General features: G+C 67.0%; 223 protein-coding genes, 3 tRNA genes, 2 other RNA genes and 1 riboswitch (2 of these 229 cut by a window edge). Of the genes, 136 read left to right on the top strand and 92 right to left on the bottom strand.

What is annotated here, in order from left to right; translation table 11 throughout:
* The 6 genes from narH to AC3WQA_RS04515 form a co-directional block, all read left to right on the top strand.
* Positions 1 to 80 carry the end of a nitrate reductase subunit beta gene (gene narH / locus AC3WQA_RS04540; protein WP_492673898.1) on the top strand. Its footprint begins 1,462 nt before the window's first position, so 80 of the gene's 1,542 nt are visible here — the last part of the coding sequence; its start codon lies off the left edge, out of view; it ends in the stop codon at positions 78 to 80.
* A complete protein-coding gene (gene narJ, locus AC3WQA_RS04535) occupies positions 80 to 700 on the top strand; it encodes a nitrate reductase molybdenum cofactor assembly chaperone (RefSeq protein WP_492673897.1) in 621 nt (206 codons plus the stop codon). The genes narH and narJ overlap by 1 nt, the downstream gene beginning before the upstream one ends.
* A 25-nt stretch (positions 701 to 725) precedes the next feature.
* Positions 726 to 1,433, top strand: a complete 708-nt coding sequence (gene narI / locus AC3WQA_RS04530) for a respiratory nitrate reductase subunit gamma (protein ID WP_492673896.1) — start codon at positions 726 to 728, stop codon at positions 1,431 to 1,433.
* On the top strand, positions 1,430 to 2,146 hold the full coding sequence (locus tag AC3WQA_RS04525) for a peptidylprolyl isomerase (RefSeq protein WP_492673895.1): 717 nt from the start codon (positions 1,430 to 1,432) through the stop codon (positions 2,144 to 2,146). Before narI ends, AC3WQA_RS04525 begins: the two co-directional genes overlap by 4 nt.
* Positions 2,147 to 2,541: 395 nt before the next feature.
* Complete coding sequence (locus tag AC3WQA_RS04520; RefSeq protein ID WP_492673894.1) at positions 2,542 to 2,763, top strand: hypothetical protein; 222 nt, start codon at positions 2,542 to 2,544, stop codon at positions 2,761 to 2,763.
* A 56-nt stretch (positions 2,764 to 2,819) separates the two neighbouring features.
* The gene (locus tag AC3WQA_RS04515) at positions 2,820 to 3,104 is read left to right on the top strand and encodes a hypothetical protein (protein WP_492673893.1); all 285 of its coding nucleotides are present in this window, start codon (positions 2,820 to 2,822) and stop codon (positions 3,102 to 3,104) included.
* Here AC3WQA_RS04515 and AC3WQA_RS04510 read toward each other — a convergent pair.
* A complete protein-coding gene (locus AC3WQA_RS04510; RefSeq protein WP_492673427.1) occupies positions 3,098 to 4,111 on the bottom strand; it encodes an IS30 family transposase in 1,014 nt (337 codons plus the stop codon). The two genes, AC3WQA_RS04515 and AC3WQA_RS04510, sit on opposite strands and share 7 nt — an antisense overlap.
* Positions 4,112 to 4,310: 199 nt before the next feature.
* Between AC3WQA_RS04510 and AC3WQA_RS04505 the strand changes: the two genes are divergently transcribed.
* A complete protein-coding gene (locus AC3WQA_RS04505) occupies positions 4,311 to 4,997 on the top strand; it encodes a hypothetical protein (protein ID WP_492673892.1) in 687 nt (228 codons plus the stop codon).
* A 128-nt stretch (positions 4,998 to 5,125) separates the two neighbouring features.
* Here AC3WQA_RS04505 and AC3WQA_RS04500 read toward each other — a convergent pair whose 3' ends face one another.
* The 4 genes from AC3WQA_RS04500 to AC3WQA_RS04485 all read right to left on the bottom strand — a co-directional run bounded on the left by AC3WQA_RS04500 (position 5,126) and on the right by AC3WQA_RS04485 (position 11,223).
* Positions 5,126 to 6,112: an IS5 family transposase gene (locus tag AC3WQA_RS04500; protein ID WP_492673891.1), complete on the bottom strand. Its 987-nt coding sequence runs from the start codon at positions 6,110 to 6,112 to the stop codon at positions 5,126 to 5,128.
* A gap of 607 nt (positions 6,113 to 6,719) precedes the next feature.
* A complete protein-coding gene (locus AC3WQA_RS04495) occupies positions 6,720 to 7,877 on the bottom strand; it encodes an isovaleryl-CoA dehydrogenase (RefSeq protein WP_492673890.1) in 1,158 nt (385 codons plus the stop codon).
* A 189-nt stretch (positions 7,878 to 8,066) separates the two neighbouring features.
* Positions 8,067 to 10,211, bottom strand: coding sequence for a M13 family metallopeptidase (locus tag AC3WQA_RS04490; protein ID WP_492673889.1), 2,145 nt, complete (start codon positions 10,209 to 10,211; stop codon positions 8,067 to 8,069).
* A 127-nt stretch (positions 10,212 to 10,338) separates the two neighbouring features.
* On the bottom strand, positions 10,339 to 11,223 hold the full coding sequence (locus AC3WQA_RS04485; RefSeq protein ID WP_492673888.1) for a LysR family transcriptional regulator: 885 nt from the start codon (positions 11,221 to 11,223) through the stop codon (positions 10,339 to 10,341).
* A 78-nt stretch (positions 11,224 to 11,301) separates the two neighbouring features.
* Here AC3WQA_RS04485 and AC3WQA_RS04480 point away from each other — a divergent pair, with 78 nt between their 5' ends.
* The 3 genes from AC3WQA_RS04480 to AC3WQA_RS04470 all read left to right on the top strand — a co-directional run bounded on the left by AC3WQA_RS04480 (position 11,302) and on the right by AC3WQA_RS04470 (position 12,988).
* Positions 11,302 to 11,712 carry a CidA/LrgA family protein gene (locus tag AC3WQA_RS04480; protein WP_492673887.1) on the top strand — a complete coding sequence of 137 codons (411 nt, stop codon included), beginning with the start codon at positions 11,302 to 11,304 and terminating at the stop codon, positions 11,710 to 11,712.
* A complete protein-coding gene (locus AC3WQA_RS04475) occupies positions 11,702 to 12,391 on the top strand; it encodes an LrgB family protein (RefSeq protein WP_492673886.1) in 690 nt (229 codons plus the stop codon). The genes AC3WQA_RS04480 and AC3WQA_RS04475 overlap by 11 nt, the downstream gene beginning before the upstream one ends.
* 96 nt (positions 12,392 to 12,487) lie before the next feature.
* Entirely contained in the window at positions 12,488 to 12,988 is a 501-nt protein-coding gene (locus tag AC3WQA_RS04470; protein WP_492673885.1) for an SRPBCC family protein, read from the top strand.
* Positions 12,989 to 12,992: 4 nt separating this feature from the next.
* Here the strand turns inward: AC3WQA_RS04470 and AC3WQA_RS04465 are convergent, their stop codons facing one another.
* The 8 genes from AC3WQA_RS04465 to AC3WQA_RS04430 form a co-directional block, all read right to left on the bottom strand.
* Entirely contained in the window at positions 12,993 to 13,655 is a 663-nt protein-coding gene (locus AC3WQA_RS04465) for a DUF502 domain-containing protein (protein WP_492673884.1), read from the bottom strand.
* 598 nt (positions 13,656 to 14,253) lie between these two features.
* Positions 14,254 to 15,249, bottom strand: coding sequence for an Abi family protein (locus tag AC3WQA_RS04460; RefSeq protein ID WP_492673883.1), 996 nt, complete (start codon positions 15,247 to 15,249; stop codon positions 14,254 to 14,256).
* Between the two features lie 23 nt (positions 15,250 to 15,272).
* Positions 15,273 to 17,777 (bottom strand): DEAD/DEAH box helicase, encoded by a 2,505-nt coding sequence (locus tag AC3WQA_RS04455; protein ID WP_492673882.1) that lies wholly within the window; start codon positions 17,775 to 17,777, stop codon positions 15,273 to 15,275.
* A 1-nt stretch (position 17,778) separates the two neighbouring features.
* Positions 17,779 to 19,443, bottom strand: coding sequence for a site-specific DNA-methyltransferase (locus AC3WQA_RS04450; RefSeq protein ID WP_492676316.1), 1,665 nt, complete (start codon positions 19,441 to 19,443; stop codon positions 17,779 to 17,781).
* A 68-nt stretch (positions 19,444 to 19,511) separates the two neighbouring features.
* Complete coding sequence (locus AC3WQA_RS04445) at positions 19,512 to 19,712, bottom strand: hypothetical protein (RefSeq protein ID WP_492673881.1); 201 nt, start codon at positions 19,710 to 19,712, stop codon at positions 19,512 to 19,514.
* Complete coding sequence (locus AC3WQA_RS04440; protein WP_492673880.1) at positions 19,712 to 20,023, bottom strand: hypothetical protein; 312 nt, start codon at positions 20,021 to 20,023, stop codon at positions 19,712 to 19,714. The genes AC3WQA_RS04445 and AC3WQA_RS04440 overlap by 1 nt, the downstream gene beginning before the upstream one ends.
* 129 nt (positions 20,024 to 20,152) lie before the next feature.
* Positions 20,153 to 20,746 carry a heme-binding beta-barrel domain-containing protein gene (locus AC3WQA_RS04435; RefSeq protein WP_492673879.1) on the bottom strand — a complete coding sequence of 198 codons (594 nt, stop codon included), beginning with the start codon at positions 20,744 to 20,746 and terminating at the stop codon, positions 20,153 to 20,155.
* A gap of 148 nt (positions 20,747 to 20,894) precedes the next feature.
* The gene (locus tag AC3WQA_RS04430; RefSeq protein ID WP_492673878.1) at positions 20,895 to 21,941 is read right to left on the bottom strand and encodes a tellurite resistance/C4-dicarboxylate transporter family protein; all 1,047 of its coding nucleotides are present in this window, start codon (positions 21,939 to 21,941) and stop codon (positions 20,895 to 20,897) included.
* A 100-nt stretch (positions 21,942 to 22,041) separates the two neighbouring features.
* On the opposite strand from AC3WQA_RS04430, the gene AC3WQA_RS04425 reads away from it, so the two are divergent.
* On the top strand, positions 22,042 to 22,563 hold the full coding sequence (locus AC3WQA_RS04425; RefSeq protein ID WP_492673877.1) for an RNA polymerase sigma factor: 522 nt from the start codon (positions 22,042 to 22,044) through the stop codon (positions 22,561 to 22,563).
* A 2-nt stretch (positions 22,564 to 22,565) separates the two neighbouring features.
* Positions 22,566 to 23,234, top strand: a complete 669-nt coding sequence (locus tag AC3WQA_RS04420; protein ID WP_492673876.1) for a hypothetical protein — start codon at positions 22,566 to 22,568, stop codon at positions 23,232 to 23,234.
* Positions 23,235 to 23,340: 106 nt separating this feature from the next.
* Here the strand turns inward: AC3WQA_RS04420 and AC3WQA_RS04415 are convergent, their stop codons facing one another.
* Positions 23,341 to 23,793 carry a DUF4442 domain-containing protein gene (locus AC3WQA_RS04415; protein ID WP_492673875.1) on the bottom strand — a complete coding sequence of 151 codons (453 nt, stop codon included), beginning with the start codon at positions 23,791 to 23,793 and terminating at the stop codon, positions 23,341 to 23,343.
* A gap of 265 nt (positions 23,794 to 24,058) precedes the next feature.
* The gene (gene trxA, locus AC3WQA_RS04410; RefSeq protein ID WP_492673874.1) at positions 24,059 to 24,919 is read right to left on the bottom strand and encodes a thioredoxin; all 861 of its coding nucleotides are present in this window, start codon (positions 24,917 to 24,919) and stop codon (positions 24,059 to 24,061) included.
* 104 nt (positions 24,920 to 25,023) lie between these two features.
* On the opposite strand from trxA, the gene AC3WQA_RS04405 reads away from it, so the two are divergent.
* The 8 genes from AC3WQA_RS04405 to nadD all read left to right on the top strand — a co-directional run bounded on the left by AC3WQA_RS04405 (position 25,024) and on the right by nadD (position 33,607).
* Positions 25,024 to 25,662, top strand: a complete 639-nt coding sequence (locus AC3WQA_RS04405) for a paraquat-inducible protein A (RefSeq protein ID WP_492673873.1) — start codon at positions 25,024 to 25,026, stop codon at positions 25,660 to 25,662.
* Positions 25,659 to 26,312: a paraquat-inducible protein A gene (locus AC3WQA_RS04400; protein WP_492673872.1), complete on the top strand. Its 654-nt coding sequence runs from the start codon at positions 25,659 to 25,661 to the stop codon at positions 26,310 to 26,312. Before AC3WQA_RS04405 ends, AC3WQA_RS04400 begins: the two co-directional genes overlap by 4 nt.
* Entirely contained in the window at positions 26,305 to 27,960 is a 1,656-nt protein-coding gene (locus tag AC3WQA_RS04395) for a PqiB family protein (protein ID WP_492673871.1), read from the top strand. Before AC3WQA_RS04400 ends, AC3WQA_RS04395 begins: the two co-directional genes overlap by 8 nt.
* Positions 27,957 to 28,556, top strand: a complete 600-nt coding sequence (locus AC3WQA_RS04390; RefSeq protein WP_492673870.1) for a PqiC family protein — start codon at positions 27,957 to 27,959, stop codon at positions 28,554 to 28,556. Before AC3WQA_RS04395 ends, AC3WQA_RS04390 begins: the two co-directional genes overlap by 4 nt.
* Before the next feature lie 140 nt (positions 28,557 to 28,696).
* Complete coding sequence (gene leuS, locus AC3WQA_RS04385) at positions 28,697 to 31,321, top strand: leucine--tRNA ligase (RefSeq protein ID WP_492673869.1); 2,625 nt, start codon at positions 28,697 to 28,699, stop codon at positions 31,319 to 31,321.
* A gap of 5 nt (positions 31,322 to 31,326) precedes the next feature.
* The gene (locus tag AC3WQA_RS04380) at positions 31,327 to 31,845 is read left to right on the top strand and encodes an LPS-assembly lipoprotein LptE (protein WP_492673868.1); all 519 of its coding nucleotides are present in this window, start codon (positions 31,327 to 31,329) and stop codon (positions 31,843 to 31,845) included.
* A 1-nt stretch (position 31,846) separates the two neighbouring features.
* Positions 31,847 to 32,863, top strand: coding sequence for a DNA polymerase III subunit delta (gene holA, locus AC3WQA_RS04375; protein ID WP_492673867.1), 1,017 nt, complete (start codon positions 31,847 to 31,849; stop codon positions 32,861 to 32,863).
* Positions 32,864 to 32,974: 111 nt separating this feature from the next.
* Positions 32,975 to 33,607 (top strand): nicotinate-nucleotide adenylyltransferase, encoded by a 633-nt coding sequence (gene nadD, locus AC3WQA_RS04370; protein ID WP_492673866.1) that lies wholly within the window; start codon positions 32,975 to 32,977, stop codon positions 33,605 to 33,607.
* A gap of 126 nt (positions 33,608 to 33,733) precedes the next feature.
* Here nadD and msrB read toward each other — a convergent pair whose 3' ends face one another.
* Together msrB and AC3WQA_RS04360 are read right to left on the bottom strand one after the other, a co-directional pair.
* A complete protein-coding gene (msrB, locus tag AC3WQA_RS04365) occupies positions 33,734 to 34,351 on the bottom strand; it encodes a peptide-methionine (R)-S-oxide reductase MsrB (RefSeq protein ID WP_492673865.1) in 618 nt (205 codons plus the stop codon).
* A gap of 127 nt (positions 34,352 to 34,478) precedes the next feature.
* Positions 34,479 to 36,206 (bottom strand): cytochrome c biogenesis protein DipZ, encoded by a 1,728-nt coding sequence (locus AC3WQA_RS04360; RefSeq protein WP_492673864.1) that lies wholly within the window; start codon positions 36,204 to 36,206, stop codon positions 34,479 to 34,481.
* A gap of 256 nt (positions 36,207 to 36,462) precedes the next feature.
* Between AC3WQA_RS04360 and AC3WQA_RS04355 the strand changes: the two genes are divergently transcribed.
* The 9 genes from AC3WQA_RS04355 (at position 36,463) to AC3WQA_RS04315 (ending at position 42,137) form a co-directional block, all read left to right on the top strand.
* Positions 36,463 to 36,987, top strand: coding sequence for an RNA polymerase sigma factor (locus tag AC3WQA_RS04355; RefSeq protein ID WP_492676315.1), 525 nt, complete (start codon positions 36,463 to 36,465; stop codon positions 36,985 to 36,987).
* A 3-nt stretch (positions 36,988 to 36,990) separates the two neighbouring features.
* Positions 36,991 to 37,644: an NrsF family protein gene (locus tag AC3WQA_RS04350; RefSeq protein ID WP_492673863.1), complete on the top strand. Its 654-nt coding sequence runs from the start codon at positions 36,991 to 36,993 to the stop codon at positions 37,642 to 37,644.
* Between the two features lie 79 nt (positions 37,645 to 37,723).
* Positions 37,724 to 38,056: a pentapeptide MXKDX repeat protein gene (locus AC3WQA_RS04345; RefSeq protein WP_492673862.1), complete on the top strand. Its 333-nt coding sequence runs from the start codon at positions 37,724 to 37,726 to the stop codon at positions 38,054 to 38,056.
* 106 nt (positions 38,057 to 38,162) lie between these two features.
* A complete protein-coding gene (locus AC3WQA_RS04340; RefSeq protein ID WP_492673861.1) occupies positions 38,163 to 39,233 on the top strand; it encodes an NAD(P)H-dependent flavin oxidoreductase in 1,071 nt (356 codons plus the stop codon).
* Positions 39,234 to 39,309: 76 nt separating this feature from the next.
* Positions 39,310 to 39,957 carry an HD domain-containing protein gene (locus tag AC3WQA_RS04335; RefSeq protein WP_492673860.1) on the top strand — a complete coding sequence of 216 codons (648 nt, stop codon included), beginning with the start codon at positions 39,310 to 39,312 and terminating at the stop codon, positions 39,955 to 39,957.
* A gap of 76 nt (positions 39,958 to 40,033) precedes the next feature.
* Positions 40,034 to 40,420, top strand: a complete 387-nt coding sequence (gene rsfS, locus AC3WQA_RS04330) for a ribosome silencing factor (protein WP_492673859.1) — start codon at positions 40,034 to 40,036, stop codon at positions 40,418 to 40,420.
* 202 nt (positions 40,421 to 40,622) lie between these two features.
* On the top strand, positions 40,623 to 41,093 hold the full coding sequence (rlmH, locus tag AC3WQA_RS04325) for a 23S rRNA (pseudouridine(1915)-N(3))-methyltransferase RlmH (protein WP_492673858.1): 471 nt from the start codon (positions 40,623 to 40,625) through the stop codon (positions 41,091 to 41,093).
* A 16-nt stretch (positions 41,094 to 41,109) separates the two neighbouring features.
* The gene (locus tag AC3WQA_RS04320; protein ID WP_492673857.1) at positions 41,110 to 41,553 is read left to right on the top strand and encodes a GNAT family N-acetyltransferase; all 444 of its coding nucleotides are present in this window, start codon (positions 41,110 to 41,112) and stop codon (positions 41,551 to 41,553) included.
* Positions 41,554 to 41,564: 11 nt separating this feature from the next.
* On the top strand, positions 41,565 to 42,137 hold the full coding sequence (locus AC3WQA_RS04315) for a Maf family protein (protein WP_492673856.1): 573 nt from the start codon (positions 41,565 to 41,567) through the stop codon (positions 42,135 to 42,137).
* Here the strand turns inward: AC3WQA_RS04315 and AC3WQA_RS04310 are convergent.
* Both AC3WQA_RS04310 and AC3WQA_RS04305 read right to left on the bottom strand, forming a co-directional pair.
* A complete protein-coding gene (locus AC3WQA_RS04310) occupies positions 42,125 to 42,898 on the bottom strand; it encodes a CPBP family intramembrane glutamic endopeptidase (protein WP_492673855.1) in 774 nt (257 codons plus the stop codon). The two genes, AC3WQA_RS04315 and AC3WQA_RS04310, sit on opposite strands and share 13 nt — an antisense overlap.
* 177 nt (positions 42,899 to 43,075) lie before the next feature.
* Positions 43,076 to 43,471, bottom strand: a complete 396-nt coding sequence (locus tag AC3WQA_RS04305) for an MAPEG family protein (protein ID WP_492673854.1) — start codon at positions 43,469 to 43,471, stop codon at positions 43,076 to 43,078.
* 108 nt (positions 43,472 to 43,579) lie between these two features.
* Here AC3WQA_RS04305 and AC3WQA_RS04300 point away from each other — a divergent pair, with 108 nt between their 5' ends.
* Complete coding sequence (locus tag AC3WQA_RS04300) at positions 43,580 to 44,014, top strand: YkgJ family cysteine cluster protein (RefSeq protein WP_492673853.1); 435 nt, start codon at positions 43,580 to 43,582, stop codon at positions 44,012 to 44,014.
* An 87-nt stretch (positions 44,015 to 44,101) separates the two neighbouring features.
* Here AC3WQA_RS04300 and lpxB read toward each other — a convergent pair whose 3' ends face one another.
* From lpxB to sodB, 12 genes are all read right to left on the bottom strand, one after another.
* Positions 44,102 to 45,328 carry a lipid-A-disaccharide synthase gene (lpxB, locus tag AC3WQA_RS04295; protein WP_492673852.1) on the bottom strand — a complete coding sequence of 409 codons (1,227 nt, stop codon included), beginning with the start codon at positions 45,326 to 45,328 and terminating at the stop codon, positions 44,102 to 44,104.
* A 114-nt stretch (positions 45,329 to 45,442) separates the two neighbouring features.
* Positions 45,443 to 46,216: an acyl-ACP--UDP-N-acetylglucosamine O-acyltransferase gene (gene lpxA, locus AC3WQA_RS04290; protein ID WP_492673851.1), complete on the bottom strand. Its 774-nt coding sequence runs from the start codon at positions 46,214 to 46,216 to the stop codon at positions 45,443 to 45,445.
* Positions 46,213 to 46,686, bottom strand: a complete 474-nt coding sequence (gene fabZ / locus AC3WQA_RS04285; protein ID WP_492673850.1) for a 3-hydroxyacyl-ACP dehydratase FabZ — start codon at positions 46,684 to 46,686, stop codon at positions 46,213 to 46,215. The genes lpxA and fabZ overlap by 4 nt, the downstream gene beginning before the upstream one ends.
* Positions 46,679 to 47,710 carry a UDP-3-O-(3-hydroxymyristoyl)glucosamine N-acyltransferase gene (lpxD, locus tag AC3WQA_RS04280; RefSeq protein WP_492673849.1) on the bottom strand — a complete coding sequence of 344 codons (1,032 nt, stop codon included), beginning with the start codon at positions 47,708 to 47,710 and terminating at the stop codon, positions 46,679 to 46,681. The genes fabZ and lpxD overlap by 8 nt, the downstream gene beginning before the upstream one ends.
* A gap of 105 nt (positions 47,711 to 47,815) precedes the next feature.
* A complete protein-coding gene (gene bamA / locus AC3WQA_RS04275) occupies positions 47,816 to 50,248 on the bottom strand; it encodes an outer membrane protein assembly factor BamA (protein ID WP_492673848.1) in 2,433 nt (810 codons plus the stop codon).
* A 186-nt stretch (positions 50,249 to 50,434) separates the two neighbouring features.
* Entirely contained in the window at positions 50,435 to 51,781 is a 1,347-nt protein-coding gene (gene rseP, locus AC3WQA_RS04270) for an RIP metalloprotease RseP (protein ID WP_492673847.1), read from the bottom strand.
* Between the two features lie 36 nt (positions 51,782 to 51,817).
* A complete protein-coding gene (locus tag AC3WQA_RS04265) occupies positions 51,818 to 52,993 on the bottom strand; it encodes a 1-deoxy-D-xylulose-5-phosphate reductoisomerase (RefSeq protein ID WP_492673846.1) in 1,176 nt (391 codons plus the stop codon).
* A gap of 67 nt (positions 52,994 to 53,060) precedes the next feature.
* A complete protein-coding gene (locus tag AC3WQA_RS04260; RefSeq protein ID WP_492673845.1) occupies positions 53,061 to 53,879 on the bottom strand; it encodes a phosphatidate cytidylyltransferase in 819 nt (272 codons plus the stop codon).
* Positions 53,880 to 53,895: 16 nt separating this feature from the next.
* A complete protein-coding gene (gene uppS / locus AC3WQA_RS04255) occupies positions 53,896 to 54,627 on the bottom strand; it encodes a polyprenyl diphosphate synthase (RefSeq protein WP_492673844.1) in 732 nt (243 codons plus the stop codon).
* 38 nt (positions 54,628 to 54,665) lie between these two features.
* Positions 54,666 to 55,223 carry a ribosome recycling factor gene (gene frr, locus AC3WQA_RS04250; RefSeq protein ID WP_492673843.1) on the bottom strand — a complete coding sequence of 186 codons (558 nt, stop codon included), beginning with the start codon at positions 55,221 to 55,223 and terminating at the stop codon, positions 54,666 to 54,668.
* Between the two features lie 56 nt (positions 55,224 to 55,279).
* Positions 55,280 to 55,999 carry a UMP kinase gene (gene pyrH, locus AC3WQA_RS04245; protein ID WP_492673842.1) on the bottom strand — a complete coding sequence of 240 codons (720 nt, stop codon included), beginning with the start codon at positions 55,997 to 55,999 and terminating at the stop codon, positions 55,280 to 55,282.
* Between the two features lie 103 nt (positions 56,000 to 56,102).
* On the bottom strand, positions 56,103 to 56,681 hold the full coding sequence (gene sodB / locus AC3WQA_RS04240; protein WP_492673841.1) for a superoxide dismutase [Fe]: 579 nt from the start codon (positions 56,679 to 56,681) through the stop codon (positions 56,103 to 56,105).
* A gap of 108 nt (positions 56,682 to 56,789) precedes the next feature.
* Here sodB and grxD point away from each other — a divergent pair, with 108 nt between their 5' ends.
* The 6 genes from grxD to AC3WQA_RS04210 all read left to right on the top strand — a co-directional run bounded on the left by grxD (position 56,790) and on the right by AC3WQA_RS04210 (position 64,209).
* Entirely contained in the window at positions 56,790 to 57,116 is a 327-nt protein-coding gene (gene grxD, locus AC3WQA_RS04235; protein ID WP_492673840.1) for a Grx4 family monothiol glutaredoxin, read from the top strand.
* The gene (locus AC3WQA_RS04230) at positions 57,113 to 57,886 is read left to right on the top strand and encodes an SDR family NAD(P)-dependent oxidoreductase (RefSeq protein ID WP_492673839.1); all 774 of its coding nucleotides are present in this window, start codon (positions 57,113 to 57,115) and stop codon (positions 57,884 to 57,886) included. The genes grxD and AC3WQA_RS04230 overlap by 4 nt, the downstream gene beginning before the upstream one ends.
* 11 nt (positions 57,887 to 57,897) lie before the next feature.
* Positions 57,898 to 58,497: a YhgN family NAAT transporter gene (locus AC3WQA_RS04225; protein WP_492673838.1), complete on the top strand. Its 600-nt coding sequence runs from the start codon at positions 57,898 to 57,900 to the stop codon at positions 58,495 to 58,497.
* 235 nt (positions 58,498 to 58,732) lie between these two features.
* The gene (locus AC3WQA_RS04220; protein WP_492673837.1) at positions 58,733 to 61,996 is read left to right on the top strand and encodes a TonB-dependent receptor; all 3,264 of its coding nucleotides are present in this window, start codon (positions 58,733 to 58,735) and stop codon (positions 61,994 to 61,996) included.
* Between the two features lie 172 nt (positions 61,997 to 62,168).
* Complete coding sequence (ppnN, locus tag AC3WQA_RS04215) at positions 62,169 to 63,569, top strand: nucleotide 5'-monophosphate nucleosidase PpnN (RefSeq protein ID WP_492673836.1); 1,401 nt, start codon at positions 62,169 to 62,171, stop codon at positions 63,567 to 63,569.
* A gap of 79 nt (positions 63,570 to 63,648) precedes the next feature.
* Positions 63,649 to 64,209 (top strand): ECF-type sigma factor, encoded by a 561-nt coding sequence (locus AC3WQA_RS04210; protein ID WP_492673835.1) that lies wholly within the window; start codon positions 63,649 to 63,651, stop codon positions 64,207 to 64,209.
* Between the two features lie 105 nt (positions 64,210 to 64,314).
* On the opposite strand, the gene efpL is transcribed toward AC3WQA_RS04210, so the two are convergent.
* The 5 genes from efpL to AC3WQA_RS04185 form a co-directional block, all read right to left on the bottom strand.
* Entirely contained in the window at positions 64,315 to 64,878 is a 564-nt protein-coding gene (gene efpL / locus AC3WQA_RS04205) for an elongation factor P-like protein EfpL (RefSeq protein ID WP_492673834.1), read from the bottom strand.
* 37 nt (positions 64,879 to 64,915) lie between these two features.
* Positions 64,916 to 65,110, bottom strand: coding sequence for a hypothetical protein (locus AC3WQA_RS04200; protein WP_492676314.1), 195 nt, complete (start codon positions 65,108 to 65,110; stop codon positions 64,916 to 64,918).
* A 95-nt stretch (positions 65,111 to 65,205) separates the two neighbouring features.
* Positions 65,206 to 65,406: a hypothetical protein gene (locus AC3WQA_RS04195; RefSeq protein WP_492673833.1), complete on the bottom strand. Its 201-nt coding sequence runs from the start codon at positions 65,404 to 65,406 to the stop codon at positions 65,206 to 65,208.
* Between the two features lie 14 nt (positions 65,407 to 65,420).
* On the bottom strand, positions 65,421 to 65,903 hold the full coding sequence (locus AC3WQA_RS04190) for a Tse2 family ADP-ribosyltransferase toxin (protein WP_492673832.1): 483 nt from the start codon (positions 65,901 to 65,903) through the stop codon (positions 65,421 to 65,423).
* A gap of 79 nt (positions 65,904 to 65,982) precedes the next feature.
* Positions 65,983 to 66,750 (bottom strand): SDR family NAD(P)-dependent oxidoreductase, encoded by a 768-nt coding sequence (locus AC3WQA_RS04185; RefSeq protein ID WP_492673831.1) that lies wholly within the window; start codon positions 66,748 to 66,750, stop codon positions 65,983 to 65,985.
* A 209-nt stretch (positions 66,751 to 66,959) separates the two neighbouring features.
* On the opposite strand from AC3WQA_RS04185, the gene AC3WQA_RS04180 reads away from it, so the two are divergent.
* A complete protein-coding gene (locus tag AC3WQA_RS04180) occupies positions 66,960 to 67,412 on the top strand; it encodes an RcnB family protein (RefSeq protein ID WP_492673830.1) in 453 nt (150 codons plus the stop codon).
* Positions 67,413 to 67,549: 137 nt separating this feature from the next.
* Here AC3WQA_RS04180 and yiaA read toward each other — a convergent pair whose 3' ends face one another.
* Genes yiaA through AC3WQA_RS04165 form a run of 3 tightly spaced genes read right to left on the bottom strand, consistent with a single transcriptional unit; the run spans position 67,550 to position 69,050 of the window.
* On the bottom strand, positions 67,550 to 67,963 hold the full coding sequence (gene yiaA / locus AC3WQA_RS04175; protein ID WP_492673829.1) for an inner membrane protein YiaA: 414 nt from the start codon (positions 67,961 to 67,963) through the stop codon (positions 67,550 to 67,552).
* Between the two features lie 23 nt (positions 67,964 to 67,986).
* Positions 67,987 to 68,556, bottom strand: a complete 570-nt coding sequence (locus AC3WQA_RS04170; RefSeq protein ID WP_492673828.1) for a GNAT family N-acetyltransferase — start codon at positions 68,554 to 68,556, stop codon at positions 67,987 to 67,989.
* 5 nt (positions 68,557 to 68,561) lie between these two features.
* Complete coding sequence (locus tag AC3WQA_RS04165) at positions 68,562 to 69,050, bottom strand: GNAT family N-acetyltransferase (RefSeq protein ID WP_492673827.1); 489 nt, start codon at positions 69,048 to 69,050, stop codon at positions 68,562 to 68,564.
* Between the two features lie 60 nt (positions 69,051 to 69,110).
* Here AC3WQA_RS04165 and AC3WQA_RS04160 point away from each other — a divergent pair, with 60 nt between their 5' ends.
* Entirely contained in the window at positions 69,111 to 69,746 is a 636-nt protein-coding gene (locus tag AC3WQA_RS04160; RefSeq protein ID WP_492673826.1) for a glutathione S-transferase family protein, read from the top strand.
* Positions 69,743 to 70,210, top strand: a complete 468-nt coding sequence (locus AC3WQA_RS04155; RefSeq protein WP_492673825.1) for an NUDIX hydrolase — start codon at positions 69,743 to 69,745, stop codon at positions 70,208 to 70,210. Before AC3WQA_RS04160 ends, AC3WQA_RS04155 begins: the two co-directional genes overlap by 4 nt.
* Before the next feature lie 108 nt (positions 70,211 to 70,318).
* On the opposite strand, the gene hutI is transcribed toward AC3WQA_RS04155, so the two are convergent.
* Positions 70,319 to 71,530, bottom strand: a complete 1,212-nt coding sequence (gene hutI / locus AC3WQA_RS04150) for an imidazolonepropionase (protein WP_492673824.1) — start codon at positions 71,528 to 71,530, stop codon at positions 70,319 to 70,321.
* A gap of 129 nt (positions 71,531 to 71,659) precedes the next feature.
* On the opposite strand from hutI, the gene hutG reads away from it, so the two are divergent.
* The 3 genes from hutG (at position 71,660) to AC3WQA_RS04135 (ending at position 74,240) form a co-directional block, all read left to right on the top strand.
* Positions 71,660 to 72,598 carry a formimidoylglutamase gene (gene hutG, locus AC3WQA_RS04145; protein ID WP_492673823.1) on the top strand — a complete coding sequence of 313 codons (939 nt, stop codon included), beginning with the start codon at positions 71,660 to 71,662 and terminating at the stop codon, positions 72,596 to 72,598.
* Between the two features lie 112 nt (positions 72,599 to 72,710).
* Entirely contained in the window at positions 72,711 to 72,875 is a 165-nt protein-coding gene (locus AC3WQA_RS04140) for a hypothetical protein (RefSeq protein ID WP_492673822.1), read from the top strand.
* 87 nt (positions 72,876 to 72,962) lie between these two features.
* Positions 72,963 to 74,240, top strand: coding sequence for an MFS transporter (locus AC3WQA_RS04135; RefSeq protein ID WP_492673821.1), 1,278 nt, complete (start codon positions 72,963 to 72,965; stop codon positions 74,238 to 74,240).
* Positions 74,241 to 74,305: 65 nt separating this feature from the next.
* Here AC3WQA_RS04135 and AC3WQA_RS04130 read toward each other — a convergent pair whose 3' ends face one another.
* The 4 genes from AC3WQA_RS04130 to AC3WQA_RS04115 form a co-directional block, all read right to left on the bottom strand.
* Entirely contained in the window at positions 74,306 to 75,568 is a 1,263-nt protein-coding gene (locus AC3WQA_RS04130) for an alkaline phosphatase family protein (RefSeq protein WP_492673820.1), read from the bottom strand.
* A gap of 170 nt (positions 75,569 to 75,738) precedes the next feature.
* Entirely contained in the window at positions 75,739 to 76,263 is a 525-nt protein-coding gene (locus tag AC3WQA_RS04125; protein WP_492673819.1) for a methylated-DNA--[protein]-cysteine S-methyltransferase, read from the bottom strand.
* Positions 76,260 to 77,744 (bottom strand): AlkA N-terminal domain-containing protein, encoded by a 1,485-nt coding sequence (locus AC3WQA_RS04120; RefSeq protein WP_492673818.1) that lies wholly within the window; start codon positions 77,742 to 77,744, stop codon positions 76,260 to 76,262. Before AC3WQA_RS04120 ends, AC3WQA_RS04125 begins: the two co-directional genes overlap by 4 nt.
* Before the next feature lie 68 nt (positions 77,745 to 77,812).
* Complete coding sequence (locus tag AC3WQA_RS04115; RefSeq protein ID WP_492673817.1) at positions 77,813 to 78,367, bottom strand: YaeQ family protein; 555 nt, start codon at positions 78,365 to 78,367, stop codon at positions 77,813 to 77,815.
* Positions 78,368 to 78,440: 73 nt separating this feature from the next.
* Between AC3WQA_RS04115 and AC3WQA_RS04110 the strand changes: the two genes are divergently transcribed.
* A complete protein-coding gene (locus tag AC3WQA_RS04110) occupies positions 78,441 to 79,358 on the top strand; it encodes a pseudouridine synthase (protein WP_492673816.1) in 918 nt (305 codons plus the stop codon).
* Positions 79,359 to 79,627: 269 nt separating this feature from the next.
* On the opposite strand, the gene chrA is transcribed toward AC3WQA_RS04110, so the two are convergent.
* A complete protein-coding gene (gene chrA / locus AC3WQA_RS04105; RefSeq protein ID WP_492673815.1) occupies positions 79,628 to 80,827 on the bottom strand; it encodes a chromate efflux transporter in 1,200 nt (399 codons plus the stop codon).
* Positions 80,824 to 82,314, bottom strand: a complete 1,491-nt coding sequence (locus AC3WQA_RS04100) for a multicopper oxidase family protein (RefSeq protein ID WP_492673814.1) — start codon at positions 82,312 to 82,314, stop codon at positions 80,824 to 80,826. The genes chrA and AC3WQA_RS04100 overlap by 4 nt, the downstream gene beginning before the upstream one ends.
* Positions 82,315 to 82,455: 141 nt before the next feature.
* Here AC3WQA_RS04100 and hutU point away from each other — a divergent pair, with 141 nt between their 5' ends.
* The 4 genes from hutU (at position 82,456) to AC3WQA_RS04080 (ending at position 87,113) form a co-directional block, all read left to right on the top strand.
* Complete coding sequence (gene hutU / locus AC3WQA_RS04095; protein ID WP_492673813.1) at positions 82,456 to 84,126, top strand: urocanate hydratase; 1,671 nt, start codon at positions 82,456 to 82,458, stop codon at positions 84,124 to 84,126.
* Positions 84,127 to 84,160: 34 nt separating this feature from the next.
* The gene (locus tag AC3WQA_RS04090; protein ID WP_492673812.1) at positions 84,161 to 85,444 is read left to right on the top strand and encodes an AAA family ATPase; all 1,284 of its coding nucleotides are present in this window, start codon (positions 84,161 to 84,163) and stop codon (positions 85,442 to 85,444) included.
* A gap of 59 nt (positions 85,445 to 85,503) precedes the next feature.
* Complete coding sequence (locus AC3WQA_RS04085; protein ID WP_492673811.1) at positions 85,504 to 85,872, top strand: hypothetical protein; 369 nt, start codon at positions 85,504 to 85,506, stop codon at positions 85,870 to 85,872.
* A 317-nt stretch (positions 85,873 to 86,189) separates the two neighbouring features.
* Entirely contained in the window at positions 86,190 to 87,113 is a 924-nt protein-coding gene (locus AC3WQA_RS04080; RefSeq protein ID WP_492673810.1) for an alpha/beta hydrolase family protein, read from the top strand.
* Positions 87,114 to 87,220: 107 nt separating this feature from the next.
* Here the strand turns inward: AC3WQA_RS04080 and AC3WQA_RS04075 are convergent, their stop codons facing one another.
* From AC3WQA_RS04075 to AC3WQA_RS04050, 6 genes are all read right to left on the bottom strand, one after another.
* Positions 87,221 to 87,397: a hypothetical protein gene (locus AC3WQA_RS04075; RefSeq protein WP_492673809.1), complete on the bottom strand. Its 177-nt coding sequence runs from the start codon at positions 87,395 to 87,397 to the stop codon at positions 87,221 to 87,223.
* A 168-nt stretch (positions 87,398 to 87,565) separates the two neighbouring features.
* Complete coding sequence (locus AC3WQA_RS04070) at positions 87,566 to 87,805, bottom strand: hypothetical protein (protein ID WP_492673808.1); 240 nt, start codon at positions 87,803 to 87,805, stop codon at positions 87,566 to 87,568.
* Between the two features lie 227 nt (positions 87,806 to 88,032).
* Positions 88,033 to 88,977, bottom strand: a complete 945-nt coding sequence (locus AC3WQA_RS04065; RefSeq protein WP_492676313.1) for a cytochrome-c peroxidase — start codon at positions 88,975 to 88,977, stop codon at positions 88,033 to 88,035.
* A gap of 107 nt (positions 88,978 to 89,084) precedes the next feature.
* On the bottom strand, positions 89,085 to 89,825 hold the full coding sequence (gene istB, locus AC3WQA_RS04060; protein WP_492673247.1) for an IS21-like element helper ATPase IstB: 741 nt from the start codon (positions 89,823 to 89,825) through the stop codon (positions 89,085 to 89,087).
* A 10-nt stretch (positions 89,826 to 89,835) separates the two neighbouring features.
* Positions 89,836 to 91,362: an IS21 family transposase gene (istA, locus tag AC3WQA_RS04055; protein WP_492673248.1), complete on the bottom strand. Its 1,527-nt coding sequence runs from the start codon at positions 91,360 to 91,362 to the stop codon at positions 89,836 to 89,838.
* Between the two features lie 190 nt (positions 91,363 to 91,552).
* Positions 91,553 to 91,870, bottom strand: a complete 318-nt coding sequence (locus AC3WQA_RS04050) for a helix-turn-helix domain-containing protein (protein ID WP_492673249.1) — start codon at positions 91,868 to 91,870, stop codon at positions 91,553 to 91,555.
* Positions 91,871 to 91,908: 38 nt separating this feature from the next.
* On the opposite strand from AC3WQA_RS04050, the gene AC3WQA_RS04045 reads away from it, so the two are divergent.
* The 5 genes from AC3WQA_RS04045 (at position 91,909) to AC3WQA_RS04025 (ending at position 98,175) form a co-directional block, all read left to right on the top strand.
* Entirely contained in the window at positions 91,909 to 92,316 is a 408-nt protein-coding gene (locus tag AC3WQA_RS04045) for a helix-turn-helix domain-containing protein (RefSeq protein WP_492673250.1), read from the top strand.
* A 68-nt stretch (positions 92,317 to 92,384) separates the two neighbouring features.
* Complete coding sequence (locus tag AC3WQA_RS04040) at positions 92,385 to 92,939, top strand: hypothetical protein (RefSeq protein ID WP_492673251.1); 555 nt, start codon at positions 92,385 to 92,387, stop codon at positions 92,937 to 92,939.
* A gap of 177 nt (positions 92,940 to 93,116) precedes the next feature.
* Positions 93,117 to 93,794 (top strand): hypothetical protein, encoded by a 678-nt coding sequence (locus tag AC3WQA_RS04035; protein ID WP_492673252.1) that lies wholly within the window; start codon positions 93,117 to 93,119, stop codon positions 93,792 to 93,794.
* Positions 93,795 to 93,845: 51 nt separating this feature from the next.
* Positions 93,846 to 97,913: an RHS repeat-associated core domain-containing protein gene (locus tag AC3WQA_RS04030; protein WP_492673253.1), complete on the top strand. Its 4,068-nt coding sequence runs from the start codon at positions 93,846 to 93,848 to the stop codon at positions 97,911 to 97,913.
* A gap of 19 nt (positions 97,914 to 97,932) precedes the next feature.
* Complete coding sequence (locus AC3WQA_RS04025) at positions 97,933 to 98,175, top strand: hypothetical protein (RefSeq protein WP_492673254.1); 243 nt, start codon at positions 97,933 to 97,935, stop codon at positions 98,173 to 98,175.
* 610 nt (positions 98,176 to 98,785) lie between these two features.
* Here the strand turns inward: AC3WQA_RS04025 and AC3WQA_RS04020 are convergent.
* The gene (locus AC3WQA_RS04020; protein ID WP_492673807.1) at positions 98,786 to 98,944 is read right to left on the bottom strand and encodes a hypothetical protein; all 159 of its coding nucleotides are present in this window, start codon (positions 98,942 to 98,944) and stop codon (positions 98,786 to 98,788) included.
* Between the two features lie 548 nt (positions 98,945 to 99,492).
* Here AC3WQA_RS04020 and AC3WQA_RS04015 point away from each other — a divergent pair.
* The gene (locus AC3WQA_RS04015; RefSeq protein WP_492673806.1) at positions 99,493 to 100,350 is read left to right on the top strand and encodes a PA4780 family RIO1-like protein kinase; all 858 of its coding nucleotides are present in this window, start codon (positions 99,493 to 99,495) and stop codon (positions 100,348 to 100,350) included.
* Between the two features lie 387 nt (positions 100,351 to 100,737).
* Here the strand turns inward: AC3WQA_RS04015 and AC3WQA_RS04010 are convergent, their stop codons facing one another.
* Both AC3WQA_RS04010 and AC3WQA_RS04005 read right to left on the bottom strand, forming a co-directional pair.
* Positions 100,738 to 102,468, bottom strand: coding sequence for an SH3 domain-containing protein (locus AC3WQA_RS04010; protein ID WP_492673805.1), 1,731 nt, complete (start codon positions 102,466 to 102,468; stop codon positions 100,738 to 100,740).
* 75 nt (positions 102,469 to 102,543) lie between these two features.
* A complete protein-coding gene (locus tag AC3WQA_RS04005) occupies positions 102,544 to 103,251 on the bottom strand; it encodes a hypothetical protein (protein WP_492673804.1) in 708 nt (235 codons plus the stop codon).
* 298 nt (positions 103,252 to 103,549) lie between these two features.
* Here AC3WQA_RS04005 and AC3WQA_RS04000 point away from each other — a divergent pair, with 298 nt between their 5' ends.
* Complete coding sequence (locus AC3WQA_RS04000; RefSeq protein WP_492673803.1) at positions 103,550 to 103,678, top strand: hypothetical protein; 129 nt, start codon at positions 103,550 to 103,552, stop codon at positions 103,676 to 103,678.
* A 17-nt stretch (positions 103,679 to 103,695) separates the two neighbouring features.
* Here AC3WQA_RS04000 and AC3WQA_RS03995 read toward each other — a convergent pair whose 3' ends face one another.
* Positions 103,696 to 104,769, bottom strand: a complete 1,074-nt coding sequence (locus AC3WQA_RS03995) for a hypothetical protein (RefSeq protein ID WP_492673802.1) — start codon at positions 104,767 to 104,769, stop codon at positions 103,696 to 103,698.
* 193 nt (positions 104,770 to 104,962) lie between these two features.
* Here AC3WQA_RS03995 and AC3WQA_RS03990 point away from each other — a divergent pair, with 193 nt between their 5' ends.
* Positions 104,963 to 105,154, top strand: a complete 192-nt coding sequence (locus tag AC3WQA_RS03990; protein WP_492673801.1) for a hypothetical protein — start codon at positions 104,963 to 104,965, stop codon at positions 105,152 to 105,154.
* 17 nt (positions 105,155 to 105,171) lie between these two features.
* Here AC3WQA_RS03990 and AC3WQA_RS03985 read toward each other — a convergent pair whose 3' ends face one another.
* Complete coding sequence (locus AC3WQA_RS03985) at positions 105,172 to 106,245, bottom strand: hypothetical protein (RefSeq protein WP_492673800.1); 1,074 nt, start codon at positions 106,243 to 106,245, stop codon at positions 105,172 to 105,174.
* Between the two features lie 382 nt (positions 106,246 to 106,627).
* Here AC3WQA_RS03985 and AC3WQA_RS03980 point away from each other — a divergent pair, with 382 nt between their 5' ends.
* The 3 genes from AC3WQA_RS03980 to AC3WQA_RS03970 all read left to right on the top strand — a co-directional run bounded on the left by AC3WQA_RS03980 (position 106,628) and on the right by AC3WQA_RS03970 (position 109,324).
* A complete protein-coding gene (locus AC3WQA_RS03980) occupies positions 106,628 to 107,149 on the top strand; it encodes a hypothetical protein (RefSeq protein ID WP_492673799.1) in 522 nt (173 codons plus the stop codon).
* A 143-nt stretch (positions 107,150 to 107,292) separates the two neighbouring features.
* Complete coding sequence (locus AC3WQA_RS03975; protein WP_492673798.1) at positions 107,293 to 107,694, top strand: VOC family protein; 402 nt, start codon at positions 107,293 to 107,295, stop codon at positions 107,692 to 107,694.
* Between the two features lie 307 nt (positions 107,695 to 108,001).
* The gene (locus tag AC3WQA_RS03970; protein ID WP_492673797.1) at positions 108,002 to 109,324 is read left to right on the top strand and encodes an amino acid permease; all 1,323 of its coding nucleotides are present in this window, start codon (positions 108,002 to 108,004) and stop codon (positions 109,322 to 109,324) included.
* Between the two features lie 202 nt (positions 109,325 to 109,526).
* On the opposite strand, the gene AC3WQA_RS03965 is transcribed toward AC3WQA_RS03970, so the two are convergent.
* From AC3WQA_RS03965 to AC3WQA_RS03945, 5 genes are all read right to left on the bottom strand, one after another.
* Positions 109,527 to 110,195 (bottom strand): chlorite dismutase family protein, encoded by a 669-nt coding sequence (locus AC3WQA_RS03965; RefSeq protein WP_492673796.1) that lies wholly within the window; start codon positions 110,193 to 110,195, stop codon positions 109,527 to 109,529.
* Positions 110,196 to 110,214: 19 nt separating this feature from the next.
* Positions 110,215 to 110,709, bottom strand: coding sequence for a DinB family protein (locus AC3WQA_RS03960; protein ID WP_492673795.1), 495 nt, complete (start codon positions 110,707 to 110,709; stop codon positions 110,215 to 110,217).
* Positions 110,699 to 112,153, bottom strand: coding sequence for a protoporphyrinogen oxidase (gene hemY / locus AC3WQA_RS03955; RefSeq protein ID WP_492673794.1), 1,455 nt, complete (start codon positions 112,151 to 112,153; stop codon positions 110,699 to 110,701). The genes AC3WQA_RS03960 and hemY overlap by 11 nt, the downstream gene beginning before the upstream one ends.
* Positions 112,150 to 113,226 (bottom strand): ferrochelatase, encoded by a 1,077-nt coding sequence (gene hemH, locus AC3WQA_RS03950; protein WP_492673793.1) that lies wholly within the window; start codon positions 113,224 to 113,226, stop codon positions 112,150 to 112,152. The genes hemY and hemH overlap by 4 nt, the downstream gene beginning before the upstream one ends.
* A gap of 162 nt (positions 113,227 to 113,388) precedes the next feature.
* Positions 113,389 to 113,700 (bottom strand): hypothetical protein, encoded by a 312-nt coding sequence (locus AC3WQA_RS03945; protein WP_492673792.1) that lies wholly within the window; start codon positions 113,698 to 113,700, stop codon positions 113,389 to 113,391.
* Between the two features lie 240 nt (positions 113,701 to 113,940).
* On the opposite strand from AC3WQA_RS03945, the gene acpP reads away from it, so the two are divergent.
* The 23 genes from acpP (at position 113,941) to nuoN (ending at position 136,601) form a co-directional block, all read left to right on the top strand.
* Positions 113,941 to 114,180: an acyl carrier protein gene (acpP, locus tag AC3WQA_RS03940; protein WP_077483687.1), complete on the top strand. Its 240-nt coding sequence runs from the start codon at positions 113,941 to 113,943 to the stop codon at positions 114,178 to 114,180.
* Between the two features lie 175 nt (positions 114,181 to 114,355).
* The gene (gene fabF, locus AC3WQA_RS03935) at positions 114,356 to 115,594 is read left to right on the top strand and encodes a beta-ketoacyl-ACP synthase II (RefSeq protein ID WP_492673791.1); all 1,239 of its coding nucleotides are present in this window, start codon (positions 114,356 to 114,358) and stop codon (positions 115,592 to 115,594) included.
* Positions 115,591 to 116,940, top strand: a complete 1,350-nt coding sequence (locus AC3WQA_RS03930; protein ID WP_492673790.1) for an aminodeoxychorismate synthase component I — start codon at positions 115,591 to 115,593, stop codon at positions 116,938 to 116,940. Before fabF ends, AC3WQA_RS03930 begins: the two co-directional genes overlap by 4 nt.
* The gene (gene pabC, locus AC3WQA_RS03925; RefSeq protein WP_492673789.1) at positions 116,937 to 117,752 is read left to right on the top strand and encodes an aminodeoxychorismate lyase; all 816 of its coding nucleotides are present in this window, start codon (positions 116,937 to 116,939) and stop codon (positions 117,750 to 117,752) included. Before AC3WQA_RS03930 ends, pabC begins: the two co-directional genes overlap by 4 nt.
* Positions 117,749 to 118,774 carry an endolytic transglycosylase MltG gene (mltG, locus tag AC3WQA_RS03920; RefSeq protein ID WP_492673788.1) on the top strand — a complete coding sequence of 342 codons (1,026 nt, stop codon included), beginning with the start codon at positions 117,749 to 117,751 and terminating at the stop codon, positions 118,772 to 118,774. The genes pabC and mltG overlap by 4 nt, the downstream gene beginning before the upstream one ends.
* Entirely contained in the window at positions 118,767 to 119,402 is a 636-nt protein-coding gene (gene tmk, locus AC3WQA_RS03915) for a dTMP kinase (RefSeq protein ID WP_492673787.1), read from the top strand. Before mltG ends, tmk begins: the two co-directional genes overlap by 8 nt.
* Positions 119,399 to 120,334: a DNA polymerase III subunit delta' gene (holB, locus tag AC3WQA_RS03910; RefSeq protein WP_492673786.1), complete on the top strand. Its 936-nt coding sequence runs from the start codon at positions 119,399 to 119,401 to the stop codon at positions 120,332 to 120,334. The genes tmk and holB overlap by 4 nt, the downstream gene beginning before the upstream one ends.
* A complete protein-coding gene (locus tag AC3WQA_RS03905) occupies positions 120,325 to 121,254 on the top strand; it encodes a PIG-L deacetylase family protein (RefSeq protein ID WP_492673785.1) in 930 nt (309 codons plus the stop codon). The genes holB and AC3WQA_RS03905 overlap by 10 nt, the downstream gene beginning before the upstream one ends.
* A gap of 85 nt (positions 121,255 to 121,339) precedes the next feature.
* Entirely contained in the window at positions 121,340 to 121,693 is a 354-nt protein-coding gene (locus AC3WQA_RS03900; RefSeq protein WP_492673784.1) for a PilZ domain-containing protein, read from the top strand.
* A gap of 278 nt (positions 121,694 to 121,971) precedes the next feature.
* Positions 121,972 to 122,328, top strand: coding sequence for an NADH-quinone oxidoreductase subunit A (locus AC3WQA_RS03895; RefSeq protein ID WP_492673783.1), 357 nt, complete (start codon positions 121,972 to 121,974; stop codon positions 122,326 to 122,328).
* Positions 122,319 to 122,876, top strand: coding sequence for a NuoB/complex I 20 kDa subunit family protein (locus tag AC3WQA_RS03890; protein WP_492673782.1), 558 nt, complete (start codon positions 122,319 to 122,321; stop codon positions 122,874 to 122,876). Before AC3WQA_RS03895 ends, AC3WQA_RS03890 begins: the two co-directional genes overlap by 10 nt.
* A 10-nt stretch (positions 122,877 to 122,886) precedes the next feature.
* Positions 122,887 to 123,618 (top strand): NADH-quinone oxidoreductase subunit C, encoded by a 732-nt coding sequence (locus tag AC3WQA_RS03885; protein WP_492673781.1) that lies wholly within the window; start codon positions 122,887 to 122,889, stop codon positions 123,616 to 123,618.
* Position 123,619: 1 nt separating this feature from the next.
* On the top strand, positions 123,620 to 124,876 hold the full coding sequence (locus tag AC3WQA_RS03880) for an NADH-quinone oxidoreductase subunit D (RefSeq protein ID WP_492673780.1): 1,257 nt from the start codon (positions 123,620 to 123,622) through the stop codon (positions 124,874 to 124,876).
* A 21-nt stretch (positions 124,877 to 124,897) separates the two neighbouring features.
* Positions 124,898 to 125,461, top strand: a complete 564-nt coding sequence (gene nuoE, locus AC3WQA_RS03875; RefSeq protein WP_492673779.1) for an NADH-quinone oxidoreductase subunit NuoE — start codon at positions 124,898 to 124,900, stop codon at positions 125,459 to 125,461.
* Positions 125,461 to 126,771, top strand: coding sequence for an NADH-quinone oxidoreductase subunit NuoF (gene nuoF / locus AC3WQA_RS03870; protein WP_492673778.1), 1,311 nt, complete (start codon positions 125,461 to 125,463; stop codon positions 126,769 to 126,771). The genes nuoE and nuoF overlap by 1 nt, the downstream gene beginning before the upstream one ends.
* The gene (gene nuoG, locus AC3WQA_RS03865) at positions 126,768 to 129,095 is read left to right on the top strand and encodes an NADH-quinone oxidoreductase subunit NuoG (protein ID WP_492673777.1); all 2,328 of its coding nucleotides are present in this window, start codon (positions 126,768 to 126,770) and stop codon (positions 129,093 to 129,095) included. The genes nuoF and nuoG overlap by 4 nt, the downstream gene beginning before the upstream one ends.
* 3 nt (positions 129,096 to 129,098) lie before the next feature.
* A complete protein-coding gene (gene nuoH / locus AC3WQA_RS03860; RefSeq protein ID WP_492673776.1) occupies positions 129,099 to 130,115 on the top strand; it encodes an NADH-quinone oxidoreductase subunit NuoH in 1,017 nt (338 codons plus the stop codon).
* 8 nt (positions 130,116 to 130,123) lie between these two features.
* Positions 130,124 to 130,615 (top strand): NADH-quinone oxidoreductase subunit NuoI, encoded by a 492-nt coding sequence (gene nuoI, locus AC3WQA_RS03855; RefSeq protein WP_492673775.1) that lies wholly within the window; start codon positions 130,124 to 130,126, stop codon positions 130,613 to 130,615.
* Between the two features lie 10 nt (positions 130,616 to 130,625).
* Positions 130,626 to 131,276, top strand: coding sequence for an NADH-quinone oxidoreductase subunit J (locus AC3WQA_RS03850; RefSeq protein ID WP_492673774.1), 651 nt, complete (start codon positions 130,626 to 130,628; stop codon positions 131,274 to 131,276).
* The gene (nuoK, locus tag AC3WQA_RS03845) at positions 131,273 to 131,578 is read left to right on the top strand and encodes an NADH-quinone oxidoreductase subunit NuoK (protein WP_492673773.1); all 306 of its coding nucleotides are present in this window, start codon (positions 131,273 to 131,275) and stop codon (positions 131,576 to 131,578) included. The genes AC3WQA_RS03850 and nuoK overlap by 4 nt, the downstream gene beginning before the upstream one ends.
* Before the next feature lie 4 nt (positions 131,579 to 131,582).
* A complete protein-coding gene (gene nuoL / locus AC3WQA_RS03840) occupies positions 131,583 to 133,622 on the top strand; it encodes an NADH-quinone oxidoreductase subunit L (RefSeq protein WP_492673772.1) in 2,040 nt (679 codons plus the stop codon).
* A gap of 15 nt (positions 133,623 to 133,637) precedes the next feature.
* Positions 133,638 to 135,146, top strand: a complete 1,509-nt coding sequence (locus AC3WQA_RS03835) for an NADH-quinone oxidoreductase subunit M (protein WP_492673771.1) — start codon at positions 133,638 to 133,640, stop codon at positions 135,144 to 135,146.
* Positions 135,147 to 135,158: 12 nt separating this feature from the next.
* Positions 135,159 to 136,601 carry an NADH-quinone oxidoreductase subunit NuoN gene (nuoN, locus tag AC3WQA_RS03830; protein WP_492673770.1) on the top strand — a complete coding sequence of 481 codons (1,443 nt, stop codon included), beginning with the start codon at positions 135,159 to 135,161 and terminating at the stop codon, positions 136,599 to 136,601.
* A gap of 176 nt (positions 136,602 to 136,777) precedes the next feature.
* Here nuoN and AC3WQA_RS03825 read toward each other — a convergent pair.
* Positions 136,778 to 136,852, bottom strand: a tRNA-Val gene (locus tag AC3WQA_RS03825).
* A 97-nt stretch (positions 136,853 to 136,949) separates the two neighbouring features.
* On the opposite strand from AC3WQA_RS03825, the gene AC3WQA_RS03820 reads away from it, so the two are divergent.
* Complete coding sequence (locus tag AC3WQA_RS03820; RefSeq protein ID WP_492673769.1) at positions 136,950 to 137,282, top strand: lipid-A-disaccharide synthase N-terminal domain-containing protein; 333 nt, start codon at positions 136,950 to 136,952, stop codon at positions 137,280 to 137,282.
* Positions 137,283 to 137,377: 95 nt separating this feature from the next.
* Here the strand turns inward: AC3WQA_RS03820 and metH are convergent, their stop codons facing one another.
* The 3 genes from metH to AC3WQA_RS03805 are packed head-to-tail and all read right to left on the bottom strand — an operon-like array spanning position 137,378 to position 142,195.
* Positions 137,378 to 140,179, bottom strand: coding sequence for a methionine synthase (gene metH, locus AC3WQA_RS03815; protein ID WP_492673768.1), 2,802 nt, complete (start codon positions 140,177 to 140,179; stop codon positions 137,378 to 137,380).
* Positions 140,176 to 141,258: a homocysteine S-methyltransferase family protein gene (locus AC3WQA_RS03810; protein ID WP_492673767.1), complete on the bottom strand. Its 1,083-nt coding sequence runs from the start codon at positions 141,256 to 141,258 to the stop codon at positions 140,176 to 140,178. The genes metH and AC3WQA_RS03810 overlap by 4 nt, the downstream gene beginning before the upstream one ends.
* Before the next feature lie 10 nt (positions 141,259 to 141,268).
* Positions 141,269 to 142,195 (bottom strand): ArsR/SmtB family transcription factor, encoded by a 927-nt coding sequence (locus AC3WQA_RS03805; protein ID WP_492673766.1) that lies wholly within the window; start codon positions 142,193 to 142,195, stop codon positions 141,269 to 141,271.
* Between the two features lie 160 nt (positions 142,196 to 142,355).
* Here AC3WQA_RS03805 and AC3WQA_RS03800 point away from each other — a divergent pair, with 160 nt between their 5' ends.
* Positions 142,356 to 143,516, top strand: a complete 1,161-nt coding sequence (locus tag AC3WQA_RS03800) for an acyl-CoA dehydrogenase family protein (RefSeq protein ID WP_492673765.1) — start codon at positions 142,356 to 142,358, stop codon at positions 143,514 to 143,516.
* Between the two features lie 94 nt (positions 143,517 to 143,610).
* Here AC3WQA_RS03800 and AC3WQA_RS03795 read toward each other — a convergent pair whose 3' ends face one another.
* Together AC3WQA_RS03795 and AC3WQA_RS03790 are read right to left on the bottom strand one after the other, a co-directional pair.
* Positions 143,611 to 144,285, bottom strand: coding sequence for a DUF6445 family protein (locus tag AC3WQA_RS03795; protein ID WP_492673764.1), 675 nt, complete (start codon positions 144,283 to 144,285; stop codon positions 143,611 to 143,613).
* Positions 144,286 to 144,289: 4 nt separating this feature from the next.
* Positions 144,290 to 145,099, bottom strand: a complete 810-nt coding sequence (locus tag AC3WQA_RS03790) for an SDR family NAD(P)-dependent oxidoreductase (protein ID WP_492673763.1) — start codon at positions 145,097 to 145,099, stop codon at positions 144,290 to 144,292.
* Between the two features lie 110 nt (positions 145,100 to 145,209).
* On the opposite strand from AC3WQA_RS03790, the gene tpiA reads away from it, so the two are divergent.
* The 12 genes from tpiA (at position 145,210) to AC3WQA_RS03730 (ending at position 153,609) form a co-directional block, all read left to right on the top strand.
* Positions 145,210 to 145,959: a triose-phosphate isomerase gene (gene tpiA, locus AC3WQA_RS03785; protein ID WP_492673762.1), complete on the top strand. Its 750-nt coding sequence runs from the start codon at positions 145,210 to 145,212 to the stop codon at positions 145,957 to 145,959.
* A 22-nt stretch (positions 145,960 to 145,981) separates the two neighbouring features.
* On the top strand, positions 145,982 to 146,407 hold the full coding sequence (gene secG, locus AC3WQA_RS03780; protein WP_492673761.1) for a preprotein translocase subunit SecG: 426 nt from the start codon (positions 145,982 to 145,984) through the stop codon (positions 146,405 to 146,407).
* Between the two features lie 11 nt (positions 146,408 to 146,418).
* Positions 146,419 to 146,503, top strand: a tRNA-Leu gene (locus AC3WQA_RS03775).
* A gap of 182 nt (positions 146,504 to 146,685) precedes the next feature.
* Positions 146,686 to 147,909, top strand: coding sequence for a tyrosine-type recombinase/integrase (locus tag AC3WQA_RS03770; RefSeq protein ID WP_492673760.1), 1,224 nt, complete (start codon positions 146,686 to 146,688; stop codon positions 147,907 to 147,909).
* A 92-nt stretch (positions 147,910 to 148,001) separates the two neighbouring features.
* On the top strand, positions 148,002 to 148,748 hold the full coding sequence (locus AC3WQA_RS03765; RefSeq protein WP_492673759.1) for a hypothetical protein: 747 nt from the start codon (positions 148,002 to 148,004) through the stop codon (positions 148,746 to 148,748).
* 100 nt (positions 148,749 to 148,848) lie between these two features.
* On the top strand, positions 148,849 to 149,076 hold the full coding sequence (locus AC3WQA_RS03760) for a helix-turn-helix transcriptional regulator (protein WP_492673758.1): 228 nt from the start codon (positions 148,849 to 148,851) through the stop codon (positions 149,074 to 149,076).
* Entirely contained in the window at positions 149,073 to 149,213 is a 141-nt protein-coding gene (locus AC3WQA_RS03755) for a hypothetical protein (RefSeq protein ID WP_492673757.1), read from the top strand. The genes AC3WQA_RS03760 and AC3WQA_RS03755 overlap by 4 nt, the downstream gene beginning before the upstream one ends.
* 29 nt (positions 149,214 to 149,242) lie before the next feature.
* On the top strand, positions 149,243 to 149,620 hold the full coding sequence (locus AC3WQA_RS03750) for a CHC2 zinc finger domain-containing protein (protein WP_492673756.1): 378 nt from the start codon (positions 149,243 to 149,245) through the stop codon (positions 149,618 to 149,620).
* Positions 149,617 to 151,692: a YfjI family protein gene (locus tag AC3WQA_RS03745; RefSeq protein ID WP_492673755.1), complete on the top strand. Its 2,076-nt coding sequence runs from the start codon at positions 149,617 to 149,619 to the stop codon at positions 151,690 to 151,692. Before AC3WQA_RS03750 ends, AC3WQA_RS03745 begins: the two co-directional genes overlap by 4 nt.
* Complete coding sequence (locus tag AC3WQA_RS03740; RefSeq protein WP_492673754.1) at positions 151,689 to 152,336, top strand: hypothetical protein; 648 nt, start codon at positions 151,689 to 151,691, stop codon at positions 152,334 to 152,336. The genes AC3WQA_RS03745 and AC3WQA_RS03740 overlap by 4 nt, the downstream gene beginning before the upstream one ends.
* Positions 152,333 to 152,998 carry a hypothetical protein gene (locus tag AC3WQA_RS03735; RefSeq protein WP_492673753.1) on the top strand — a complete coding sequence of 222 codons (666 nt, stop codon included), beginning with the start codon at positions 152,333 to 152,335 and terminating at the stop codon, positions 152,996 to 152,998. The genes AC3WQA_RS03740 and AC3WQA_RS03735 overlap by 4 nt, the downstream gene beginning before the upstream one ends.
* A gap of 326 nt (positions 152,999 to 153,324) precedes the next feature.
* Entirely contained in the window at positions 153,325 to 153,609 is a 285-nt protein-coding gene (locus AC3WQA_RS03730) for an addiction module antidote protein (RefSeq protein WP_492673752.1), read from the top strand.
* 639 nt (positions 153,610 to 154,248) lie between these two features.
* Here the strand turns inward: AC3WQA_RS03730 and ssrA are convergent.
* Positions 154,249 to 154,603: a transfer-messenger RNA gene (gene ssrA / locus AC3WQA_RS03725) on the bottom strand.
* Between the two features lie 374 nt (positions 154,604 to 154,977).
* On the opposite strand from ssrA, the gene hisS reads away from it, so the two are divergent.
* The 3 genes from hisS to AC3WQA_RS03710 all read left to right on the top strand — a co-directional run bounded on the left by hisS (position 154,978) and on the right by AC3WQA_RS03710 (position 158,863).
* Positions 154,978 to 156,441, top strand: coding sequence for a histidine--tRNA ligase (gene hisS, locus AC3WQA_RS03720; protein WP_492673751.1), 1,464 nt, complete (start codon positions 154,978 to 154,980; stop codon positions 156,439 to 156,441).
* A gap of 106 nt (positions 156,442 to 156,547) precedes the next feature.
* On the top strand, positions 156,548 to 158,449 hold the full coding sequence (locus tag AC3WQA_RS03715) for an HAL/PAL/TAL family ammonia-lyase (protein WP_492673750.1): 1,902 nt from the start codon (positions 156,548 to 156,550) through the stop codon (positions 158,447 to 158,449).
* Between the two features lie 15 nt (positions 158,450 to 158,464).
* Positions 158,465 to 158,863: a DUF6165 family protein gene (locus tag AC3WQA_RS03710; protein ID WP_492673749.1), complete on the top strand. Its 399-nt coding sequence runs from the start codon at positions 158,465 to 158,467 to the stop codon at positions 158,861 to 158,863.
* Between the two features lie 81 nt (positions 158,864 to 158,944).
* On the opposite strand, the gene AC3WQA_RS03705 is transcribed toward AC3WQA_RS03710, so the two are convergent.
* Positions 158,945 to 159,991, bottom strand: a complete 1,047-nt coding sequence (locus AC3WQA_RS03705; protein ID WP_492673748.1) for a glycosyltransferase family 9 protein — start codon at positions 159,989 to 159,991, stop codon at positions 158,945 to 158,947.
* Between the two features lie 39 nt (positions 159,992 to 160,030).
* On the opposite strand from AC3WQA_RS03705, the gene AC3WQA_RS03700 reads away from it, so the two are divergent.
* The 8 genes from AC3WQA_RS03700 to AC3WQA_RS03665 all read left to right on the top strand — a co-directional run bounded on the left by AC3WQA_RS03700 (position 160,031) and on the right by AC3WQA_RS03665 (position 165,172).
* Positions 160,031 to 160,756 carry a 3-deoxy-D-manno-octulosonic acid kinase gene (locus AC3WQA_RS03700; protein ID WP_492673747.1) on the top strand — a complete coding sequence of 242 codons (726 nt, stop codon included), beginning with the start codon at positions 160,031 to 160,033 and terminating at the stop codon, positions 160,754 to 160,756.
* Complete coding sequence (locus AC3WQA_RS03695; protein ID WP_492673746.1) at positions 160,753 to 161,514, top strand: MBL fold metallo-hydrolase; 762 nt, start codon at positions 160,753 to 160,755, stop codon at positions 161,512 to 161,514. Before AC3WQA_RS03700 ends, AC3WQA_RS03695 begins: the two co-directional genes overlap by 4 nt.
* A gap of 73 nt (positions 161,515 to 161,587) precedes the next feature.
* Positions 161,588 to 161,680 (top strand) — tRNA-Ser (locus AC3WQA_RS03690).
* 52 nt (positions 161,681 to 161,732) lie between these two features.
* Positions 161,733 to 161,829: signal recognition particle sRNA small type (gene ffs / locus AC3WQA_RS03685), an RNA gene on the top strand.
* A gap of 81 nt (positions 161,830 to 161,910) precedes the next feature.
* On the top strand, positions 161,911 to 163,578 hold the full coding sequence (gene dnaX / locus AC3WQA_RS03680; RefSeq protein WP_492673745.1) for a DNA polymerase III subunit gamma/tau: 1,668 nt from the start codon (positions 161,911 to 161,913) through the stop codon (positions 163,576 to 163,578).
* A 12-nt stretch (positions 163,579 to 163,590) separates the two neighbouring features.
* Positions 163,591 to 163,914: a YbaB/EbfC family nucleoid-associated protein gene (locus AC3WQA_RS03675; protein ID WP_492673744.1), complete on the top strand. Its 324-nt coding sequence runs from the start codon at positions 163,591 to 163,593 to the stop codon at positions 163,912 to 163,914.
* 109 nt (positions 163,915 to 164,023) lie between these two features.
* A complete protein-coding gene (gene recR / locus AC3WQA_RS03670; protein ID WP_492673743.1) occupies positions 164,024 to 164,620 on the top strand; it encodes a recombination mediator RecR in 597 nt (198 codons plus the stop codon).
* Between the two features lie 207 nt (positions 164,621 to 164,827).
* The gene (locus AC3WQA_RS03665) at positions 164,828 to 165,172 is read left to right on the top strand and encodes a histidine triad nucleotide-binding protein (RefSeq protein ID WP_492673742.1); all 345 of its coding nucleotides are present in this window, start codon (positions 164,828 to 164,830) and stop codon (positions 165,170 to 165,172) included.
* 63 nt (positions 165,173 to 165,235) lie between these two features.
* On the opposite strand, the gene AC3WQA_RS03660 is transcribed toward AC3WQA_RS03665, so the two are convergent.
* The 7 genes from AC3WQA_RS03660 to AC3WQA_RS03630 form a co-directional block, all read right to left on the bottom strand.
* Positions 165,236 to 165,823 (bottom strand): Slp family lipoprotein, encoded by a 588-nt coding sequence (locus AC3WQA_RS03660; RefSeq protein ID WP_492673741.1) that lies wholly within the window; start codon positions 165,821 to 165,823, stop codon positions 165,236 to 165,238.
* Between the two features lie 45 nt (positions 165,824 to 165,868).
* Positions 165,869 to 167,824 (bottom strand): transglutaminase TgpA family protein, encoded by a 1,956-nt coding sequence (locus tag AC3WQA_RS03655; protein WP_492673740.1) that lies wholly within the window; start codon positions 167,822 to 167,824, stop codon positions 165,869 to 165,871.
* Positions 167,821 to 168,768 (bottom strand): DUF58 domain-containing protein, encoded by a 948-nt coding sequence (locus AC3WQA_RS03650; RefSeq protein ID WP_492673739.1) that lies wholly within the window; start codon positions 168,766 to 168,768, stop codon positions 167,821 to 167,823. Before AC3WQA_RS03650 ends, AC3WQA_RS03655 begins: the two co-directional genes overlap by 4 nt.
* A complete protein-coding gene (locus tag AC3WQA_RS03645) occupies positions 168,768 to 169,715 on the bottom strand; it encodes an AAA family ATPase (RefSeq protein ID WP_492673738.1) in 948 nt (315 codons plus the stop codon). Before AC3WQA_RS03645 ends, AC3WQA_RS03650 begins: the two co-directional genes overlap by 1 nt.
* Positions 169,715 to 170,896: an RDD family protein gene (locus AC3WQA_RS03640; RefSeq protein ID WP_492673737.1), complete on the bottom strand. Its 1,182-nt coding sequence runs from the start codon at positions 170,894 to 170,896 to the stop codon at positions 169,715 to 169,717. The genes AC3WQA_RS03645 and AC3WQA_RS03640 overlap by 1 nt, the downstream gene beginning before the upstream one ends.
* Before the next feature lie 197 nt (positions 170,897 to 171,093).
* The gene (locus AC3WQA_RS03635; RefSeq protein ID WP_492673736.1) at positions 171,094 to 171,690 is read right to left on the bottom strand and encodes a Maf family protein; all 597 of its coding nucleotides are present in this window, start codon (positions 171,688 to 171,690) and stop codon (positions 171,094 to 171,096) included.
* Entirely contained in the window at positions 171,687 to 172,136 is a 450-nt protein-coding gene (locus tag AC3WQA_RS03630; protein ID WP_492673735.1) for a hypothetical protein, read from the bottom strand. The genes AC3WQA_RS03635 and AC3WQA_RS03630 overlap by 4 nt, the downstream gene beginning before the upstream one ends.
* Before the next feature lie 174 nt (positions 172,137 to 172,310).
* Here AC3WQA_RS03630 and AC3WQA_RS03625 point away from each other — a divergent pair, with 174 nt between their 5' ends.
* The 6 genes from AC3WQA_RS03625 to AC3WQA_RS03600 all read left to right on the top strand — a co-directional run bounded on the left by AC3WQA_RS03625 (position 172,311) and on the right by AC3WQA_RS03600 (position 176,813).
* Positions 172,311 to 172,784, top strand: a complete 474-nt coding sequence (locus AC3WQA_RS03625; protein ID WP_492676312.1) for a YceD family protein — start codon at positions 172,311 to 172,313, stop codon at positions 172,782 to 172,784.
* A 66-nt stretch (positions 172,785 to 172,850) separates the two neighbouring features.
* Complete coding sequence (gene rpmF / locus AC3WQA_RS03620; RefSeq protein WP_492673734.1) at positions 172,851 to 173,045, top strand: 50S ribosomal protein L32; 195 nt, start codon at positions 172,851 to 172,853, stop codon at positions 173,043 to 173,045.
* Positions 173,046 to 173,192: 147 nt separating this feature from the next.
* Positions 173,193 to 174,167: a beta-ketoacyl-ACP synthase III gene (locus AC3WQA_RS03615; protein WP_492673733.1), complete on the top strand. Its 975-nt coding sequence runs from the start codon at positions 173,193 to 173,195 to the stop codon at positions 174,165 to 174,167.
* A 220-nt stretch (positions 174,168 to 174,387) separates the two neighbouring features.
* On the top strand, positions 174,388 to 175,335 hold the full coding sequence (gene fabD / locus AC3WQA_RS03610; protein ID WP_492673732.1) for an ACP S-malonyltransferase: 948 nt from the start codon (positions 174,388 to 174,390) through the stop codon (positions 175,333 to 175,335).
* A 92-nt stretch (positions 175,336 to 175,427) separates the two neighbouring features.
* Entirely contained in the window at positions 175,428 to 176,171 is a 744-nt protein-coding gene (fabG, locus tag AC3WQA_RS03605; protein ID WP_492673731.1) for a 3-oxoacyl-ACP reductase FabG, read from the top strand.
* A gap of 174 nt (positions 176,172 to 176,345) precedes the next feature.
* A complete protein-coding gene (locus AC3WQA_RS03600) occupies positions 176,346 to 176,813 on the top strand; it encodes a carboxymuconolactone decarboxylase family protein (protein WP_492673730.1) in 468 nt (155 codons plus the stop codon).
* Positions 176,814 to 177,037: 224 nt separating this feature from the next.
* Here the strand turns inward: AC3WQA_RS03600 and AC3WQA_RS03595 are convergent, their stop codons facing one another.
* From AC3WQA_RS03595 to AC3WQA_RS03585, 3 genes are all read right to left on the bottom strand, one after another.
* A complete protein-coding gene (locus tag AC3WQA_RS03595; protein ID WP_492673729.1) occupies positions 177,038 to 178,348 on the bottom strand; it encodes a sensor domain-containing diguanylate cyclase in 1,311 nt (436 codons plus the stop codon).
* The gene (locus tag AC3WQA_RS03590) at positions 178,345 to 179,307 is read right to left on the bottom strand and encodes a substrate-binding periplasmic protein (RefSeq protein WP_492673728.1); all 963 of its coding nucleotides are present in this window, start codon (positions 179,305 to 179,307) and stop codon (positions 178,345 to 178,347) included. The genes AC3WQA_RS03595 and AC3WQA_RS03590 overlap by 4 nt, the downstream gene beginning before the upstream one ends.
* A gap of 96 nt (positions 179,308 to 179,403) precedes the next feature.
* Complete coding sequence (locus AC3WQA_RS03585; protein WP_492673727.1) at positions 179,404 to 180,453, bottom strand: NAD(P)-dependent alcohol dehydrogenase; 1,050 nt, start codon at positions 180,451 to 180,453, stop codon at positions 179,404 to 179,406.
* Between the two features lie 133 nt (positions 180,454 to 180,586).
* Here AC3WQA_RS03585 and AC3WQA_RS03580 point away from each other — a divergent pair, with 133 nt between their 5' ends.
* The gene (locus AC3WQA_RS03580) at positions 180,587 to 181,288 is read left to right on the top strand and encodes a glutathione S-transferase N-terminal domain-containing protein (RefSeq protein WP_492673726.1); all 702 of its coding nucleotides are present in this window, start codon (positions 180,587 to 180,589) and stop codon (positions 181,286 to 181,288) included.
* 103 nt (positions 181,289 to 181,391) lie between these two features.
* Positions 181,392 to 182,258 (top strand): class A beta-lactamase, encoded by an 867-nt coding sequence (bla, locus tag AC3WQA_RS03575; RefSeq protein WP_492673725.1) that lies wholly within the window; start codon positions 181,392 to 181,394, stop codon positions 182,256 to 182,258.
* Positions 182,259 to 182,268: 10 nt separating this feature from the next.
* Here bla and AC3WQA_RS03570 read toward each other — a convergent pair whose 3' ends face one another.
* Entirely contained in the window at positions 182,269 to 184,500 is a 2,232-nt protein-coding gene (locus AC3WQA_RS03570) for a penicillin acylase family protein (protein ID WP_492673724.1), read from the bottom strand.
* Between the two features lie 294 nt (positions 184,501 to 184,794).
* Here AC3WQA_RS03570 and AC3WQA_RS03565 point away from each other — a divergent pair, with 294 nt between their 5' ends.
* Both AC3WQA_RS03565 and AC3WQA_RS03560 read left to right on the top strand, forming a co-directional pair.
* Entirely contained in the window at positions 184,795 to 185,571 is a 777-nt protein-coding gene (locus AC3WQA_RS03565) for an iron-containing redox enzyme family protein (RefSeq protein WP_492673723.1), read from the top strand.
* 273 nt (positions 185,572 to 185,844) lie between these two features.
* Positions 185,845 to 188,589 carry a putative bifunctional diguanylate cyclase/phosphodiesterase gene (locus AC3WQA_RS03560; protein ID WP_492673722.1) on the top strand — a complete coding sequence of 915 codons (2,745 nt, stop codon included), beginning with the start codon at positions 185,845 to 185,847 and terminating at the stop codon, positions 188,587 to 188,589.
* A 59-nt stretch (positions 188,590 to 188,648) separates the two neighbouring features.
* Here AC3WQA_RS03560 and AC3WQA_RS03555 read toward each other — a convergent pair whose 3' ends face one another.
* From AC3WQA_RS03555 to AC3WQA_RS03545, 3 genes are all read right to left on the bottom strand, one after another.
* Positions 188,649 to 188,879 (bottom strand): RNA-binding S4 domain-containing protein, encoded by a 231-nt coding sequence (locus tag AC3WQA_RS03555; protein ID WP_492673721.1) that lies wholly within the window; start codon positions 188,877 to 188,879, stop codon positions 188,649 to 188,651.
* Positions 188,876 to 189,310 carry a barstar family protein gene (locus AC3WQA_RS03550; protein WP_492673720.1) on the bottom strand — a complete coding sequence of 145 codons (435 nt, stop codon included), beginning with the start codon at positions 189,308 to 189,310 and terminating at the stop codon, positions 188,876 to 188,878. The genes AC3WQA_RS03555 and AC3WQA_RS03550 overlap by 4 nt, the downstream gene beginning before the upstream one ends.
* 246 nt (positions 189,311 to 189,556) lie before the next feature.
* Positions 189,557 to 190,339 carry a phosphatase PAP2 family protein gene (locus AC3WQA_RS03545; protein WP_492673719.1) on the bottom strand — a complete coding sequence of 261 codons (783 nt, stop codon included), beginning with the start codon at positions 190,337 to 190,339 and terminating at the stop codon, positions 189,557 to 189,559.
* Positions 190,340 to 190,463: 124 nt separating this feature from the next.
* On the opposite strand from AC3WQA_RS03545, the gene AC3WQA_RS03540 reads away from it, so the two are divergent.
* A complete protein-coding gene (locus tag AC3WQA_RS03540; RefSeq protein WP_492673718.1) occupies positions 190,464 to 192,116 on the top strand; it encodes a serine hydrolase in 1,653 nt (550 codons plus the stop codon).
* 60 nt (positions 192,117 to 192,176) lie between these two features.
* On the opposite strand, the gene smpB is transcribed toward AC3WQA_RS03540, so the two are convergent.
* A complete protein-coding gene (gene smpB / locus AC3WQA_RS03535) occupies positions 192,177 to 192,668 on the bottom strand; it encodes an SsrA-binding protein SmpB (protein WP_492673717.1) in 492 nt (163 codons plus the stop codon).
* A 107-nt stretch (positions 192,669 to 192,775) separates the two neighbouring features.
* On the opposite strand from smpB, the gene AC3WQA_RS03530 reads away from it, so the two are divergent.
* Together AC3WQA_RS03530 and AC3WQA_RS03525 are read left to right on the top strand one after the other, a co-directional pair.
* On the top strand, positions 192,776 to 193,204 hold the full coding sequence (locus AC3WQA_RS03530; RefSeq protein ID WP_492673716.1) for a type II toxin-antitoxin system RatA family toxin: 429 nt from the start codon (positions 192,776 to 192,778) through the stop codon (positions 193,202 to 193,204).
* A complete protein-coding gene (locus tag AC3WQA_RS03525; protein ID WP_492673715.1) occupies positions 193,197 to 193,481 on the top strand; it encodes an RnfH family protein in 285 nt (94 codons plus the stop codon). The genes AC3WQA_RS03530 and AC3WQA_RS03525 overlap by 8 nt, the downstream gene beginning before the upstream one ends.
* A gap of 15 nt (positions 193,482 to 193,496) precedes the next feature.
* Here the strand turns inward: AC3WQA_RS03525 and AC3WQA_RS03520 are convergent, their stop codons facing one another.
* On the bottom strand, positions 193,497 to 193,973 hold the full coding sequence (locus tag AC3WQA_RS03520) for an outer membrane protein assembly factor BamE (RefSeq protein WP_492673714.1): 477 nt from the start codon (positions 193,971 to 193,973) through the stop codon (positions 193,497 to 193,499).
* A gap of 79 nt (positions 193,974 to 194,052) precedes the next feature.
* Here AC3WQA_RS03520 and fur point away from each other — a divergent pair, with 79 nt between their 5' ends.
* Entirely contained in the window at positions 194,053 to 194,475 is a 423-nt protein-coding gene (fur, locus tag AC3WQA_RS03515; RefSeq protein ID WP_492673713.1) for a ferric iron uptake transcriptional regulator, read from the top strand.
* Positions 194,476 to 194,845: 370 nt separating this feature from the next.
* Here fur and AC3WQA_RS03510 read toward each other — a convergent pair whose 3' ends face one another.
* Positions 194,846 to 196,516, bottom strand: coding sequence for an MASE1 domain-containing sensor histidine kinase (locus tag AC3WQA_RS03510; RefSeq protein ID WP_492673712.1), 1,671 nt, complete (start codon positions 196,514 to 196,516; stop codon positions 194,846 to 194,848).
* On the opposite strand from AC3WQA_RS03510, the gene AC3WQA_RS03505 reads away from it, so the two are divergent.
* Positions 196,515 to 197,150 carry a response regulator gene (locus AC3WQA_RS03505; protein ID WP_492673711.1) on the top strand — a complete coding sequence of 212 codons (636 nt, stop codon included), beginning with the start codon at positions 196,515 to 196,517 and terminating at the stop codon, positions 197,148 to 197,150. The two genes, AC3WQA_RS03510 and AC3WQA_RS03505, sit on opposite strands and share 2 nt — an antisense overlap.
* Before the next feature lie 10 nt (positions 197,151 to 197,160).
* Here the strand turns inward: AC3WQA_RS03505 and recN are convergent, their stop codons facing one another.
* Positions 197,161 to 198,834 carry a DNA repair protein RecN gene (gene recN / locus AC3WQA_RS03500; RefSeq protein WP_492673710.1) on the bottom strand — a complete coding sequence of 558 codons (1,674 nt, stop codon included), beginning with the start codon at positions 198,832 to 198,834 and terminating at the stop codon, positions 197,161 to 197,163.
* 143 nt (positions 198,835 to 198,977) lie between these two features.
* Here recN and hrcA point away from each other — a divergent pair, with 143 nt between their 5' ends.
* The 7 genes from hrcA to AC3WQA_RS03465 all read left to right on the top strand — a co-directional run bounded on the left by hrcA (position 198,978) and on the right by AC3WQA_RS03465 (position 206,531).
* Entirely contained in the window at positions 198,978 to 200,039 is a 1,062-nt protein-coding gene (hrcA, locus tag AC3WQA_RS03495) for a heat-inducible transcriptional repressor HrcA (protein WP_492673709.1), read from the top strand.
* An 81-nt stretch (positions 200,040 to 200,120) separates the two neighbouring features.
* The gene (gene grpE / locus AC3WQA_RS03490) at positions 200,121 to 200,648 is read left to right on the top strand and encodes a nucleotide exchange factor GrpE (protein ID WP_492673708.1); all 528 of its coding nucleotides are present in this window, start codon (positions 200,121 to 200,123) and stop codon (positions 200,646 to 200,648) included.
* Between the two features lie 83 nt (positions 200,649 to 200,731).
* Positions 200,732 to 202,666, top strand: coding sequence for a molecular chaperone DnaK (dnaK, locus tag AC3WQA_RS03485; protein WP_492676311.1), 1,935 nt, complete (start codon positions 200,732 to 200,734; stop codon positions 202,664 to 202,666).
* Between the two features lie 65 nt (positions 202,667 to 202,731).
* Positions 202,732 to 203,310: a TMEM175 family protein gene (locus AC3WQA_RS03480; protein ID WP_492673707.1), complete on the top strand. Its 579-nt coding sequence runs from the start codon at positions 202,732 to 202,734 to the stop codon at positions 203,308 to 203,310.
* Positions 203,307 to 204,431, top strand: a complete 1,125-nt coding sequence (dnaJ, locus tag AC3WQA_RS03475) for a molecular chaperone DnaJ (RefSeq protein ID WP_492673706.1) — start codon at positions 203,307 to 203,309, stop codon at positions 204,429 to 204,431. The genes AC3WQA_RS03480 and dnaJ overlap by 4 nt, the downstream gene beginning before the upstream one ends.
* Positions 204,432 to 204,474: 43 nt before the next feature.
* A complete protein-coding gene (gene dapB, locus AC3WQA_RS03470; RefSeq protein ID WP_492673705.1) occupies positions 204,475 to 205,278 on the top strand; it encodes a 4-hydroxy-tetrahydrodipicolinate reductase in 804 nt (267 codons plus the stop codon).
* Positions 205,279 to 205,318: 40 nt separating this feature from the next.
* Positions 205,319 to 205,427: riboswitch (yybP-ykoY riboswitch) on the top strand.
* Between the two features lie 102 nt (positions 205,428 to 205,529).
* Positions 205,530 to 206,531: a sodium:calcium antiporter gene (locus tag AC3WQA_RS03465; RefSeq protein WP_492673704.1), complete on the top strand. Its 1,002-nt coding sequence runs from the start codon at positions 205,530 to 205,532 to the stop codon at positions 206,529 to 206,531.
* A 160-nt stretch (positions 206,532 to 206,691) separates the two neighbouring features.
* On the opposite strand, the gene AC3WQA_RS03460 is transcribed toward AC3WQA_RS03465, so the two are convergent.
* Both AC3WQA_RS03460 and AC3WQA_RS03455 read right to left on the bottom strand, forming a co-directional pair.
* Positions 206,692 to 207,471 carry a hypothetical protein gene (locus tag AC3WQA_RS03460; protein ID WP_492673703.1) on the bottom strand — a complete coding sequence of 260 codons (780 nt, stop codon included), beginning with the start codon at positions 207,469 to 207,471 and terminating at the stop codon, positions 206,692 to 206,694.
* 202 nt (positions 207,472 to 207,673) lie between these two features.
* Positions 207,674 to 208,369: a 2OG-Fe(II) oxygenase gene (locus AC3WQA_RS03455; protein ID WP_492673702.1), complete on the bottom strand. Its 696-nt coding sequence runs from the start codon at positions 208,367 to 208,369 to the stop codon at positions 207,674 to 207,676.
* Positions 208,370 to 208,583: 214 nt separating this feature from the next.
* Here AC3WQA_RS03455 and carA point away from each other — a divergent pair, with 214 nt between their 5' ends.
* Genes carA through greA form a run of 3 tightly spaced genes read left to right on the top strand, consistent with a single transcriptional unit; the run spans position 208,584 to position 213,416 of the window.
* Entirely contained in the window at positions 208,584 to 209,711 is a 1,128-nt protein-coding gene (carA, locus tag AC3WQA_RS03450; protein WP_492673701.1) for a glutamine-hydrolyzing carbamoyl-phosphate synthase small subunit, read from the top strand.
* 1 nt (position 209,712) lies between these two features.
* Positions 209,713 to 212,940 carry a carbamoyl-phosphate synthase large subunit gene (gene carB / locus AC3WQA_RS03445; protein ID WP_492673700.1) on the top strand — a complete coding sequence of 1,076 codons (3,228 nt, stop codon included), beginning with the start codon at positions 209,713 to 209,715 and terminating at the stop codon, positions 212,938 to 212,940.
* The gene (gene greA / locus AC3WQA_RS03440) at positions 212,937 to 213,416 is read left to right on the top strand and encodes a transcription elongation factor GreA (protein ID WP_492673699.1); all 480 of its coding nucleotides are present in this window, start codon (positions 212,937 to 212,939) and stop codon (positions 213,414 to 213,416) included. The genes carB and greA overlap by 4 nt, the downstream gene beginning before the upstream one ends.
* Before the next feature lie 127 nt (positions 213,417 to 213,543).
* Here greA and ykgO read toward each other — a convergent pair whose 3' ends face one another.
* Positions 213,544 to 213,669: a type B 50S ribosomal protein L36 gene (gene ykgO, locus AC3WQA_RS03435; protein ID WP_492673698.1), complete on the bottom strand. Its 126-nt coding sequence runs from the start codon at positions 213,667 to 213,669 to the stop codon at positions 213,544 to 213,546.
* A 291-nt stretch (positions 213,670 to 213,960) separates the two neighbouring features.
* Positions 213,961 to 215,979 (bottom strand): oxidoreductase, encoded by a 2,019-nt coding sequence (locus tag AC3WQA_RS03430; protein ID WP_492673697.1) that lies wholly within the window; start codon positions 215,977 to 215,979, stop codon positions 213,961 to 213,963.
* A gap of 172 nt (positions 215,980 to 216,151) precedes the next feature.
* Between AC3WQA_RS03430 and cmk the strand changes: the two genes are divergently transcribed.
* The 5 genes from cmk to lapB all read left to right on the top strand — a co-directional run.
* Positions 216,152 to 216,835, top strand: a complete 684-nt coding sequence (cmk, locus tag AC3WQA_RS03425; RefSeq protein ID WP_492673696.1) for a (d)CMP kinase — start codon at positions 216,152 to 216,154, stop codon at positions 216,833 to 216,835.
* 168 nt (positions 216,836 to 217,003) lie between these two features.
* Entirely contained in the window at positions 217,004 to 218,677 is a 1,674-nt protein-coding gene (rpsA, locus tag AC3WQA_RS03420; RefSeq protein WP_492673695.1) for a 30S ribosomal protein S1, read from the top strand.
* 83 nt (positions 218,678 to 218,760) lie between these two features.
* Positions 218,761 to 219,063, top strand: coding sequence for an integration host factor subunit beta (locus tag AC3WQA_RS03415; RefSeq protein WP_492673694.1), 303 nt, complete (start codon positions 218,761 to 218,763; stop codon positions 219,061 to 219,063).
* Between the two features lie 173 nt (positions 219,064 to 219,236).
* Entirely contained in the window at positions 219,237 to 219,494 is a 258-nt protein-coding gene (locus tag AC3WQA_RS03410; protein ID WP_492673693.1) for a lipopolysaccharide assembly protein LapA domain-containing protein, read from the top strand.
* Positions 219,491 to 220,061: the beginning of a lipopolysaccharide assembly protein LapB gene (gene lapB / locus AC3WQA_RS03405; protein ID WP_492673692.1), read on the top strand. It continues 602 nt past the right edge of the window; 571 of the gene's 1,173 nt are visible here — the first part of the coding sequence; the start codon lies at positions 219,491 to 219,493; the stop codon falls past the right edge of the window. Before AC3WQA_RS03410 ends, lapB begins: the two co-directional genes overlap by 4 nt.

Genomic DNA, 220,061 nt, shown 5'->3' with positions numbered 1-220,061 from the left:
ACGCCAAGGCCGGCCTGTTCGGCGGCAAGATGGGCCGGCGCAAGGTCATTCCCATCCGCATGATCGACGGCGACAACTGATGGCTACCGAACACTCCCTCACCCTGCGCGCGCTGGCGGCCCTGCTTGCCTACCCCGACGAGGAGCAGCGCGCGGCGCTGCCCGAGATCGGCGCCGCCCTGCAACACGCCAGGGGCGTGGACGGCGAACGCCGCGCGCAGCTCCTGGCCCTGGTCGATGAACTGGGGCAGGGCGAGTTGCTCGACGTCGAAGCACGCTACGTGGAGCTGTTCGACCGCGGTCGAACCACCTCGCTCAACCTGTTCGAGCACGTGCACGGCGACGGCCGCGAACGCGGCTCGGCGATGCTGGAGCTGCGCGAGCGCTACGCCAAGGTCGGCCTGGAACAGAGCAACCACGAGCTGCCCGATCACCTGCCGGTGCTGCTGGAATACCTGAGCTGCTGCGAGCCCGCCGAAACGCCGGCGCTGCTCGGCGAGTGCGCCCTGGTGCTGCGCAAGCTGGGCAATGCGCTGGCCAAGCGCGGCAGCCGCTACGCCGCCGTGCCCGCCGCCTTGCTCGACCTGGCCGGCGAGGAAGGCCTGGATCCACTCGCCCCGGTGCCGCCGCCCGAAGACCTGGACAAGAGCTGGGAAGAACGCCCGGCCTTCGAAGCCCCCACCGCCACCGCACCCCGATGACCGCCCCCGTGCCGGAGTACCTGCCATGACGCTTACACCCGCCTGGAACCAGTTCCTGTTCGGCATCTACCCCTATATCTGCCTTGCGGTGCTGCTGTTGGGCAGCCTGGTGCGCTACGACCGCGAGCCGTACTCGTGGAAGAGCGACTCCTCGCAGGTGCTGCGTGCCAAGAGCCTGCGCTGGGGGTCCAACCTGTTCCACTACGGCATCCTGGTGGTGGTGCTGGGCCACTTCGCCGGCTTCCTCACCCCGGGCTGGGCCATCGACTGGCTGCTCGACCCGGCCCAGCACGAACTGCTTGCCATGGCCGCCGGCGGCCCGGCCGGCGTGGTCGCCATCATCGGCCTCAGCCTGCTGATCCGTCGCCGGCTGGGCGACGCGCGCGTGCGCCGCAACAGCCGCAAATGGGACATCACCATCGTCGTCATGCTGTGGTTCCAGCTGCTGCTGGGCATTTCCACCGTGCCGATCTCGGCGCAGCACATGGATGGCGTGATGTTCCAGCAGCTCAGCCACTACGTGCAGAGCATCGTCTACTTCCAGGGCGGCAGCGCGGCCCTGCTGCAAGGCGTGCCGTGGGTGTACCAGCTGCACATCCTGCTGGGCTTCACCATCTTCCTGGTGTCGCCCTTCACCCGCATGGTGCACATCTGGAGTGGTGTGGGCAGCCTCGCCTACCTGTTCCGGCCCTACCAGCTGGTGCGCTCGCGCAAGCGCGAGGTGCATTCGTGAGCGTGCAAGTCAACGGCGTGGCGGTGGATACCGCCGACTGGCCCAGCGATGAGCTGGCCGCGGTGCACGAGCTGCTGCGCCAGCGGGCGCAGGCGCTGGATCTGCTGGCCGAGGACGCCGATGGCGACGCCATGCAGGCGGCCATCGAGCAACTGCTGGCGCGCGAGGTCAGCGTGCCCGAGCCCACGCCCGAGGAATGCCGCCGCTACTACGACGCCCATCCGGAGCGCTACCGCAGCGGCGAGCTGGTGCACGCGCGGCACATCCTGTTCCAGGTCACCCCGGCTACGCCAGTGCCGACGATACGCGCGGTGGCCGAGGCCATGCTGAAGGAATTGCGCGCGCAGCCGGAGCTGTTCGAGGCGCGCGCCCGCGACAAATCCAACTGCCCCTCCGGCGCGCAGGGCGGCCAACTGGGCCAGCTCGCGCGCGGCGCCACCGTGCCCGAGTTCGACAAGGCGCTGTTCGAAGGCGTCGACCTGGGCGTGCTGCCGCGCCTGGTGAACACCCGCTACGGCTTCCACATCGTGGCGGTGGATCAGCGCATTCCCGGCGAGCAACTGCCCTTCGAGGCGGTCGCCGAGCGCGTGGCGCGCGAGCTGCGCAACGCCGCCGAGCAGCAGGCGCTGGGCCAGTACGTACGCGTGCTCGCCGGCCAGTCCGAGCTGGCCGGCGTGGAGCTGGATGCGGTCGGCTCGCCGCTGGTGCAGTAGGCCGGCCCGCCTTCACCATAGCGGGCTCGATGGGTGCCGGTATCAATACCCACGCGGTACTGCGTGGGCGTTGCTGCGCTGGACAATGCCTGCATCACGCCCGCCGACGTGGACTGGCTGAGCCTCGCCCAAGGCGTCGCCACAGCGTCCCCCCGTCAGCTGTTACACCCCTGTTTTCGCCCGCGTAACCCATTACGCCCTCGCTTGCGGAGAGTTGCACGGCAAGCGTGAGTCGCACCGCCGACCGCCGACCGCCGACCGCCGACCGCCGATAGGGCGCAGGAGACTGTTTGGTTTGTACGTAGGAAGTTTGCTTGACGCCACGTCCGCCACGGCGCCACCATCCGGTGCAACACCCCGGATGCGGGGGCTAAATCTAGTTAGGCGCCACAAACATGCTGCACGTGATCTGGGATTGGACGAAGTTTAGCTTTTGGCTCGGACTGATCTGCCTCGCAGCAGGTCTTGTCGTTGTGCTGCCGCTAATGCTTTCCAAGCGCCTTCGAGGGCGCTTCTTCCGTTCCAAGTTCGATCTCGAGACGATTGGCGCCATTGCTCTGCTCGTCATGCTTCTCGCCATAGGCCTTTACAATAACTTTGGCGCGCATGGCGTCTAACATCTTGTTCAAGGCGGACGGATTCGCCGCCGTTTAACTCCAGCGTTATGTCTCTTATGACCTTTATCGCACACCTACAAGCAAAGCTCACATCGCTTGGGATCACCAGCACTCTTGACGGTGAGAAAATTACGATCGAAAGACCGGGGCTGCGCACACTAACGATTAAGAGTGATGCGGACTTGGATGCCGCCTTTGCCTCTTACAAAAAGGCCAAGAGCATTAGCTTCGACTTGGAGCCACGCGAGCTTATTCATAACAATTCGTTTGAAGTCCTTGTAACACGCCTCTCTCCATTAATGTCAGGCGGTTTCAAGGTCCACGTGCAACATGATCAATGAATTGTTCCGGCGCTTGCTTCGGCGAGCCTCAGGTGGTCGTTGTAGACCTCCAGCGGGGTACGGAATTGATGACGCTTTCGCGGTCGGGTGTTGAGGCTGAGGGCGATCTGGTTGAGCTCGTCCTGGCTGTAGACCGACAGGTCGGTGCCCTTGGGCAGGTACTGTCGAAGCAGGCCATTGGTGTTCTCGTTGCTGCCGCGCTGCCAGGGGCTGTGCGGGTCGGCGAAGTACACCTGCACGCCGGTACGCAAGGTCAGGGCGTCGTGGTAGCTCATCTCCTTACCCTGGTCGTATGTCAGCGTCTTGCGCAAGGCTTCAGGGATGCTCTTCAGCGCCTTGCCAAAACTCTCCAGTACGTCGGCTGCGCTGGCGCTGCTCATCTTGGCCAGCACCACGAAGCCGCTGGTGCGTTCGACCAGTGTCCCCACGGACGAACGGTTGCCGGCGCCCTTGATCAGGTCGCCCTCCCAGTGTCCGGGAATCAAGCGATCCGCCACTTCCGGTGGACGTACGTGGATGCTCTGCATGTTCGGTATCTGGCCGCGTCGATCCATCCCGCGCGTGCGTGGCTTGCGCGTGCTGCGGCCTTGGCGCAGGCAGTCGATCAACTCCTTGCGCAGTTCGCCGCGCGGCACCAGGTACACCGCGGTGTAGATCGTTTCGTGAGACACCCGATAGCTCGCCGCGTCAGGAAAGGCCCTCGCCAGTATCCCGGCGATCTGCTCCGGCGACCAGCGTGCCCGCAACAGCGCCTGCACGGTTTCCCACAGCGCAGGGTCGTCCAGTTTTCGCGTCACGCGCGGTTTGCTCCGGCATTCCCGACTACGCTGATGCGCCGCCTGCGCCTTGTAGTTCGCCGGGTCGACACGTGCCCGGCGGCGCTCGCGACTGATCGTGCTCGTCGCACGTCCCAGCGAGCGGCCAATGGCACGCAGGCTGTCACCCGCCTCCAAGCGGCGCTGAATCTCCACTCGCTCTTCCAGGGTCAGTTCGTTGTACGTTCTCATCGCAACAGCCTATGTCAGAATCGGCAAGGTGTTGCACGTGGAGTTTGAGACGGCCTCATTTCAAAATGAGCAACACGTACTTTCAGACAGTCGCGGGAACACTGTTAAAGTCGGATCTTGTTCATCAGCGTTCTCGCTAGCGTTTCTTGATTCAGTTGAATACGCGAAGTATTTCGACGCTAGAACAAGGAAACGCATCATGGAATCAACTCTGGCGACACGTAGGCCAGATTCGATTCTGTGGGCTCCAATCACAGCCACCTACACCCACAAAGGCCGCAAGACCCCGCCTCAATTTAGAGAGATGGCACTTCATGCCATCCGCAGTAGTCTCTTCAAAATTGCAGCTGAACAGCACGATTGTTACGCCGTCTGGAAACCCAGGAACCGACGAGTTAAGTCAATCCACGGCGATGCATCGAATGGTGACAATGTCATTCCACGCGCGCGTTATGAAGAGGACGTAGTCAGCTTTTATAAGGTAGCTAAGGCTTCGCCATTTTCAAGCCAAAGTTTTCTTGCCTATTACCATGTACTCGAGTTCTTCTTCCTCAAAGTAGCGGAGACAAAGCTGCATCACCGTCTTTCTTCTATCTTGAATTCCCCAACTCTTAGAACGGATAGGAACTCACTAGATAAGGTCATCTCTCTTGTTCGCGGCCAAGACTCGAGGAACGATGAAACCGAGATGCTCCGTAGCGTTTTGGATACGTACGTTCAAGAGCAGGATTTGGTCGATTTCATCAATGAAATTGAGACTAAAATCGGGGAAAAGATCTACTCTAAAAGGCGTCGCGTGTTCGGTGAAGAAATCCAGATCAGTCCGATCAAAGATCACGCTCTCGCCAACTCAGCTAAGGATCGTCTGATTAACCACTGTCAGTGACGACGCCGGATTTTTCGTGGCGCGCGCAGCGTGGCGATGGTCGAGTGCACGCCCCTGCGCCGGTTCGCATGTGGTTTTTCACTCGCGGCTGCCTCCCTTGGCCGCTGTGGTGCGCTCTCCGGGCGCACCTACCCCACGGAAGCCAGCAGATGCTTGCGTGCCATCCACAGGTTGCCCAGCGCGAGCAGCGTCTTGACCTGGGCGGTGTTCTTGACCAGGCCCTTGTAGCGCACCTTCACATAGCCGAACTGGCGCTTGATGACCCGGAACGGGTGTTCCACCGCGGCACGGATCGAGGCCTTCGCGTGTTCCAGCTGCTCGGTAATTTCGCGCAGCTTGGTATCGTCGATGGCCTTCACCACGCTGCGCTTGGCCGCGATCCAGAACGTGCGCCCGCGCTTCACAGCCCGCTTCTCGGCGCCGGTGTAGCCCGCATCGCCGAACACATGCCGCTCCTTGCCGTGCAGCAGGTTCGGCACCTCGGTCACGTCAGCCACGTTCGCCGCCGTTCCCTTTACCGTGTGCACCAGGCCGCTTTCAGCATCGACGCCGATGTGCGCCTTCATGCCGAAGAACCACTGATTGCCCTTCTTGGTTTGGTGCATCTCCGGGTCGCGCGCCTTGACCTTGTTCTTCGTCGATGGCGCGGCCGCGATGATCGTGGCGTCCACGATCGTGCCTTGCGACAGCTTGAAGCCATGCCGTTTCAGGTGCTTGCCCACGGTCGCAAACAGTTGGTCGGCCAGCCCGTGCCGCTCCAACAGGTGGCGGAACTTGCACACCGTCGTCTCGTCCGGCGCCGATTCGCGGCCCAGGTCAATGCCCACAAACCGGCGCATCGCCGCCGAGTCGTACAGCGCCTCCTCCACCGCCGGGTCGGACAGCGCGTACCACTGCTGCAGAAAGTGGATGCGCAACATTCTTTCCAGGCCCACGCTCGGGCGGCCACCGCCGTCGGCACGCGGCTTGGGGTAGAACGGCTCGATCACCGCGCACAGCTCGGTCCACGGCACCACCTTGTCCATCTCGGCCAGGAACACGTCGCGGCGAGTCGTCTTGCGGTGGGCTTCGAAACCCGCATCGGACTGCGTGGCCAAGGTCAGCTGCTGAGGCATCGGTTACGCTCGGTGGGTGGCGGCTTCACTTCGACAGCGGGGCAAAATCGGAGTTTCCCTAAGACGCTCAAACACATTCGCAATGCAATTGTTCACTCAAGCGACCGTTATAAGCGAGAAGACTGCCATATCCCATTGTCTGACACCGAGGATCTGATTGCTGAATTCATTCCGCTAGTACGCTTCTTCGCGGAAAGAGTCATCTATGGATCCGCAACTTAAGTCAGGGATATAACAATTCCGTAGGAGACTTCCCCGTCAACCCGTGCGTATGAAGCTTTTGCCCTGGGCTTTCGGGCCGCTGCCAGTGATGGGATTTCGGATGCGACGTGAAACGTGCTGCGGCCAGTGCATGACGGCGGACAACGTGTGTCAGGCGGCATTTCCGTAGACGGTCTTGTTGCACCGGTGGGGCTGGTGCAGACCAGGGTATAAACCGCGCCCGGAGACCTCATTCATTCAGCGGTGTCGTCGGCGTACCGGCGCCGATGCCTTTGCCCGGCGCCGTCGGGTCACGCCTTGCCGTGGAACAGCTCGCGGCCGATCGGCAGGCGGCGGAATACGGCGTGGTGTGCCGGCGCCGATGCCTTTGCTCAGCGCCGTCGGGTCATGCCTTGCCGTGGAACAGCTCGCGGCCGATCAGCATGCGACGGATCTCGTTGGTGCCGGCGCCGATCTCGTAGAGCTTGGCGTCGCGCAGCAGGCGGCCGGCTGGGAACTCGTTGATGTAGCCGTTGCCGCCCAGCGACTGGATCGCCTCCAGCGCCACCTTCACCGCGTTGACCGAGGCGTTGAGCAGGCAGGCGGCCGGGTCGATGCGCGACTTCACCCCGCTGTCGAATTGCTGCGCGACCATGTAGGCGAAGCCGCGCGAAGACTGCAGCGCGGTGTACATGTCGGCCACCTTGGCCTGCATGATCTCGAAGGTGCCGATCGGTGCGTTGAACTGCTTGCGCTCGCGCACGTAGGGCAGGGTGAGGTCCATCGCCGCCTGCATCAGGCCGATCGGGCCGCCGGACAGCACCAGGCGCTCGGTGTCCAGGCCGCTCATCAGCACGCGCACGCCTTCGTTCACTTCGCCCACGATGTTTTCGGCGGGGATTTCGCAGTTCTCGAACACCAGCTCGCAGGTGTTGGAGCCGCGCATGCCGAGCTTGTCCAGCTTCTGCGCGGTGGTGAAGCCCGGCATGCCCTTCTCGACGATGAAGGCGGTCATGCAGCGGCTGCCGGCGGCGCGCGGCGCGGTGCGCATGTAGACCAGCAGCACGTCGGCGTCGGGGCCGTTGGTGATCCACATCTTGGTGCCGTTGGCAACCCACACACCGCCCTTCAGCTCGGCCTTGCAGCTCATCGAGCCGACCACGTCGGAGCCGGCGCCGGGCTCGCTCATCGCCAGCGCGCCCACGGACTCGCCCGTGCACAGTTTGGGGATGTACTTGCGCCGCTGCGCCTCGTTGCCGTTGTGGAAGATGTTGTTGACGCACAGGTTGGAGTGCGCGCCGTAGGACAGGCCCACCGAGCCGGAGGCGCGCGAGATTTCCTCCATCGCCACCATGTGCGCGAGGAAGCCCATGCCGGTGCCGCCGTATTCGGCGGGGATGGTCATGCCGAGCAGGCCCAGCTCGCCGAACTTGCGCCACAGGTCGGCCGGGAACAGGTTGTCGTGGTCGATCTGGGTGGCGCGCGGCGCGATCTCCTTCTCGGCAAAGGCATGCACGGTGTCGCGCAGCAGGTCGATGTCTTCGCCAAGCGGGAAGGGACGCATCACGGGCTCCTGGTCGTGGGGATTCAGCCGTCGAATGGTAACGCAGCCGGCGGGAGCGGCCCTGACGCGACGCACCAGCGCCGGCGCGAACCTGCTGCTGCACGGCGTGGGCACAAAAAAACGCCGCGCTTGTGCGCGGCGTCGAGAAGACCTTGGGCTGCGACGGATGCCGCCGCAGCCCGTGGGGAATTACCAGATCTTCACCTGCTTGTCGCCCGAACGCACCATCGCGTCGCCCGGCTTGCACTGGAAGGCGGCGGCGAAGGTGCCCATGTCCGACGGCGCGGCACCGGCGCGGATTGCCGCCGGCGAGTGCGGGTCGGTGTTGAGGGACAACGCGGCCTGCTTCTCGCGGACGCTGCCGCGCCACACGCGTGCCCAGTTGAGGAAGAAACGCTGATCCTGGGTGTAGCCGTCGATCTTCTGGTCGGCTTCGGCGGGGGTCTTCTTCAGCGCGTCCTGCAGCGCGTCGTAGGCGATGTTGAGGCCGCCCAGGTCGGCGATGTTCTCGCCCAGGGTCAGCTTGCCGTTGACGTGCAGCTTGGGCTGATCCTTCAGCGGGGTGTAGCCGTCGAACTGCTCGACCAGCAGCTTGGTGCGCGCGTTGAACTGCTTCTTGTCCTGCGGCGTCCACCAGTCGGCGCGGTTGCCCTTGCCGTCGAACTGGCTGCCCTGGTCGTCGAAGCCATGGCTGGCCTCGTGGCCGATCACCGCGCCGATGCCGCCGTAGTTGATGGCGTCATCGCCGTTGGCGTAGAAGAACGGCGCCTGCAGGATCGCAGCCGGGAAGTTGATGGTGTTGGTGGACGGGTCGTAGTAGGCGTTGACCGTCTGCGGGGTCATGCCCCACTCGTTGCGGTCGGTGGGCTTGCCGATCTTGCCGAGGTCGTAGTGGTAGTTGTACTTGGCGGCGGCTTCGAGGTTGGCGAACCACTGGCCCTGCTGGATATCCAGGCCACTCCAGTCGCGCCACTCGTTCTTGTCCGGGTAGCCGATCTTGGGCAGGAAGTCACCCCACTTCTCCAGCGCCTTCTGCTTGGTGGTGTCGCTCATCCAGTCCAGGTGCTCGATGCGGTTCTTCAGCGCGTCGCGCACGTTGGTGACCAGTTCCTCGGCGCGCTGCTTGGACTCGGGCGGGAAATACTTGGCCACGTACAGCTCGCCCAGGCCCATGCCCATGGCTTCGTTCACCGCGCCGGTGACGCGCTTCCACAGCGGGCGCTGCTCGGGCTGGCCGCGCAGGGTCTTGCCGTAGAAGTCGAACTGGTTGTCCTGGAAGGCGGTGCTCAGCGCGGGGGAGGCGCTGTTGACGAGGTGGAAGCGCAGGTAGGCCTGCCACTGCGCCACCGGTGCGCTGGCGAGCAGCTTGTCGAACTCGGCGATGAACTTGGGCTGGGAGAGCGAGAAGCCCGCGCCCACGTCCACGCCCTGCGCCTTGAAGAAGTTTTCCCAGCTGAAGTGCGGGCTCACCTTGTCGGCTGCCTTGACGCTGACGAAGTGGTACTGGTTGTCGAGGTTGCGCATTTCGGTGGGTGCCAGCGAGGCCTTGGCCAGCGAAGTCTCGAATGCCATCACCTGGTCGGCCTGCTGCTTGGCGTCGGCCTCGGACGTGCCGGCCAGCTGCAGCGTCTTGGCGATGTAGGCCACGTACTTGGCGCGCAGATCCTTGTACTGCGGATCGAGGTAGTAGTCCTTGGTGGGCAGGCCCAGGCCGCTCTCGAACACGTAGCCGATCTGCTTGCTGGCGTCCTTGAAGTCGGCACCGGAGCCGAAGGCGAACACGTAGCCGTCGCCGTCGTTGAAGCTGGCGTCGAGGAAGGCGGGAATATCGGCGTTGGTCTTGATGGCGTCGATCTTGGCCAGCTTGGGCTTGATCGGGTCGAAGCCGGCCTTGTCGATGGTGGCCTGGTCCATGCCGGCGGCATACAGCCAGCCGATCTTCTGTTCGGTCGAGCCGGCCTTGGCGCTGGCGGCGCCCTTGGCGGCGGCCTCCAGGATCTGGTGCTGCTCGTCCAGGCTCTTCTCGGCGAGCTGGTCGAAGGCGCCCCAGCGGGAGCGGTCGGACGGAATCGGGTTGGCGGCCACCCACTTGGCGTTGACGAAGCTGTTGAAGTCGGTGCAGGCCTCGTTGCTCGGGCCCAGCTCGCCGATGTCGAACACGCTCTTGGGCGCGGCGGTCGCGGCGGTCGCCGCGGTGCTGGCCGGGGCGGCGACGGTGGCGGGCTTGGCGGGGGCGGCGGCCGGCGCGGCGGCTTGTTCCTGCTTGCCGCAGCCGGTCAGGGCCAGCGCCACGGCGGCGGTCAGCGCCAGGGGCTTCAGATACTGCTTGGTCATGGGTTCCCTCTCTCTCGGTGGGTGCGAATGGCGCCGTGGCGGCGTTGCTGTGTTTGGCCGGCAGGCGGAGTCGCCCTGGCCGACCTTGACCGGCCAAGCTAGGTCAATCGCCGTGGCCGGCCCAGTGTCAAAGGTCAGGGGTGGCGCTGGCAACCAAGGCCAGCCAGGCCTTGGCCGCGGGCGACAACTGGGCGCCCGCGCGCCAGGCCAGCACCATGCGCCAGCGCAACTCGCGGCTGGCCAGCGGCACCGTCGCCACGCCGCGCAGCGCGCGGGTCGCCACCGCCAGTCGCGGCAACAGGGCGATGCCGCCGCCGGCGGCCACCAGGGCCAGGATGAAATCCACCTGCGAGCTGCGCACCGTCTCGCGCGGCACGATGCCGTGGCGGTCGCAGGCGGCCTCGATCAGCCGGTTCAGCGCAAAGCCTTCCTCGAACAGGATCAGCGGTGTTTCGGCCAGCCAGTCGAAGCGGAAGCGCTTGGCCTGCGCGTGCGGGTGTGCCTGCGGCAGCAGCGCCAGCATGGGTTCATCGCGTACCGTCTGCCAGGCCAGCCCGTTGCCGGCGGGCAGCAGGGTGGCGGCGATGTCCAGCTCGCCATCCAGCACGGCCTGCTCCAGCCGGCGGCTGCCGTGCTCCATCAGGCGGATGTCGATGTCGGGGTGCTGCTGGCGGAAGTGTGCCAGCAGCGGCGCGAACAGCACGCTGGAGCCCATTGGCGGCAGGCCCAGGCGCAGCTCGCCGCGGCGCAGGCCACGCAGCGCGTCCAGTTCGGCGTGCAGGCGCGCGGTGGCGGCGAGGATGGACTGCGCATGGCGGTGCACCAGCTCGCCGGCGGCGGTCAGCCGCACGCCGCGGCGGCCGCGTTCGAGCAGGCGCGTGCCGCACTCGTTCTCCAACTGGGCGATGGCCTTGCTCAGGGTGGGCTGGCTGGCGTGCGCCTGTGCGCTGGCGCGGGCGAAGCCGCCGGCGCGCACCACTTCGGCCAGGTAACGCAGGGCGCGGTGATCCATAAGTATTCCAAATATGAATGTGTAGCATGGAAACAATTCATTTCCATCATACGGCGAGGCGGCCTAGGCTGCCTTCCCATGAAGCCGCTGCACGCCCGTTTCCGTCTGTTCTCGATGCGCCATCCGCGCCTGGCGCAGTGGCTGCAGGTGCTGGCGCTGTGCGCGTTCTGCTTTGCCTGCGATGCGCTGGCGCGCCGCTTCCGGCTGCCGCTGCCCGGCAGCGTGCTGGCGCTGGGGCTGCTGCTCCTGTTGCTGGCCACCGGCGTGCTGCCGCTGGCCAGCCTGCGCCGTGGCGCCGACTGGCTGCTGGCCGAGATGCTGCTGTTCTTCATCCCGGCGGTGATGGCGGTGTCGCAGCACATGGCGCTGCTGCGCAGCGAGGGCGTGCGCATCGTGGCGGTGATCCTGCTGGGCACCGTGCTGGTGATGGTCGCCACGGCCTTGCTGGTGGATCTGGTGTGGCGCTGGAGCCGCTGGCATGCGCGCTGAACTCGTCTCGCTGGCGTGGCTGGCGGCCACGCTGGGCGGTTATCGCCTGCTGAAACCGCTGTACCGGCGCCGACCGCGCTGGTGGACCTCGCCGCTGCTCACCGTGCCGCTGCTGCTGATCGCGCTGGGGCTGGCCTTCGGCATGAACTACGCGGCCTACATCCGCGACACGCATTGGCTGCTGGCGATGCTGGGGCCGGCCACGGCGGCGTTCGCGCTGCCGATCTGGCGCTACCGCGCGCTGATCCGCCAGCACTGGCCGGCGCTCGCGGCCGGCGTCATCGGCGGCAGTGTGGTGGCGATGTCCAGCGCCTGGGGCCTGGCCACCCTGTTCGGGCTGGACGGCACGGTGCGGCTCAGCATGGTGCCGCGTTCAATCACCACGCCGCTGGCGATGCTGGTGTCGGCCGACATCGGCGGCGTGCCCGAGCTCACCGCGTTGTTCGTCGTCATCACCGGTGTCGCCGGCATCGCGCTGGGCGAGCTGCTGCTGCGCTTCCTGCCGCTGCGCTCGGCGCTGGCGTGCGGCGCGCTGTTCGGCATGGGCGCGCACGGCGCCGGCACCGCCAAGGCCTGGGAGGTGGGCGCCACCGAGGGCACGGTGGCCAGCCTGGCGATGGTGATGTCCGGCCTCGTCAACGTGCTGGCGGCGCCCGGCGTGGCCTGGTTGCTGCGCTGATCCGGCGCGGGAAACGCCATGCGGCCTGACGCATGTCAGTGGCGGTTGTGTGCGGCTGGCTAGACTCGCCGTATCACCATTCAGCGAGGGGATGTCATGCACGAGGACACGCCGGCCGTTGGCCGCATCGAACGCCTGCGCGAGGGCTTCCGCGGCCATCTCGCGCGCGAGCTCGCGCATCCGCCGGCGGCGGTCTGGGCGATGCTCACCGCGTCGGACAAGCTGCCGCAATGGCTGGCCAGCGGCAGCATCGAAGCGCGCGTGGGCGGGGCCGTGCGCATCGACTTCGCCGACAGCGGCACGGTGATCGACAGCCGGCTGAGCGCCTGCGCGGACGGCCGCCTGCTGGAGTATTCCTGGAGCCACGGCAACGAGCCCTTGCGCCCGCTGCGTTGGGAACTCGCCGCCACCGCGCAGGGCACGCACCTGGCGCTCACCGTGGACACGCCGCCCGGCGAAGACGCCGCCAAGGCCTGTGCCGGTTTCGAAGGCCACCTGGAGATGCTCGCCGCGGCGCTCGAAGGCGTGCCGATCAAGTTCCCGTTCGACCTGTACCAGGCCGCTCGCGCGGCCTACCGCCGGCAGCTGGAAGCCTGATCGGCTACAGCGCGTCGTCCGACAGACGCGGCGACGCCGGCAGGCTGCCCGGCGCCATGGCACCACCGGAGATGATGAAGGCCATGGCCTGATCCATCGTCCAGTCGGTGGGCGTGAGCTCGTCCATCGGCAACAGTTCGAGGTAGCCGCCGGTGGGGTTGGGCGTGGTGGGGATGTAGACCGCCGCCATCTCGCGGCCGGTGCCTTCCTCGAGCAGGGTACGGGTGACGAAACCGACCGTCTTCATGCCGCGGCGCGGGAATTCCACCAGCACCACGCGCTGCGTGCCGCCCGGCTTGTTCTGCAGCACCGACATCAGCTTTTTGGTGCCGCCGTAGATGGTGTGCACCACGGGGATGCGCTGCAGCAGGCCGTCGAAGGCATCCAGCACGCGCTGGCCGATCACCCGGTTCGCCAGCCAGCCCAGCACATACAGCGCGACCAGGGTCACCAGCAGGGCGAACACGAACACCAGGCCGCGCTGGTTGAGCGCATCGGCGGTATGCGGCGCAAGCAGGGCCAGCAACTCCACCATCGCCGACACCAGCGGCGCGCCGATGCCGGCCAGCAGGCCGAGCACGAACTTGAATACCAGGATGGTCACCCACAGCGGCAGAAAGGTCAGCAGGCCGGTGATGAGGTAGCGTTTGAGGCGCAGTGGGGGCATGGCGTGTCCGTGGATGTCAAAGCGCGGCCATTGTAGGGCGTGGACTGCCGTGTGGCTGTGGTGAAAAAGCCACATTCAGCCAGTGGCGGCGCCATGGCCTCGTCGGGCTCATGCCTCGACCTGATTAGCAATGAAGCTCAGCCGTCGACACCTCGCCGTTCGCCCTGAGCGTAGGCCCGCAGGGCCGAAGTCGAAGGGTGGCCGCGTGCGTGCGCTTCGACTTCGCTTGCTGTCGCAAGCTACGCTCAGCGCGAACGGTTTTTCAGCTGAGCCTTGTCGCTAATCAGGTACCTCGAAGCGTTGCGGACGTTCGGAGATCGGGGTATCGCCATCTTCCCCGAAGGGCATGGTGTTCGACGCTGCGCCGGTACGGGTTGCCGGTGCCGTCGTGCCGTGTTTCGCCGTGACAACGGTCATGACCAGGGTCAGCAGGGTTCCCTGCCTGCACCGTTTGATCCGCGTTGAGCGGGTGCGGTATTCCGTGCAGCGAATTGACGATGGTGTCGAACTTGGCTTAGGCTGCGCCTAACACGGCCCCTCTCGACGATGCTGCGCAAGCGGCAAAGTTGCTGAGGGGTTTTTCATGCCTGCGTGTCGGCTATGGCCAGCGGGCCTGCCAGTCGGCCGGGACGCCCATGTTGTCCAGGCCCAGTCCGAGCGGCGCCAGATCGGGAAATGCCAGCAGGTGATCGCGCAGGCGCGACGGCCAGCTTGAGCGCGGGCAGACGTGGCCGAGCAAATGGCGACTCATGCAGAGCAGCAGGAAGCAGCGCGAACGCATCTGCGCATTCGCTGCGAACGGCGCCAGCCAGGGCAGTTCCTCCACGGCGGGCAGGCGGGGCTGGTCCACGATGTTGCGATTCCACAGCCGGCCGTGGTGGGCGCAAACATTGCGCAGGTAATTCAGGCTGCGCAGCCAGGTGGCGAAGATGCGCCCGTTGGCGATGCCGTAGCGGCGGGATATTTCATCCTGTTCAATTTCACGCATGCCGCCGTAGAGCGTGGAGAGGGTGCCGAAATCCCAGGTTTCGCAGGCGACCCAGATGGCCAGCGGCACGCCGTACCGTGCCTTGTTGTGGCGCACGAACTCCTCGCGCGAACGGTTGATCAGCTGTGCATGGCACCCCAGCCAGGCGTGTTGCCGGCTGAGGCCGGTATTCGGGTCGAGCGCGGTGCTGAAGCTTGCGTGGAACAGTTCGGGCCGGAGGTAGGCGAAGGCGTCCAGCCGGCCGAGTGTGTGGGAAATATCCACGCGCAGAGCAATTTCCAGACGCTCCAGCGCGTCCATGGCCAGCATGCGCAGCCGCTTGTCGAAGATGTACAGGTCGATGGCGCGCTGGAAACTGGTGCCGGGCTTGAAGGTGTCCAGCGCCAGCGTTTCGACCTTGAGCCGCTGTGGCCGCCTGCCGGCCTCGTCCAGCACGATGGCCGCACCACTGCGTTCGCGGAAGGCGAACCAGTAGCCGCTGAGCCGGTAGTAGCCGATGCGGTGCAGGTAGTCCGCCGCCAGTTCGCGGTCGTCGATGCGCATGCCGCGCGCTTCGAGTTGCGCGAGTTGGTCGAAGTAGCTCTTCCATGGCTTGGGGTAGCTCATACATGCATCCTCGCGAAAAGCACCTACACCCAGCGCAACCGCTCCACCGCGAAGGCGCCGTCCTTGTCCAGCCTGTTGCCCAGCTTGCGCAGGTGGTTGAAGGTGTCCTGCCCGCGTTCGCGGCCCACCATGAACACCGGGCCGTAGTCGGCGTGGCGGGCGGTGGCCTTGTCCACTTCCTCAAGCTTGCCCCACAAGTGGTTGCCCTTGACCTCCACGAGCGCGATGCCGCCCGGCGTCTCGCGCTCATGCAGGCTCACCACGAAGTCGGGGTAGAAGCCGGTGCCGTCGTCCCAGCGGTACAGGCCCAGCGCCTCGGCCTTGCGCGCGTCGGACGGGTTGCGGTGCCACCAGCGCACCAGAGGGCTTTCGTCCAGCAGGTCGGCGATGGCCTGCTCGTCCTCGTTCAAGTCGGTGGGCAGCACGCCGTACAGCGCGCGGCGGGCGGCGGGCAGGCGCGTGTCGCTGTGTAGCTCGGCGGGCAGGGGCGTGTCCACGTCCACGATCTGGTCGTGGCGCAGGCGCTTGTAGGCGGTGGCCAGCAGGTGCGGGTGACGCACCAGCACCAGGTCGAGCTGCTGCATCAGCGCCTCTTCGTCGTCTGGCACTTCAGCGCCGGTGCGCTCGATGGCCTGGCGGAAACGCTCCAGCAGGCGCAGCTGCAGCTCGCGGTCGTTGGATTCCTGCAGGCGCAGGCGGATCTGCTCGGCGCGCTCAGCCACCGCCTCGGGTGCCAACTCGGCGAAGATGTCCTGGCCGTCCTCGCCCACATGCTGGCCGCCGAACAGATCCTGCTCCTCGCGGCTCACGCGGGCGCGGGTGCGCGTGCGGCTGTTCAGCACCTCGCCGCTGAAATCCACGAAATCCGCCAGCCGCGCCTCGAAGTCGGTGGGTGCGGGCGGCAGGCGCTCGCTGCGCAGCAGGGCGGGCGCGTCCGTGCGGCGCGGGTAGCGGTGCATGCTCGGCTGACTGAGCGCGAACAGCGCGGGGCTGGAAACGCGCAACGCGGCGGAAGTCGGCGTGGCCGCGTCGGCGTGGCCGCCGGCCAGTTGCAGTAGGTTTTGCGCGGCGGGCGTCCACAGCGCGCGCTCGGTGCCGGCCAGCTCGCCGCTGCCGTCGTCGGGCGCGGGTGTGGCCGTGCCCACGGTCTGCGCGCCCTGCGACGTCACCAACAGGGCCAGCGGCTCGCCGCTGCGTGCCACTTGCACGGCTTGCTGGTCGCCGATCACGGTGATGACGGTTTGCGTGCCCAGCTCCGGCGCGCGTGTGGTCAGCGCGTTGATCTCGGCGCCGGCATCGAGCAGACCCTCCTGCGACTGCGCGTTGGCGAGAAACACGTAGCCCAGGTTCAGTGCCTCGGGCAGGTCGTCGCGCGCCTGCAGCAGCGCGTGGCGGCGCACGATGCGGCCGATCACCTGCACGCCGAAACCTTTGTCGCGCGCGCCGCGCAGCGCCGCCAGGGTGAACGCGCGTGGTGCGTCGAAGCCCAGCGCCACCGCCATCTTGAAGATCAGCACCTCCACCGTGGGGTCGTTGGCCAGCGCGAGCAGGTCGGGGTCGGGCTCGGCGGCGGTGTGCACGCGCACCGCGCTGTCGGCGAAGCCCAGCGTGTCCACCAGATGGCGGCGCGCGGCCTCCTGCGCCTTGGCGCCGTCGGGCACCTGCACCAGCATCAGCGGCGTCAGCGCCACGCCGGCTTGCTGCAACTCGCTTTGGATATGTCGGTGCATGGCCGCGCATTCGCGCAGCGCCAGATGCTCGAAATCCACCAGTTGCGCGGTGTCGCCGTCCTTGGCCAGAAAGCGCACCGTGCGCACGCCGCGCTTGAGCAGGCCGGCTTCCACCGCGTCGAAGCGGCTCACCGAGGCCCAGTCGGCCGGCGTGCCCACGCGGTAGCCGGTGTCGTGCTCGAAGGTCTGCGCGTCGGCGTCGCGCGGGGTGGCGGTCATCATCAGCGTGTAGTCGGGCTTCAGCACCTCGGCGAAGAACGCGCGCGCCTGCGCCGCCTTGTGGAAACCGTGGTGCGCCTCGTCCACCACGCAGCCGATGCGCAGGCCGTCCATGCGCGCCTGGTCGATCAAGGCATCCAGCGACTGGCCGTCGTCGCCCTTGCTGCGCGCGCGACGGCTGTCCGCGTTGCGCGCGGCCACCGTGCCCCAGGTGGTGACGAACACGCCGCCGCGATCCACTGCGCCCAGCCGGCGGTCGCTGTCCAGATCCAGCAGGCGCAGCGCAGGCGCATGCGCGGCCAGCACCGCGCGCGACTGCGCCACCAGCCCGGCGAAGGGCGCGAACCAGAACCACAGCACGCGCTCGTCGCGTGAGAGGCGTTGCAGCGCCTCCACCGCGATCACGGTCTTGCCTGCGCCGGTGGGCGCCTGCAGCACCAGCGCGCCGTCGCGCTGGCGCGCCGCGTCGCGGGTGGCTTCGTCCATCTGGCGCAGGCCGTCGTACAGCGCCCGCACATTGGCGAAGCGGGCCACGATGCCGGCGCACACTTCTTCCTGAAATTTTTTGAGGTTCAGCATGTCAGCGTCCAAAGCGTGCGCGCAGGGATTGCGGGATGGCGTGCAGATCGGCCACCTCGGCCAGCTCGTGCAGGCGCTCGGGCGACCAGCAGTAGACCGTGGGGTGTGGATTTATTGAAGAGTGCGGCGATGGATCGCCGCTTTTTGACGTTTGCGCGCAGGGATGCGCGCACGAGTACACCTGCAGCCACTCGCGCAGTTGCGCCACATGCGTCTCGCGGAAATCGGCGAGATAAGCCAGCGCGCCGTCGGCGGCGAAGCCGCCGCCCGGCCACGGGATCAGCGGGCGACGATGCAGCAGCAATAGCGCGTGCCACACCTCGGCATGTTCGATCTTCAGCGCCAGCCGGTGCGGCGGGATGCGCCGCGCGCGCAGGTAGGCGAAGCCGCCGCCCAGGCCGTCGACGGATTCGCCCTTGGCGTTGACGTAGCCGCCCAGCACGCGGCGCACGCGCTCGGCGCAGACGTCGCGGCAGAGGTTCTTCTCCGGCTCCTCGGCGGTGGCCTCGGTGCTGGAAACGAGGATAAAGCGGCGCTCGCCGCCGTCTTCGGCATTGAGTTTGGCGACGGCATGGGCGGTGGTGCCGGAGCCGGCGAAGAAGTCGAGGACGGTGTCGTCCGGCTTGAGCGCGATCTGCAACACGCGTTCGATCAGGCGCACCGGCTTGGGCGTGTCGAACGCGGTCTGGGTGCCGAAGATCGACTGGATTTCCTTGCGAGCTTCGTCGGTATGGCCGACTTCTTCGTGGGGCCACCAAGTCCAGGGGACGAGCCCGGCAGATTCGGAGAGGAACATTTTGCGGCGCGGCACGCCATTGCCATCGGCGCCAAACCAAAGTCGATTGTCGGCAATCTCTGCATTGAGCGTCGTCTCAACGACTTTCCAGCAGTTGCCATCCGGTGGCGAGTGGCGATTGCCGTTTGGGCTGACAATCTCGTACATCTGATTGGGCCTGAAGCCTTGGGCCAACAGTGAAACGGATTGCCAGGAACCACGCGGATCGTTGTCGGGGTTTTTAAACAGCTTTCGCTGCTTGTCTTCCAGCGGAAGCGTGTTCCGTGTTTCCTTGAACAAGGACGGATCGCGAGCGTAGACCAGCAGGTATTCGTGCGCGTCGCCTATGGCTTCCCGGTTCTCGCGCGAATAACGCTTCTGCCAGATGCACGTGGCGACGTGGCCGCCATCCCCAAACACCTCATCCATCAACATCCCCAGCCGGAACAGCTCGTTGTCGTCGATGGAGACGAAGATCACGCCATCGTCCGCGAGCAGGTCTTTCGCCAGCCGCAGCCGCTTGTACATGAACTCCAGCCACAGCGAGTGGCGGAAGCGGTGGCTCTTGTCCACGAAGCGGTCGTTGTAGACGAAGTCGCGGTTGCCGGTGTTGTAGGGCGGGTCGATGTAGATGCAGCGGATGCGCCCGGCGTGGCTCATGCGCAGCGCGCGCAGCGCGTCGTAGTTGTCGCCCTCGATGATGAGGTTGTGCCAGGGCGCCTCGCCGTGGCTCGCGGCGGCGTCCAGCTCCAGCGCCACGTAGTCCGCGTTCACCGCCGCGTCGGCGTCGATGGCCTCGCGCTCCCACACCAGGCCGAGTTGGCGCTCGGCGTCGCGGCGTTCGAGCAGGCGGATGAGCGCGTCCTTGTCGAGATGCGAGTAGTTGGGCAAAGCCGATTCCTTGAGCGGTTGGGGGCGGCGGCGCGGCAAGGCGCCATCCAGGCGGGGCGGGCGCTGCGTCAGCGCAGCCGCTTGGGCGCGGGTTTGGCGCCGGCGCCGATCAGCAGCATCTCCATCTGCGCTTCCAGGCGGATGACGCGCTCGGTCAGCGATTCGATCCGGGTTTGCTGGGCGGCGAGGGTTTCGGCCTGCTGGGTGATGCGGCCTTCCATCTGGATGATGGTGGTGAGCGCGTTCCAGATCGTCTGTGCGCCGCCCATTACAGTCGCTTCCCGCGGCGAGCGGGCCGGCTGGCTGGCGCGACGGCGGCGGAAAGCTCCATGGCGTCGATGCGCGCATTGCTGGCGGCGATACGCGCGAAGGCCGCGTCCATGACGACCATGGAACGCTGCGCCGAGGCTTGCGCGGCTTCGGCCAGCGCGACGAGGTCGACGTCGGCGGGCATGTATTGGGCGGCGCCGCTGCGCATCAGCTCGGAGACGGTCATTTCCAGCCGCTTGGCCTTGGCGACGATGGCGCGCTTTTCCTGCGGCGTGGCCTGCACCACGATGCGTTCGATGGCGGCGTTCATGCGCGGCTCCCAGCGGTTGGCGGTCATGTCCATGGTATGTACACATGGGGTTGCCCGCAAGCCGGATGGCCGGTGCCTGCAGTGTCCGCCATCGCGCCGGCATGGGCGCGACGGCGGACGTCTGGCGCGTCAGGCGTCCTTGACGCTGTGCGAGATGCGCTTCACGCGGTGCAGGGTGTTCTTGTCGACGTGGTGCATGGACTGGCCGGTGGCGGCGAGCTTGAGCGTGAGCTTGGAAACGTAGCTGAAGCTGCCGTCGTCGTGGAGGGTGAACACGCTCTCGAAGGCGGTGGCGGCGGCGCGCTCCAGCAGGTACTTGTTCTGCACCAGGCCGTAGGAGGGCGAACCGGGGTCGGCCTTGAAGGTGAGCACCTTGCTCTCGGGCGTGGCGTCGCCGCCGGCCAGGATGGCCAGGCCGCGCGGCACCGCGAAGCAGCGCAGCACCTGCCCGGTGGCCTTCTCCCACAGCAGGTAACCCACCTCGTCGTGGAAGGGATCCATGGCCTCCTCGCCGTGGCGCCAGGCGGTCATCTCGTAGTTCAGGCCTTCCAGCGTCTGCTTGCCGTTCTCGACCACCGGGATGGGATGGAAGTGGGCAACCTCGAAATAGCTGGTTTCGGCCGTCTCGTCGTCCTTGTTGTGATAGGAAATGTCGATGCCGGCATTGCCTTCCCACTCGCCGACCAGTGCCGCCAGCGGGCCCAGCTTGCTCATGTTGCGCATGATTTACCCTCCTCGTGGAATGGTGGCCCGCATCCGGAAACGCGGGCGACAGAGCCAATGGATGGCGTGGATGACCGCCATAGATACCGCCTGTGCGCGGCAAGCTGGCGTGAAATCGGTTCGGCGCCGGTGAAGAATTCCCGGGCTCTCAGGCGCGGCGGCGGCTGCGCCGAAGGGTCTTGCGGTACAGCCGGCGCAGGCCGTACAGCGCCACCAGCGCCCAGGCGGCCAGGCTGACGTAGACGCCGATGGCCGGGATGGCGCGCAGGAAGCCCAAGTCGAGCGCGCGCGCCAGCTCCCAGGTGCCCACGGTGTACATGCCGATGGGAAATACGATGTCCCAGTCGTCCGTCTCGTAGCGCAGCGGCACGTGCCGCCACAGGTGGCGCCAGGCTTCCAGGATCACCAGCAGCGGTATCCACCAGCTGGCAGTGGCCCAGAAGAACACGGTGAAACCCTTCACGAAGGGCAGCAGCGCCTGCACGGGACTGGCGGCGGGCGCATGGGTGACGATCAGGCTGCCGGCCAGGGTGGTGATGGCCAGCGCACCCATGTCGATCCAGTACGGCGGGGTGAACTGGCGCGCGCGCAGCGGGAAAAACACCATGCGGTACACCACCAGGGTGATGATGAGCAGGTACAGCGCCGCGCCCAGCATGTACAGCGACAGCGCGACGAAGGTCAGCACACCGTCGTGGCCATCGGCCAGCAGGGTGAGCAGGCCCGACAGCGCCTGCGTGGATACCACCGCCACCAGCCAGCCGCCGTTGATGGAGCGGGTGAAGCCGGGCTTGAAGCGCGCGGTGATGGTGGCGGCGAAGAACAGGTAGGTGAGCGCCAGCCACAGCAGCGCGCCGAACCCGGCCAGGGCCATGGCCAGTGCCGGCAGCGGGCGCACCAGTACGCACTGGCTGCCCAGCAGGCAGGTGGCGGCGGCCAGGGTGAGAAAGCCCGCGCCGCGCGAGGGGTCGGTGAAATCGGCAAGCACTTCGGTGCGGAAACACGCCAGCCGCCACACGCTGAGCGCCAGCAGCCAGGCATAGGCGACGAGGTTGAACGCGAACAGCGCCCGCGCCACGCCCGGCATGCCGTGTTGGCCGGCGTCGATGGAGACGATGCCGGTGGCCATCACCAGCGCGAAGCAGCCCGGCGCCAGGAGACGCACGCGCAGCCGCAGGTTGTCCGCCAGGCTCATGCGGCGATTATGCGCGGCGTGCGCGTCGTCGACGGGTGAGGTGTGACTTTTCCCGCGTCCGCGCGAATCATGCAGGCAACATGGGAAAACGCGGATCGACATGCGACATCGGGCGGAGCAGCAGGCATTCGAGGCGCTGTGGCGCGAGCACCGGGGCATCGCGCTCAAGGTGGCCGGCGTCTACGCGCGCGGCGTGGAGGATCGCCGCGACCTGGTGCAGGAAATCGCCGCGCAGCTGTGGCGCTCGTTTGCCAGCTTCGACGCGCGCAAGGCGAAGTTCGGCACCTGGTTCTATCGCATCGCCTTGAACGTGGCGATCTCGCACCTGCGCCGCAGCGGCGAGGGGCAGGGCCGCGTCGAGCCGCTGGACGAAGACCACCTGGAAACCATCGCCGGCGAACCCGCGGCCGAGCCGGACGAACGCCTCGCCGCGCTGCACGCCTTCATCGGTGGGCTCGATGCGCTCAACCGCGCGCTGATCCTGCTGTACCTGGAGGACAAGAGCTACGCCGAGATCGCCGAGGTGCTCGGCATCAGCGCCAGCAACGTGGCCACCAAGATCAATCGCGTCAAACACACGCTGCGCGGCCAGATGGTCGTCGCGGCCACCACCGGAGCATGACGATGGAACTCGATGAGATGAAGCTGGCGTGGCAGGCCATGGGGCAGCAGTTGGAGCGGCAGAATGTGCTGCAGCTGGAGCAGTTGCGACAGGGGCGCGCCGACCGTCTGCACCGGCACTTGCGACCGCTGGCATGGGGGCAATCGCTGCTCATCGCGCTGGGCGTCGCCCTCATGCTGTGGGGCATCAGCTTCTGGTCGACGCATTTGGACATCTGGCAGGCGGTGGTGTGCGGCGTCTTCATGCAACTGTTCGGCACGCTGGCCTTTGCCTTCCCGATCCGCTTGCTGGTGATGCAGCAGGGCATCGACTACGCCGCGCCGGTGCTGGACATCCAGCGCCGCCTCGCACGGATGCGCGCCTGGCGGGTGAAGGTGGAGGCGCCGGTATTCGCGGTGCTGGGCGGCGTGGTCTGGATACCGGCCTTGTTGATGGAGGCACAGTACGAAGGAGATTCCTTCGGGCTGAATCCGTGGCAGTACATGCGGCCCGGTGCGATGGCATGGCTGCTGTTGAGTGTGGGTGCTGCGGTGGGCCTGGTGTTCCTGGCCCGCTTCGTGGTGCGCCGGCTGGGCCATGGTCGCTGGCTGGAAAACAGCCTGGCGGGCGGCTCCATCGTCAAGGCCGAGACGGCGCTGGCGGAGATGGCGCGTTTCGAGCGGGAGGCTTGAGGCGTAGAGCGCCCCCCTCACCCCAACCCTCTCCCCCAAGCGGAGCTTGGGGGAGAGGGAGACAAGCGGCATGCTCTTCCCGAGTCCCGAGTCCCGAGTCCCGGCCTCACCGTGCCCTGGGCTTCAAGCGCACGTAGATCTGCTTGCGCACGCGGGCAACAACTTCGCCTGCGGCGGTGACGATGTCGGTGTCGAACCAGCGCAGCACTTTCTCGCCGCCGGCGGCGGCCTGGCGCAGTTCATCGAGCGTGGCGTCGTCCATGTGGAAGCTGGCGTAGACGTCCTCGCGGCCGGGCGCCACAAAGTCGATGCTGCCGGCCTTGTCCCACACGTAGTAGTCGGGGCCGAGCCGGTGCATCGCCAGCAGCATCCAGAACGGGTCGACCATGGCGAACAGGTTGCCGCCGAACTGGCTCTTGACGTAGTTGCGGTTCCACGGGCGCAGGCGCAGGGCGACCCTGGCCTGCGCGTAGTCGTCGCTGAGCGCGACGAGGCGGATGCTGTTGACGAGGAACGGCGGCCACAGGTTCATCAGCCGGCGGAAGGTGGAGGCGCGCATGGGCAAGTCGGGAGGTGGGGGTGAGTGGTGCGGCCGTGGGGTGGCGGCGATCGGGTGTTTCGCGCGGAGTTTGAGGCGAAAGGCGCCCCCTCTCCCCAGCCCTCGCCCCCGACGGGGAAGCCGTTGGGAGAGGGGAGATAACAAGCGGCGGGCTCTTCCCGAATCCCGAATGACTCGTCGCATCAGCGACTTGCCCTGCGGGCCATCGGCTGCGCCGATGTTCGCTACGGCATCCTGCCTGCGCAGTCCGAATCCCGAATCCCGCTCAAAACAGCAGCGAGGCCATCTTGCGGCGGTAGCGGCCGACCAGTTCGGCGTCGTCCAGGGTGGCGAAGGCGGCCAGCAGGCGCTTCCTGGCGGCGCCGTCGTTCCAGTCGCGGGCCTTTTCCAGGAGATGCAGGAACTGGTCGAGGCCGGCGGCGGGGTCGTTGCCCAGCAGCAGGCGCACACCGAGCAGGTCGCGGGCTTCCCAGTCCTGCGCGTTGGCCTGCAGGCGCTGTTCCAGGTCGGCCTGCGCGGGCGCGTCCCGCAGCGTGCGCGCCAACTCCAGCTGGTTGCGCAGGCGCACGGCGCGGGCGTCGGTGGCGAGATTGGCGGGCAGGGCGTCGAGTTCGAGGGCGGCCTCGTCGCTGCGGCCGGCTTGCGCCAGCGCCACGGCGAGGTCGAGCTTCAGCTCGGTCTTGTCCGGCTCGGCGGCGATGGCCTGTTGCAGGCGGTTGATGGCGGCTTCGGGTGTTTCGGCGGGCGCCTCGGCGGGTTCCTCCGCGGCTTCCTGCAACTGCACGTGGCGCGACAGGAACTCGCGCAGCTGCGCCAGTGGCAACGCGCCGGAGAAGCCGTCGGCGATCTCGCCGCCCTTCACCAGCACCACGGTGGGCACACTGCGGATGCCGAACATCGCGGCGAGCTGCTGGTTCTTGTCCACGTCCACCTTGCCCAGCCGGAACGCGCCCTTGTAGTCGGCGGCGAGCTGTTCCAGCAGCGGGCCCAGCGTCTTGCACGGGCCGCACCAGGTGGCCCAGAAGTCCACTAGCACGGGCGTGTCCAGCGAGGCGTTGATGACATCGGCCTCGAAGTTCTGTTCGGTGACGTCGAAGACGTGCGTGTCGGCGGTGGTGGCGGTCACGGCGGGTTCCGGGGCGTTGGCGGGATGAAGGCTGCCGAAATGGGTGCGCCGCCCAGCATATCAAGCCCGCGCGGCAGTCGCGCCGGATTTGCGAGAATGGGCGCATGCCAGCCCCGTCATCAGGACTCGCGCAGGACGTCGCCCCGGCGCTCGTGATCTGCGAACACTGCGATACCGTGCATCGCCGCCGCGAGCTGGCGCGCGGCGAGGCGGCGCAGTGCGCACGCTGCGGCGCGCTGCTGGAGCGCCCGCGCGGGCTGGGCATCGATACCTTGCTGGCCCTGGTCGCCACCGCGCTGGTGGTGTTCGTGCAGGCCACCTGGTGGCCCATCGTCACCCTGGGGCTGAATGGCCAGCACGTGGCGGCCACGCTCGCGGACGTGATCCGCATGATGTGGCTGGATCACTCGCAGGTGGTGGCGGTGCTGGCGGCGGCCACGCTGTTCGTGCTGCCGCTGACGAAGATCCTGCTGCTGGGCTGGCTGCTGGTGTTTGCGCGCGATGGACGGCGCGCGCCGGGCTTCCGCGTGCTGATGGTGACGCTGCACCGCATCGGGCCATGGACGATGAGCGAGGTGTTCGTGCTGGGCGCGCTGGTGTCCATCGTCAAGGCGCATCTGTATTTCGAGGTCACCGCCGATCCCGGCATCTGGTTCTATGCGGCGCTGATGCTGCTCATCACCGTGTTCGCCGGCGTCGACCTCACCCACTTGTGGGACGAGACGCGCGAGGCGGCGGCGTGAGCCCGGCAAGCGCGAACCAGCGCTTGCCGCGCGCGCATGAGCTGGGGCTGATCGGCTGCCACGTCTGCGGCCAGGTGTGTCGCGAACTGGCCGTGGACGATGGCGGGGACATGGCCTGCCCGCGCTGCGGCTCGGCGCTGCACCGGCGCAAGCTGGCCAGCTACGCGCGCACCTGGGCGCTGCTGATCGCCGCCTTCTGCATGTACATCCCGGCCAACGTGCTGCCGATCATGCGCACGGCGAGCCTGGGCGACATCGACGACAACACCATCATCAGCGGCGTGGTGGAGCTGTGGGTGAAGGGCTCGCCCGGCCTCGCGGTGGTGGTGTTCACCGCCTCCATCGTGGTGCCAATGCTGAAGTTCTTCGCGCTGGGCACGCTGCTGGTCACGAGCCAGCGCGGCAGCAACTGGGCGCGCAAGCAGCGCGCGCAGCTGTACCGACTGGTGGAGCTGATCGGCTACTGGTCGATGCTGGACGTGTTCGTGGTGGCGCTGCTCACCGCGCTGGTACGCTTCGGCCTGTTCAGCCTGGTGGAGCCGCTGCCGGGCGTGGTGTTTTTCGGCCTGACCGTGGTGCTCACCATGCTGGCCTCGATGTGCTTCGATCCCCGCCTGATCTGGGACGGCAAGGAAGATTCCGATGACTGACGACAAGAGTGCCGCACTGCCCAGCGCGGTGCTGCGGCAACGCCACCGCAGCGTGGCGCTGATCTGGCTGGTGCCCGTGTTCGCCGCGCTGGTGGGCGTGGCGCTGGTGGTGCAGAACTGGCTGCAGGCCGGGCCGCAGGTCACCCTGGCTTTCCAGAGCGCGCAGGGCCTCAGCGCCGGCAAGACCCCGGTGAAATACAAGGACGTGGTGATCGGCAAGGTGGAGAAGATCCGTCTGAGCACCGACCGCAGCCACGTGCTGGTGACGGTGGCGCTGGAGAAGAGTGCCCAGGGTTTTGCCACCGAAGGTACCCGCTACTGGGTGGTGCGCCCGCGCATCGGCCTGGGCGGCATCTCCGGCGTGGACACGCTGCTTTCCGGCGCCTACATCGGCGCGGACACCAGCGACTCCAGCCAGCCGCAGGACGCGTTCACCGGGCTGGAAACCCCGCCCGCGGTCACCCACGGCGAGCCAGGCAAGAGCTACGTGCTGCACGCCGCCGACCTGGGCTCGCTGGACATCGGCTCGCCGGTGTACTTCCACCGCCTGCAGGTGGGGCGCGTGGTGTCCTACAAGCTCGACGACGACGGCAAGGGCGTGACCTTCGCCGTGTTCGTCGATGCGCCCAACGACCGCTACGTGAATGCCAGCACGCGCTTCTGGAACGCCAGCGGCGTGAACGTTTCGCTGGGCGCCAACGGGCTCAAGCTCAACACCCAGTCGCTGGCCACCGTGCTGGCCGGCGGCGTGGCCTTCCAGGATCCGGGCGGCCCGCACGACACCACACCCGTGCCCGACAAGACCGGCTACACCCTGTTCGCCGACGAAACCAGCGCGATGGCGCCGCCGGACGGCGCGCCGCAGTACATCCGCATGCGCTTCAACCAGTCGCTGCGCGGGCTGGCCGTGGGCGCGCCGGTGGAGTTCCTCGGCATGAACTTCGGCAAGGTGGTGTCGATCCGCATGGACTACGACGCCAGCACCGGCCGCTTTCCGGTCGTGGTGGGCGCGGTGGTGTATCCGCAGCGATTGGGCCAGGCCTACGAAAAACTGGCGGCGCAGGCGAAGCAGCACGGCGACGATGCCCACCTCTCGCACATGGTGGGCACGCTCGTCGAGCACGGCCTGCGCGCGCAGGCGCGCACCGGCAACCTGCTCACCGGCCAGCTCTACATCGCGCTGGATTTCGTGCCGCATGCGGCCAAGGTCAGCTTCGACCCGGCCCAGCGCCCGCTGCAGATCCCCACCGCGCCCGGCAGCTTCGACAAGCTGCAGGAGCAGATGGCCGACATCGTGGACAAGCTCGACAAAGTGCCGTTCGACCAGATCGGCAAGCACCTCAACGACACGTTGGCCAGCCTCGACACCACGCTCAAGCAGATGAACGGCAAGACGCTGCCCGCGCTCGACGACACCATGCACGCTGCGCGCAAAACGCTGGGCAGCGCCGATGCCACGCTCTCGCCCGATGCGCCGCTGCAGCAGAACCTCGGCCAGACCCTGCAGGAATTGCAGCGCTCGCTGCGTTCGCTGCGCGTGCTCACCGACGAACTCGGCGTGCATCCGGAATCGCTGCTGCGCGGCCGCCCGGCCGATCCCAAGCCGGCCGGCAAAGCCGCGCCCCAGCCCCACAGGAGTCAGCCATGAATCCCCGGACGCTCGCCTGCGCCGCCGCGCTGGCGCTGGCCGGCTGCGCCTCGGCGCCGCCGCGCTACTACACCCTGGTGGCGCCGCCGCGCGCGGCCGCGCCGACGGCCAGCCCCGCGCCCTATCCCTTCGAACTGTTGCCGGTGACCGTGCCGGCCCAGGTCGACGTGCCGCAGTTGGTGGTGCGCGAAGGCGGGCAGGGCATGCAGCCGCTCAGCGGCCAGCGCTGGATCGCGCCGCTGGGCGATGAAATCCGCGCCGCGCTGGCCGCCGACCTCGGCCGCGCGCTGGGCGTGGCCGATCTCTCCGGCTTGCCCGGCAACGGCCAGCCGCGCTTGCGCATCAAGCTCGACGTACGCCGCTTCGACTCCGTGCCCGGCCAGCAGACGTTGCTCGACGCGGCCTGGAGCCTGCGCCTCATCGGCGGCGCGGGTGGACAGGATGCGCTGACCTGCAGCAGCCGCATCGGCGAGCCGGTCGCGCCCGGCTACGACGCCCTGGTGGCTGGCCATCAGCAGGCGCTGGGCAAACTCGCCGCCGACATTGCCACCACCGCGCGGGCTTACGAGGCCGGCCAGCGGCCCGGGTGTCCTTAGACGGCTGGCGTGGGCGTCGGCAACACCGAATCGCGCGAGTCGGCGGCGTTCCCGCATCCCGTCCCGCATCCCGTTGCTGCTAATCTGACCCGTTCTTCCGGCGCCTCGCCCGCGTCCCTGCATTCCAGCGATCACGAACCATGCAAGACACCCAAAGCAAACCCGAGTCCGACTACCAGCCGCAGGCGGTGGAAGCCGCCGCGCAGGCCTACTGGCGCGACCAGCGCGCCTTCGAGGTGAAGGAAGACCCGTCGCGGCCCAAGTTCTTCTGCCTCTCCATGCTGCCGTACCCGTCCGGCGCGCTGCACATGGGCCACGTGCGCAACTACACCATCGGCGACGTCATCAGCCGCTACCAGCGCATGCAGGGCAAAAACGTGCTGCAGCCGATGGGCTGGGACGCCTTCGGCCTGCCCGCCGAGAACGCCGCGATCAAGCACAAGACTGCGCCGGCCAAGTGGACCTACGCCAACATCGAGCACATGCGCGGCCAGCTGCAGTCGCTGGGTTACGCGATCGACTGGAGCCGCGAGTTCGCCACCTGCCGCCCCGAGTACTACCGCTGGGAACAGCTGATGTTCACCCGGCTGCTGAAGCAGGGCATGGCCTACCGCAAGAACTCGGTGGTGAACTGGGATCCCATCGACCAGACCGTGCTCGCCAACGAGCAGGTGGTCGACGGCCGTGGCTGGCGCTCCGGCGCCGTGGTGGAGAAGCGCGAGATCCCGCAGTGGTTCCTGCGCATCACCGACTATGCACAGGAACTGCTCGACGGCCTGGACACGCTGCCCGGCTGGCCCGACGCGGTGAAGACCATGCAGCGCAACTGGCTGGGCCGCAGCGAGGGCCTGGAGATCCACTTCGCGGTGGAAGGCGAGGCCGCGCCGCTGACCGTGTTCACCACCCGCCCCGACACGCTGATGGGCGTCACCTTCGTCTCCATCGCGGGCGAGCATCCGCTGGCACTCAAGGCCGCGGCGAACCATCCGCAGCTCGCCGCCTTCCTCGACGAGCTCAAGCACGGCGGCGTTTCCGAGGCCGAGCTGGAGACGCAGGAAAAGCGCGGCATGGCCACCGGCCTGTTCGCGATCCATCCCGTCACCGGCGACAAGGTACCGGTGTGGGTCGCCAACTTCGTGCTGATGGGCTACGGCACCGGCGCGGTGATGGCGGTGCCCGGCCACGACGAGCGCGATTTCGAGTTCGCCCACAAGTACGGTCTGCCGATCAAGCAGGTGATCGCCGCCGGCGAGGAGGCCTACGACCCGGCCAAGTGGCAGGAGTGGTACGGCGACAAGACGCGCGCCGACATGCGCGTGATCCACTCCGGCGAGCTGGACGGCAAGAACTACCGCGAGGCCTTCGACCATCTCGCCGCCAGGCTCGAAGCCGACGGCAAGGGCCAGCGCCGCGTGAACTGGCGCCTGCGCGACTGGGGCGTTTCCCGCCAGCGCTACTGGGGCTGCCCGATCCCGGTGATCTATTGCGCCAAGTGCGAGGCGGTGCCGGTGCCGGAAGACCAGCTGCCGGTGGTGCTGCCCGAGGACGTGGCGTTCTCGGGCGTGCAGTCGCCGATCAAGGCCGACCCGGAGTGGCGCAAGACCACCTGCCCGCAGTGCGGCGGCCCGGCCGAGCGCGAAACCGACACCTTCGACACCTTCATGGAGTCGAGCTGGTACTACGCGCGCTACACCAGCCCCGGCGCGCAGGCGCAGATCGACGAGCGCGCGAACTACTGGCTGCCGGTCGATCAGTACATCGGCGGCATCGAACACGCGATCATGCACCTGCTGTACTTCCGCTTCTATCACAAGCTGCTGCGCGACGCCGGCATGGTGCATTCGGACGAGCCGGCGCAGAACCTCTTGTGCCAGGGCATGGTGATCGCCGAGACGTTCTACCGCGAGAACGCCGATGGCTCGAAGGACTGGATCAATCCCGCCGACGTGGAGATCCAGCGCGACGACAAGGCGCGTGTGATCGGTGCGCTGCTCAAGGCCGACGGTCAGCCGGTGCGGATCGGCGGCATCGAGAAGATGTCCAAATCCAAGAACAACGGCGTCGACCCGCAGGCGATGGTGGGCAAGTACGGCGCCGACACCGTGCGCCTGTTCTCCATGTTCGCCGCGCCGCCGGAGCAATCGCTGGAGTGGAACGAGGCGGGTGTGGAAGGTATGGCGCGCTTCCTGCGCCGTTTCTGGCGTGAGGTCACCACGCACGCCGCGCAGCCCGACCACCCGGTGGTGGACGTCGCCGCGCTCGACGCCGGCCAGAAGGCGCTGCGCCGCCAGCTGCATGAAACCATCCAGAAGGTGACGGACGACTTCGGCCGCCGCCACTCCTTCAACACCGCCATCGCCGCGCTGATGGAGCTGCTCAACGCGGTGAACAAGTTCGCCGACATGGGCGAGCAGGGCCGCGCGGTGCGCCACGAGGCGCTGGAAACCATGGTGCTGCTGCTGAACCCGGTGGTGCCGCACGTCGCGCACCACCTGTGGCAGGTGCTGGGCCACGCCGAGGCGGTGCTGGAAGACCAGCCCTGGCCGGCGGTGGACGAGAGCGCGCTGGTGCGCGACTCGCTCACGCTCGCGGTGCAGGTCAACGGCAAGCTGCGCGGTACCATCGAGGTACCCTCCGGCGCCAGCAAGGAAGCCACCGAAGCGCAGGCGCTGGCGCAGCCGCAGGTGGCCGCCTTCCTCGCCAACCTCAGCGTGCGCAAGGTGATCGTGGTGCCCGGCAAGATCGTCAACATCGTCGCAGGATGAATCGCATGAAACGCATGCTCCGCCTCGCGTCCCTGCTTGCTGGCGTGCTCGCGCTCGCCGGCTGTGGCTTCCATTTGCGCAAGAGCGCCGCACTGCCGCCGGCGATGGGGCATGTCCACCTGGCCATGAACAGTGGCGACCTCGAACGCGGGCTGGCCCGTGCGCTGGTCAGCGCCGGCGTCACCGTCGAGGACGCCGCCGGCCCCGGCGTGGCCGAACTGCGCGTGCCGGTGGCCGGCTTCGACACCCAGTCGCTAACCCAGGGCGGCTACGCGCGCATCACCGAGTACGCGGTGCACTACCGCGTGGAGTTCGACGCGGTCGATGCCGATGGCAAGGCCCTGCTGCCGCGCCAGCGCATCGACATGCAGCGCGAATACAGCTACGACGCCACCGACAGCACGGGCAATGGCGCGCAGGTTGCGCAGATCGAGCACAGCCTGGTCGACGACATGGTGCAAGCCATCCTGTTCCGCCTGCAGGCCGCCGGCCATCACGCGCCAGCGGCTGCCGCCACGCACTGACATGCCGCTCTCGCCCGCCCAATGGTCGAAGGCGCTGACCGGTGACCGCCTCGCGTCGGTCTACCTGCTCGCGGGTGAGGAACTGCTGGTGCTGGAGGCCGCCGACGCGCTGCGTGCGCAGGCGAAAAAACTCGGCTACGCCGAGCGCGAGGTGCTCGAAGTCGAGCAGCGCTTCGACTGGGACGACCTCGCCCGCGCCGCCGCCGGCATGTCGCTGTTCGCCACGCGCCGATTGATCGACCTGCGCCTGCCCACCGGCCGCCCCGGCGTGGAAGGCGCCAAGGCCATCAACGAGTTCTGCGCCAACCCGCCGCCCGATGTCACCCTGCTCATCACCGCGATGGAGTGGAGCAGCAAGCACGATGGCGCCTGGAGCAAGAAGCTCGACGCCGCCGGCACCATGGTGGTGTTCAACGCGCCGCGGCCCAACGAATGGGCGGCCTGGATCGGTGCGCGGCTCGCCTCGCGCGGCCTGTCCGCCACACCTGACGCTGCGGCACTGCTGGCCGAGCGCGTGGAAGGCAACCTGCTGGCCGCCGCGCAGGAGGTCGACAAACTCGTGGTGCTGCGCGCCGGCGACAGTCGCCGCATCGACGCCGCAGCGATGGAAAGCCTGGTCGCCGACAGCGCCCGCTACGACGTGTTCAAGCTCACCGACGCCGCACTGGCGGGCGAGGGCGCCCGCGCGCTGCGCATCCTCACCGGCCTGCGCAGCGAGGGCGACGAGCTGATCGCCCTGATGGGCTGGCTGGTGAACCAACTGCAACTCGCGCTGCGCCTCGCCAACGCGCCCGACCTCGCCGCGCAGGCTCGGGCCGAACGCCTGTGGCCCGCGCGCGAGCAGCTGTTCCGCAAGGCACTGCGCCGCGCCCCGCGCGAACACTGGCTGGCCTGCCTCGCCCGCGCTTCGCGCATCGACCGCATCGCCAAGGGGCGCGAAAGCGGCGACGCCTGGCGCGAAGCCGAACGCCTGATCGCCGCCCTCGCCGAGCCGCGCGCCGCGCGGGCATTGGCATGAGCCTCACCCCTCCGCTTCAACTCCCTCTCCCCCCTCGGGAGGAGAGGGTTGGGGTGAGGGGGAGGCTCTCGCTTGGTGGCGTACAAACCGCCACCCACCAAGCCTGATCCCATGCGTCCGCTCGCCCTCTTCGGCGGTACCTTCGACCCCATCCATATCGGCCACCTCACCGTGGCGTGGGAAGCGGCCGAACTGCTAGCCGCCGAAGTGCGCCTGCTGCCGGCGAACGTGCCGCCGCATCGTGCATCGCCCATGGCCACGCCCGCCGAGCGCGTGGCGATGCTGCGCGCCGCACTGGCCGGCCAGTCGCGCCTGACCCTCGATGCGCGCGAGCTGGAACGCAGCGGCCCGTCCTACACCATCGACACCCTGCGCGAGCTGCGCGCGGAACAGGGCGAGCGCCCGCTGGTGCTGCTGCTGGGCGCCGACGCCTTCGCCGGCTTGCCGACGTGGAATCGCTGGCGCGAGCTGTTCGACTTCGCGCATATCGGCGTGCTGAGTCGGCCCGGCGTGGAAGCCGCGCGTTCCGCCGAGCTGGCCGAGGAAGTCGCCGCACGCCGCGTCGACGACGTGGCGGCGCTGCGCACGCAGCCCTGCGGCAAGCTGATCGAACTCGCGGTGACCCCGCTGGAAATCTCCGCCACCCGCATTCGCGAACTGCTCGTTGCAGGACGTGACCCGCGCTATTTGTTGCCGGCGGGGTTGTTCGATGATCCGGTGCTACTGGCGCCTTATCGTCGCTGAAGCGGTTTTGCTGGATTCAAGGCGGTTTCGTCCGCCTGCCGACGCACGAAACTGCTTTGTCGCTGGCGAAAAACGCCCTCTCCCCAACCCCTCTCCCGCAAGCGGGCGAGGGGAGAAGTTTCCCCTTCACCCCGCCCGCGCCACGAACCGCAATGCCACCGAATTCATGCAATAGCGCAGCCCCGTCGGCGGCGGGCCGTCGTTGAACACGTGGCCGAGGTGGCTGTGGCAGCCGGCGCAACTGATCGCGATGCGCTCCATGCCGAACTGCTCGTCGCGGGTTTCGATCACGTTGCGTTTCGCGATGGGGCGCCAGAAGCTGGGCCAGCCGGTGCCGGAGTCGAATTCGGTGGCGGCGTCGTAGAGCGCGGTGGCGCAGGCGATGCAGCGGAACAGGCCAGGGTGCGCAGGGCGCTCGTGCGGGCCGCTGAAGGCATGCTCGGTGCCGTCGCGGCGCATCACGTCGAAGGCGAGTGGGGACAGCCGGGCGCGCCATTGCGCATCGCTGAGCACCAGCCGATGCACCTTGCAGGCGCCGAGATCGCGGCCGTCGTCGGCAAAGCATTCCAGCAGCACGCCGCCGGGCGGGGTATGCACCAGCGCCGGTACGCCACCTTCGACGCCGGCGGCGAGCAGGCGGGGCAGGGCGAAGCTGCCGCCGATCGCGAGCAGGGCGCCGCCGCTCAGTGCGGTGCGCAGGAAACGGCGGCGATCCATCGCGAGGGATTCGTCGATGCGGGACATGGCGGCCTCCGAGTTGCATTCGATGTGTGCGATGGGCTTTCGCAGGAGCGGCCTCGGCCGCGATGCTTTGCCTTGGTCGTTCGATGGAGCGCATCGCGACCGGGGCCGCTCCTACGGGTGCCTCGTCTCAGCCGAAGGTGAACGCATACGCGCGCACGCCGGGATCGTCGAAGGTGATGGTGAACGTGCGTGTGCCGTCGCCATGGGCTTGACGCACCAGTTGATACAGGCGCTGCGCGGTGACGGTGCCGTTGCCTTGCGCGTCGATATCCGTGCCGTGGTCGATGCCGGGGGCGTGGCCATCCAGCGTGACGTGGAAGCGCACTGGTTTGCCGTCCTTGCCCGGCCCCAGCACCAGGTGCAGGTCGCGGCCACGGAAGTGGTAGCTGATGCTGCCGCTGCCGGCATCCAGCGTGGCGTCCATCGCATGCACGTTCCAGCGACCAGCCAGTGACCACTGGTTGGCGGCGAGCTGGGCGGGCGCGCGGTAGTCGAAGGCATCGTCGTGCGCCACGCGGTTGTTGGCGAAGCCTTCGGCGCGCGCATAACCCACGTAGGTTTCCGGCGAGCGCAGCATGCTGTCGGAGGCGGCCGCCTGCGCGCCGGTGGCACCGGGCTGCACGTAGCCGCCGGGCAGGTTCGTCTGGCCGGCTTCGGCGAGCAACTGGCGGATCACGTCTTCGTCCTCGGCATAGCCGCCTTCGCCGAAGCTGTGGTGGCGGATGCGGCCGCGCGCGTCGATGAAGTATTCCGCCGGCCAGTATTCGTTGTTGAAGCCTTGCCAGATCGCGTAGTCGGAATCCAGCGCCACCGGGTAGGTCACGCCGAGGCGCTGCACCGCCGCGGCCACGTTGGAGCGATCTTTTTCGAAGGCGAACTCGGGTGCGTGCACGCCGATGATGACCAGACCGTGATCCTTGTATTTGGCGTTCCACCCTTCGACGTAGGGCAGCGAGCGCAGGCAGTTGATGCAGGAATAGGTCCAGAAATCCACCAGCACCACCTTGCCGCGCAGTTTTTCGCGGGTGAGCGGCGGGCTGTTGAGCCAGCCGGTGGCGCCAGTCAGCGACGGCAGACGGCCTTCCACCGGCAGCGCCTCGCCGGGCGCAGGCGCGGGCGCGGCCATCGCGGCGGGCATCGGACGCACGGCGTCGATCAGCTTCTGCTCGATGCCGTTGCTGCCGGCCAGCGAGACGCGGGTGAGCACACCGGTGTCCACGCCCGAGGCAATCGCGGCCACGCCCATCAGCACCAGCACACCGAGTGCGCGGCGCACCCATTGGCCGGCGCCCAGCGAGCGCTTCATCACGGCGAACACCTTGCCGCCCACCGCCAGCGCCAATCCCAGCGAAGTAGCCGCGCCCAGCGCGTAGGTCAGCAGCAGCAAGGTGGTGGTGACGCTGGCGCCCTTGAGCGCGGCGCCGGTCAAGAGCAGACCCAGGATCGGCCCCGCGCACGGCGCCCACAACAGGCCGGTGGCGATGCCGAGGCCTGCCGCGCCCCAGATCGAGTCGCCGTCACTCTCGGTGCGCCGCGACAGCCGGTTGCCCAGCGCGACGAACGGCCGCGTCAGCCATTCGGCGACGTGGCTGGAGAGCAGGGTGAGGCCGAGCAGGGCCAGCACCACCAGGGCCACGGCGCGGCCATACTGGTTCGCGTGCACTGCCCAGCCGCCGCCCACCGCCGCCAGCGTGGCGACCAGGGCGAAGGTGGCCGCCATGCCGGCCAGCATCGGCAAGCCGCTCTTGAGGAAGGGCCGGTCGGCGCGGGCGAACACGAAGGGCAGCACCGGCAGGATGCAAGGGCTGAGGATGGTGAGCACGCCGCCGAGGTAGGCAAGGATCAGCAGGAGCATGACGGATCGTCCGGTGGGAGGGTGCTGGTGATTCGCCGGCAGGGCGCCGGCGGTTACCTCCACTGCTACGAAGTAACCCGCGCGGCGGATGCAGCGAATCATCGGACAAGACCCCGGCATGGAGCGCATGCCCTTGACCGCTGACGTCGGCGTGGTACTAGATGGCGGCTTCATCCCGCTGCTGGATCGTTGCCGCCCCGTGCCCGTCGAACCCGCCACCGCCAGCGAAGCCGCCGAGCGCCAGCGCGCCGCGTGGATGGCTGCCGCGCAGGCCGGCGACCGCCACGCCTACGAGCGCGTGCTGGCCGATTCGCTGGTGCTGATCCGCGCGGTGGCGCGCCGCCAGGGCGTGGGCACGGACACGCTGGACGACGTGGTGCAGGAAACGCTCATCACCGTGCACCGCGTGCGCCACACCTACGACCCGGCGCGCTCCTACGACGCCTGGCTGGGTGCCATCGCCGCGCGCCGCGCCATCGACGCGCTGCGCAGCCACGGCCGGCGCGGTCGCCGCGAGCTGCATGACGAGTTCGCGCTGGAGCAGCATCCCGATCGCGACGACGCCAGCATGGATGCCGAACGCCGCCAGCAGGCGCATCGCCTGCGCGAGGCCATCGCGCAACTGCCGCCCGGCCAGCGCGAGGCGGTGGAACAGCTCGGCCTGCGCGAGCAGTCGCTGGCCGAGGCGGCCGCGCAGACCGGGCGCAACACCGGCGCCTTGAAAGTGAACCTGCACCGCGCCCTGAAGGCCTTGCGCGGTCGCCTGCACGGAGACGATTGAGCCATGGCCGAGCCGCATTCCAACGACCGCCTGATTGCCGCGCTCAGCGCCGAGCTGGTGCCGGTGCGGCGCCTGCGGCCGCCGTGGCTGCGCACGCTGGGCTGGCTGGCGCTGGTGGCCGCGTTCGCCGTGGGACTGTTCGCGCACTACGGCGACGCGCCGATGCTGCGCCGCTGGGCCGGCGCGCCGGATCTGGGCTGGGCCGCGCTGGGCGCGGTGCTTACCGCGATCGCCGCGGCCTGGGCCGCGTTCACGCTGGCCGTGCCGGGACACCGCCGCGCCTGGGCCTGGCTGCCGCTGCCGCCCGCGCTGCTGTGGATGGGCGCCAGCGGCCTGGGCTGCCTGCGCACCTGGCTGGCGCCGGATACCAGCATTGCCACGCTGCACCAGTCCACCGATTGCCTGGTCTTCATCATCGGCTTCTCGATACCGCTGTCCGCGCTGATGGTGTGGCTGCTGCGTCGCGCCTGCCCGCTGCGCCCGCTGCTCACCGCGATGCTGGTGGGCCTGGCCAGCGCGGCCGCCTCGGCCAGCCTGCTGGAGATCTGCCACGCCTTCGACGCTGCCGCCACCGACCTGCTCACGCATGCGCTGGCGGTAGGCCTCGTGGTGATCGCGAACGCGGCGATGGGTGGGCGGCTGCTGGCGCCGAAGTAACCTTCCGGGCACCGGTGGCGAAGGGCAAGGTGGAGGCGGCGCGACTGCTTCCATCCCTTACCTCACGCAAGGATTTCCCATGAACGCACGCACCCTCGCCGCCCTCGCGCTGTCCGCCGCCGTCGGCGCCTTCGCCTTTGCTCCCATTCACGCGCAGGACGCCGTGCCCGCGTCTTCCAGCACCGCCATGTCGCACGATGCCATGCCGTCCAGGGACGCCATGCACAGTGACGCCATGAAGATGAAACCGGACGCGATGAAGCACGACGCGATGACGTCCAGGACCATGCATCACGACGGCATGATGAAGCAGGACGGCGCGATGAAGATGAAGAAAGACGACGCGATGAAAATGCGGAAGGATGACGCGATGAAGCCAGCTGCCGGTGACGCGATGAGCAGCGGCGGCTGATGCCGCGGCGGCATGGCGGATGCCGGCGCGTCCGCCGTGCCGTGTTTCATCCAGCGTGAACACGGCGGGCCGATAATGGCGCAGTCTCCCGCCACGGACGCCGCGCATGTCCTCCTTCGCACAACGGCTGGGCATCGATGGCCCGCTGATCCAGGCGCCGATGGCTGGCGCCACCACGCCGGAGCTGGTCGCCGCGGTATCGAACGCCGGTGGCCTGGGCTCGCTGGGCGCGGGCTACGCCGAACCGCAGGCCGTACTCGACCAGGCCGCGCGCATTCGCGCGCTCACCGACCGGCCGTTCGCGCTGAACCTGTTCGTGCTGCCCGACGAAATCGTGCCCGACATGGCCGCCGTGGAACGGGCGCGGGCACGGCTCGATGCGTTGATGGAGCGTGAGGGGCTGGCCGTGCGCACCAGCCTGCCGGCGCACTGGGCAGCGCGCTTCTCCGAGCAATTCGCCGCGCTGTGCGAGGCGCGGCCCGCCGTGGCCAGCTTCGCGTTCGGCCTGCTCACGAGCGCGCAGATGCAGGAGCTCAAGCGCCGCGACATCGTGGTGATCGGCACCGCCACCACAGCAGCGGAGGCGCGTGCCTGGGCCGAGCGCGGCGCCGACGCGGTATGCGTGCAGGGTGCCGAGGCAGGCGGGCATCGCGGCGGTTTCCTGCATGCGGGCGAGACGCCGCTGATCGGCCTGTTCGCACTGATCCCGCTGGCGGTGGCGGCCTGCGGCGGCGTGCCGGTGATCGCCGCGGGCGGCATCATGGACGGCGCCGGCATGCTCGCCGTCGAGGTGCTGGGCGCGGCGGCCAGCCAGCTTGGCACGGCCTTCCTCGCCTGCCCGGAATCCTCCGCGGCCGAGGCGTGGAAGCGCGACCTGGCGAACGCGGAGGAGCACCGCGTGGCCACCATCGGCAGCTTCTCCGGCCGCGCCGCGCGCGGCCTGCGCAACCGCTACGTGGAGGCGATGGAAGGCGCGCTGGACGAACTTCCCGCCTACCCCGTGCTCAACGCGCTCACCGCGCCGCTGCGGCGCGCGGCCGCCGCGGCCGGTCGCGCGGATCTTGTTTCCGAGTGGTGCGGCCAGGCGGCGGCGCGGGTGCGTCCGCAGCCTGCCGCCGAGCTGGTGGTACGGCTGATGCACGAATACCGGCTGGCGCGGCGGGCGCTGGCACATTGAACCGGATGCCTGTCGCGAACGACGAGATGTCGCGGCGCGACGGTGCACCCATCCAACGGACGCAAGGGAGGTGGCCATGACCAGGTTGAGCGAACGTTTCACCGGCGCGGTAGATCACGCGCGCATCGCGCACGCCGCACAGACCCGCAAGGGTTCCGATATTCCGTACCTGTACCACCTGCTGGGCGTGGCCAGCCTGGTGCTGGAATACGGCGGCGACGAGGAGCAGGCCATCGCGGCGCTGCTGCACGATACGGTGGAAGACTGCGGTGAGGCCCACGTCGAACTGATCCGCAAGGATTTCGGCGAGCGGGTGCTGGCCATCGTGCTGGGCTGCACCGACGGCAGTGCCGAGGGCAAGGCCGTGCATGTCGATGCCGCGGCGAAGCGACGCGACTGGCTGCTGCGCAAGCAGGGTTATCTCACGCATCTGGCCGATGCGCCCGACGAGGTACTGCTGGTTTCGGGCTGCGACAAGCTGCACAACGCGCGCGCCATCGTGGGCGACCTGGAGAACCCGGCCGTGGGCACCGCGGTGTTCGAGCGCTTCACCGGCCGTCGCGACGGCACCCTGGTGTATTACCGGCTGCTGGCCGACCTGTTCAGCCAGCGTGGCCTGCCGATGGCGGCGGCGCTGGAGGCCGCGGTGGCGCGCATGTACCGGCTGGCCGGCGAGCCGCCGCTGGGCGAACAGGTGCTCGCCGGGCTGACGCAGGCGGCTTGACCTTGGCCCGCGCGACGGGCGTTATACTGCCGCCGCGCCGCCCCGGCGCGTGATCCCGCATCGAGGCTTCCCCATCTTGAGCACTAGCCGCAAGACCAAAACCGATTCCACGGCCGAACTGCGCAAGGCCGTCGTCGCCGCGCTGGACGAGCTGAAGGCCAAGGACGTCCGCGAGATCGACGTGCGCGGCAAAACCTCCATCGCCGACCTGCTGGTGATCGCCTCCGGCACGTCGGCGCGCCACGTCAAATCCATTGCCGACGAAGTGGTGAAGTTCGCCAAGCGGGCGGGCGTGATGCCGCTGGGCGTGGAAGGCGAGCAGGAAGCCGAATGGGTGCTGGTGGACCTGGGCGACGTGATCGTCCACGTGATGCTGCCGCGCATCCGCGAGTTTTACGGCCTGGAGCGCTTGTGGTCGGTGGGCGACCGCGAACAGGACAGCGACGCCGCGAGCGTCGGGTGAGCGCAGGCTGTCCCCCCTCCCCCCGGCGGGGAGAGGGCTGGGGTGAGGGGACACTCTCGCGGGAAGCCGACAACGAAGCGGGGCATCGCTTTGCCGTAGCTCACCGCAAGCCCCGCCCCCTCACCTCAATCCTCTCCCCGGAGGGGAGAGGAGGCAAAGGCGGGCGCTACGCGCCGGCTTTTACTCTTTCCCCACAGCGATGATGCGCACGCGCATCATCGCTGTAGGCGAGCGCATGCCGGCCTGGGTGGCCGAAGGCTTCGCCGAGTACCGCAAACGCCTCTCGCACGAACTGCCGCTGGAACTGGTCGAACTGAAACCCGGCGCGCGCGGCAAGGGCCGCGACGACGCCAAGGCCATCCATGACGAAGGCGAGGCCATCCTCGCCGCGCTGCCGCGCGACACCCACGTGGTCGCGCTGGACGGTCGCGGCAAGACCTGGTCCAGCGAGGAGCTGGCCGAACAGCTGAAAACGTGGCGCATGGCGGGCCGCGACCTGGCCTTCCTGATCGGCGGCCCCGATGGCCATGCGCCCGCGGTGCTGGCGCGCGCCGACCAGCGCTGGTCGCTGGGTTCGCTTACCCTGCCGCACATGCTGGTGCGGCTGGTGCTGGCCGAACAGCTCTACCGCGCCACGACCATCGTGGCGGGGCATCCCTATCATCGCGCTTGAGCGGAAGGTGGCGAACATGCGTATCGACCTGGCCACGTTGCACGACCTCGATGCGCTGGTGCCGCTGTTCGACGGCTACCGCCAGTTCTACGGCAAGCCATCCGATGCAGCGGGTGCGCGCGACTTCCTCACCGCGCGGCTGCGTCTCAACGAATCGATGATCCTGCTGGCGCGCGACGAGCGTGGCGCGGCGCTGGGCTTCACCCAGCTCTATCCACTGTTTTCCTCGGTGCGCATGGTGCGCACCTGGCTGCTCAACGACTTGTTCGTGGCGCCCGCCGCGCGGCGGCAGGGCGCGGCGAAAGCCTTGCTCGAAGCGGCGGCGGTGCATGCCAAGAAGCTGGGCGCGGCCAGCCTGTCGCTCTCCACCGCGCACGACAACCTGCCGGCGCAGGCCTTGTACGAAGCACTGGGCTGGCAGCGCGACATGCAGTTCCGCGAATACAGCCTCACGCTTTGAAGGATCGCCGCATGCTCCATCTCGCCTCGCAATCGCCGCGCCGCCGCGAGCTGTTGACCCAGCTCGGTGTGGCGTTCCGCGTGGTGGACGTGGACGTTCCCGAGCTGCGCGGCGCGCAGGAGTCGCCGCGCGACTACGTGAGCCGCGTCGCCCGCGACAAGGCTCGCGCCGGGCTGGCCGCGCTCGCGGGCGATGCCGGTGCCGTGGTGCTGGGGGCGGACACCGAGGTGGTGCTGGACGACGCGGTGTTCGGCAAGCCGCGTGACGTGCTCGACGCGGCGGCGATGCTGCGCCGGCTTTCTGGCCGTGTGCACGCGGTGATCTCGGCCGTGTGGCTGGTCGATGCGCGGGGCGAGCGCGGCGCCTGCTGCGTGTCGCGGGTGCGCTTCGCCACGCTGGACGAGGCCGCCATCGCGGCCTACGTGGCCACCGGCGAATCCTTCGGCAAGGCTGGCGCGTATGCCATCCAAGGGCGCGGCGCGACCCTGGTCGAACATCTGGAAGGCAGCTACTCGGGCGTGATGGGCCTGCCACTGTTCGAGACGGCGCGCTTGCTGCGCGAGGCGGCGATCTATCCGGTGTGATGCAGCGAGGCGAACATCGCCAGCATCGCCACGAGGTTGTTGCAGCCGTGGGCGATCACCGATGGCCATAGCGAGCGCGAACGCAGGCGCAACCAGGCCAGCACCAGGCCCAGCAACACGAGGTTGGGCACGGCGTACCACAGCCAGCGCAGGTCGGGCAGGTGCACTAGGGCGAACAGCGCGGCGCTCGCCAGCGCGGCCCAGAAAGCGCGCATATGGCGCAACAGCGCCGACAGCAGCACGCCGCGAAACAGCAGTTCCTCCACCAGCGGGCCCATGCTCGCCACCGTGAGCGTGAGCGCGATGCGCAGGCCCAGGCTGGCCTGGCCGCCGAGCTGCTTCACGTCCTGCGGCACGGCGTGGTTCCGGGCCAGCAGGCTGGTGAGCCAGCCGCCGAGATAAGGCATGGCCAAGCCAAGCAGCACGGCCGCCGCGACGTAGCGCGACATGGGCGCGACGAAACCTAGCCCCGGCGGGTGTGCCTGCGACCATGCGCGGGGCCAGCAGGCATGCGTCAGCCACAGCATGATGAGGCCGGCGCCCAGCAGGGTGACGATCACCGTGACGCCGGTGGCGTCGGGCCGCGCCATCAGGGCTGTTACGTCGACGGGGCCGCGCACGAGACGCAGGGCCAGGCCAAGCAGGAGCGCCGCGGCGAAACCCACGACCGCTTGCAGCACGAAATACAGCAGGATCAACCCCAGCGCGGGGCGGACGGCGGGGATTGACGGGTACGACAGGTCATCCGGCCAACGGGGCATGCGCGCGCTCGGGTGGAAAGGGCGGGACACGGCGCCACGCTCTGCCGTGCCAACTTAGCCGCATGGGTCGCCCCGGCGCAATGCGCCATCGGTCAGGGCCAGGAGCGTGGGCGTCGCCGGGCGCCAGGGGGACTGCGCGGCCGCCGCAGCCGCGCGATTTTTTACCGGCTCCCGGTATCAGGCAAGCCAGAATGCGCGGCCCACGCCGAACGCGGCCAGCGCGAGCTGCACCGCCCAGGCCAGCATGCCCAGCGCGAAACCGCCTTCGCGCTTGCTGGCCTCCTTGAGATAGGCCAGCGCGTACCAGACGCGGCCGGCCACCCACACCAGCCCGGCGATGCCGGCCCAGGCGCCGAGGCCATAGTGCGCGGCCAGCCACAGCAGGGGCAGGAACATCACGCTGGCTTCCAGCGTGTTCATCTGCACGCGGAAGGCGCGCTCGAACACCGGATGGCCGCTGGTGGCCGGCGCCTTGATGTCGTACTTGCCGCGTGCCATGCCGACGGCGCTGGCGGTGCCGAACATCAACAGCACGGTGAGCAGGGTGACCAGGGCGGGGAGTTGCTCAAGCATGGCGCGGCTCGCGGTCGGGAAAGCGCCACTGTAGCGGCTACGGGGGCGTTGCGGCAGGCTTTACAATGCGCAGGCCGCGCGCCAGGGGGTGCGCTTTCGCCGGCGTGCATGATCCATCCCTGCCTCACCTGCGGCGCCTGTTGCGCCCATTTCCGCGTCGCCTTCCACTGGTCGGAAACCGATCCCGCGCTGGGCGGCACGGTGCCGGCCGAGCTGACCGAAAGGCTCGATGCGCACCGTGTGGTGATGCGTGGCACGTATGCACCGCCGCTGCGCTGCGTGGCCCTGGTGGGCGAGATCGGCAAGGCTGTGCACTGCGACATTCACCCGGGCAGGCCGTCGGTGTGCCGTGAGGTGGAGCCATCCTGGGAGTCCGGCCAACACAGCCTGCAATGCGACAAGAGCCGCAACGCCCACGGGTTGCCTCCGCTTACGCCGGCCGTGTGGGAGGCCTTCCGTGCGGCGCCGGCAGCCGGGCAGGCGATAACCGATACGGCCGTGCCGGGCTCCGTCGACGCCGTGGATGTTCATGGTGGAACCTGATTGGCGACGCAGCTCCGCTGAAAAACCGTTCGTGCTGGGCGTCGCTTGCGATGGCAGGCACAGTCGAAGCGCCTGCGCTCCTTGGGGTTACCCGATCGACGCGTCGATGGCCTGCGCCGCCGCGTCCGCCGCGCTGCCGGCGAGGTCGGCGCGCAAGGCCTGGTGCAGGTGCTCGAAGGCGGCCACGATGGCACCGCGGCGCGGGCTGTCGTTGAACAGCGCAAGCACGGCGTCGGCGAGCTTCGCGGCGGTGCAGTCCTCCTGCATCAGCTCGGGCACCAGCACGGCGCGCTCGCCCAGACCGCAGGCGCGGGCGAGGATGTTGGGCAGCGCGTAGACGTCGGTCTTGAGCAGGCGCAGCAGCTTGGCGATGCGGTAGCTCAGCGGCGAGACGCGGTAGCCCACCACCATCGGGCGCTTGGCCAGCATGGCCTCCAGCGTGGCGGTGCCGGAGGCCAGCAGCACCACGTCGGCGGCCTGCATGGCCTGGTGGGCCTGGCCGTCGAGCAGCAGGGGCGGCGCCACGTCGATCGGGAAGCGCGCCAGCAGCTGGCGCAGCGGCGCCTGCATGGCGGCGTGGGCGGCGGGCACCACCACGCGCAGGCCGGGGATGGCGCTGGCCACGCGCGCGGCGGCGTCGAGGAAGGGTTCGCCCAGCCGCGCCAGCTCGCTGCCGCGGCTGCCCGGCAACACGGCCAGCACGGGCGCATCCTGCGGCAACTGCAGTGCCGCGCGCGCGGCTTCGCGGTCGGACACCAGGGGAAAACGATCGGCCAGTGGATGGCCGACGAAGCAGGCGTCTACGCCGTGCCTTGCATAGATGGCCGGCTCCATCGGAAACAGGCACAGCACGCGATCCGCCGCGCGGCCAATCTTCTCCACGCGATTCTCGCGCCAGGCCCAGATCGAGGGGCTGACGTAGTGCACGGTACGCAGGCCGGCTTGCTTGAGCTTGCGCTCCACGCCGAGATTGAAGTCCGGCGCGTCGATGCCGATGGTGACGGCGGGCTGTTCGGCGAGCAGGCGCGCCACCAGCGCCTTGCGCAGCCGCAGCAGGCGCGGCAGGTGCGACAACACCTCGGCCAGACCGAACAGCGACAACTCGTGGATGTCGTGCCAGCTCTCGAAACCCAGCGCCTGCATGCGTCGGCCGCCGATGCCGACGAAGCGGGCGGCGGGGTGGCGCGCGCGCAGCGCCTCGATCAGGTCGGCGCCGAGCTGGTCGCCGGATTCCTCGCCGGCGAGGAGGGCGATGAGGGGCTGGGACGCGGGACGCGGAACTCGGGACTCGGGGGGCGCTGGGGCGTGGCTCATGTGCACGAGTGTAATGCCCCGCCAGGGAGCCACGGAGCGCGATGTTTTTCCGAATTCCGGGTCCCGGTTTCTAAAGAGCCAGCGCCGTTACCTATGGCCAGATAAGCGGTGCGCTTATCTGGCGAGCACCCGCTCGCTGCGCTCCAGGAAGGCCAGCATTTCGCGCACGTCGGTGCTGTCCTTGGCCAGCTCGGCGAGCTTCTCGCGGGCTTCGGCCAGCGGCAGGCCTGCCATGTAGAGGGTGCGGTAGGCGCGTTTGATGGCGGCGATGCGCTCGCCGTCGAAGCCGCGGCGTTTCAGGCCTTCGCTGTTGATCCCGCGCGGGCGGCCGGTCTGCTCGTTGGCCATCATCAGGAACGGCGGCACGTCGGCGCCGACCAGGCAGCCCATGGCGATGAAGGCGTGCGCGCCGACCTTGCAGAACTGGTGCACGCCGGCGTAGCCGGAGACGATCACCCAGTCGCCGATCTCCACGTGCCCGGCCAGCGCCGAGTAGTTGGAGAACACGGTGTGGTTGCCGATCTGGCAGTCGTGCGCGACGTGCACGTAGGCCAGCAGCCAGTTGTCGTCGCCGATGCGGGTGCGGCCGCCGCCGTCGCCGGTGCCGCGGTTGATGGTGACGAATTCGCGGATCAGGTTGCGGTCGCCGATCACCAGCTCGGTGCGCTCGCCCTGCCATTTCTTGTCCTGCGGGTCTCCGCCCAACGAGGAGAACTGCGCGATGGTGTTGTCGCGCCCGATGCGGGTGGGCCCTTCGATCACCACGTGCGGACCGACCCGGGTGCCCTCGCCGATCTCCACCTCGGCACCGATCACGCTGTAGGCACCGACGCTGACGTTGGCGCCGAGTTTGGCCGACGGGTCGATCTGCGCGGTGGGGTGGATCATTTGTCGGTCCTCGCCGCGCACATCAGCTCGCAGCTGGCCACTTCCTTGCCGTCCACCAGGGTGCGCGCGGCGAACAGGCCCATGCCGCGCATCACGCGTTTCACCGATACCTCCAGGTGCAGCTGGTCGCCCGGCACCACCGGTGCGGAGAAGCGGGCGTTGTCCACCTTCACCAGGTAGAACAGCGGACTGCCGGCGTCGCCGTGGCTCTTGCGGCTGAGCTGGGTGAGCAGGCCGGCGGCCTGCGCCATCGCCTCGATGATGAGCACGCCCGGCATCACCGGGTGGGCGGGGAAGTGGCCGTTGAAGAACGGCTCGTTGATGGTGACGTTCTTGATCGCCACCACGCGCTGGTCGGGCTCCAGCTCGATCACGCGGTCGACCAGCAGGAAGGGGTAGCGGTGCGGCAGCAGTTGCCGGATTTCCTCCGCGGTCACGGGCAGGGTCACGGTCGCAGCATGGTCACTCATCGTTGTTTTCCTTCTCCAGCGCCGCCAGGCGGCGCGCGAAATCGTCCAGGTGCTTGAAACGGGCGGCGCTCTTGCGCCACGCACGGTTGTCCATCAGCGGCGTGCCGGAGGAATACTCGCCGGCCTCGCGGATCGAATGGGTCACCAGGCTCTTGGCGGTAATGGTAACCCGGTCGGCCACTTCCAGATGGCCGAGCACGCCGGCGTTGCCGCCGATCATGCACCAGCGGCCAATCTTCGCGCTGCCGGCCACGGCGGCGCAGCCGGCCATGGCGGTGTGCGCGCCGATGTGCACGTTGTGGGCGATCTGGATCTGGTTGTCCAGCCGGACGTCCTCTTCCAGCACGGTGTCGTCCAGCGCGCCGCGGTCGATGGTGGTGTTGGCGCCGATCTCGCAATCGTCGCCGATGCGCACGCCGCCGAGCTGGGGGATCTTCACCCAGTGGTCGCGCTCGAAGGCGAGGCCGAAGCCATCCGAGCCGATCACCGCGCCAGGTTGCACCAGCACGCGCTGAGCCAGCGTCACGCGCGCGACCAGGGTGACGCGCGCCACCAGGCGCGACTGTGCACCCACGGTGCAGTCCTCGCCCACGATGCAGTGCGGGCCGAGCACGGCACCGTCCTCGATCACCGCGCCAGCCTCGATCACGCAACACGGGCCGATGCTGGCGCTGGCGCTGACCTGCGCGCTGGCGTGCACCACCGCGCTGGGGTGGATGCCGGCGGCGGCGGCCGGCCGGCGCTCGAACAGGACGGCGATCCTGGCGTAGCTCACATAGGGATCGGCGGCGACGAGGGCATCCACCGGGCAGGCGGCGAGGTTTTCCTCGCGCAGCACCACCACGCCGGCACGGGTAGCGGCCAGTTGCGCGGTGTACTTGCCGTTGGAGAGAAAGCTCAATTCGTCCCCGCCGGCATGCGCCAGCGTGGCGATGCCGTGGATGCGGCGGCTGCCGTCGCCGACGAGGCGCAGGCCGAAGCGTTCGGCCAGTTCGGCTAGGGTGTGGCTGGTTGGCTGGCGCAAGGGCGGCTCCTTGGCGAAGACGTCATTGTATCGGGCGGGTATCTGAACGCGAAAAGCGCGGCGAACCGCGCTTTTCGCTGCTGCTGTGTGATTCCGGTCGAACCTTCAGAAAGTGGAGCCGAAGGTGAACTGGATGCGCTCCTCGTAATGGCCGTCGCCGGTCTGGGTGCGGATCGGCAGCGCGAAATTGATGATCATCGGGCCGATCGGCGCCTGCCAGTGCAGCGACAGGCCGGTGGACGCGCGCAACGTGCTGGCATCGAAGCTGCGCCAGTCCTTGTAGGCGTTGCCGACGTCGACGAACCACGACACGCGCGCGGTATTGACGTCCTTGAGGAACGGCAGCGGCAGGTACAGCTCGGCGGTGCCCAGCATCTTGAGCGCGCCGCCGACGGGCTGGGCGTAGTAGTAGTAGCTGCCGTTGCAGTTGCCGGTGGTGCTGGGCTGGCTCACGCCCGAGCAGATGCGCGGGCCCAGCGTGTTGTCCTGGAAGCCGCGCACGTCGGTCACGCCGCCGGAATAGAAGTTGTTCCAGAACGGGAAATCATTGCGCATGTCGGTGAGGACGTGACCGGAGTCGGCGGCGACGCTGGCTTGCTGCAAGGCGGTCAGGGCGCTGTCGCTGATGCCGTTCTGGCCGTAGGTCTTGCCGTAGCCGACCAGGCCGTTCAAGTACAGCACGAAGCCGTGGCCGATCGGCCAGTAGTGGTTGGCCTGGGCGGTGAGCTTCCAGTACTTCACGGTGGAGCCGGGCAGCGCCACTTCCGAGTTCAGCGACATCATGCCGCCGCGGGTGGGCGCCCAGTAGCCGTTGCGGGTGTCCATGCTCCAGCCCAGCGTGCCGATGGCGGAGTGGACGGTGTAGTGGCCGATTTCGTTCTGGTAGTCGATCAGTTGCTGCGGCGTGTAGCCGGGGATGGAATTGACCTTGTTGCTGGACAGGCCGATGCCGGCGCGCAGGCTCTGGAAGTCGGTGATGGGGAAGCCGAGGTAAGTGGAGAAGGCGCGCTGGCTGGTGGAGTAGTTGGCGAACTGGCTGTTGTCGACGTTGCCGAAATCGGTCTTGGAGTAGGTGGCGTTGTAGCCGATGCCCACGCCATTGTCGGTGAGGTAGGGGTTGTAGTAGTTGAGGCTGTAATTGGTCTGGTAGGTGCTGCGCGAGCCACTGACCGACACGCTGTCGCCGGTGCCGAACAGGTTGCGCTCGGAGACCGAGGCGGACAGGATCAGGCCGGCGTACTGCGAATAGCCGACGCCGAACTGCAGGCTGCCGGCGGACTGTTCCTCGACCTTGATGGTGACGTCGACCTGATCGTCCGTGCCGGGCACCTTCTTCTTGTCGATGTCCACTTTCTTGAAGAAGCCGAGCTGTTGCAGGCGGATCTTGGAGCGGTCCAGCGCGGCCTGCGAATACCAGGAGCCCTCGAACTGGCGCATCTCGCGGCGCAGCACGTTGTCCTCGGTGAGCGTGTTGCCCTGGAAGACCACCCGGCGCACGTACACGCGCTGGCCCGGCTCGATGTAGAGCGTGAGGTCGACGGTGCGCTTGTCCTTGTCGAGCTTGGGATAGGGCGTGACCTTGGCGTAGGCGTAGCCGATGTTGGCCAGCAGCGCCTTGATCGCCTTGGTGCTGTTCTCGATGGCGGCGCGGTTGAACACCTCGCCGGGCTTGACGAACACCAGCTGGCGCAGCGTGGACTCGGGCAGCACCAGGGTGCCGAGCAGCTTCACGTCGGCGATCTTGTAGATCTCGCCTTCCTTGACGTCGGCGGCGATGTACATGGCCTGCTTGTCGGGCGAGATCGTCACCTGGGTGGAGTCGATGCCGAAGTCGGCGTAGCCGCGATCCATGTAATGGGATTGCAGCTTCTCCATGTCGCCCTTCAGCTTTTCCTGCGAGTACTGGTCGTTCTTGGAGTACCAGGACATCCAGTTGGGCGTGCCCAGCTCGAAGTTGTCGCGGATCTGCTTGTCGGTGAAGGCATGGTTGCCGACGATGTTGATTTCCTGGATCTTCGCCACCTGGCCTTCGCGGATCTCGATGTCCAGCGCCACCCGGTTGCGTTCCAGACGCACCACGTGCGGGATCACCGAGACGCTGTACTTGCCGCGGTTGTAATACTGGTGGATCAGTTCCTGTTTGACGTTGTCCAGCGCCAGCGGATCGAAGGTTTCGCCCTCGGCCAGACCGATCGACTTCAGACCCTTCTTGAGGTCGTCGGTCTTGATATCCTTGTTACCGCGAATGGCGAGCTTGGCGATGGAGGGGCGCTCCACCACCTTGACGATCAGGATGTTGCCCTCGCGCGATATCTCCACGTCGCTGAAGAACTTGGTCTGGTACAGCGCGCGGATCGCCCGCGCGGCGGCGGCATCGGTCATGCGGTCGCCGCGACTGACCGGCAGGTAGTTGAATACCGTGCCCTGGGAAATGCGCGAGAGCCCGTCGATGCGGATGTCCGAGATCGTGAACGGATCGAAGGCGAACGCATTGGCGGAGAGGGAGGCAAGCAGGATCAGGGCGGCGATACGCTTCATCGTCGATTCCGGTGGAGGGTGTCGATCAGGCCGCCGGCCCGATCATGGCTCGCGCCGGGGCAGTGCCCCAGCGCGGGAAATGGTCGGCACCCACGAAGGGTGCCGGGTGCAGCATGCCGCCGCGCGGCGGCGCGGACGGCGGAAACGGGTGTGGCGCCGGCGAAACGATGGAACGGTTCATCGGCATCACGACAACAGCAGGCGGTGGAGGTCGTTGTAGAACACCAGGCCCATCAGGCTGAACAAGAGCGCCATGCCGATGTACTGGCCGACCACCATGGCCTGCTCACTGAGCGGGCGGCCCTTGATGAGCTCGATAAGGTAATACAGCAGGTGGCCACCGTCCAAGACGGGAATGGGCAAGAGGTTCAGCACCGCCAGGCTCAGCGACACCGTGGCGAGGAACTGCAGGAACCAGGCCAGGCCCATATGCGCGCTGGCATTGGCCATCTGCGCGATGCCGATCGGGCTGGACAGGTTCTTGATGGAGGCCTCGCCGCCCAGCATCTTGCCGATCATCGCGAAGGTCTGCGTGGTCTGATGCCAGGTGCTGGCCAGCGCCTCGCGCAGGGCGCGCACGGGGCCGTAGCGCAAGGTGGCGGCTTCGACTGGCCGGGCGCCCACGCCGATCACCCAACTCGCGGGCTGACCCTGCAGCGACGCGTGCCTGGCGGTCACCGTCAGCGGCAGCGTCCTGCCGCCACGCTCGACCACGATGGCGAGCCGCGGCGAACGGGCGGCGGCCTGCTGCACCAGCGTGCCGAGCGCCTCGAAATCCGCCACCGGCTGACCGTCGATGCTGAGCACGCGGTCGCCGCCCTGCATGCCGCCCAGCGCGGCGGGCTGACCGTCCAGCACCATGGCCGCCACCGGCGGCGGCGGCGCCAACTGCAGGCCCAGCGTGGTGAGGTATTGCTCGACCGTCTGGCCCGGTGGCAGGCGATCCAGTGGCAGGTGCAATTGGCGCTGCGCCCCGTTGGGGTCGCGCACGCTGAGCGGCAGTGCTTCGCGGCCCAGCAAGGCATTGGCGATGGCGTCCAGCGAGCCGCCCCATGTCGCCACGTCGCGGCCGCCGATGGCGAGGATGCGGTCACCCGGCACGATGCCGGCCACCGCCGCCATGCTCTGCGGCTTGGCGGTGACGATGGGTGCGGCATCGGGCCGGCCCAGCATGAACATCAGCCACAGCGCGACCACGGTGAAGATGAGATTGAAGCCCGGCCCGGCCAGCACGATCGCGATACGCTTCCATACCGGCTGCGCGGTGAATTCCTGATGCTGGAACTGCGGCGGCACCACGCCCTCGCGGGCGTCCAGCATCTTCACGTAGCCGCCCAGCGGGATCATGGCGACCTGGTATTCGCAGCCGTCGCGGCCGAGGCGTTTCCACACCGCCCGGCCGAAGCCCACCGAAAAACGCAACACGCGCACGCCGAGGCGGCGCGCGACCCAGTAGTGGCCGAACTCATGGAAGGTCACCAGCACGCCGAGCGTGACCAGCAACCAGAACACCGAGCCGAAAAAGGGATTCATCAAACGCCGTGCAGGTAAAACATCCGGGACAGAATATCAGCAAGCGCACCGCAACTGGCGGCGGGCCGCCGCGCGGGCCTCGTCGTCGCGGGCAACCAGCGACGCTACATCGACCACGGCTTGCGCCGGCAGTTCCGCCAGTACGGCCTCCACCACCTCGGCGATGGCGAGGAAGGGCAGGGCGCCGGCCAGGAAGGCGGCCACCGCCACCTCGTTGGCGGCGTTGAGGATGGCCGGGGCGTCGCCGCCCGTGCGCAGCGCCTGGTAGGCCAGCGCGAGGCAGCGGAAGGTGTCCAGATCCGGCGCCTCGAACTGCAACGCGCCGCAGGTGAACAGGTCCAGTGGCGGCACGCCGGAGTCCACCCGCTGCGGCCAGGCCAGTGCATGGGCGATGGCGGTGCGCATGTCGGGGTTGCCGAGCTGGGCCAGCACCGAACCGTCCACGTATTCCACCAGCGAGTGCACCAGGCTCTGCGGATGCACGGCGACCTCGATGGCGGCGGCATCCGCACCGAACAGATGGTGCGCCTCGATCACCTCCAGGCCCTTGTTCATCAGGGTGGCCGAGTCCACCGAGATCTTGCGGCCCATCGACCATTTGGGGTGCTTGCAGGCTTCGTCGGGCGTCACGTTGGCCAGCTCGGCGCGCGTGCGGCCACGGAACGGGCCGCCGGAGGCGGTGAGGATCAGTCGGCGCACACCGGCCTTGGCCAACTCCGGCCGACCGCCGGGCAGGCACTGGAAGATCGCGTTGTGCTCCGAATCCACCGGTACCAGCACGCCGCCGCCTTCGCGCAGCGCGGCCAGCAGCAGCGGGCCGGCCATCACGATGGATTCCTTGTTGGCCAGCAGCAGGCGTTTGCCGGCGCGCGCGGCAGCGAGGGTGGAGTCCAGCCCGGCGGCGCCGACGATGGCCGCCACCACGGTGTCGCACAGCGCACCTGACGCGGCGGCGGCCAGCGCAGCGTGACCGCTGGCCACGCCGCAACGCACGCCGGCGGCGGCGAGTCGGCGCGCCAGCTCGCCTTCCAGCGCCGGGTCGGCAATCACTGCCAGCTCGGGGTGGAACCGGGCGCACAGTTCGACCAGCGCGGGCACGTTGCGGTGCGCGCTGAGCACGCTGGCGCGAAAACGATCCGGGTGCCGCGCGATCACGTCCAGCGTGCTGGCGCCGATCGAGCCGGTGGCGCCCAGAACCGCGATGTCGTTCATGGCATTTCGACCTGCCGCACGGCGGCGGCATCAGCAGGGCCGGCCGGCGGTTCCGCGTTCCGCATGCTCATAGCCCCAACACCCACAGGCCCAACGCGAATACCGGCAGCGCCGCGAATACGCTGTCCAGCCGATCCAGCAGGCCGCCGTGGCCGGGGAAAATGTGGCCGGAATCCTTCACCCCGGCGTGGCGCTTCATCAGGCTTTCCAGCAGGTCGCCTTCGATGGAGGCGACCACGGTGGCCAGCGCCAGCATGCCCAGACCGATCAGCTGCGTGCCGCGCACGCCCAGCCACCAGCCGCCGGCCAGGCAGATGGCCGTGCCGGCCACGAGCGCGCCGTAGGCGCCGGCGCGGGTCTTGCCGGGGCTGATCTGCGGCGCCAGCTTGCGCTTGCCGAAGGTTCGGCCCGCGAAGTAGGCGCCGATGTCGGCCGCCCACACGATGAGCAGCGCCAGCAGCGTCCAGAGGTGGCCGTGTGGCTCGCGCCCGTGCAAGGCGACGAGCGCGATCCAGGCGGGGAACGTCACCAGTACGCCCGCCGCCAGCTTGAGCAGGCGGTTTTCCCGTGTCGGCGCGGCGGCAAAGGCGAAATGGCGCAACCACACGAGGGCGAGCAGCCACCAGGCCACGCCGACGACCAGCAGCGCCGGCGTCAGGCGGCTGGCCGGGGCGAACCAGAGCAGCGCGAACAGCGCGGCGCCGAGCGCGAGCACGGCGAGGCGCGCGCCGGCGGCCTGCATGCCGCTCAGGCGCGTCCATTCCTCCAACGCGCCGACGAACACCGCGGCGCAGATGGCCGCGAACCACGGCGTGGGCGGCAGCAAAATGGCGATGATGGCCAGCGGCGCGAGCAGCAAGGCGGTGAGTACGCGCTGTAGCAGCATGCTTGTCCCGTGGTCTTCAGGTGACGGCGAGCTGGTCGCCAGTGCGGCCGTAGCGACGCTCGCGCCGGCCGTAGTCCTCGATGGCCCGGCGCAGGCAGGCCTGGTCGAAGTCCGGCCACAGGGTATCGGTGAAATGCAGTTCGGCATAGGCCGCCTGCCACAGCAGGAAATTGCTGAGCCGGCATTCGCCGCCGGTGCGGATGAAAAGATCCAGCGGCGGCAATCCGGCCAGGCACATCCGGCGATCCAGCATGGCCTCGTCGATGGTGTCGGGGTCGAGTTCGCCGCGTGCGGCGGTGGCGGCCAGTTCGCGGGCGGCGCGGGCGATTTCCCAGCGCCCGCCGTAGTTCACCGCGATGTTGAGCTGAAGTTTGTCATTGCACGCCGTGCGCGTCATCGCCACGTGCATGCGCTCGCGCAGCGGCAGGTCGAAGGCGGCCAGCTCGCCGATGAAGCGCAGGCGCACGCCTTGCGCATGCAGCTCGTCGGTTTCCTTGTCCAGCGCGCGCACGAACAGGCTCATCAGCGCGCCGACTTCATCCTCGGGGCGCTGCCAGTTTTCGCTGGAAAAAGCGAACAGGGTGAGTGCTTCCACGCCTTCGCGCAGGCAGCCCTCCACCACCTCGCGCACGGCCTTGCGGCCGGCGTTGTGGCCGAAGCTGCGTGGACGGTGGCGCGCCTTGGCCCAACGGCCGTTGCCATCCATCACGATGGCGATGTGGCGGGGGATGGCGGGGAGCGTGGTCATGCGGGGTGTTCGGTCGCGCGTTGTCGCGCGGCCACGCATCACATGGCCATCAGCTCGTCTTCCTTGGCCTTCACCACCGCGTCGACGTCCTTCACGAAGCGGTCGGTGAGCTTCTGGATGTCGTCGCCGGCGGCGCGCTCCTCGTCCTCGCTGATCGCCTTGTCCTTGAGCAGGTCTTTCACCTTCTGGATGGCGTCGCGGCGCACGTTGCGGATTGCCACCTTGGCGTTCTCGCCCTCGTGGCCGACGTGCTTGGCCAGCTCGCGGCGGCGTTCCTCGGTGAGCGGCGGCATGTTGAGGCGGATCACCGTGCCGGCGGTGGTCGGCGTGATGCCGATGTCCGAGGCCATGATGGCCTTCTCGACCGGGCCGATCAGGCTTTTGTCGAACGGCGTGATGACGATGGAGCGGGAATCGGCCAGCGCCACCGTGGCCACCTGGTTCAGCGGCATCTCCGAGCCGTAGGCCGGTACCTTGATGCCGTCCACCAGCGCGGTGCTGGCGCGGCCGGTGCGCAGGCGGGTGAGTTCGTGCCTGAGCGCGTCGATGCTCTTGCCCATGCGGGTTTGGGCATCGGTCTTGATGTCTTGGATCATGGAGATGTCCCGGTGAATCTGGTTAGCCGGCGAGTATAGCAGCGTGGTTTGGGCGGTCAGGTGTGCACCAGGGTGCCCACCGCCTCGCCGTGCACGATGCGCATGAGGTTGCCCGGCACGCTCATGTCGTAGATGCGCAGCGGCATGGCGTGGTCGCGGCACAGCGCGATGGCGGCGGTGTCCATCACCTTGAGGTTGCGCTGGATCACCGCATCGTAGGTGAGCTGGTCGTAGCGGGTGGCGTCGGCGTGTTTGGCCGGGTCGGCGGTGTACACGCCGTCCACCTTGGTGGCCTTGAGCAGGAGGTCGGCGCCGATTTCCACCGCGCGCAGGGCGGCGGCCGAGTCGGTGGTGAAGAAGGGATTGCCGGTGCCGGCGGCGAACAGCGCGATGCGGCCCTTCTCGATGTGGCGGATGGCGCGGCGGCGGATGTAATCCTCGGCCACGTCGTGGATCTGGATGGCGCTCATCACGCGGGCGTAGCCGCCGCGTTTCTCGATCGCGTCGGCCATCGCCAGCGCGTTCATCACGGTGGCCAGCATGCCCATGTGGTCGCCGGTGACGCGATCCATGCCCGCGGCCGCCAGCCCTTCGCCGCGGAAGATGTTGCCGCCGCCGATCACCACGCCGATTTCCGTGCCACCCTTGCGCAGTGCGATGATTTCGTCGGCCAGCCGGCCGATCACCTTGGGGTCGATGCCGTAGTCGGCTTCGCCCATCAGCGCCTCGCCGGAGAGCTTGAGCAGGATGCGGCGATAGGTGGGCTGGTCGCTCATGGGATCTCCGGATTGTGTTGACGCAAACCGCCGTATTGTAGCGGTGCGCGCATGAAAAAACGGAGCCGCAGGCGGCTCCGTTTTTTCATGGATACGCGCAGGTTCAGCCGAGGTTCTTCGCCGCGAACTCCCAGTTGACCAGGTTCCAGAACGCCTCCAGGTACTTCGGGCGGGCGTTGCGGTAGTCGATGTAGTAGGCGTGTTCCCACACGTCCACGGTGAGCAGGGGCTTGTCGCTGCCGGTGATCGGGGTGGCCGCGTTGGCGGTGTTGACGATCGCGAGCGCGCCGTCCGGGCGCTGCACCAGCCAGGTCCAGCCCGAACCGAAGTTGCCGGCGGCGGACTTGGCGAACTCCTCCTTGAACTTCTCCACCGAGCCGAACGACTTGGCGATGGCGTCGGCCAGCTTGCCGGTGGGCTCCTTGCCGCCCTTGGGGCTGAGCGAGTTCCAGTAGAAGGTGTGGTTCCAGATCTGCGCGGCGTTGTTGAACATGCCGCCGGAGGACTTGCGCACGATGTCTTCCAGCGAGGCGCTGGCGAACTCGGTGCCCTCGATCAGTTTGTTGAGGTTGGTGACATAGCCCTGGTGGTGCTTGCCGTAGTGGAACTCCAGCGTCTCGGCGGAGATGTGCGGTTCAAGCGCGTTCTTTTCGTAGGGCAGGGGAGGAAGTTCGATCGCCATGAGTGGCTCCTTGACAGTGGCTGGAAGACGTGGGGGCGACGACGTGGGTGGTCGCCGGTCGACTGATACAATACCGATCCGCCCGCATTGTAAAGACGAATCCACGCCATGGACGTAAATGAGCGCATCCAGTCGCTGCTTGCCGCGCATCCCATCGTGCTCTTCATGAAGGGTACGCCCGAGTACCCGATGTGCGGTTTCTCCAGTCGTGCGGCGCAGGCACTCACGCATGCGGGGGCATCGTTCCACCCGGTGAACGTGCTGGCCGACCCGGAACTCCGCGCCGCACTGCCGCACTACGCCAACTGGCCCACCTTCCCGCAGCTGTTCATCCAGGGCGAGCTGATCGGCGGCTGCGACATCGCGGTGGACCTGGATGCGTCGGGCGAGCTGGCGCGCATGGCCGGCGACGTGGCCGGGGCAGCGCAGGCATGAGTCTGCCGACGGCGCGACTTCCCGCGGGCTGGGCTCCCGCGGCCGATACGCTGGCTGGCCGTGTGGTGCTGGTGACCGGTGCCTATGGCGGCCTCGGCGGTGCGGTGGCGCGCGCGGCCTCGCGCGCCGGCGCCACCGTGGTGGTGAGCGGCAAGCGCAAGCGGCAGCTGGAGCAGTTGTACGACGCGATGCTGGCCGAGGGCCTGGCCGAGCCGGTGATTCATCCGCTGGACATGGAGACCGCCACGCCGCGCGACTACGCCGCGCTGGCCGACGGACTGCGCCACGACTTCGGCCGGCTGGACGGCATCGCGCACTGCGCGGCCAGCTTCGCCGGCCTCACGCCATTGGGCATGCACAAGCCAGACGACTGGCTGCGTGCGATGCACGTCAACGTCAATGCGCCGTTCGCGCTGACCCAGGCGTGCCAGCCCCTGCTGCAGGAAGCGCCCGACAGCGCGGTGGTGTTCGTGCTGGACGACCCGCAGCGTCTTTCGCGCGCGCACTGGGGCGCCTACGGCGTCGCCAAGGCGGCGCTGGAGCGGCTCGCGGGTATCCTGCACGAGGAAACCGACGACAGCCCGCTGCGCGTGCATGCGCTGTTGCCCGGGCCGATGCGCACGCGGCTGCGTCGGCAGGCGTATTTCGGCGAAGATACCCTGCAGCATCCGACGCCGGACGCCACCGCCGCGGCGCTGGTCTGGCTGCTGAGCGCGCATGGCCAAGGCGCGCGCGGCCACATGCTCGACCTGCGCGAGGCGACGCCCTGATGGAAACGCAGATGACCACGCTGTCGGCCGGCATCATGCTGTTCCTCATCATGGATCCCTTGGGCAACATCCCGCTGTTCCTCAGCCTGCTCAAGGATGTGCCGCCCAAGCGCCGGCGCCGGGTGATGGTGCGCGAGCTGTTGATCGCGCTGGGCGTGCTGCTGGGTTTCCTGCTGGGCGGGCAGGGGCTGCTCAGCCTGCTGCAGCTCCGGCAGGAATCCATCAGCGTGGCTGGCGGCATCGTGCTGTTCCTGATCGGCATCCGCATGGTGTTTCCACCGGCCGACGGCGGCGGCATCTTCGGCAAATCCTCCGGTGGCGAACCCTTCATCGTGCCGATGGCCATTCCCGGCGTGGCCGGGCCTTCGGCGATGGCGGCGCTGCTCCTGCTCACCAACACCCAGCCCGGCCGCACCGCCGACTGGGCCACTGCGCTGCTGCTGGCCTGGCTGGCCACCTCGCTGATCCTGCTCAGCGCCACCTACCTGTTCCGCTGGCTGGGCGAGAGCGTGCTCACCGCGTTGGAGCGGGTGATGGGCATGCTGCTGATCGCACTGTCCGTGCAGATGTTCCTGGGCGGCGTGGCGGCGTTCCTGCACCTGCAGGTGTAAGCGTCGGCAGTGGGCTGCGGATGCGCATTCGCTCGGGTATGGGCGTGCGCGAAACTGTCATACAATGCAGTTAAACTTCGTTTAACAATGACCTGGCCGGCGATTCGCCCACGTCATGCGTTGTCGGTCAAAAAATCAATAAAGCGTCGGATAATCACATGGTTGCCATGCCGGCTTGCCGGGGCGCCAGGTGCTTCGCCGTCGACATTTTCGTCGCGAACTTGAGGGAAACGCCATGAAGATCCATCTCCGCGCCAGCGCGTTGCCGCTGGCCATAGCCTCGCTGCTTGCCACCACCGTGCCGGCGCTGGCGCAGGACACCTCGTCCTCGATCAGCGGCCGCGTGCTCGATGCGGCAGGTCAGCCGGTGGCCGGTGCCACGGTGCAGATCGTGCACGAGTCCTCGGGCACCACCAAGATCACCACCACCGGCGCCGACGGCCGTTACGCCGCGCAGGGCTTGCGCGTGGGCGGCCCGTTCGACGTCACCGTGTCCAAGGCCGGCATGACGCAGGGCGAACAGGGCAATGTCTACCTGCGCCTGGCGCAGGACACGGCGGTCAACCTCACGATGGGCGCGGCGCAGGCCAAGGAAGTGAAGAACCTCAACGGGGTCACCGTGTCGGCCAATGCACTGATGCAGGTGTTCACGCCGGACAACAAGGGCCTGTCGACCAACGTGTCGCAGCGCCAACTGGAAACCACGCCGCAGGGCAACCGTTCGATCGACGACATCGCGCGCCTCGACCCGCGCATCAATGTGTCCGATCAGGGCGACGGCTCGATCTCGATGGCCGGTTTGCCGAACCGCTACAACGACATCAGTGTGGACGGCATTTCGCAGGGTGACCCGTTTGGCCTGAATGCGAACGGCCTGCCGTACCAGGGCTCGCCGATCTCGGTGGACACCATCGACGAATACAGCATCTCCACCGCCAACTTCGACGTTGCCTCCGACGCGGTGGGCGCCGACATCAACGCGGTGACCAAGTCCGGCACCAACCAGTTCCATGGCTCGGTGTACTACGCGTACCGCAATGCCAACAAGACGGTGGGCGACGCGGGCTGGTTGGGTTCCTCCGATCCTGGTTATGGCTACACCGGCTACAAGCACGACTGGACCGGCGGCTTCACCGTCGGCGGCCCGATCATCAAGGACAAGCTGTTCTTCTTCGTGTCGGCCGAGCAGGAAAAGACCACGGGCATTGGCGCCGACTCGGCCAACGGCCTCGACGCCTCGCTGGGTAACGGCGCTTCCACCGCGAACAAGGTCTCGCCGGGCGACCTGCAGAAGGTGATCGACGACGCCAAGACGCTGGGCCTGAATCCCGGCAGCTTCGGTTCCGGCGGTTCGGAGCTCAACGACAAGCGCTACCTGGCCAAGCTGGACTGGAACATCACCAACAGCCACCGCGCCAGCCTGACCTACCAGCGCACCAAGGAAAGCCAGCCGATCATCCAGGGCAATGCGTCCAACTCGATTGGCCTGAGCAGCTACTGGTACGCCAAGAACAGCCTGACCGAGAACACCGCGCTGCAGCTGTTCGACGACTGGAACGACAGCTTCTCGACCGAGACCAAGCTCAGCTACCAGAAATTCACGCAGAATCGGGCGGGCTTCGCCAAACAGCCGCAGGTGCAGGTCTATCTGGGCAGCAAGGGCACGACCTCGCCGTTCGTGTACCTGGGCGAGGATCAGTACAGTGACCTCAACGCGATCGGCACCAAGAAGTGGTCCTTGTTCCTGGCCGGCACTTATTACGCCGGCGACCACACCATCAAGGGCGGTATCGATTACCAGCGCAACGACATCTACAACCTGTTCGGCCGCACCGAGTTCGGTGCCTACACGTTCTACGGGCTGGGCAATTTCGCCGCGGGCAACTACGACTCCTATACCCTGTACCAGCCGGCGGCGGGCTACACGCTCAACGACGTGGCGGCGAAGTGGGTGTACAGCCAGTACAGCCCGTTCCTGCAGGACACCTGGCAGGTCAACAGCAACCTGTCGCTGACCTACGGCGTGCGCGTCGACATTCCGCACTCCGACCACGCACCGCTTTACAACGCCGCGTTCCAGAAGGCCTTCGGCTATCCGAACAATTCCACGCTCGGCTCCAAGAACCGCGTCGTCGAGCCGCGCCTGGCGTTCAACTACAACTTCGACACCGAGCGCATGCTGCAGCTGCGCGGCGGCGTGGGCCTGTTTCAGACCTTCCCACCCACGGTCTGGATGACCAATCCGTACCAGAACAACGGCCTGACGGTGGCGAGCTACTCGTCGTTCAACTCGACGGCGACGCCGTTCAGTCCGGATCCCAACGGTCAGAACCGGCCGGCGGGCAACGGCAGCGTGAGCGGCGTGGTCGACACCATCGATCCGAACTTCAAGCTGCCGACCGTGTGGAAGACCACGCTGGCGCTGGACAGCGAGTTGCCGTGGTGGGGACTGGTCGGCTCGGTCGAGCTGCAGCACATCCAGGCGCGCGACGGCATCTTCTACCAGGCGTTGAACATCGGTGCACCCACCCACGACGCCAACGGCAACCCGATCCTGTTGCCCGATGGCCGCCTGCAATACTGGAAAACCCCGGGCGAGACGTCGAGCAAGGATGCGAACTACTACCGCAACCTGGCGTTCGACAAGTATTCGACCCTGCTCACCAACACCCACAAGGGCAAGTCGGACAGCCTGACCCTGGCGCTGTCCAAGCCGTTCTCGGAACAGTGGTTCGGCAACCTCAGCTTCACGCTGAGCCACGCCACCGAGGTGAACCCAGGCAACAGCTCGCAGGCATCCTCCGGCTACAAGTACGTGGTGCGCACCAACGCCAACGAGGAAGTGGCCGGCATCGCCGACCGCAACATCCCCAAGGTGGTGAAGGCTTCGCTGACCTGGCAGCACGCGTTCTTCGGCGACTACAAGAGCAGCATCTCGGCGTTCTACAACGGCCATTCCGGCCTGCCGTACAGCTGGATCTTCTCTGGCGACGTCAACGGTGACGGCATCACCTACGAGGACCCGGCCTACATCCCGACCCTCAACGACCCGAAGGTGAGCTACGGCAACGCCAGCCCGCAACTGGTGCAGCAGTTCCAGGACTTCGTCAGCCACGACAGCTACCTGAGCCATCACCGCGGGCAGATTGCGGAGCGCAACGGGGCGCGGCTGCCGTGGGTGAACGAGCTCGACATGAGCTTCCAGCAGGAAATCCCCGGCCTGTTCAAGGGCAACAAGGGCCTCGTCCGCCTCGACGTCTACAACTTCCTGAACCTGCTCAACAACCATTGGGGGCAGACCAACACGCTCCAGTACTTCACCCGCACCCTGGCTGGCTACAAGGGCGTGAACGCGCAGGGGCAGTACATCTACTCCCTGCCGACCGACCAGAACGGCAACTACCAGGCGCAGCAGCTGAGCGTCTACGACGGCGGCAGCAACCCGACCCGCGTCGTGTCGCGCTGGTCGGCCATGTTGACGCTCAAGTACACGTTCTAGCCCGTTTGCCAAAGGCCATGCGCACGGCGCCCGCGAGGGCGCCGTTTTTTGCGCGGAGAGGGGGGCACGGCTGCGCCGGCATGGCTTGACCCCGTGCGGGCAAAGACGGGAAGCTTCCGGACTGCCGCATCCACGCGGGCGTGTGCCTGCGGAACAGTGGCTGGAGACACCGATGACTGATGCTGGTGCCGGCGCTGCCGGATGCAATGCCACCGTGAGCGCGCGCATTTCGCCCGCCGGTGGGCTGGATATCCTCTCCCGTCTCGAAGTGGCGCGCCTGCGCGGCGCCAGCGACTCGGGGCTGCATGGCCTCCTGCGTCGCTGCGCGCTGGCGGTGCTCACCTCGGGCACGGTCAGCGACGACCCGCGCGCGATCCTCGAGCAGTATCCCGATTTCGACATCCAGGTGCTGCAGCAGGATCGCGGCATCAAGATCGAGCTGACCAACGCGCCGGGGCAGGCCTTCGTGGATGGCCAGATCATCCGCGGCATCAACGAGCTGCTGGTGGCGGTGATCCGCGACATCGTCTACGTATCGACCCTGCACGAGCAGGCCGACAGCCGGCTCGACCCCTCCGAGGCGCTGACCCAGGCGGTGTTCGAGATCCTGCGCAATGCGCGCATCCTCACCCCGCACATCGACCCCAACCTGGTGGTGTGCTGGGGCGGTCATTCGATCTCGCGCGAGGAATACGACTACACCAAGGCGGTGGGCTACCAGCTCGGCCTGCGCGGACTGGACATCTGCACCGGCTGCGGCCCAGGGGCGATGAAGGGGCCGATGAAGGGGGCCACCATTGCCCACGCCAAGCAGCGGCGCCGGCGCAACCGCTACATCGGGGTGACCGAGCCCGGCATCATCGCGGCCGAGTCGCCCAACCCCATCGTCAACCACCTGGTCATCATGCCGGACATCGAGAAGCGCCTCGAAGCCTTCGTGCGCATCGGCCACGGCATCATCGTGTTCGCCGGCGGCGTGGGCACGGCGGAGGAGATCCTCTACCTGCTCGGCATCCTGCTGCATCCGGACAATGCCAACCTGCCGTTCCCGCTGGTCCTCACCGGGCCGGCGCAGGCGGCCGACTACTTCGTGCAGATCGACCGCTTCCTGCGCCTGGTGCTGGGCGACGGCGTGGCCGCCCGCTACCAGATCATCGTGGACGATCCGGCGGCGGTCGCCAAGGCCATGGCCAAGGGCATCGACAAGGTGCGCAACAACCGGCTGGACACCAAGGATGCGTTCTTTTTCAACTGGTCGTTGCGCATTCCGCTGGAGTTCCAGACCCCGTTCCGCCCCACCCATGAGGCCATGCGCGGCCTGCAATTGCGCCACGGCCGTCCGTTGCACGAGCTGGCGGCCGACCTGCGCCGCGCGTTCTCCGGCATCGTCGCCGGCAACGTGAAGGAGGAGGGCGTGCAGGCCATCGAGCAGAACGGCCCGTTCGCCATCGACGGTGATCGCGACATCATGCAGGCGCTGGACAAGCTGCTGCAGGCCTTCGTCGCGCAGCAACGCATGAAGTTGCCCGGCGGCACGGCCTATGTGCCGTGCTATCGCGTCATCACGGTTTGACGGTCGCGCCGTCATCGCCGGCGTGTCACGATACGCCGGCGATGGCGGCTACGAAGGCCGCCGGAACGGGAGCGAGGCATTGAACGAACAGGTCGAGGTGACCCGACTGCTGCACAACGCGCAAGCTGGCGATCCGGACGCCTTGAACGAGGCGCTGCGCCAGATGTACAACGCGTTGCACGGCATTGCGCGCGCCCAGCTCGGCAATGAGCAGATGGAGCGCACGCTGAGCGCCACCGCGCTCGTCAACGAGGCCTACCTCAAGGTGTTCGGCGGCTCCCACGCGCCGGACTGGGCCAACCGCCGCCACCTGCTGGGCGTAGCCGCGCGCGCCATGCGCGAGGTGCTGGTGGATGCCGCCCGCCGCCGCAACGCGGCCAAGCGCCCGCGCGAAGCCGACCGCCTGCAGATCACCGAGATCGCCATGGAGCTGGCCGACAGCGTCGACTACGGCGCGCTGGTCGAAAGCCTGGATCTGCTGGCCACGCTGGATCGCCGCCAGGCCGACATCGTGGCGATGCGTTTCTTCATGGGCATGAGCGCGGAGCAGATCGCCACCGCGCTCAACATCTCCCCCAGCACCGTGCAGCGCGAATGGCGCCTGGCGCGCGCCTGGCTGCAGCGGGAACTGGAAGGCTGAGACAGGCGGGAGCTGAGGTGGGGGCGTCCTTGCGGCGCTGCCCGTTCGGCATCCTGCCTCACCCTCGCCTGACGCGCGACAGTCCACTGGACTGTCGCAGGCGCGTCAGGCTCGACCCGCGAATTCGCCGGTGAGGGTGTTCACCCACACCTTCTCGTCGTTGGTGATGTACTCGGGCACCTGGATCTCCACGCCGGTGTTGAGCTTGGCGGGCTTGGTGCGCTTGGTGGCACTGGCGCCCTTGAGTTCCGGCGCGGTGTCCACCACGGTGAGCACCACGCTGGTGGGCACCTGCAGGCCCACCGGGGCGTCGTCGATCAGTTGGACGTAGAAGCCCTCCATGTCCTCGGCGATATAGCCGGCGTTGTCGCCCACCAGCTCGGGGCCAAGCAGGTACTGGGTGTAGTCCTCCGCGTCCATGAACACGAAGGCCTCGCCGTCCTTGTAGGAGAAGTTGGCCGCGCGGCGCACCAGCTCCATCTCGGTGAGGTTGTCGTCGGCGCGCAGGCTGAGGTCGAACTTGCGCCCGCCGGGGATGGAATACAGGGTGAAGCGGAAGGTGACGTTGCCGCCACGCGCGGTGGGCGAGCTGCGCTCGATGTCGCGCACTTGGTACACGGTGCCTTCGTGCTCGACCACGTTGCCTTTCTTGACGTCGGAAGCTTTCATGGGTTGGAAGTCGTTTGGTGGTGTGAAAAAACGTGCATTACCTTGGCGCGATCAGTTCATTGTAGGGCGGCAGATGGGACGCGGAATCACGCGCCACAGCATAGGCCCTCTTGAGCTCGGCGGCGGCTTGGCTGTATGCCATGAGAAGCTCTTGTTCATCGGGCTCCAGGTCACCGATTTCGCCGTCGGCGGCGTCAATGATTCGATGGATTTCGGCATCGATGCCTTGCATTGCCATCATCAGCGTCTGGGGGCCTAATTCAGTCATTTTTATCCCGCGATGTGGGGCGGGGTGGATTCAACTCCGAAGTGCAGCATGCTTGGAAGTTATGGCGCAGGCTTGGTGTCGGGCGTTTCAGCGTCTTTCACCGCCTCGGCAAGGCGCTTGATAAGGTGATCGGCCATGAGTATGTCGTCATACTCGTCGCCCATTTCTTCGTGGATGGAAGTACGAAGATTTTCCCGGTAACGCTTGGTGGCGACGATAAGGTAGGTCAGTTCTTTCGTGGTGAAGGCCAATGATGTCATGGTTTTCTCCGTTGTCATGGACTACCGTAAAACTCATGCCCAAGCGGTTTGAAGCTGATGAGTGCCACCAGCTCCAGGAAGGCGCGTACGGTCATGGTTCTGTCCACGGTTAAGGTACAGTGACCTGGTGGCACACCGTCGTACTTCAAAAGCAGGCCAGTCGGAATTGTCTGGCCATGCTCAATCGTCCACCAGTGGACCTTGACTTGACGGCTCTTGTCGATGGTTTTTCGCAGAGTATCATCGAGCGCCACCATGCCGTCCGGGATCATTTTTTTCAGATACAGAGAGATACCTTGGTCGGGCGCCACCACGAGCTTATTAGCTAGGTCGCCTTCGATTCGACCGGATGGATCATGCAAGTTCAGGTCGATGAATCTGAGGAAATCAACACCAGCTTTTGAGGCAGATCCTTTCCGGAAGATGGCTTTCTCAAGGTCAACATCAATGGCCCACAAGATGGTTCCCGGGACGGGGAAATCGCCTTCCTCTGACATGGTCACTCCTTTGATTCTCGGTTGGCAGAAGATTGGCTGGTGGTTTTCTCGTGGATTGTTCCTGAAGGGAGCGAGGTCGTTACTTCGGCTGTAACCGCACCGCGCCGTCCAGCCGGATCGTCTCGCCGTTGATGTAGCGGTTGGTCAGGATGAAGGCCACGGTGGCGGCGAACTCCTCCGGCTTGCCAAGGCGCGAGGGGAACGGGATCGAGGCGGACAGCGACTGCTGCACGGACTCGGGCATGCCGTCGACCATCGGGGTCCAGAAGATGCCCGGCGCGATGGTCGCCACGCGGATGCCGAAGCGCGACAGTTCGCGCGCCATCGGCAGGGTCATGCCGACCACGCCGCCCTTGGAGGCGGAGTAGGCGGCCTGGCCGATCTGGCCTTCGTAGGCGGCGACCGAGGCGGTATTGACGATCACGCCGCGCTCGCCATCCTCGCCTGCCTCGTTGTTCTGCATCAGCGCTGCGCCGGCCTTGGCCACGTTGAAGCTGCCGACCAGGTTCACCATCACCGTGCCGGAGAACGTGGCCAGCGGCATCGCGCCTTCCTTGCCTAGCACGCGGCCGGCGCCGAGGATGCCGGCGCAGTTCATCACCACGTTCAGGCCGCCCATCGCGTGGTGCGCGGCGGCCACGTTGGTGGCCACGCCGTCCTCGGAGGTGACATCGGTGCGGAAGAAGCGCGCGGCGGCGCCCAGTTCCTTTGCGGCGGCCTGGCCCTTGTCCTCGTTGACGTCGAACAGCGCGACCTTGCCGCCGTGGGCGACGAAGTGCTGCGCCACTGCGTGGCCGAGACCGGAGGCGCCGCCGGTGATGATCGCCTTGACCTGATCGAGCTGCATGGAAGTCTCCGAAACGGATGTCGAAAGTCGGCCATGTTAGCTGAGCGGTGGCGGTTGCTGCAGGCTGAACGTGGGGTCTGCCGGCGCGGCCCGGTTCATGCCGGGTTGTGCCAGCGGGGGCAAGCCTTGTGTCGGATCGCACTTCGGCGCCGGATGATTGCCGGTACGATGCGGGCTGGCCTCATGGCCCATCGAGTGGAGGGGTAGACATGAAAAAGTTGCTTGCGTTGTCTGTCGCGTGTGGCGCGCTGCTGTGGATGGCCAGCGGTTCCGTGCTGGCGCAGGATCAGGGCCATGGCCATGGTCACGGCCATGGCTGGGGGCATGATCGCAACGGACAGGATGACGGCGACCGTGGCCGGCGCGACGATGATGGCGACCGTTACCGCTATGGCGATGGCGACGCTCAAGGCCACGGGCGTGGCCATGCCTACGGTCACTACAAGAATTGGCATGATCGCGGTGAACACGAGGGCTGGTACCAACGTGGCGGCTATTTGCCGGTGGAGTACCGCAGCACCCGTTATGTGGTCTATGACTGGCGCGATGCCCACCTGCGCGAGCCACCGCGGGGTTATCGCTGGGTGCGCAGCGACAACGGCGACTTCCTGCTGGTGGCCATCACCACCGGCGTGATCGTCGACCTGCTGCTCAATCACTGAGCTGGGAGCGTGGGCGGCAGGTTTGCCTCGAACGTTTCTACCGCCCAAGCCCCTGGTGCGAGGGCCTGGCGGCGCGCACGACACCGGTTCGTGCGCGCCTCGGCGGATTCGCGGCTGGGCGCAAAGCCCGCGAAGCCTCAGTCGATACGACCGGCCTCAAGTGCGGCGTTGTCGCGGGTGTTCTTCTGCACGGCGATGGCGGCGAACAGCGCCAGCGCGAAGGACATGGCATAGAAGCCTTTTTCGCTGTTGGCCAGGGTGGCGTTCCACAGGCCGACCACCAGCAGCAGGATCGCCAGCAGCACCGAAAGCCAGCTCAGGCCGTAGTAGATGTTGGTGACGGGAAAGCCATCCAGCCGATCGCGCACGCATTTCTGCAGTGACACGGCGGCGAACAGGCCATACATCATCACGGTGAAGTAATAGCCTTTTTCGTTGAGCTGCATGTTGGCGTTCCACAAGCCAACGAGATAGACGGCGAAGCCGGCGACCAGCGCGGCCCAGGAGGCGGCGACGAAAGCGGCGGAGGGCTTGTTGGCGATGGATGGCATGGGACGCTCCTTGTGGTGTCCAGTCATTTCAACAGGTCACGCAGGGCTTGTGAACCGGCAATGGCCGGGAAGGGCGTCCGCGCTGGTGGTGGTGTGGTTGCCGGCTGCAGCTCCTTCTGCCAAACCCCCACGTCCCACCATTGGCCCAGCTTGTAGCCGCATTGCCGCCACACGCCGGCGGGCGTGAAGCCCATCGCCTCGTGCATCGCCACGCTGGCTGCGCCGGGCAGGGTGATGACGCCCACGGCCTGGGTGATGCCCTGCAGGCGCATCACGTCCAGCAGCACGCCATAGAGCTTGCGCGCGATGCCGCAGCGCTGCGCATCGGGGTGCACGTAGATGGACGTCTCGGCGATCCAGTCGTAGGCGGCGCGTTCGCGGAAGCGGCCGGCATAGGCATAGGCCAGCACGTCGCCGGCGTCCTCCCACACCAGCCACGGGTAGTGCGGCAGGCGGGCAAGGATGCGTTCGCGCATGGCCTCGATGCCGGGCGCGACGTTCTCGAAGGTGGCGACGCCGGCCGTCACATGCGGCGCGTAGATGGCGTAGATGGCTGAGGCGTCTTCGCCGCGGGCGAGGCGGATGGTCGGCATGGGCTTCACAGTTCGCGCAGGAACCAGCGGTCGCAGCCATGGTGGCCGGTGCCGCCCATCGGCGCGCAGATCGGCGCGAAGTCGCTGCGCCGGTACAGCGCCTGCGCGTCGTCCATGCCGGTCAGCGTTTCCAGGTAGCAGCGGCGGAAACCGTGGGCGCGGGCCGCCTCCAGGCAGCGCGCCATCATCGCCGTGCCCGCGCCGACGCCGCGCGCCTGTGGCAGGAAGTACATCTTGCGCAGCTCGCCGACGTCCGGATCGCCACCGGCCAGTGGTGCGATGCCGGCACCGCCGGCCACGACACCGTCCAGTTCGAGCACGAAATAGCTGCAGCGGGGTTGCGCGTAGGCAGCGCTCATCGCCTCCACCTCGGCGTCGTGGATCGCGAAGCCGGGGCCGTCGGCGCCGAATTCCGGCATCACTGCGCGGATGATCGCGGCGATGGCGGCATCGTCGCGCGCTTCGATGGGGCGGATCGAGTAATTGCAGGTCATGGCATGGTGGCGATGAATGGAGTGTAGTGTCTGCGCTTTTTACCACTCGGGAGCCGCTTCATGCTGATCTTCGATGCCATCAGCCCCGCGCCGCGCTGCCTGCGCATGTTCGTGCTGGAAAAGGGGCTGAACCTGCCGTCCGTGGCGGTGGACGTGATGCGCGGCGAGAACCGCGAGGCGGGCTATCTCGCCGTGAACCCGGCCGGGCAGACGCCCGCGCTGCAACTGGACGACGGCAGCACGCTGGCCGAGGCGGTGGCGATTGCCGAATACCTCGAAGAACTGCACCCGGAACCCGCGCTGATCGGCCGCACGCCGGCCGAGCGCGCGCAGACGCGGCAATGGTGGCGGCGGGTGGAGCTGAACGTCACCGAGTTCATCCACAACGCCTTCCACTACGCCGAAGGCCTGCCGCGCTTCACGCCGCGCATCCCGGTGGCGCCGGAGGCCGCCGATGGCCTGAAGCGCATCGCGCAGGATCGCGTCGCCTGGCTGGACCGGATGATGGGTGACGGCCCCTACCTGTGCGGCGAGCGCTTCACGGCGGCGGACATCTGGCTCTACGTGTGGCTGGATTTCGGCGCCGGCGTGAACCAGCCCTTCGACCGCGCGCTGCCGGGGATCGGCCCGTGGTTCGAGCGCGTGGCGGCGCGCCCCAGTGCGGCGGCCAGCCGCCAGCTGCTGGCGGCGGCATGAACGCGGCGGGCCCGCCGGTGCGTTGCCGCATGGTCAGCGTGGTGGTGCTGCGCGGCACCGGCGCGGCCACGCGGATGCTGCTGCTGCGCCGCGCCGGCGCCTATCTGCATGGCGTATGGAGCTACGTCGCCGGGCACGTCGAAGCCGGCGAGAAGGGTTGGCAGGCGGCGCTGCGCGAATTGCACGAGGAAACCGCGCTGGTGCCGCGGGGCTTCTGGGCCACCAGCTTCTGCGAAAGCTTTTATCTCACCGTGGCCGACGCGGTGGAAATCGTGCCGGCCTTCGTGGCGCGCGTGGCGGAGGATGCCGTGCCCGTGCTCAACGATGAGCACTCGGCGCTGCGCTGGGTGACGCTGGAGGAAGCCGCCGAACTGCTGCCCTTCGGCAGCCAGCGCGAGCTCATCGCCTACGTGCGCCGTGAATTCGTGGAGCGCGAGCCCGCACCGTTCCTGCGCATCGAGTGAGGCGGTCGCCCGTCGGGGATCGGCCATCGTTCAAGCGAGGGTGCCGTAACGACCAGTCGGGCTTGGTGAGCCGGGAAAGCGCGGCGCGGCGCGTTCTCTGCGGCCGGCTCAGACGGGCTGGCCGCCGATCCAGGTTTGCCGTGCGAGCGATCCGCCGATCCAGTAGCACAGCTGCGCTGGGTGGCGGGCGTGCCATGCCACCAGGTCGGCGCGTTGGCCTGCGGCGAGCGTACCGCGATCGGTGAGGCCCAGCGCGCGTGCCGCGTTGGCGGTAACGCCGCGCAGCGCTTCCTCCGGCGTCAGGCGGAACAGCGTGCAGGCCATGCCGGCGGCGAGCCGCAGCGAGAGCAGGGGCGAGGTGCCGGGGTTGAGGTCGGTGGCGATGGCGATGGGCACGCCGGCCTCGCGTAGCGCGGCCACCGGCGGGGTGCGGGTTTCGCGCAGCGCGTAGTAGGCGCCGGGGAGCAGGGTGGCCACGGTGCCGGCGCTCGCCATGGCCGCGATGCCGGCCTCGCCAAGATGTTCCAGGTGGTCGGCGGAGAGGCCGTGGAAGCTCGCCACCAGCGCGGCGCCGCCCTGGTCGGAAAGCTGCTCGGCGTGCAGTTTCACCGGCAGGCCGAGTTGTTGCGCGCGCTCGAACAGGCGGCGCGTCTCGGCGGGGGTGAAGGCGATGGTTTCGCAGAAGGCGTCCACCGCGTCGACCAGGCCTTCGGCGGCGAGCGTCGGCAGCATGGTGTCGCAGACCAGGGCCACGTAGTCGTCGCGGCGCTCCTTGTACTCGGGTGGCAGCGCGTGCAGGCCGAGGAAGCTGGTGCGCACGGTGATGCCGAGTTCCTCGCCCAGGCGTCGCGCCACGCGCAGCATGCGACGCTCGGCCTCCAGCTCCAGTCCGTAGCCGGACTTGATCTCGACCGTGGCCACGCCGTCGGCGAGCAGCGCGCAGGCGCGCGGCAGTGCTTGCGCGTAGAGCTCGTCCTCGCTGGCCTCGCGGGTGGCGCGCACGCTGGAGGCGATGCCGCCACCGGCGCGGGCGATGTCTTCGTAGCTGGCGCCGTTCAGACGCAGGTCGAATTCGTGCGCGCGGTCGCCGCCGAATACCAGGTGGGTGTGGCAGTCGATCAGCGCGGGGGTGAGCAGGGCGCCGCCGAGGTTCTCGATGTGCGTGGCACCGGCGTCGTCCGGCAGTTCATGCGTCGGCCCCACCCACGCGATGCGCCCGTCCGCGCAGGCCAGTGCGCCGTCCTCGATCAGGCCGAAGGGCGCGTCGCCCGCGAAGCTGGCGAGCGTGGTGTGGGTGAACAGGCGATCCCAGTGCGGCATGGCCGTAGGCTCCGTGTGCGTAATGGCGGATTATCGCAGAGCCGTCCCGGCGGGCCGCACGCGTACAATGCGCGGCATCTTTTCGCGGAGCCGCAGCATGACCATCTTCCTTGCCGCGCGGGTGTTGCCATGAACGGCTGGAGCGGCCGCGTCGATCTTCCCGAGGATGCGTCCACCCGGCGTTGGCACCAATGGGTGCGCGAGGCCACGCCCGGCGCCGCGCCCGGCGTGGCCCTGCTGGGTTTTGCCTGCGACGAGGGCGTGCGCCGCAACCATGGCCGTGTGGGCGCCGCCGAGGGGCCGGCGGCGCTGCGCCGGATGCTCGCCAACCTGCCCACGCTGGACGACACGCCGCTGTACGACGCAGGGGATGTGGACTGCGCCGACGGCGACCTTGAAGGCGCGCAAACGCGCTATGCCGAGCGGCTGGCCGCGCTGCTCGACGCCGGGCATTTCCCGGTGGGCCTGGGCGGCGGCCACGAGATCGCCTTCGCCACCTATCAGGGGCTGGCGAAGCATCTGGGCAAACGTCGCCCGCGCGTGGCCATCGTCAACATCGACGCGCACTTCGACCTGCGCCGGCAGGAGCAGGGCAGCTCGGGCACGCCCTTCTTGCAGGCCATCGAGCACGCGCAGGTGCTGGGGTTGCCGCTGGAATACCACGTCTACGGCATCAGCCGCGCGGCCAACACGCGCGCGCTGTTCGACACCGCCGACCGGCTGGGCGTGCACTACGTGCTCGACGATGAACTCGGCCCGCTCGAGCTGCCGGCGCAGCTTGCCGAACTGCGGGAACGGCTGGCGAACGTGGACGTGATCTACCAGACCGTCGACATCGACGGCCTGCCGCATGCGATGGCACCGGGCGTCAGCGCGCCCAGCGCGCGCGGCGTGGGCATGGAGGTGGTGGAGCCGCTGCTGGATGCGGTCGCCGCCACCGGCAAGCTGCGCGTGCTCGACGTGGCCGAGCTGTCGCCACCGCTGGATCGCGACCAGGTCACCGCACGCGTCGCGGCGCGGCTGATCCACCGTGTGACGCACGCGGCGATGCGCGCCGCAAACGGCTGATTCGGCGGCGTGCCGGCGGCATGAGGGCCGGCTGAACCGCGGTGGGCGGTCGCGTCATCGCGGCCAGGCCAGGGGCGTTCTTCCGCAGCACATCCCCCGCGAGGAGCGTGCCATGCGTCGTTTCCTGTCCACCTGCCTGATCGCCGCCGCCTTGCTCGGTGGCGCGGCTTCGCTCACCGGCTGCGTGGTGGTGGCGCCGCGTCACGCGCGCGTCTGGGTGCCGGGTTACTGGGCGCCCGCGCATGTCTGGGTCGGCGGTTCCTGGCGTTATCGCTGATCCGCACGGCGCTTGCCGCGCAGCGCGGTTCCGGCTGGCGCGCGCTGCGCGTATGCTTGCGCACCGATGCGCAGCCGTGGGCCGACGATGGACAGCCAGATCGCTTCGACGCCGGCAACGGACGCGGCGCCGCAGCCTTACATCCATCACGGCACGCCGGCGTTTCGCCGCACCAACCTGGCCTTGTTCGCGGCGGGCCTGGCCACCTTCGGCCTGCTGTACTGCGTGCAGCCCCTGATGCCGGAGTTCAGCCGCGACTACGGCGTGTCCGAGGCGGGCGCGGCGCTGTCGCTGTCGCTCACCACCGGTGTGCTGGCTTTCGCCATGCTGTTTGCCGGCGCGCTCTCCGATGCCTGGGGGCGCAAGCGCGTGATGGTGGCCTCCTTGCTCGCATCGGCGCTCCTGGTGCTGGCCAGCGCGGCGATGCCCAGCTGGGGTTCGCTGCTCGTGGTGCGCACGCTGCTGGGGCTCACGCTGAGCGGCTTGCCGGCGGTGGCGATGACGTATCTCGCCGAGGAAATGCACGTCGAATCCATCGGCCTGGGCATGGGGCTGTACATCAGCGGCAGCGCGGTGGGCGGCATGGGCGGACGGCTCATCACCGGCGTGCTGGCGGATTTCTTCGGTTGGCGCGTCGGCGTGGCGGTGGTGGGCGTGGTCGGCTTCGCCTGCGCGCTGGCGTTCTGGCGCGCGCTGCCGGCCTCGCGGCATTTCGTGCGCCAGCCGTTGTCGGGCCGCGCGCTGGCGGCGCGTTTCGGCGGGGTCTTCCATGATCGCGGGCTGCCGTGGCTGTTCGCCGAGGGCTTCCTGCTGCTGGGCGCCTTCGTCACCGTCTACAACTACCTCGGCTATCGCCTGCTGGCGCCGCCGTACAAACTCAGTCAGGCAGTGGTGGGGCTGATCTTCGGCATCTACCTGATCGGCACCTTCAGCTCGGCGTGGATGGGGCACCTGGCCGGCAAGCTGGGCCGCCGCAGGGTGCTGTGGACGGCGTTGGCGCTGATGCTGGCCGGCACGCTGCTGACCCTGGCCACGCCGCTGTGGCTGGTGATGGCGGGCCTGGTGGCGATCACCTTCGGTTTCTTCGGCGGGCATTCCATCGTGAGCAGCTGGGTCGGCCGCCGCGCCGGCGCGGCCAAGGCGCAGGCGGCGTCGCTGTACCTGTTCTGCTACTACATGGGCTCCAGCACGGCGGGCTATTTCGGCGGGTTCTTCTATGCCCGCCACGGCTGGAGCGGCGTGGCGCTGTTCGTGGGGCTGCTGGCGTCGGCGGGGCTCGCGGTCGCGCTGGGCCTGGTGCGGCTCAAGCCGCTGGTGAACGTGGCCACGCCGCCCACGCCAATGAGTCGCGGGGCGATGGGGTGAGCGCCGCGACCCGGCAGGGCGGGCGCCGCGCGAGCCTTGCCCTGCCGTAGCCAAACCGCCAAGGCTTAATCCTGGCGCTTGAGCATGTCTTTCACCGCATTGAAATCGCCATCGTTGGCGGCGGGCGGGATGTCCAGGAGATGGGCCAGCAGCGGATAGACGTCCACGTTGGGGAACTCGGGCACCGTGATGCCGCGCCTGAAAGCCGGGCCGTGGGCGACGAACAGTGCGCGCATGCGCGGGTCGGCGTTGTCGTAGCCGTGTTCGCCATGCAGCGTGTAGGGATGGCTGTGGGCAGGCCTGTCGCTGGTGCCGATGTGCCAGCCCACGTCGGCCAGGCATACCAGCTGGGGTACACGCGGGTTGCTGCCGTAGTGGAAGCGTGCCGGGATGCGCGTCTTGTCCCAGCAGTGCATGTGCGGTTGCGGCGCTTCCAGCGTGCGCTCGACGGCGGCGAAGTCGTGGCCGGGCAGCGGATTGAGCCCGGCCACGATGCCGAGGCTGGCTATGCGCGCCGCGTCCGGCGCAACGAGCTTGTCCAGCAGCACGACGTTGGCCGGCGGCGCGGCGGCCATGCCGTGGTCGGCGAGCACGATCAGGTTGAGCTTGTCGTACAAACCGCGCTGCTGCAGTCCCCGCACCAGGCGCGCCAGCGCCGCGTCGGTGTCGGCGAGGGCCTGATCCACTTCGGGCGAGTCCGGGCCGTGGTCGTGGCCGGCGTGGTCGACGGCGTCGAAATACAGGGTGAGGAAGCGCGGCCGTTCGGCGGCGGGCAGGTCCAGCCAGGACAGCAGCTTGTCCACGCGCTGGTCGGCGCTCATGGTGCCGTCGTAGGGCAGCCAGTAGTCGGGGTGCTTGCCGTGGATGTCGGCCTCGCTGCCGGGCCAGAACATGGTGGCGGTGCGCAGGCCGTGCGCATCGGCGGTTTCCCAGATCGGCGTGGCCTCATCCCACCAGCGGCCGTCGCTCACCGCCGTGCGGTTGCTGAGCGAGAACTTGCCCAGCGCCGGGTCGTAGATGGTGTTGTTGACGATGCCGTGGTGATCCGGATAGCGCCCGGTGACCAGGGTGTAGTGGTTGGGGAAGGTCAGCGAGGGAAAGGCGGGCTGCATCCCGGCGGCATGCACGCCGGTCTTCGCCAGCATCGCGATCGTGGGGGTGAGTCCGCGGTCGAGGTAGTCGGCGCGGAAGGCGTCGATGGAAACCAGCAGCAGCGGTGCGGGCTGGGTGGCGGCCGGCGCGGTCGCCGTGACCGCAACCGGCGGCGTGGCGCAACCGGCGGCACCGGCGAGACATGCGCCCAGCAGCAGGCGGAACAGGGTCTTCATGGTGGGACTCTGACGAATGGCTTTCTGCCCATGATGGCGGAATGCCGGATGGTCCGCACCCTTTCCTTCGATCTGATCGGCGACGTCGCCCCGCTGAAAACCGTTCACGCTGGGCGTAGCTTGCGGTAGCAAGCGCAGTCGAAGCGCCCGCATGCGGCCGTTCTTCGATTTCAGCGCGCTGGCGCATCGAACAGGTCGCTGCGCGGCAGGTGGCCTTCCAGCGCTAGCAGCTTTTGCTTGATCCACAGTCCACCGCTGTAACCGGTGAGGCTGCCGTCGGCGCCGATCACGCGGTGGCAGGGCACGATGATGGGCAGGGGGTTGCGCCCGTTCGCCGCGCCCACCGCGCGCATCGCCTTGGGCTGGCCCAGGCGTCGCGCCAGCTCGCCGTAGCTGGTCGTCGCGCCGAACGGGATGTGCCGCAGCGCCTGCCACACGCTTTGCTGGAACGCCGTGCCCTGCGGGTGCAGTGGCACGGTGAACACCTGCCGCGTGCCGGCGAAGTATTCCGTGAGTTGTTGTCGTGCCGGCGCCAGTCGCGCGGCGTCGCGCTGCCAGGGTTCGTCCGCGTGCGGACGCTGCTCCTGCTCGAAGCAGATTTCGCGCAGGCCGCCTTGCGCGTCGGCCACCAGGGTCAGCGTGCCCAGCGGGCTGGGCAGGGTGTCGTAGTACAGCGTGGGGGTGGGCTGGATCATGGGTGGGCCTTGTTGTTCCGGGTGGAAGCGGCGCGCCACAACTGCATCACCGCGTAAGCGCGCCAGGGGCGCCAGGTTTCGGCCAGTGCGGTGAGCGCCCTGGCGCTCAGGGCGTCGTCGCCGGGCGCGGCGACACGGCGCAGCACCAGGTCGGCGGCGGGGAAGGCATCGGTGTGGCCCAGCGCGCGCATGGCGATGTAATGCGCCGTCCAGTCGCCGATGCCGGGCAGCGCCGTCCAGCGCGCCACGCTGGCATCCAGCGCCCGGCCGCGGTCGAAATCCACGCGGCCGTCCAGCACCGCGCGGGCGATGCCGCGGATCGTTTCGGCGCGGGCGCGCGTCACGCCGACATCGGTGGCATCGGCCTGCGCCAGCGCGGCGGGCGTGGGGAACAGGCGATCCAGTCCCGCTGGCGCTGCCTGCGCCAGCGGCTCGCCCCAGCGCTGCAGCAGGCGTGCGGCCAGCGTACGCGCGGCGGCCACGCTCACCTGCTGGCCCAGCACCGCGCGCACCGCGATCTCGAAACCGTCCCAGCAGCCCGGCAGGCGCAGGCCGGGACGCTGGCGCAGCAGCGGGCGCAGCGTGGCTTCGCCGCGCAGCACGCTGGTGATGGCTTGCGGGTCGGCATCGAGGTCGAACAGGCGCCGCACGCGCGCCACCACGTCCTGCAATTGCGCCGGTTGCGGACAGTGCAGTTCCAGCTTCAGCGCCGGCTCCTGCTCCGGCCACGCGCTCACGCGCAGCCAGCCGGGTGCGTCGGCGGGGCCGAACACGCGGCGGTAATCGTGCATGCCCACGACCTCGATGCCGGGCAGCGCGCGGTCGCGCAGAAAGGCCAGCAGGGCGGCGAAGTCGTACGGCGGGCGGTAGGCCAGCTTGAGCGTCAGCACGTCGCCAGCCGTGGCGCAGGGATGGCGACGCAGCTCGCGCGGCGCGATGCGGTTGGCCTTGGCGAACGCCGCATTGAAACGGCGCAGGCTGCGAAAGCCCGCGGCCAGCGCCACCTCGGTCACCGGCAGCGCGGTTTCAGTGAGCAGTTGCTTGGCGAACAGCAGTCGGCGCGTGGTGTGCACGCTGATCGGCGGCGCGCCCAGCGCGTCGGCGAACAGCCGGCGCAGCTGCCGTGCACCCACACCCACGCGCGCGGCGAGTTGATCCAGCGAACCCTCGTCCAGCGCGCCGGCTTCGATCATCTGCAGCGCGCGTGTCACCACGTGGTCGCCGTGCCGCCACAACGGGTTGCCGGGCGCAAGCTCGGGTCGGCAGCGCAGGCAGGGGCGGAAGCCGGCGGCCTCGGCCGTCGCCGCGTCGGCGTAGTAGCGAACGTTTTCGCGCCTGGCTGGCGGCGCCGGGCACACCGGACGGCAATAGATGCCGGTGCTGCGCACGGCGGTGAAGAACAGACCGTCGAAGCGCGCATCGCGGCTCAGACGGGCCTTTTCGCAGATGCGCGGATCGGGCAGGGCAGGGGCGTCGGACATGCCCGCAGGCTAGCACCGGCAGGCGGCGACGACTCGCCGTTTTCGGACACGGATGCCGCGTGTGGCCCTCAGGCGACGGCGTACTCGCCCATGCGCGCGTCGGGGCGGATCATCAGTGTCTGTTCGCCCGCGATCAGCTGCAGCTCACCATCCTGGATCAGGCATTGCAGGCGCATGGCGCGCTCGCACAGTGCGGCCAGTTGCTGCATGTCGGCGTGGTCGATCACGAGCACGCTGAGCCTGTCGTGGCGCGCGAGCGAGCCGGCGATCTTGTTCCACCACACCTCGGTGGCATGGCCGCCGTAGGCCAGCACGACCACCTGCTGCGACTGGTTGCAGGCCTTGCGCAGGCGCGTTTCGTCGGGCTGGCCCACGTCGATCCACAACTCGATCTCGCCGGTGTACGCCTTGCGCCACAGCGCCGGTTCGTCGGTGTCGCTGAGCCCCTTGCCGAACTCCAGCCGCTCGTCCGCATACAGCGCGAACGCGAGCAGGCGCGCCATCAGTCGCTCCTCGGTTTCCGACGGATGCCGCGCCAGCGTCAGCGCGTGGGTTGCGTAGTAATGCCGATCCATGTCACTGATCGACAGCTCGGCTTTGTGGATCGTGGCGGTGAGTGCCATCGGGGTTCCCGGCGAAATGCAGTCGGCCATTCTACGCGAGCCGCTAACATGCTGGATTTCGGATGGATCACGCATGCCCGCGAACGCCGCCAGCACCGTGCACCTGCCGCCGGGGCCATGGGCCACGGTGCTGGATGCCTTGTGCGCGCAGTTCGCGGCCATCGACCGCGCCACCTGGCTGGACCGCATGGCGCGCGGGCGTGTGCAGGATGGCGATGGCCGGGCGCTGACGCCGACCACGCCGTACCGCGCGGGCCTGTGCGTGCGCTACTGGCGCGAGGTGGCGCACGAGGCGGCGATCCCGTTGGCCGAGGCCATCGTGCATCAGGACGAACACCTGCTGGTGGCCGACAAGCCGCACTTCCTGCCAGTGGTGCCGGCCGGGCGTTTCGTCGAGGAAACCCTGCTGGCACGCCTCGTGCGGCGCACCGGCAACACGGCGCTCGCGCCGCTGCATCGCATCGATCGGCTTACCGCGGGGCTGGTGCTGTTTTCCACCAACCCTGCCAGCCGCGCGGCGTACCAGGCGCTGTTCCGCGAGCGCACCATCGTCAAGCGTTACGAAGCGCTGGCGCCGCCGCTGCCGGAGCTGGCGTTTCCGCTGATCCGGCGTTCGCGCATCGTGGCGGGCGAACCGTTCTTCCGCATGCGCGAAGCCGAGGGATCGGCGAACAGCGAAACACGCATCGAGCTGCTCGCGCGCGGCGACGGCGACTGGCGCTACGCGCTGTATCCGCACACCGGGCGCAAGCACCAGTTGCGCGTGCAGATGGCCGCGCTCGGTGCGCCGATCCGCCACGACCCGCTCTACCCGCAGTTGCAGGCGGCGGCCGCGGACGACTACGCGCGCCCATTGCAACTGCTGGCGCAGATGCTGAGCTTCGACGACCCGCTGCAAGGCGGGCGGCGCCAATTCGAAAGCGCGCGCATGCTGGATCAGCTCGCCGGCGAGCGCGGCGCCTGCCCGAGGCCTACCCCCGACGCCGGCTGACCATGCTCGCCAGCATCCCGTCGCGCCGGATCAGGCCGTGATACAGCGCCGCGGCGTCAGTCGCTGCGACGCCAGCCAGCCGCCGACGTAGCCGAAGGCGAGCGCGCAGCCGGTGACGGCGGCGACGATCACGCCCACGCGCCGACGCGGCGGGCAGGCGGAAGGGTGGAGAGGTGGGGATAGCGCATGGCGGGTTTCGGCCCGGGGAGGGAGTGGACAGCGCCCGTGGATCGGCGCTGCAGCGTCCTTCGCCCCGATCCGGCGCGCGGTTACATGCCGTGCGCGAAAGGAACCTGCGCCAGCGTCGCCGCCACGCACCACGCCACCACCGCCAGCGCGGGCCAGCGCGCGAGCAGCATCAGCACGCCGACGGCGGCAATCAGCACGTCCAGCGGCGCGTGGATCGCGCTCGTCGCCACCGGGTTCACGAACGCGGCGGCCAGCAGGCCCACCACCACCGCGTTCACCCCGGCCAGTGCGCGCGCCGCAGCCGCACGTTGCGCCAGCGCGCGCCAGAACGGCAGCGCACCGGCCACCAGCAGCAGGCCCGGCGCGAAGATCGACAGCACCGCCACCGTGGCGCCCAGCGCACCGCCCATGCTGCCCGGCAGGCGCGCGCCGAGGAACGACGCCAGCGTGAACATCGGCCCCGGCACCGCCTGCGCCGCGCCGTAGCCGGCGAGGAACGTGTTGCTGTCGAGCCAGCCGGGGTCGACCACCGAGGCCTTCAGCAGCGGCAGCACCACGTGGCCGCCGCCGAACACCAGCGCGCCCGCGCGGTAGAACGCGGCCGCCACCCGGCCCAGCGGCGGCAGGCCGGGCAGGAACGCCGCGCCGAGCGCGAGCAGGCACAGCGCGATCAACACGAGGCCGCCGCGCCGTCCCCAGCCCAGCGCAAACATCCCGCCCGTGCGCGCCGACACGCCGCGGCACAGCCACAGCCCCGCCAGCGCGCCGCCGGCCACCACCGCCAGCTGCATCCACGGCGCGCCGCTGGCCAGCACCAGCAGCGCCGCCGCCAGCGCCAGCGCGCGCCGCGTCCAGTCCGGCGCGAGCGTGCGCGCCATGCCCAGCACGCCGTGCAGCACCACCGCGACCGCCACCAGCTTCAGGCCGTGCACCAGCGCGTTGCCCCAATGGCCTTCCAGCGAACGACTCGCCAGCGCGAAGCCGAACAGCAGCAGCGCCGAGGGCAGCGTGAAGCCCACGAACGCGGCCAGCCCGCCCAGCCAGCCCGCGCGCAGCAGGCCGATGGCAAAGCCCAGCTGGCTGCTCGCCGGCCCGGGCAGGAACTGGCACAGCGCCAGCAGCTGGCTGAAGTGTTCCTCGTCCAGCCAGCGCCGCCGCTCGACGAACGCGCGGCGGAAATAGCCCAGGTGCGCCACCGGCCCGCCGAACGAGGTGAGCCCCAGCCACAGGAACGCGGCGGCCACCTCGCCCGCGCGGCCGCGCGTCGTCGCCGTGCTCATGCGCACTCGAACAGGGCCATGAAACCGAAGTCCATGTGCAGCTGCATGTGGCAGTGGAACAGCGACAGGCCCGGCTGGTCGGCGCTGAAGTCCACCTCCATCGTCTGGTAGCCGCCCAGCATCGCTACGTCCTTGCGCACGCCCGCGGTGGGCTGGCCGGCGAGGCTGGCGATCTCGAACGTGTGGCGGTGCAGGTGCATCGGGTGGATGTCGTCGCTCGCGTTGTGCATGCGCAGGCGGTAGCGCCGGCCGTGCGCGAGGCGGAAGCGCGGCGTGCCGGCGTGCATGTCGAACGCCTGCCCGTTGATGGTCCAGCGGTTGAAGCCGCCGTCGGCCGCGTTCTGCTTCGCGAACGTCATCTCGATCGTCTCGTCCGGCGCCGCGGCCGTCGCGCCGGGCCTGGCGAAGCGGCGGTAGTCCCAGCCGAACGGCGGCGGTGCCTCCCAGCGCGGCGCGCCGCGCTGGCCGGCGTACTCCACCACGATGCCCATGCCGCGCGCGCGGTCGTCGTCGGCGAGGTCGCCCAGCACCCACACGCCGGGGCGGCGCATCTCCACCACTGCGCTGATGCGCTCGGCCGTGCCCAGCCACAGCACCGGCACCTCGGCCGGGTGCGGCACCGGGTTGCCGTCCAGCGCCAGCACCTTGAATGTGTGGCCGGGCAGGGCGAGGCTGCGGATCTCGGTGGCGCTGGCGTTGATGATGTGGAACAGCACGCGCTCGCCCGCCTTCACGCGGATCGGCTCGCCGTGGCCCAGCATGCGGCCGTTGATCGCGAACGCCTGGTAGCCCACCTCGTAGCCGTGCCTGTCGCCGCGCGCCAGCGAGGCCTGCATCGCGCGTTCGCCGCGCGCCTTCAGTGCCGGGTCCGCCGCGGCCGGGCGCAGGAAATCCATCGCCATGTCGCCGCCTTGGCTGAAGAACGGGTCGAACTCCTTCAGCGTCAGGAACACCTCGCGGTCGTACGCGCCGGGCTCGCGGCGCGGCTCGATGTACACCGGGCCCACCTGGCCGCTGTACTGCCCGCGGGTGAGGTCGGCGCCCGCGACCACGTGCGTGTGGTAGAAGCGCAGGCCCGCCGGCCCCGGCACGAAGCTCAGCCGGCGCATGCCGTGCGGCGGGATGACTGGTGTGCCTTCCTCCGCCGCGCCGTCCACGTCCATCGGCACGGCTTGCCCGTGCCAGTGCAGCTGCTCGGGCAGGTCGGTGTCGTTGTGCATGTCCACCGTCACGCGCTGCCCTTCGCGCAGGCGCAGCAGCGGGCCGGGCACGCTGCCGTTGTACGCGACGGTGGAGACGATGTGGTCCGGCGCCAGCTCCACCAGGCTGCGCGCGATGCGCAGCGTGTGGTCGGCGCGGCTGCTGAGCGGGAGCGTCGATGCCGAGGCCGATGCTGCGCCCGCCTGCGGCGTGGCCCGCGCGCCGGCGCCGGCGGCCAGCGCGCCCAGCCCGGTGAGCTTGAGAAAGTCGCGTCGATCCAGCGTCATGGGCGATCTTCGGGGACGATGTTCCGCCAAGCTTACGGCGTTGTTCGCCCGCAGGTTTTTCCGCCGCCATGCGGCAGCGCCACTTTCCATGCGGGGGAGCGCTCGCCACAATCGGGTTTTCATTGGTTCCACGAGATCGCCATGAACGCCCCCACCCGCATCGACACCACCCGCACCATCCGCGCGCCGCGCGGCAGCGAGCTTTCCTGCAAGAGCTGGCTCAGCGAGGCGCCGTTCCGCATGCTGCAGAACAACCTCGACCCCGAGGTGGCGGAGAACCCGGCCGAGCTGGTGGTGTACGGCGGCATCGGCCGCGCCGCGCGCAACTGGGAGTGCTTCGACGCGATCTTGAAATCGCTGCGCGAACTGAACGACGACGAGACGCTGTTGGTGCAATCCGGCAAGCCGGTCGGCGTGTTCCGCACGCATGCCGACGCGCCGCGCGTGCTGATCGCGAACTCCAACCTGGTGCCGCACTGGGCGACGTGGGAGCACTTCAACGAGCTCGATAAGAAGGGCTTGATGATGTACGGCCAGATGACGGCCGGCTCGTGGATCTACATCGGCTCGCAGGGCATCGTGCAGGGCACCTACGAAACCTTCGTCGAGATGGGTCGGCAGAGTTACGGTGGTTCGTTGAAAGGCCGCTGGATACTCACTGCGGGCCTGGGCGGCATGGGCGGCGCGCAGCCGCTGGCGGCAACCTTGGCCGGTGCGTGCTCGCTGAACATCGAATGCCAGCAGAAGAGCATCGACTTCCGCCTGAAGACCCGCTACGTCGACGAGCAGGCCACGAACCTCGACGACGCGCTGGCGCGCATCAGGAAGTACACGGAAGCTGGCGAAGCGAAGTCCATCGCGTTGCTCGGCAACGCCGCCGACGTGCTGCCCGAACTCGTGCGCCGCGGCGTCAAGCCCGATGCCGTCACCGACCAGACCAGCGCGCACGATCCGGTCAACGGCTACCTGCCGCAGGGCTGGACGGTCGAGCAGTGGTTCGAGCGCCGCAAGAGCGATCCGGCCGGCACCGCCAAGGCCGCCAAGCAGTCGATGAAGAAGCACGTGGAAGCCATGCTCGCCTTCCACGCGCAAGGCGTCCCCACCTTCGACTACGGCAACAACATCCGCCAGATGGCCAAGGACGAAGGCTGCGACAACGCCTTCGCGTTCCCCGGCTTCGTGCCCGCCTACGTGCGCCCGCTGTTCTGCCGTGGCATCGGCCCGTTCCGCTGGGCCGCGCTCTCCGGCGACCCGGAGGACATCTACAAGACCGACGCCAAGGTCAAGGAACTCATCCCCGACGACAAGCACCTGCACCGCTGGCTCGACATGGCCAGGGAACGCATCAGCTTCCAGGGCCTGCCGGCGCGCATCTGCTGGGTGGGGCTGGGGTTGCGCGACAAGCTGGGCCTCGCGTTCAACGAGATGGTGCGCAACGGCGAGCTGAAGGCGCCGGTGGTGATCGGACGCGATCATCTGGATTCCGGCTCGGTGGCGTCACCGAACCGGGAGACCGAGGCGATGAAGGACGGCTCGGACGCGGTGTCCGACTGGCCGCTGCTCAATGCGATGTTGAACGTGGCCGGGGGCGCGACCTGGGTGTCGCTGCATCATGGCGGCGGGGTGGGGATGGGGTATTCGCAGCACTCGGGGGTGGTGATTGTGTGCGATGGTTCCGAGGAGGCCGACAAGCGGATTGCGCGGGTGTTGTGGAACGATCCGGCGACCGGGGTGATGCGGCATGCGGATGCGGGGTATGAGGTTGCGGTGGAGTGTGCGAAGGAGCAGGGGTTGAAGTTGCCGATGGTGTGATGGCCTACTCATTAATAACCTTAAGGCAGATACAATGGCATTGAAAGAAAAGTCTCTAGTCGTCAAGAATTTCTCGTGTATCGAGAAGGCTAGTTTTCAAATAAACGACTTGACGTTAATCATTGGGCCTCAAGCGAGCGGCAAAAGCGTTCTGTGCAAGTTGTTTTATTTCTTCCATTCAATTCCAGACGAGCTTCCACGATGGGTACAGGATGTGAGTAAAGGAGGGGATCTGAAGGGTAGAATTTTAGAGCGATTCTCTGAGTGGTTCCCGCCGAGCAGCTGGGGAAATCGCCAATTTTCAATTATCTATTCGACTGGGGAATTTTCCCTTTCAATAACTAAATCTCGGAGTCGGGACCCGAAAGCTAAACTGGTCGGATCCAAGAAGTATGAGGAATTATTTAGTAAGTTAGTTAGTACCTATAAGTCTAGCAGGGATAGCAAGGCGGCAAGAGAAAGTGCTGAAGTAGATAGTGGCTGGAGGCTTTACTCCGTACTTGACAAGACGATTGATTCGTTAATGGGCGACGAGAAGCCGCTTGGCCAGCTGTTTATCCCTGCGGGGCGTTCGTTCTTTACCAGTGTTGGAAAGATCGTCGCCGCGTTCGAGGCGGGCGGCATCCTCGATCCGGTGGTTTCACGATTCGGCAGACTGGTCACCCAGTTGCGCGAGCACGCATTTTTTGAAGGCGAGCCAAAAAATAAAAATTTATCCATCATTGAGGACTTGATAGGAGGTCATGTAGTCCGAGAGCGTGGGCGGGAGTTCTTGTCAACTCCTGACGGTAGAAGTATTCCATTCTCGGCACTCTCGTCCGGTCAGCAAGAGCTCCTGCCGTTATTTGATGGGCTTCGCTTCTCTCAGTTTTCGGAACAAAATAACCTTGTTTATGTTGAGGAGCCTGAGGCACATCTATTTCCAAGCGCGCAGACTGACTTGGTCGGGATGTTTGCGCAGCTGATCAATAGTGGCAAAAGAAAGGTTGTATCACGATCGAGAAATAAGAGAATTGCGAATCGTCAAATTGTTTTGACAACTCATAGTCCTTATGTCTTGGCGAAAATAAACAATTTAATCAAGGCGGGAGATCTTGGCACCCGTGCGGTTGGTGAAAAGAGAAAGCTCCTCGAGAATATAGTCGACCCGTCCTGCTGGATTAGTCCAGGGAGCGTTTCCGCGTACAAAATTGTCGATGGTAAGCTTTCCTCCATAATTGATGATTATGGCCTGATAGATGGTGACTATATAGATAGTGTGTCAGCGACTACTGGAATCGAATTTGATTCGTTGATTGACATTGAGGTATCTCTATGAGTTGCAAGGCTCATAGAATGCGGACCTCGGTCTCTAACATAAAGATTGAGGATCATGGGATGTCCGCCGTCTTTGCAAATCAGCGGAGGCAGGTACACTACATTATAAAGGTGGATGGAGGTTTGGTCGCTCAACAGCGCGCGGCTGATTATGTTGTTTCCAAGCCAGGGGTTGGAGATTTGGTGGTGGAGTTGAAGGGGAAAGATGTGGGCGTTGCTTGTAAGCAAATCGAGGCGACGCTGGGCGTAATGAATAAATGTAAGGAGAAACGATCTCCAATTGCTGGGTTAATTGTTTGCACACGAGTGCCGTGCTTTGATACTAAAGTTCAAGGTTTGAAGAACTATTTTGCGAAAAATTACAAGAGCCGCCTTGCGGTATGCTCATCAAAAAATAAGTTCGACTTTGAAAAATTCTTTGGCAGATAAGGTCTGGGTTTCGTCGCCGAAAACGATGTCAGGTTCACTTCTTGACTCTTGGTAAGTAAGGCAAAAACACGGGTCAGACTACACTTTATTTAATTAAAAGGGACGTGGCTAATTAAATTCGGTCAGGTTCACTTATTTGGCTTCTGGAAGTGCACTGGCCCCGTTCTTGGCGCCCGGCGAGTACCGCAGCGGAGCCGGGCTGGCCGAGGCCTCGGGTGCCAGTATCAGCTGCTCCAAACGTGTAGTCTTTCGCCCGAACCGGCAGCCTGACCTCAGATACCGGCGCACTTCCGACTGCCAGCCCGCATGGAGGACGCATGAACAAGCACGCGCGACATGGCCTTCTGGCCGCCGGTTTCCTTCTGAGCCTGACCTGCATCGCCAGTCCGCAGACACGCCCGGCGCCCGTCGCCGGGCACAGCCAACCCACGGCTGAGAACCGCGCGTCGATGGAGACGATGCAGATCCCCAGCCACGGCAAAGGAATGAATGCGCTGGTGTACGTCGCCGCTGGTGTCGGCCCGCACCCCGCCGTGATCCTGCTGCACGGCTTCCCTGGCAACGAGCGCAACCTGGACCTGGCGCAGGACATCCGTCGCGCCGGCTGGGACGTGCTCTATTTCAACTACCGCGGCTCATGGGGTACGCCCGGCGATTTCTCTTTCAGTCACGGCATCGAGGACGTCGCTGCGGCACTGACCTACCTGCGCCAGCCGGCCGTGGCGAAGAAACTGCGACTGGACCCCACGCGCATCGTGCTGATCGGCCACAGCATGGGCGGCTTCATGGCCATCCACGCCGCCGCGGCCGATCCGCGCGTTAGAGCCATTGGCGTGATTTCCGGCGGCGATCTTGGCGGGGAGTACCAGCACCTGCGGCGCGAGAACGCCAGCGCCAACGCGACGGAGAAGATGGCGACCGCCCTAGCCGACGAAGGCATGGCCCCGCTGCACGGCTGCACGCCCGAAGGTCTCGCGCAGCAGGTGGCCGCGCACGCCACCGACTGGGTGTTCACCATGAAGGCGCCGGCACTGAAGGACCGCAACGTGCTGGTGGTCACCTCCGACGACGGCCTGGCCAACTTCAACGACGCTTTCGCCGACGCCCTCCGCAAGGCCGGCGATCGTCATGTGACCACCACGCACCTGGCTACCGATCATGCCTATTCCGACATGCGCACCGAACTGTCGAAGACGGTACTCGCATGGCTGGCTGTAATTAAAGGGGATGTGGCTAATTAAGTTCAAAAACGGGAGACGTGGCTAATTACATCCGGCCGTCGTCTGGCAGGGCCAGTCGCCCGCTTGGCCAAATCAGCCACGCCCCTTTTGTGCTTTTCTGGTGCGGGTTACGGCTTGGGCCGCGGGGTGGTTGCCACGCTGGGTGGCAGGATCGGCAGCGCGATCTTCGGCTGATCGCCGGTCAGAGCCCCGAGGAAAACCTCGATCTTGCCGACCTCCTCGTCGCTCAGCTTCGCGCCGAGCTGGCTGCTGCCCATGATCGCGACGGCCTGGCGAAGATCCAACACTAGAACCGGGTCAGGTTCACTTATCGGAGGGGGAAAGTGAACCTGACCCCGTTCGGTTGAAATTGTCCCTGACACCATTCTTGGGTCAGGCTGGACGTTGAGCGACGGGTCAGAGCACCTGAGCCAAAGGCGACGATGCGAATAGGAGTGTCGCCGGCACCGCTTTCACCCCGAGCAACCCCCGCAGCAGATGCTCGGCAGCTGCGCGATCTGTTCCGACTTCACTGTCCAGCCGGTTCGCTGCAGCACCGTGATCAGGTCGCTCACGGGTACCCACGACGATATGCGCATGATCAGCCCGCTCATGTCGAGATCGACCAGCGCGCTCGAATCGATATCGTACAGGGCGTTCTGGACGACCTCGGGAGCGGGGCTGGCCGTGGTCAGTGCGATCTGAAATTCCATGATTGGCCTCGTTGGACCGGTGGTTTTGCTCTATCGCATGCTCCCCGATCAGCGCGGTTGGGGTCTTGATCCTGGTCAGAGGGAAAGGTGTCCAGAGGGAAAGGTGTCAGAGACAATATCTCTGCAATAAAAGGGGCGTGGCAAATTACATTCGGTCGCCGTCTGGCAGGGCCAGTCGCCTGCCTGGCTAAATCAGCCACGACTCCCTTTCTGCTTTTTGGTACTGGTTACGGCTTGGGCCTCGGGGTGGTGGCCACGCTGGGTGGCAGGATCGGCAGTGCGACCTTCGGCTGATCGCCGGTCAGAGCCCCGAGGAAAACCTCGATCTTGCCGACCTCCTCATCGCTCAGCGTCGCGCCGAGCTGGCTGCTGCCCATGATCGCGACGGCCTGGCGAAGATCCCACACCTTGCCTGTGTGGAAATAGGGTGCGGTCAGCGCGATGTTGCGCAGTGAGGGCACCCGGAACACGTATTCGTCGCTGACCGTCTTGGTCACCGCGAAGCGCCCCTTGTCCCCCGGCGGGAGAATGTCGGCACCAGGCCGCTCGACCACGCCGAACGGGGCGTACATGCCCCCGCCCACGTTGATGCCGTTGTGGCATGCCGCGCAGCCCTTGTTGATGAACAGCGTCAGGCCTTCCTTCTGGCTCGCGTCGAGCGCTTTCTCGTTGCCCTTGAGGTAGCGATCGAACGGCGCGTTCGGCGTGATCAGGGTGGCCTCGAACAAGGCGATGACCTTGCGCACGTTGTCGAACGTGATCGGATCGGGCACGCCTGGATAGGCCTTGGCGAACGCGGCGGCGTAGCCGGGAATCCCCTTGAGCTGTTCGACTGCATGGGCCTCGGTGGTGTCCATCTCGACCGGGTTGACCAGTGGACCGCCGGCCTGCTGTTCAAGGTCCTTGGCACGCCCATCCCAGAATTGGGCGACGTCGAACACCGCGTTGTAGACAGTCGGTGCATTGCGACCACCATGCTGCCAGCGATGACCCAGCGAAGTCTCCTGCAGGTCGACCCCGCCCATGCCGACCATGTGGCATGAATTGCAGCTGATGGCATGGCTTTCGGACAGCCGGGGCTCGAAGTAAAGCATCTTGCCGAGCTCCACCTTCGCCGGGGTCGCCGCATTGCCCGGTGCAAAACGCCAGCCGGTTAACCACCTTTGCCACAGCGATTGACCGCGGCCGGCAACCCAGCTGACCACCGTCGCCTGCGGCGCTATCCAGCTTCGCCAACAGACTATCCACCGCCGGCACCTCGCTGCCCGGCGCAGGCAGTCTACTGACCGCTGCGGTTTTTCACCCGCCGCATGGATTCGCCCTTCAGATCCAGCTTAACGCTGCTGTGGACGAGCCGATCGAGGATCGCGTCGGCCATTGCTGGATCGTTTATGTAGGAGTGCCAATCCTTGACGGGCATTTGACCCAGGATGATGGTGGCGCCGCTGCCCACCCGATCATCCAGCACTTCGAGCAGATCCGAGCGCCCGCGATTCGTCAGCGCGGTCAACCCGAAGTCGTCGAGGATCAGCAGTTGCGCCTTGCTGAGCTGGTTGCGCTGTCGCGCGATGGTTCCGTCCTCGTGCCCGATGGCCATCTCTTCCAGCAGCCGGGCGGTTCGGCGGTACGCAACCGTGAAACCCAAGCGCGCGGCCTGGACGCCGAGGGCGCAGCCGAGCCAAGTCTTGCCAGTGCCGGTGGCGCCGGTGATGAGCACATTCCGGTGTGCGCCGATCCAGAAGCCGGTCAGCAGATCCGCCATCACGGCTTTGTCCAAACCACGCCCCGGCCGATAGTCGATCTCCTCGGGTGCGGCGATGACCTTGAGCTTGGCGTTCTTCAGAAGGCGCTGATAGCGTTGGTTGTCACGTTGCGCTTTTTCGGCCTCGACCAGCATTTGTACGCGCTGCTCGAAAGCCACGCTGGCGAACACGGTATCGCTCATCTGGTGGGCGAACGCCTCGGCCATGCCGGCGAGGTGCAAGTCGCGCAGTTGCTCGATGGTTTGCAGGTGTGACATGAGGTATCCCCTATTCGTAGTCGGTGGCGCCGCGCACGTTCTGGTGCGGTGCGATGGGGTCGTTGGCCGCCGCGTCGTCTTGCAGCGGTGTGTTCTCGATGCCGCGCGACAACATCGAGCGGACGGAGGTGATGGTGATCGCGCGCATGCGCAGGGCCCGCGCGCAGGCTCGGTCGAGCCGTTCCGTGCCGAAGTCTCGGGCCAGCCGTTTGAGCCCGCGGAAGGCCTGCATCGAGGCGGCAGCGGAATGGGCTTGCTGGTGTTGCTGCATGAACTGGTGGACAGACGGCCCGACGGTTTCCGCCCAGGCGACGAGCTCTGCCATCTGCTCTTCACCGTACAGCCGGTGCGCAGGCGGTTGGTGCTCCTTCTTGATGAACACGCCATCGACACCGAACGAACGGCGATGCGTGGCCACCAACTGCCCGCGGTGATACGCCTCGACCGTGGTCGTCGTGACCCGCAGATTGACCTTGCGCGCCACCAGGCTGAAAGGCACTGAGTAGTAGTTGCGCTCCCAGACGACGCAGTAATCCTGCGGAACCGTGACGCCAATCTTCCACTCGGCATACTCGTAGGGCTGCACCGGCAGCGCGCGCATCGCTGGCCGATCCAGCTCCTCGAACAACTCGTTTCGGCTCATGCCGCCACGCGTGCGCATTCCTTTGCTGTTGAGGCGTACCAACAGCTCGTCGATTGCCTGGTTGAGTTCGGGGAGCGAAAAGAACGTGCGGTTCCGCAGCCGCGCAAGGATCCACATCTGGGCCAGGCGAACACCACCTTCGACGGCCGCCTTGTCCCGCGGCTTGCGCGCGCGGGTGGGCATCACCGTCAGGTTGTAGTGGTCGGCAAAGGCCTGGTAGGTGGGGTTGATGTAGTGGCCATCCTTGCGGGAGATGCTGACCACGGCGGACTTGAGGTTATCGGGGACGAGGTAGAGCGGGACGGCACTGAAGAACGCCAACGCGTGCACATGCGCATCGATCCAGTCGGGCAACTGCTGCGTCGCCGTGCAATAGGCAAAGGTCTTGCGGCTGGAGCCCAGGACGCCGACCCACAATTCCGCCGGCGTCTTCACGCCGGTGTCGGGATTTGTGATCGAGGGGCGCTTGCCCGAGTAGTCGACGAAGAGTTCTTCGCCCGGGCGTCGCACCTGGCGCATGACCACGCCGAGCGTGCGCTTGTAGCGGTCGTGGCGTCGCCGGAATTCCCGATCGGACATGGGCTCGGTGTCGAGTGAGGAGGCGTATTCCTCATACAGCAGCGTGATCGTCACCCCGGGGCGGGAAAGCTCCTGATGGACGTGAGACCAGTCCGGTTCCACGAACTTCTTTCGTATCCGCTCACGGCCGTTGTTGAGGCGCGCATCGAGCGCTTCTTCGGAAAGTTCGCTCACACGTTCCCAGGTCAGCCCTTCTTCTCGCAGGCGGTCGCGGTAGCGGCCGGCGGTGTGATGGTGCACATGGCAGATCTGTCCGACCTTGCGGTTGGACAGGTCGGTGATCAGCAATAGCCGGCATAAGCTCTTCAGAACCATGTCAAATTCTCATGCGGAGGGGATCGGGCGAGCGCTGCCGTCCGTCGCGCCGCCGTTCAGGGCGGCGCGGTTGACAGGATCGGCGGGGGCGCATGAGAATGCGTACGTCGGTGGTCACTCGACAATGGCAATCTCAAAGGGCTGGCGTTTGCAGACGCTGGCCCTTTTTGCGCTCGCGGTTCGGGGTGGGTTAACCGATGGCGGTTCCGGGCGAGGCGTTTCCTGTGGGCGAAGGCGGGGCGGCGCGCTGGAGCACCGGGTAGCGATCCGGCCAGAGCTGATCGGGTGTCGTCGAGAGCGTGGTCGCGATCTGTGCCTCTATACGCTGCGAGCGCCGATATCCTTGGCTCACCGAGGTGACAGTCGTCGGCTGCACGCCGAGTTCTCTCGCCACTTGCGCCAATGAACTGCCCGCCTGCCGCAGGCGTGCCTTGATCCGTTCATGGCGTTTCCTTTCGTGGCGCAAGTCGTTACCCTCTACGGCATGTATGAGACTCAATATAGGCATATATGAGTAGCATTGCAACGCCAGAACAAAACGCTGCTATGGGTCAACGACTGGTAGCTGTGCGGGCCAGCACCGGCCTGAGCCAAGGCGCCTTCGCCGATACCCTGGGATTGTCACTGCGTGCGTATGCCAACTACGAGCGCGGCGAACGTGAGATGCCGGTCGCGTTGTTTCGTGCCTTGTACGAGACCTACGGTATCGATCCGGTCTGGCTACTGGCTGGTCCCGGTGAACAGCCGATCAAAGCGGCCACGCGCACGATGGACTTCGCGCTCGTCGATCAGATCATCCGATGCGTTGATACCGAGCTAGCCACATTGAGCAAGAAGCTCAAGCCAGCCATGCGTTTGCGGATACTGAAGGCTGCCTATGCTCTGAGTACCGAGAAGGGGCGTGTGGAGCCGGGACAGGTGAAGGAACTACTCGCCATCGCGGTGCGCCGATGAACGAACGACCCGAGCAAGATGGGCACTCGTACCGTTCCGTCATTCTTTTTCCCAGGAGTAGTTCGTCCATGAAAGAGCACGACATCAAGTGGAACCAATTGAAGTCCGAGTTGGTGGATGCCGTCCGCGAAGGCGCGGCGGATGCGGAGGTGCTCTCGCTGGAGGCTCGTGACCGCTTGGCACAGGAAGAAGAACGGGCCTTCCGTACGCGCTTCCGATGTGATCGGCCTCAACTGGATCGGCAAAACCTGATCCGTCTGAAGCATGAAGCCGACCTCACGGATCGGGAAATACGCCTGCTACTGTTTACACACTCGCTTCGTTTTGGCAGCGAAAGCGTGCACTTTGCGGCATCCCTGCGCGGCTTGGCCTTGTTCGGCCGTATCGTCATGGGCTTCCTGGGATTCGAATTGCTTGAGGCATGGTACCTGGCCTCGCATTCGCCGCTGCCCGTACCGGTTTTGCTGCTTCGTCTCGTCGGCGTCATGGCCATGATGCTGGCGATGGGCTGGGGTGTGCAGCAGATCTACCTTAGGCCGCGACAGATTCAGTGCCGTGTATCTGTGCGGTGCGGCGGGGCTACGGACGAGGGCTTGTGGCGTCGCCTATGGCGTTGCCGATGAGGCACTGAGGTCGATGAGACGATAGCAGGACAGTTCATCTCGGCGCAAGATCTTGCTTGTTGACGTCTATGCGCAGGCGAAGAGATAGTGCGTGTGATCGCCTGCCGCGATGCGGCTCATGGCGACATCATCGAATCAGGGCCTGGGGAGTCGCTGATGTCAGGGAAGACAAGGGGCATGAAATCGTTCCGTAGCCCGGTCAAGACTACAGGTCTTGAGGTTTGTGGACGCCATTGGCGCAAGGTGACCACAGGTCTGGCGCTCACCTTGTTGCTTTTGCTCAACCGCGCTGCACGCGCGGCGGATGGCAAACCTTTGCAGCCCATTTGCAGTGCTGATCGTTGTGGCCTGCTCGTCGACGGCGCTTATCCTCACCTGGTCATTGGCCGGCTCGCGAGCGTGGGCACGCCGGCGGACATGAACCAGGTTTTCCACTGGGCCAAGTCGCACGGCTACTGGAAAAGCCTGCCCGTTTCGATAACACCCTACCTGCACGATGTGCAGATGGTGACGATCAACGTGCCCAAGGGAACAACCAACCAGTCGTTAACGCTCTTCATGCTGCGCACCGAATTCACCGCCGCGCCGTATCACGTGGGCGATCTGGTGCGTTACGCCCCGCACGACGCCGCGCACGACGAAGCCGCCACCGGCAGTGCCGACGACCTCACGCTCTTCCACGATCTGACCGGTTGCGTGGCAGTGCTTTGCCAGAAAGGCGATGGCGCCTGTTTGGCGCGCTACCGGCAAGGTGCGTTTCGTCACACCGACGGCCAGCAGGTCAGCACCACCTCGGGGCGGCCTGTTTCTCCCAGCACACGCATCGATCCGATTTCGCTTCTCCCCCTTCACTGATTCAACGGCGTTGGTTCACCGAACGTCGCTCGCATGGATAGAGAGAACCTTATGAAGACGCTGAGCAAGCTACTTTTAACGATGATCCTGGTCATTACCACGATGCAAGCGTGGGCTGGCGTCACACAGGCCAACGATCCCAATGCCAACGCGCCGTGCGACAGCGCCGACAGCAATAGCTGCGGGTCTGCCCATGGCATGCCGGTGTACTCCTTCAAATCGCTGCTCGCTGGCCTCAACATCCGCGATACACCGATTGGCTACACCCCGCCGCTGGGACCGACGGTGGAGACCACGATTGCCTACAACGAGCGCGAAGCCGACCAGCCGGTAGTGTTCGATACCTTCAGCGTCGGGCAGAAGTGGACGCTCAACTGGATCAGCTGGATCCAGGATGATCCGAGCAACCCAGGCAGTCAGGTGCTGCGCTATGTCTCGGGCGGCGGCGGCTGGCCCTACAGTGGATACAACGCAACCACCGGTGCGTTTTCGCCCGAACCGGACAACGGCGCGGTGTTGGTCATGACCTCCAGCAACCCGGTCAGCTACGAACTGCGCTACGCCGATGGCAGCAAGGACGTCTTCGCCATGCCGGACGGCGCGACTACCTACCCGCGCAAGGTGCTCCTCACCCGGATCGTCGATGCGCAGGGCAATGCCCTCACGCTAAGTTACGACAACCAGCATCGCCTAGTCACAGTGACCGACGCGATCGGCCAGCAGACCACCTTCACCTACGGCAACAGCACCGCGCCCCTGCTCGTCACCGGCATTGCCGATCCGTTCGGTCGCCACGCAACCCTGGCCTACGACAGTCAAGGGCGTCTAGTGTCGATCACCGACGCGATCGGCATGACCTCCACCTTCACCTACGACAGCGCCCTGTTCGTGCAGGCGATGACAACGCCCTACGGCACCACCACCTTCGCACACACCGAAGGCGCCAACGGCAATGCCACGGAGTTGTCGATCCAGGCGACCGATCCCGCCGGGCATACCGAGCGCACCGAATACATGCCCGGTGCGCCCGGTGCACCTTTCAGCGTGTCGCAGGCGCCGAGCGGCATGAATACCTTCAATGCCTACCTCAACTACCGCGACTCGTATTACTGGGACAAGAATGCGTTCGCGGCGGCCTGCACGGTGAGCAATGGCACGACCAGCTGCGACTACAGCAAAGCGCGCATGAAGCACTTCCTGCACGCCTATCCGTGCTGCTACTACACCTCGCGCGTGCTGGAGAACGTCAAGTATCCGCTGGAAGGCATGATCTGGTACGACTATGCCGGCCAGCCGGGGCCGTACTATCCCGGCACGCTGAACCTGCCCAGTGACGTGGGTCGGGTGCTGGATGACGGCAGCAGTCAGGTCACTCACTACACCTACAACGCGTACGGCAAGGTCACGTCCAAGATCGACCCCGATGGCCGCGAAACCACCTATACGTACGCACCCAACGGCGTTGACCAGATCCAGGTGCAGCAGAAGACCGCGAGCGGTTTCGATACGCTGGCGAGCGCCACCTACAACGGCCAGCATCAGCCGCTAACCACGACCGATGCGGCGGGCGGTACCACCACCTACACTTACAACGCCCGCGGCCAACGCACCTCGGCCACCGACCCTCTGGGCAACATGACGCGCTACCAGTACGACAGCAACGGCTACTTGTTGGCCGTCATCGACGCGCTCGGGCATGTGTCGCAGCGGTACACCTACGATGCCGAAGGCCGCGTCGCCACCAGCACTGATGCTGCGGGCTACACGCGCCAGTTCCAGTACGACGCGCTCAATCGCGTAGTATCCGTCAGCTATCCCGACCACACCTCCACCCGGTACACGTGGAACCGCCTAGACCTCGTGGCCGTCACTGACCGCCAGGGCAACACCACCCACTACGGCTACGACGCCGTACGCAACCTCATCGCGGTCACCGACCCGCTGGGCCACGTCACGCAGTGCACCTACTACGCCAACGGCAAGCGCCACACGATGACCGATCCGAACGGGAACGTCACCACGTGGACGCGTGACCTTGAAGGCCGGGTGACCGCCAAGACCTATGCCGATGGCAAGGGCTCGACGTACGCATATGACGGTGTTGGCCGTCTGATTAGCCAGACTGATGCGTTGGGGCAGACCATGGCGTACAGCTATGACCTGGCTGACCTGCTTACTGGAGTGCAGTACCTGCATGCCGTGAACCCCACGGCGGCGGCATCCTACCGCTACGATCCCTACTATTCCCGCCTGACTGGCATGACGGACGGCTTGGGTAACACCGGCTTCAGCTATGTGCCAGCCGGTCAACCTGGCGCCCTCAAACTGGCACAGGAGACGGGGCCGTTCAGTGCGAATGACAGCGCGCAGTATGCCTACGATGCGTTGGGCAGGGTCATTCACCGCACCACGGACGTGACGGTGAGCGATACCTACGATGCGTTGGGTCGGTTGAGCGAAGAAACCAACCCGCTTGGCAACTTCCAATACAGCTACCTCGGCGACACCGACCAGCTGACGTGGCGGGTGCTGATGACGCCCTCCGGCCAGCCCGGCCTTGCGTTGAACATGGAGTACGAGTCCAACCGTGGTGACCGGCAACTGCATCGTCTGATGTACCTGGACGTCAAGGGGCGGCGCCTGGAGGCCTTGCAGGAATATGCTCACAGTCCCGAGCATCTGCTGACAGCCGCCAAACTTGAGTGGCCGCGGCTGCGCGAAGGGAGGGATCACGATGGTGACGGCAATCACGACGATCGGGCCGATACCATTGATGCGGAACAGGCGGTAGCGAACGATTTGCAGCACGACTACGGTCACGATCGCGACGGATGGGGCCATGACGGTCGCGATGACGGGAACAACGAAGATGGTCGTGGTGACAGCGAGCGGTATCGCTACGATGCGGCATACCGACTCACGGATGTGCGCGGTGACGATCGGGATGCCAGCCGCTTCGACTACGACGCGGCCGGCAATCTGCTGAAGGCGGCGGGTGCCTCGTTCTCCCTCACGGCCTCTGCCAACGCGCTGAACCAGCTCAGCACGGTCAACGGCATGTCATGGCAGTACGATGCGGATGGCAATCTGATCAGTGATGGCGTACATCAGTACACATGGGACGCGGCTGGTAGGCTGGTCAGCCAGACCAATACCGCAACCGGTGAAGTCACCCGTTACGGTTACGACGGCTGGGGCCGGCGCTTGATGATCACCCACCAGAACGGCGCTGCCAGCACGCAGGCTCGCTATCTGTGGTGTGGGTCGGCGGTTTGCCAGGTGCGTGATAGCAACGACGTGGTGATGGCGGACTACTTCGACCAGGGTGAAATCCATGGGGTGCAGGCGCTGTACTACGTGCGCGACCAATTAGGCAGTGTGGTTGGTGCGACGGACGCCAACGGCAAAATGCTGGGCACTGCCAAGTACGGTGCGTATGGCGTCACAACACGGGCAAGGGGTATACATCCCGACTACGGGTATGCAGGTATGCTGCATGACCAAGGATCAAGTCTGTTTCTGACGCAGTACCGTGCTTATGATCCAGCCGTAGGCCGCTGGCTCAGTCGCGATCCGATTGGGGAAGAGGGAGGGGAGAACATTTACGCCTACGTAGATGGAGATCCGTTGGGCTCGATCGATCCATTGGGCCTAGCTTCGTCGGGACAGACATGCCAAGCCGCGTGGGCGGCCGCTGGGGCCACATGTGGTGGAGTTCTAGGAGGAGTGCTTGGCGGGGCGGGCGGCGCAGTGGGTGGTGGTGCTGCATGCACGCTGGTTGCGCCTGGTGTAGGTACTGTTGGATGTGGCGTTGCTGGAGGAGAGTCTGGTGGTTCTGCAGGTGCTGCAGGTGGTGCTGTTGCGGGCGGTGCCGTCGGCAATTGGCTTGGCGGAAAAATGTGCAATAAGGCTGATAACTCCTGCCCACCGTGTTCGCCCCAAGTGGGCACGATTGGTTACCGCCTTGATAAAGTTCCCCCAAGCAAACCCCATTACCCTTTCCCGGGTGATCACGTACACCTGTATCGAATGAACCAGAATCCCAATAACTGTCAGTGCTTTTGGTCTGCGATTGGCGTGACAGAGCCGCCGCCGCCACCCGGGGCAGTGCCTCTGTGAGAAAGGGAGGCGGCGCGTAATGAAATATGCAGATGGGAAAGAAGTCAGGCTAGGCGATCATGTGGCATTAGGGGGGGGGCGCGTAGGAGTTGTTGTATGCTCTATCGACACGAATGAGTACACCACGCTCTTTCCACAAGAACAGTGGAGCTATTTGCGTTCCGGTGTGATAGTCAGAATGGCTGGGGCTGGATTAATCCACTACCTTGAGCCAGATGAAGACTTCGAACAATTGCCGGGAAGTTCGGCACCGCGTGAATGACCTGAGTACCGAACAAGGCGCCTCTGGAGGCGCCTTGTTTATTTCATTGGTGTTCGTCCATCACTGGATCCTCTCGCCTCCCAATGAGGGGAGGCGGTGGACTCTATGGCTGCGAGGCGCCACTCAGTGTCGCCACAGTCGAGTTCACCGCCTTCGGCTCTACCAGGGCGGCGGGTGTCGGCTGCGCTACCTGCAGAAGCAGCAATAAGGAGGCGGAGGAAATTAATTTGCAACCGTCACAGACATGCTGGGCCACGTCACGCTGCACGCCTACTACGCCAACGGCAAGCGCCACACGATGACCGATGCGCGCCGTCAACCAGAACCTTGCGGTTAGAAAAAGGGCTGCAGGGAAATATGGGGTAAAACCTCACTGCCAAGCTGGGGCACATGCATCGAACGCCCGCCTCATGCGGGCCTTCGATGCATGACGTTTGGCGGTAGGCAAGACATAGCGGTTCATGGTCGGCCACGTCAGTGACGCGGTCGCGTGTTGAACGACGACAGCAGCAAGATCACGCATTACAGCTACGACGTTCACTGGTCAAAAAGCTGCTGCTGCTGGTCAGTTCACTTGCCTGAAATGGTCAGCCGTGTTGGCAACAGATGGTCAGCTCGATGGCAATACGCAGCCCGGCAACGGCGGCGCGTTGGCGGGTATCGGTTTGAACAGACCCTGGGCCTGCTTCATCAATGCATTTTGCGACCATGCCTGGCCTGTTGCCAGGGAGGCGAGAACCATCAGTGAAACCAGCTTGATCGGCGACATGAGCTGACCCTCCGCAGTAGGGTGTCAAGTGAGATCATCAATGTCTGTGGCGTATCAAGGAGACCATGGAGATACGGGAACGCGGCGCGGAACCGATGGCCTGGATGGATGTCGCCGGGATCGTCGGCTTGCCCGTCGTCCTGGCTCAACCGGAGCCTCCGGCTGTGCCTGTCGATGCCAGATCGCGCTGGCAACACCCGGATGTTCGGGTCATCGGCGCCGACGCTTGTTGACCGAGATCAACAATGGAGATTTCGAAACGAAGGCAGGCGTCCGGCTTGCGACCATCGCTCCGTCCTGTCCGCCACAGCAAAAACGGGGTCAGGTTCACTTATCGGGTGGGGAAGGTGAACCTGACCCCGTTCGGTCGACCCCGTTCGGTCCGCAGCGGTTTGATGGAGCGCGCCGGTTCGTGTGGGGCGCAGCTCCAAGCCGGTTTCTGGCGTGGCCGCGCATATTTGGACGGGCGGCCGCGGGGCACGGCCAGCGGATAACGGCCCGTCAGTCATAATGGCGGGCCATTTTTCCGTCAGCGAGCTTTTCCACGCATGAAATCCCCTGCCAGCCTGCAGGCACTGGTCGACGACGGTGTGATCGATGAAGTCCTGCGTCCGCTGAAAAGCGGCAAGGAGGCGTCGGTCTATGTCGTGCGCACGGGCGACGAAGTGCGTTGCGCGAAGGTCTACAAGGACACGGCCCAGCGTAGCTTCCAGCAGCGCGTGCAGTATCAGGAAGGCCGCAAGGTGCGTGGCAGCCGTCAGGCTCGCGCGATGGGCAAGGCCACCAAGTTCGGGCGCAAGGAGGCCGAGGCGGCCTGGAAAAGCACCGAGGTGGATGCGCTGTATCAACTGGCGGGCGCGGGCGTGCGGGTGCCCCGGCCGTACGGCTACTTTGGCGGCGTGCTGCTGATGGAGCTGGTCACCGATGCCGATGGCTTTTCGGCACCGCGGCTGGGCGAGGTGGAACTGTCGGCACAGACGGCGCGCGATTACCACCGTTTCCTGATGCGCCAGGTCGCGTGCATGTTGTGCGAGGGACTGATCCATGGCGACCTGTCCGAATACAACGTGCTGGTGGCAGCCGATGGCCCGGTCATCATCGACCTGCCCCAGGTGGTCAGCGCCGCCGGCAACAATGCCTCGCGCACCATGCTGCGGCGGGACGTGGGCAACATCACGATCAGCCTGTCGCGCTTCGCGCCGGAGTTGCTCGATACGCACTATGCCGAGGAGATGTGGGCGCTGTTCGAGCAGGGCGAGCTGCGGCCGGACAGCGAACTGAGCGGCCACTTCGAGTTCGACGAGGGCACCGTGGACGTCGACAGCGTGATGCAGTCAATCATCGATGCGCGTGAGGAAGCCCTCATCCGCCAGCAGGGGCGCGAGGCGGCGCAGGCGGAGGGTTGAAGCTGGCGCCGAGCGGTGCGCGATGGCGTCGGTCAGCTCTTGGCGGCCTTCTTGGCGGCCTTTTCGGCTTTCTTTTCCTTGGCCGTCTTCAGGGGTTTCTTTTTGCCGCTCTTTTTCTGGTTCATGCCTTTCATGGGATGCTCCTGTGGGCGGGGATTCGCCGCAGGATCATGGTGACAGCTTTGGGTTGTGCCGGTCTGTTTTCTTCCGGCCGGGGCACCCGGCCCAGCAGGATTGCCTCACGAAAACGGGGTCAGGTTCACTTGTCGGGTGGGGAAAGTGAACCCGACCCCGTTCGGTCGCAAGCCGGAGTCCCAGAAACTTCCGTCACGTGTTCAACGCGGTCTCGATGCCATCCCATCCGGGGCATACGCCGCTCGTGCAGGCTTACGCACAATTCTGCAGCGAGTCCGCGTCAAGTAGTTTCCAGTCTCCTGCGATATTCACGAAATAGTAGCGAGCAACTGTCGTAATTCCATCAGTGTGAGGATCAGGTGTATAGTCGGCGCCCCGTAGCTCGACCACCACGAAGTCCGGCGAGGCGTCGCCTTCCAAGGTAACGGTGTAAACGATGACTTGGTACGGATTGCCCTCCGGCGTGATTTCCATCAGGTTCTTGGGGATGGCCCTGAGCGTATGCACCTTTCTTTGAATTCTCGCTCGCGAAAGATTCAGGGGGTGTGGCGTGCGGAAATAGAGCAGCAAGCCGGCGGTCGGGAGGTTTGTGACAGAATATGGAGAATCAGCCCTTCCCTCGAGATGTGCCCCGATCTTTAAGCTACCGCATTCCTCCGTTGCCTCTGAATCACTGAAATAGTGGTCGCGTTCTTCGAGCCAGGTCTTCTGGGTTCGAATGCGGCCATCATGATAGATGCCTATGTCATATACAGGCTTTACAAGGGAAAGCTTCACATCGCCAACGTCCCAACTTCCATAGATGTAAGGGACGTCGTAATTGGGGGCGACTGCATAAGGCTTGCCTGTCGCTTCTACCTTGTATGGAATTCGGAAAAGCGCGCTCAGCTGCTCCGTTGTATTCAGCATCGCACCGATCTCCGTAGCAGAACGAAATCGGTACGTGCTGATAGCTGGCAAGTAGTGCAGTTTCGGGGAGAGTACATCTGACAGGTCCTGGTACTCATACGGGTCAGGATTCTTTGCGGTTAACGCCTTGGCATCCGGATACGTTGGAGCGTTCGACACGCTTTCCAGCATGCCGTTGCGAGCCGTCGCCTTCATCGCCTCGAATTCAGGTACTGGAAAGCGCACGAAGATCGGGGGTTTGTTGGACTGCTCGTCCGCCCAGGCCTGCAAACGCTCGCCTTCCTTCTTACGGGCGACGGTCGAAAGCATGCGCTGCTCGAGTTCCGAACCGGCTGCCCATAGTCGCGCGTAGCTCGGCTCGATCCAGAATGCGCGCAAGGGCGACGGCTCGATGTGATCTTGGTTTTCGGTCGAGTCGGTTATTTCAACGTCGCGGAGGCTCAGCGGCTTTGTGCCGAGATAGCGGCACACAATAAAACCTTCGTGCGCGCTGCCCCACGTGATGGCACAGTAGCGGCCATTTTCGTTGGCAAGCCGTACCTGTGTATTCGTGATCAGATGGTCGATGACACGGGACTTGTCGTCGGGATCTTCATGAATATTGACATAAGAGCCAACCACCCAGCGACTGTCCTGCACTGCTATCGGGCCGGCCTGCGCAGGCAAGAAACAGCACAGAGTGAAAGCGGCTGCGCCCAGCCAAGCTGGATAGGCGTGATGTTTGGCGTATGTAAAGAAGGTTTTCATGGGATTCTCATCACGGATTCGCTTCACCGCATCGGTGATGCAAGAGTCCGCTCTATGCTGTCGGTAAACAACTGTTTTGCAATACGATTCGCTATGCTGCGAATTTGATGGTCCCACCCAGATTTTGTGCGGAAAATGGTGCCGCAATGGTATGCCATGCGCCAACCCCAATCCACTGATTTCGAAAACGGGGTCAGGCTCACTTATCAGGTAGGGAAAGTTAACCTGACCTCGTTCGGTCTTGCCGGGTATCCAATTGAGCGTGGCGAGCGCGTGGTGTTTGCCGTCGACGTCGACGGTGGCATCGGTCGGCGGAGTGAGCGTCATGCCAGTGGGTACCTACACCAGCTGCCAGTAGATCGCGCTACTGTAACGCTTCATTCCTATCTACACGACTTTTCCCTAACCACCTTCGCCAACGAACATTTCTCCTTTGACTCGTGGCCAAATCGAATACGCCTGGAAAACCAGCGCATCCCCAGCTAGATCGACGATGGCGAGTGGAGCGTCACTATGGCCTAAGTTGACAAGCTTTTCAGGCCAACTAGGCAACGTGCCAACATAAGTGCTTTGACCGCTGGAAAATGAAAACACATAGGTCAATCGATTGCCGTCCTTATCTTTTCCATATGGAATGAATACAAGTGACCGGTTTTGTCCGTCCGTCGCCATGGCGTGGCTAAGACTTGTAGCCGTAATATGCTGTTTGGCCGAAACCTTCTTTGCTGTATTCATATCCCTCTGTAGGGCGGAGCGTTCTTGTGTATTCAAGTTGCGAAGCACCGCGAAGGAAGACGGTTGGACGGAAACCATGTAATAGTTGCCAGACATGGATTTCTCGGCATCTAGGGATATTTCGACCTGCATGGCCGAACTATCTTCCAAAACCTTGGAAGACAGGCAGGAGAAATGCTGGCTATTGATCCATATCTGCTTGCTATGTGTACAAGCTTTGGTGAATGCGTCGCGGGTCGATGGTGTGATCTGGTAAGAGCGGAAGGCTAAGTGCTCGTGATCGTGCACCACATAGAATGTGAGGAAGGCGCCATCGTAATCGGACGATCCGTCCGAGTCGGCGGCATGCAGAAGGCCAGAAGCTGCGACAGTCAAGACTATTGCAAGCGCGCATCGTATGTAATTGAATTTACTACTGAAGCTTATCATTGTAATTTCCTCGTGTCTGTGCCGGCATCTTTAAATGATGCCATTATTGGCTTGATGGCAAGGTCGTCTTTCAGACCTTCGCCAGAAAAACGGGGTCGAAAAACAAAAACGGGGTCGGGTTCACTTATCGGATGGAGCAAGTGAACCTGACCCCGTTCGGTTGGAGCTATCCCAGCACGACGTGGTCAACACGCAGCGCGCCGCGCGGCGCTTTGCCCAGGCTGCCTAGACTGCGATGCATACCATGCAGGCCAAACCCGAATGGGTGGGCGGCAAGCCGGTGGCCACCGCCAGCGTGCTGCCCGTGAGCTTCGGCCTCCACGGGACAGGCAACAGTGATGGCAGCGCATCGGGCGGCGCGGCAGGGCGCTGATCGGAGCCATGGCGGCGCTAAGCCACCCGGCAGGCCACGACCTCGCCACGGTCGCCATCGCCAAGCGACAGTTCGGTCCAGCTTGCCCAGCTGCCCGCACCCGCGCCGCCGGCCAACCAGACGCGGCCGTCGGCAAAGGCCTGCGGCATGTAGGACGCCAGGCCACGGACCACCAGGGGCATCTCGGTGCCGGTGTGGAGATCGATAAGTGAGGGCTTGCCCTTGCGAGGGCCCTTCTTGGTGAACGGCAACAGCAGCAGGTGGCGACCATCGGCGGTGAACAGGCCATGGGCGCTCTCGTCTATCTCGCGGACGACGCGCGGGTTGCTGCCGTCGGCGTCGCACTCGATCACGCTGACATAGCGCATGCCCATCCGGCCGTGGTGCGAGCGGTTGCCCATAGTGAAAAGGCGGAACCGGTCGCCGAGCCAGAGCGCATCCCCCAGCGTGGTGCCCGCGTACTCCGGCACGCCGTTGAATTCCTCCGGGTCGACCCGGTAGCGCACGACGATGGGTTCCCCCGTCGGGGACCGCAGGGTCCAGCGGCCGCGGCCCGCGTCGAGGTCGATTTCCAGCGTCGACAGGTAGCAGACGTAGTCGGGCCACGCATCGGGGTGCCGGAAGATCACGGGTACCCGCCCGTCGCGACCGCGACCGCACCGTTGGGGCAGGTAGCACTTGGCGGCGATAACGCCGTTGGCCAGCGCGAGCGGTTCGATGGCGACTTCGACCGGGTCCGAACCGCCGAGCGGATCGAACATCCACGCCCATCGGTCGGCCACGAGCAGCCCGATGCGGTCACCGAGCTGGAACGAAAGCGGTGCGCCGTAGCTTGCCTGCTTCGTGACCGGATCCTCGCGACAAGCAGTTATCCGCGCGTCGAGTTCAGCGGGGATGGGCAGCGGCCGCAGGCCATGTTCGTCTGCCACGAGCAGCCAGGTCCGCGTGTCGTCTAGCTCGCTGTCGTGCGTGAAAAGGTGCAGGACAGCGGACCCATCGGAGAGCGGGTGAACGCCGCGAAGCGTGGCGTGGTCGTAGCCGAACAGCGTAGCGAGTGGGTGCAGCGGAACGCGAAACTCGGCCTGTGTCATGCGCGGGTGGCTTCCAGGTAAGGAGCGCGTAGCTTGGGGATGAAGCTTCGAACCGGCAAGTGTCGCGTTCTTCCCCAGAAACGGGGGCAGGTTGAGTTGGCCCGGGTTTGACGAGGAAAAACGGGGTCAGGTTCACTTGTCGGATGGAGCAAGTGAACCTGACCCAGTTCGGTTGGAGCTATCCCGGCACGACGTGGTCAACACCCAGCGCGCCGCGCGGCGCTTTGCCCAGGCCGCCCAGGATGCGATGCAGACCATGCAGGTCAAACCCGAATGGGTGGGCGGCAAGCCGGTGGCCGCCGGCGTCGTGCTGCCCGTGAGCTTCGGCCTTCACGGGACAGGCAACAGTGATGGCAGCGCATCGGGCAGCGCGGTAGGGCGCTGATCGGAGCTATGGCGGCCCTAAGCCACCCGGCAAGCCACGACCTCGCCACGGTCGCCATCGCCAAGCGACAGTTCGGTCCAGCTTGCCCAGCTGCCCGCACCCGCGCCGCCGGCCAACCAGGCGCGGCCGTCGGCAAAGGCCTGCGGCATGTAGGACGCCAGGCCACGGACCACCAGGGGCATCTCGGTGCCGGTGTGGAGATCGACCAGCGAGGGCTTGCCCTTGCGAGGGCCCTTCTTGGTGAACGGCAACAGCAGCAGGTGGCGACCATCGGCGGCGAACAGGCCATGGGCGCTCTCGTCTATCTCGCGGACGACGCGCGGGTTGCTGCCGTCGGCGTCGCACTCGATCACGCTGACATAGCGCATGCCCATCCGGCCGTGGTGCGAGCGGTTGCCCATCGTGAAAAGGCGGAACCGGTCGCCGAGCCAGAGCGCATCCCCCAGCGTGGTGCCCGCGTACTCCGGCACGCCGTTGAATTCCTCCGGGTCGACCCGATAGCGCACGACGATGGGCTCCCCCGTCGGGGACCGCAGGGTCCAGCGGCCGCGGCCCGCGTCGAGGTCGATTTCCAGCGTCGACAGGTAGCAGACGTAGTCGGGCCACGCATCGGGGTGCCGGAAGATCACGGGTACCCGCCCGTCGCGACCGCGACCGCACCGTTGGGGCAGGTAGCACTTGGCGGCGATAACGCCGTTGGCCAGCGCGAGTGGTTCGATGGCGACTTCGACCGGGTCCGAACCGCCGAGCGGATCGAACATCCACGCCCAGCGGTCGGCCACGAGCAGCCCAATGCGGTCGCCGAGCTGGAACGAAAGCGGCGCGCCGTAGCTTGCCCGCTCCGTGGCCGGATCCTCGCGACAAGCGGTTATCCGTGCGTCGAGCTCAGCGGGGATGGGCAGCGGCCGCAGGCCGTGTTCGTCTGCCACGAGCAGCCAGGTCCGCCGGTCTTTCAGCTCGCTGTTGCGCGTAGTCAGATGCAGGACAGCAGACCCATCGGACAGCGGGTGAACGCCACGAAGAGCAGCGCGCGCGTGGCCGAACAACGTATCGAGTGGATGCAGCGGAACGCGAAACTCGACCTGTGTCATGCGCGGGGGCTTCCAGATAAGGAGCGCGTAGCTTGGGGATGAAGCTTCGAACCGGCAAGTGTCGCGTTCTTCCCCGGAAACAGGGGCAGGTTGCGCTGGCCCGGATTTGACGAGAGCCCGCAGTCGCGCAAAAAAAAGGAGGCGCCCTGCTGATCGGGCCAGAGGCATGAGGTAAGCCGGGCGATGCATGGCGACGAGTGGGTTCCGGTTTTGCACGAGAACTGCAACCGGGTGGATTACCCCGTGCTCGCCGACCCACGCCTGGTTGAAGTCGATGAGATATCTGCCCAATCGCCTTGTTTCTCGCCCACTGGCATTCCCTGACTGAATCGCACCGCCGGCTGCGCATTACCTCGTAGAGCCATCAACGAGGTGAGGTGCCATGGAAGATCTCTGGGAAGACGACGATGCCCGCGGTGGCGGAACGGACAACTCGCTGAAGATGAACGCCGCGTTCCCCTTCAGCAAGTACCAGCATTATTTCGTCCGGTCGATCGCATTGAGAGGCACGGGCTGGGACGGATCCCATCATCAGGAGCTCATGATCGAGCTTGGCTACACCGTCCCCACGACGCGGGTGAAGCGCGGGTACGTCCAGTGGCGGCCGGTGTTGCTTCGCATCTCGAGAAACAACGGCCAGGACACCTTCCAGCTCGGCGCCTCGGCGAGCAAGTACAACACGCTTGTCGAGCGGCACGTCAGCCGCAACACGATCACCTGCCGGAGGGTACTCCAGGCTTTCGGCGAGGTTCGACGGCTCTACCCAAGCTACGACAAGGGCAACTGCAGACGCTTTGCCCAGGACATATTCGAGGCCCTGGTGCCTGATGTGACCGGCGATTTCCAGAAGGAATCCGGTGGGCGCGGCAGCAACCTGGACGAGCTCAGGGAACTGTTTTTCTGAAGCGAGCCGGGAAGCCGGTCGCTGGAACCGGGACCAGGTTCACCCGTCCATCGAATCGTGCACCGGTCGGACGAACGATGTGCTGCCGGGAAAAGTACACTCGGGCCACGGTTGCCTTCCTCCACCCGCTGCAGGAGATGCTCGTGAGCAGGCAGATCTTCATCAACCTCCCGGTCGCCGACATGGCGCGGTCCACGGCCTTCTTCACCGCGCTTGGCTTCCCGGTCAACCCGACGTTCACCGGCGACGGCGCGACGTGCATCCAGATCAGCGACGCGATCGCCCTCATGCTGGCCACGCATGCGAAGTTCCGCAACTTCACGCCGAAAGAGGTCTGCGACACCAGTAAGGCCGTCGAGGTGCTGTTCTCGCTCAGTTGCGAAAGCCGGGAGGAGGTCGACAGCCTCGTCGCCAGGGCGCTCGCCGCGGGTGGCAGCACCTACGACGAGCCGGAGGATTTCGGCTTCATGTATACCCACAGCTTCGTCGACCCGGATGGCCACGGCTGGGGCGTGCTGCACATGAGCGGGAAACCGGGGCAGTGAGGACAGGCGTGGTCTGGTTCGCTGCTCCCATCGCCGGGAGTAAACCCGACGCTGCGAACTGGCCCTGTTGCGGCTTGAATCCCGCGCAGGGCCAGGTGCATTTGGGTGGCTCGTTGGAGCACGACGGCGGCGGCCCGTCCGCCGCGCGTGCCGATCTTCGCCGCCCACACCGGCATCCACGACATCGATGGCTTGGGCGGACATCGCCGGCATCGCAGGGAACAAGACCATGACCAAACGTGGTTTCGACGTCATCGCCGAACGGGAGCAAGGGCTGCGGCGCGGCCTTTCATCGGCGCAGCTTTCGATGATCGCCATTGGCGGGGCGATTGGCACCGGCCTGTTCCTCGGCAGTGGCTTTGCGATCAGCTTCGCCGGTCCGAGCGTGCTGGTGAGCTATGCGATCGGCGCGCTGATTGCGCTGTTGCTGATGGGCTGCCTGGCGGAGATGACGGTCGCGCATCCCACGACGGGATCGTTCGGTGCGTACGCCGAGTACTACATCGGGCCATGGGTCGGGTTCGTGGTGCGCTACGCGTACTGGTCGTCGATCGTGGTGGCCGTGGGCACGGAAGTGACGGCCATCGCCGTCTACATGAAGTACTGGTTCCCGGGCGTTCCGGGCTGGTACTGGATCCTCGGCTTCTCGGGTGCGCTGCTGGGCGTCAACATCGTCAGCGTGAAGGTGTTCGGCGCTGTCGAGTACGTGTTCTCGATGCTGAAGATCGCGGCGATCGTGGCCTTCATCGTCCTCGGCGCGTGGGTGGTGGCCGGCGCGCCCGCGGGCTCGGGGATCGGGCTGGCCAACTACACCGCGCATGGCGGCTTCTTCCCCAAGGGCGTCTGGGGCATGTGGGTGGCGGTGATCGTGGCGATCTTCAGCTACCTGAGCATCGAGATGATCGCCGTGGCGGCCGGCGAGGCGAGCGAGCCGCGCAAGGCCGTCACGCGCGCCTTCCGCGCCACGCTGGTGCGCCTCGTGCTGTTTTATCTGCTGACGCTGGCGTTGATGCTGGCGATCGTGCCGTGGACGGCTGCGGGGGGGGATCAAAGCCCCTTCGTCAAGGTGATGGTGGCGACGCATATCCCGGGCGCCGCAGGAGTCATCAACGGCGTGATCCTGGTGGCGGCGCTTTCCGCGATGAACAGCCAGCTCTATACCTCGACGCGCATGATGTTCAGCCTTGCGCGGGCAGGCTACGCGCCACGGCGCCTGGGGCGGCTCAGCATGCACGGCGTGCCCGTGGCGGCGCTCCTGCTCTCGGCGCTCGGCATCGCGCTGGCCACGGTGGTGAACCTGCTTTACCCCGACCGCTCTTTCATGCTGATGATGGCGATCTCGATGGTCGCCCCGATGTTCACCTGGTTCATGATCTTCGTCACCCACCTGTTCTTCCGCCGGCGCTATCGCGGCGAGGCCCTCGCCTTCCGCATGTGGGGCTATCCGGCGACCTCGCTGCTGGGCGCGGCGCTGATGCTGGGCGCGCTCCTGACGACCACCTTCACCAGCGCATTCCGGATGACGCTGGTCTGCGGCGTACCGTTCCTCGTAGCGCTCACGCTTGCCTACCGCTTTTGGTTCCGTGGACGCTTCCAGCAGCGGCGCGCCGAGGGCGAGGCGCTTGGATAAGCCGGGTGGGGTGGCCGCTGGCGGAGGGCGGACTTCGACAAACACATCGAAGGCATTCCCTCCTGCCCTGGCGACAAGCGAACCGTGTTCGGTCAGCTGGTCGGCGTCCGCTTCGCTGGAGCCGCCCCGCCGGACAGCGGTGCGGCCGGTTGGCCGCCCACCGGGTGACTCATCTTGTCCCTGACACTTCCTGCCCTGGCCGTCAGGCGTACTGCGCCAGGCCGTCCTCCAGCGCGAAATAGCGTCCCACGATGAAGGGGTGCTCATCCTGCATGTACAGCCTCGACTTGGATTCGCGCAGCTTGCGCACGCAGTCGACCAGCCGGCCCAGGTCGTTCGTCTCGAAGGTCAGCAGCCATTCGTAGTCGCCCAGCCCGAAGCCATACACGCCGTTGGTGAGGATGTCGGGGGTGAACTCGTGCCCGATGTCGCCGTGGTCGCCGATCAGCGCCTTGCGCTCCCACTTCGGCAACAGGTAGTACTCCGGCTTGCGGATGAAGGGGTAGAAGCACAGGTATTCGCGCGGCCGCATGCCGACCGCGAAGGATGTCGGGTGCTCGGAAAACTCGAACGGCTTGGTGATGCCCGTGAACGCGTGGGGCGTGGTGATGTATCGGCCGAGGGACGAGCGCCGGATCTCCAGCTGCAGATCCTGGATGTCGTTGAAGCGATCGGCAAACATCCAGAAGAGGATGTCCGTGTGGGCCTGGAAGCCCTGCACGACGTAGGTGCCGCGCAGGCCGACCCGGCCGGCGTATTTGTCGAAGATGTCGACCACTTCCTGGATGGCCGCGGCCCGGTCGTCCTTGCCCGCTTCCTGCCACTTCGAGGTGAACTTGATCGCCAGCTGCGCGGTGAACTGAGTTTGCATGGTGGTGGTTTTCCGTGATTTAGGCGGTGGCGCCAAGCGATTGCTTGATCGCCGCGATCTGCTTGCCGTGGAGTTCGTCGTGGATCCAGATGGTGTCGAGCAGGTTTTTCAGGCTGATGCGGCCGAACGGCGGGTGCTCCAGCGATCGCTCGGCCAGGACGCGTTCGTGAGTTTCGTTGAATACCGACTGCAGGTCCCTGAAGCGCGACTCTTCCAGCAGGCGAATCAGTTCCGCCGCGGAGAAGCGCCCGCTGGCCGCGTGGTCGTGGTTGCAGCCTTGCTGCAGGCAAGCGGCGAGAAACGACGGGTCCTTTTCCTCGACGCGTTCGCTGCGCGACTGCAGCGCATCGAGGACCAGCGCGGCGGTCGCCCGCTCGCTCGCCTGCAGGTGATGGGCGAGCTGGCCGATGGAAGGACCACCGGCGGGTGGCGTCGCGTTCAATTGGTCTTCCGTCAGGCCGTCGAGGCTGTCCAGCAGCGCTTTGCGGGCCCGGCCAAGGTTTTCAATCAACATGGAGTGCCTCTCGTGATTCCAGCAGGTTTCGTTGTTCCAGGTGGTCGGTCAGGTCGTGTGCGGCCTGTTCGCCCTGTCGAATGCAGTCCGGCAGGCCCACGCCGCCGTAGGAAGCCCCAGCCAGGAACACGCCCGGCAACGCCGCGGCCATGGCCTTGCGGGTTTGCTCCAGACGGTCGAGATGGCCTACCGCGTACTGCGGCATCGCATGCTTCCAGCGGGTCACCTGGCAGAAGGCGGGGGTCTCGCGCAGCGCCGTGATCCGCCGCAGATCGGTCATTACGGCGTCGACGATGGTGGCGTCGGGGGCATCGACCAGCTGCGCGTCGTGGGCGCCGCCGATATAGCAACGCAGCAGCGCCGCCCCGCGAGGGGCCACGTGCGGCCATTTGAGATGCGCCCAGGTGCATGCGGTGATCGCATGGCCCGAGCCGCGCGGCACGACGAAGCCGGTGCCGTCCAGCGACGTCCCCGTGATCCCTTGCGGGAAGGCCATCACCACATTGGCGACGGATGTCGGTGGGGTCGACAGTACCGGCGAAATGGCGTTCCTGGCGGCAGGCAGCAAATCGACTGCGACGGCGTCCGGAACGGCCAGGATGATCGCTTGCGCGTCCAGCGAGCGCCCGTCATCCAGCTCCAGGCGGTAGTGCCCGTCTTGTTTCCGAATGGCTCTTGCCTGGCTACCCTTGAGAATCGCGCACGCGGTCAGCCGCTCTTCGATCCGCATGGTCAGGGCCTGCAGGCCTGTTTTGAGGGTGAGGAATTGCCCACGGCTCTTGCTGGCGGGGAGTGGTTTCGGGTGGCCGTAGATGCTGCCCATTGCGCGGATCAGGCTGCGATGGTGCTTGCTCAACTGATGGATCTGCGGGAACAGGGCCTGCAGGCTGTACTGGTTGACGTCGCCGGCGTAGATCCCCGACAGCAGCGGTTCGATCAGGCGGTCCACGATCTGGTTGCCCAGCCGCTTCCGGAAAAAGTCGCCGGCCGGCTGGTCGCCGTCGATGTCCCGGCCGTGTGCGAACAGGTCCCGGACCACGCGCAGCTTGCCCGCCGGGGAGAGCAGCCGCGAGCCAAGCAGCGGCCACAGCCGGACCGGAATGCCCATCATCGTGCCGGCGGGGATCGGGTACAGGCGATCGCCTCGCGCGATGAAGGCCTGGCCCGTGTGGTTGCGGACCAGGTCGTCTTCCAGGCCGAGATCGCGCACCAGCTGGTAGGCGCACGGCTTGCTCGCCACGAAGGAATCGGGGCCGTGTTCGATCAGGAAGCCGTCGCGGGTGGAGGTGCGGATCTTGCCGCCGAGGCGGGGTTCGGACTCCAGCAGCGCCAGTCGTGGTGCCATGCCCTTGTCGCTCAGCCGGCGCTGCAGCTGGAAGGCGGCGGCGAGCCCGGTCATGCCGCCGCCGACGATGACGGCGTGCAGCGGCTCTGCGCTGCTCATGCGGGCACTCCCATCGCATGCGCCAGCGTGTCCATCGCCGCATCCGCCAGGCCATCAATGAACAATGGGGCGGCGTTCGGCATGGCAGGGCGGATATAGCGCCCTCCCAGCTCGTTCACCACGGCCCGGCATTCGATATCCAGATCGTAGAGCACCTCAAGGTGATCGGCAACGAATCCGGTCGGGCAATAAACAAAGGTGCGATAACCGCCACGGCGATACAGGTCACGGGTCAAATCCCGGATGTCGGGGTCTAGCCAGGCATCCGCGGTTCTGCCAGCGCTCTGCCATGCCGTTACATAATGCCCAAGCCGCGCCGCCTGCGCGATGGACTGTGCGCTTTCTTCCAACTGCATCAGGTAATGCTCACTCACGCCAGGCATGGTTTTCGGCAGACTGTGCGCGGAGAAAACGACGGCCGTCGTGCGGATTTCATCTGCGGGAATAGTGGCGAAAGCCGCGGCGATTTGTCCGGCCCAGTAGCGGACGAATTTTTGCTGCCGGTACCAGCCGGACACGGGCATTATCTCGGGGCCGCCCAGCCGCGCAGCGGCCGCTTGCGCACGCGCAGCGTAGTCCTGCACGCTGGCGTTGCCGCCGTACGGCGCTAGTGCCAGGGCGACGACCTGCGTGATGCCATCCCGGTGCATCGCGGCGACGGCATTCTCGATGAACGGCTCCGCGTGTTTCAGGCCAATGTATGGCTTGAATGACGGCCCGGAGCCGCGGGCGTTCAGGGCTGCCGCCAGCGCGTCTGCCTGCGCCTTCGTGATGCGGGCCAGCGGCGAAATGCCGCCGATGGCCCGATAGCGATCCTTGAGATCCTGCAGCAGTGCGTCGGACGGTTTTTGCCCGTGGCGGATATGGGTATAGAAGGGTTCGATGGCGTCGGGACTGGGCGGCGTACCGTACGCCATGACCAGCAGCCCGATGGTTTGTTGCGGCATGGCGTCGCTTTCCTCGCGGCAGCGTTCCTGCGAACGCATGGGCATGGCGGAAATCCCATGCTTAAGGATTTTTATGGATAAGCCGGATCGCGCGATTGCAGCCATTTCGCGAAAGCCTGGATTCATATTGAATGCGCCTTGGCGCAGACGCACTGACTCAATGGCGCTTTGATACGCCTTATGAACAAGATGGAATGTGATGCGGCCGAATCACGGCGGCATCGTTTTCAGTTTTTCTGAAAACCGCGTCTTTGTACCGTCGGGCCATATGGGCCGCACTGATACAGGTCAATCGTGGAAAAAAGCACCGGCGGCCATGCCTGGCGGCGTGAGGGATTCGGGGCGCGGCGGCTGATGCGCCGGTTGCTGTAGCAGGCCAGCGGCCGGCCGTGGACGGCAGGTGTGTGGGAGGCCATCGAAGCCGGCCCGGGTGGTCTCCGCCGGCGTTGACCGCGCGTGCAGCACGTGCGAGGTGGCGTCGCCGGTGAATGGGATCATCGTGCCGCGTGGGACGCGGCCTCCGAACCAGTCGTGTGGCGCGTCGTCGATCTGCACCAGCGCGCCGAAGCGTGGCCGGCGGCCACGGGCGTTGCGTGGCATCGCTCGGCGACGCCCGCGCGCCAGTTTGAAACGCGGCCCTGTCCATACGCGGGCGCATGACAAAGCGGTCGCGCACGGGCGGGTTTTCGGCGACAATCGCACTTTCGCCCCGGCGCACTTGCCGGGCACGCAGCACCCTGGGCGGGTGACGTGGCGGCCACGCGGCCCAGCCACTACAATCCGCCGACCCTGCCGGCCGCGCGCCGGTGCACAGCATTTTCTCCGTGGAGGTTTGGCAACATGAGCACCATCGAAGAGCGCGTCAAGAAGATCGTCGTCGAGCAATTGGGCGTGAAGGAAGACGAAGTCACCGCAAATGCCTCGTTCGTGGACGATCTGGGCGCCGACTCGCTCGACACCGTCGAGCTGGTGATGGCCCTCGAGGAAGAGTTCGAGACCGAGATCCCGGACGAGGACGCCGAGAAGATCACCACCGTGCAGCAGGCCGTGGACTACATCAAGGCGCACACCAAGGAGTGATCCCTTGGCGCGGGCGCTGCGCGATGGCCTCGCCCGTCGGGCCTTACCGGAAGCTGCGCCGCCATGGCGCAGTTTTCGTTTCTGCCGCGTGCTGCGTTCGAGCCCGTATGGTGGCGCCGACAGGCATCCGTGAATGGCGGGAGGCGTGCGCCCCCGGAACACGAAGGAAAACAGCATGAGCAAGCGACGTGTGGTAGTGACCGGCATGGGCATCATCTCGCCGGTGGGCAACGATCTGGTTTCGGCCTGGGACAAGGTGCTCAAGGGCGTGAGCGGCATCGGCGAAGTCACCCACTTCGATGCCACGAATTACGCCACGCGCATCGCCGGCCAGGTGAAGGATTTCAACCCCACCGACTGGGTGTCGCCCAAAGACGTCAAGAAGATGGATCACTTCATCCAGTACGGCATCGCCGCGGGCACGCAAGCCTTGCGCGATTCCGGGCTGGAGATCACCGAAGCCAACGCGCCGCGCATCGGTGCGGCGGTGGGCGCCGGCATCGGCGGCCTGAACACCATCGAGGACACTTCGATCGAGCTGCACGAGAAAGGCCCGCGCCGCGTGTCGCCGTTCTTTGTGCCCAGCTCGATCATCAACATGGTGTCGGGCTACCTGTCGATCATGTTCGGCCTGAAGGGCCCGAACATCGCCTGCGTCACCGCCTGCGCCACGGCCACCCACAACATCGGCCTGGCCGCACGCATGATCCAGTACGGCGATGCCGACGTGATGGTGGCCGGCGGCGCCGAGTTCGCCACCACCGGCACTGCGATGGCTGGTTTCTGTTCGGCCAAGGCCATGTCCACCCGCAACGACGAACCCGCCCGGGCCAGTCGTCCGTGGGACAAGGATCGCGATGGTTTCGTGCTCGCCGACGGCGCCGGTGTGCTGGTGCTGGAGGAATACGAGCACGCCAGGGCCCGCGGCGCACGCATCTACGCCGAGCTCACCGGCTACGGCATGAGTGGCGACGCCTACCACATCACCGCGCCCAGCGAGGGCGGCGAGGGCGCCGCACGCTGCATGGAAAACGCGCTGCGCGATGCGGCGATGAACCCTGACCAGGTGCAGTACGTCAACGCGCACGGCACCTCCACGCCGCTGGGCGATCTGGGCGAGGTGCTGGCCGCCAAGCGCGTGTTCGGCGACCATGCCTACAAGCTCGCGATGAGCTCCACCAAGTCGATCACTGGCCATCTGCTGGGCGCGGCCGGCGGCGTGGAGGCGATTTTCTCCATCCTCGCGCTGCGCGATCAGGTGTTGCCGCCCACCATCAACCTCGATGCGCCCAGCGAGGGCTGCGATCTCGACTTCGTGCCGCACACCGCGCGCCAGGCCAAGGTGGACGTGGCGATCTCCAACTCCTTCGGCTTCGGCGGCACCAACGGCACGCTGGTCTTCCGCCGCGTGTGACGAGCCCGCTCTGCCGCATCCTGCCCGGCCGGCGCGATCTGCTCGCGCCGGCAGCGGCATTCCCGGCGCGCTATCCGTGCCTGCTTGAGAGTGTGCGGCATGGCACGCCGCAGGCGCGGTTCGACCTGCTGTTCGCCTTTCCGCAAGACCGCCTGACGCTGGGCGCAGATGGCCAGGTGCGCGATGCCTCCGGTGCGCTGCGCGGCACGCGCTTCCTCGATGCACTCGATGCCGCCTGGCAGGCCGAGCGCCTGCCGCGCGAGGATGACGGCCTACCGTTCCATGGCGGCTGGGCCGTGTTCCTCGCCTATGAGCTGGCGGCCGAGGTGGAACCGAAACTGCGCCTGCCCGCCGACGGGGTGCTGCCGGTGGCGCTGGCGCTGCGCTGCCCGGTGGCGGTGATCGTCGACCACGCGCGCGACTGCACCGTGCTGCTGGCCGAGGCGGGGCAGGCGCACCTGCTCGACATGCTGGAGGCCGACCTCGCCGCGCCGCTGCCGTCGTTGCCGCTGCCGCCGCCGCGCCTGCAGGAGGATGCGCCGCAGGCTTTCCTCGATGGTGTGGCGCGCATCCACGAGCACCTGCGCGCGGGCGACATCTTTCAGGCCAACCTGTCGCGCGCCTGGCGTGCGACGTATGCCGAGGCGCCGTCGCCCGCGGCCTTGTACGCGGCGTTGCGCCGCGCCAATCCCGCGCCCTTCGCCGGATTGCTGCAGCAGCCCGACTGGGCCATCGCCAGCTCCTCGCCGGAACGCCTGGTGGAAGTGCGCGATGGCCTCGCGCAGACCCGGCCCATCGCCGGCACGCGCCCGCGCACGGCGGGCGACGACGAGGCGGCGCGCATCCGCGAGCTCACGGCGCATCCCAAGGAGCGCGCCGAGCACGTCATGCTGATCGACCTGGAACGCAACGACCTGGGCCGCGTCTGCGTGCCCGGCACGGTGGAAGTGGACGAGCTGATGGTGGTGGAGAGCTACGCCCACGTGCACCACATCGTCTCCAACGTGCGCGGCCGGTTGCGGCCCGAGGTCACGCCGGGGCAGGCCATTGCCGCGGTGTTCCCCGGCGGCACCATCACCGGTTGCCCCAAGCTGCGCTGCATGGAAATCGTGGCCGCGCTGGAAGCCGCGCCGCGCGGTGCCTACACCGGCGCGCTGGGCTATCTGGATCGCAGTGGCGAGATGGATCTCAACATCCTGATCCGCACGCTCACACTGGCCGGTCGCGAGGCAAGCCTGCGCGCGGGGGCAGGCATCGTCGCCGACTCGGTGGCGGAAAAGGAACTGGACGAAACCCGCGCCAAGGCGCGCGGCCTGCTGCGCGCGCTGGGCGCGGTGGACGCATGATGCTGGTGAACGGCCAGCCGGGTGACCACGTCGCCGCGACGGATCGCGGCCTGCTCTATGGCGACGGCTTGTTCGAGACGATCCGCTTCGAGGGCGCGCGCGCGCCGCTGTGGGCGGGGCACATGCAACGCCTCGCGCTGGGCTGCGCACGCCTGCGCCTGCCCGCGTTCGATGCCGCGCTGCTGTGGCATGAGGCGCAGGCGGTGGTGCGCGACGCGGCGCAGGCGGTGGTGCGCATCACGCTCACGCGTGGCAGCGGCACGCGCGGCTATGCCATGCCGGCGGCGCCGCAGGCTACCCGCATCGTGGCGGCGCATCCCATGCCGGCGCTGGAGGCCGCGTGGTATCGCGACGGCGTGCGCCTGCACTTGTGCGAAACGCGCCTGGCCGAGCAGCCACTGCTGGCCGGCCTCAAGCACCTGAACCGCCTGGAGCAGGTGCTGGCGCGCAGCGAGTGGAACGATGCCGCCATCGCGGAAGGCCTGCTGTGCGACGCGCGGGGGCACGCGATCTCGGCCACCGCCGCCAACCTGTTCGCGGTGGTCGACGGCGTCGTGGTCACGCCACGGCTGGATCGCTGCGGCGTGGCCGGCGTGCTGCGCGCCGAACTGCTGCGGGCCTTCCCGGCCATCGAGCTGCGCGAGCTGCCACTGGCCGCGTGCCTCACGGCCAGCGAACTCTTCCTGAGCTCCAGCGTTTGCGGCATCCTGCCGGTTCAGGCCGTGGCGGATAAGGTGCTCGCTCCCGGCCCGGTGGCCCGCGCGATGCAGGCGCACTGGCGCGGGCTCGGCTTTTCGACGGAGCAGGCATGACGGGCAAGATCCGGCGCAACACGATGCTGGCGGTGCTGCTGGTGCTGATCGGCCTGGTGGTCTGGGGCTGGCTGGGCTTCAGCCGCTTTGCCGCCGCGCCGCTTGCCGTGGGCGCGCCGAACGCAAGCATCGACATCGGCCGCGGCACCAGCTTCAAGGAGATCGTGCGGCAGTTGCGCACGCAGCACCTGAGCGACGCCTCGCCGCTGTACTGGCGGCTGCTCGCCGTGCAGATGCGCGTGGCCGGTCGCCTGCACGCGGGCGAATACGCGCTGCCGCAGGGCATCACGCCGCGCGCGCTGCTGGCCGACATGGCTGCGGGCAAGGTGCGGCAGCGCCAGGTCACCCTGGTCGACGGCTGGACTTTCCGCGAGGTGCTTGCCGCGCTGGACAAGGCCGAGAAGCTCCGGCACGACACCGATGGCCTGGACGACGCCCGGATCATGCAGAAGATCGGCGCGCCCGGCGAGCAGCCCGAAGGCCGCTTCCTGCCCGAAACCTACGCCTACGTGAAGGGCGACAGCGATCTCGACGTGCTGAAACGCGCGCACGCCGCCATGACGAAGACACTGGCCGAACTGTGGCCGGGGCGCGACAAGGATCTGCCGTTGGCCACGCCCTACGACGCGCTGATCCTCGCCTCCATCGTGGAGAAGGAGACCGGCCGCGCCGACGAGCGCGCAAAGATCGCCGGCGTGTTCGTGCGCCGGCTGGAGGATCACATGCTGCTGCAGACCGACCCCAGCGTGATCTACGGCATGGGCGAGCGCTACCAGGGCAAGATCCACAAGGTCGACCTCACCACCGACACGCCGTACAACACCTATACACGCCCCGGCCTGCCACCCACGCCCATCGCCATGCCGGGCCGGGCGGCGATCCTTGCCGCGCTGCACCCGGAGGGCGGCACGGCGTTGTATTTTGTGGCGCGCGGCGACGGCACGCACGTGTTCGCCGACACCCTGGCCGCGCAGAACCGTAACGTGGCCTGCTACCAACTGAAGCGCTGCGACCATGACTGAGCACGGACGATTCATCACGCTGGAAGGCGGCGAAGGCGCTGGCAAGAGCACGTTGCTGGCGGGCCTGCGCGCGCATCTGGAAGGCCGCGGCGTGGCGCTGGTGCAGAGTCGCGAGCCGGGCGGCAGCGCGCTGGGCGAGGCGCTGCGCGACATCGTGCTCGATCCCGTGCAGCGCGGGCTGTGCGCCGAGAGCGAACTGCTGCTGATGTTCGCCGCGCGGGCGCAACTGGTGCGCGAAATCATCGTACCCGCGCTGGCCGCCGGGCGCTGGGTGCTGTGCGACCGCTACGTCGACGCCAGCTACGCCTACCAGGGCGGTGGCCGTGGCCAGCCGATGGAGCGCATCGCCGCACTGGAAGCCTGGGCCTGCGCCGGTCTGCAGCCGGACCTCACCCTGTTGCTGGATCTGCCCGTGGCCACCGGCCGCGCCCGCGCCGAAGGTCGCGGCGCGGCTGATCGCATCGAGGTCGAGGCCGACGGCTTCTTCGAGCGCGTGCGCGCCGTCTACCGTGCGCGCGCCGCCGCCGCGCCGCAACGTTTTCGCGTGATCGACGCCAGCCAGAGCGCCGCTGCCGTGCTGCGCGACGCGGTGGCCTCCACCGCGCCGCTGTTCGGAGCCGATGCATGAACACCATGCCCTGGCATGCCGCCGACTGGGCGCGCCTGCAGGCGCGCCACCAGCGCGGCGCGCTGCCGCACGCACTGCTGCTGTGCGGCCCGGCGGGATTGGGCAAGCGCGCCTTCGCCCGACGTTTCGTGCGCGGCCTGTTGTGCGAGCGTGCGCAGGATGGCGAGGCTTGCGGGCAGTGCCGCAGCTGCCTGCTGCAGGACGCAGGCACGCATCCGGACACGGTCGCGCTCGGCTTCGGCCTGCGCAAGGACGGCACGCCGCGCACCGAGATCGTGGTTGAGCAGATTCGCGAGCTGTCCGCGCGGCTGGCGATGCGCAGCCAGTTCGGCGGCTGGCAGGTGGCGCAGATCGACCCGGCCGATGCGATGAACCCGGCGGCGGCCAACGCCCTGCTCAAGACGCTGGAAGAGCCCGCCGCGCAGACCATGCTGATCCTGCTGGCCGATGCGCCGTGGCGCCTGCCACAGACGATACGCAGCCGTTGCCAGCGTATCGAGTTCGCCCTGCCGCCCAGCGAGCTGGCCCTGGACTGGCTGCAAGGACAGGGCGTGGCCGAGCCGCAGGCCGCCCTGGAGGCGGCGTTGGGCAATCCCGGCCTGGCGCTGGCCTGGGCGCAGCAAGGCGCCCTGGCGCGGCGGGTCGAGGTGCGGCGGGATCTGGCCGCGCTGGCGGCCGGCCGCGGCGAGGTGGCGCAACTGGCCAAGCGCTGGCAGGACGACGAGCCGGCCCAGCGCCTGTGGTTCGCCGCGCAGGCGGCCACCGACGAACGGCGCGCACAGGCCGCACAGGCGGCCTTGCCGTTGTCCAGTGCGCTCGATGGCGAGGCGCTGGCGCACTGGTACGACGCCGCCAACCGCACCCGCGACGCGCTGCGCGGCCCCTTGCGCGCGGATTTGTTGTTGCTGGAACTGTTGGCGCAATGGCGCTGAGCGGGGACGCACCACCAGTTTTCTCCGCGCGGACGCGCCTCCTGGTGGTGGCGCCGCACCCGGATGACGAGACGATCGGCAATGGCATCCTGATCCAGCGCGTGCTGGCCGCCGGTGGCGTGGTGCGCGTGCTGTTGCTCACCGATGGCGACAACAACCCCTGGCCGCAGCGCTGGCTGGAGCGGCGCTGGTTCGTCGGCGCGGATGACCGCGTCCGCTGGGGGCGTCGGCGGCGGGCCGAGCTGAGCGAAGCGCTGCGCCGGCTTGGCCTGCCGGCCACGGCGCTATGGGCGCTGGGCTGGCCGGATGGCGGGATATTCGACCGCCTGTTGCGCGCGCCGGCGGCGGCGCTGGCCGAACTGGTGGCCGTGGTGCGCGATTTCTCGCCGGATGTGGTGGCGCTGCCGGCGCTGACGGATCGCCATCCCGATCACGGCAGCGCGCATGTGTTGCTGCGCCTGGCGCTGGCGCGCTCGGCGATCGAGCCCGCCTTGCTGGCCTATACCATTCATGGCGATGCGGCGGCGGCGCCGGCTGCCGCGTCAGCCTGGCAGACCGCCAAGCAGCAGGCGCTGCTGGCCCATGCCAGCCAGCTGGTGCTGAGCGGCCAGCGCTTTCATCGGCTGGCCGAACGGGTGGAGCGGCACGCGCGCGTAACGGCGGCCCCGGTCGCCGCGCCGCGTCGGTTGCCGTGGCGACCGGCACCGTGGTGGCGACCGTGGCTGCGACTGACGGTCATCGATGCGACGGGGACGGTGCGGCAATGGCGCTGGCGCGACGCGCCGCTGCGCCGGGACGGGCAGGGGGCGTGGTGGCTGGATGATGCGGTGGCGCCGGCCGGCGGCGCCGGCTTCGCACGCGTGTCGCTGGCGCTGCCCTCACCGTGGATTTACGACTGCTGGGGCTGGCGCGCGGTTTGAGACGGCGCGCCCGGCCCGCTTGTGTTTCTGCCATCCACGCTCCTAGCATGAGCCACTCAGTTGCACCGCCGCCAAGGAACCCCGCATGAGCGTCGCCACCGCCCGTCAAGGCATCATCTCGCTCAAGATCAAGGATCCGGCCTCGCTGTACAACGCCTACATGCCGTTCCTGCGCAATGGCGGCCTGTTCGTGGCGACCGCGCAAAACTATGCGCTGGGCGATGAAGTGGTCTTGCTGGTGAGCCTGGCCGGCGAGGCGGATCGCCTCTCGGTGGTGGGCAAGGTGGCCTGGATCAGTCCGGTCGGCGCGCAGGGCAATCGCACGGCCGGTGTCGGCATCCACTTCAACGAGTCGTCGGACGCCGAAGTGGCGCGGCAGCGCATCGAGAGCCTCCTGGCCGGCGTGATGGGTTCCGAGAAACCCACGCAGACGATGTGATCGTGGCTGTCGCGCCCTCGTCGGCGCGGCTGGCTTCGGCGCGACGGTCATCGTGCCGCATCACGTCCGTTGCATGCATGCAAGGCTGTTGTGGCCTTCGCATGCGCTGATACAATGCGGCGGTTCACGACACTGGATCGTGGATGGTTGACTGCTGCTCGCCCTTTCCGGCAAGCAGCTTAGGCCACGAGGTTTGGGCTGGATGGCCCGCCGAATGAATCGCCGGACCGTCCCCACGGTCACTGATGCGCCTCGATGGCGCGGAGGTAGCTAGCATCGTGATTGCCCAATACTGGCCCGTACTCCTGTTCATCGCCGTGGCCGCCGGGCTCGGCATCGTGCTGCTGGTGATCGGCCTGCTGGCCGGCCCGCGCCGGCCCGAGTCGGAGAAGCTCTCGCCCTACGAGTGCGGCTTCGAGGCCTTCGAGGATGCCCGTGCGCGCTTCGACGTGCGCTACTACCTCCTGGCCATCCTGTTCATCATCTTCGATCTGGAAATTGCCTTCCTGTTTCCGTGGGCGGTGGTGTTCAAGCAAATCGGCCTCACGGCCCTGGTTGAAATGGCGCTGTTCCTGCTGCTGCTGGTAGTGGGCTTCGCCTATGTCTGGAAGAAGGGGGCGCTCGAATGGGAGTGATCGATTCCGTCAGCCGGGTGATGCACAACCCGGAGCCCCTGAACCTGGTGGACGACATCCTGCGCCCGGCCGGGGACAACCCCGTCGTGCAGCACGGCTTCGCCACCACCAGCGTCGATGCGCTGATGAACTGGGCACGCACCGGCTCGATGTGGCCGATGACCTTCGGCCTGGCCTGCTGCGCGGTGGAGATGATGCACGCCGGCGCCGCGCGCCTCGATCTCGACCGCTATGGCGTGATCTTCCGCCCCTCGCCGCGGCAGAGCGACGTGATGATCGTGGCCGGCACCCTGGTCAACAAGATGGCGCCGGCACTGCGCAAGGTCTACGACCAGATGCCCGAGCCGAAGTGGGTGATCTCGATGGGCTCCTGCGCCAACGGCGGCGGCTATTACCACTATTCCTACTCGGTGGTGCGCGGCTGTGACCGCATCGTGCCGGTGGACATCTACGTGCCGGGTTGCCCGCCCACGGCCGAAGCCCTGGTGCACGGCATTCTGCAGCTGCAGAAGAAGATCCGCCGCACCATGACCATCGCGCGTGACTGAAGGCGCCCTCATGACCGACACCCCCAAGACCACGCTGGCCGGGCGCCTCGTCGCCCGCTTCGGCGACACGCTGGCCGTCAGCACCGCGCATGGCGAAACCACCGCCGAGCTGGCCGGCGCCGACCTCGTCGCGGTGGCCACCGCGCTGCGCGATGAGCCCGGCTTCCGCTTCGGCGAACTGATCGACGTCTGCGGCATCGACTACCTCGGCTACGGCCAGGTGGAGTGGAACACCGAAGACGTTACCCGCACCGGCTTCTCGCGCGGCGTGGAAGGCGAGGCGCAGGGCCGCTTCGATTGGGCGGGTCGCCCGCGCGGCGAGATGCCGCCGCGCCGCTTCGCTGCGGTGATCCACCTGCTCTCCATCGAACTGAACCAGCGCCTGCGTCTGCGCGTGTTCTGTGCCGACGACGCGCTGCCCGTGGTGCCCTCGGTCACCGGCATCTGGGCCGGCGCCAACTGGTTCGAACGCGAAGCTTTCGATCTCTACGGCATCCTCTTCGAGGGCCATCCCGACCTGCGCCGCATCCTCACCGACTACGGCTTCGTGGGGCATCCGTTCCGCAAGGATTTCCCGCTGATCGGCAACGTGGAAGTGCGTTACGACGCCGAAAAAAAGCGTGTGGTGTACGAACCGGTCACCTCGGTGGTGCCGCGACTCACGGTGCCGCGCGTGATCCGCGACGACGCCGACCTGGAACAGGCCAAGGCCGAGGCCGCCGACGACTGGCGCAGGAACTGACATGGCGCAGGAAATCCGCAACTACACGATGAACTTCGGCCCGCAGCATCCCGCTGCGCACGGCGTGCTGCGCCTGGTGCTGGAGATGGACGGCGAAACCATCGTGCGCGCCGACCCGCACGTGGGCCTGCTCCATCGCGGCACCGAGAAGCTGGCCGAATCCAAGCCGTTCAACCACTCGATCGGCTACATGGATCGGCTGGACTACGTCTCCATGATGTGCAACGAGCACGCCTACGTGCGAGCCATCGAAACCCTGCTGGGCATCGAGGCGCCGGAGCGTGCGCAGTACATCCGCACCATGTTCGACGAGATCACGCGCATCCTGAACCACCTCATGTGGATCGGTTCGAACGCGCTCGATCTCGGCGCCATGGCGGTGTTCCTGTACGCCTTCCGCGAACGCGAAGAGCTGATGGACTGCTACGAGGCGGTCAGCGGCGCGCGCCTGCACGCGGCCTACTACCGCCCCGGCGGCGTCTACCGCGACCTGCCGGCCACGATGCCGCAGTACCGTGAATCGCCGTGGCACAAGGGCAAGGATCTGAAGCGCCTGAACCACTGGCGCGAGGGCTCGCTGCTCGACTTCCTCGATGCCTTCACCGACGACTTCCCGAGCAAGGTGGACGAATACGAGGAACTGCTCACCACCAACCGCATCTGGAAGCAGCGCACCGTGGGCATCGGCGTGGTGTCGCCCGAGCAGGCCCAGCAGTGGGGCATGAGCGGGCCGATGCTGCGCGGCTCGGGCATCGAGTGGGATCTGCGCAAGAAGCAGCCCTACGCGAAGTACGCCGAGGTCGACTTCGACATCCCGGTGGGCGTCAACGGCGACTGCTACGACCGCTACCTGGTGCGCGTCGAGGAAATGCGCCAGTCCAATCGCATCGTCAAGCAGTGCGTGGCCTGGCTGCGCGCCAACGCCGGCCCGGTGATCGTGCAGAACTACAAGGTCGCCCCGCCGCCGCGCGCGCGCATGAAGGAGGGCATGGAAGAGCTCATCCACCACTTCAAGCTGTTCTCCGAAGGCTACGGCGTGCCGGCCGGCGAAACCTATTGCGCGGTGGAAGCACCCAAGGGCGAGTTCGGCTGCTATCTGGTTTCCGACGGCGCCAACAAACCGTTCCGCGTGCACCTGCGCGCACCGGGCTTTGCCCACCTGTCGTCGATCGACACCATCGTCAGCGGCCACATGCTGGCCGACGTGGTGGCCATGATCGGCACCTACGACCTCGTGTTCGGCGAAGTGGATCGCTGAGCCGGCACGACGGAGAAACACATGAAAGCCACCGGTCACTACGAACAAGTCAAGAACGTCGATCCGCTGGTGGTGCTCAGCGAGCACACCCGCGCGCATATCGACCACTGGCTGACCAAGTTCCCGCCCGATCGCAAGCGCTCGGCGACGATCCAGGCGCTGTTCGCCGCGCAGGAGCAGAACCACGGCTACCTCACCGACGAGTTGATCGCCGGAGTGGCCAAGTACCTCGGCCTGCCCGCGATCTGGGCCTACGAAGTGGCCAGCTTCTACTCGATGCTGGAAACCAAGCCGGTGGGCCGCAACAACGTGGCCATCTGCACCAACATCTCGTGCTGGCTGAACGGCGCCGACGAGCTGGTGAAGCACTGCGAAGAGAAGCTCGGCATCAAGCTGGGCGAGTCCACGCCCGATGGCCGCGTCTACCTGAAGAAGGAAGAGGAGTGCATCGCCGCCTGCGTGTACGCGCCGGCGATGACCGTGAACGGCCACTACCACGAACACCTGACCATCGAGAAGCTCGACGAGATCCTCGATGGCCTGAGCATCGACGGCCCCGCCCACGGCGCCGAGGGGAAACACTGATGGCCGTCGGACCCGCCCCCAAGGAACACCAGGTCGTCTACACCACGCTGCATTTCGACACGCCGTGGTCGATGGAAAGCTACGAGAAGGTGGACGGCTACCAGGCGTGGCGCAAGATCCTCGCCGAGAAGCCTGATCCGGCCTCGCTGGTCGAGGAAATCAAGAAATCCAGCCTGCGCGGTCGCGGCGGCGCGGGCTTCCCCACCGGCTTGAAGTGGTCCTTCATGCCCAAGGGCGACATGCAGAAGTACATCCTGTGCAACTCGGACGAATCCGAGCCGGGCACGGCCAAGGACCGCGACATCCTGCGCTACAACCCGCACGCGGTGGTCGAGGGGCTGGCGATCGCCTGCTATTGCACCGGCTCCACGGTGGCCTACAACTACCTGCGCGGCGAATTCCACCACGAGCCCTTCGAGCATTTCGAGGCGGCGCTGAAGGAGGCCTACGCGGCGGGCCTGCTCGGCAAGAACGTGCAGGGCACCGGCATCAACGTGGACATCTACGCCGCGCTCGGCGCCGGCGCCTATATCTGCGGTGAGGAAACCGCGCTGATGGAGTCGCTGGAAGGGAAGAAAGGCTGGCCGCGCTTCAAGCCGCCGTTCCCGGCCAACTTCGGCCTGTACGGCAAACCCACCACGATCAACAACACCGAGACCTACGCCTCGGTGCCGGCGATCCTGCGCCACGGCGCCGACTGGTTCCTCAATCTCGGCAAGCCCAACAACGGTGGCCCCAAGATCTTCTCCGTCTCCGGCCACGTCAACCGCCCGGGCAACTACGAAATCCGCCTCGGCACGCCGTTCGCGGAACTGCTGGAGATGGCTGGCGGCGTGCGCAACGGGCACAAGATCAAGGCGGTGATCCCCGGCGGCTCTTCCATGCCGATCCTGCCGGGTGAGGTGATGATGGGCCTCACCATGGATTACGACGCGATCCAGAAGGCCGGCTCGGGCCTGGGTTCGGGCGCGGTGATCGTGATGGACGAGACCACCTGCATGGTGCGCGCCTGCGAGCGCATCAGCCAGTTCTACCACATGGAATCCTGCGGCCAGTGCACGCCGTGCCGTGAAGGCACCGGCTGGATGCATCGCGTGCTCAGCCGCATCGTGGCGGGCAAGGGCACGGTCGACGACCTGCACCGCCTGAAGGCCGTGGCCGGCCAGATCGAGGGCCACACCATCTGCGCCTTCGGCGAGGCGGCGGCGTGGCCGGTGCAGGGCTTCCTGCGCCAGTTCTGGCACGAATTCGAATACTACGTCGAGCATGGCCACTCCATGGTTGACGACACCTCTGGAGCCGCGGCATGAGTGCGCAGCCGACCCCCAACCCCGCGCCCGTCCTCGTCAACATCGAGGTCGACGGCAAGCCGATCCAGGTGCCCAAGGGCGCCATGATCATCGAGGCCACCGACAAGGCCGGCATTCCGATCCCGCGCTTCTGCTACCACCGCAAGCTGCCGATCGCGGCGAGCTGCCGCCAGTGCCTGGTGGAAGTGGAGATGGGCGGCCGTCCGATGCCCAAGCCGCAGCCGGCCTGTGCCACCCCGGTGGCCGAGGGCATGAAGGTGCTCACGCGTTCGGACAAGGCGCTGCACGCGCAGCGCAACGTGATGGAGTTCCTGCTCATCAACCACCCGATGGACTGCCCGATCTGTGACCAGGGTGGCGAGTGCGAGCTGCAGGACATGGCGCTTGGCTACGGCCGCACCGTCTCGCGCTTCACCGAGCGCAAGCGCACCATCGCCGACGAAAACATCGGGCCGCTGGTGGCCACCGAGATGACGCGCTGCATCCACTGCACGCGTTGCGTGCGTTTCATCAGCGAGATCGCCGGCACCTACGAGTTCGGCAGCATGGACCGTGGCGACCGCCACGTGATCGGCACCTACATCGGCAAGAACGTCGAGAGCGAGCTGTCCGGCAACATCATCGACCTGTGCCCGGTCGGCGCGCTCACCAACAAGCCGTTCCAGTTCAAGGCACGCGCCTGGGAGCTGATGGCGCGCGCCTCCATCGGCTACCACGACGCGCTGGGCTCCAACCTGTGGCTGCACACGCGCCGTGGCGAGGTGCTGCGCACGGTGCCGCGTGACAACGAAGCCATCAACGAGTGCTGGCTGGCCGACCGCGACCGCTACAGTTGCGAGGGCCTGAACGCGGCCGATCGCGTCAAGCAGCCGGAAGTGAAGCGCAACGGCCACTGGCAGGCCACCACTTGGGAAGACGCGCTCGCGGCGGCTGCCGAAGCGCTGAAGAGCGTGCCCGGCAACGAACTGGGCGTGCTGCTGCACGGTGCCACCACCACCGAGGAGGCCGACCTCGCGCTGCGCCTCGCGCGTGGACTGGGCTGCGCCCATGTCGACCACCGCCTGCGCCAGCTGGATTTCGCCGACAACGCCGTGGCCACGCGCTTCGGCACGCCGGTGGAGGCCGTGGCACAGGTGCAGGCCGCGCTGCTGGTCGGTTGCGACCTGCGCCGCGAGATGCCGCTGCTCAACCACCGCCTGCGCCAGGCCACCAAGCGGGGCGCCAAGGTGTATGCGGTCAACCCGGCCGCGTTCGACTTCAACTACGACCTTGCCGGCGCCAGCATCGTGCCGCCGCAGGGCATGGTGGGCGCCATGCTGGCGCTGGCCCGCGCCGCCGTGGCCGAGGGCGCCAGCGCGCCGGCCCAGCTGGCGGACGCGATCAACGCCGCCGCCAGCGAAGCGGGCGACCACGCCGCGCTGGCCGCGCTCAAGGCCGGCCGCGCGGTGGTGATCCTGGGCGAAGCCGCTGCCACCCATCCCGAGGCCTCGTGGCTGCGCGCCCTCGCGCGCTTCGTGGCCGCGGCCAGTGGCGCCGGCTACAACGAGATCCCGGTGGGCGCCAACGCCATCGGCCTGGGCGAGCTGGGGGCGCTGCCCGGCAACGGCGGGCTGGACGCGCAGGCCATGCTGGCGCAGCCGCGCAAGGCCTATGCCCTGTTCGGCGTGGAACCGCCGCACGATTTCGCCGACGGCGCGCTGGCGTTGAAGGCGCTGCGCGGCGCGCAGCAGGTGGTGGCCTTCACCGCGTATGCCAGCGAGGCGCTGCGCGAGGTGGCCAGCGTGATCCTGCCGATCGCGCTGCTGCCGGAAACCGACGGCACCCTGGTCAACGTGGACGGTACGGCGCAGGTCGTGCGCGCTGGCGCCGCGGCGCCGGGCGAAGCCCGCCCGGGCTGGAAGGTGCTGCGCGCGCTGGGCGGCATGATGGGCTTCGCCGGCTTCGAGTTCGATGACCTGGACGGCTTGCGTGCCGGCATCAGCGCGCGTGGCGCGAACGTGCGCGAGGCGCTGGCCGCGCGGGCAGGCGTCGCCGCGCTCACCCGCCTGGCCACCTGGCCGATCTACCGCGTCGATGCCGTGGTGCGCCGCGCCGCCGCGCTGGCCGCGCATCCGCTGAACCGTGCGCCGGCCGCGCGCCTGAATGCCGCCGAGGCCGCACGCCAGGGTCTGGCCGATGCGGGCGCCGTGTGCATCGCCGAGGTCGAGCTGCCGCTGGTGATCGACGCCGCCGTGCCCGATGGCAGCGTGTGGATCGAGGCCGCGCAGGACATCACCGCCACGCTGCCGCCTTACGGCGCGGCCATCACCGTGAGCAAGGCGTAATCCATGGGCGCTCAGATCCTCAACGACCTCGTCTGGCCGATCGTCTACATCCTGTGCATCGTGCTGCCGCTGGTGATCGCGGTGGCCATGTTCGTGTACTGGGAGCGCAAGGTCATCGGCTGGATGCACGTGCGCATGGGGCCGAACAAGGTCGGCCCGTTCGGCCTGCTGCAGGCTTTCGCCGATGTGGTGAAGCTGCTCATCAAGGAAGTGATCCTGCCGGCCAAGGCCAATCGGGTGCTGTACTACCTCGCGCCCATGCTGGCGCTGGTGCCCGCGCTGGCGGCCTGGGCGGTGATCCCGTTCGATGGCAAGCTGGTGCTGTCCAACGCCAACGCCGGCGTGCTGTACCTCCTGGCGATGAGCTCGATGGGCGTGTACGGCATCATCCTCGCCGGCTGGGCCTCCAACTCGCGCTACGCGCTGCTCGGTGCGATGCGCTCGGCGGCGCAGGTGATTTCCTACGAGTTGGCGATGGGCCTGTGCTACGTCTGCGTGCTGGTGCTGGCCGGCTCACTGAATTTCACCGACATCGTCAATGCGCAGGCCGGCGGCAAGGGCATCTTCGACTGGTTCATGTGGCCGCTGCTGCCGATGCTGGTGATCTATTTCGTGTCGGGCGTAGCCGAGACCAACCGCGCGCCGTTCGACATGGCCGAGGGCGAGTCGGAGATCGTGGCCGGCTTCCACGTGGAGTATTCGGGTTCGGCGTTCGCGCTGTTCTTCCTCGCCGAATACGCCAACATGATCCTGATCAGCTTCCTCGCCGCGATCCTGTTCATGGGCGGCTGGCTCAGCCCGTTCCCGGCGAGCTGGGGCATCCTCGGCCACGGCAGCTTCTTCTGGCTGTTCGCCAAGGCCTTCGCCTTCTCCTTCCTGTTCCTGTGGTTCCGCGCCACCTTCCCGCGCTACCGCTACGACCAGATCATGCGGCTGGGCTGGAAGGTGTTCATCCCGATCGCCATCGTCTGGGTGCTGGTGGCCGGCTGCTTGAAGTTCTACGGCATCGCGGGGGCCTGAGAAAACCGATGAAACGTGTAATCAGCTACTTCAAGAGCCTGCTGCTCATCGAGCTGCTGCAGGGCATGGCGCTGACCTGGCGCTACCTGTTCCGGCCCAAGTACACGATGCGCTACCCGATGGAGCACATCCCGAAGTCGAACCGCTTCCGCGGCCTGCACGCGCTGCGCAGCTACGACAACGGCGAGGAGCGCTGCATCGCCTGCAAGCTGTGCGAGGCGGTATGCCCGGCGCTGGCCATCACCATCGATTCCGCCCCGCGCGAGAGCGACGGCCAGCGACGCACCACGCGCTACGACATCGACCTGTTCAAGTGCATCTTCTGCGGCTTCTGCGAGGAAAGCTGCCCGGTCGACTCCATCGTGCTCACCCATGTCCACGAGTACCACTTCGAGCACCACGAGGAGAGCGTGGTGACCAAGCCGCAGCTGCTTGCCATCGGCGACCGTTTCGAGTCGGACATCGCCGCTGCCCGCGAGCAGGACGCGCCGTACCGTTAAGGGCCCACCGATGACTCCCCAATTGTTCCAACTCATCTGTTTCTACGCCTTCGCCGCCGTCACGGTGGGCTCCGCGCTGGCGGTCATCAGCCTGCGCAACACCGTGCATGCGGTGCTGGCGCTGGTGCTGACCTTCTTCAGCACCGCCTGCGTCTGGATGCTGGCCGAGGCGGAGTTCCTCGCCATCGCGCTGATCGTGGTGTACGTCGGCGCGGTGATGGTGCTGTTCCTGTTCGTGGTGATGATGCTCGACATCGACCAGGAAAAACTGCGCGAGGGCTTCGTGAAGTTCCTGCCGGTGGGCCTGGTGGTGGCCGTGCTGATGCTGGTGGAGATGCTGGCGCTGATCGGCGTGCGCGCGATGCACGCGACCACGCTGGGCGTGAACCCGGCCGAGGCCGCCGGGCAGTCCAATACCGCCTGGTTGGGCACCGCGCTGTACACGCGCTACCTGCTGCCGTTCGAGATCGCCGCGCTGATCCTCACCGTGGGCGTGATCGCCGCGGTGGCGCTCACGCTGCGCCAGCGCAGCGGTGCCAAACGCCAGATGGCCAGCGAGCAGGTGGCGGTCGACCCGCGCTCGCGCGTGCGCCTGGTGAAGATGGCCGCCGTACGGCCCGCCGCCGACGGCGACGCCACGATCGAGGAAGCCCAGCCGTGATTACCCTTTCGCATTTCATCGTGCTCGGCGCGATCCTGTTCTGCATTGCCGTCGCCGGCCTGTTCATCAACCGCAAGAACGTGATCGTGCTGCTGATGGCGGTCGAGCTGATGCTGCTCGCGGTGAATATCAATTTCGTGGCGTTCTCCCGCTTCGGCCACGACGTGGCGGGGCAGGTGTTCGTGTTCTTCATCCTCACCGTGGCCGCGGCGGAATCCGCGATCGGCCTGGCGATCCTCGTGCTGCTGTTCCGCAACCGCAGCACGGTCAATGTCGCCGAAATCGACAGCATGAAGGGTTGACCCAATGCCGCTTTCGACCTCCATCCTGCTGACGATCGCGCTGGCGCCGCTGGTGGGCTGCCTGCTTGCCGGTTTCCTCGGCAAGCCCATCGGCCGCGCCGGCGCGCACAGCGCCACCATCCTCGGCCTGGCGATTTCCTGCGCCTTGTCGTTCTACGTGCTCTACCAGCTGGTCTGGGGCGGCGCGCAGAACTACAACCAGAACCTCTACACCTGGTTCCAGGTGGGCCATTTCAACGCCAGCGTCGGCTTCATGGTCGACCGCCTCACCGCGATGATGATGGTGGTGGTGACCTTCGTCTCCTTCCTGGTGCACGTCTACACCATCGGCTACATGGCGGACGACCCGGGCTACCAGCGCTTTTTCAGCTACATCTCGCTGTTCACCTTCTCCATGCTGATGCTGGTGATGGCGAACAACTTCATGCAGTTGTTCTTCGGCTGGGAGGCGGTGGGCCTGGTGTCCTACCTGCTGATCGGTTTCTGGTACAAGCGGCCCACCGCGATCTTCGCCAACCTCAAGGCCTTCCTGGTCAACCGCGTGGGCGACTGGGGCTTCCTGCTCGGCATCGCCGCGGTGCTGTATTTCCTGGGCACGCTGGATTACGCCACCGCCTTCGCCGCCGCGCCCACGCTGGCCGGCAAGACCCTGGCGATCACCCAGAACATCCACTGGGATGCGCCGACGGTCATCTGCATCCTGCTGTTCGTCGGCGCGATGGGCAAGAGCGCGCAGGTGCCGCTGCACGTATGGCTGCCCGATTCGATGGAAGGCCCCACGCCGATCTCCGCGCTGATCCACGCGGCGACCATGGTGACCGCGGGCATCTTCATGGTGGCGCGCATGTCGCCGCTGTTCGAGCTGTCCAGCACCGCGCTCAGTTTCGTCATGGTGATTGGTGCGACAGGAGCCCTGTTCACCGGCCTGATCGGCATCGTGCAGAACGACATCAAGCGCGTGATCGCGTACTCCACGCTGTCGCAGCTGGGCTACATGACGGTGGCGCTGGGCGTGTCGGTGTACGCCGGCGCGGTGTTCCACCTGATGACGCATGCCTTCTTCAAGGCGCTGCTGTTCCTCGGTGCCGGCTCGGTCATCATCGCCATGCACCACGAGCAGGACATGCGCTACATGGGCGGCCTGCGCAAGTACATGCCGATCACCTGGCTCACCATGTGGGCCGGTTCGCTGGCGCTGGTGGCGGTGCCGTTCACCTCGGGCTTCTATTCCAAGGACGCCATCATCGAGGCGGTCGGCGAGTCGCACCGCTGGGGCGCGGGTTATGCCTATGTCTGCGTGATGGCGGGCGCCTTTGTCACCGCGCTGTACACCTTCCGCCAGATGTACCTGACCTTCCACGGCAAGGAGCGCTTCACCGTGGTGGAGCACCATGGTCACCACGGCCATGACGACCATGGCCACCACCAGCCGGGCGAGCTGGCGCACGCGCCGAAGGAGTCGCCGTGGGTGGTGACGCTGCCACTGGTGCTGTTGGCGATACCCTCGCTGCTGGTGGGCTTCTTCACCGTCAAGCCCATGCTGTTCGGTGGCTGGTTCGGTTCGGCCATCCAGGTGAACGAGACGAATGACATCCTGGGCGAGATGGGCAAGACATTCGATGGCCCCGCTGCTATGGCGCTGCATGGCTTCTCGCTGTTCGGGCCGTTCGGCCTGGTGCTGCTGGCCTTTGCCCTCCAGACCTACATCTACCTGTTCAACCCCGCGCTGGCCGGTCGCATCAAGGGTGCGCTCAAGCCGCTGTGGACGGTGCTCGACCGCAAGTTCTGGGTGGACGACATCTACTTCGCGCTGTTCGCCAACGGCGGCGTCAAGCTGGGCCGGCTGTTCTGGCGCGGCAGCGAGGCGGGCGTGATCGACGGCGTGATGGTCAACGGCTCGACCGCGCTGATCCATCGCATTGCCAGCGGCATGCGCCGCCTGCAGAGCGGTTACCTCTATCAGTACGCCTTCGCGATGATCGTCGGCCTGATCCTGCTGCTCGGCGGGTACTGGCTGTTCGGCCCGACGCTGGCCGCGAACTAAGGGAAGCAAGCACTCATGTTCAATCACTTGCTCAGCCTGCTGATCTGGCTGCCCATCGTCGGCGCGGTACCGGTTCTGATGGCCGGCGCCAACCGACCCGACCTGGCGCGCTGGCTCGCGTTGCTCGTCATGGTGCTCACCTTCGTGGCGAGCCTGTTCCTGCTGCCGCACTACGACGCGGGGCAGGGCGGCATGCAACTGGTGGAGAACCACCTGTGGGCGGCTTCGATCAACGTGCATTACGCGCTTGCCGTGGACGGCATCTCGGTGGCGCTGATCCTGCTCACCACCTTCGTCGGCATCCTGGTGGTGGTCGGCGCGTGGGAGGTCATCAAGTCCAACACGCACCAGTACATGGCAGCGATGCTGGCGCTTGAAGGCCTCCTGATCGGCGTGTTCTGCGCCACCGACGCCTTGCTGTTTTACGTGTTCTTCGAGGCCATGCTGATCCCGATGTTCATCCTCATCGGCGTCTGGGGCGGCCCGCGGCGCGTGTATGCGACGCTGAAGTTCTTCATCTACACCTTCCTCGGCTCGATCTTCATGTTGATCGCGCTGTTGTACCTGTACCACAAGGCCGGTACCTTCGATCTGCACACGCTGGCGGCGCTGCCGCTGACCGCGATGGAGCAGACCTGGATCTTCTTCGCCTTCCTGATCGCCTTCGCGATCAAGGTGCCCATGGTGCCGGTGCATACCTGGCTGCCCGATGCGCACGTGGAAGCGCCCACTGGCGGCTCGGTGGTGTTGGCGGCGGTGATGCTGAAGGTTGGCACCTACGGCATGCTGCGCTTCATCCTGCCGATCGTGCCCGATGCTGGCGCGCACTACGTGTGGCTGGTGATTGCCCTCAGCTTGGTCGCCATCGTCTACATCGGCTACGTGGCGCTGGTGCAGGAGGACATGAAGAAGCTGGTGGCGTATTCCTCCATCGCGCACATGGGCTTCGTCACCCTGGGCATCTTCATTGCGTTCCTGCTGGTGCGCGAGATCGGCGATGTCGACACCGCGCGGCTGGGCATGCAGGGCGCCATGGTGCAGATGATTTCGCACGGCTTCGTTTCCGGCGCGATGTTCACCTGCATCGGCGTGATGTACGACCGCCTGCACACCCGCCTCATCAAGGATTACGGCGGCCTCATCAACGTGATGCCGTGGTTCGGCTTCTTCTACGTGCTGTTCGCGATGGCCAACACCGGCCTGCCGGGCACCAGCGGCTTCGTGGGCGAGTTCATGGTGGTGCTGGCCAGCTTCAAGGCCAGCCCGCTGGTGGCCTTCTTCGCCGCCTTCACCCTGGTGATCGGTGCCGGCTACACGCTGTGGCTGGTCAAGCGCGTGCTGTGGGGCGAGATCACCAACCCGCACGTGGCCGAGATGAAGGACATCAACGGTCGCGAAACCTTCGTGCTGGGCGCCTTCGCCGCGCTGGTGCTGGCACTGGGCATCTGGCCGGCGCCGCTGATCCATCTGATGGACAGCTCGGTGACGCAGCTGATGCAGCAGCTCGCCATCCACAAGATTTAAGCAGGATCGAACATGCCAACCTTCAACGACATCCTGGTCTTGCTGCCCGAGTTCTATCTGGTGGCGGCGGCGTGCGTGCTGCTACTCGCCGATGCCTTCATCAAGCCCGAACAGCGCGGCATGCTGCACTGGCTCTCGGTCATCGTGCTGCTGGTGGCCACCTATCTGGTGGTGATGGGCCAGCCCGACTTCACCGTCACCGCCTTCGGCGGCATGTTCATCCGCGACCAGACTTCGGAAGTGGTGAAGGCCTTCGCGTTGATCTGCACCACGCTGGTGTTCATCTTCGCCAAGCCCTACCTCGTCGACCGCAAGCAGTTTGTCGGCGAGTTCTACACGCTGATGATCTTCGCCGTGCTGGGCGTGATGCTGCTGGCCTCGGCCGGCAACTTGGTGATGATCTACCTGGGTCTGGAACTCCTGACCCTGTCGTCCTACGCGCTGGTGGCGCTGAACCGCGACTCGCCGCTGTCGTCCGAGGCCGCGATCAAGTATTTCGTGTTGGGCGCGCTCTCCTCCGGCATGCTGCTGTACGGCATGTCGATGGTCTACGGAGCCACCGGCACGCTGGACTTGGTGCAACTGCACGGCGCCGTTGTGCACAGCGCGATGCCGCACCTGCTGGTGTTCGGGCTGATCTTCATGCTGGTGGGCATCGCCTTCAAGCTGGGCGCGGCGCCGTTCCACATGTGGATTCCCGACGTTTACCAAGGCGCCTCCACCCCAGTCACCACCTTCATCGCCTCGGCCTCCAAACTGGCCGCCTTCGTGATGGCATGGCGTCTGCTCGACACCGGGCTGGCTGATCTGTCGAACTACTGGCAGCCGATGCTGGCGGTGATCGCGGCGCTCTCCATGGTGATCGGCAACTTCGTGGCCATCGTGCAGACCAACCTGAAGCGCATGCTGGCCTACTCGACCATCTCGCACATGGGCTTTCTGTTGATGGGCTTGGTCGAAGCCAACCCGGCGGGCTATGCCAACGCGCTGTTCTACGCGGTGTGCTACGCGCTGATGAGCACGGTGGCCTTCGGCGTGATCTTGGCGTTGGCCCGCAGCGGCTTCGAGTGCGAGGAAATCGCCGACCTCAAGGGCTTGAACCAGCGCTCGCCGTGGTTCGCCGCGCTGATGGCACTGGCGATGTTCTCGCTGGCCGGCGTGCCGCCGCTGTTCGGCTTCTACGCCAAGTACCGCGTGCTGCAATCGGCCATCGACGCCAACTACCTGTGGCTGGCCATCGTCGGCATCGTCTGCGCCATCGTCGGCCTGTACTACTACCTGCACGTGGTCAAGGTGATGTACTTCGACCAGCCGCAGGAGGGTGGCGCCGACCAGAGCGCGCCCGATATGTCGATGCGTGTGGTGCTTTCCATCAACGGCCTTGCCTTGCTCGCGCTGGGCGTGTACTGGGGCCCGCTGCTGGGTTGGTGCCGCCATTCGTTCGGCCTGGGCTGAGCGGGCTCGAACCCCGCAGCCGCCACTCACCATCAAGACGCGCTGGCGTACGGCCGGCTCTCCCGCGAGAGTCCGGTCGCGAGCCAGCGCGTTTCTGCACATGCCTCGCCAGCAGCCTCGGCGCGCGGAGCAACGAAAAAGGCCACCCGTGCGGGTGGCCTTTTCGTCGATTCGATTGGTGGGCGGTACAAGGATCGAACTTGTGACACCTGCCGTGTGAAGGCAGTGCTCTACCGCTGAGCTAACCGCCCGCCGGGAGCGCGAAACTATACGAGGTGTCGTGGGCAAGGTCAACCGTTTTTGCGTGCTCGCGTAGAATGCCGGTTTCCCCGCTCACCGGATCGCGCCATGCCCCATGATTTCGCCCATGCGCTGCAGGCCTTGCAGCAATTCCAGCTGACGCCGTGGAAGGCGGTCGGCTACCTGGGAACGCTGATGTTCACCAGCCGCTGGTTCGTGCAGCTCTACTACACGCGCAAGTACAAGCGGGTGGTGATGCCGCTGGCGTTCTGGTGGCTGTCGGTATTGGGTAGCGCCCTGTTGCTGGCCTATTTCGTGCTGGGCAAGAACGACTCGGTGGGGATCCTTTCCAATTTCTTCCCGGTGTTCGTGTCGGTCTACAACCTCATCGTGCATCTGCGCCATCGCAAGAACGGCATGGCCGACGACGCCACCGCGTGATCGGTTTCATGTAGGGGCGCGCCTTGTGCGCGATGTTCCTCATCACGTGACGGAAAGCATCGCGCACAAGCTGCTCTCCTACAGAGGCGGCGAGGTCAGTCCGGGTCGTAGTCGAGGTTGGCGGCGAGCCAGCGTTCGGCTTCGGTCTGGCTCCAGCCCTTGCGTTTGGCGTAGTCCTGCACCTGTTCCAGGCTCAGCCGGCCGACCACGAAATACTGGCTGCCGGGGTGCGAGAAGTACCAGCCGGAGACGGCGGCCGCCGGGTACATCGAGAAGCCTTCGGTGAGTTCGATGCCGGCGTTGTTGGTGGCGTCCAGCAGTTTGAACAGCGTGGCTTTCTCGGTGTGGTCGGGGCAGGCGGGATAGCCGGGGGCGGGGCGGATGCCCTGGTATTTCTCGGCGATCAGCGCCTCGTTGTCGAGGCTTTCGTCGGGCACGAAACCCCAGAACTCCTTGCGCACGCGCTGGTGCATGCGCTCGGCGAAGGCTTCGGCGAAGCGGTCGGCCAGGGCTTTCAGGATGATCGCGGAGTAGTCGTCGTGCTCGGCGTGGAAGTGCTCCAGATGCGGCTCGATGCCGAGGCCCGCGGTGACGGCGAAGCCGCCGATCCAGTCGGGTTTGCCGAACGCCTTCGGCGCGATGAAATCGGCCAGGCACAGGTTGGGGCGTTCCACCGGCTTGTCGGCCTGCTGGCGCAGGTGGTGCAACATGATTTTCCCCTCTCCCCGTGGGAGAGGGTGCCCCGAAGGGGTGGGAGAGGGTACGGGCGGAGCGAGGTTCCGCGCTTCGGCCGTACCCTCTCCCCCAACCCCTCTCCCGGAGGGAGAGGGGAGCGGTTCCACGACGATCTCCACGTCGTCGCCGACGCTCGCAGCCGGCCAGAAGCCGATTACCGCGCGTGCCTTCAGCCACTTCTCGCCCACGATCTTGTCGAGCATCGCTTGCGCGTCGGCGAACAGTTCGCTGGCCTGCGCGCCGACCACGGGATCGGTGAGGATGGCGGGATAGTGTCCGGCCAGTTCCCAGGCCTGGAAGAACGGCGTCCAGTCGATGATTTCGCGCAGTTCGGCGAGGCTGTAATCGTCGAACACGGTGAGGCCGGGCTGCACCGGCTGCGGCGGATCGTAGCTGGCCCAGTCGCAGCGGAAGCGGTTGCCGCGCGCATGTTCCAGCGTCACCAGTTTCTTGCCGGGGCCGCGGTGCTTGTGGCGCTCGCGCACCTCGGCGTATTCGCTGCGCACCTTGGCCAGGAAGCCGTCCACCAGATCCTTGCTGACCAGCGACTGCGCCACGCCGACCGCGCGCGAGGCGTCCTTCACCCACACGCAGGCGGTTTCGTAGTGCGGCTCGATCTTGATCGCGGTGTGCGCGCGCGAGGTGGTGGCCCCGCCGATCAGGAGCGGGATGTTGAAGTTGCGCCGCTTCATTTCGCGGGCGACGTGGGCCATCTCTTCCAGCGAAGGGGTGATCAGGCCGGAGACGCCGATCATGTCGGCGTGCTCCTCGATCGCGGTGTCGAGGATCTTCTGCGCCGGCACCATCACGCCGAGGTCGACCACTTCGAAGTTGTTGCAGGCGAGCACCACGCCCACGATGTTCTTGCCGATGTCGTGCACATCGCCCTTGACCGTGGCCATCACGATCTTGCCGTTGGACTTGCTGGTGTCGCCGCTGAGCTTTTTCTCTTCCTCCATGAAGGGCAGCAGGTAGGCCACCGCCTTCTTCATCACGCGGGCGGACTTGACCACCTGCGGCAGGAACATCTTGCCGGCGCCGAACAGGTCGCCGACCACGTTCATGCCGTCCATCAGCGGGCCTTCGATCACGTCCAGCGTGCGCGTCACGCCCTGGCGCACTTCCTCGGTGTCCTCCACCACGAACTGGTCGATGCCGTGCACCAACGCGTGCTCCAGCCGCTTGCGCACCGGCAGTTCGCGCCAGGCCAGCGCACTGTCGTTGTCCTGGCCGCGCGCGCCCTTCTTGTGCCTCTCGGCAATTTCCATCAGCCGCTCGGTGGCGTCGGCGCGGCGGTTCAGCACCACGTCTTCCACGCGCTCGCGCAGCTCGGGTTCGAGTTCGTCGTAGATCGCCAGCTGGCCGGCGTTGACGATGCCCATGTCCATGCCGGCGCGGATGGCGTGATACAGGAACACGCTGTGGATCGCCTCGCGCACGGTGTCGTTGCCGCGGAACGAGAACGACACGTTGGAGACGCCGCCGGAGAGATGCGATAGCGGGAAGCGCTTCTTCAGCTCCTTGCACGCCTCGATGAAGTTCACCGCGTTGTCGGCGTGCTCCTCGATGCCGGTGGCGATCGGGAAGATGTTGGAGTCGAAGAAGATGTCCTCGGGCGGGAAGCCCACTTCCTCGGTGAGCAGCCGGTACGAGCGCTCGCAGATTTCCAGGCGGCGCGCCACGCTGTCGGCCTGGCCGTTCTCGTCGAAAGCCATCACCACCGTGGCGGCGCCGTAGCGCAGGATTTTTCGCGCCTGCTCGAGGAACGGACCTTCGCCTTCCTTCAGCGAGATCGAGTTGACCACGCCCTTGCCTTGCAGGCACTTGAGGCCGGCCTCGATCACGCTCCACTTGGAGGAGTCCACCATCACCGGGATCTTGGCGATGTCCGGCTCGGCGGCGATCAGGTTGAGGAACTTCACCATCGCCGCTTCGGCGTCGAGCAGCCCTTCGTCCATGTTCACGTCGAGGATCTGCGCGCCGCTCTCCACCTGCTGGCGGGCCACTTCCACCGCTTCGTCGTAGCGGTCTTCCTTGATCAGCTTCTTGAACTTGGCCGAGCCGGTGACGTTGGTGCGCTCACCGACGTTGACGAACAGCAGGTCGGGGGTGATGACCAGCGGTTCAAGGCCGGACAGGCGAGTGTGGCGCGTCATGCTCATGCGGCCTCCGCCTGGTCGGCTGAAGGCAGTGCACGCGGGGCGATGCCGCGCACTGCCTCGGCGATCGCCTTGATGTGCGCCGGCGTGGTGCCGCAGCAGCCGCCGACCAGGTTGAGCAGGCCGTCGTGGGCGAAGCCTGCGATCACGCCGGCCATGTGTTCGGGCGTCTCGTCGTACTCGCCGAACGCGTTGGGCAGGCCAGCGTTCGGGTGGGTGCTGATACGGCAGTCGGCGATGCCGGCGAGGGTCTGCACGTGCGGGCGCAGGTCGTCGGCGCCCAGGGCGCAGTTGAAGCCCACCGACAAGGGCCGTGCGTGCGCCACCGAGTAGTAGAAGGCTTCGGCGGTCTGGCCCGAGAGCGTGCGGCCGGAGCGGTCGGTAATGGTGCCGGAGATCATGATGGGCAGGCGCGCGCCGCGCTGCTCGAACACGCTGGACAGCGCGAACAGCGCGGCCTTGGCGTTCAAGGTGTCGAAGATGGTTTCCACCATCAGGATGTCGGCGCCGCCGTCGATCAGGCCGTTGGCGGCATCGGTGTAGTTGCCGACCAGCTCGTCGAAGCTCACGTTGCGAAAGCCCGGATCGTTGACGTCGGGGGAGAGCGAGGCGGTGCGGCTGGTCGGGCCGAGCACGCCGATCACGAAGCGCGGTTGGGCCGGGTTCTTCGCGGCGAACGCATCGCAGGCCTCGCGCGCGAGCCGCGCGCCGGCGGCGTTCAATTCGTAGGCGAGGTGTTGCAGGCGGTAGTCGGCCTGGCTGATGTGGGTGGCGTTGAAGGTGTTGGTTTCCACCAGATCCGCACCGGCGGCGAGGTAGGACTCGTGCACGCCGCGGATGATGTCGGGGCGGGTGAGGCTCAAGAGGTCGTTGTCGCCCTTGAGGTCGCAGCCCGGGTGGTCGTGCCCGTGCGCGTGGCCGTCGTGGCCGTGCTCGAAGCGCTGGCCGCGGAAGTCGCTTTCGCCCAGGTGGTGGGCCTGGATCATCGTGCCCATCGCGCCGTCGATGATGAGGATGCGCTCGCCGAGCGCGGCTTCGAGCTGGGCGACACGCGCGGGGTGGAGCCAGGGCAGGGTGTTCATCGATGGGGTCTCACTTCTTCTGCGCGAGCAGGCTGATGACTTCGAAATGTGGCGCCTTGCGCTCGCGGCTCAGGCGATTGCAGCTCACCACGGCGAGCCCGGCGGCATTGGCATGGCCGCGCAATGCCGCTTCGGTGAAGCCGAGATTCTTGTGGTCGAACGGCGCCACTACCGCGCGGTGGTCGTGCTTGCCCAACGTCACCGCCAGCAGGCGACCGCCGGGGCGCAGTACGCGGGCGGCTTCGGCCACTGCCTGCGCCGGGCGTTCGGCATAGGTGAGCGCGTGCAGCATCAACACCAGGTCGAAGCGGCGCTCGCCCAAGTCCAGCGCGTGCATGTCGCCCTGGCGCACCGCGACGTTGGGAAAGGCTTGCAGGCGTTTCGCGGCGGCTTCGGCCACGCGCTCGCTGGAGTCCACGCAGACGATGGAATGCGCGTGCGGCGCCAGCAGCTCGGCGGTGATGCCGTCGCCGGAGGCGATGTCCAGCACGTCGCCGGTGCCCAGGAGTTGCAGCAAGGCGCGCGCCAAGGTTTCCCAGGTGCGGCCCGGTGAATAATGCCGCTCCATGTCGCCGGCCACCGCATCGGCCCAGCCTTCGGCGCGGGCGCGGTTGGCCAGCACGGCGGGCAGCCGGGCGGCATCCTCGCGCAACAGCGCGTCGTCGATGTTCTCGCGCAACGAGGCGATCAACACGTGCTGGCGTTCGTCGCCCTCGTTGTTGGCGCGATAGTAGGCGGAGACGCCGGCCCGGCGGTCGCGCACCAGGCCAGCCTCCTTCAGCTTGGCCAGATGGGTGGACACGCGCGGCTGCGCCAGGTGCAGCACGGCGGCCAGTTCGGCCACGGTGAGTTCCTCGCCTTCCAGCAAGGCCAGCAGGCGCACGCGGGTGGGGTCGGCCAAAAGGCGCAGCACGCCGGAGGCGGTTGCCAAGTCCATTGTTATCCCTTTATCGCGATAAAGCGATGCTTAGTCTGGGCCGGCGCTCGCCGATCGTCAAGACACAGCGCCCGGGTTTGTTGCGGGCGCGCAGCGCCTGCGCGGCGACAGCGTTTAAAATGACCGGCTTGCCGTCCACTTTTCGTTATCGGGGTTCCCCATGGATTTCAGCTTTACCGAAGACCAGTTGGCCATCCAGGCCGTCGCGCGCGACTTTGCCGAAAAGCGCATCAAGCCAGTGGCGGCCGAGCTGGACGAGCGGGGCGAGTTTCCGCTGGAGAACATCCGTGAGATGGGTGGACTGGGTTTGATGGGCATTGAAGTGCCGGTGCAGTACGGCGGCGCCGGCATGGATCCCATCGCCTATACGCTGGCGATGATCGAGATTGCCAGCGCCGATGCCGCCACGGCCACCATCATGTCGGTCAACAATTCGCTGTTCTGCAACGGCATCCTGAAGCACGGCACGGAGGAGCAGAAGCAGAAGTACGTGCGTGCCATCGCCGAAGGGCAGGCCATCGGCGCCTACGCGCTGACCGAGCCGCAATCCGGCTCCGACGCCTCGGCCATGCATACGCGCGCCACGAAGAACGCGAGCGGCGACTGGGTCATCAATGGCAAGAAGAGCTGGATCACCTCGGGCATGGTGGCGCGCTACATCATCCTGTTCGCCATCACCACACCAGGTATCGGCGCCAAGGGCGTGTCGGCCTTCGTCATCGACACGCAGCGCCCGGGCTTCCACGCCGGCAAGAGCGAGCCCAAGCTGGGCATCCGCGCCTCGGCCACCTGCGAGATCGAGTTCACCGACTACGTGTGCCCGAAGGAAAACCTGCTGGGGCCGGAAGGCAAGGGTTTCGCCATGGGCATGAGCCTGCTCGACGCCGGGCGCATCGGCATCGCCTCGCAGGCGGTGGGCATCGCGCGCGCGGCCTACGAGGCCACGCTGGGCTGGGTGCGCGAGCGCAAGGCCTTCGGCCACCCCATCGGCAGCTTCCAGATGACCCAGGCCAAGATCGCCGACATGAAGTGCAAGCTGGACGCGGCCACCCTGCTCACCCTGCGCGCCGCCTGGGCCAAGCACGAGGCCGAGAAGAACAGTGGTCGTTTCGGCACCGAGGCTTCGGTGGCCAAGCTCACCGCCTCGGAAGCGGCCATGTGGATCACCCACCAAGCCGTGCAGATCCATGGCGGCATGGGCTACTCGCGCGAGTTGCCGCTGGAGCGCTACTTCCGCGACGCCAAGATCACCGAGATCTACGAAGGCACCAGCGAAATCCAGCGCATCGTGATCGCGCGCAACGAGACCGGGTTGCGGTAGGCGGGAATCGGGAATCGGGATGTTCTGCTTGTCTCCCTCTCCCCCGGCTTTGCCGGGGGAGAGGGTTGGGGTGAGGGGGGCTTTGCTTCCCGCCTCACGCCATCCAGAAAAATACCGCCGTCATGCGCTTGCTGGCGATGCCGTCCAGCCCCCAGTACGCGCTGGCGCTGTGGATGAGGTTGGCCTTGTACACCAGCAGCCGGTTGCAGCGATGCGCCACGCGCACGTCCTCGGCAAAGGCGTTGGGTTGCACGAAGCGGTTGCCCAGCGCGTCCACCAGGTTGCGGTGCGGCGGCAACACGATGTTGCCGCCCAGTTGGCCATTGGCGAAGCGCTGGCGGAAGAAACTGGTGCCGCAGTGTTCCGGCACGTCCGGGTTGAGATAAAGCACGGCGGCGTAGCGGCACAGGTTCAGTGAATCGGTATGCGGCTTCACCGCGCCTTCCACCGCGCCCACCACCTGCACGCAGTTGTGATTGAGCTTCTGTCCGGCGTCGGTTTCGCCCACCCACAGTTTCTTCGCGCCGATGGCTGCGCGCACCTTGCCCTCGATCAGCGCCAGCTCGTCCTCCGTCAGCGCCGGTATCGCGCGCATGCCCGGCCAGACCTCGCCGGTGGTCGGATAGCCGTATTCCCAGTCGGTCTTGGCCAGACAGCGCTCGCGCACTGCCTCATGCGTGGGCAGCGCATCGTCCAGCACCCAGTAGTCGCGCCCCGGCGTGGGCTTGCGGTAGGGCAGGGGGCGCATCTGGGTGGGCAACAGGCTCATGGCTTCATTCGGCGTTTTGGCGATAGCGGCGAGCTTGCCTTGCCGAAAGACGCAGCGCCAGACGATCGGGCATCAGCTTGAACACGCCCTTGATGAGGCGGTTGACGCGGCCGCTCACATGCACCGCCTCGCCGCGCTCCACCGCGGCGATGCCTTCGGCCACCACCGCCGGCGCCTGCTGCCACAGCGCACCGGGCAACCGGTTCATCAGCGCGCGCGTGCCGGTGACGTCGTGGAATTCCGAGTAGGTGAACCCCGGGCACAGCGCGCACACATGCACGCCGTGGGCGCGGTTCTCCAGCGCCAGGCCTTGCGAGAACTTGATGAGAAAGGCCTTGGCCGGCGCGTACAGCGTATGCCCGGCAGTGCCCGGCACGTGACCGGCCAGCGAGGCCACGTTGACGATGCGGCCGTAGCCGCGCTGGCGCATGCCGGGCAGGAGGCGCCAGGCGAGCTCCAGCGGCGCGTTCACCAGCACCTGCATGAAATCGGCATGAGTGCGCCAGGGATTGGCGTCGAAACGGCCCGGTACGCCATAGCCGGCGTTGTTGATGAGCCAGTCCACCATCAGCCCGCGTTCGGCCAGCGCCGTGCACAGCGCCTGCGGCGCACCCGGGTTGGCCAGGTCGGCCGCCAGCACCGTCATCTGGCCGCCGTGCCGTGCGTGCAGTTCGGTTGCCAGCGCTTCGAGGCGGTCGGTGCGGCGTGCGGTGAGCACCAGGTCATGCCCGCGTGCCGCCAGCGCGTGGGCAAAGGCGGCGCCAATACCGGCGGAGGCGCCGGTGACAAGGCTCAGGGGGCGACTGCGCGACATGGGGTGCTCGCATACGGAAGATGTCGCATCTTGCACATTGCGATGCAGCAATACCAGCCGCCCGGCATTCCGTAAAATCGCGCCTTTGCACGAAACGGACGGAAGCAACCATGCGCAAGAAGCTCGTTGCCGCGAACTGGAAAATGTATGGCAGCCGCGCCATGGCCACCGCCTTGTGCGGCGAGATCGTCGCCGCCGACACCCGCGGCATCGACGTGGTGATCTGCCCGCCGGCCCCGTACCTGGATACCGTGGCGGCAGCCTGCGCCGGCAGCGCCGTCGGCGTGGGCGCGCAGGATCTGAGCGCGCATGAAGCGCCCGGCGCCTATACCGGTGAAGTGGCCGGCGCGATGCTGGCCGACTGCGGCGCGCGCTGGGTGCTGGTGGGCCACTCCGAGCGCCGCCGTTACCACGGCGAAAGCGATGAGCTGGTGGCGCGCAAGTTTCTCGCCGCGCGGGCCAGCGGCCTCGTGCCGGTGCTGTGCCTGGGCGAAACGCTGGCGCAGCGCGAAGCCGGCGAAACCGAAGCGGTGATTGCCAACCAATTGCGTGCGGTGCTTGCGACCGCCGGCATCGCGGCCTTCGAAACGGCCGTGATCGCCTACGAGCCGGTGTGGGCCATCGGCACCGGCCACACCGCCACGCCGGAGCAGGCGCAACAAGTGCACGCCTTCATCCGTAGCCAACTCGAAAAAGAAGATGCTACAATCTCCGGTCTGACCCGGCTGCTTTACGGCGGTAGCGTCAAGGCGGCCAATGCCGCCGAGTTGTTCGCGCAGGCGGACGTGGATGGCGGCTTGATCGGCGGGGCATCGCTGGTGGCAGCCGATTTCCTCGGCATTTGCGCGGCGGCACAATAGTCGATACAGGCCCGATCACGACATGTTTGTCATCTTCAGCGTGTTTTACATTTTGATCGGCGCGGCCATGACCGTGCTGATCCTGCTGCAAAACGGCGAAGGCGCCAGCGCCGGGTCCGGTTTTGGCGGCGGCGCCTCGGCCACGGTGTTCGGCGCGCGTGGCTCGGCCAACTTCCTGACCCGTGCCACCAGTGTGCTCGCCGCCCTGTTCTTCGCGCTGAGCATCGCGATGGGTGTGTACCTGCACCACAACGGCGCGCAGCAGAGCAGCAACGCCGACCTCGGCGTGATGTCCGGCGTAACCACACCGGCCAAGCCGGCGCCGACGGCGGCCGTCCCGGCCAATCCGGAAGTACCCACCGCGCCGGCCGCCGCCAAGCAGAAGGTTCCCGCGGCACCCGCAGCGAGCCAGCAAGGCGAAGTGCCCGCACCACAGCAGCAGCATTAAGCAAGACACCTGCCCAGGTGGCGGAATTGGTAGACGCACTACCTTGAGGTGGTAGCGCCGTAAGGCGTAGGGGTTCGAGTCCCCTCTTGGGCACCATTTGAGCATCACGCAATATCCCGTAACATCACTAAAGCCCTGATTTCAGGGCTTTTTTGTTGCCTTGTGGCCGGAGTGGCGCCCCGTAAGCTCCCCGGCTTACCGTTGAGTTACCGCAATTTTGACGGTAGCTTGGACGGTAACCGGGCGCCCGTCCGGTAACTCGCTGTGAGGTTACCGTCATGCTGACCCCTTCCGCCGTGGCGAACGCCAAGCCGCAAGCCAAGCCGTACAAGCTGGCCGACGAGCGCGGCATGTACCTGCTGGTGAGGCCGGACGGCGCGCGGTGGTGGCGTTTCGACTACCGCCGGCCCGACTCGGGCAAGCGCAACACCCTGAGCCTTGGCACCTATCCGGACGTTTCCCTGCGCAAGGCCCGCGACAAGCGCGACGAGGCCCGCAAGCTGGTGGCTGACGGCACCGACCCCGGCGAGCAACGGCAGGAAGCCAAGGCCGCCAAGATCGAGGCGGCGACCGTGGCAGGGGATACCTTCGAGGCCGTGGCGCGCGAATGGTTGGCACGGCAGGAAGGTGCCGAAGTCACCCTGCGCAAGTCGCAGTGGACGCTGGAAACCTGCCTGTTCGCCGAGATCGGCAGCACTCCATTGACCGCAGTCACCCCCCGCCTGCTGCTGGATGCCCTGCGCAAGGTCGAGGCCACCGGCAAGCTGGAAACCGCCAAGCGCGCACGGATCAAGGCGGGGCAGGTCTTCCGCTGGGCGATCCTTGAAGGCCGCGCCGAGCTAGATCCCACCGCCAGCCTGCGCGGTGCTTTGAAGTCGCCCAAAACCAAACACCACGCCAGCATCACCGACCCTGCACGCATCGGCGAACTGTTGCGCGCCATCGACGGTTTCGCCGGTCAGCCCGTCACGCTCGCCGCGTTGAAGCTGGCGCCGCTGGTATTCGTGCGCCCCGGCGAACTGCGGCAGGCGGAGTGGGCGGAGTTCGATCTTGCCGATGCCATGTGGCGCATCCCTGGCCCGCGCATGAAGATGAAGGCAGCGCACATCGTGCCCTTGTCTGCGCAAGCCGTGGCGATCCTGCGCGAGCTGCAACCACTCACTGGCACCGGGCGCTATGTCTTCCCCGGCCTGCGCAGCGCCAGCCGCCCCATGAGCGAGAACACCGTGAATGCCGCCCTGCGCCGGTTGGGCTATGGCAGCGACGAGATGACCGGTCACGGCTTCCGCAGCATGGCCGCGTCGCGCTTGAACGAAATGGGCTGGAACGCGGACGCCATCGAGCGCCAGCTAGCGCATGCCGAATCGAACAAGGTGCGCGAGGCATACACGCACGCCGCGCAATATCTGGATGAACGCACGCGCATGATGCAGGCGTGGGCCGACTACTTGGACGCCCTGCGCGCCGGCGGCGACGTCGTGCCGTTCCGCCGCAAGGCATAATCGAATCACCACGGCTAGGCCGGCCAGCCGAACGCGGGAAACCTTCACCCGTTGCCGTGGCGTTCCTTTGAAGGCGCGGGAAGGAGCGCGCGATGGCAAGGAAGGTGCAAATAGTTGGAACCGAGCGAGCGTTGAAACATCGTCCGCTTAGTGGCGACGATCTGCTAGACATGTTGTGTGCCGCATCGGAGAGCCGTGCGGCACGCAACGGCTTTACGCAAGCAATGGACATCGTGCACCTTACTTTGCCTAAAGCATTTGCTAAGGATGGCGGCCCGACTATCGATGAGGTGCGCAAGCGCGTTATCGATGAGATCTATGGCCCGCTGCTGGGCGACAACGACTTTTCGGAGTCGGTTCTTAGGGCATGCATTCAGGAGACTTTCAAGCGAGGGCTTTGTGTTGACGTAACGTATGAAGTGGTCGCGTATTGCGTCTTTGCCGTAAGAGCTTATTTCGACGGCGATGAATCGTTGTCGTGGTCATATGCCAGTGATGCCAGCTATTGGGCTGGCGTTGTGATGATGGTGGCGAAGCAACGCGGATTGCCTGCGCCCGCTGTAATCAGAAAGCAACTAGCAGACCTGCGAAGCTCACAAGCGCGTGCTGCGGCACAGGCCAAGCTAGCCAATGACCCGGTTCAGGCCGCTAAGGCCGAAGCGTTCAAGCTGTGGCAGGAACGCCACGCCGGCAAGCATCCGAAGCTAGGCACGAATGAGCAATTCGCCACCGAGTGCATGCGCCGCTGGCCCGTGCTGACAAGCTCCAAAGTGATATGCGGCTGGTGCACCGCATGGACGAAGGAAGCCAAGGCGAAGCAATCCCAGTCTGCTAGCTGACAGGCCATTGTGCTAGCTCAGTGGCAGCGGCAGCGCGTCATACGATGAGCATTCCTGACAAGCCCCGCGACGTCACGCGGGCACTGTCGAGGATGCTGATATGTCATCAAATAACCCGCTTGCCCCGCAACTTGCGGCCAAGATCGAACCCGGCGACCTGCTGACCGAGCAGGAAGCCGCCGCCACCCTGAATTGCGCCATCCGCACCCTGCGGAACTGGCGCGCCCTGCGCAAAGGCCCGCGCTTCCACAAGATCGGCGCCCGTCTGGTGCGTTATCGCCGCGCCGACCTGTTGGCGTTCATCGAGTGCGAAGGGGACGCGGCATGACGCGCCCGTCATTCGCCCGCCTTGCCGATGCGCTGCTGGTGGCGGCGATCCACACCATCGCGTGCGCGCTTGCCGTGCCATTGCTGGCGCTGGATGGCGTGCAGCGCGTGCGCCGCTGGCTGGGGGTGAAGCCATGAACCGGCACCCCGGAAACGAAAAGCCCCGCGTGCGAGGCGGGGCCGGGATCGAGCGCAAGGGTAGTCGGGAATATCTCAACCACGCGGGCGCATTGTACGGCGACAGCCGCGCCAGCGCCTACCTGCCGATGGACTGGCGCCAGCGCCTGCCGAACCCCGCCAGCTACTACGCGCAGCACGTTGCCAAGCTGGGCAGCGCGAACCCGAAGGGCTGGGCGCAGGGGCTGTGCCCCTTCCATGAGGATCATTCCCCGTCCCTGGGCGTCCACGTTGCCGACGGTGGCGCCTACAGGTGCATGGCCTGCGGTGCGAAGGGCCGCGACGTGGTGGCGTTCCACATGGCACGCACCGGCTACGGCTTCAAGGAAGCGGTGCGCGACCTGATCGGCTTGGAGGCGCGCGCATGAACGCGGTCATCCAAGAATCACCGCAACAAGCTGCCCGCCGGCTGGCGCAAGCCGTGGTGCGCGGCGCGTTCACGCCGGAAGGCCTGCACGAATACCAGCACGCGGACGGCACGCCGGCATTCTGGCGCTGGCGCGTGCGCAAGGCCGACGGCAAGAAGGAAATGCGCGCCATGAGCTGGAACGGAACCGCCTACGTGCCGGAAGAACCGAAAGCGCCAGCGGCGGGAAAGCTGCTGTATCGCCTGCCCGAACTGCTGGCCGCCGATCCTGCGCAACCCGTGTGGATCGTCGAGGGCGAGAAAAAGGTGGAAGCGCTGCACAAGCTGGGCATGGCCGCCACCACGTCCGGTAGCTGCACCAGCGCCAGCGGTGCGGACTGGACGCCACTGCAAGGCCGGCATTGCGTGCTGTGGCCCGACCACGACGCACCCGGCGACAAGTACATGCGCGAAGTCGCGGCCAAGCTGCACGCCATCGGCTGCACCGTGGAGCGAATCGACGTTGCCACCCTGAGCCTGCCCGAGAAAGGCGACGTGGTGGACTGGCTGGCGCAGCATCCGAACGCCACGGCGGATGACGTGCTGGCGCTGCCTGCTATCAGGGCGGAACAGGCACCAGCGTCAGCGGCGGAAGCCTGCGCACCCGAACCGCTACGCCGTCCGCTGTCGCCGCCGCAGGAATACCCCATCGACGCCCTGGGCGCGGTGCTGGGCAATGCCGCTAGGCGCATTCACGCGGTTGTACAGGCGCCAGCCGGCCTATGCGGCCAATCGGTACTCGCTGCCGCATCGCTGGCGGTGCAAGCGCATGCGGACGTGAGCTTGTCCGGCAGTGTCGAGCCTTTGAGCTTGTGGCACGTCACCATCGCCGAGAGTGGCGAGCGCAAAAGTGCCGCCGACAAGTGGGCACTCAAGGCACACGACGAACACGAAAAGGCGCGGCTTGCCGAGTGGAGGAACGCGAAGGCCGCGCACGACATCGACGTGTCCGCCTACAACGCCGCCGCGCGCAATGCCGAAAGGGGCAAGGACGTCGCCGTCATCCGCAGCGCACTGGACGCGCTGGGCGCCCCGCCAGAGGCGCCGCTGCTGCCGTACCTGCTGGTGAGCGAGCCGACGATGGAGGGCTTGCACAAGGCGTATCAGGCCGGGCAGCCGAGCATCGGGCTATTCAACGACGATGCGGGCGATTTTCTGGGCGGCCACGCGATGAACAAGGACAACCGCACGAAGTCCGCCGCGAGTTTCTCGAAGCTTTGGGATGCCGGCCGATTCGACCGCGTGCGGGCTGGCGACGGCGCGGGCAAATACTACGGGCGCCGGCTGGCGCTGCACTTGATGGTGCAGCCGATCATCGCGGAAGGCGTGCTAAGCGATGACGTTCTGACCGGGCAAGGCTTCCTTGCGCGCTGCCTGCTGGCGTGGCCGCAGTCTGCCATCGGCACCCGCGAATATCAGGATATCGACCTGTCCCGCGATGCCGACCTGCTGCACTACTGGCAGCGCATGCGCGACCTGCTGGCGGCGGCGCCGATCATGGCGCCGGGCACTCGCAACGAACTGCAACCGCGCGTGCTGGCGCTGGCACCAGACGCTATGGCGCTATGGATCAAGGTCAAGGACGCCATCGAGGCGGCGATGCTGGGTGCGTACGCCGGCATTCATGCCTGGGCGAGCAAGGGCGGTTCGCAGGTGGCGCGGATCGCGGGCGTGTTGACGCTGGTGGACGATCCGACCGCGGGCGTGATCCAGTGCGACGCCATCGAGCGTGCCGCCAAGTTGACCATGTACCACCTAGACGAAGCGGCGCGGATCGTGGGCACTGCCAGCGTGCCGGCGCCGGTACGGCATGCCGAACTGCTGCGCGACTGGTGCAGGGAAACTGGGCGCACCTTCCTGTATTCCAGCGACGCGCTGACCAAAGGCCCGAACGTCATACGCACAAAGGATGCTTTTGAGGCGGCTATGGAACGGTTAGAGGCGGCAGGCTGGGCCGAGTGGATCGAAGGCGGCGCGGTACTGGACGGCAAGCGCCGGGCGAAGGTCTGGCGGATGCGGGAGGGCGAAGCATGAACGTACTGGTCGAATTGCAGAAACGCGCACGCACCGTTGCTAATCCCGCTAATTCCGCTAATCCGGCAAGGTTGAGGCTGGCCGATTCGCAGGATTCGCAGGATTCGCAAGGGGTGAAGGTTGAAACTGCACTTTGCCTCGCACCAGCCGGCGACCCTGCTGTGAGGGTGCTACGCGTCCGCCTGCTGGAACTAGCCGACCACCTGGGCATCGACGGCACCCACGTTCACCGCATCCCTAGTGCCGACCTGACCCTATGGACTGCCATCCCTGACGGCTCGCTGCGCGCGTTCCTGCTGGCGCTGGATGACACCGCCACGCGGCAGGCCGGCAAGGTGCCGGCAGGCGACACGGCAGCGATCCACTGCGCGCGGTGCGGCCCGGTCTACGTTCACCCGAGCATTGCCGCCGTGCTGCCCGTGGTGGACGGCTGGCCGCGTGCGCTGGGCTGCCCGTGGTGCGCGATCCGCAAGGCCGGTGGCTATATACCGCGTCCGCGCGTCACCTGCGAAACCTGCGCCAGCTATCGGCCCGACACGATCAATCCACCGGCAGGCGTGGGCGACTGCGCCAGCGGCCACGGCATGCACTACCCGATGCAGCGGCATGGCTGCGGCGACCACAACCCGAGGGCGACACCATGACCGTCAAGTCAAAGAAGGCCAAACCCGAGCCGCCGAAATCCAACACGTTGAAGGTTCAAAGCGAACCGGGCGAATCACGCGAGGCGATGAATGCGAGGCTGGCCGTTGAACCGTGCATGGCGGCTGCCTGTGTGTCTGCTACCTTCGCGCGAACCTTCGGAGATATCGACCTGGCCGAACTGCACGGCGCCATTTTGGACAAGACGAAGCGCGTCCATGACGGCAACCTGCGCGAGGTGGAATCCACACTCACGGCGCAGGCCGTGGCGTTGAATAGCATCTTCACGGACATGGCGCGCAGGGCGGCGATGAACGCGGGCGAATACTTGGGCGCCGCCGAGACGTACTTGAAGCTGGCGCTACGGGCGCAAAGCCAGTGCCGCGCCACGCTGGAAACGCTGGCGGCGATCAAGAACCCGCCCGTGGTGTTCGCCAAGCAGGCCAACATCGCGCACGGACACCAGCAAGTGAACAACGGCACGCCGGTCGCGCCCGCGCGAGAAACCGAAAAGCCGCAGACCGAACTTTTGGAGCACGATCATGGCGAATGGCTGGACACCCGAGCGGCGAGCGCGGCAGGCCGAAGCAATCCGGCGCTGGCAGCCGTGGAAGCAATCCACCGGCCCACGCACAAAGGCGGGCAAGGCCAGCGCCAGCCGTAACGGATGGAAGGGCTGCACACGCCCGATGCTGCGCCAGCTTGCGAAAGAACTACGCGCGCAGCGGGAATGGCTGGACGAGGTGGAAGGCTGACCAATCGTCCGCGCATCGTGTTTGCGAAACAAACCCCATGGAAGGCGCCCATATCGCGCGCGAGGGCGCTCGGGCATCGGCTCGCGCCTGACTATCCGGACAGCCTGCCGCTATGTATCCTAGTGGATACACTCAACGCATGCCCTATACCGTCATGCAAACCGAGGCATTCGCGACAAGGCATCGCAGCGGCGCGACATACGCCACGCCCAGCAACTGGCGAAGGAGGCATAACATGAACGCAAAACTGCAACCCTTCGACATGGCCGACCTGCTGGAAAGCGAGGCGGCGGTTGCCGAATACCTGTCGCAAGTGCTGGCCGATGGCGATACCGACGAACTGCTGCGCGCACTGGGGCACGTCGCCAAGGCGCGCGGCATCGCCGAGATTGCCGAGGCGTCGGGCTTGGGACGTGAAAGCCTGTACAAGGCGCTGCGCCCCGGCGCGAAGCCACGTTTCGAGACACTGGCGAAGGTCTGCCACGCGGTGGGCGTGAAGCTGGTGGCCGTTCCTGTCTGAAAGCTGCCGGCGCTGAGTGTCGCGTACGGAAAGCGGTAACTTTGACGGTAGATTTAAAGTAGAGGCCTCGCAATCCTTGCCAATGCTGGCTTTTCGATGCCCCTCTTGGCACCATTACATAGTCCGGCAACGCCCAGTACGGGCCAAGAAGACTAGAGAAACCCGCCACTCAGGCGGGTTTTTTTTATTGTCTGATTATCCAATAGTGCCCGGGGCATCCGTTGTAATCCGGTATCTGGTGAGGCGCGGTGGCGTTTGACACCCCTACGATGTTTGCGGATGCCCCCAAGCTCACTGATATCGCCATACGCAAGGTCAGGCCCGTCGACAGGTCACCGCGACTATTCCGATGGAGGTGGCCTGTACCTGAAAGTCTCGCCAGCCAGCGGCAAACTGTGGCGACCCAGGTGCCGTTTCGGTGGCAGCAGTCTCAGGCTTTACTCAGACAGTGCTCGACGCGCTCGCCCAGAACTATTGATGAGCCCCCCCCCCGAAACCCTGCGACCAATGACCCGCGACGTTTCTACTGGAATCCGGATTGCAACGGATGCCCCCGGACAGCATTGGACAAGAAAAAGGCCGGGATCCTTGATTTCTCGTGGATTTCCGGCCTTTATTGGATGCCGTTGGACGGCTTGTTGGTGGAGGTGGCGGGAGTCGAACCCGCGTCCGAAGGCGCTCAATGCCCGGATCTACATGCTTAGCTCACCGTTCGATCTCGTTTCGCGACAAGCACGGTGGACAAAGCGCACCGCGAAACCAGCCTGATTGATTTAGCCTAGAACCGCCAGGCGGCAGCGTTCGGCGATCTCATGATAATGACCCTACACCGACGAGCATGAGCACAAGTGGGTTCGGGGCTTACGCCTTAAGCGGCGAGAGCGTAGTTGTCGTCGTTGGCAACTATGAGTTTGCTGCTGGATTAACGAGGAAAGCTGCCCCCTCGGCATGCACCAAGCCATCTCACTACCCCCGTCGAAGCCAGTACACCCCCGGGGAAACTCGATTGGCTGCGGGAGTATATGGGGACGCCACCATGGGTATCAATGCCGTGCGTGCGATGGCAGCCACGGCTTGGTGCTGGTGAAGAATCCGGACGTCGGCGTGAGGGCGTCGCCGGGCGACGCCTGGTCAGCTGCGCCGCGTGAAAACCAAAGCGCCTGGTGCACCCAATATGCGGGCTGCGGCATTCGCGGCATGGCATCGAACGGGGTTGGCGAGTTGTGGCACGTTGCGCCTGGGGTGACCACCGAACCAGGCGGTTTCCCCGGCTGGCGTGGTTCTGGAGAAGCCTGGCACGGGGGCATCTGCTAACCTTGACGACTGCCGTCGCCATGGCGCGGCGCTCCCCAGTCAGCAGAGGTTTTCATGGCGCTTACCCCGGCCCGCACCATGCCCGGCGTGCTTGAGCTGTTGCCGCTCGACCAGATCGCCTTCCAGCGCATGCTGGATACCATTCGCCGCAACTACGAACGCTTCGGTTTCCTGCCGGTGGAGACGCCGGTGATCGAGTACTCCGACGTGCTGCTCACCAAGAGCGGCGGCGAGACCGAGCGGCAGGTGTATTTCGTGCAGTCCACCGGCGCGCTAGCAAGCGCTGACGATCAAATAGAAAAGCTGATTTCTCTAGCCAGTAATACAAAAACGGAGCCCAAGTCCCCTATTGAGGAACTGGTTCGACGGGCATACCCAACACCCGAGCTGGCGCTGCGCTTCGACCTCACCGTGCCGCTGGCGCGCTACGTGGCCGAGCACGAGCGCGAGCTGGGCTTTCCGTTCCGCCGCTACCAGATGCAGAAGGTGTATCGCGGCGAGCGCGCGCAGCGCGGCCGCTTTCGCGAGTTCTACCAGTGCGACATCGACGTGATCGGCAAGGATGCGCTGTCGATCCGCTACGACGCCGAGCTGCCGGCGGTGATCTACAGCGTGTTCCGCGAGCTGGACATCGGCGCCTTCACCATCCAGCTCAACAACCGCAAGCTGATGCGCGGCTATTTCGAGAGCCTCGGCATCGCCGACGGTGAGCAGCAGATGCTGGTGCTGCGCGAGGTGGACAAGCTGGACAAGCGCGGCGCCGATTACGTGCGCGACACGCTCATCGGTGAGGGCTTCGGGCTGGCGCGCGAAGTGGCCGACAAGATCCTCGCCTTCGTGCAGGTGCGCTCCACGTCGCTGGCCGACGCCTATGCGCAGTTGGACGCGCTGGGCGCGGGCCCGGAGGCGCTGGAGCAGGGCCGCGCCGAGCTGCGCGAGGTGCTGGGCCTGATCCACGCCTTTGGCGTGCCGGAGACGCATTTCGCGCTGAACTTCTCCATCGCGCGCGGGCTCGACTACTACACCGGCACTGTCTACGAGACCACGCTGAACGATCACCCGCAGATCGGCTCGATCTGTTCCGGCGGACGCTACGAGAACCTCGCCAGCCAGTACACCAAGTCGCACCTGCCCGGCGTGGGCATTTCCATCGGCCTCACCCGGCTGTATTGGCAACTGCGCGACGCCGGCCTCATCAACAGCGCGCGCAGCACGGTGGACGTGCTGGTGACCCAGATGGACGAGGCGCAGCTGCCCGCCTATCTGGCCATCGCGGGCGAGCTGCGCGCCGCTGGCATCGCCACCGAGGTGGTGCTGGAAGCGGGCAAGCTGGGCAAGCAGTTCAAGTACGCCGACCGCGCTGGTATCCGCTTCGCCGTGGTGCTGGGTGAGGATGAGCTGGCCAAGGGCACGGTAACGGTGAAGGACCTGACGCGCGGCGACCAGTTCGAGGTGGCGCGCGCCGAACTGGTGAAGACGCTGCGGGTGGAGCTGGAGCAGGCCGCAGCGATGGGTTGATGGATGCGTGTCGCGGCTGAAGTCGCTCCTGCGGCGCGGTGCCTGTGGGAGCGGCTGCAGCCGCGATCGGTTTTGGTGACGTGGCCCATGGCCCGCTGGAGCATTTGTGAGCAAGACCATTTTTCTCGACGGCAGCAACCTGACCCGCGCGCAGCTGGTGGCGGTGGCCCGTGACGGTGCGAACGTGGCGCTGGATGCGAAGCAGCTGCAGCGCGTGCAGCGCGCGGCGGATTTCCTCGCCGACAAGGTCAACTGCGGCGAGCCAACCTATGGCGTCACCACCGGTTTTGGCAGCAATGCCGACAAGCTCCTGGGCGCGCACCGCGTGCGCGACGAGTTGCCGGGCAGCCGCGCGGAGACGCCGGAAGGCACCCTGCTGGAAGAGCTGCAGCACAACCTCATCACCACCCACGCGGTGTGCGTGGGCAAACCCTTCGGCGCCGACGTGGTACGCGCCATGCTGTGCATCCGTATCAACACCTTGATGCGCGGGCACTCCGGTATCCGCGTGCAGACGCTGGAAGCGCTCACCGCGATGCTCAACGCCGGCGTGGTGCCGGTGGTGCCGGAGAAGGGTTCGGTGGGCGCCAGCGGCGATCTCGCGCCGCTCTCGCACCTGGCCATCGTGCTCTTGGGTGGCGGCGAAGCGTTCTATGCCGGCGAGCGCCTGCCGGGCGGCGAGGCGCTCAAGCGCGCTGGCCTCGCGCCGGTGCGACTGTCGTTCAAGGAAGGCCTCGCGCTCAACAATGGCACGGCGCAGATGCTGGCCACCGGTACGCTGGCGCTGCACGATCTCGAACGCCTGCTCGACACCGCCGACCTCGCCGCGGCGATGACACTGGACGCTTTCGCCGGGCGCAGCGGGGCGCTCCGCCCCGAAGTGCACGCCTTGCGCCCGCATCCGGGGCAGGTCGCGGTGGCCGCGCATGTGCGCGAACTGCTGCAAGGCTCGACCCTGGTCGACATTCCCTACCACCTGGTGCCGCGCTTCAAGTCGTGGAGTGCCGAGGCGTGGAGCGAGGCCGACGACCAGGCGCTCAGCTTCGACATTGGCTGGGACTGGGTGCCGGCCAACCAGCGCCACGGCCGTGAGGCCTTCTATGCGCGCTTCCTGCCGTTCAAGGGTGGCAAGAAGCACCAGCCGCAGGACGCCTATTGCCTGCGCTGCATGCCGCAGGTGCACGGCGCGGTGCGCGACGCCTGGGCGCAGGCCTGCCGCGTGTTCGACGTCGAACTCAACGCGGTCACCGACAACCCGCTGATCTTCCCCGATGCGGAGGGCGCGCAGTTCATCGAGGAGCAGGTGATCTCCGCCGGCCACTTCCACGGCATGCCGCTGGCGCTGGCGATGAGCTACGTGAAGGCGGCGCTGCCGGTGTTGGCCTCGATCAGCGAGCGGCGACTCAACAAGCTGGTCGACCCGGCCAACAACGACGGCCTGCCGGCTTTCCTCACTGGCAACGAGGACGGCACCGATTCCGGCTTCATGATCGTGCAGTACACCGCCGCGGCCCTGGTCAACGACCTCGCCACCCGCGCGCACCCGGCCAGTGTCTACTCGGTGCCGACCAGCGCGAACGCCGAGGACCACGTCTCGATGGGCGCCAACGAGGCGCGCCACGTGCTGGAGATGATGGAGGACGTCGGTTACGTCATCGCGCTGGAGCTGTATACCGCCGCGCAGGCGCTGGACTACCGCCAGGAAATGCTCAACGCTGCGCGCCGCCTCGCCCAGCGCGGTGGCTGGCAGGCGCTGGCGGCGAAGGTTGCCAATGCGCCGCGTGAAGGCCAGCCGCACCACGCACAATTCGTGGCCGAGGTGCAGCAGCTGGCCGCGGCGCTGACCGGTGCCGAGGATTTCCACGCCGGCGACGACGTGCGCCGTGCCCACGCAACGCTGCGCCAGCGTATCGGTTTCCTGCACCGCGACCGTGCGCTGGATGGCGACGTGCGCACCATCTGCGAACTGCTGCGCCAGGGCGCCTTCCATCCCGGCCACGTCGCCTGAACTTCGGAGCAAACCATGAGCCTGATCCAGACCCCGGTGTCCTATGGTGAGCTGATCGACAAGATCACCATCCTCGAAATCAAGTCGCGGCAGATTGTCGATGCAGCCAAGCTCGCCAATGTGCGCACCGAGCTCGATCTGCTGAACGCCACCTGGGCCGCACACCCGGCCTCGACGACCGACATCGCCGACGAACGCGCGCGTCTCGCCGCCGTCAACGCGGCGCTGTGGGAAATCGAGGACAAGATACGCCTCAAGGAAAAAGCCCAGGCCTTCGATGCCGAGTTCATCGAGCTGGCGCGTTCGGTGTATTTCCAGAACGACGTGCGCGCGGCGGTGAAGCGCGAGATCAACCTCAAGCTGGGTTCGCAGCTGGTGGAAGAGAAGTCTTACCAGGACTATCGCGCGGTGTGATTCTCACGCGTAGGAACCCGCTGGCGGGCGATGCTTTTGCTCTGATGCATCGAAGCAAAAACATCGCCCGCCAGCGGGCTCCTACGATGGCAGTTGCGTGGCCAGCACCGAGGCCTCGAAGCGCTCGATCACGTCGTCGACGCTGATCAGATCCATTACGCCGGGCTTCTCGATCTTCGTGCCCCAGGCCAGTTCGCTGGCCGGCTTGCCAAGGTATTTGCGCGCTGCCGCGTCGTACTTGTCCACGCACCAGCGGCGGTCGGAATAGGGGCCGGAGCGGTTCGGGTTGCTCGCTGCGTGCAGGCCGAGCACGCGGGTGCCGATCGCGTTGGCCATGTGCATCGGGCCGGAGTCGGGCGTCAGCAGCAGCTGCGCGCGACCGAGCAAGGCCAGCAGCTTCTTCAGCGTGTCCTTGCCGGTGAGGTCGAGCGGCGTGTGTTTGCAGTGGGTGAGCACGGCGTCGGCCGCCACGCGCTCGAACGCGGAAGGGCCGCCGACCAGCGCCACGCGCCAGCCGCGGCCGGCGGCGTGATCCATTACTGCGGCGTAGCGCTCCGGCCGCCAGTTGCGCAGCACGTGGCTGGACGTGGGGCTGACCAGCAGGGTTGGCGTGTCGCCGGGCAACTGGTCGACGGCCCACGCCTGCGCTTCGTCGGGAATCGGGAGATCCCAGCGCACGCGGGTCTGTTTCAGCCCCAGCGGTTCGCAGAAGCTGCCGATGGCATCGAGCACATGTTCGCCGCTACGCGCGGGGATACGCTCGTTGATGACCAGGCCATGCAGATCCTTCGCGCGGGCGTGGTCGTAGCCGATGCGGCGCTCGGCTTTGATGCCCAGGCTCAGCAGGTTCGAACGCAGCGCCACCTGCATCTGCAGCAACGCATCGAAACGCTGCCCGCGCAGTGTCGACCACACGTTGCGCATGCCGGCCAGCCCGGCGGCCTTGTCAAAGGTGACGAAGTCCACGCCGGGCAGGTCACCCACCAGCTTGCGCTCCAGCTTGCCCACGATCCACGTGAGCTTGGCCTGTGGCCAGGCGGCTTGCAGCGTGCGCAGCAGCGGCACCACGTGGGTGACGTCGCCAATGGCCGAGGTGCGCAGCAGGCAGATGGAGCGGGGAGGGGACATGTAGAATCGCCGGAAGTTACAAGAGGCACGCCCGCACCGATGCAAGAGCAACTGCGCGAAGATGCCGATGGCGCGATTCTGTTCGACGCCGAGGCCTCGCCACAAGTCGAGGACGACTGGTTCGTGCCGGAATACTGGCGCGAACGCGGCGCGCTGCGCGTGCAGGCGGGCGGGCGCGGCGGGGTGTCGGTGATCGCCACGCCGGTCGGCGAAGGCGTGCTGCGGCATTATCGTCGCGGCGGCATGGTGGCGAAGCTGATGGGCGATCGCTACTGGTGGCGCGGCGCGGACGCCACACGTTGCTTCGCCGAATTCCGTCTGCTGGCCGAGATCGCGCGGCTGGGCCTGCCGGGGCCGGCGCCGATCGCTGCGCGCTATCGCCGGCACGGTCTGTACTACAGCGCCGACCTCATCACGCGTCGCATCGCCGATGCGTCAACCCTGGCCGAACGCCTGGCTGCCGGCCGGTTCGACGTCGAGCTGGCGCGCGAGGTGGGCGCGCTGGTGGCGCGTTTCCATCGTGCCGGCATCTGGCATGCGGACTTGAACGCGCACAACGTGCTGGTGGCGCCGGGCGCGCTGTACCTGATCGACTTCGATCGCGGTCGCCTGCGCGCGCCAGATCCAGGTTGGCGGCAGGCCAACCTCGCGCGCCTGCATCGCTCGCTGGTCAAACTGGGTGCCGCGGCGCAGGGCGAGGCGGCGTTCCGCACCGGTATCTGGACACCTCTCCTCGACGCCTACGAGGCTACGTTCGGCGCATGAACTGGCATCTGCATTTCCTGGGCACCGGCGCGGCTAGCGCAGCGGGCGAACTGGGCTCCTCGGCGGCGGTGCTCGAACGCGACGGCGTGCCGGTGCTGCTGATCGACTGCGGGGCGGATACGCTGGATCGCTACCTCGCTGCCTACGGTGCACCGCCACCCGCGCTCTACATCACCCACACCCACATGGATCACGTGGCAGGGCTGGAAGGCCTGTTCTTCAAGCTGTGGTTCGATGCGCACCTGCGCGGCACCACGCGCTTGTTCGCGCAGGCTGCGCTGGTTCCCTGGCTGCAGACGCGGGTGGCCGACTACCCCGGCGCACTGGCCGAAGGCGGGGTGAACTTCTGGGAGGCGTTCCGACTGGTGCCGTGCACGCGCGGCTTCTGGCTGGACGGTCAGTGGTTCGACGTGTTCGCCACCCGGCATCACCGGCCCAACACCTCCTTCGGGCTCGCGCTTGCCGGCAGCTTCGTCTACACCGGCGACACCCGGCCTATCCCCGAGGCACTGGCGCTGCACGCCGCACACGGCGAACTGATCGCGCATGACTGCGGCCTGGTCGGCAATCCCTCGCACACCGGCATCGACGACATCGAGCGCGAGTACGATGCCGCGCTGCGCGCCCGGTTTGCGCTCTACCACTACGGCAGCGTCGCCGACGGTGCCGCGCTGGCTGCACGCGGCTGCCGGGTGGCCGTGGCCGGCGAACGGCTCGCGCTGGGCGCGCCATTGCCGCCGTCGGTCAACGCTGGTTGAGCTTGTCAGCCAGCCTTCCCGCCGCTATCCTTCCGCCTCTTCACCCGCTGGAGTTTAGCGGGAGGGAAGGCGCGGAGAGGTGTCCGAGTGGTTGAAGGAGCACGCCTGGAAAGTGTGTATACGGCTTATCCCCGTATCGCGGGTTCGAATCCCGCCCTCTCCGCCAATCAGTCTGAAGTGAGTCACGGCAACAGGTCGTGCAGCGTTCATGGTGGCCCCGTCGGTCCCCCCGCGACGATAGTCCGCAAACTCCGCCAGGTCCGGAAGGAAGCAACGGTAGTGGATGATTCGGGTGCCGGGGTGTGGCTGGCGGGGCTACCGCCATTTCGGGGCGCGCTTTACTGACTTGTCTTCGCCGACTTGGCACAATCAGGCTTTGCCCCCACGTTGGTAGCCATGTCCTATCAAGTTCTCGCCCGCAAATGGCGCCCGCGCAAGTTCGCCGAACTGGTGGGGCAGGAACACGTGGTGCGCGCGCTCACCAATGCGCTCGACACCGGCCGCATGCACCACGCCTACCTGTTCACCGGCACCCGCGGCGTCGGCAAGACCACCATCGCGCGCATCTTCGCCAAGTCGCTGAACTGCGAGCGCGGGCAGTCGGCCGATCCCTGCGGCGAATGCTCGGTGTGCACGGCGGTGGACGAGGGGCGCTTCGTCGACCTGCTGGAGATCGATGCGGCCAGCAACACCGGCGTGGATGACGTGCGCGAGGTGATCGAGAACGCGCAGTACGCGCCGTCGCGCGGCCGCTTCAAGGTGTACCTGGTCGACGAGGTGCACATGCTCTCCAAGAGCGCGTTCAACGCGCTGCTGAAGACGCTGGAGGAACCGCCGCCGCACGTGAAGTTCCTGCTCGCCACCACCGACCCGCAGAAGCTGCCGGTGACGGTGCTGTCGCGCTGCCTGAAGTTCAACCTGAAGCGCCTCTTGCCCGAGCAGATCAGCGGCCAGATGCGCCACATCCTCGGCGCCGAAGGCATCGCCTTTGAGGAGGCCGCCATCGAGGAGCTGGCGCGCGGCGCCGATGGCTCGTTGCGCGACGGCCTGTCGCTGCTCGACCAGGCGATCGCCTACGGCGGTGGCGCGCTCAAGGCCGACGATGTGCGCACCATGCTGGGCAGCGTGGCACGCGGCCAGGTGCTGGGCGTGCTGGGCGCGCTGGCCGACGGCGACGGCACGCGCCTCATTGCCGAGTGCGCGCAGATCGCCTCGTACTCGCCGGATTTCGGCGGCGTGCTGGACGACCTCGCCGGCGTGCTGCATCGCCTGCAGCTGATCCAGCTGATTCCCGGCTACCGGCTGGACGAGGAAGGCGCCGACGGCGAGGCGCTGCACGCGCTGGCCGCGCGCATCGCGCCGGAGGACGTGCAGCTGTACTACCAGATAGCCCTTACCGGTCGCCGCGACCTGGCCTATGCGCCCGACGCGCGCACCGGCTTCGAGATGGCGCTGCTGCGCATGCTGGCGTTCCGGCCCGGCGATGGCGCGGGGCAGCCGGTGGCCGAGCGGCCTGCCACCACGCCGCGACCTGCACCTGCCGCGGCGCCCGTGCGAACGCCGGCCGCCGCGGCGCCGGTTTACCGGGAACCTGCCGCCGCCGCGCCGGCGGCTGGCGTCCGCGATGAGGTGCTGGCCGCGTCGCGCAGCGTGCCGCGCGATGCCCACGGTATGCCGTCCTGGGAAAGCCTGATCGAGCAAGCCGGCTTGCGCGGCCCGTTCGGCGTACTGGCGCAGAACGCCGTGCTGCGCGAGCGCGACGGCAACACCCTGGTGCTGGCGCTGCAGAGTGCGCACATGAGCATGGCGGTGGAGCCGATGGTGAGCCAGATGGAGGAGCGCCTCAGCCAGGCGCTGGGCGAGCGCATCAAGCTGCGCTTTGTCGGCATCGACAAGGGCGCGGCCGGAGCCACGCCGGCCGCGCGCGCGAGCCAGGCGCGCGACGCGGCGCAGAGCGCCGCCGAGCAAGCCATGGCGAATGATGCGTTCGTGCGGACCATGCAACGCGACTTCGGTGCCCGCGTGGTGCCGCAGTCGGTGAAACCCCTGAACAACCCGTCGTAGCGGAGCAGTGTGATGAGAGGCCAGATCGGTCAGTTGATGCAGCAGGCGCAGCGCATGCAGGAAGACATGAAGCGCGCGCAGGACGAGATCGCCAAGCTGGAGGTCACCGGCAGTGCCGGCGGCGGCCTGGTGAGCGTGACCATGAGCGGCGCGCACGAGGTACGCAAGGTGTCGATCGACCGCCAGACCTTCGCCGACGATCCGGAGATGGCCGAGGATCTGGTCGCCGCCGCGATCAACGACGCGGTGAACAAGGTCGCCCAGGCCAGCAAGGACAAGCTCGGCGGCGTCACCGCCGGGATGAACCTGCCGGCCGGCTTCAAGATGCCGTTCTGAGGAATGCGGGTTCGTTGCAGGAGCCCGCTTGCGGGCGATGCTCCTTCTCTGGAGCTCCAAAGCGGGAGCATCGCCCGCGAGCGGGCTCCTACGGTAAATCGAGACAAGCATGAGCGGTTCCCCCCTTCTCGCCGCCCTCATCGACGCGCTGCGCTGTTTGCCCGGCGTGGGTGGCAAGAGCGCGCAGCGCATGGCCTTCCATCTGCTGGAGCGCGACCGCGAGCGTGGGCTGCAGCTGGCCGAGGTGCTGCGCGAGGCCATGCAGCGCATCGGTCGTTGCGGGCGCTGCCGCAACTTCAGCGAGGAGCCCGTGTGTGGCATCTGCGCCAGCACCAGCCGCGAGCGGCAACTGCTGTGCGTGGTGGAATCACCGGTGGATATGGCCGCCATCGAGCAGGCCACCGGCTATCGCGGGCAGTACTTCGTGCTGCATGGCCGGTTGTCGCCACTGGATGGCCTGGGGCCTGATGAACTGGGTTTGCCGCAGCTCACGGCGCGGCTGGGCGAGGGCGAGGTGGAGGAACTCATCGTCGCCACCAATCCCACCGTGGAAGGCGAGGCCACCGCGCATTACCTCGCGCAGCTCGCTCGCGCCGGCGGCATCAAACCCACGCGGCTGGCGCACGGCGTGCCGCTGGGCGGCGAACTGGAATACGTGGATCGCAGCACGCTGGCGCATGCGTTTGGCGGCCGCCAATTGCTTTAGTCTTGCGATCTTCCTTGGTCGCGAAGATCGGGCGGGCGGCCGTCGGTGGCCGCACTTTCGCTGTGGATTTGCGATCATCCGTGATCGCGAGAATCAAATGGGCAGTTGTCCATGACCGCACTTTCGCTCCAGGTTTGCGATCATCCATGATTGCGAAGATCAAACGGGCGGCCGTCCATGGCCGCACTTTCAAATGGGGGCAACACCGTGGTTGATACCATCTTCAGCAAGATCATCCGGCGCGAGATTCCCGCCGACATCGTTTATGAGGACGACGAGGTATTGGGCTTCCGCGACGTCAACCCGCAGGCGCCGGTGCATGTGTTGTTCATCCCCAAGCAGCCCATCGCCACGCTGGACGCGGCGACGGCTGCCGATGCGCTCCTGCTCGGCCGCCTGCAACTGGCGGCCGCCGACTACGCGCGCCGCGAGGGCTTTGCCGCGCAGGGCTATCGCACCGTGATCAACTGCAACGAGGATGGTGGGCAGACCGTGTTCCATCTGCATGTCCATCTCCTGGCCGGGCGCCGGCTGCACTGGCCGCCAGGTTGAAAGCCACCGTGTCTGCCACGAAAAAGCCGGCCGCGAGGGCCGGCTTTTTCGTGGGCCGATGGCTTACGGCTTGGGCGGTGGCGGCGGCGTGGGCTGCCGCACCACGATCACGCGCGGGCCGCCCCAGTACGGGTAAGGGCCGTAGCCCCACGGCCCCCAGGGACCCCAGAACGGGTCGTAGAAGGCCGGCGGGTAAGGTGTGCTCACGTATACCGGGCGCTTGGGCCACAGGTACACCACGTTGGCTTCCACGCGCGGGTAGGGGTAGTCGTAGTCGCCCACCTTTTGCGTCACCGTGCCGTGGATGGTGCCGGTGACGGTCAGCTCGCGGCCGCGGGCGAAGACCTCGGGGTCGTAGAAACCGCTGTGGCAGGCCACGAAGCGACCCTCGTCGCTGCCGGAGCGGCCCTGTTCGGGGCGAGCCTGGCCATCCAGCGGACGGGCGAGGACGAAGAAGCAGGTCTGCTGCGGGCCGGGTTCGGTCTTGATGATCTCGCCGCCCCAGCGCACCTGGGCGCCGCCGGCGCCGCCCTGCTGCGCCGCCGAGGTGGTGAGGTTGGTATAGCTGCCTTGCAGTGGTTGCGGCATGGTTGCGCAGCCGCCCAGGAGGGCGAGGCTCGCGGCTAGCGCGAGGGGGCGATGCAGGGACATGGCGGTTTCTCCATGGGGAACGAGTAGGGGTGCGGCCCGTTGGCCTCATTTGACCACGCGGCCAACTGGAAAATCCCGCACCGCGCGGGTGAAGGCGCGCAGGGATTCAGTTGGCGGTCGGGCATGGGCATAGCGCAGTTCGATCCAGCATTGCAGCAGTTCGGTCAAGGCCGCACGCCGCGCCGGCAGGGCGCGCACCGCGCGTTGCAGATAATCGCGCGGCCCTTCGCCGCGTTGGCGCGCCACGCCAAGCCGTGCCAGTTTGCGCTCCAACCGGCGCAACGCAGTGCGGGCAAGGTCTTCGGGTGGGCGCCCGCGCCACACCCAGCCGAGCCCGGCCAGCATCGCCAGCGCGCAAGCCGCCGCGAGCAGCCACGTCAGCATGGCGGCGTCAGTGTCGCGAATGCCAAAGGGTTGCAGCAGGCCACGCTGACGCAGCGCGTCGAAGCCATTAACGCCGAGGTTCCACCAGCGGTTGACGATGTCCCAGCGGTTGCGCAGCGATTGCAGCCAGCCGTCCTGATACCACGGTAGCTGGCCGGACACGGCGGCGGCCGCGCCTTGGCTGATGCGCTGCGGGCGCACCGCGGCAGTGGGGTCGATGCGTACCCAGCCGCGGCCGGCCAGCCACACCTCGCCCCAGGCGTGCGCGTCGGCGTTGCGCACCAGGAGGTAATGCCCCAGCGCGTTCCAGTAGCCGCCCTGGTAGCCGGTGACCACGCGGGCCGGGATGCCGGCGGCGCGCATCAGCGCGGTGAAGGCCGAGGCGTAGTGTTCGCAAAAGCCTTCGTGCGTGTCGAACAGGAAGTCGTCCATGGCGTCGCGGCCCAGCGGCGCCGGCGCCAGCGTGTAGCGGAAGCCGCCGTCGTGGAACAGGGTGAGCGCGGCCTGCACGATGGCCGCATCGTCGCTGCCGTATTGCCGGCGCCACGCCTGGCCTTGCGCCAGCGTGCGCGGATTGAAGCCGGCGGGCAGTTGCAGCCAGCGGGCGTGATGGCGACCAAGCTGCGGTTCCAGCCGATAGCGGATGGCCGACGTCAGCGTGTAGTCGTACAAGCTGTTGACGGGCTTGTCGGCAAGCAGCACATGGTCGCGGCGCAGGCGGGCGTCGGTGGGCGCGTCCAGCGGTACGTCCAATGCGGGCAGTACGCGTGTGTGGGTGGGTTCGAGGCTGATGTGGTAACGCAGGGTTTGTCCGGCATCCAGGTGCGCCGGTGCCTGGTTCGCCGTGTCGCTGGCCGTCCAACTGCTGCCGTCGTAATGATCCATCACGTAGGCGCGGAAGTAGCGCTGCGCACGTGGTGGTGGCGGGCCGTCGAAGCTCACCCGCATGGCCGGGCTGTCATCGGTCAGGAGCTGGGTGAAGGCGGAGGGCGTCATGCGGTCGGACAGCCCGGTGCGCGCGTCACCACCGCTGGGCGCGCCCCACAGGGGGGAACTCAGGCGCGGCACCAGCACGAAGGCGGCGATGGCCAGCGGCAGCGCCGCGGCAAGCAGGCCGGCGCCGGGCACGAGCTCGCGCCACAGCGGCGCCGGCACGCGCCGACCCGGTTGCAGCGCACGCAGCGCCGCCAACGGCGGCAACAGGCCCAGCGCCACGGCCAGGGTGTTGACCATGCCCTGGTCGAACAGCAGCGCCGCCATCAGGGTGAAGCCGGCAAAGCTCATGCCGGCGCGGGCATCGCGCCGGGTTTCGGTTTCCAGCAGCTTCAGCACCAGGAGCCCCACGGCCAGCGCGGCGCCGGGCGCTTGGCCGAACAGGTTGCCGTACCAGGCTATGGTGGCAAGCAGCAGCAAGGCCAGCAGCGGCAATTTCAGCCAGGGCGGCGTGCGGGCCGGATGCTGGCGACGCCACCACCAACGCAGCATCAGCACCGGCGCCAGTGCTGCCGTGAGCCACCACGGCAGGTGCGGCGCGTGCAGCGCCAGCACCACGCTGGTGGCGAGCGCCGCCAGATCGAAGCTGCGTCGATCCAGCGAAGCGGCGGCGTCATGGCTCATGGCAGCACCGCCAGCGCGCTCATGCAGCGCGCGTAATGCGCCGCGCCGCCGCCCGCCTCGATGTGCTGGTCGGGCAGGTGCAGGCTGTAGTGACGTCCCTGCGCCTCGGCCTCGCCCAGCCAGCGCGCCAGCCGGGCGATGCGTGCCTCGCGATCCAGGTGGCGCAGTTCCTCCCATGCCAACTGCCAGTTGGCGAGGGGTTCGGGGCGGTCGAAATCCTTCACCAGGAGATCGAGGTGGCGGGCGCTGGCCTTCCAGGCGATGTGTCTGGGGGCATCGCCGCGGCGGTAGTCGCGCAGCGCGGCCAGCTCGTCGCCGGTTTGCGGCTGCAGTTGCTCGCTGGCCCCGCCGGGCTGCAGGGGCGGTGGGCCTGATGGCTCGGGGCGTGGCCACACCAGCACGGCTTGCTGCGGGTGGAGCCAGCTCCAGGCGCGGAACAGGCCCAGCGGCCAACTGCTCCACAGCTTGAATCGCGGCAGCGCCAACCAGCCGCGCCGGTAGGTGGGCAGTGACAGGCGGACTTCGGCGTTGCCGTCCACGGCGAAGGCCAGCGCCAGGCCCGCGCCATCCAGGCGCAACGCATCGCGCGCCCGCGTGGCGGCGAAATCCAGCACCAGCTCAAGCGGTTCGCCGGCGGTGGCGTGGCTGGCGCGGATACCACGCAGGGTGAGTCCGTCCAGCGTGCGAAAGGCTACCAGCATGCTCGCCGCGCTGGCCGCGCCAAGCAGGCAGGTGAGCAGCAAGGCGGCGTTGTTGGCGTAGTTCAGCGCGCCCACCATCATCACGAACAGCAGTGCGCCGAAGCCCAGGCCAAAGGCAGTGGGCAGGATGTAGATGCGGCGGCGATCCAGCGTGATCGGCAGGGATTCCGGCGCGCGCAGGCGGGTGAGCGCGGGCAGCCGACGCTCGGCCAGCGCCACCAGGCGGCGCGGGATCGCGCGCATCAGTCCACCGCCACCTCGGCCAGCAACTGGCTCGCCAGTGCCTCGCCGCTGGCGCCGCGCGCCGGCACCAGCCGATGTGCGGCCAAGGGCACGAACAGCGCCTGCAGGTCTTCGGGCAGGAGATAGGTGCGCCCGTGCAGCAGCGCCCAGGCACGCGCCACCATCAACAGCGCCAGCCCTGCGCGTGGCGACAATCCGGTGCGGATGTCGGCATGCCGGCGACTGGCGGTAAGCAGGGCTTGCAGGTAATCGAGCAGGGCCGGGCTGGCCAGCACGGTCTGTGCCTGCGCACGCAGTGCGAGCAGGGCGGCGCCATCCAGCGTGGGCTGCAACTGGCCCAGCAGTTCGCGGCGATCCGCACCGGTGAGCAGGGCGCGTTCGGCGGCGGGGTCGGGGTAGTCCAGCGACAGGCGCAGCATGAAGCGGTCGAGCTGGGAGTCGGGCAGGGGGAAGGTGCCGGCCAGGTCCAGCGGGTTCTGCGTGGCGACCACGAAGAACGGCTGCGGCAGGGCGCGGGTGGTGCCGTCCACGGTGACCTGGCCCTCGGCCATCGCTTCCAGCAGCGCGCTCTGCGTCTTGGGCGTGGCACGGTTGATCTCGTCGGCCAGCAGCAAGCCGCCGAAGATCGGGCCGGGGTGGAAGCGGAACTGTCCCGTTTCGCGCTCGTACACGCTGACGCCCACGATGTCCGAGGGCAGCAGGTCGCTGGTGAATTGCACGCGTTGGAAATCCAGCGCGAAGCTCGCCGCCAGTGCGTGTGCCAGCGTGGTTTTGCCCACGCCGGGCATGTCTTCCAGCAGCAGGTGGCCGCCGGCGATCAGGCAGGCCAGCGCCAGCTTGACCTGGCGCGGCTTGCCCAGCAGCACGCGATTCAACTGGGCTTCGGTGGCGTCCAGGCGCTGGCGCAGCGCGGCGGCGGGGGGCGTGGTGGCTTGTGGTTGATCCATCATTCCTCGATACGGCAGTTCATGGGCAGGTCGCGGTTGGGCAATTCGGCGCGGCAGTGCCAGCTTGGCGCGCTACCGCTGCCGGTGTCCATGGTCAGCCAGAGGCGCTTGCCGTCCAGCGCGCGCTGGCCCGGCACGCGCAGGGTGAGCTCGATCGCGCAGTCACCGCCGTTCTTCATGGCGCCGGTGCGGATCGAACCCAGCACCGTGCTGGCGTAGTCCTCGGGGGCGCGGATGCCGGCCTCGCCGTTGCGCGGGCATTGCCGGTTAGCCTGCCAGGCCCCGGCGATCAGCGGTTCCAGCGGTTGCGCCTGGGCGATGGCCGTCGTGACCTGCGCGCGCGTCAGGTAGCCCTGGTAGGCGGGGATGGCGATGGCGGCGAGGATGGCGATGATCGGCACGATGGCGAACGCGGCCACCAGCAGCAGGATCAGGCAGCCGGAGGTCTGGCGGTTTTGCCGCTGCGGCTGGTCGGTATAGGCCCAGCGATCCACCACCAGGGTGCCGGCCACCATGTCGTGCAGCGCCTGCTTGCGCTCGGTGAAGGCGGCCATCAGGAAGCCGATGTCCATGGTGAGGTGGGAGAGCGCGGCGGCGAACCAGCGGCCGATAGCATGCTTCCAGCTGATGCGGCGTCCATCCAGATCGGTGACCTTGATGCCCAGCGCGCGCTTGCCCAGCGTGGCCTGGTGCACGGAGCTTTCCTGCAGCGAGTAGTACAGCAGCGCCAGGCCGAAGATGAGCGGGTAAATCAGCAGGAACCAGGCGGCGACGGCGGGGTTGGGTTCGTGGCCGTGCCCCAGCACGGACAGGCCGATGGCCATGGCCAGCACGAAAATCAGCACGAAGCTGATCGCGCCAAGCACGAGACCGTCGAGCAGCAGTGCCGCCCAGCGGCGGATGAAGCCGGCGTAGACCACGTCGGTGGGGATCGGCGCCCGCGGTGGCGTGCGAAAGGGCGGCGGTGGAGGCGGCGTTGTCGGGACGGCTGGCGCGGCCGGTGGCGCCAGCTCGGCCATCAGGCTGGCGAGCGGTTGCCACTGCGCCAGGCCGTCGCGCCACACCAGCGTGTCCGGCGGCAGGTGGTCGCGTTCGATCACGCGGAGGAATTCCTCGCGCGACAGCGGCCCCGACTGGCGGCCGTGCTGGTCTCCGTAATACCACTGCGTCTGCGTTTCCATGCAAGCTCTCTTGGAGGATGTCGGGAAAGCGCCTCCCTGCGCTTTTTCAACGCGCCAAGCCCGACGGGCTCGGTTCCGCCGATATGGCCACTGCGGGCTTGGTCGGCGAGCGATCCATCCATGGATCGCGCTGACGGGCTGTGTCTCGACGGCCGGCCAGGTTGAGCTTGCAGAGTAACGGCAGGCGCTGTCGCCGGCTACGGCATGGCGATGCCGGCCTCGCGCAGGAGCCGGGCGAGCGCGATCAGCGGCAGGCCGATCAGGGCGCTGGGGTCGTCGTTCTCGATGCGCTCGAACAGGCTGATGCCCAGGCCTTCGCACTTGAAGCTGCCCGCGCAATCCAGCGGCAGCTCGCGCGCCACGTAGCGTGCGATCTCGGCGGCGCCCAGGGCGCGGAAGTGCACCCGGGTGTGATCCACGTGCAACTGTTCGCGGCCGCTGCGGGTGTCGAGCAGGCACAGGCCGGTGTGGAAGTGCACCACGCGGCCCGCGCTGGCAGCGAGCTGGGCGCAGGCGTGGGCGACGCTGCCGGGCTTGTCGAGGATCGCGCCGTCCAGCACGGCTACCTGGTCGGAGCCGATCACCAGCGCGTTGTCCAGCGGCGCGGCCACGGCGGCGGCCTTGGCGGCGGCCAGTCGCGCGGCACGCGCCGCTGGCGCCTCGCCCGGCAGGGCAGCCTCGTCGGTGCCGGGGGCGCATTGTTCGAAATCGGCCAGCAGTCGGCGCAGCAGCTCGGCGCGGTAGCGCGAGGTGGAGGCCAGTACGATGCGTGGTGGGGTGATGTGGGTCGTCATTCGGCGTCGCGGTGGATGTGGTCGCGCATCGCGCTGTCCAGATCATGCTGGGCGGCGGCGAGCGCCTGCAGCAGCGGTTGCAGGCGCTCGCGGCTGGCGCGCATCGCAGCGGCGGTTTCGTCCAGTTCCCGCTGGCTGGCGCGGGCGGCATGGTCGCGAATCCAGATGCGCTGGCGCAGCAGGGCTTGCAGGCCGGCATCCACCGCGTGCTTCGCGTCGTGCTCGCTGGCGGCGGGGGTGTCGGGGTTGATCGTCATGACCGCGTGCGCCTGGGCCAGCTCGGCCCGGCAGCTCTTGAGATCGGCTTCCAGCCGGTCGGCCAAGTCAAGCAATTGCTGCAGAGCCGCCGCGCGATGGTTCTGCCAGCGCCTGGAGGTCAGCGCCCACAGTGCCGAAACGACGGTCACCACCACCGCCAGCACGCCGAGCATCAGGGAAAGGTTCACGCGAGCGGCTCGCCGGAGGACAGGCGCGCAGTCTGCCGCAAATGCGGCGGATCAGGCAAAATGGCTGGCGTGACGGTGTAAGCGCTTGATCCCATGGTTGACTTGAATGGTCTGGCTGCCTACCATTCACCGATTATGTCCGTGACACTGCCAGAGTCCGTGGACGCATGGCGCATGGTGTCGGCGCGGCGTTCGTTCGAAGGGTCGCTCCCCGTGGCCATGCTCCCGCGCCTGTGCAGTGCACTGGCCGGCAGCGAGGGCATGGTGAGTTACCGGTTGGATTTCGGCCGTGACGCGCTGGGTACGGATTACGTGGAGGTGCATGCGCAGGCGCCGCTGACGTTGCTCTGTCAGCGTACGCTGGAGCCCTTCGCGCTGCCGGTCACGGTGGATAACCGCCTCGGACTGATCCGCAAGGAACGGGACGAGGCAGGCTTGCCCCCGGGTTGCGAGCCGTTGCTGGTGGCCGAGGATGGTCGCCTGGCGCCAGCGGACGTGATCGAGGACGAGCTGCTGCTGGCCTTGCCGCTGGTGCCGATGAATCCGGACAGCCACCTGCCCGATGCGGTCGTTGGCGGCGACGAGGAAGGCGAGGACGCCGCGCCACAGGACAATCCGTTCGCGGTGCTCCGCGAGCTGAAGAAGTAAACCCGGTCGTCGCCGTGTGGCGACGATCTCGTAGAAATCGAACATCTGGTTCAGTTGGAGAAGACCATGGCCGTTGCCAAGAGCCGCCGTACCCCGTCCACCCGCGGCATGCGTCGCGCCCACGACAAGCTGAAGACCGTGCAGCTGTCCACCGACCCGACCAGTGGTGAGGTGCATCTGCGCCACCACGTCACCGCCGACGGTTACTACCGCGGCAAGAAGGTCATCGAAACCAAGGGTGCCGTATCGATCGACGACTGATTGCCTGCGGGGTCGCTGCTTGACCCGCGGGACGCACTACGCAAAACGGCGCGGCAACGCGCCGTTTTGCGTGCACGGTTGCACGAACGCTTGCGCATGTGTCGCGCGCGGCGTTCAATGCACGGTTTAGGTTTGTCGGAAAGCGCCATGGCCTCGATCTACTCCCGCATCCTCGCCACCGGCAGCGCGCTGCCCGAGCGCGTGGTCACGAACGCCGACCTGGAGAAGCTCGTCGACACCAGCGACGAATGGATTCGCACGCGCACCGGCATCCGCCAGCGGCACATCGCCGCCGACGGGCAGACCACCGGCGACCTGGCCTTGCTCGCCGCGCAGCGCGCGCTGGAGGCGGCCGGGGTGAAGGCGTCGGAGCTGGATCTGATCGTGCTGGGCACCACCACGCCCGACATCATCTTCCCGTCCACCGCCTGCCTGGTGCAGGCGCGCCTCGGCGCCAACGGCTGTGCCGCGTTCGACGTCAACGCCGCCTGCTCGGGCTTCATGTACGCGCTGGGCATCGCCGACAAGTTCGTCAAGAGCGGGCAGGCGAAGAAGGCGCTGGTGATCGGTGCCGAAACGCTCACGCGCATGATCGACTGGAACGAACGCGAAACCTGCGTGCTGTTCGGCGACGGCGCCGGCGCCGTGGTGCTGGGTGCCGCCAGCGAGCCGGGCATCCACGCCACCTGCCTGCACGCCGACGGCGGCTACAAGGAGCTGCTGTGGAATCCAGTGGGCGTTTCCAGCGGTTTCACTGACGAGCCCAACCACGGCGTGCGCATCAAGATGGCAGGCCGCGAGGTGTTCAAGGTCGCGGTGAAGACGCTCGACGCGCTGGTCGAGGAGACCCTGCAGGCCGCCGGCATGCATGCGGCCCAGATCGATTGGCTGATCCCGCACCAGGCCAACCTGCGCATTATCGAGGCCACCGCCAAGCGGCTGGAGATGCCGATGGAGCGCGTCATCGTCACCGTCGACCAGCACGCCAACACCTCCTCCGGCTCGGTGCCGCTCGCGCTGGATCACGCCGTGCGCTCGGGCAAGGTGCAGCGTGGACAGAACCTACTGCTGGAAGCCTTCGGCGGCGGTTTTACTTGGGCCTCGGCGCTGCTGCGGTTTTAAAAGCCGGCATTCGGACAGCGCCGCAGGATGCCGGGTCGAACATCGGCGACGCCGATGGCCCGCGGGGCAAGCCGCGGAAGCAACACTCATTCGGGGCACGGGATGTGGAGCCCGGAGTCCGGGATTCGGAAGAGCCGCGCCGCCAGATACTCCTTCTCCCGCGGCTTTGCCGGGAGAGGGTCGGGGTGAGGGGCTTCGTGTTTTGAGCAGGAGACATTGCATGAGCACCACCCATTCCAATCTCGCCTTCGTTTTTCCGGGCCAGGGTTCGCAGTCGGTCGGCATGCTGGCCGAGCTGGCCGCCGCGCATGCGGAAGTGAAGCCGACTTTCGACGAAGCCTCGCAGGGTGCGGGCGTCGACCTGTGGGAGATTTCCCAGCAGGGGCCGGAGGAGCGCCTGAACAGCACCGAGAACACCCAGCCTGCACTGCTCGCGGCCAGCGTGGCGGTGTGGCGTGTGTGGGGCAAGCTCGGCGGCGCACAGCCGGCGCAACTGGCGGGCCACAGCCTGGGCGAATACAGCGCGCTGGTGTGCGCCGGTGCCCTGTCGCTGCATGACGCCGCCGCGCTGGTGGCTGAGCGGGGCCGCCTGATGCAGGCGGCGGTGCCGGCGGGCGTGGGCGCGATGGCGGCCATCCTCGGCGGCGACGACGCGCAGATCGCGCAGGTCTGCGACGAGGTCGCGCAAGGCCAGGTGGTGGCGCCCGCCAATTTCAATTCGCCCGGTCAACTGGTGATCGCCGGCAATGCCGAGGCAGTGGATCGCGCGCTGGCCAGGCTCGCCGAACTGGGCGTCAAGAAGGCCGTCAGGCTGGCCGTGTCGGTGCCCTCGCACTGCATGCTGATGCGCGACGCGGCGGACACGCTGGGTGAGCGCATGGCCACCATCACGTGGCAGGCGCCGTCCATCCCGGTGATCCAGAACGCCGAGGCGAAGCATTACGAGTCGCTGGACGACATCCGCGGTGCGTTGCAGCGCCAGCTCTACCTGCCGGTGCGCTGGACGCAGTGCGTGCAGGCGCTCGCCGCGGGCGGCGCCACGCGCCTTGCCGAATGCGGTCCAGGCAAGGTGCTCACCGGCCTGGCCAAGCGCATCGACAAGGGCATCGAGGGGCGCGTCATCGGCACGCCGACCGAGTTCGACGCCGCGCGCACCGAGTGGTGCTGAGCGGCGACGGCTTTTGATGAAGAGTGCCGCCATGGATGGCTGCCCATTTATTCTTGCGACCACGGACGATCGCGTTGACGAGAGGACGATCCATGAGCAAGCCACTGCAGGGTGAAATCGCGCTGGTCACCGGCGCCTCGCGCGGCATCGGCGCGGCGATCGCGGACGAACTGGCCGCCATGGGCGCCACCGTGATCGGCACGGCGACCAGCGCGGCCGGCGCCACCGCCATCGGCGAGCGGCTGGCCGCGCACGGCGGTCACGGTCGCGTGCTGGACGTGGTCGACACAGCGGCGGTGGAGGCCTTGATCGACGGCATCGCCAAGGAATTCGGCGCGGTGTCGATTCTGGTCAACAACGCCGGCATCACCCGCGACCAGCTCCTGATGCGCATGCCCGAGGCGGATTGGCAGGCCATCCTGGACACCAATCTCTCTTCGGTGTTCCGCACCTCCAAGGCGGTGATGCGCGGCATGATGAAGGCGAAGAAGGGCCGCATCATTTCCATCGCCTCGGTGATCGGCCTGACCGGCAATCCCGGCCAGTCCAACTACGCGGCGGCCAAGGCCGGCATCATCGCCTTCTCCAAGAGCCTTGCGCGCGAGATCGGCTCGCGCAACATCACCGTGAACGTGGTGGCGCCGGGCTTCATCGATACCGACATGACGCGTGCCCTGCCCGAATCGGCAAAGGCCGGCCTGCTCGGCCAGATCGCGCTGGGCCGCCTTGGCGAAGCCAGCGACATCGCCAAGGCGGTGGGCTTCCTCGCCTCGCCGGCGGCGGCCTACATCACCGGCGAAACCCTGCACGTCAACGGCGGCATGTACATGCCGTAGGCGGTTGCGGCCAAGCGGAGGCGCGGGCATGAGCGGCTGGGGCCGGGTTGAGGCGAGGCGTTCGGATGATCCGCATGGCCGGCGGGGCTGGGGACGTGGGCCTGATGCAGGTCATGGGTGGTGGCCGGGGCGGGTGGCGTAGGCTGGGCTTTCCTTCAATCCGAGGTTGGCGCCATGTCCCAGCGTTTTGCTTACCCCAAGGCATCTCCGGATGGTTACAAGGCCATGTTGCAGCTGCAGCAGCATGTCGATGATTGCGGCCTCGAACACGCGCTGCTGGAACTGGTGAAGATGCGCGCCTCGCAGTTGAATGGCTGCGCCTACTGCCTGGACATGCACAGCAAGGATGCGCGCGCTGCCGGCGAGAGCGAGCAGCGTCTGTACCTGCTGAACGCCTGGCGCGAGGCGCCGTTCTACAGCCCGCGCGAGCGTGCCGCGCTGGCGTGGACCGAGGCGCTGACCCTGATCTCGCACGGCGAGGTGTCGGACGCGCTGTACGCCGAGGTGCGCGCGCAGTTTGGCGAGAAGGAGCTGGTGGATCTGTCGCTGGCGGTCATCGCAATCAATGGCTGGAACCGTCTCGCCATCCCGTTCCGTGCCGAGCCCGGCCACTACCAGCCGGGCGATCACGCGAAACGTTGATCGGCGTTCGCCGTCACCCGCCGGCGGGTCATGCGCCGTCTCGGCGGTGCTTCCCCCGGCTGGCGAAAATGGCGCGTCGCCGGCCAAGGGCGTGGATCTCGCCTCAACCGCTCTTCTGCCGGAAGGGGGTGCTTGCCGCCAGACGGCGTCGCCTATCGGGCCATGCGAACGTCACTGCGGGGGCGTCGCCGGATGAGCCTGGCGGCGATAGCGTTCGCGGGCGCTCAGGTTGCGTCGGCGACAACGACGCGGTTGCGGCCGGCGTGCTTGGCACGGTAGAGCGCATGGTCGGCGCGCGCCAGCAGGGCGTCGGCGTCTTCCTGCCGGTTGGCCCGGCTGGCCACACCCATGGAGACGGTCATGCGCAGCGGGGGGCCGCCCGGCAGTGGTACCTGGAGCGCTTCGATGGCCTTGCGCAGGCGCTCCGCGGAGGCCAGCGCGGCGGCGGTGGTGGTGTCGCCGAGCAGCAGGCCGAATTCCTCGCCGCCGAGGCGCCCGACGATATCGGTGACGCGCATTTCCCGCCGACAGACGTCGGCCAGCGCCACCAGCGCCAGGTCGCCGCCGGCATGGCCGTGGTGGTCGTTGATGGATTTGAAGTGGTCGATGTCGAGCATGCAGACACTGGCCGCGGCGTCGTGCATGCGTTGGTCGGCCAGGCGCTGCCGCAGGCGTGCCATGAACTCGCGGCGGTTGTAGAGCCCGGTCAGGCCATCGGTCTGCGCCAGCTGCTGCATTTCCAGGCGTTGCCTGTCCAGCAGCGCCGCCTGCTCTTCCAGTTTGGCCGTGCGCTGGCGCACGAGCTGCTCCAACTGGTCGCGGTACAGCCGCAGTTCCTGCTCCTGCTGGTCGCGCTTGCCGATGTCCTCGCGCAGGCGTTCGCGCAACTGGTTGAAAGACCGCGCCAGCTGCTCGATTTCGTCGGGCACCGGGCGCGCGGGGCGATCCAGCACGAGTGCCGTATCGAGCCGGTCGAGGCCGAGTTCCCCGGCAAAATCCGCCATGCGTTCCAGGTGGCGCGCCACCATGCGCCGGAACAGCCACAGCAGCGCCAAGGCAGCGCAGGCCAGGCCGGCAAAAGTGGTGAGGCCGATGCGGATGAAGGATCGGCGCAACTGCTCGTTGATGTAGCCGCGCCCGATCTCGACGGTCAATTGCCCGAGCAGGTGGCTGCCGTCGTGCTGGTAGACGACGGGGTAGACGCGCGTGATCGCGGGGTTGGCGATGGTGCGGCCGCGTTGCCACCGCTTGCCCTCGCTGGCGAGCTGCACCGAGGCGACGCCGGGGTAATTCATCGCGCCGTCCAGCAGCAGGCCGACCCGCTCGGCGTCCACCGACCACAATCCGGCGGCCAGTCCGGGGACGACGGCCTGGCCGATGTTGTCGAGCTGCAGGCGTGCGTAGGCGCGTTGCTGGAGGGAAAGTATGTGCAATTGCAGGCCGGCCACGACGATCGAGGCCATGGTGCTCATCACCAGGCAAGCCAGCATCAGGCGCGCGCTGACGGATCGCGGCGCGAATCGCGCAGGATTCATGGCGTCGCCGCCGGCTTGAACCACAGGCTGGCGCTGCCGGTCGACGCGTCCCCGGGAAACAGCGGATTGACGAGTTCGATGCGCCGGCGCCGATGCAGGGCGAGGTTTTTTTCCAGCGTGCCGTAGTCGCGCTGGAACAAGGCCTGCATGCTGCCGTCGCGGATCGCATGCCGCAGGCCGCGCGCGATGGCGTCGGCCAGCGCCTGGTTGCGCCGGTTCACGAAGTAGTACAGCGCCGAGGGGTAGTGCAGCAGCAGGTGCTGCTCGATGGCCAGGTGCAGGCTGGCGTGCCTGGCCAGTTCGGGCTCCACCTCGGCGATGGAGCGCGGCACGTAGTCGATGCGCTGCATGGCCAGCATCTTGAACAGCCCGTCATACGTCGAACTGGCCGCCGTCGGCAGGCCGTTGGCCCGCAGGATGGCCAGATCGGGCCAGTCGTGCCCTTGTCCGGCGCGGAAACGCCGGAGATCGCCGATGGAGCGCACCTTGTCCATGCCGGGCTGTTCGTCGGCGCGGATCAGCAGCACGCGCCAGCCGATCAGACCACGGTCAATCGGGATGCGGACGGGCAGCAGGTCGTGCTCGCGCTCGCGCGTGGCGACCGTCCAGACGACGTCGATGTCGCGGCCTTCCGCGAGTTGCCGCAGCGCGCGATCCTGCTGCATCCCGGCTTGGGCCGGCTGGAGCGTGTAGGCCACGCCGCTCCGTTGCAGCGCCAGCTTGAGCAGCGCCAGCGGGTAGTCGGCGCGGCGATCCTGGCCGGACTCCGGGTGCGGATAGACCACGCGCAGCGGCGTATCGGCCCTGGCGCCCGCGGACGCCAGGGCAAGCATGAGCAGCGCGGCGGCGCGGCGCTTCCACCGGGCGGTACCCGGAGAACGCCCGATACGTGTCGATGTCTTGCGGTGGGTGCTCGGGTCGGGGTTGTCCGTGCGTGTACCGGCGACAAGATCGTGCATGCGTGGATCGTGGTGGGGCCTTGGGCAAGACTGCGTGAAGCGGCGTAGACACCAGGTCGCCGCGAACGGCGGCCTGGCCGCGCGATGTCGCCGGGTTTACGCCGTGGCCAGCGTAGCCATGTCGATCACGAAGCGGTATTTCACGTCGCTCTTGAGCATGCGTTCGTAGGCGGTGTTGATGTCTTGCATAGCGATGGTTTCGATGTCGCTGACGATGCCGTGCGTGGCGCAGAAATCCAGCATTTCCTGCGTCTCGCGGATACCGCCGATCAGCGAGCCGGCGAGCTGGCGGCGCTTGAGTATCAGGTTGAACACAGTGGGCGAGGGGTGCGGCGTGGCCGGCGCGCCGACCAGGCACAGCGTGGCGTCGCGCTTGAGCAGGGCGAGGAAGGGATCGAGGTCGTGCGGCGCGGCGACGGTGTTCAGGATGAAGTCGAAGCTGCCGGCGTGCGCGGCCATCTGCGCGGGGTCGGTCGAGATCACCACTGCATCGGCGCCCAGGCGCTTGCCATCGGCCACCTTGCCGGGCGAGGTGGTGAACAGCACCACCTGCGCGCCCATCGCGTGGGCGAGCTTCACGCCCATGTGGCCCAGTCCGCCCAGGCCGACGATGCCGACCTTCTTGCCGGGGCCGGCGCCCCAGTGGCGCAGTGGCGAGTAGGTGGTGATGCCGGCGCACAGCAGCGGCGCCACCGCGGCGAGCTGCTCGGGACGATGCGTCACGCGCAGCACGAAGCCTTCATCCACCACGATGCGCTCGGCGTAGCCGCCCCAGGTATTGGTCTTGCCGCGGCCGTTGTAGGTGCCGGTGAAGCCGTTTTCGCAATACTGCTCCTCGCCACTCTCGCAGGAGGCGCAGTGCCGGCAACTGTCCACCATGCAGCCCACGCCCACGCTGTCGCCCGGCTTGAACGCCGTGACCGCATCGCCCACGGCGCTCACCGTGCCCACGATCTCGTGTCCGGGCACGCTGGGGTAGAGCGTGTTGTGCCATTCGTTGCGCGCGGTATGCAGATCGGAGTGGCAGACGCCGCACCAGCGGATGTCGATTTGCACGTCGTGCGGGCCGGGCGTGCGGCGTTCGATGGCCAGTGGGGCCAGCGGCTGGCTGGCGGCATGGGTGCCATAGGCGTGGACGGTGGGCATGCGGTGGCTCCTTGGGGGATAAGCCTGCCGAGCTTACGCCGGAACCGGCAGGCGCTGCGCATGCCCTCCGTCACCATTGAAGCGCGGGTCTGGCGCCGCCATGTGGAATGCCTCCACTGCGTGAGCCTCTACCGTGACCGATCTCTCCGCCTTCGCCATTACCCGCCGCTGGCCGGCGCAACATCCCGACCGCCTGCAGCTGTATTCGCTGCCCACGCCCAACGGCGTGAAGGTGTCGATCATGCTGGAGGAAACCGGCTTGTCCTACGAGGCGCATCGGGTGGACATCAGTCAGGACGAAAGCCATCTGCCGGAGTTCCTCGCGCTCAATCCCAACGGCAAAATCCCGGCGATCATCGACCCGCACGGCCCCGGCGGCCAGCCGCTGGCCGTGTTCGAGTCGGGCGCGATCCTGCTGTATCTCGCGGAAAAGACCGGCCGGTTCCTGCCGGCCGACCCGGCGCGACGCTGGGAGACGATCCAGTGGCTGTTCTTCCAGATGGCCTCGATCGGCCCGATGTTCGGCCAGGTGGGCTTCTTCCACAAATATGCCGGTCGCGAGTACGAAGACAAGCGCCCGCTGGCGCGTTACGTCAACGAAGCGAAGCGTCTGCTCGGCGTGCTGGATAAGCGCCTCGCCGGGCGCGACTGGATCATGGGTGACGAGTACACGATTGCCGACATCTCGATGCTGGGCTGGGTCAACAACCTGATCGGCTGGTACAACGCGGGTGCGTTGGTGGACTACGCGCGCTTTGCGCACGTCGATGCCTGGCTCAAGCGTGGCCTGGCGCGGCCGGCGGTGCAGCGGGGCTTGCAGATCCCGGCGGCGTGACGGCGACGCCCGCCACGGCTTTGCCATGGGTTTTGCCGCGGCAAGCCCGCCGGCGCTGGCAGCATGGTCGTCCCTCACCATCGCGCCATCGTCGGAGCACCGCATGCACCGCCGCCAATTCCTGAAAACCACGGCGCTTGGCGCCTGCGCGCTGGCGCTACGTCCTGCCTGGGCGCATGGCGACCAGGACGTCGACGCGCGCCTGGCCGCGCTGGAGCGCCGGCATGGCGGGCGTCTCGGCGTGGCCATCCTCGACACCGGCAGCAACCGCCGCCACGGCCATCGCGCGGACGAGCGCTTCCTGATGTGCAGCACGCACAAGCTGCTGACGGTGGGCGCGGTGCTGGCGCGGGTCGATCGTGGCGGGGAGCGGCTGGATCGGCACATCGTGGTCGCGCGCGACGCGGTGCTGGCCTGGGCGCCGGTGACGAGCCAGCACGTGGGTGCGCCGGGCATGAGCGTGGCCGAACTGTGCGCGGCGGCGATCACGGTGAGCGACAACACCGCGGACAACCTGCTGCTGGCCAGCCTCGGTGGGCCGCCCGCCGTCACCGCGTTCGCGCGCACGCTGGGCGATGCACTGACCCGGCTGGATCGCTTTGAACCTGGGCTCAACGTCGGTGCACCGGGTGACCTGCGCGACACCACCACGCCGGATGCGATGCTGGGCGACCTGCATGCGCTGCTGCTCGGCGATACGTTGTCCGCCGCATCGCGCGGCCTGCTGACGACATGGCTGCGCGCCACGGGCACCGGACTCGACCAGTTGCGCGCGAGCGTGCCGGTCGACTGGCGCGCGGGCGACAAGACCGGCAGTGGCTCGCATGGCGAGAACAACGACATCGCGATCTTCTGGCCGCCGCAACACCAGCCGCTGCTGGTGACGGCGTTTTACGTCAACCCGGACGTGGACGGCACGCGGCGCAAGGCAGTGCTGGCCGAGGTGGGGCGGATCGCCGCGTCGGCTTGATCGCTGCGTCTTATGGCGTCACTGGCAGGCCGGGGTGGTACACGCGCTCGGTGTGGCCCTCGAGTTGCTCCGGCCAGAAATACACGGTGCGCAGGTTGCCGCTGGCGTAGCGCTCGGCCTGGTCGGTGAAGTGCTTCGAGCCGGGATGTCCGCTCTGCCCGCCGACGTGGATGGCGCGCGCGCTGACCTTGGGGCCGAATTCCACCACGGCTACGAAGCTGTTGCCGCTGGAGCCGTAATACTTCTTCGTGCCCGGCCAGGTGTGCGCGCCGGACGAGGCCAGCGAGCCCCAGCGTGAGGAGGTGAAGGGGATGGCGAGGCTGGGTTTGGTGTCGTCGAAATGCGGGTGGATCGCATCGTCCAGCCGCTGGTAGCGGTTCACCTCGCCCCACGGTATGCCCCAGTCGCCGAAGTCGCGGGTCAGCGTGTCCACAGCATCCAGCAGCGCATTCAGGCGCATGTCGGGCGTGGCCTTGGTCGCCATGTAGTCGTAGCTGCGGGTGACGTCCTGGTCGGGATCGAGCTCGCTGGCGGCGGCCAGCGGCGTCACCTCATCCCACAGCCGGTCGCCCCAGAACACCGCGAGCGTGGTGGGGATGGAGGCGATGCCCCAGTGGTAATCCCAACTGCGCAGTACGGCGATCGGCGCGGCGAGCTTGGCCTTGCGCGGATCGGTCGCGAGCAGGGCGTCGTAATCTTTCAGCAGAATGGGAATCTGCCGCGCGAAGGCTGGCAGCCAGGAGTCGAACGCGCTGGCGATCAGCTTGGCCTTGCTGAAACCGCTGGCGCCGGTGAGCAGGTGTGTGGCGTGTTTGCCGCGCGGGTTCTCGCCGAAACTGTCCATGTAGCGCGGATAGTTCTCGCGTTTCGGGCTGTCTACGCCGGCGGCGGAGTAGGGCCAGTCGTTGGTGTTCATCGCCCAGCCGGTGGCCGGGTTCACTGCCTGCGGCAGATCCTTCAGCGGCGTGAGGCCTTGCCAGTCGGTGGCCGGATCGCTGCCATCCACCGGCTTGGTGTAGTCGAAACGGTTGTCGCGTTTCGGCACGAACTGCGGCATCAGGAACGCGATCTCGCCCTGGTCGTCGGCGAACAGCGTGTTGTTGGAGGAATTGGCCTGGAGCTCGGCGACCTTCATGTAGCTGGCGTAGTCGTGCGCCTTGGTGCGCAGCCAGCTTTGCTCCAGCGCCGCGATCGGCTTGTCCATCAGCGCCTGCGCGATCCACTTGCCGTGGATGCCCGCCACGATGGGGCCGTGGTGGGTGAAGTACGCGGTGAAGCTGCGCGTCTTCATCGTGCCGTCGGCGCTGCGGTAGCGCACCGCGATCACGCGCGCGGTCACCGGGCGCAGTGCCTTGCCATAGCGATAGAAGACCTTGCACCGGTCATGCACGATGGTTTCAGCGAACTGGTCCACGTTGTTGACGCCGGTGGAGGTGTGCATCCAGCCGATGTGCCGGTTGAAGCCCTGGTAGATGAAGAACTGGCCCCAGGTCACCGCGCCGTAGGCGTCCAGCCCCTGGTCGCTGGACATCTGCAGCTCGCTGCGGAAGTAGAACGAGGTGTGTGGGTTGATGAGCAGCAGCGCGTGGCCGTCGGTGGTGAGCCTGGGCGCGATGGCGATGCCGTTGGAGCCGGTGGGCTCCGCCCAACTGGGCGGGTTTGCCGCTGCGAGTTGCGGGTGCTTGTCGCCGTAGAACGCGGCGAGGTCTCTCAGAGATACGTCTTCGATGTCGCCGCCGATGCTGCCCTCGGTGAAGGACAGCGCCATCCATGGCGCGAAGTGCGTGATGACCTCCGGGTGCACGTCGGGGTGCGCGGCGAGGTATGCGTTGAGGCCGTCGGCCCAGGCATCCATCAACTGCCGCAGCCACGCGGGGCTCTGTGCGTAGAGCTGTTTCAACTGCGCCGGATCGACCCACAATTGCTGGCGCAGATCCTGCCAGACCGCCGACTCGCCGTCGGCCTGCGCGGTCCAGCCCAGCGCGGTGAGGTAGTTGCGCTCCACCCGGTGGAAATCATCCTCGGCCTGCGCGTAGGCCATGCCGAACACGGCGTCCGCATCGGTCTTGCCGTGCACGTGGGCGATCCCGAAATCGTCGCGGGTAATTGTCACCGCCTGCGCCTCGCGCTGCAGGCGCGCGCGGTCGGCGGCCTGCGCCGAAGCGGCGCTGGCGAGGCCCAGGGCGAGCAGGAGCAGCCACGGACGGGCGCGGCATGGGGGAGTCGGCTGGGGGGCGGACATGGCGGTTCCCGATAGTGCGAAGGGTTGCCAAGCCATCTTGCCGGCAGGCGCGCCCATTCGGCAATGGGCGGCATGGCGCGACGGGCGCCGTATTTTCGGTGGCGGGTTGCTATGCTCGATGGCGGCCATGGGACGCCATCGGCAGCGAGTGGGGGCGCCGGAAGTCCGGGCATGGCACACGATGTCGTGGCGTGGTTTGCCGCGGGGTCGCGGGTGGCCGTGGCCCCGGTTTCCCGGCCAACCGCGTGAATAGGCAAGCAACCGGAACATCCTCAATCCTGTCAGGAGAGTTCCATGCATACCCGATTCGAACGCAGTGGCCCCTTGACCGACCTGTCCAGCTATCCGCGTTGGGCGCAGGACATGGTGGTGCAGTGCGAGCCGACCTACCGCCAGGTGCTTGGCCACGAAATCTGGGCGCGGATGACCACGCTCACGCTGGACGAGCCGTCCACCTACAACTTCATGGCTGGCCTGTGGCCCTTCATCGAGCGCTTCCCGGGCTACATGGCGTTGAGCCTCCTGAAGACGCGCTACGGCCGCAGCGAAGGTGACGACATGGCGCGGCGCTGGCTGGTGCGCAACATCCGGGTGGAGCAGAACCATGCCGAATACTGGCTGGAGTGGGCCGAGGGCGCCGGTGTGGCGCGCGGGGATCTGCTGCGTCGGCCGGCGCCGGCCGGCACCGATGGCCTGTATTGCTGGTGCGAGGAAATCTGCACGCAGGGCACGCTGGCGGCGGGCCTGGTGGCCACCAACTACGCCATCGAGGGTGCCACCGGGCAGTGGTCGCGGATGGTGTACGAAAGTGCGGAGTATCACGACAGTTTTCCGCCGGAGAGCCGCGCCGCCAGCCTGCGTTGGCTGAAACTGCACGCCGCCTATGACGATACCCACCCGTGGGAGGCGCTGGAGATCGTCTGCACGCTCCTGGGCGAGGCGCCATCGTCGGCGGAAGTGGCGCATCTGCGCGAATGCATCGAACGCAGCTACCGCTGCATGATCCTCCTGGGCGATCGCTGCATCCGCACCCACCATGGGGCGCTCATGGCGGGTGAGGTGGCGGCCTGATCGACGCGCCGGGCCCGGCCAGGTCGGGCCCGGCGGCACGATGAACCCCGCTTCCGGCAAGAAGACCCGGCTCAAGTTCGACGATGGGGTGCCGATGCTCCGTGGTAGCGGTTAACCACATGAAGGCGCGGGGGTATCCCCAGCAACCTGCGCCAGCGGAGCGAGGCGATGCAAGGTTGGCTAGGACGGTCAAAGGCGCCGCAAGCGCTGGCCGGCCGGGCAGAGTGCCCGACCGGTAGCGAGGCTGTGGCGGGAAATCGGGATGGCGCGCGGTTGCCCAGCGGCCTGCAACAGCCGCTGTGGCGCCGGTTGATGCCGCTGGCCTGGGGGCTGGCGGTCGCCGTTGTGCTGGTGATCGCGCTGGCCTGGGGCGTGCTGCAGGTGCAGATCACCCTGGCCGGCTTCCTCAACAGCGAAAGCGTGTGGTCGAAGGCGCAGAAGCAGGCGGTGATCGACCTCGATGCCTATGCCCAGCGTGGCGATCCGGCCACCCTTGCCGACTACCGCCGCAGCGCGCAGGTGATGGCGGCCGATCGCTGGGCGCGCGAGGCCATCATCGCCGGGCATTACGACGTGGCGCGCGTGCATCAGGTGTTCCTGCAGGGCAACCTGCTGCCGGCGGCCGAGGGCGGCATGACCTTCATGCTGCGCCATTTCGCGGACGTGCCGTACATGGCGCAGGCCATCGATGCGTGGCGCGCCACCGACGCTTCGCTCGACCAGTTGGACGCGGTGGCCGACGAGTTGCAGCGCGGTTACGCCGCCGGGATTCCCGCCGCGGCGGAGATCGCCCGCCAACGCGCGCGTATCGGCGCCATCAATACCTACATCGGCCCACGCAGCAAACATTTTTCGCTGGTGCTGGTGAATGGCGCGATCTGGCTGGGACGGCTCTTGTTCGCGGCCGTGCTGCTGGGCCTCCTGGTAGTGGCCATGCTGTGGGTCAACATGGCACGGCGTGTGCTGGATCGCATCCGTGGCAGCGAAGAGCGTTACCGCCTGCTGTTCGAGAGCGCGGCCGTGGCCATCGTCATGGTGGATGAGGCCAGCGGTTGCGTCATCGACGTCAACCGGCTGGCCGCCGCCTGGATCGGACGCCAACCGGTCGAGCTGAACGGCGTGTGTTTCGAGGCATTGTTCGTGCCTGGCGCAACCCATGCGGTGGGCCATGCGCAACACGCCCTGCTGTATGGCGCCGGCACGCAGCGACCGGTGGAAATGCAGGTGAGCCACACCGTGTGGGGCGAGCGCAGCGTGCGGCAGGTGATCGTGCGCGACATTTCCGAGCGTCTGGCGCTGGAGCGCGAACGGCGAGTGGCGGCCGAAGCGCTGGCCGGCATCGCCGAGGGCGTCATCATCACCGATGCCGAGCGGCGCGTGCTGTCGGTGAACGCGGCGCACGAGGAAATCACCGGCTTCGGCATCGCGGCGGTGAAGGGGCGGCGATTCGACGAGCTGCGCCGGCTGCCCGATGGCACGGCGCTGCCCGAATCGGTGTGGGCCAGCATCGCGGGCGGGCGGCACTGGAGCGGCGAGGTGCTGGGTCAGCGCGCCGACGGCAGTGGCTATCCCGAACACCTCAGCATCAGCGCGATCCGCGACTCGCAGAAGCTGGTGCAACACTACGTGGCGGTGTTCAGCAATATCCATGCGCAGAAGGCGCAGCGGCACCGGCTGGAACACCTGGCCAACCACGACCAGCTGACCGGCCTGCTCAATCGCGCCGAGTTCGAGCGGCGCTGCGAGTCGGCCATCGCCCTGGCGGCGCGCACGCGTGCGGCGATGGCTGTGCTGTTCGTGGATCTGGACGCCTTCAAGATCGTCAACGACAGCTACAGCCATGCGGTGGGCGATCGCTTGCTGCAGAAAGTGGCCGAGCGCATCGAGCGCGAGCTGGGCGAGCACGACGTGGCGGGCCGCATCGGTGGCGACGAGTTCACCGTGCTGATCGACCGCCTCGCGCTGCGCGAGGACGCCGGTGCGATGGCCAAGCGCCTCCTGGCCAGCCTGGCCGAACCCATCCTGGTGGACGATGGCGAGCTGGTACTCAGCGCCAGCATCGGCATCGCGGGTTATCCGCTGGACGGCGCCGACGCCACGACCCTGATCGCCAATGCCGACGCCGCGATGTACGTGGCCAAGAACGCCGAGCGCAACGCGTATCGCTACTACACGCCGGTGATGCAGGCCAACGCGCGCCAGCGCCTGCTGCTGGTGTCCGAGTTGCGCCGTGCGCTGGCCGAGGACGAATTCCGGCTGTGCTATCAGCCCAGCGTCGACATGCGCAGCGGCCGTATCGTGGCGGTGGAGGTGCTGCTGCGCTGGCAGCATCCCGAGCGTGGCGAGCTGCCACCATCGGAGTTCATCCCGGTGGCGGAGAGCCTGGGCCTGATCCGGCGGATCGACGAATGGGTGCTGCAGGCGGCCTGCAAGCAAATCAGCACGTGGGAGCGCGCCGGCATGCCGCCGGTGCGGGTGGCAGTGAACGTCTCTTCGCGCGGCTTCGGTCACCCCGGCTTCGTGGCGCATCTGGAGCGCACGCTGAAGGCGCACGGCGTGCCGCGCGGCCGGATCTCGCTGGAGGCCACCGAGGGCACCATGCTGCGCTTGGGTGACGACACCGAACGCACCATGCGCGACCTGCACGCCCTGGGCGTGGAGGTGGCCATTGATGACTTCGGCACCGGCTATTCCTCGATGGCCTACCTCAAGCTGCCCTCGGTGACCACGCTGAAGATCGATCGCTCCTTCGTCACCGGTCTGCCGCACGGGGCCAACGACGTAGCCATCGTGCAGGCCATCCTGGCGATGGCGCGCAGCCTTGGCCTGCGTACCATCGCCGAGGGCATCGAGCTGGAGGCACAGCACGAGTTCCTGCAACAGGCGGGTTGCGACGAAGGACAGGGTTACCTGTATGCCGCCGGCCTGCCGGTGGCCGCGCTGGAGCGCCTGCTCGATCCGCGTCCGCGCCACGGCCCGCCACAACTCAGCGTGGTGCGTCAGCGCAAGCGGCATTGATGCCGGCGGCCCAGCCCGGCGCGCAAAAGCGCCGGCCTGCGCCAGCAGATCGCGCCGCGTCAGCTGGCGGCGGCGCGCACGTGGATTTCCACGCCATCCAGCCGTACCACCTGGCCCACGCGGATCTTGCAGGTCTTGCGCAATTCGACCTGGCCATCCACCGTCACGGCGCCGCTGGCCACCAGTTGCTTGCCGGCGCCGCCGCTGTCGCATACCCCGGTGAGCTTGAGCAGGTTGTCGAGTTTCACGAAATCGCGGTCGAGTTCGAAAGAGAGCGGCGGTTGGCTCATGCGAGGTCTGGGCTGTGGTTGGGTAGGGCGAGGAAGGCGAAGAACGGACGGTCGGCATCCTGTGCGAAGGTGGCGGCGTCGTCCAGCAGGCCAAGCAGGATATCAAAGGCGCTCTCGGCACCCTGATGCAGGGCACCGGCATGGCCGAATAACCAGACGTGACCCCATGCCGGCAGCCAACCGGGCTCGCGCAGGCGATCGGCCAGTGCATCCCAGCCGTGTCCGTCGCCGGGTGCGAGATCCAGCATCGCGGCAAGCCGGCGCTGCAGCTCGGCCTGGTCGTGGCAGCCGGCCAGATCGCAGCCGCGCACCACCAGCTCCTCGCGTCGCGCGCTGGCACCAAGCCGTTCGAGATCGGTGTCGCCGACGAAGTACACGCCGTTCTGGCTGGGACGGGTGAGGTCGGGATCGAGCGCTTGCGCGTGGCTCATGGCGTCCTCGCGAAACGGCGGGCACGAAAGCCGCCAGCGTCATCCTGCCCGAACGCCGGTGTGGCCGCAGTGACGACGCGCACAGGCGCGGCGGCACTTGCGGGCACCGGCGTCGGACGGCTGCGGCTGTCGTGGCGGCACGGCCATCGCCACCGCTTCCTGGTTGTCGTGCTTGCCCTGGCGCTACCGCAGGACGGTGGGTTCTTGCGAAGTTCGAGATGGCGGCACGGCTTGCCCGGTGGAGCGCTAGCCATGATCCCGCTTGCCCTGCCGCAGGCACTCGGCCAGGGCGATGCCCAGCACCAGCCAGAAGGCGCCGAGTGCGTAGCCGGCCAGCACATCGGAGAGGTAGTGCGCCTGCAGCATCACGCGGCTGAAGCCGACGAAGGTCACCAGGGCGACGGCGGCGGCGACGGTGTCGCGGTGGTGGCGGGGCAGGACGTGGCGCAACAGCAGATAGGCCAGCATGCCGAAGAACGCCATGCTCATCATGGCGTGACCGCTGGGAAAGCTGTAGCCGGTTTCCACCACGAAACCGTGGCCGTCGAACGGGCGGATGCGCCTGACGAGGTGCTTGGCGGCTTCGCCGCACACCACGGTGCCGCCCAGCGCCACGCACCAGGGCACGAACAGGCGCCAGCGGCGTTGCCACGCCAGCAGCAGCGCGACCAATGCACCGGCCAGCGCCAGCAGCAGGGGCTTGCCCAGCCAGGTGAGCACGGCCAGCACCTGCAACAGACTCGGGGGCAGGCTGTCGTGCAGCGTCCGGGTGAGCATGTCGTCGAAGCGCAGCAGCGCAGTCTGAGTCCACACGGCCCACAGCAGCAGCACGAACACGGCGCCCAGCAGCGTCGACAGGGCGAGCGCCGGGCCGGGCCGCAGGGCCAGGTAGTCGTCCTTGCCGGTGGCGGCCAGGCGCCGCCGGCGAGCACGGCGCCAGCCGAAGTCGCCGGCGAGCAGGGCGAGGATCAGCAGGGCGGCCCACAGGACAAGGGCGTGCTGGCCGATCCATCGGGGCAGGGCATCCATGGTGTGGGGTCGCTCGCGTGGCTCGAAACTCCGCAGCTTGCCGCAAGCCGGGCATGACTTCCAGCGCTGGCCCGGAGGGCCGCTTGCGGCGATAGTTGCCGGGTTCACGACCACGGAGCTTGCGATGCCACAGCAACCCCTTTCCTTGCGCGCGGCGGTATGCGCCGCACTGCTCGTCCTGGCCACGGCGACATCCGCGCAGACCGTGCCGGCGGTGTCGCCCGCGCCGGCCGCGACGGTCGCCGCAGCGGCCGCCGTGCCGGCGCAACTGCAGGATTTCGACGCCTACATGGCCGACACGCTCAAGACCTTCCGGGTGCCGGGCATCGCGGTGGCCATCGTCAAGGACGGCAAGGTGGTGCTGGCCAGGGGCTACGGCGTACGCGAGCTGGGCAAGCCGGCGAAGGTGGACGCGGACACGCTGTTCGCAATCGCCTCCAACACCAAGGCGTTCACAGCGGCGGCACTGCAGATGCTGGCCGACGAGGGCAAGCTGGACATGGATGGCCGGGTGATCGACTACCTGCCTGGCTTCCGCATGAGCGACCCCTACGTGACGCGCGAGATGCGCGTGCGTGACCTCCTGGCGCACCGCAGCGGCCTCAGCCTCGGCGCGGGTGATCTCCTCTACTGGCCGCCGACCAGCTACTCCACCGCGGACGTGGTGAAGCGTCTCGCCGAGGTGCCGATCAAGCACAGCTTCCGCGGCCACTACGCCTACGACAACATCCTGTTCGCGGTGGCCACCGAGGTGATCGAGAAGGTCTCAGGCCAGCGTTATGCCGACTTCATCCGCCAACACCTCTTCCAGCCAGTGGGCATGGACGAGTCGCTGATCGACATGACCTATCTGAAGCCCGGCATGGACGTGGCCACCGGCCATGCGCCCTACGATTTCAAGGACATCAAGCCGGTGCCGCCGATGGCCTGGCTGAATGACCCCGGCGCGGGCGGCATCTATGCCAGCGTCAACGACCTGGCCAAGTGGATGAACGTGCAGCTCGCTGGTGGCAAGCTGCCCGACGGCAAGACGCTGTTCTCGGCCAAGAGCCACCACGAGATGTGGACGATGCTCACACCGATCCCGGTGGGCAAGCCGCCGATCCCCGAGCTGGCACCACTCACGCCGCAGTTCTACGGCTATGGCGAGGGCTGGTTCCTCAGCGATTACCGCGGCCAGAAACTGGTGTGGCACACCGGCGGCTGGCCGGGCTTCGTCTCGCGCCTCACCCTGGTGCCGGGCACGGATCTGGGCGTGGTGGTGCTGACCAACCAGCAATCCGGTGCCGCGTTCAACGCCGTGACCTACCGCGTGCTCGATGCGTATTTGAACGCCGCACACAAGACCGACTGGGTAGCGGTGTACGACAAGGCGGTGAAGCAGGGCGAGGCGAACGCCGACACCAGTTGGGCGAAGCACGAGGCGGCGCGCGACAAGCACAGCAAGCCGTCGCTGCCGCTGGCCAGTTACGCCGGCGCCTACCGCGATCCGTGGTACGGCGACATCGTCGTCGGCGAGGAAGGCGGCAAGCTGCGCCTGCGCTTCAGCCACACGAAACAGCTGGTGGGCACGCTGACGCCGTGGCAGCACGATACCTTCATCGTGCGCTGGGACGACCGCTCGCTCGATGCCGACGCCTTCGTCAACTTCGCGCTGGACGACGATGGCCATGTGCGCGAGATGCGCATGCAGCCGATCTCCCCACTCACCGACTTCAGCTTCGACTTCCAGGATCTGCGGCCGGTGCCGGTGCGGGCCGCCGATCGGCACGATTGAGCGTTCGAACCCGCTCCCGCCGCGGAAGTCGCGCCGGGAGTGGGCATGCGTCAGCAGGTTTCAGACGCGGTTGTGCGAGCGCATAGTGCGCTGTTTTTCGATCTGCCAGTCGCGCTGTTTTTCGGTGTCGCGCTTGTCGTGCTCCTGCTTGCCGCGCGCCAGGCCCACCTCCACCTTGACCTTGCCGTTCTTCCAGTACATCGCGGTGGGCACCAGGGTATAGCCCTTGCGTTCCACCGCGCCGATCAGGGCGTCGATCTCCTTGCGGTGCAGCAGCAGCTTGCGCGTGCGGCGATCCTCGGCGATCACGTGGGTGGATGCGCTGATGAGCGGCGGGATGGACGCGCCGACCAGGAAGATCTCGCCCTTGATGACGATGGCGTAGCCGTCGCCGAAGTTGATGCGGCCGGCGCGCAGCGCCTTCAGCTCCCAGCCTTGCAGCGCGACGCCGGCCTCGTAGCGCTGGTCGATGTGGTATTCGAAGCGCGCGCGCTTGTTCAGCGCGATGGTGCCGCTGCCCTTGGTGGTGTCCTTGTCCTTGTTTTTTGCCATGTCCGCTAAACTTGGTGGGTGCTACCCGATTTTCGCATTTCGTGGCGACATGCCGGTAGCGTTGCGATGTCGTGCCGTGGTTGGGCGCCCCACAGTCCGAGGGTTTCGTGATCGAGATACGCCGCAGTGCGCTGGTGCGCCATTCGCCGGAACGGATGTTCGACCTGGTGGATGGGGTGGAAGCCTATCCGAAGCATTTCCCCTGGTGTTCGTCGGCCAGCGTGGTCGAGCGCGTGGGCAATGTGCTGGAGGCGCGACTGGATCTGCACTTCGCCGGCCTGCGCCACCATTTCACCACACGCAACACCGCCGAGCGGCCGCAGCGTATCGACATCCGCCTGGTGGACGGGCCACTGCGCTCGCTCGATGGCCTGTGGAGTTTCACCGCGCTGGGCGAGGACGGCTGCAAGGTCGCGCTGGCGCTGGACTTCGACTATGCCGGCATCGGCGGCTCGGTGCTCCGGCTGGGCTTCCAGGGGCTGGCCAACCGCATGGTGGATGATTTCTGTCGCGTGGCGGACCGGCTCTATGGCTGAGCGCCAGATCATGGTCGAGGTGGTGTTTGCCGAAGCGGCGCGGCTGTGGCGCCGGTCCCTCGATGTGCCGGCCGGCTGCACGGCTGCGCAGGCGGTGGAAGCAGCCCGGTGCGCCGGAGGCTTGCCGGAAGATCTGCCCGAGCCGCTGCGGCTTGGCGTGTTCTCGCGTCCGGTGGTGCCGGACTACCCGCTTCGCGAGGGTGACCGGGTGGAAATCTACCGGCCGCTCGGGCTCGATCCGATGGCCGCGCGGCGCCGGCGGGCCGGCACCGCCTGAACACCGCTCGGGCAATCAGTGGCCGCCATTCGCCGGGCTGCCGCCCAGCGGTGTGCCGGTGTCCTTCTCGTCCTTGCCCTTGATGTCCTTGTCGCCCTTGGCGTCGTCGGTCGGGTAGTCGGTGTGGAACTTGCTGCTTTCCTTCAGGAGGTTCTTGTTGCTGGCCAGGAACGGACTGCCCTCGACGTGGTCGAGCGTGTCGTTGTTGAAGTACAGGGTCATCCGGCTGACCTGCATCGCGCCGCCGCGGTGCGAGTAGGTGGAAACGTAGTCCCAGCGGCTCTGGTCGAACGGCGTGCTCACCGAAGGCGAGCCGAGCAACACCAGCACCTGACGCTTGGAAAGGCCCGGCTTGAGCTGATCCACCGCTTTCTGATCGATGTTCTTGTCGAGCAGGTTGCCCTGGCGCACGTCCTGCGTGTAGACCAGGTGGCAACCGGAGACGGCCACGGCCATCAGGGCGGCAACCGGCAGGGTGATCAGTTTTCGCATGCGTACGGCGTCCGGATCGTGGAAGGAGGGGATGATACACTACCGGTTCGGCGGCTCCGCACCGGCGGGAGGTGGAACGGTGGAACAGGAAACCCAGGAACTGCGCCGTGCCGGCCTCAAGGTGACGCACCCGCGCATGCGCATCTTGCAGATTTTCGACGAGGAGGAGGGCAACCACCTCACCGCCGAGGATCTCTACAAGAAACTGCTCGCCCTCGAGGAAGACATCGGCCTGGCCACGGTGTACCGCGTGCTGACCCAGTTCGAGGCCGCGGGCATCGTCATCAAGCACAATTTCGAGGGCGGGCAAGCCGTCTACGAACTCGATCGCGGCCGTCACCACGATCACATGATCGACGTAGACAGCGGCAAGGTCATCGAGTTCGTCAGCGAGGAGATCGAGCGCCTGCAGCGTGAGGTTGCCGCGCGCCACGGCTACGTGATCGAGGATCACAGCCTGGTGCTTTACGTGCGCCCCAAGCAGCGCTCGCGCAAGGGCTGAGCGCCGGCGAAAAACCGCCCGTCTGCTGTGACCACCGCCGCATGCTCTCGGTGTCGTCGCTCGCGCCGATGTTGGAGTCTTTCACGGGCTCTGCGCCGCGCCAACCGCACGCGGGAATCCGTCAGGCAAAAAAAATCGCGAGGCAGGACTCCTGTCCGCCTCGCGATCGCTTCGATACCGCGCGAGAAATGGAGTGGCGAATTGCTCGGCCAGGCCAGATCCCGGGTAACGATTCAGATGGCGTCCTGCCATCTTTACCGGAGTCGCCGTCCCCACGAGGACTCCGGCACGCCATCTCACGATGGCGGCTCCCCCACATCGATGAGGAAATCCTAACGGCGGGTTCACGCCCTGTGTATTGGAAAATTTCCTAGAGGGGAGCTCTCTGCGGGGGAGCGTCCATGCTGCTTCGCAGCAGGGCGCGCAGGTGCACGCCGTCGCCCGACGAGCGCAGCCGGAACAAGCCGCCCAGCGCGGCGACACGATCACGCATGCCTTGCAGGCCACGCCCGCCACGGGCGACGTGTTCGGGCAGGCCGTCGCCGTCGTCGCGCAGATCGAGCAGGGCCAGCACTTGGCCGTGGCGTTCGCCGATGCGCAGGCGCAGGCTGAACAGGCTGGCGTGGGCATGCTTCACCGTGTTGGTGGCGCTTTCCTGCACCAGGCGATAGACCGCCGTGCGGGTGTCTTCGTCCAGCAGGCGCGGATCGCCGCGCAGTTCGGTGTGGTAATCGATGCTGGCAGCGGTCAGCAGATCGCGGATGGGGCCTTCGTCGAGTGCCCGCAGCAGGCCGAATTCGTCCAGCATGGCGGGCCGCAGATCGTCCAGCAGGCGGTGCAGGGCGCGCCGCATGTGGGCAAGGATGCTGTAGATCGAGGCGCTGATGTCGTCCAGCCCGGCCTGCTGCAGGCGGGCTTGGGCCAGCTTCACGTGGGTCTGGATGGCGGTGATGTTCTGGCCCAGTTCGTCGTGCAGCTCGGCGGCGAGGTGGCGGCGTTGGTTCTCGTCGGCCTGCAGATTGCCGCGCGCGGCGGCGCGCAGTTGGCTGGCCAGGTGATCCAGGCGGCGATTGACCGCGGCGAGGTGGGTGTTCTGTTCGGCCACCCGCAACCGGCTGCGGCGTAGCGCGTCGGAAGCCGAGCCGAGCATCAGCGCACCGGTGCCGGCCACGGCGAGAAACAGATAGCCGGCGGCGGTGGGCGTGTGTTCGAGGCGGGTGTCGAGCAGCGCCATGCCCAGGCTGGAGACGATCATCGCCAGGCTGGAGCCGCGCCAGCCGTGCCGGAAGGCGAAAAACAGCACCGGCGCCAGCGACAGGGCGCGGATGAATTGCGGGTGCGCCGAGGATTGCCCAGACAACAGCAGCAGGATGGCCATGGCCGGCAGCATCACCTGCAAACCATCCAGTGCCAGCCAGGTCGAGGCCGGAGGATCCGGCGGCGCACGCAGCAGCATCGCCATCATCGGCATCACCAGCAGCACGCCAAGGTAGCCGCCCAGGAGCTCGTTGCCGATCAGGCCGATCAGGGCGTCGTCATTGTCGTGGTTGTGCACCAGGGTGTGCAGGCCCATGTCCACCGCGGTGGTGGCCAGCACCACCAGGGCCGCTGCTAGCATCAACCGGGCGGTTTCCTGCGGGTTATGCAGGTTGGTGCCGGCGTGGGGATTGAAGCGACGCAGCAGCCACAGGCCGGCGGCGGTCACCAGTGGCTCGGGCAACTCGCTGGTGAAGAAAAAATCCCAGCCATGCGGCATGCCGGGGTGGACGGTCAGCGCGGCGGTGGCGGCCAGCTCCACGCCAAGCAGCCAGCCCCACTGGCGCATCGGCAAGAGCAGCAGGGCGCCGAAGCGTAGCCCGTAGGGCAGTATCCAGAATGGCTGGGCGGTCGGCCACAGGGCCAGCCACAGCAACAGGTAAACCAGGCCGATCAGCGGGCCGGAATACGGTGGTCGGAAGGCGTTCCTGAGCATGTGCCGATGGTACATGCCCTGTTGCACCGCAATCGCCGGTGCGGGCGCCGGTGTGTACAGTAGGCGCATGTACAGCATTGTCCTGATCGACGATCACGCCATTGTGCGCGAGGGCTTCAAGCGTTTGATCGGGTTGGAGCCCGATTTCAAGGTGGTGGCCGAGTGCCGCTGCGCCGATGACGCGGTGGAGGCGGTGGCGCAGCAGCGTCCCGACCTGGTGGCGCTGGATCTCTCCCTGCCCGACGGCAGCGGCCTGCCGCTGATCGAACACTTGCGCAGCGTGGCGCCGGCCACGCGCATCGTGGTGCTCAGCATGCACGATGGCGATCCCTACGTTTCCGAGGCGCTGCGCCGCGGCGCCAGCGGTTACGTGACCAAGGGCGTGGCGCCGGAGGAGCTGGTGGCCGGCCTGCGCGCGGTGATGCAGGGCGAGCAGTTCCTGAGCTCGGATCTGCGCCAGCGCCGCGCGGATCACCCCGGCGCCACCCATGACCCGCTGCGCCGGCTGACCGCGCGCGAACGCGAGGTGTTCCTGCTCCTGGCGGCGGGACGCACGCCCAAGCAGGCGGCGGCGGAGTTGGGCATCGGCCAGAAAACCATCTACATCCACCGCGCCAGCGTGATGGGCAAGCTCAACGCCGGTTCGGAGCTGGAGCTGTACCGGATGGCCAGCGAACGCGGCCTGTTGCCCTCCGGCGGCTGAGCGCGGCGGTTCAGGCGCCCTGCGCGCGCTGCAGCATCTGCCTGGCGTGGGCGCGGGTTTCGCGGGTGATCTCCACGCCGCCCAGCATGCGCGCCAGCTCGTCGCGGCGGCCGTCGGCATCCAGCGACTGGATGTGCGTGTGGGTGTGCCCGCCGTCGCTGTGCTTGCTCACGTAAAGGTGCGCATGGCCCTGGGCGGCGACCTGCGGCAGGTGGGTGACGCACAGCACCTGCCGCTGTGTGCCTAGTGCGCGCAGTTTCTGGCCGACCACTTCGGCTACCGCGCCGCCGATGCCGCTGTCCACCTCGTCGAACACCATGGTGCCGATGCTGTCCTGGCCCAGCGTGGCCACTTCGATGGCCAGGCTGATGCGCGCCAGCTCGCCACCCGAAGCCACCTTGCGCAGCGTGCGCGGCGGCTGGCCGGGGTTGGCGCTGACCAGCAGCTCGCAGCGTTCGCGGCCCTGCGGGTCGGGTTCGTCGCCGACGGCCGCTTCCAGCGCCACCTGCAGCACACCGCCGGCCATGCCCAGTTCGCCCATCAGGATGCTGACTTCCCTGCCGAGCTTTTTCGCCGCCTCGTGGCGCGCGGCGCCGAGCTTTTCCGCCGCCGCGTCGTAGTCGCGGCGCACGCGTTCGCGTTGGGCGGCGAGTTGTTCCAGCGCTTCGCCGGCGCCTTCCAGTTCGGCCAGTTCTTCGCGCAGCGCGGCGGCCTTGTCGTGCAGCCCGGCCACCGGCAAGCGGTGGCGGCGGCCCAGTTCGTGCAGGTGGGCGAGGTGGGTGTCGACTTCGGTGAAACGCTCGGGATCGAGCTCGACGTCCTGCGCATAGCGGCCCAGTGTGTCGGCGGCTTCGCCCAGCTGGATCGCGGCATTGTCCAGCAGTTCCAGTGCGGGGCTCAGCGTTTCGTCCAGCAGCGCCAGCTTGCCCAGTTCGGCATGCGCGCGGCCTAGTGCGCGGCGCAGCGCGAATTCGCTGTCGCCATCGAGCAGTTCCACCACGCCGGCGGCGCCCTCGGCGAGCCGGCCGGCGTTGCCGAGGCGCTTGTGGCTGGCTTCGAGTGCGGCCAGCTCCGCAGGGGGGAGCGCCCAGCGTTCGAGCTCGTCCAGTTCGTGGCGCAGCAGCTCCAGCCGTGCCTCGCGATCCTCGCCGCCGCTGAGCTTGCGCATGCGCGCGCCCAGCTCGCGCCACTGCGTGGCCAGCGTGCGCACATCAAGGGCCGCTGCCGCGTGGCCGGCGTAGGCGTCGAGCAGGGTGAGCTGGTGGGCGCGGGAAAGCAGCGCCTGGTGTTCGTGCTGGCCGTGGATCTCCACCAGCAGGCCGGCCAGTTCGGAAAGCTGGCCGGCGCTGGCGGGGCGGCCGTTGATCCAGGCACGTGAGCTGCCCCCGGCGCGGATCACCCGGCGCAACTGGCAGGCGGCGCCATCGTCCAGTTCCTCGCGCGTCAGCCAGGCGCGGGCCTCGGGTAGGGCGGCGAGATCGAATTCGGCGGACAGTTCGGCGCGGTCGCAACCTTCGCGCACCATGCCGCTGTCGGCGCGCTCGCCAGCGAGCAGCAGCAAGGCATCCACCAAGAGCGACTTGCCGGCGCCGGTTTCGCCGCTGACCACGGTGAGGCCGGCACCGAACTCGACTTCGGCGTGTTCGACGACGGCGAATTGGCGGACGTTGAGCGAGGTGAGCATGGCGGGCTGGCGGCAGTCCGGGGTGGAGTCGGGCGATTGTAGCGGCAGCGCAGCCGCTACAATGCCGGCCGGTGGCCGCCGCGCACTTGCACGGCAGCTGCGTCGACCCTATGTCTCTTGCATCTCATCCACTGCGACAGCCCATGTCCCGTCAGCACGGCCAGGAACTCGATGTACGCACGCGGCGCCTGCTGCGCAGCCTGATCGCACAGTACCTGATGGATGGCGAACCGGTGGGCTCGCGCACGCTGTCGCGCTCCTCGGGGCTGGATGTGAGCCCGGCGACGGTACGCAACATCATGGCCGATCTCGAGGAGGCTGGCCTGGTGGCCTCGCCGCACACCTCGGCGGGGCGGGTGCCGACGCCGCGCGGCCTGCGCCTGTTCGTGGACAGCCTGATCGAGCTGCAGCCGCTGCCGCGCGAGGAGCTGGAACATCTGCAGCGCAGGTTGCCGGTGTCGGCGGGCAACACGCGCGATCTGCTGGGCAGCGCCTCGACCCTGCTGTCGGCGATGACTCACTTCGCTGGCGTGGTGACGGTGCCGCGCCAGGCGGATTTCCCGCTGCGCCACATCGATTTCGTGTCGCTGCCCGAGGCGCGGGTGCTGGTGATCCTGGTGTTTTCGGACAACCAGGTGCAGAACCGCGTGGTGCAGCTGGCCAAGCCACTGGCCAGTCGCGAGCTGGAGCAGGCGGCCAATTACATCAACACCCATTTCGTGGGGCTGCGGGTGGACGATATCCGCGCGCGCCTGCTGGTTGAGCTGCGCGAAGCCGGCAGCGAACTGCACCAGATGGTGGCCTCGGCCACCGAGCTGGCGGCGGCCTCGTTCGCGCCACAGGCCGGCGGCGACGAGGTGCTGGTGAGCGGGCAGACCAACCTGATGGGCTGCGCCGAACTGGCTGACCTGCAACGCCTGCGCGATTTGTTCGAAGCCTTCCAGCAGAAGACCGGCCTGCTGCAGCTGATGGCGTCGTGCGCGCGGGCGCCCGGGGTGCGCCTGTTCATCGGCGAGGAATCGGGCTTCGCGGCGCTGGACGGCTGCAGCGTGGTCACCGCCAGCTATGGCGTGCAAGGGCGCGCACTGGGTGCGGTGGGGGTGATCGGCCCCACCCGCATGGCTTATGAACGGGTGATCCCGGTGGTGCAGGCCACCGCCGGATTGCTCAGCGATGCCTTGAATCGCGTCGCGGCGGCCTCATAACCGCCCGCAGGGTGCGGGGATGCCCGCACGTTTTGAATCGGCCGGCGCCTGCCGGCCCTGGAATCAGGTTTGGAGCCCATCATGCAGAACCACGACCCGCAGGCGTCGAGCGCCGCCGAGGCCGCCGCCGACGCGGCGCCCCCCGCCGAACTGGAGACGCTCAAGGCCCGCGTGGCCGAGCTGGAAACCGCCAACGCCGAACTGCGCGACACCGTGCTGCGCGAAAAGGCCGAGCTGGAAAACCAGCGCCGTCGCCTGCATCGCGATCTGGAGCAGGCCCGCCGCTTCGCCAACGAGAAGCTGCTGGGCGAGCTGCTGCCGGTGTTCGACGGGCTGGAAAGCGGCCTTGCGGTGGAAACCGCCGACGTGGCGGCCATGCGCGCGGGTCTCGGCCTCACCCTGAAGGCCCTGCTCAAGGTGGGCGAGAACCACGGCCTCTCGCCGGTCGACCCGCTGGGCCAGGCACTGGACCCCGAACGCCACCACGCGGTGAGCCTGGTCGAGGCGCCCGATGCGGCCGCCGGCACCGTGGTCAGCGTGCTGCAGAAAGGCTACGTGTTGAACGATCGCCTGCTGCGCCCGGCGCTGGTCGCCGTGGCCAAGGACTGAACCTTACACATCAAGGCGTCCCGCCGGCTTGATACGCCACACGCGGGCCCCATCTGGAAACCATCGCGCGGCCGTCGGTCGCCATTCAAGCTTCGGGAGCACATCACATGGGCAAGATCATCGGCATCGACCTCGGCACCACCAACAGCTGCGTGTCCGTGATGGACGGCAGCACCACCAAAGTCATCGAAAACTCCGAAGGCGACCGCACCACGCCTTCCATCGTCGCCTTCAGCAAGGACGGCGAGGTGTTGGTGGGCGCGCCGGCCAAGCGCCAGGGCGTGACCAACCCCAAGAACACTTTTTACGCGGTGAAGCGCCTGATCGGCCGCAAGTTCACCGACGCCGAGGTGCAGAAAGACCTGCACATCGTGCCCTACGGCGTGGTCGCCAATGACAACGGCGACGCCTGGGTGGCGACCGCCGACGGCAAGAAGATGGCGCCGCCGGAAGTCTCCGCGAAGGTGCTGATGAAGATGAAGAAGACCGCCGAGGATTATCTCGGCGAGCCGGTCACCGAAGCCGTCATCACGGTGCCCGCCTACTTCAACGACAGCCAGCGCCAGGCCACCAAGGACGCCGGCCGCATCGCCGGCCTGGAAGTGAAGCGCATCATCAACGAGCCCACCGCGGCCGCATTGGCTTATGGGCTCGACAAGAGCGGCGGCGATCGCAAGATCGCGGTGTACGACCTCGGCGGCGGTACCTTCGACGTGTCGATCATCGAGATCGCTGAAGTGGACGGCGAGAAGCAGTTCGAGGTGCTGGCCACCAACGGCGACACCTTCCTCGGCGGCGAGGACTTCGACATGCGCGTCATCGACTACCTGGTCGAGGAGTTCCAGAAGGATCAGGGCATCGACCTGCGCAAGGATCCGCTGGCCCTGCAGCGCCTGAAGGACGCTGCCGAGCGCGCCAAGATCGAGCTGTCCTCCAGCCACCAGACCGAGGTGAACCTGCCCTACGTGACGGCCGACGCCTCCGGTCCGAAGCACCTCAACATCAAGCTCACCCGGGCCAAGCTGGAAGCGTTGGTGGAAGACCTGGTCAAGCGCACCATCGAACCCTGCCGCACCGCGCTCAACGACGCCGGCTTGCGCGTGTCCGACGTCAACGAGGTGATCCTGGTCGGCGGCCAGACCCGCATGCCGAAGGTGCAGGAAGCGGTGAAGGACTTCTTCGGCAAGGAGCCGCGCAAGGACGTCAACCCGGACGAGGCTGTCGCCGTGGGCGCGGCGATCCAGGGCGGCGTGCTGGGCGGTTCGGTCAAGGACGTGCTGCTGCTCGACGTCACCCCGCTGTCGCTGGGCATCGAGACGATGGGCGGCGTGATGACCAAGCTGATCGAGAAGAACACCACGGTGCCGACCAAGGCCTCGCAGACCTTCTCCACTGCCGACGACAACCAGACCGCGGTGACCGTGCACGTGTTGCAGGGCGAGCGCGAGCGCGCCAACGCCAACAAGTCGCTGGGCAAGTTCGACCTGCAGGGTATCCGCCCGGCACCGCGCGGCACGCCGCAGGTCGAGGTGACCTTCGACATCGATGCCAACGGCATCCTGCACGTGTCGGCCAAGGACAAGGACACCGGCAAGGAACAGAAGATCGAAATCAAGGCCGGCTCCGGCCTGTCCGAGGCGGAGATCGCCCGGATGGTGGCCGACGCCGAGGCGAACAAGGAAGAGGACAAGAAGTTCCACGAGCTGGTGGGCACGCGCAACAAGGCTGACCAGCTGGTGCACGCCACCCGCAGCGCGCTGAAGGAGCACGGCGGCAAGGTGCCGGCCGAGCAGTTGTCGACCATCGAAGGCGCGCTTGCCGAGCTGGAAAAGGCGAAGGACGGCGACGACAAGGACGCCATCGAGGCCAAGGTCGGTAAGCTGGAGCAGGTGGCGCAGGCGCTGTTCGCGGCGGCCCAGGGCGGCGATGCCGGTGCCCAGCCGGGCGCGCAGCCCGCCGGCCCCGCCGACGACGTGGTGGATGCCGAGTTCACCGAAGTGAAGGACGACAAGAAATAAGCGTGTCCTGACCGAAAACGGGCGCTGCGCAAGCGGCGCTCGTTTTCCTGTTTGCGGGGGAGTGGATGGGCAAGGGGCGTCTGGAAGCATTCAGCGATGGCGTGCTGGCCATCGTCATCACCGTCATGGTGCTGGAGCTGAAGGTGCCGCAAGGTGCCGACTGGGCGATCCTGGCGGCGCAGTGGCCGGGCCTGCTGAGTTACGTGCTGAGCTTCCTCTACGTGGGTATCTACTGGAACAACCACCACCACTTCCTGCACGCGGCGAAGCGGGTCAATGGCGGCGTGCTGTGGGCCAACCTGCACTTGCTGTTCTGGTTGTCGCTGCTGCCGGTGGCCACCGGCTGGATGGGCGAAAACCACTTCGCGGCCCTGCCGGTGGCAGTGTATGGTGGCGTGCTCTTGATGTGCGCGCTGGCCTGGCAGCCGTTGCAGCGCTGCCTGATCGCGGCCAACGGTGGTCAGGCCTCGCTGCTGGCCCGCGCGGTGGGGGCGGACTGGAAAGGCTGGCTCGCCGTCGCCATGTATGTGTCCGGCATCGCACTGGCGTTCGTGGCGCCGTGGGTGTCCTGTCTTTTTTATGCCACGGTGGCTGCGATCTGGTTCATCCCCGATCGACGCATCGAATCGCGGATCGAGCAATGAGCAAGCGTGATTACTACGAAGTCCTGGGTGTCGAACGCACGGTCACCGAGGTCGAACTGAAGAAATCCTTCCGCCGTCTGGCGATGAAGTACCACCCGGATCGCAACCCCGACGATCCCACTGCGCAGGACAAGTTCAAGGAGGCCAAGGAGGCCTACGAAGTGCTGTCCGACGCGCAGAAGCGCGCGCTGTACGACCAGCACGGCCACGCCGCCTTCGAGGGCGGCATGGGCGGGCGCGGCGGCGCCGGTTTCGGCGACATGGGCGACATCTTCGGCGACATCTTCGGCGACATCTTCGGCGGTGGCGGTGGCCGCCGCGCGCCGCGGCGCGGCGCCGACCTGCGCTACATCATGGAGCTGGATCTCGAAGAGGCGGTGTTCGGCGTCGAGAAGAAGATCGCCATTCCCAGCCAGGTCAACTGCCACCACTGCAATGGCTCGGGCTCGGCCGACGGCAAGACGGTCACCTGCAAGACCTGCCAGGGCCATGGCCGCGTGCGCATGCAGAACGGCATCTTCTCCATCCAGCAGGCCTGCCCGCACTGCGGGGGCAGCGGCAAGACCATCGAGAAGCCCTGCAAGGCCTGCCACGGCGAGGGACGGCTGGAAGAAACCCGCACGCTGTCGGTGAAGATCCCCGCCGGCGTGGACAATGGCGACCGCATTCGCCTCACCGGACAGGGCGAAGCCGGCCCTGCGGGCACGCCTGCCGGCGACCTCTACGTGGAAGCGCACGTGCGCGAGCACAAGATCTTCCAGCGCGACGGCAACGATCTCTATTGCGAAGTGCCGATCCGCTTCTCGCAAGCGGCGCTGGGCGCGGAGCTGCCGGTGCCCACGCTGGAAGGCGAGGTGCCGATCAGCATTCCGCCGGAAACCCAGACCGGGCAGAGCTTCCGCCTGCGCGGGCGCGGCGTGAAGTCGGTGCGCAGCGGTCGTGCCGGCGACCTGATCTGCCGCGTGGTGGTGGAAACCCCCGTGCGCCTCACCAAGCAGCAGCGCGAGCTGCTGGAGCAGCTCGAAGCCAGCTTCAACGACGGCAAGGGTGAGGAGCACATGCCGCGCGCCAAGAACTGGGTCGACGGGGTGAAGGATTTCTGGTCGCGGGTCACCTCCTGATTCTGTTAATTTGGACGTCCGTTTGCCGCGCGCCGGGATTGCCATGACCGCCACACCGCTACGTCTTGCCATCAACGGTGCATCCGGCCGCATGGGGCAGGCGCTGTTGTCGCTGCTGCAGGGCGATGCGCGCTTCGACCTGGCGTGGGCCACGGTGTCGCCCGCGTCGCGCCAGTTGGGCGTCCAGGTGTGGCCGGAACACGGCTTGCGCTATGCCGCGGGCTGGGTGGACGCGCCCGCGCTGGATGTGGTAATCGACTTCAGTGGCCCCGCCGGTTTGGCGGGCGCGTTGGATCACTGCCTCGGACATCGCTTGCCGCTGGTGGTGGGCAGCACCGGGCTGGACGCGGCGCAGGCCGCGCGGCTGGATACTGCCGCCGGGCACATCGCCGTGCTGCGTGCGGCCAACTTCAGCCTGGGCGTGGCGGTGCTCACGCGCCTGCTGCGCGAGGCGTCGGCCGCGTTGCGCGCGTGGGATCTGGAAATCGTTGAGGCCCACCACGGCCGCAAGGAAGACGCCCCTTCGGGCACCGCGCTGGCGCTGGGCGCGGCCGCCGCCGCCGCGCGCGGCACCACGCTGGCGCAGGACGCCGTGTACAGCCGCGAGGGCCGCACCGGCCCGCGCCGCGCCGGCAGCATCGGCTTTGCCGTGGTGCGCGGCGGAGACATCGTGGGCGAGCACCAGGCCCTCTTGATCGGCGCGGGTGAGCGGCTGGAGCTGGCCCACCGCGCCACCGACCGCAGCGTCTTCGCCCGCGGCGCGCTGGAGGCCGCCCATTGGCTGGTCGGCAAGCCAGCCGGGCACTACGACCTCGACGCCATGCTGGCCGAGCGCGTGGCTGGCTGAGCGCGGCTTGCCCGTGGTGCTGCCGGGCCGTTACCATCTGTCCGCTGTCATCGGGGAGTAGCCATCCTCACCCCGCTTTTCATGAGGAATCCGCGTCAACACACTTGAGGCTTTGCCTCATGGCGCGGATGGTTCGGCAAGCCGCGCTTGCCGGTGCCCGGCGAGACCTTTGGCCACGACGTGCTCACCCAGCCGGGCGGGCGGTGTCGTTGCGCCATCGGTTATCCGCCCGCCCGGCTTGGTTTTACCGCATGCGTACCCTGGTTCTGTTCCTGCTTTCCGCCGGCGCGATCTACGTCGCCTGCGAGTATTTCGTCAACGCGGTGGAGTGGCTGGGCCGCAAGCTGAAGCTTGGCGCCACCGCCACCGGCACCGTGCTCGCCGCCTTCGGCACGGCCCTGCCGGAAAGCGCGGTGACCTTCGTGGCGGTGATCTTCGGCAAGTCGGCGTCGGCGCGCGACATCGGCGTGGGCGCGGCGATGGGCGGGCCGCTGGTACTGGCCACGATTGCCTATGCGGTGGTCGGCATGGCGCTGTGGGCCAATCGCAAGCGCCTGCGGCGCGCCGATACGGTGGTGCGGGTCGATCACCAGCGGCTGGCGCGCGATCAGGCGTGGTTCCTGGCGATCTTCGCGGTCAAGGTCGCCCTGGGGCTGGTGGCGTTCGCGCTCAAGCCACTGCTGGGTGTGCTGTTCCTGCTGGCCTACGCGCTGTACGTGTGGTGCGAGATACGCAGCGACGATGCCGCGCCGGAAGAAGAGGACATCGAGCCGCTGAAGCTGCATCCGCACGCCGCTGAACCCGCGCTGCGCTGGGTGGCGGCGCAGGTCACGGCGGCGCTGGTCGTGATCGCCGTGGCTTCGCGGGTGTTCGTGAGCCAGCTCGAAACGATCGGCGAGATGTTCGCGCTGCCGCCACACCTGGTGGCGCTGCTGCTCAGTCCGGTGGCCACCGAACTGCCGGAGACGCTCAATGCGCTGATCTGGGTGCGGCAGGGCAAGGAGCGCCTCGCGCTGGCCAACATCTCCGGTGCCATGATGATCCAGGCCACTATCCCCAGCGCGCTGGCGATCTTCGCCACGCCGTGGTTGTTCGACGCGCCGCTCATCGTTGCCGGTGCGCTGACCGCCGCGACCATCGCCTATCTGTGGTGGCGCTTCCGCCGCGGCCGCGTCGACGCGCGCGCACTCCTGCCGGCGGGGCTGCTGTATGGCGTGTTCGCCGCCTTCCTCGCGTGGCATTTTTCCCGCTGAAAGCGAGTGGGTTTTCGAGCGACCGGCCTGGCCATGGCTGGCTGGTCGCGAATCGATCACGTCCGTGCTTGATCCGCGCCGGCATGCGGGGCGTGCGCCGATGGCGCGGCGCTGGCGCGCATCCGGGCGGTTTGCGTCCGCCCGGATGGCCGGGTGACGCTTACTTGCCGGCGGTATAGCTCAGTTCGGCGCTGTAGCGGTCGTAGTGGTCGGATGTCTTGGCGACCGCGTCGCCGAAGGATTTTCGGATTGCGCTCGCGTCGGATTGGCCGTAGACGCCGGCCACCATTTTCCAGAGCGCGGGGTTGGGCTCCGCGCCGACATCGGCCCAGTCCTTGCTCTGGATCACCAGGACGTAATCGGGTGCGCCGTCGCCGCCGCCGTCGATCCGCATGGTGCTCCAGTAGTACGGCCATTTGGCCTTGGTTGCCGCGGCGGCGATCTTCTTGACCGCGTCGGTGAACGCCGCATTGGCGTCGTGGCCCGGCTTGAGCGTGTAATCGATGATGTGCAGGAGGGGCGGTGGCGTCTGGGTGCGCCAGCCCGCGGGCAGGTGGGTCATGTCCGGCTGCATCAGCATGAACGCGCTGGTTTCGCCGTGCAGGTAGGGATTGGCTTGCGCGCGCCAGGTGGCCTCACAGGGTTTCGTCTGGGCGTCCAGGGTATCCATGTCGGCCCAGCTGAGCGGCCCGACATCCGCGGAGTATTGGTAGTTGTTGCCGGTTTCGTGCATCACGGTCGGCATGCCGAATTTGACGTGGTGCTCGTGCAGGCATTGGTTGAAGGCCTTGAGGCCCGCCTCGTAGGCTTGCTGCTGGGCGGGGGCTACCGTGTCGGTCCAGTCCCGCCAGACGACGGCCTTGTCCGAATTCTCCGCATAGGCGCTTGCAGCGACGGTCGCCGCAAGCGCCACAACCACACAGGCTGTGAGCGTTTTCATGGATCCTCCGAGGGTGATCGAGTGGCCTTGGCCACGAATTTCGTCCGCGCGCTCCCCTGAGGTGGGACGAAAGCTGCACGCTACGCGCCGAAAATGGCGGTCACAAGTGCACTCGGCGGTCACGCGGATACGCGTGTTTGGCCCGCCGATTGCTTGGGCTCCGGCGGGCCAGCAGCGCACGCGAACCCGGCGCAGTGGTTCGTTAGTCCGGGTGCGAGGCGTTGCGGTCGCGGCCGGCGCCGTAGCGCGTGTCGAGCCTGCCGAAGAGGCGCTTGAACAGGCGTGAGAGCTTGCCGCGGCGGGTCTTGCGCAGCAATTCTTCCTCGTTGACGATCCAGGCCACCTGGATCACCCGGCGCTCGCCTTCGTACGGCAGGTGACCGTGGAAGGAGTTGTCGCTGCGCTTGAATACCGCGAATTCGCCATACAGCGGCGGCAGTTCGGGCACCAGCATGGCGTCGATGTCGTCGATCTTCGCGAGGAAGCGCAGGCAGCCCTCGCTGGTGTCGGGCCATTGCGGGTTCAAGTAGAGCAGGGCGGTGGCCACCTTGGAGCGGCTGTCGGTGTGGATGGTGCCGTGGCGCCGGTTCATCAGGCGGCACAGGGTCACCAGGGTGGGGTAGTCGCCCAGATTCTCGATGCCCAGCTTGTGACCGATCAGGCTGGAGAAGGCGGGGTGGGTGAGTTGTTCCACCAGGGCGTTGATCGAGGGCCCGCAGTCAGCCGGGTCCCATGGGAAAAAGCCGGCGCTGGGGTAGGCAGGATAGTCGCGTTCCAGATCGCCGCGCGCCGCCGCGGGCAATTGGCCGTGGGCGATCATGAACGGGAACGGCGACAGTTGTACGAGGGTGTCCGGGCGCTCGAGGCGGATCGGGTCGAGCAGCGTTTCCGAGCGCATGGTCAAGCGATGCCTTGAGGCTGGGAAAGCGGCCAGTGTAACGCTGCGCGGCCATCTGCAAGCTGACGTGGTTGACGGTATGGCAGCGTGCCGAAGTGGACAGCAGGCGTCGCCGCACCTATCATTGCGACCCGCCCTGATACTTTCCCTTCCAAGGTTCACAAGCCTGCTTTGCGCGGCTTGCGGACTTTGCTGCACCTGAAAGGCGGTTCCCATGTCCACTCCCGCTCTGCTTGCCCTCACCGATGGCAGCGTGTTCCACGGCCACGCCGTGGGCGCTACTGGCGAAACCATCGGCGAAGTCGTTTTCAACACCGCCATGACCGGCTACCAGGAGATCCTCACCGATCCCTCCTACAGCCGGCAGCTCGTCACGCTCACCTACCCGCACATCGGCAACACCGGCATCAACGTCGAGGACGTGGAGTCCGACCACGTGCACGCCGCCGGCCTGATCGTGCGTGACGTGCCGCGTCTGGCCAGCAACTGGCGCAGCAGCGAAAGCCTGCCCGATTACCTGAAGCGCCACGGCATCGTGGCCATCGCCGGCATCGACACGCGTCGGCTCACCCGCATCCTGCGCGACAAGGGCGCGCTGGGTGGCTGCATCCTCGCCGGCGAAGGCATCGCGGAAGAAGCTGCGCTGGCCAAGGCGCGCGCCTTTCCTGGCCTGAACGGCATGGATCTGGCCAAGGTGGTGTCCACCAGGGAAATCCACGCCTGGAACGCCGGCGTCTACGACCTCGACCGCCAGGCCTTCAACCAGCCGGCCGGCCGCTTCAAGGTCGTCGCTTACGATTTCGGCGTGAAGCAGAACATCCTGCGCCTGCTCGCCGAGCAGGGTTGCGACATCACTGTGGTGCCGGCGCAGACGCCCGCCGCCGAGGTGCTGGCAATGCAGCCGAACGGGGTTTTCCTCTCCAACGGCCCCGGCGACCCGGCGGCCTGCGATTACGCCATCGCCGCCACCAAGGCCTTCCTCGACGCGAAGATCCCGCTGTTCGGCATCTGCCTGGGCCACCAGCTGATGGGCCTGGCACTGGGTGGCAAGACCCTCAAGATGAAGTTCGGCCACCACGGCGCCAACCACCCGGTGAAGGATCTGGACGACGGCCGCGTGCTGATCACCAGCCAGAACCACGGCTTCGCGGTCGATCCGGCCACGCTGCCGGCAAACGTGCGCGTCACCCACAACTCGCTGTTCGACGGCACGCTGCAGGGCTTCGCGCTCACCGACCGCCCGGCGTTCTGCTTCCAGGGCCACCCGGAAGCTTCGCCCGGCCCGCACGACATCGTTTACCTGTTCGAACGGTTCGCCAAGCTGATGCAGGAGGTTCGCTGACATGCCCAAGCGTAGTGATATCAAGAGCGTCCTCATCATCGGTGCCGGCCCCATCGTGATCGGCCAGGCCTGCGAGTTCGACTACTCCGGCGCGCAAGCCTGCAAGGCGCTGCGCGAAGAGGGTTATCGCGTCATCCTGGTGAACTCCAACCCCGCCACCATCATGACCGACCCGCAGATGGCCGACGCCGTCTACATCGAGCCGATCAACTGGCAAACGGTGGAACGCATCATCGCCAAGGAGAAGCCCGACGCGGTGCTGCCGACGATGGGCGGCCAGACCGCGCTCAACTGCGCGCTCGATCTCGCCGACCACGGCGTGCTGGAGAAGTACGGCGTCGAGCTGATCGGCGCCAAGCGCGACGCCATCCGCATGGCCGAGGATCGCGAGCTGTTCAAGCAGGCGATGACCGAGATCGGGCTGGAGAGCCCCAAGTCCGACGTGGCCAAGAACTTCGAGCACGCGCAGGAGATCCAGGCGCAGCTCGGCTTCCCCGTCATCATCCGGCCCAGCTTCACGCTGGGTGGCACCGGCGGCGGCATCGCCTACAACAAGGAAGAGTTCGAGGCCATCGTCAAACGTGGGCTGGAGATGTCGCCCACGCACGAAGTGCTGATCGACGAATCCGTGCTGGGCTGGAAGGAGTTCGAGATGGAAGTGGTCCGCGACACCGCGGACAACTGCATCATCATCTGCGCCATCGAGAACCTCGATCCGATGGGCGTGCACACCGGTGACTCGATCACCGTGGCGCCGGCGCAGACGCTCACCGACAAGGAATACCAGCGCCTGCGCGATGCTTCCATCGCGGTGCTGCGCAAGATCGGCGTGGACACCGGCGGCTCCAACGTGCAGTTCGGCATCAATCCCGCCGACGGCCGCGTGGTGGTGATCGAAATGAACCCGCGCGTGTCGCGTTCGTCCGCGCTGGCGTCGAAGGCCACCGGCTTCCCGATCGCCAAGGTTGCCGCCAAGCTCGCCGTGGGCTACACGCTCGATGAGCTGAAGAACGACATCACCGGCGGCAAGACGCCGGCCTCGTTCGAGCCCTCCATCGACTACGTGGTCACCAAGATCCCGCGCTTTGCCTTCGAGAAGTTCCCGCGCGCCGACGCCCGCCTCACCACCCAGATGAAGTCGGTGGGCGAGGTGATGGCGATTGGCCGCAGCTTCACCGAGTCGCTGCAGAAGGCGCTGCGCGGGCTGGAGATCGGCAAGACCGGCCTGAACCCCACCGGCCTCGACATCGCCACGGAGGATGGCCTGGCCACGCTCAAGCGCGAGCTGCGCGAGCCGCGCCCGGAGCGCGTGTTCCACCTTGCCGACGCCTTCCGCGCCGGCCTGTCGCTGGCAGACGTGCATGCGCTGAGCCGCGTCGATCCGTGGTTCCTCGCAGCGTTCGAGGACATCGTGCTGGCCGAAACCGCGGTCAAGGCGCAGGGCATCGCCGCGCTGGATGCGCCGCGCATGCGCGAGCTCAAGCGCATGGGCTTCTCCGATGCGCGCCTGGCCGAGCTGATCGGTTCGGACGAGGCCGCCGTGCGCCACCTGCGCCGCACCCTGGGCGTGCGTCCGGTGTACAAGCGCGTGGACTCCTGCGCCGCCGAGTTCGCCACCACCACGGCCTACATGTACTCGACCTACGAGGAAGAGTGCGAGGCCAATCCCACCGACCGCGAGAAGATCATCGTGCTCGGCGGCGGCCCCAACCGCATCGGCCAGGGCATCGAGTTCGACTACTGCTGTGTGCACGCGGCGCTCGCGCTGCGCGAGGATGGCTATGAAACCATCATGGTCAACTGCAACCCGGAAACCGTCTCCACCGATTACGACACCTCCGACCGCCTGTACTTCGAGCCGCTGACGCTGGAGGACGTGCTGGAGATCGTGGATCTCGAAAAGCCCAGGGGCGTGATCGTGCAGTACGGCGGCCAGACTCCGCTGAAGTTGGCGCGCGCCTTGGAAGCCGCCGGTGCGCCGATCATCGGCACCTCGCCCGACTCGATCGACCTCGCCGAGGACCGCGAGCGCTTTCAGCACATGATCCAGAAGCTGGGCCTGCGCCAGCCACCCAACCGCACCGCACGCAACGCCGACGAGGCGCTGGCGCTGGCGCGCGAGATCGGCTATCCGCTGGTGGTGCGCCCCAGCTACGTGCTCGGCGGCCGCGCCATGGAAGTGGTCTACGACGACGCCGACCTTGCGCGCTATATCCGTGAGGCGGTGCAGGTATCCAACGATTCGCCGGTGCTGCTGGATCGCTTCCTCGACCATGCGGTCGAGGTGGACGTGGACGTCATTGCCGATACCGACGGCAAGGTGCTGATCGGCGGCATCATGGAGCACATCGAGGAAGCCGGCGTGCATTCCGGCGATTCGTCCTGCTCGCTGCCGCCGTATTCGCTCTCCCCGGCGATCCAGGACGAGATGCGCCGCCAGGCCGCCGCGATGGCCAGGGAGCTCAAGGTCATCGGCCTGATGAATACCCAGTTCGCGATCCAGGGCGACACCGTGTTCATCCTGGAGGTGAACCCGCGCGCTTCGCGCACCGTGCCCTTCGTCTCCAAGGCCACCGGCGTGCCGCTGGCCAAGATTGCCGCGCGCTGCATGGCCGGCAAGACGCTGGAGGAGCAGGGCGCCACCAGGGAAGTGATCCCGTCGTACTACTCGGTGAAGGAAGCGATCTTCCCCTTCATCAAGTTCCAGAACGTCGACCCGATCCTCGGCCCCGAGATGCGTTCCACCGGCGAGGTGATGGGCGTGGGCCGCAGCTTCGGTGCCGCTTTCGCGCGCGGCCATGACGCCGCCGGGGTGAAGACGCCGCAGCAGGGCAAGGTGTTCGTGTCGGTGCGCGATGCCGACAAGGATCGCCTGCTGCCGGTGGCGCAGGAAGTGCTGCGCCGCGGTTTCAGCCTGGTCGCCACCGGCGGCACGGCCGCCTACCTGACCAGCCACGGCATTGCCTGCGAGCGCGTCAACAAGGTGCTGGAGGGGCGTCCGCACATCGTCGACAGCATCAAGAACGGCGAGATCGTCTATATCGTCAACACCACCGAGGGCAAGCAGGCCATCGCCGATTCGTTCTCGATCCGGCGCGAAGCGTTGCAGCAGCGCGTGACCTATTCCACCACCGTGGCCGGCGCGCGTGCGCTGGTGCACTCGCTGGATTTCCACGACAACGACGAAGTCCACAGCCTGCAGGAACTGCACAAGGAGCTTTCCGCATGAGCGCCCGCGCCCCCATCACCAAGGTTGGTTCCGAGCGCCTGCGCGCCGAACTGGAAAAGCTGAAGTCGGAGGATCGCCCGCACATCATCGCGGCCATCGCCGAGGCGCGCGCCCACGGCGACCTGAAGGAAAACGCGGAATACCACGCCGCGCGCGAGCTGCAGGGTTTCATCGAAGGCCGCATCAACCAGCTGGAGGCGCTGCTCTCCACTGCCGAAGTGATCGACGTGGCGCGCCTGAACCCCGGCAGCAAGGTGGTGTTCGGTGCCATCGTCGACCTGGCCGACGAGGACTCGGGCGTGGAGGCGACCTACCAGATCGTGGGCGACCTCGAAGCCGACATCAAGCAAGGGCTGATCGCCGTGTCCTCGCCGATCGCGCGCGCGCTGATCGGCAAGCTCGAAGGCGACAGCTTCGAGTTCCAGGCGCCCAACGGCATGAAGCACTACGAGATCGTCGGCGTGCGCTACGCGTAGGCTGACCACGCGCCAATACGACGAAGGCCCCGCTCGCGTGGGGCCTTCGTCGTTGGCGGATACGTTCCACCAGACAGCAAAAAGGCCGCGCAAGGCGGCCTTTTCGTCGGCTGGCACCGCGCTGGAATCAGCGCTGGCGAGCCTTGAAACGCGGGTTGCTCTTGCAGATCACGAACACCTTGCCGCGACGGCGCACGATCTTGCAGTCGCGGTGCCGCGTCTTGGCGGACTTCAACGAGTTAAGCACCTTCACGGCGAGCTCCTGATGACAAACGAAAAAACCTAGCGCGCAAGTATAACCTGCTGAATCGTCGGTCACAAGTTGGGGGTTGTTGCGGGTAGCCATCCTGGCACGGCCTGGCGGCTGGGCAGCGCCGGCCCGATCGTGGATTTGATGCAGAGAGGCCTTGCCCGTAGAATGCATCCCGTCCCATCGTCTCCTCCCCGACGGTGGTGACCCGCCCCGCAGCGACGCTATCGACGGCATCTGGCGCATCCCCCTCGTGCCCATGCCGATGCGTCATCCCTGCGGGGCGTTTTACTTTCAAAGCCGGCTGGCCAATCGCGTGCCCTGTGCGATGGCGCGCTTGGCATCCAGCTCCGCCGCGACGTCGGCACCGCCGATCACGTGCACGGTCATGCCGGCGGCCAGCAGCGTGTCGGCCAGGTGGCGGTTGGGTTCCTGGCCGGCGCAGATCACCACGTTGTCCACCGGCAGCACCTGCGGCTGGCCGTCGATGGTGACGTGCAGGCCCGCGTCGTCGAAGCGCTCGTAGCCGACCTTGCCCTGCATCACGACGTGCTTGGCCTTCAGCGTGGCGCGGTGCACCCAGCCGGTGGTCTTGTTGAGCCGCGCGCCGGGGCGGCCTTCGCTGCGCTGGAGCAGCCAGACCTGGCGCAGCGGCGCCTCGGGCTGCGGGCTGGCCAGTCCGCTGCGGTTGGCCAGCGTGGTGTCCACGCCCCAGGTGCGCGTCCAGCGCGTCACGTCGGTGGTGATGGACGGGTGGTGCTCGGTCAGGTATTCGGCCACGTCGAAGCCGATGCCGCCGGCGCCGATGATGGCGACCTTGCCGCCTACCGGCGCGTGCCGCCCCAGCACGTCGAGGTAGCCCAGCACGCGCGGGTCGTCGCTGCCGGGAAAGCTCACCTTGCGCGGCAGCACGCCGGTGGCGACCACCACGGCGTCGTAACCGGCCGCCTTGAGGCTGGCGGCTTCGGCTGTCCGGCCCAACTGCAGCTTGACCCCGGTGTCGGCGAGCCGATGGCCGAAGTAGCGCAGCGTCTCGCCGAACTCCTCCTTGCCGGGAATCTGCTTGGCATAGTTGAACTGGCCGCCGATCTCGGTGGACTGGTCGATCAGGGTGACGTCGTGGCCGCGCTCGGCCAGCGTGGTGGCGCAGGCCAGCCCGGCCGGGCCGGCGCCGATCACCGCATAGCGTTTGCGTGCGATGGCGGTTTCGATCTTCAGCTCGGTCTCGTAACAGGCCTGCGGATTGACCAGGCAACTGGCGCGCTTGTTGGCGAACACGTGGTCAAGGCAGGCCTGGTTGCAGGCGATGCAGGTGTTGATGCGCTCGCTGCGACCGGCCTTGGCCTTGTTCGCCCACTCCGGATCGGCCAGCAGCGGGCGTGCCATCGAGATCATGTCGGCGTCGCCCTCGGCCAGCACGCGTTCGGCCACCTCGGGCATGTTGATGCGGTTGGTGGCCACCAGCGGGATGCCCACCTCGCCCTTGAGCGCCTTGGTGACCCAGGCAAAGCCGGCGCGGGGCACGCTGGTGACGATGGTGGGCACGCGCGCCTCGTGCCAGCCGATGCCGGTGTTGATGATGGAGGCGCCGGCGGCTTCGATGGCCTTGGCCAGCGCGACGATTTCTTCCCGGCTTTGGCCGCCTTCGACCAGATCCAGCATCGACAGCCGGTAGATGATGATGAAGTCGCGGCCCACCGCCTCGCGCGTGCGGCGCACGATCTCCACCGGAAAACGCATGCGCCGCGCGGCGTCGCCGCCCCAGGCGTCGTTGCGCTGGTTGGTGCGCGCGGCGAGAAACTGGTTGATGAGGTAGCCCTCCGATCCCATGATTTCCACGCCGTCGTAGCCTGCCTCGCGGGCGAGCCTGGCGCAGCGCACGAAATCGCCGATGGTGCGCGCCACGCCACGCGCGGAGAGCGCCCGCGGGGTGAACGGGGTGATCGGCGACTTGATCTTCGAGGGGGCCACCGACAGCGGGTGATAGCCGTAGCGGCCGGCATGCAGGATCTGCAGGCAGATGCGCCCGCCTTCGGCGTGCACCGCGGCGGTGAGCTTGCGATGGCGCTGCTTGTGCCAGGGCAGCGTCAGGCGTCCGCCGAAAGGCTTGAGCCAGCCTTCCATGCTGGGCGCGATGCCGCCGGTGACCATCAGGCCCACGCCGCCGCGGGCGCGGGCGGCGAAATAGGCCGCGAGTTTGTCGTAGTCGGCGGCCTTGTCTTCCAGCCCGGTATGCATCGAGCCCATCAGGATGCGGTTGGGCAGGGTGACGTGGCCCAGATCCAGCGGGGCGAACAGGTGCGGGTAGTTCATGAAGGCGGCCGGTTCAAACGATCGTATGAATGTGCCTGTTGCGGGCGAAGAGTGCAAGCCTGGAGGCCGGGACTCGGGACTCGGGACTCGGGACTCGGAGCGAGGCGAGGGCAGCGTGCGCCATCGCTGGCCGCGATACCATGGGCGATCCTTGATCCGTGCTGGAGCTGCCATGAGCCGTGTCGTCGCCATTCCCGTGCTGACCATCGACGGCCCCTCGGGTTCGGGCAAGGGCACGGTCAGTCGCCGCGTGGCCGACCACTTGGGCTGGCGCCTGCTGGATTCCGGTGCGCTCTACCGTGCGGTCGGTTATGCGGCGGGAGCCGAGGGGCTGGATCTGTCCGATGTCGAGGCAGTGACCCGCTGCGCACAGACCACGAAGATCCGCTTTCACGCCAGTGCCGATGGCGGCGATACCCGCATCCTGGTCAACGGCCACGATGCCACCGACGAGCTGCGCACCGAGACGGCCGGCGCAGCGGCCTCGGCGATCGCCTCGCTCGCCCCGGTGCGGCAGGCTTTGGTGGAACTGCAATTGGGCTTCCGCAAGGCGCCGGGTTTGGTGGCTGACGGACGCGACATGGGCACGGTGATTTTCCCCGACGCACCGTTCAAGGTGTTCCTCACCGCCAGCGCCGCCGAGCGGGCGAAAAGGCGCTATAAGCAGTTGAAGGAAAAGGGGCTCAGCGTTACACTCACGAGTCTGCAGCGCGAGATCGAGGCGCGCGACCACCGCGATGCCACGCGCGCGGTCGCGCCGCTCAAGCCCGCGCCGGAGGCCGTGCTGGTGGATACCACCGGCATGGGCGTCGATCAGGTGGTTGCCAAAGTTCTTGCCGTCGTGCAGCCCGTTTGACGGGTCGCATGGCGGTTTTCGTTCCCCGGCCAGGGTGGCCGGGTTTCAACCCATGGTGACGAAGGCAACGCCGCAAGGCTTGCCCGAAGGCACCCCAACCGGTGGATTGTTGTCGATTCGTGCTCCCGATGGAGCGTCGCAACCGTCCTTTCCCATTCTGGAATCAACATGACTGAAAGTTTTGCCGAACTGTTTGAACAGAGCCAGCAGGCCATCGCCAAGCTGAAGCCCGGCGCCATCGTCACCGGCATCGTGGTGGAAATCCGCAACGACGTCGTCGTCATCAATGCGGGCCTGAAGAGCGAAGGCATCGTCCCGATCGAGCAGTTCAAGGGCGAGGACGGCACCCTCGAGGTGAACGTCGGCGACGCCGTGAAGGTGGCTCTCGAAGCCCTGGAAGACGGTTTCGGCGAAACCAAGCTATCGCGCGAGAAGGCCAAGCGCTCGATGGTGTGGGACGACCTCGAAGAGGCGTTCGACAAGGAAGAGACGATCAAGGGCATGATCTCGGGCAAGGTCAAGGGCGGCTTTACCGTCGACATCAAGGACGTCCGCGCCTTCCTGCCGGGCTCGCTGGTCGACGTGCGCCCGGTGCGCGAGCCGACCTACCTCGAGGGCAAGGAACTCGAGTTCAAGATCATCAAGCTCGACCGCAAGCGCAACAACGTGGTGGTCAGCCGCCGTGCCGTCGTCGAGACCGAGTTCTCCGCCGAGCGTGAGCAGCTGATGGAGCGCCTGGTGGAAGGCGCCATCATCAAGGGCGTGGTCAAGAACCTCACCGATTACGGCGCGTTCGTGGATCTGGGCGGCATCGACGGCCTGCTGCATATCACCGACATGGCGTGGAAGCGCGTGCGCCATCCGTCCGAGGTGGTCAACGTCGGCGACGAGCTGGACGTGCGCGTGCTGAAGTTCGACAAGGAGCGCAACCGCGTTTCGCTGGGCCTGAAGCAGCTGGGCGACGATCCGTGGGTGAACATCTCGCGTCGTTATCCGGTTTCCAGCCGTCTGTTCGGCAAGGTCTCCAACGTCACCGACTACGGCTGCTTCGTCGAGATCGAGCCGGGCGTGGAAGGCCTGGTGCACGTGTCCGAAATGGACTGGACCAACAAGAACGTCAACCCGGCCAAGGTGGTGCAGGTCGGCGACGAGACCGAAGTGATGGTGCTCGACGTGGACGAAGAGCGCCGCCGCATTTCGCTGGGCATCAAGCAGACGCGTTCCAATCCGTGGGAAGCGTTCGCCGCCATGCACAAGAAGAACGACAAGGTTTCCGGCCAGATCAAGTCGATCACCGACTTCGGTGTGTTCATCGGCCTGGACGGCGGCATCGACGGCCTGGTGCACCTGTCCGACATCTCCTGGCAGACCTCCAGCGAAGACCTCGTGCGCAACTTCAAGAAGGGTGACGAGATCGAGGCCGTGGTGCTGGCGGTTGATCCGGAGCGCGAGCGCATCTCGCTCGGCATCAAGCAGATGGAGCAGGATCCGTTCGGCCAGTTCATGGGCAACAACCCGCGCGGCAGCATCGTCACCGGCACGGTGAAGGAAGTGGACGCCAAGGGTGCGGTGATCGACCTGGGCGAGGGCGTGGAGGGTTACCTGCGCGCCAACGACATCGCCAAGGAGCGCATCGACGACGCCACCTTGCACTTGAAGGTGGGCGACGCGGTCGAGGCCAAGTTCACCGGCATGGATCGCAAGGGCCGCCAGTTGTCGCTGTCGATCCGCGCCAAGGACGAGGAAGACGTGCAGGAAGCCATGGCTGATTACTCCTCGGCCGCCAGCGGCACCACCAAGCTCGGTGCGCTGCTCAAGGAGCAGCTGAACAAGGCCGAGTAAGGCAACCGCAAGTCGAATGCGGGGCGGCCCGGTGCCGCCCCGCATTCTGCAACGCAAAGCACCATGTCGCGGGCACGGGGATCATGACCAAATCCGAACTGATCGAGGCGCTGGCACGGCGCCAGACTCACCTTGCGTTCGCCGATGTCGAGATGGCGGTCAAGAGCGTGATCGAGCAGATGAGCCAGGCGCTGGCCCAGGGCGAACGCATCGAGGTGCGCGGTTTCGGCAGTTTCGCGCTGCATTTCCGCCCGCCGCGAACCGGCCGCAACCCCAAGACCGGCGAATCGGTGTCCCTGCCTGGCAAGCATGTGCCGCATTTCAAGCCGGGCAAGGAACTGCGCGAGCGCGTCAACCAGCGGCTGGAAGACACCGTTACCGGCTGAGTGTCGGATGGCCGGGTTTCACCCATGAAGGCAGGCGACGCGAGTCGGTCCTGCCTTTGTTTTTGCGCTCGATCCCGGATTTTGCGTGCACCGGCGATGGTGAAGGCCAAGTCGGCGGCGATGCTTTCGACACGGCGTGTATTCGTGGCAGGGGTTGCTGGTAAAGTCGCGGCATGCGCCTGATCGCCCTCCTTCTGCTCGTATTCTTCGTTGCCGCGGGCATCGTGGTCGGCGCGCTCAATGCCGACCTGGTCAGCTACGACTTCGCCTTCGCCCACTTGCGCCTGCCCAAGGGCGCAGCCTTGCTGGCGGCACTGGTGGCCGGCTGGCTGCTGGGAGGCCTGACCGCGTGGCTGGGCGTGAACTTGCGGCAGCGTCGGCAGGCGCGGCTGCGACGCAAGGAATCCGGCCGCCACACCGCCGCCGCATGATCGTCTGGTATGCGCTGCCGCCGGCGGTCGTCGTCGCCTTTGCGCTGGGCTGGTGGGGCGCGCGCAGCTTGGGCGTGCGCCGCTCCGGCGCGGCAGTCAACGAACTTTCCTCGGATTACTTTCGTGGCCTGAACTACCTGCTCAATGAGGAGCAGGACAAGGCGATCGAGGTGTTCCTCAAGCTGGCCGAATACAACCGCGACACGGTGGAAACGCACCTCGCGCTGGGCAACCTGTTCCGCCGTCGCGGCGAGGTGGATCGGGCGATCCGCCTGCACCAGCACCTGGTGTCGCGGCCGAACCTGTCCGAGCCGATGAAGACCGTCGCCCTGCTGGAACTGGGCGAGGACTATATGCGCGCGGGCCTGCTCGACCGCGCCGAGGCGTTGTTCGCCGACCTGGTGGCGATGGAGGCGCATGCGCCTTCGGCGCTGCGCCATCTGATCGCGATCTACCAGCATGAGCGCGACTGGCACAAGGCCATCGAGCACGCGCGCCGGCTGGAAGTGATGACCGGCGAGGACGAGGCGCCGATGATCGCGCAGTTCTATTGCGAGCTGGCCGAGC

Source organism: Rhodanobacter sp. FW106-PBR-R2A-2-24 (assembly GCF_058789615.1).
This window is presented reverse-complemented; position numbering and strand designations above follow the sequence as displayed.

Bases quoted from the DNA above. Each gene is read 5' to 3' on its own strand.
- AC3WQA_RS04415 (WP_492673875.1), bottom strand. From the start codon at position 23,793: ATGCGCGCCTCCACCTTCCGCCGGCTGATGAACCTGTGGCCGCCGTTC.
- AC3WQA_RS03770 (WP_492673760.1), top strand. From the start codon at position 146,686: ATGCTGACCCCTTCCGCCGTGGCGAACGCCAAGCCGCAAGCCAAGCCG.
- AC3WQA_RS04085 (WP_492673811.1), top strand. From the start codon at position 85,504: ATGTCCGCCGTCTTTGCAAATCAGCGGAGGCAGGTACACTACATTATA.
- fabF (WP_492673791.1), top strand. From the start codon at position 114,356: ATGAGCAAGCGACGTGTGGTAGTGACCGGCATGGGCATCATCTCGCCG.
- AC3WQA_RS03565 (WP_492673723.1), top strand. From the start codon at position 184,795: ATGCATACCCGATTCGAACGCAGTGGCCCCTTGACCGACCTGTCCAGC.
- AC3WQA_RS03965 (WP_492673796.1), bottom strand. From the start codon at position 110,195: ATGCAAACTCAGTTCACCGCGCAGCTGGCGATCAAGTTCACCTCGAAG.
- bamA (WP_492673848.1), bottom strand. From the start codon at position 50,248: ATGAAGCGTATCGCCGCCCTGATCCTGCTTGCCTCCCTCTCCGCCAAT.
- AC3WQA_RS04515 (WP_492673893.1), top strand. From the start codon at position 2,820: ATGACCTTTATCGCACACCTACAAGCAAAGCTCACATCGCTTGGGATC.
- AC3WQA_RS03880 (WP_492673780.1), top strand. From the start codon at position 123,620: ATGGCGCAGGAAATCCGCAACTACACGATGAACTTCGGCCCGCAGCAT.
- sodB (WP_492673841.1), bottom strand. From the start codon at position 56,681: ATGGCGATCGAACTTCCTCCCCTGCCCTACGAAAAGAACGCGCTTGAA.
- grxD (WP_492673840.1), top strand. From the start codon at position 56,790: ATGGACGTAAATGAGCGCATCCAGTCGCTGCTTGCCGCGCATCCCATC.
- AC3WQA_RS04300 (WP_492673853.1), top strand. From the start codon at position 43,580: ATGATCCATCCCTGCCTCACCTGCGGCGCCTGTTGCGCCCATTTCCGC.
- AC3WQA_RS04465 (WP_492673884.1), bottom strand. From the start codon at position 13,655: ATGCCCCCACTGCGCCTCAAACGCTACCTCATCACCGGCCTGCTGACC.
- AC3WQA_RS04305 (WP_492673854.1), bottom strand. From the start codon at position 43,471: ATGCTTGAGCAACTCCCCGCCCTGGTCACCCTGCTCACCGTGCTGTTG.
- AC3WQA_RS03615 (WP_492673733.1), top strand. From the start codon at position 173,193: ATGGCCTCGATCTACTCCCGCATCCTCGCCACCGGCAGCGCGCTGCCC.
- fabZ (WP_492673850.1), bottom strand. From the start codon at position 46,686: ATGAGTGACCATGCTGCGACCGTGACCCTGCCCGTGACCGCGGAGGAA.
- hrcA (WP_492673709.1), top strand. From the start codon at position 198,978: ATGTCCCGTCAGCACGGCCAGGAACTCGATGTACGCACGCGGCGCCTG.
- AC3WQA_RS04500 (WP_492673891.1), bottom strand. From the start codon at position 6,112: ATGCCTCAGCAGCTGACCTTGGCCACGCAGTCCGATGCGGGTTTCGAA.
- AC3WQA_RS03705 (WP_492673748.1), bottom strand. From the start codon at position 159,991: ATGTCCCCTCCCCGCTCCATCTGCCTGCTGCGCACCTCGGCCATTGGC.
- AC3WQA_RS03885 (WP_492673781.1), top strand. From the start codon at position 122,887: ATGACCGACACCCCCAAGACCACGCTGGCCGGGCGCCTCGTCGCCCGC.
- AC3WQA_RS03655 (WP_492673740.1), bottom strand. From the start codon at position 167,824: ATGAGCCATGACGCCGCCGCTTCGCTGGATCGACGCAGCTTCGATCTG.
- tmk (WP_492673787.1), top strand. From the start codon at position 118,767: ATGACTGAGCACGGACGATTCATCACGCTGGAAGGCGGCGAAGGCGCT.
- AC3WQA_RS03795 (WP_492673764.1), bottom strand. From the start codon at position 144,285: ATGAGCCTGTTGCCCACCCAGATGCGCCCCCTGCCCTACCGCAAGCCC.
- AC3WQA_RS04485 (WP_492673888.1), bottom strand. From the start codon at position 11,223: ATGGATCACCGCGCCCTGCGTTACCTGGCCGAAGTGGTGCGCGCCGGC.
- AC3WQA_RS03970 (WP_492673797.1), top strand. From the start codon at position 108,002: ATGATCGCCATTGGCGGGGCGATTGGCACCGGCCTGTTCCTCGGCAGT.
- AC3WQA_RS04170 (WP_492673828.1), bottom strand. From the start codon at position 68,556: ATGCCGACCATCCGCCTCGCCCGCGGCGAAGACGCCTCAGCCATCTAC.
- ppnN (WP_492673836.1), top strand. From the start codon at position 62,169: ATGACTGATGCTGGTGCCGGCGCTGCCGGATGCAATGCCACCGTGAGC.
- AC3WQA_RS03430 (WP_492673697.1), bottom strand. From the start codon at position 215,979: ATGAACTACCCGCACCTGTTCGCCCCGCTGGATCTGGGCCACGTCACC.
- dnaX (WP_492673745.1), top strand. From the start codon at position 161,911: ATGTCCTATCAAGTTCTCGCCCGCAAATGGCGCCCGCGCAAGTTCGCC.
- lpxB (WP_492673852.1), bottom strand. From the start codon at position 45,328: ATGAGCCACGCCCCAGCGCCCCCCGAGTCCCGAGTTCCGCGTCCCGCG.
- AC3WQA_RS04430 (WP_492673878.1), bottom strand. From the start codon at position 21,941: ATGAGCCTGGCGGACAACCTGCGGCTGCGCGTGCGTCTCCTGGCGCCG.
- AC3WQA_RS04015 (WP_492673806.1), top strand. From the start codon at position 99,493: ATGAAATCCCCTGCCAGCCTGCAGGCACTGGTCGACGACGGTGTGATC.
- AC3WQA_RS04355 (WP_492676315.1), top strand. From the start codon at position 36,463: ATGGCTGCCGCGCAGGCCGGCGACCGCCACGCCTACGAGCGCGTGCTG.
- AC3WQA_RS03570 (WP_492673724.1), bottom strand. From the start codon at position 184,500: ATGTCCGCCCCCCAGCCGACTCCCCCATGCCGCGCCCGTCCGTGGCTG.
- hisS (WP_492673751.1), top strand. From the start codon at position 154,978: ATGGCGCTTACCCCGGCCCGCACCATGCCCGGCGTGCTTGAGCTGTTG.
- AC3WQA_RS03985 (WP_492673800.1), bottom strand. From the start codon at position 106,245: ATGACACAGGTCGAGTTTCGCGTTCCGCTGCATCCACTCGATACGTTG.
- AC3WQA_RS03740 (WP_492673754.1), top strand. From the start codon at position 151,689: ATGAACGTACTGGTCGAATTGCAGAAACGCGCACGCACCGTTGCTAAT.
- AC3WQA_RS04350 (WP_492673863.1), top strand. From the start codon at position 36,991: ATGGCCGAGCCGCATTCCAACGACCGCCTGATTGCCGCGCTCAGCGCC.
- AC3WQA_RS03890 (WP_492673782.1), top strand. From the start codon at position 122,319: ATGGGAGTGATCGATTCCGTCAGCCGGGTGATGCACAACCCGGAGCCC.
- AC3WQA_RS04335 (WP_492673860.1), top strand. From the start codon at position 39,310: ATGACCAGGTTGAGCGAACGTTTCACCGGCGCGGTAGATCACGCGCGC.
- grpE (WP_492673708.1), top strand. From the start codon at position 200,121: ATGCAGAACCACGACCCGCAGGCGTCGAGCGCCGCCGAGGCCGCCGCC.
- nuoF (WP_492673778.1), top strand. From the start codon at position 125,461: ATGGCCGTCGGACCCGCCCCCAAGGAACACCAGGTCGTCTACACCACG.
- nadD (WP_492673866.1), top strand. From the start codon at position 32,975: ATGCGTCCGCTCGCCCTCTTCGGCGGTACCTTCGACCCCATCCATATC.
- AC3WQA_RS03730 (WP_492673752.1), top strand. From the start codon at position 153,325: ATGAACGCAAAACTGCAACCCTTCGACATGGCCGACCTGCTGGAAAGC.
- AC3WQA_RS03995 (WP_492673802.1), bottom strand. From the start codon at position 104,769: ATGACACAGGCCGAGTTTCGCGTTCCGCTGCACCCACTCGCTACGCTG.
- AC3WQA_RS04435 (WP_492673879.1), bottom strand. From the start codon at position 20,746: ATGCGCAACATGAGCAAGCTGGGCCCGCTGGCGGCACTGGTCGGCGAG.
- AC3WQA_RS04265 (WP_492673846.1), bottom strand. From the start codon at position 52,993: ATGAACGACATCGCGGTTCTGGGCGCCACCGGCTCGATCGGCGCCAGC.
- AC3WQA_RS04020 (WP_492673807.1), bottom strand. From the start codon at position 98,944: ATGTCGCCGATCAAGCTGGTTTCACTGATGGTTCTCGCCTCCCTGGCA.
- AC3WQA_RS04220 (WP_492673837.1), top strand. From the start codon at position 58,733: ATGAAGATCCATCTCCGCGCCAGCGCGTTGCCGCTGGCCATAGCCTCG.
- AC3WQA_RS04050 (WP_492673249.1), bottom strand. From the start codon at position 91,870: ATGCCTATATTGAGTCTCATACATGCCGTAGAGGGTAACGACTTGCGC.
- AC3WQA_RS04475 (WP_492673886.1), top strand. From the start codon at position 11,702: ATGCGCGCTGAACTCGTCTCGCTGGCGTGGCTGGCGGCCACGCTGGGC.
- bla (WP_492673725.1), top strand. From the start codon at position 181,392: ATGCACCGCCGCCAATTCCTGAAAACCACGGCGCTTGGCGCCTGCGCG.
- AC3WQA_RS03545 (WP_492673719.1), bottom strand. From the start codon at position 190,339: ATGGATGCCCTGCCCCGATGGATCGGCCAGCACGCCCTTGTCCTGTGG.
- AC3WQA_RS04155 (WP_492673825.1), top strand. From the start codon at position 69,743: ATGAACGCGGCGGGCCCGCCGGTGCGTTGCCGCATGGTCAGCGTGGTG.
- fabD (WP_492673732.1), top strand. From the start codon at position 174,388: ATGAGCACCACCCATTCCAATCTCGCCTTCGTTTTTCCGGGCCAGGGT.
- AC3WQA_RS03510 (WP_492673712.1), bottom strand. From the start codon at position 196,516: ATGCGCCTACTGTACACACCGGCGCCCGCACCGGCGATTGCGGTGCAA.
- AC3WQA_RS04080 (WP_492673810.1), top strand. From the start codon at position 86,190: ATGAACAAGCACGCGCGACATGGCCTTCTGGCCGCCGGTTTCCTTCTG.
- narJ (WP_492673897.1), top strand. From the start codon at position 80: ATGGCTACCGAACACTCCCTCACCCTGCGCGCGCTGGCGGCCCTGCTT.
- metH (WP_492673768.1), bottom strand. From the start codon at position 140,179: ATGAGCATGACGCGCCACACTCGCCTGTCCGGCCTTGAACCGCTGGTC.
- AC3WQA_RS04425 (WP_492673877.1), top strand. From the start codon at position 22,042: ATGCGACATCGGGCGGAGCAGCAGGCATTCGAGGCGCTGTGGCGCGAG.
- AC3WQA_RS04315 (WP_492673856.1), top strand. From the start codon at position 41,565: ATGCTCCATCTCGCCTCGCAATCGCCGCGCCGCCGCGAGCTGTTGACC.
- AC3WQA_RS04195 (WP_492673833.1), bottom strand. From the start codon at position 65,406: ATGACATCATTGGCCTTCACCACGAAAGAACTGACCTACCTTATCGTC.
- AC3WQA_RS04470 (WP_492673885.1), top strand. From the start codon at position 12,488: ATGCACGAGGACACGCCGGCCGTTGGCCGCATCGAACGCCTGCGCGAG.
- AC3WQA_RS03660 (WP_492673741.1), bottom strand. From the start codon at position 165,823: ATGTCCCTGCATCGCCCCCTCGCGCTAGCCGCGAGCCTCGCCCTCCTG.
- AC3WQA_RS03625 (WP_492676312.1), top strand. From the start codon at position 172,311: ATGGTGTCGGCGCGGCGTTCGTTCGAAGGGTCGCTCCCCGTGGCCATG.
- AC3WQA_RS03790 (WP_492673763.1), bottom strand. From the start codon at position 145,099: ATGTCGCGCAGTCGCCCCCTGAGCCTTGTCACCGGCGCCTCCGCCGGT.
- AC3WQA_RS04225 (WP_492673838.1), top strand. From the start codon at position 57,898: ATGACCACGCTGTCGGCCGGCATCATGCTGTTCCTCATCATGGATCCC.
- nuoE (WP_492673779.1), top strand. From the start codon at position 124,898: ATGAAAGCCACCGGTCACTACGAACAAGTCAAGAACGTCGATCCGCTG.
- AC3WQA_RS04200 (WP_492676314.1), bottom strand. From the start codon at position 65,110: ATGCAAGGCATCGATGCCGAAATCCATCGAATCATTGACGCCGCCGAC.
- AC3WQA_RS04230 (WP_492673839.1), top strand. From the start codon at position 57,113: ATGAGTCTGCCGACGGCGCGACTTCCCGCGGGCTGGGCTCCCGCGGCC.
- AC3WQA_RS04320 (WP_492673857.1), top strand. From the start codon at position 41,110: ATGCGTATCGACCTGGCCACGTTGCACGACCTCGATGCGCTGGTGCCG.
- AC3WQA_RS04510 (WP_492673427.1), bottom strand. From the start codon at position 4,111: ATGAGAACGTACAACGAACTGACCCTGGAAGAGCGAGTGGAGATTCAG.
- pyrH (WP_492673842.1), bottom strand. From the start codon at position 55,999: ATGAGCGACCAGCCCACCTATCGCCGCATCCTGCTCAAGCTCTCCGGC.
- AC3WQA_RS04490 (WP_492673889.1), bottom strand. From the start codon at position 10,211: ATGACCAAGCAGTATCTGAAGCCCCTGGCGCTGACCGCCGCCGTGGCG.
- holB (WP_492673786.1), top strand. From the start codon at position 119,399: ATGAACACCATGCCCTGGCATGCCGCCGACTGGGCGCGCCTGCAGGCG.
- smpB (WP_492673717.1), bottom strand. From the start codon at position 192,668: ATGGCAAAAAACAAGGACAAGGACACCACCAAGGGCAGCGGCACCATC.
- yiaA (WP_492673829.1), bottom strand. From the start codon at position 67,963: ATGCCATCCATCGCCAACAAGCCCTCCGCCGCTTTCGTCGCCGCCTCC.
- AC3WQA_RS03710 (WP_492673749.1), top strand. From the start codon at position 158,465: ATGAGCCTGATCCAGACCCCGGTGTCCTATGGTGAGCTGATCGACAAG.
- AC3WQA_RS03850 (WP_492673774.1), top strand. From the start codon at position 130,626: ATGACTCCCCAATTGTTCCAACTCATCTGTTTCTACGCCTTCGCCGCC.
- AC3WQA_RS04140 (WP_492673822.1), top strand. From the start codon at position 72,711: ATGCGTCGTTTCCTGTCCACCTGCCTGATCGCCGCCGCCTTGCTCGGT.
- AC3WQA_RS03945 (WP_492673792.1), bottom strand. From the start codon at position 113,700: ATGCCACGCAACGCCCGTGGCCGCCGGCCACGCTTCGGCGCGCTGGTG.
- AC3WQA_RS04520 (WP_492673894.1), top strand. From the start codon at position 2,542: ATGCTGCACGTGATCTGGGATTGGACGAAGTTTAGCTTTTGGCTCGGA.
- AC3WQA_RS03465 (WP_492673704.1), top strand. From the start codon at position 205,530: ATGCGTACCCTGGTTCTGTTCCTGCTTTCCGCCGGCGCGATCTACGTC.
- AC3WQA_RS03460 (WP_492673703.1), bottom strand. From the start codon at position 207,471: ATGAAAACGCTCACAGCCTGTGTGGTTGTGGCGCTTGCGGCGACCGTC.
- nuoH (WP_492673776.1), top strand. From the start codon at position 129,099: ATGGGCGCTCAGATCCTCAACGACCTCGTCTGGCCGATCGTCTACATC.
- cmk (WP_492673696.1), top strand. From the start codon at position 216,152: ATGAGCCGTGTCGTCGCCATTCCCGTGCTGACCATCGACGGCCCCTCG.
- nuoI (WP_492673775.1), top strand. From the start codon at position 130,124: ATGAAACGTGTAATCAGCTACTTCAAGAGCCTGCTGCTCATCGAGCTG.
- msrB (WP_492673865.1), bottom strand. From the start codon at position 34,351: ATGTCCCGCATCGACGAATCCCTCGCGATGGATCGCCGCCGTTTCCTG.
- frr (WP_492673843.1), bottom strand. From the start codon at position 55,223: ATGATCCAAGACATCAAGACCGATGCCCAAACCCGCATGGGCAAGAGC.
- recR (WP_492673743.1), top strand. From the start codon at position 164,024: ATGAGCGGTTCCCCCCTTCTCGCCGCCCTCATCGACGCGCTGCGCTGT.
- AC3WQA_RS03735 (WP_492673753.1), top strand. From the start codon at position 152,333: ATGACCGTCAAGTCAAAGAAGGCCAAACCCGAGCCGCCGAAATCCAAC.
- AC3WQA_RS03805 (WP_492673766.1), bottom strand. From the start codon at position 142,195: ATGGACTTGGCAACCGCCTCCGGCGTGCTGCGCCTTTTGGCCGACCCC.
- AC3WQA_RS04030 (WP_492673253.1), top strand. From the start codon at position 93,846: ATGAAGACGCTGAGCAAGCTACTTTTAACGATGATCCTGGTCATTACC.
- AC3WQA_RS03635 (WP_492673736.1), bottom strand. From the start codon at position 171,690: ATGACGACCCACATCACCCCACCACGCATCGTACTGGCCTCCACCTCG.
- AC3WQA_RS04115 (WP_492673817.1), bottom strand. From the start codon at position 78,367: ATGGCACTCACCGCCACGATCCACAAAGCCGAGCTGTCGATCAGTGAC.
- rpsA (WP_492673695.1), top strand. From the start codon at position 217,004: ATGACTGAAAGTTTTGCCGAACTGTTTGAACAGAGCCAGCAGGCCATC.
- AC3WQA_RS03700 (WP_492673747.1), top strand. From the start codon at position 160,031: ATGCAAGAGCAACTGCGCGAAGATGCCGATGGCGCGATTCTGTTCGAC.
- rpmF (WP_492673734.1), top strand. From the start codon at position 172,851: ATGGCCGTTGCCAAGAGCCGCCGTACCCCGTCCACCCGCGGCATGCGT.
- hutI (WP_492673824.1), bottom strand. From the start codon at position 71,530: ATGCCGCACTGGGATCGCCTGTTCACCCACACCACGCTCGCCAGCTTC.
- AC3WQA_RS04380 (WP_492673868.1), top strand. From the start codon at position 31,327: ATGAAACGCATGCTCCGCCTCGCGTCCCTGCTTGCTGGCGTGCTCGCG.
- acpP (WP_077483687.1), top strand. From the start codon at position 113,941: ATGAGCACCATCGAAGAGCGCGTCAAGAAGATCGTCGTCGAGCAATTG.
- AC3WQA_RS03765 (WP_492673759.1), top strand. From the start codon at position 148,002: ATGGCAAGGAAGGTGCAAATAGTTGGAACCGAGCGAGCGTTGAAACAT.
- AC3WQA_RS04165 (WP_492673827.1), bottom strand. From the start codon at position 69,050: ATGACCTGCAATTACTCGATCCGCCCCATCGAAGCGCGCGACGATGCC.
- fabG (WP_492673731.1), top strand. From the start codon at position 175,428: ATGAGCAAGCCACTGCAGGGTGAAATCGCGCTGGTCACCGGCGCCTCG.
- AC3WQA_RS04040 (WP_492673251.1), top strand. From the start codon at position 92,385: ATGAAAGAGCACGACATCAAGTGGAACCAATTGAAGTCCGAGTTGGTG.
- AC3WQA_RS03645 (WP_492673738.1), bottom strand. From the start codon at position 169,715: ATGGATCAACCACAAGCCACCACGCCCCCCGCCGCCGCGCTGCGCCAG.
- lpxA (WP_492673851.1), bottom strand. From the start codon at position 46,216: ATGATCCACCCCACCGCGCAGATCGACCCGTCGGCCAAACTCGGCGCC.
- tpiA (WP_492673762.1), top strand. From the start codon at position 145,210: ATGCGCAAGAAGCTCGTTGCCGCGAACTGGAAAATGTATGGCAGCCGC.
- AC3WQA_RS04340 (WP_492673861.1), top strand. From the start codon at position 38,163: ATGTCCTCCTTCGCACAACGGCTGGGCATCGATGGCCCGCTGATCCAG.
- AC3WQA_RS04460 (WP_492673883.1), bottom strand. From the start codon at position 15,249: ATGAGCTACCCCAAGCCATGGAAGAGCTACTTCGACCAACTCGCGCAA.
- nuoL (WP_492673772.1), top strand. From the start codon at position 131,583: ATGCCGCTTTCGACCTCCATCCTGCTGACGATCGCGCTGGCGCCGCTG.
- AC3WQA_RS04130 (WP_492673820.1), bottom strand. From the start codon at position 75,568: ATGAAGACCCTGTTCCGCCTGCTGCTGGGCGCATGTCTCGCCGGTGCC.
- istB (WP_492673247.1), bottom strand. From the start codon at position 89,825: ATGTCACACCTGCAAACCATCGAGCAACTGCGCGACTTGCACCTCGCC.
- AC3WQA_RS03525 (WP_492673715.1), top strand. From the start codon at position 193,197: ATGGCTGAGCGCCAGATCATGGTCGAGGTGGTGTTTGCCGAAGCGGCG.
- AC3WQA_RS03480 (WP_492673707.1), top strand. From the start codon at position 202,732: ATGGGCAAGGGGCGTCTGGAAGCATTCAGCGATGGCGTGCTGGCCATC.
- AC3WQA_RS04345 (WP_492673862.1), top strand. From the start codon at position 37,724: ATGAACGCACGCACCCTCGCCGCCCTCGCGCTGTCCGCCGCCGTCGGC.
- AC3WQA_RS04445 (WP_492673881.1), bottom strand. From the start codon at position 19,712: ATGGGCGGCGCACAGACGATCTGGAACGCGCTCACCACCATCATCCAG.
- chrA (WP_492673815.1), bottom strand. From the start codon at position 80,827: ATGAGCACGGCGACGACGCGCGGCCGCGCGGGCGAGGTGGCCGCCGCG.
- AC3WQA_RS04000 (WP_492673803.1), top strand. From the start codon at position 103,550: ATGCAGGCCAAACCCGAATGGGTGGGCGGCAAGCCGGTGGCCACCGCC.
- AC3WQA_RS03980 (WP_492673799.1), top strand. From the start codon at position 106,628: ATGGAAGATCTCTGGGAAGACGACGATGCCCGCGGTGGCGGAACGGAC.
- AC3WQA_RS03595 (WP_492673729.1), bottom strand. From the start codon at position 178,348: ATGAATCCTGCGCGATTCGCGCCGCGATCCGTCAGCGCGCGCCTGATG.
- AC3WQA_RS03650 (WP_492673739.1), bottom strand. From the start codon at position 168,768: ATGCGCGCGATCCCGCGCCGCCTGGTGGCGCTGGCCGAGCGTCGGCTG.
- dapB (WP_492673705.1), top strand. From the start codon at position 204,475: ATGACCGCCACACCGCTACGTCTTGCCATCAACGGTGCATCCGGCCGC.
- AC3WQA_RS03745 (WP_492673755.1), top strand. From the start codon at position 149,617: ATGAACGCGGTCATCCAAGAATCACCGCAACAAGCTGCCCGCCGGCTG.
- pabC (WP_492673789.1), top strand. From the start codon at position 116,937: ATGATGCTGGTGAACGGCCAGCCGGGTGACCACGTCGCCGCGACGGAT.
- AC3WQA_RS03800 (WP_492673765.1), top strand. From the start codon at position 142,356: ATGGATTTCAGCTTTACCGAAGACCAGTTGGCCATCCAGGCCGTCGCG.
- carB (WP_492673700.1), top strand. From the start codon at position 209,713: ATGCCCAAGCGTAGTGATATCAAGAGCGTCCTCATCATCGGTGCCGGC.
- AC3WQA_RS04190 (WP_492673832.1), bottom strand. From the start codon at position 65,903: ATGTCAGAGGAAGGCGATTTCCCCGTCCCGGGAACCATCTTGTGGGCC.
- AC3WQA_RS03600 (WP_492673730.1), top strand. From the start codon at position 176,346: ATGTCCCAGCGTTTTGCTTACCCCAAGGCATCTCCGGATGGTTACAAG.
- hutU (WP_492673813.1), top strand. From the start codon at position 82,456: ATGAACGCCCCCACCCGCATCGACACCACCCGCACCATCCGCGCGCCG.
- AC3WQA_RS04495 (WP_492673890.1), bottom strand. From the start codon at position 7,877: ATGCGTCCCTTCCCGCTTGGCGAAGACATCGACCTGCTGCGCGACACC.
- AC3WQA_RS04420 (WP_492673876.1), top strand. From the start codon at position 22,566: ATGGAACTCGATGAGATGAAGCTGGCGTGGCAGGCCATGGGGCAGCAG.
- AC3WQA_RS03590 (WP_492673728.1), bottom strand. From the start codon at position 179,307: ATGCACGATCTTGTCGCCGGTACACGCACGGACAACCCCGACCCGAGC.
- AC3WQA_RS03835 (WP_492673771.1), top strand. From the start codon at position 133,638: ATGTTCAATCACTTGCTCAGCCTGCTGATCTGGCTGCCCATCGTCGGC.
- AC3WQA_RS04025 (WP_492673254.1), top strand. From the start codon at position 97,933: ATGAAATATGCAGATGGGAAAGAAGTCAGGCTAGGCGATCATGTGGCA.
- istA (WP_492673248.1), bottom strand. From the start codon at position 91,362: ATGGTTCTGAAGAGCTTATGCCGGCTATTGCTGATCACCGACCTGTCC.
- dnaJ (WP_492673706.1), top strand. From the start codon at position 203,307: ATGAGCAAGCGTGATTACTACGAAGTCCTGGGTGTCGAACGCACGGTC.
- AC3WQA_RS03415 (WP_492673694.1), top strand. From the start codon at position 218,761: ATGACCAAATCCGAACTGATCGAGGCGCTGGCACGGCGCCAGACTCAC.
- AC3WQA_RS04035 (WP_492673252.1), top strand. From the start codon at position 93,117: ATGAAATCGTTCCGTAGCCCGGTCAAGACTACAGGTCTTGAGGTTTGT.
- AC3WQA_RS04120 (WP_492673818.1), bottom strand. From the start codon at position 77,744: ATGTCCGACGCCCCTGCCCTGCCCGATCCGCGCATCTGCGAAAAGGCC.
- AC3WQA_RS04405 (WP_492673873.1), top strand. From the start codon at position 25,024: ATGCCAGCCCCGTCATCAGGACTCGCGCAGGACGTCGCCCCGGCGCTC.
- secG (WP_492673761.1), top strand. From the start codon at position 145,982: ATGTTTGTCATCTTCAGCGTGTTTTACATTTTGATCGGCGCGGCCATG.
- uppS (WP_492673844.1), bottom strand. From the start codon at position 54,627: ATGACCACGCTCCCCGCCATCCCCCGCCACATCGCCATCGTGATGGAT.
- AC3WQA_RS04100 (WP_492673814.1), bottom strand. From the start codon at position 82,314: ATGACGCTGGATCGACGCGACTTTCTCAAGCTCACCGGGCTGGGCGCG.
- AC3WQA_RS04395 (WP_492673871.1), top strand. From the start codon at position 26,305: ATGACTGACGACAAGAGTGCCGCACTGCCCAGCGCGGTGCTGCGGCAA.
- AC3WQA_RS03550 (WP_492673720.1), bottom strand. From the start codon at position 189,310: ATGAGCCACGCGCAAGCGCTCGATCCCGACCTCACCCGTCCCAGCCAG.
- AC3WQA_RS03760 (WP_492673758.1), top strand. From the start codon at position 148,849: ATGTCATCAAATAACCCGCTTGCCCCGCAACTTGCGGCCAAGATCGAA.
- hemH (WP_492673793.1), bottom strand. From the start codon at position 113,226: ATGAATCCAGGCTTTCGCGAAATGGCTGCAATCGCGCGATCCGGCTTA.
- AC3WQA_RS04480 (WP_492673887.1), top strand. From the start codon at position 11,302: ATGAAGCCGCTGCACGCCCGTTTCCGTCTGTTCTCGATGCGCCATCCG.
- hemY (WP_492673794.1), bottom strand. From the start codon at position 112,153: ATGAGCAGCGCAGAGCCGCTGCACGCCGTCATCGTCGGCGGCGGCATG.
- AC3WQA_RS03820 (WP_492673769.1), top strand. From the start codon at position 136,950: ATGCCCCATGATTTCGCCCATGCGCTGCAGGCCTTGCAGCAATTCCAG.
- nuoG (WP_492673777.1), top strand. From the start codon at position 126,768: ATGAGTGCGCAGCCGACCCCCAACCCCGCGCCCGTCCTCGTCAACATC.
- narI (WP_492673896.1), top strand. From the start codon at position 726: ATGACGCTTACACCCGCCTGGAACCAGTTCCTGTTCGGCATCTACCCC.
- AC3WQA_RS03905 (WP_492673785.1), top strand. From the start codon at position 120,325: ATGGCGCTGAGCGGGGACGCACCACCAGTTTTCTCCGCGCGGACGCGC.
- AC3WQA_RS04260 (WP_492673845.1), bottom strand. From the start codon at position 53,879: ATGCTGCTACAGCGCGTACTCACCGCCTTGCTGCTCGCGCCGCTGGCC.
- AC3WQA_RS03960 (WP_492673795.1), bottom strand. From the start codon at position 110,709: ATGTTGATTGAAAACCTTGGCCGGGCCCGCAAAGCGCTGCTGGACAGC.
- AC3WQA_RS04125 (WP_492673819.1), bottom strand. From the start codon at position 76,263: ATGATCCAGCCCACCCCCACGCTGTACTACGACACCCTGCCCAGCCCG.
- AC3WQA_RS03640 (WP_492673737.1), bottom strand. From the start codon at position 170,896: ATGGAAACGCAGACGCAGTGGTATTACGGAGACCAGCACGGCCGCCAG.
- AC3WQA_RS04390 (WP_492673870.1), top strand. From the start codon at position 27,957: ATGAATCCCCGGACGCTCGCCTGCGCCGCCGCGCTGGCGCTGGCCGGC.
- AC3WQA_RS04010 (WP_492673805.1), bottom strand. From the start codon at position 102,468: ATGACGCTCACTCCGCCGACCGATGCCACCGTCGACGTCGACGGCAAA.
- recN (WP_492673710.1), bottom strand. From the start codon at position 198,834: ATGCTCACCTCGCTCAACGTCCGCCAATTCGCCGTCGTCGAACACGCC.
- AC3WQA_RS04360 (WP_492673864.1), bottom strand. From the start codon at position 36,206: ATGCTCCTGCTGATCCTTGCCTACCTCGGCGGCGTGCTCACCATCCTC.
- AC3WQA_RS03900 (WP_492673784.1), top strand. From the start codon at position 121,340: ATGAGCGTCGCCACCGCCCGTCAAGGCATCATCTCGCTCAAGATCAAG.
- greA (WP_492673699.1), top strand. From the start codon at position 212,937: ATGAGCGCCCGCGCCCCCATCACCAAGGTTGGTTCCGAGCGCCTGCGC.
- leuS (WP_492673869.1), top strand. From the start codon at position 28,697: ATGCAAGACACCCAAAGCAAACCCGAGTCCGACTACCAGCCGCAGGCG.
- AC3WQA_RS03505 (WP_492673711.1), top strand. From the start codon at position 196,515: ATGTACAGCATTGTCCTGATCGACGATCACGCCATTGTGCGCGAGGGC.
- AC3WQA_RS04505 (WP_492673892.1), top strand. From the start codon at position 4,311: ATGGAATCAACTCTGGCGACACGTAGGCCAGATTCGATTCTGTGGGCT.
- AC3WQA_RS04440 (WP_492673880.1), bottom strand. From the start codon at position 20,023: ATGAACGCCGCCATCGAACGCATCGTGGTGCAGGCCACGCCGCAGGAA.
- AC3WQA_RS03540 (WP_492673718.1), top strand. From the start codon at position 190,464: ATGCCACAGCAACCCCTTTCCTTGCGCGCGGCGGTATGCGCCGCACTG.
- AC3WQA_RS04160 (WP_492673826.1), top strand. From the start codon at position 69,111: ATGCTGATCTTCGATGCCATCAGCCCCGCGCCGCGCTGCCTGCGCATG.
- carA (WP_492673701.1), top strand. From the start codon at position 208,584: ATGTCCACTCCCGCTCTGCTTGCCCTCACCGATGGCAGCGTGTTCCAC.
- AC3WQA_RS03675 (WP_492673744.1), top strand. From the start codon at position 163,591: ATGAGAGGCCAGATCGGTCAGTTGATGCAGCAGGCGCAGCGCATGCAG.
- holA (WP_492673867.1), top strand. From the start codon at position 31,847: ATGCCGCTCTCGCCCGCCCAATGGTCGAAGGCGCTGACCGGTGACCGC.
- AC3WQA_RS04070 (WP_492673808.1), bottom strand. From the start codon at position 87,805: ATGGAATTTCAGATCGCACTGACCACGGCCAGCCCCGCTCCCGAGGTC.
- rlmH (WP_492673858.1), top strand. From the start codon at position 40,623: ATGCGCACGCGCATCATCGCTGTAGGCGAGCGCATGCCGGCCTGGGTG.
- AC3WQA_RS04045 (WP_492673250.1), top strand. From the start codon at position 91,909: ATGGGTCAACGACTGGTAGCTGTGCGGGCCAGCACCGGCCTGAGCCAA.
- rseP (WP_492673847.1), bottom strand. From the start codon at position 51,781: ATGAATCCCTTTTTCGGCTCGGTGTTCTGGTTGCTGGTCACGCTCGGC.
- AC3WQA_RS04180 (WP_492673830.1), top strand. From the start codon at position 66,960: ATGAAAAAGTTGCTTGCGTTGTCTGTCGCGTGTGGCGCGCTGCTGTGG.
- AC3WQA_RS03520 (WP_492673714.1), bottom strand. From the start codon at position 193,973: ATGCGAAAACTGATCACCCTGCCGGTTGCCGCCCTGATGGCCGTGGCC.
- AC3WQA_RS04185 (WP_492673831.1), bottom strand. From the start codon at position 66,750: ATGCAGCTCGATCAGGTCAAGGCGATCATCACCGGCGGCGCCTCCGGT.
- hutG (WP_492673823.1), top strand. From the start codon at position 71,660: ATGAACGGCTGGAGCGGCCGCGTCGATCTTCCCGAGGATGCGTCCACC.
- AC3WQA_RS04110 (WP_492673816.1), top strand. From the start codon at position 78,441: ATGCCCGCGAACGCCGCCAGCACCGTGCACCTGCCGCCGGGGCCATGG.
- AC3WQA_RS04310 (WP_492673855.1), bottom strand. From the start codon at position 42,898: ATGCCCCGTTGGCCGGATGACCTGTCGTACCCGTCAATCCCCGCCGTC.
- AC3WQA_RS03455 (WP_492673702.1), bottom strand. From the start codon at position 208,369: ATGCGCTCGGAAACGCTGCTCGACCCGATCCGCCTCGAGCGCCCGGAC.
- AC3WQA_RS03755 (WP_492673757.1), top strand. From the start codon at position 149,073: ATGACGCGCCCGTCATTCGCCCGCCTTGCCGATGCGCTGCTGGTGGCG.
- nuoN (WP_492673770.1), top strand. From the start codon at position 135,159: ATGCCAACCTTCAACGACATCCTGGTCTTGCTGCCCGAGTTCTATCTG.
- AC3WQA_RS03695 (WP_492673746.1), top strand. From the start codon at position 160,753: ATGAACTGGCATCTGCATTTCCTGGGCACCGGCGCGGCTAGCGCAGCG.
- efpL (WP_492673834.1), bottom strand. From the start codon at position 64,878: ATGAAAGCTTCCGACGTCAAGAAAGGCAACGTGGTCGAGCACGAAGGC.
- AC3WQA_RS03410 (WP_492673693.1), top strand. From the start codon at position 219,237: ATGCGCCTGATCGCCCTCCTTCTGCTCGTATTCTTCGTTGCCGCGGGC.
- AC3WQA_RS03810 (WP_492673767.1), bottom strand. From the start codon at position 141,258: ATGAACACCCTGCCCTGGCTCCACCCCGCGCGTGTCGCCCAGCTCGAA.
- AC3WQA_RS04455 (WP_492673882.1), bottom strand. From the start codon at position 17,777: ATGCTGAACCTCAAAAAATTTCAGGAAGAAGTGTGCGCCGGCATCGTG.
- AC3WQA_RS03555 (WP_492673721.1), bottom strand. From the start codon at position 188,879: ATGAGCCAACCGCCGCTCTCTTTCGAACTCGACCGCGATTTCGTGAAA.
- mltG (WP_492673788.1), top strand. From the start codon at position 117,749: ATGACGGGCAAGATCCGGCGCAACACGATGCTGGCGGTGCTGCTGGTG.
- AC3WQA_RS03585 (WP_492673727.1), bottom strand. From the start codon at position 180,453: ATGCCCACCGTCCACGCCTATGGCACCCATGCCGCCAGCCAGCCGCTG.
- AC3WQA_RS04090 (WP_492673812.1), top strand. From the start codon at position 84,161: ATGGCATTGAAAGAAAAGTCTCTAGTCGTCAAGAATTTCTCGTGTATC.
- AC3WQA_RS04135 (WP_492673821.1), top strand. From the start codon at position 72,963: ATGGACAGCCAGATCGCTTCGACGCCGGCAACGGACGCGGCGCCGCAG.